Source organism: Streptomyces sp. NPDC049879 (assembly GCF_044461265.1).
Classification (GTDB): Bacteria; Actinomycetota; Actinomycetes; order Streptomycetales; family Streptomycetaceae; genus Streptomyces.
Genome location: NZ_JBITKT010000009.1, coordinates 60,014 through 277,780, shown reverse-complemented (window position 1 = coordinate 277,780; position 217,767 = coordinate 60,014). Strand labels below are relative to the sequence as shown.

Annotated in this window: 223 protein-coding genes, 1 tRNA gene, 1 pseudogene and 1 riboswitch (1 of these 226 running past the window's edge); of the genes and pseudogenes, 99 read left to right on the top strand and 126 right to left on the bottom strand. The window is 74.3% G+C overall.

Translation table 11 applies throughout. From position 1 onward, the window contains the following. Together purH and purN are read right to left on the bottom strand one after the other, a co-directional pair. Nucleotides 1-1,487: the 5' portion of a bifunctional phosphoribosylaminoimidazolecarboxamide formyltransferase/IMP cyclohydrolase gene (purH, locus tag ACIBPC_RS27775; RefSeq protein WP_398848399.1), read on the bottom strand. Its footprint begins 118 nt before the window's first position; 1,487 of the gene's 1,605 nt are visible here — the first part of the coding sequence; it begins with the start codon at nucleotides 1,485-1,487; its stop codon lies off the left edge, out of view. Beyond that, a complete protein-coding gene (purN, locus tag ACIBPC_RS27770; RefSeq protein ID WP_362961565.1) occupies nucleotides 1,484-2,092 on the bottom strand; it encodes a phosphoribosylglycinamide formyltransferase in 609 nt (202 codons plus the stop codon). Before purN ends, purH begins: the two co-directional genes overlap by 4 nt. 131 nt (nucleotides 2,093-2,223) lie before the next feature. Here purN and ACIBPC_RS27765 point away from each other — a divergent pair, with 131 nt between their 5' ends. Then, entirely contained in the window at nucleotides 2,224-3,000 is a 777-nt protein-coding gene (locus tag ACIBPC_RS27765; RefSeq protein ID WP_362961563.1) for a hypothetical protein, read from the top strand. Between the two features lie 642 nt (nucleotides 3,001-3,642). Here the strand turns inward: ACIBPC_RS27765 and ACIBPC_RS27760 are convergent. Continuing rightward, complete coding sequence (locus ACIBPC_RS27760) at nucleotides 3,643-5,112, bottom strand: DUF6350 family protein (protein WP_398848397.1); 1,470 nt, start codon at nucleotides 5,110-5,112, stop codon at nucleotides 3,643-3,645. A 74-nt stretch (nucleotides 5,113-5,186) separates the two neighbouring features. On the opposite strand from ACIBPC_RS27760, the gene ACIBPC_RS27755 reads away from it, so the two are divergent. Continuing rightward, nucleotides 5,187-5,906 carry an RNA polymerase sigma factor gene (locus tag ACIBPC_RS27755; RefSeq protein ID WP_398848395.1) on the top strand — a complete coding sequence of 240 codons (720 nt, stop codon included), beginning with the start codon at nucleotides 5,187-5,189 and terminating at the stop codon, nucleotides 5,904-5,906. 112 nt (nucleotides 5,907-6,018) lie between these two features. On the opposite strand, the gene sucD is transcribed toward ACIBPC_RS27755, so the two are convergent. The 3 genes from sucD to ACIBPC_RS27740 form a co-directional block, all read right to left on the bottom strand. After that, the gene (gene sucD / locus ACIBPC_RS27750; RefSeq protein WP_362961557.1) at nucleotides 6,019-6,906 is read right to left on the bottom strand and encodes a succinate--CoA ligase subunit alpha; all 888 of its coding nucleotides are present in this window, start codon (nucleotides 6,904-6,906) and stop codon (nucleotides 6,019-6,021) included. A gap of 17 nt (nucleotides 6,907-6,923) precedes the next feature. Beyond that, nucleotides 6,924-8,099, bottom strand: coding sequence for an ADP-forming succinate--CoA ligase subunit beta (gene sucC, locus ACIBPC_RS27745; RefSeq protein ID WP_362961555.1), 1,176 nt, complete (start codon nucleotides 8,097-8,099; stop codon nucleotides 6,924-6,926). A 217-nt stretch (nucleotides 8,100-8,316) separates the two neighbouring features. Next, nucleotides 8,317-8,757: a cobalamin B12-binding domain-containing protein gene (locus ACIBPC_RS27740; protein WP_362961553.1), complete on the bottom strand. Its 441-nt coding sequence runs from the start codon at nucleotides 8,755-8,757 to the stop codon at nucleotides 8,317-8,319. A gap of 335 nt (nucleotides 8,758-9,092) precedes the next feature. On the opposite strand from ACIBPC_RS27740, the gene ACIBPC_RS27735 reads away from it, so the two are divergent. Beyond that, nucleotides 9,093-10,490, top strand: coding sequence for a M23 family metallopeptidase (locus tag ACIBPC_RS27735; RefSeq protein WP_398848393.1), 1,398 nt, complete (start codon nucleotides 9,093-9,095; stop codon nucleotides 10,488-10,490). Between the two features lie 104 nt (nucleotides 10,491-10,594). Here the strand turns inward: ACIBPC_RS27735 and ACIBPC_RS27730 are convergent, their stop codons facing one another. From ACIBPC_RS27730 to ACIBPC_RS27720, 3 genes are all read right to left on the bottom strand, one after another. Then, nucleotides 10,595-11,290: a hypothetical protein gene (locus ACIBPC_RS27730; RefSeq protein WP_362961549.1), complete on the bottom strand. Its 696-nt coding sequence runs from the start codon at nucleotides 11,288-11,290 to the stop codon at nucleotides 10,595-10,597. A gap of 153 nt (nucleotides 11,291-11,443) precedes the next feature. After that, on the bottom strand, nucleotides 11,444-13,912 hold the full coding sequence (pcrA, locus tag ACIBPC_RS27725) for a DNA helicase PcrA (protein ID WP_362961547.1): 2,469 nt from the start codon (nucleotides 13,910-13,912) through the stop codon (nucleotides 11,444-11,446). A 223-nt stretch (nucleotides 13,913-14,135) separates the two neighbouring features. Next, on the bottom strand, nucleotides 14,136-14,921 hold the full coding sequence (locus ACIBPC_RS27720; RefSeq protein ID WP_398848391.1) for a class I SAM-dependent methyltransferase: 786 nt from the start codon (nucleotides 14,919-14,921) through the stop codon (nucleotides 14,136-14,138). A gap of 102 nt (nucleotides 14,922-15,023) precedes the next feature. Between ACIBPC_RS27720 and ACIBPC_RS27715 the strand changes: the two genes are divergently transcribed. Both ACIBPC_RS27715 and ACIBPC_RS27710 read left to right on the top strand, forming a co-directional pair. Continuing rightward, nucleotides 15,024-15,521, top strand: a complete 498-nt coding sequence (locus ACIBPC_RS27715) for an Lrp/AsnC family transcriptional regulator (RefSeq protein ID WP_398848389.1) — start codon at nucleotides 15,024-15,026, stop codon at nucleotides 15,519-15,521. A 13-nt stretch (nucleotides 15,522-15,534) separates the two neighbouring features. Next, nucleotides 15,535-15,924: an SRPBCC family protein gene (locus ACIBPC_RS27710; protein ID WP_398848388.1), complete on the top strand. Its 390-nt coding sequence runs from the start codon at nucleotides 15,535-15,537 to the stop codon at nucleotides 15,922-15,924. Between the two features lie 160 nt (nucleotides 15,925-16,084). Here ACIBPC_RS27710 and guaA read toward each other — a convergent pair whose 3' ends face one another. Then, a complete protein-coding gene (gene guaA / locus ACIBPC_RS27705; RefSeq protein ID WP_398848387.1) occupies nucleotides 16,085-17,677 on the bottom strand; it encodes a glutamine-hydrolyzing GMP synthase in 1,593 nt (530 codons plus the stop codon). A gap of 318 nt (nucleotides 17,678-17,995) precedes the next feature. Between guaA and ACIBPC_RS27700 the strand changes: the two genes are divergently transcribed. Next, nucleotides 17,996-18,280 (top strand): chorismate mutase, encoded by a 285-nt coding sequence (locus ACIBPC_RS27700; protein ID WP_398848385.1) that lies wholly within the window; start codon nucleotides 17,996-17,998, stop codon nucleotides 18,278-18,280. 371 nt (nucleotides 18,281-18,651) lie between these two features. Here the strand turns inward: ACIBPC_RS27700 and ACIBPC_RS27695 are convergent, their stop codons facing one another. From ACIBPC_RS27695 to ACIBPC_RS27665, 7 genes are all read right to left on the bottom strand, one after another. Next, on the bottom strand, nucleotides 18,652-20,448 hold the full coding sequence (locus ACIBPC_RS27695) for a GMC oxidoreductase (RefSeq protein WP_398848382.1): 1,797 nt from the start codon (nucleotides 20,446-20,448) through the stop codon (nucleotides 18,652-18,654). Continuing rightward, the gene (locus tag ACIBPC_RS27690; RefSeq protein ID WP_398848380.1) at nucleotides 20,448-22,022 is read right to left on the bottom strand and encodes a succinic semialdehyde dehydrogenase; all 1,575 of its coding nucleotides are present in this window, start codon (nucleotides 22,020-22,022) and stop codon (nucleotides 20,448-20,450) included. Before ACIBPC_RS27690 ends, ACIBPC_RS27695 begins: the two co-directional genes overlap by 1 nt. A gap of 64 nt (nucleotides 22,023-22,086) precedes the next feature. Next, nucleotides 22,087-22,809, bottom strand: a complete 723-nt coding sequence (locus tag ACIBPC_RS27685) for a dienelactone hydrolase family protein (protein WP_398848378.1) — start codon at nucleotides 22,807-22,809, stop codon at nucleotides 22,087-22,089. An 864-nt stretch (nucleotides 22,810-23,673) separates the two neighbouring features. Beyond that, nucleotides 23,674-24,090, bottom strand: coding sequence for a PGPGW domain-containing protein (locus ACIBPC_RS27680; RefSeq protein ID WP_362961529.1), 417 nt, complete (start codon nucleotides 24,088-24,090; stop codon nucleotides 23,674-23,676). Between the two features lie 100 nt (nucleotides 24,091-24,190). Next, on the bottom strand, nucleotides 24,191-27,145 hold the full coding sequence (locus ACIBPC_RS27675; protein WP_398848376.1) for a serine/threonine protein kinase: 2,955 nt from the start codon (nucleotides 27,143-27,145) through the stop codon (nucleotides 24,191-24,193). A 115-nt stretch (nucleotides 27,146-27,260) separates the two neighbouring features. Next, the gene (locus ACIBPC_RS27670; protein ID WP_398848374.1) at nucleotides 27,261-29,129 is read right to left on the bottom strand and encodes a protein kinase; all 1,869 of its coding nucleotides are present in this window, start codon (nucleotides 29,127-29,129) and stop codon (nucleotides 27,261-27,263) included. A 122-nt stretch (nucleotides 29,130-29,251) separates the two neighbouring features. Next, nucleotides 29,252-30,958, bottom strand: coding sequence for a glycerol-3-phosphate dehydrogenase/oxidase (locus tag ACIBPC_RS27665; RefSeq protein WP_362961523.1), 1,707 nt, complete (start codon nucleotides 30,956-30,958; stop codon nucleotides 29,252-29,254). A gap of 190 nt (nucleotides 30,959-31,148) precedes the next feature. Here ACIBPC_RS27665 and ACIBPC_RS27660 point away from each other — a divergent pair, with 190 nt between their 5' ends. Next, complete coding sequence (locus ACIBPC_RS27660; protein WP_362961521.1) at nucleotides 31,149-32,375, top strand: nucleotide sugar dehydrogenase; 1,227 nt, start codon at nucleotides 31,149-31,151, stop codon at nucleotides 32,373-32,375. Nucleotides 32,376-32,439: 64 nt separating this feature from the next. Here the strand turns inward: ACIBPC_RS27660 and ACIBPC_RS27655 are convergent, their stop codons facing one another. From ACIBPC_RS27655 to ACIBPC_RS27640, 4 genes are all read right to left on the bottom strand, one after another. Beyond that, entirely contained in the window at nucleotides 32,440-33,555 is a 1,116-nt protein-coding gene (locus tag ACIBPC_RS27655; protein WP_362961519.1) for a GuaB3 family IMP dehydrogenase-related protein, read from the bottom strand. Between the two features lie 62 nt (nucleotides 33,556-33,617). Beyond that, nucleotides 33,618-35,123 carry an IMP dehydrogenase gene (gene guaB, locus ACIBPC_RS27650; protein WP_362961517.1) on the bottom strand — a complete coding sequence of 502 codons (1,506 nt, stop codon included), beginning with the start codon at nucleotides 35,121-35,123 and terminating at the stop codon, nucleotides 33,618-33,620. A gap of 97 nt (nucleotides 35,124-35,220) precedes the next feature. Further along, nucleotides 35,221-35,796, bottom strand: coding sequence for an RNA polymerase sigma factor ShbA (gene shbA, locus ACIBPC_RS27645; protein ID WP_362961515.1), 576 nt, complete (start codon nucleotides 35,794-35,796; stop codon nucleotides 35,221-35,223). Between the two features lie 246 nt (nucleotides 35,797-36,042). Beyond that, nucleotides 36,043-36,654 (bottom strand): response regulator transcription factor, encoded by a 612-nt coding sequence (locus ACIBPC_RS27640; RefSeq protein WP_019431595.1) that lies wholly within the window; start codon nucleotides 36,652-36,654, stop codon nucleotides 36,043-36,045. 334 nt (nucleotides 36,655-36,988) lie between these two features. Between ACIBPC_RS27640 and ACIBPC_RS27635 the strand changes: the two are divergent. Both ACIBPC_RS27635 and ACIBPC_RS27630 read left to right on the top strand, forming a co-directional pair. Then, nucleotides 36,989-37,306, top strand: a pseudogene (locus ACIBPC_RS27635) (WhiB family transcriptional regulator); the annotation flags it as partial. A gap of 192 nt (nucleotides 37,307-37,498) precedes the next feature. After that, nucleotides 37,499-38,293 carry an SDR family oxidoreductase gene (locus ACIBPC_RS27630; protein WP_362961512.1) on the top strand — a complete coding sequence of 265 codons (795 nt, stop codon included), beginning with the start codon at nucleotides 37,499-37,501 and terminating at the stop codon, nucleotides 38,291-38,293. A gap of 89 nt (nucleotides 38,294-38,382) precedes the next feature. On the opposite strand, the gene groL (ACIBPC_RS27625) is transcribed toward ACIBPC_RS27630, so the two are convergent. The 3 genes from groL (ACIBPC_RS27625) to ACIBPC_RS27615 form a co-directional block, all read right to left on the bottom strand. Then, nucleotides 38,383-40,005: a chaperonin GroEL gene (gene groL, locus ACIBPC_RS27625; RefSeq protein ID WP_362961510.1), complete on the bottom strand. Its 1,623-nt coding sequence runs from the start codon at nucleotides 40,003-40,005 to the stop codon at nucleotides 38,383-38,385. 232 nt (nucleotides 40,006-40,237) lie between these two features. Further along, nucleotides 40,238-40,546: a co-chaperone GroES gene (groES, locus tag ACIBPC_RS27620; protein ID WP_362961585.1), complete on the bottom strand. Its 309-nt coding sequence runs from the start codon at nucleotides 40,544-40,546 to the stop codon at nucleotides 40,238-40,240. Nucleotides 40,547-40,801: 255 nt separating this feature from the next. Continuing rightward, complete coding sequence (locus ACIBPC_RS27615) at nucleotides 40,802-41,842, bottom strand: polysaccharide deacetylase family protein (RefSeq protein WP_398848369.1); 1,041 nt, start codon at nucleotides 41,840-41,842, stop codon at nucleotides 40,802-40,804. A 64-nt stretch (nucleotides 41,843-41,906) separates the two neighbouring features. Between ACIBPC_RS27615 and ACIBPC_RS27610 the strand changes: the two genes are divergently transcribed. After that, a complete protein-coding gene (locus tag ACIBPC_RS27610; protein WP_398848366.1) occupies nucleotides 41,907-43,154 on the top strand; it encodes a methyltransferase in 1,248 nt (415 codons plus the stop codon). Between the two features lie 738 nt (nucleotides 43,155-43,892). Here the strand turns inward: ACIBPC_RS27610 and ACIBPC_RS27605 are convergent. Genes ACIBPC_RS27605 through tsaB form a run of 4 tightly spaced genes read right to left on the bottom strand, consistent with a single transcriptional unit; the run spans nucleotide 43,893 to nucleotide 46,405 of the window. Further along, complete coding sequence (locus tag ACIBPC_RS27605; RefSeq protein WP_398848364.1) at nucleotides 43,893-44,156, bottom strand: hypothetical protein; 264 nt, start codon at nucleotides 44,154-44,156, stop codon at nucleotides 43,893-43,895. Then, nucleotides 44,156-45,238 (bottom strand): tRNA (adenosine(37)-N6)-threonylcarbamoyltransferase complex transferase subunit TsaD, encoded by a 1,083-nt coding sequence (gene tsaD, locus ACIBPC_RS27600; protein WP_398848363.1) that lies wholly within the window; start codon nucleotides 45,236-45,238, stop codon nucleotides 44,156-44,158. The genes ACIBPC_RS27605 and tsaD overlap by 1 nt, the downstream gene beginning before the upstream one ends. Further along, nucleotides 45,231-45,749 (bottom strand): ribosomal protein S18-alanine N-acetyltransferase, encoded by a 519-nt coding sequence (gene rimI, locus ACIBPC_RS27595; protein WP_362961500.1) that lies wholly within the window; start codon nucleotides 45,747-45,749, stop codon nucleotides 45,231-45,233. The genes tsaD and rimI overlap by 8 nt, the downstream gene beginning before the upstream one ends. After that, nucleotides 45,746-46,405 carry a tRNA (adenosine(37)-N6)-threonylcarbamoyltransferase complex dimerization subunit type 1 TsaB gene (gene tsaB / locus ACIBPC_RS27590; protein ID WP_398848360.1) on the bottom strand — a complete coding sequence of 220 codons (660 nt, stop codon included), beginning with the start codon at nucleotides 46,403-46,405 and terminating at the stop codon, nucleotides 45,746-45,748. Before tsaB ends, rimI begins: the two co-directional genes overlap by 4 nt. A 100-nt stretch (nucleotides 46,406-46,505) precedes the next feature. On the opposite strand from tsaB, the gene ACIBPC_RS27585 reads away from it, so the two are divergent. Further along, complete coding sequence (locus ACIBPC_RS27585; protein ID WP_398848358.1) at nucleotides 46,506-47,126, top strand: hypothetical protein; 621 nt, start codon at nucleotides 46,506-46,508, stop codon at nucleotides 47,124-47,126. Nucleotides 47,127-47,283: 157 nt separating this feature from the next. Next, entirely contained in the window at nucleotides 47,284-48,195 is a 912-nt protein-coding gene (locus ACIBPC_RS27580) for an aminoglycoside phosphotransferase family protein (protein WP_398848357.1), read from the top strand. On the opposite strand, the gene tsaE is transcribed toward ACIBPC_RS27580, so the two are convergent. Genes tsaE through alr form a run of 3 tightly spaced genes read right to left on the bottom strand, consistent with a single transcriptional unit; the run spans nucleotide 48,140 to nucleotide 51,031 of the window. Continuing rightward, a complete protein-coding gene (gene tsaE, locus ACIBPC_RS27575; RefSeq protein ID WP_362961494.1) occupies nucleotides 48,140-48,643 on the bottom strand; it encodes a tRNA (adenosine(37)-N6)-threonylcarbamoyltransferase complex ATPase subunit type 1 TsaE in 504 nt (167 codons plus the stop codon). The genes ACIBPC_RS27580 and tsaE overlap by 56 nt on opposite strands. Beyond that, nucleotides 48,627-49,856, bottom strand: coding sequence for an alpha/beta fold hydrolase (locus ACIBPC_RS27570; RefSeq protein ID WP_398848355.1), 1,230 nt, complete (start codon nucleotides 49,854-49,856; stop codon nucleotides 48,627-48,629). The genes tsaE and ACIBPC_RS27570 overlap by 17 nt, the downstream gene beginning before the upstream one ends. A gap of 14 nt (nucleotides 49,857-49,870) precedes the next feature. Then, nucleotides 49,871-51,031 (bottom strand): alanine racemase, encoded by a 1,161-nt coding sequence (gene alr, locus ACIBPC_RS27565; RefSeq protein ID WP_398848354.1) that lies wholly within the window; start codon nucleotides 51,029-51,031, stop codon nucleotides 49,871-49,873. A gap of 51 nt (nucleotides 51,032-51,082) precedes the next feature. Here alr and ACIBPC_RS27560 point away from each other — a divergent pair, with 51 nt between their 5' ends. Next, nucleotides 51,083-52,546, top strand: a complete 1,464-nt coding sequence (locus ACIBPC_RS27560; protein ID WP_398848352.1) for an NAD(P)H-hydrate dehydratase — start codon at nucleotides 51,083-51,085, stop codon at nucleotides 52,544-52,546. A gap of 635 nt (nucleotides 52,547-53,181) precedes the next feature. Here the strand turns inward: ACIBPC_RS27560 and ACIBPC_RS27555 are convergent. Genes ACIBPC_RS27555 through ACIBPC_RS27545 form a run of 3 tightly spaced genes read right to left on the bottom strand, consistent with a single transcriptional unit; the run spans nucleotide 53,182 to nucleotide 54,895 of the window. Next, entirely contained in the window at nucleotides 53,182-53,802 is a 621-nt protein-coding gene (locus ACIBPC_RS27555; protein WP_398848350.1) for an HAD-IA family hydrolase, read from the bottom strand. A gap of 5 nt (nucleotides 53,803-53,807) precedes the next feature. Beyond that, nucleotides 53,808-54,176, bottom strand: a complete 369-nt coding sequence (locus ACIBPC_RS27550; protein WP_362961484.1) for a holo-ACP synthase — start codon at nucleotides 54,174-54,176, stop codon at nucleotides 53,808-53,810. Continuing rightward, nucleotides 54,173-54,895, bottom strand: coding sequence for a glucosamine--fructose-6-phosphate aminotransferase (locus ACIBPC_RS27545; RefSeq protein ID WP_398848348.1), 723 nt, complete (start codon nucleotides 54,893-54,895; stop codon nucleotides 54,173-54,175). Before ACIBPC_RS27545 ends, ACIBPC_RS27550 begins: the two co-directional genes overlap by 4 nt. Before the next feature lie 28 nt (nucleotides 54,896-54,923). Here ACIBPC_RS27545 and coaA point away from each other — a divergent pair, with 28 nt between their 5' ends. Beyond that, a complete protein-coding gene (gene coaA, locus ACIBPC_RS27540; protein WP_398848346.1) occupies nucleotides 54,924-55,880 on the top strand; it encodes a type I pantothenate kinase in 957 nt (318 codons plus the stop codon). Nucleotides 55,881-55,904: 24 nt separating this feature from the next. Here coaA and glmM read toward each other — a convergent pair whose 3' ends face one another. The 3 genes from glmM to rplM form a co-directional block, all read right to left on the bottom strand. Further along, a complete protein-coding gene (gene glmM, locus ACIBPC_RS27535) occupies nucleotides 55,905-57,254 on the bottom strand; it encodes a phosphoglucosamine mutase (RefSeq protein ID WP_362961478.1) in 1,350 nt (449 codons plus the stop codon). Between the two features lie 103 nt (nucleotides 57,255-57,357). After that, nucleotides 57,358-57,870 (bottom strand): 30S ribosomal protein S9, encoded by a 513-nt coding sequence (gene rpsI / locus ACIBPC_RS27530; RefSeq protein ID WP_362961476.1) that lies wholly within the window; start codon nucleotides 57,868-57,870, stop codon nucleotides 57,358-57,360. Between the two features lie 42 nt (nucleotides 57,871-57,912). Continuing rightward, nucleotides 57,913-58,356, bottom strand: a complete 444-nt coding sequence (rplM, locus tag ACIBPC_RS27525; protein ID WP_362961474.1) for a 50S ribosomal protein L13 — start codon at nucleotides 58,354-58,356, stop codon at nucleotides 57,913-57,915. Nucleotides 58,357-58,682: 326 nt separating this feature from the next. Here rplM and ACIBPC_RS27520 point away from each other — a divergent pair, with 326 nt between their 5' ends. The 3 genes from ACIBPC_RS27520 to ACIBPC_RS27510 all read left to right on the top strand — a co-directional run bounded on the left by ACIBPC_RS27520 (nucleotide 58,683) and on the right by ACIBPC_RS27510 (nucleotide 61,609). Next, complete coding sequence (locus tag ACIBPC_RS27520; RefSeq protein WP_362961472.1) at nucleotides 58,683-59,582, top strand: hypothetical protein; 900 nt, start codon at nucleotides 58,683-58,685, stop codon at nucleotides 59,580-59,582. Between the two features lie 66 nt (nucleotides 59,583-59,648). Beyond that, a complete protein-coding gene (locus ACIBPC_RS27515; protein WP_398848343.1) occupies nucleotides 59,649-60,287 on the top strand; it encodes a LysE family translocator in 639 nt (212 codons plus the stop codon). A 203-nt stretch (nucleotides 60,288-60,490) separates the two neighbouring features. After that, nucleotides 60,491-61,609, top strand: a complete 1,119-nt coding sequence (locus tag ACIBPC_RS27510) for a ricin-type beta-trefoil lectin domain protein (RefSeq protein WP_362961468.1) — start codon at nucleotides 60,491-60,493, stop codon at nucleotides 61,607-61,609. 31 nt (nucleotides 61,610-61,640) lie between these two features. Here the strand turns inward: ACIBPC_RS27510 and truA are convergent, their stop codons facing one another. From truA to ACIBPC_RS27490, 4 genes are all read right to left on the bottom strand, one after another. Next, complete coding sequence (gene truA / locus ACIBPC_RS27505) at nucleotides 61,641-62,534, bottom strand: tRNA pseudouridine(38-40) synthase TruA (RefSeq protein WP_398848342.1); 894 nt, start codon at nucleotides 62,532-62,534, stop codon at nucleotides 61,641-61,643. Next, on the bottom strand, nucleotides 62,531-63,700 hold the full coding sequence (locus tag ACIBPC_RS27500) for an MFS transporter (protein WP_398848340.1): 1,170 nt from the start codon (nucleotides 63,698-63,700) through the stop codon (nucleotides 62,531-62,533). The genes truA and ACIBPC_RS27500 overlap by 4 nt, the downstream gene beginning before the upstream one ends. Nucleotides 63,701-63,801: 101 nt before the next feature. Further along, entirely contained in the window at nucleotides 63,802-64,374 is a 573-nt protein-coding gene (locus ACIBPC_RS27495; RefSeq protein ID WP_398848338.1) for a TetR/AcrR family transcriptional regulator, read from the bottom strand. 28 nt (nucleotides 64,375-64,402) lie between these two features. Continuing rightward, nucleotides 64,403-64,870, bottom strand: a complete 468-nt coding sequence (locus ACIBPC_RS27490) for a GNAT family N-acetyltransferase (RefSeq protein WP_398848336.1) — start codon at nucleotides 64,868-64,870, stop codon at nucleotides 64,403-64,405. Nucleotides 64,871-64,959: 89 nt separating this feature from the next. On the opposite strand from ACIBPC_RS27490, the gene ACIBPC_RS27485 reads away from it, so the two are divergent. Next, on the top strand, nucleotides 64,960-65,274 hold the full coding sequence (locus ACIBPC_RS27485) for a hypothetical protein (RefSeq protein ID WP_398848334.1): 315 nt from the start codon (nucleotides 64,960-64,962) through the stop codon (nucleotides 65,272-65,274). A gap of 669 nt (nucleotides 65,275-65,943) precedes the next feature. Here ACIBPC_RS27485 and ACIBPC_RS27480 read toward each other — a convergent pair. Continuing rightward, nucleotides 65,944-66,888 carry a hypothetical protein gene (locus tag ACIBPC_RS27480; RefSeq protein ID WP_398848332.1) on the bottom strand — a complete coding sequence of 315 codons (945 nt, stop codon included), beginning with the start codon at nucleotides 66,886-66,888 and terminating at the stop codon, nucleotides 65,944-65,946. A gap of 304 nt (nucleotides 66,889-67,192) precedes the next feature. Here ACIBPC_RS27480 and pstB (ACIBPC_RS27475) point away from each other — a divergent pair, with 304 nt between their 5' ends. From pstB (ACIBPC_RS27475) to pstB (ACIBPC_RS27450), 6 genes are all read left to right on the top strand, one after another. Then, nucleotides 67,193-68,005 carry a phosphate ABC transporter ATP-binding protein PstB gene (gene pstB / locus ACIBPC_RS27475; RefSeq protein ID WP_362961579.1) on the top strand — a complete coding sequence of 271 codons (813 nt, stop codon included), beginning with the start codon at nucleotides 67,193-67,195 and terminating at the stop codon, nucleotides 68,003-68,005. Between the two features lie 61 nt (nucleotides 68,006-68,066). Further along, entirely contained in the window at nucleotides 68,067-68,771 is a 705-nt protein-coding gene (locus ACIBPC_RS27470; protein WP_362961456.1) for a response regulator transcription factor, read from the top strand. Between the two features lie 240 nt (nucleotides 68,772-69,011). Then, entirely contained in the window at nucleotides 69,012-70,139 is a 1,128-nt protein-coding gene (locus ACIBPC_RS27465) for a phosphate ABC transporter substrate-binding protein PstS (protein ID WP_398848330.1), read from the top strand. A gap of 133 nt (nucleotides 70,140-70,272) precedes the next feature. Then, the gene (gene pstC / locus ACIBPC_RS27460; RefSeq protein ID WP_362961452.1) at nucleotides 70,273-71,217 is read left to right on the top strand and encodes a phosphate ABC transporter permease subunit PstC; all 945 of its coding nucleotides are present in this window, start codon (nucleotides 70,273-70,275) and stop codon (nucleotides 71,215-71,217) included. Next, the gene (pstA, locus tag ACIBPC_RS27455; RefSeq protein WP_362961451.1) at nucleotides 71,217-72,353 is read left to right on the top strand and encodes a phosphate ABC transporter permease PstA; all 1,137 of its coding nucleotides are present in this window, start codon (nucleotides 71,217-71,219) and stop codon (nucleotides 72,351-72,353) included. The genes pstC and pstA overlap by 1 nt, the downstream gene beginning before the upstream one ends. Before the next feature lie 37 nt (nucleotides 72,354-72,390). After that, entirely contained in the window at nucleotides 72,391-73,170 is a 780-nt protein-coding gene (gene pstB, locus ACIBPC_RS27450) for a phosphate ABC transporter ATP-binding protein PstB (protein ID WP_362961449.1), read from the top strand. A gap of 97 nt (nucleotides 73,171-73,267) precedes the next feature. On the opposite strand, the gene ACIBPC_RS27445 is transcribed toward pstB (ACIBPC_RS27450), so the two are convergent. Beyond that, on the bottom strand, nucleotides 73,268-74,092 hold the full coding sequence (locus ACIBPC_RS27445) for a helix-turn-helix transcriptional regulator (protein WP_362961447.1): 825 nt from the start codon (nucleotides 74,090-74,092) through the stop codon (nucleotides 73,268-73,270). 330 nt (nucleotides 74,093-74,422) lie between these two features. On the opposite strand from ACIBPC_RS27445, the gene ACIBPC_RS27440 reads away from it, so the two are divergent. From ACIBPC_RS27440 to ACIBPC_RS27420, 5 genes are all read left to right on the top strand, one after another. Next, a complete protein-coding gene (locus ACIBPC_RS27440; protein ID WP_398848327.1) occupies nucleotides 74,423-76,828 on the top strand; it encodes a helicase-associated domain-containing protein in 2,406 nt (801 codons plus the stop codon). Between the two features lie 274 nt (nucleotides 76,829-77,102). Continuing rightward, nucleotides 77,103-77,483: a VOC family protein gene (locus ACIBPC_RS27435; RefSeq protein WP_362961443.1), complete on the top strand. Its 381-nt coding sequence runs from the start codon at nucleotides 77,103-77,105 to the stop codon at nucleotides 77,481-77,483. Nucleotides 77,484-77,561: 78 nt separating this feature from the next. Then, nucleotides 77,562-78,827 (top strand): MFS transporter, encoded by a 1,266-nt coding sequence (locus ACIBPC_RS27430; RefSeq protein WP_398848325.1) that lies wholly within the window; start codon nucleotides 77,562-77,564, stop codon nucleotides 78,825-78,827. Then, complete coding sequence (locus ACIBPC_RS27425; RefSeq protein WP_398848323.1) at nucleotides 78,824-79,708, top strand: aminoglycoside phosphotransferase family protein; 885 nt, start codon at nucleotides 78,824-78,826, stop codon at nucleotides 79,706-79,708. Before ACIBPC_RS27430 ends, ACIBPC_RS27425 begins: the two co-directional genes overlap by 4 nt. Before the next feature lie 74 nt (nucleotides 79,709-79,782). After that, a complete protein-coding gene (locus ACIBPC_RS27420; RefSeq protein WP_398848321.1) occupies nucleotides 79,783-81,459 on the top strand; it encodes a DNA repair helicase XPB in 1,677 nt (558 codons plus the stop codon). An 11-nt stretch (nucleotides 81,460-81,470) separates the two neighbouring features. Here ACIBPC_RS27420 and ACIBPC_RS27415 read toward each other — a convergent pair whose 3' ends face one another. Beyond that, complete coding sequence (locus ACIBPC_RS27415; protein WP_398848319.1) at nucleotides 81,471-82,535, bottom strand: glycosyltransferase family 4 protein; 1,065 nt, start codon at nucleotides 82,533-82,535, stop codon at nucleotides 81,471-81,473. Beyond that, a complete protein-coding gene (locus ACIBPC_RS27410; protein ID WP_398848317.1) occupies nucleotides 82,442-83,824 on the bottom strand; it encodes a glycosyltransferase 87 family protein in 1,383 nt (460 codons plus the stop codon). The genes ACIBPC_RS27415 and ACIBPC_RS27410 overlap by 94 nt, the downstream gene beginning before the upstream one ends. Before the next feature lie 174 nt (nucleotides 83,825-83,998). Between ACIBPC_RS27410 and ACIBPC_RS27405 the strand changes: the two genes are divergently transcribed. Then, complete coding sequence (locus ACIBPC_RS27405) at nucleotides 83,999-85,348, top strand: sensor histidine kinase (RefSeq protein WP_398848316.1); 1,350 nt, start codon at nucleotides 83,999-84,001, stop codon at nucleotides 85,346-85,348. Beyond that, nucleotides 85,336-85,992 (top strand): response regulator, encoded by a 657-nt coding sequence (locus ACIBPC_RS27400; RefSeq protein WP_398848314.1) that lies wholly within the window; start codon nucleotides 85,336-85,338, stop codon nucleotides 85,990-85,992. The genes ACIBPC_RS27405 and ACIBPC_RS27400 overlap by 13 nt, the downstream gene beginning before the upstream one ends. A gap of 189 nt (nucleotides 85,993-86,181) precedes the next feature. Here ACIBPC_RS27400 and ACIBPC_RS27395 read toward each other — a convergent pair whose 3' ends face one another. Then, nucleotides 86,182-86,358, bottom strand: coding sequence for a hypothetical protein (locus ACIBPC_RS27395; protein ID WP_362961427.1), 177 nt, complete (start codon nucleotides 86,356-86,358; stop codon nucleotides 86,182-86,184). Between the two features lie 382 nt (nucleotides 86,359-86,740). On the opposite strand from ACIBPC_RS27395, the gene ACIBPC_RS27390 reads away from it, so the two are divergent. Then, nucleotides 86,741-88,828, top strand: coding sequence for a HelD family protein (locus ACIBPC_RS27390; protein WP_398848312.1), 2,088 nt, complete (start codon nucleotides 86,741-86,743; stop codon nucleotides 88,826-88,828). 340 nt (nucleotides 88,829-89,168) lie between these two features. Further along, nucleotides 89,169-89,336, top strand: coding sequence for a hypothetical protein (locus ACIBPC_RS27385; protein ID WP_362961425.1), 168 nt, complete (start codon nucleotides 89,169-89,171; stop codon nucleotides 89,334-89,336). On the opposite strand, the gene ACIBPC_RS27380 is transcribed toward ACIBPC_RS27385, so the two are convergent. Both ACIBPC_RS27380 and ACIBPC_RS27375 read right to left on the bottom strand, forming a co-directional pair. Further along, complete coding sequence (locus tag ACIBPC_RS27380) at nucleotides 89,329-90,207, bottom strand: metal-dependent hydrolase (RefSeq protein ID WP_398848311.1); 879 nt, start codon at nucleotides 90,205-90,207, stop codon at nucleotides 89,329-89,331. The genes ACIBPC_RS27385 and ACIBPC_RS27380 overlap by 8 nt on opposite strands. Beyond that, entirely contained in the window at nucleotides 90,204-90,446 is a 243-nt protein-coding gene (locus tag ACIBPC_RS27375) for a hypothetical protein (RefSeq protein WP_398848309.1), read from the bottom strand. Before ACIBPC_RS27375 ends, ACIBPC_RS27380 begins: the two co-directional genes overlap by 4 nt. Before the next feature lie 260 nt (nucleotides 90,447-90,706). Here ACIBPC_RS27375 and ACIBPC_RS27370 point away from each other — a divergent pair, with 260 nt between their 5' ends. Next, nucleotides 90,707-91,849: a serine hydrolase domain-containing protein gene (locus tag ACIBPC_RS27370; protein ID WP_398848307.1), complete on the top strand. Its 1,143-nt coding sequence runs from the start codon at nucleotides 90,707-90,709 to the stop codon at nucleotides 91,847-91,849. A gap of 21 nt (nucleotides 91,850-91,870) precedes the next feature. Here the strand turns inward: ACIBPC_RS27370 and ACIBPC_RS27365 are convergent, their stop codons facing one another. Next, entirely contained in the window at nucleotides 91,871-92,341 is a 471-nt protein-coding gene (locus tag ACIBPC_RS27365; protein ID WP_398848305.1) for a hypothetical protein, read from the bottom strand. Nucleotides 92,342-92,424: 83 nt separating this feature from the next. Between ACIBPC_RS27365 and ACIBPC_RS27360 the strand changes: the two genes are divergently transcribed. From ACIBPC_RS27360 to ACIBPC_RS27345, 4 genes are read left to right on the top strand one after another with little or no spacing between them, the layout of a single operon-like run. Then, entirely contained in the window at nucleotides 92,425-92,769 is a 345-nt protein-coding gene (locus ACIBPC_RS27360) for a helix-turn-helix transcriptional regulator (RefSeq protein WP_362961415.1), read from the top strand. Continuing rightward, nucleotides 92,766-93,422 carry a permease prefix domain 1-containing protein gene (locus ACIBPC_RS27355; protein ID WP_398848303.1) on the top strand — a complete coding sequence of 219 codons (657 nt, stop codon included), beginning with the start codon at nucleotides 92,766-92,768 and terminating at the stop codon, nucleotides 93,420-93,422. Before ACIBPC_RS27360 ends, ACIBPC_RS27355 begins: the two co-directional genes overlap by 4 nt. Nucleotides 93,423-93,431: 9 nt before the next feature. Continuing rightward, nucleotides 93,432-94,142: a YoaK family protein gene (locus ACIBPC_RS27350; RefSeq protein WP_398848301.1), complete on the top strand. Its 711-nt coding sequence runs from the start codon at nucleotides 93,432-93,434 to the stop codon at nucleotides 94,140-94,142. A 32-nt stretch (nucleotides 94,143-94,174) separates the two neighbouring features. Continuing rightward, nucleotides 94,175-94,825, top strand: coding sequence for a metal-dependent phosphohydrolase (locus ACIBPC_RS27345; protein WP_398848299.1), 651 nt, complete (start codon nucleotides 94,175-94,177; stop codon nucleotides 94,823-94,825). Here ACIBPC_RS27345 and ACIBPC_RS27340 read toward each other — a convergent pair. The 4 genes from ACIBPC_RS27340 to ACIBPC_RS27325 all read right to left on the bottom strand — a co-directional run bounded on the left by ACIBPC_RS27340 (nucleotide 94,788) and on the right by ACIBPC_RS27325 (nucleotide 97,383). Beyond that, complete coding sequence (locus tag ACIBPC_RS27340) at nucleotides 94,788-96,005, bottom strand: Cmx/CmrA family chloramphenicol efflux MFS transporter (RefSeq protein ID WP_362961575.1); 1,218 nt, start codon at nucleotides 96,003-96,005, stop codon at nucleotides 94,788-94,790. The two genes, ACIBPC_RS27345 and ACIBPC_RS27340, sit on opposite strands and share 38 nt — an antisense overlap. Nucleotides 96,006-96,133: 128 nt before the next feature. Continuing rightward, nucleotides 96,134-96,670, bottom strand: coding sequence for a hypothetical protein (locus ACIBPC_RS27335; RefSeq protein ID WP_398848297.1), 537 nt, complete (start codon nucleotides 96,668-96,670; stop codon nucleotides 96,134-96,136). Nucleotides 96,671-96,680: 10 nt separating this feature from the next. Continuing rightward, nucleotides 96,681-96,977, bottom strand: a complete 297-nt coding sequence (locus tag ACIBPC_RS27330) for a DUF4031 domain-containing protein (RefSeq protein ID WP_362961405.1) — start codon at nucleotides 96,975-96,977, stop codon at nucleotides 96,681-96,683. 31 nt (nucleotides 96,978-97,008) lie between these two features. After that, on the bottom strand, nucleotides 97,009-97,383 hold the full coding sequence (locus ACIBPC_RS27325; RefSeq protein ID WP_362961403.1) for a hypothetical protein: 375 nt from the start codon (nucleotides 97,381-97,383) through the stop codon (nucleotides 97,009-97,011). Nucleotides 97,384-97,487: 104 nt separating this feature from the next. Between ACIBPC_RS27325 and ACIBPC_RS27320 the strand changes: the two genes are divergently transcribed. The 5 genes from ACIBPC_RS27320 (at nucleotide 97,488) to ACIBPC_RS27300 (ending at nucleotide 100,212) form a co-directional block, all read left to right on the top strand. Continuing rightward, the gene (locus tag ACIBPC_RS27320) at nucleotides 97,488-98,432 is read left to right on the top strand and encodes a MurR/RpiR family transcriptional regulator (RefSeq protein ID WP_362961401.1); all 945 of its coding nucleotides are present in this window, start codon (nucleotides 97,488-97,490) and stop codon (nucleotides 98,430-98,432) included. A 56-nt stretch (nucleotides 98,433-98,488) separates the two neighbouring features. Continuing rightward, a complete protein-coding gene (gene murQ, locus ACIBPC_RS27315) occupies nucleotides 98,489-99,400 on the top strand; it encodes an N-acetylmuramic acid 6-phosphate etherase (protein ID WP_362961399.1) in 912 nt (303 codons plus the stop codon). A gap of 39 nt (nucleotides 99,401-99,439) precedes the next feature. Further along, nucleotides 99,440-99,646, top strand: a complete 207-nt coding sequence (locus tag ACIBPC_RS27310; protein ID WP_398848294.1) for a hypothetical protein — start codon at nucleotides 99,440-99,442, stop codon at nucleotides 99,644-99,646. Nucleotides 99,647-99,739: 93 nt separating this feature from the next. After that, complete coding sequence (locus ACIBPC_RS27305; protein ID WP_398848292.1) at nucleotides 99,740-99,964, top strand: hypothetical protein; 225 nt, start codon at nucleotides 99,740-99,742, stop codon at nucleotides 99,962-99,964. Between the two features lie 125 nt (nucleotides 99,965-100,089). Then, nucleotides 100,090-100,212, top strand: a complete 123-nt coding sequence (locus tag ACIBPC_RS27300) for a hypothetical protein (RefSeq protein WP_398848290.1) — start codon at nucleotides 100,090-100,092, stop codon at nucleotides 100,210-100,212. Here the strand turns inward: ACIBPC_RS27300 and ACIBPC_RS27295 are convergent. Together ACIBPC_RS27295 and ACIBPC_RS27290 are read right to left on the bottom strand one after the other, a co-directional pair. After that, nucleotides 100,202-100,528 (bottom strand): DUF1330 domain-containing protein, encoded by a 327-nt coding sequence (locus tag ACIBPC_RS27295; protein ID WP_398848289.1) that lies wholly within the window; start codon nucleotides 100,526-100,528, stop codon nucleotides 100,202-100,204. The genes ACIBPC_RS27300 and ACIBPC_RS27295 overlap by 11 nt on opposite strands. After that, nucleotides 100,525-100,899: a nuclear transport factor 2 family protein gene (locus ACIBPC_RS27290; protein ID WP_398848287.1), complete on the bottom strand. Its 375-nt coding sequence runs from the start codon at nucleotides 100,897-100,899 to the stop codon at nucleotides 100,525-100,527. Before ACIBPC_RS27290 ends, ACIBPC_RS27295 begins: the two co-directional genes overlap by 4 nt. Before the next feature lie 87 nt (nucleotides 100,900-100,986). On the opposite strand from ACIBPC_RS27290, the gene ACIBPC_RS27285 reads away from it, so the two are divergent. After that, on the top strand, nucleotides 100,987-101,769 hold the full coding sequence (locus ACIBPC_RS27285) for a helix-turn-helix transcriptional regulator (protein ID WP_362961389.1): 783 nt from the start codon (nucleotides 100,987-100,989) through the stop codon (nucleotides 101,767-101,769). Nucleotides 101,770-101,776: 7 nt separating this feature from the next. On the opposite strand, the gene ACIBPC_RS27280 is transcribed toward ACIBPC_RS27285, so the two are convergent. From ACIBPC_RS27280 to thrC, 5 genes are all read right to left on the bottom strand, one after another. After that, nucleotides 101,777-102,541 carry a hypothetical protein gene (locus ACIBPC_RS27280; RefSeq protein WP_398848285.1) on the bottom strand — a complete coding sequence of 255 codons (765 nt, stop codon included), beginning with the start codon at nucleotides 102,539-102,541 and terminating at the stop codon, nucleotides 101,777-101,779. Between the two features lie 132 nt (nucleotides 102,542-102,673). Beyond that, nucleotides 102,674-104,302: a chaperonin GroEL gene (groL, locus tag ACIBPC_RS27275; protein WP_362961385.1), complete on the bottom strand. Its 1,629-nt coding sequence runs from the start codon at nucleotides 104,300-104,302 to the stop codon at nucleotides 102,674-102,676. A 272-nt stretch (nucleotides 104,303-104,574) separates the two neighbouring features. After that, nucleotides 104,575-104,778, bottom strand: a complete 204-nt coding sequence (locus tag ACIBPC_RS27270) for a cold-shock protein (RefSeq protein ID WP_362961383.1) — start codon at nucleotides 104,776-104,778, stop codon at nucleotides 104,575-104,577. Nucleotides 104,779-105,249: 471 nt separating this feature from the next. After that, nucleotides 105,250-105,528 carry a MoaD/ThiS family protein gene (locus ACIBPC_RS27265; RefSeq protein ID WP_398848282.1) on the bottom strand — a complete coding sequence of 93 codons (279 nt, stop codon included), beginning with the start codon at nucleotides 105,526-105,528 and terminating at the stop codon, nucleotides 105,250-105,252. Then, a complete protein-coding gene (thrC, locus tag ACIBPC_RS27260; protein ID WP_362961379.1) occupies nucleotides 105,525-106,814 on the bottom strand; it encodes a threonine synthase in 1,290 nt (429 codons plus the stop codon). The genes ACIBPC_RS27265 and thrC overlap by 4 nt, the downstream gene beginning before the upstream one ends. A gap of 18 nt (nucleotides 106,815-106,832) precedes the next feature. Next, a riboswitch (SAM riboswitch) is annotated at nucleotides 106,833-106,972 on the bottom strand. Nucleotides 106,973-107,179: 207 nt separating this feature from the next. On the opposite strand from thrC, the gene ACIBPC_RS27255 reads away from it, so the two are divergent. The 4 genes from ACIBPC_RS27255 (at nucleotide 107,180) to ACIBPC_RS27240 (ending at nucleotide 110,800) form a co-directional block, all read left to right on the top strand. Further along, on the top strand, nucleotides 107,180-108,145 hold the full coding sequence (locus tag ACIBPC_RS27255; RefSeq protein ID WP_362961377.1) for a glucosyl-3-phosphoglycerate synthase: 966 nt from the start codon (nucleotides 107,180-107,182) through the stop codon (nucleotides 108,143-108,145). 223 nt (nucleotides 108,146-108,368) lie between these two features. Beyond that, entirely contained in the window at nucleotides 108,369-109,796 is a 1,428-nt protein-coding gene (locus tag ACIBPC_RS27250; RefSeq protein ID WP_398848279.1) for a trehalose-6-phosphate synthase, read from the top strand. 73 nt (nucleotides 109,797-109,869) lie between these two features. Then, on the top strand, nucleotides 109,870-110,229 hold the full coding sequence (locus ACIBPC_RS27245) for a DUF6204 family protein (RefSeq protein ID WP_398848277.1): 360 nt from the start codon (nucleotides 109,870-109,872) through the stop codon (nucleotides 110,227-110,229). A gap of 121 nt (nucleotides 110,230-110,350) precedes the next feature. Continuing rightward, entirely contained in the window at nucleotides 110,351-110,800 is a 450-nt protein-coding gene (locus ACIBPC_RS27240; RefSeq protein WP_398848275.1) for a MarR family winged helix-turn-helix transcriptional regulator, read from the top strand. Between the two features lie 65 nt (nucleotides 110,801-110,865). On the opposite strand, the gene ACIBPC_RS27235 is transcribed toward ACIBPC_RS27240, so the two are convergent. The 3 genes from ACIBPC_RS27235 to ACIBPC_RS27225 form a co-directional block, all read right to left on the bottom strand. After that, on the bottom strand, nucleotides 110,866-112,068 hold the full coding sequence (locus ACIBPC_RS27235; protein ID WP_398848273.1) for a serine hydrolase domain-containing protein: 1,203 nt from the start codon (nucleotides 112,066-112,068) through the stop codon (nucleotides 110,866-110,868). A gap of 72 nt (nucleotides 112,069-112,140) precedes the next feature. After that, nucleotides 112,141-112,968 (bottom strand): trehalose-phosphatase, encoded by an 828-nt coding sequence (gene otsB, locus ACIBPC_RS27230; RefSeq protein ID WP_398848271.1) that lies wholly within the window; start codon nucleotides 112,966-112,968, stop codon nucleotides 112,141-112,143. A 16-nt stretch (nucleotides 112,969-112,984) separates the two neighbouring features. Next, nucleotides 112,985-113,245, bottom strand: a complete 261-nt coding sequence (locus ACIBPC_RS27225; RefSeq protein WP_398848269.1) for a DUF3263 domain-containing protein — start codon at nucleotides 113,243-113,245, stop codon at nucleotides 112,985-112,987. A 110-nt stretch (nucleotides 113,246-113,355) separates the two neighbouring features. On the opposite strand from ACIBPC_RS27225, the gene ACIBPC_RS27220 reads away from it, so the two are divergent. From ACIBPC_RS27220 to ACIBPC_RS27205, 4 genes are all read left to right on the top strand, one after another. Next, entirely contained in the window at nucleotides 113,356-114,318 is a 963-nt protein-coding gene (locus ACIBPC_RS27220; protein WP_398848267.1) for an SIS domain-containing protein, read from the top strand. A gap of 80 nt (nucleotides 114,319-114,398) precedes the next feature. Next, a complete protein-coding gene (locus ACIBPC_RS27215) occupies nucleotides 114,399-115,358 on the top strand; it encodes an ROK family protein (RefSeq protein WP_398848266.1) in 960 nt (319 codons plus the stop codon). Beyond that, the gene (nagA, locus tag ACIBPC_RS27210; RefSeq protein ID WP_398848264.1) at nucleotides 115,355-116,518 is read left to right on the top strand and encodes an N-acetylglucosamine-6-phosphate deacetylase; all 1,164 of its coding nucleotides are present in this window, start codon (nucleotides 115,355-115,357) and stop codon (nucleotides 116,516-116,518) included. Before ACIBPC_RS27215 ends, nagA begins: the two co-directional genes overlap by 4 nt. Further along, nucleotides 116,515-117,384, top strand: coding sequence for a class II fructose-bisphosphate aldolase (locus ACIBPC_RS27205; protein WP_398848262.1), 870 nt, complete (start codon nucleotides 116,515-116,517; stop codon nucleotides 117,382-117,384). Before nagA ends, ACIBPC_RS27205 begins: the two co-directional genes overlap by 4 nt. 10 nt (nucleotides 117,385-117,394) lie before the next feature. Here the strand turns inward: ACIBPC_RS27205 and ACIBPC_RS27200 are convergent, their stop codons facing one another. Next, complete coding sequence (locus ACIBPC_RS27200) at nucleotides 117,395-118,201, bottom strand: SDR family oxidoreductase (RefSeq protein ID WP_398848260.1); 807 nt, start codon at nucleotides 118,199-118,201, stop codon at nucleotides 117,395-117,397. A 116-nt stretch (nucleotides 118,202-118,317) separates the two neighbouring features. Here ACIBPC_RS27200 and ACIBPC_RS27195 point away from each other — a divergent pair, with 116 nt between their 5' ends. After that, nucleotides 118,318-119,199: a helix-turn-helix domain-containing protein gene (locus ACIBPC_RS27195; protein WP_398848259.1), complete on the top strand. Its 882-nt coding sequence runs from the start codon at nucleotides 118,318-118,320 to the stop codon at nucleotides 119,197-119,199. On the opposite strand, the gene ACIBPC_RS27190 is transcribed toward ACIBPC_RS27195, so the two are convergent. Further along, nucleotides 119,177-120,124 carry a carbohydrate-binding protein gene (locus tag ACIBPC_RS27190; protein WP_398848257.1) on the bottom strand — a complete coding sequence of 316 codons (948 nt, stop codon included), beginning with the start codon at nucleotides 120,122-120,124 and terminating at the stop codon, nucleotides 119,177-119,179. The genes ACIBPC_RS27195 and ACIBPC_RS27190 overlap by 23 nt on opposite strands. Nucleotides 120,125-120,251: 127 nt before the next feature. Further along, nucleotides 120,252-121,850 (bottom strand): diguanylate cyclase CdgB, encoded by a 1,599-nt coding sequence (gene cdgB, locus ACIBPC_RS27185; RefSeq protein ID WP_362961350.1) that lies wholly within the window; start codon nucleotides 121,848-121,850, stop codon nucleotides 120,252-120,254. 215 nt (nucleotides 121,851-122,065) lie between these two features. Here cdgB and ACIBPC_RS27180 point away from each other — a divergent pair, with 215 nt between their 5' ends. Next, nucleotides 122,066-122,626 carry a flavin reductase family protein gene (locus ACIBPC_RS27180; protein WP_362961348.1) on the top strand — a complete coding sequence of 187 codons (561 nt, stop codon included), beginning with the start codon at nucleotides 122,066-122,068 and terminating at the stop codon, nucleotides 122,624-122,626. A 40-nt stretch (nucleotides 122,627-122,666) separates the two neighbouring features. Here ACIBPC_RS27180 and arfB read toward each other — a convergent pair whose 3' ends face one another. Beyond that, nucleotides 122,667-123,098, bottom strand: coding sequence for an alternative ribosome rescue aminoacyl-tRNA hydrolase ArfB (gene arfB, locus ACIBPC_RS27175; protein WP_398848254.1), 432 nt, complete (start codon nucleotides 123,096-123,098; stop codon nucleotides 122,667-122,669). Nucleotides 123,099-123,269: 171 nt separating this feature from the next. On the opposite strand from arfB, the gene ACIBPC_RS27170 reads away from it, so the two are divergent. Beyond that, the gene (locus ACIBPC_RS27170) at nucleotides 123,270-123,845 is read left to right on the top strand and encodes a TerD family protein (RefSeq protein WP_362961344.1); all 576 of its coding nucleotides are present in this window, start codon (nucleotides 123,270-123,272) and stop codon (nucleotides 123,843-123,845) included. Between the two features lie 101 nt (nucleotides 123,846-123,946). On the opposite strand, the gene ACIBPC_RS27165 is transcribed toward ACIBPC_RS27170, so the two are convergent. Further along, the gene (locus ACIBPC_RS27165) at nucleotides 123,947-124,618 is read right to left on the bottom strand and encodes a pentapeptide repeat-containing protein (protein ID WP_398848252.1); all 672 of its coding nucleotides are present in this window, start codon (nucleotides 124,616-124,618) and stop codon (nucleotides 123,947-123,949) included. 123 nt (nucleotides 124,619-124,741) lie between these two features. On the opposite strand from ACIBPC_RS27165, the gene ACIBPC_RS27160 reads away from it, so the two are divergent. Then, nucleotides 124,742-125,743, top strand: a complete 1,002-nt coding sequence (locus ACIBPC_RS27160; RefSeq protein ID WP_398848250.1) for a zinc-binding dehydrogenase — start codon at nucleotides 124,742-124,744, stop codon at nucleotides 125,741-125,743. 26 nt (nucleotides 125,744-125,769) lie between these two features. Here ACIBPC_RS27160 and ACIBPC_RS27155 read toward each other — a convergent pair whose 3' ends face one another. Both ACIBPC_RS27155 and ACIBPC_RS27150 read right to left on the bottom strand, forming a co-directional pair. Then, nucleotides 125,770-127,911, bottom strand: a complete 2,142-nt coding sequence (locus ACIBPC_RS27155) for an alpha-galactosidase (RefSeq protein ID WP_398848248.1) — start codon at nucleotides 127,909-127,911, stop codon at nucleotides 125,770-125,772. A 93-nt stretch (nucleotides 127,912-128,004) separates the two neighbouring features. Then, nucleotides 128,005-128,622, bottom strand: coding sequence for a TetR/AcrR family transcriptional regulator (locus ACIBPC_RS27150; RefSeq protein WP_398848246.1), 618 nt, complete (start codon nucleotides 128,620-128,622; stop codon nucleotides 128,005-128,007). A gap of 136 nt (nucleotides 128,623-128,758) precedes the next feature. On the opposite strand from ACIBPC_RS27150, the gene ACIBPC_RS27145 reads away from it, so the two are divergent. Next, nucleotides 128,759-130,309: an MFS transporter gene (locus ACIBPC_RS27145; RefSeq protein WP_398848244.1), complete on the top strand. Its 1,551-nt coding sequence runs from the start codon at nucleotides 128,759-128,761 to the stop codon at nucleotides 130,307-130,309. Between the two features lie 27 nt (nucleotides 130,310-130,336). Here the strand turns inward: ACIBPC_RS27145 and ACIBPC_RS27140 are convergent, their stop codons facing one another. From ACIBPC_RS27140 to ACIBPC_RS27125, 4 genes are all read right to left on the bottom strand, one after another. Next, the gene (locus ACIBPC_RS27140) at nucleotides 130,337-130,717 is read right to left on the bottom strand and encodes a hypothetical protein (protein WP_398848243.1); all 381 of its coding nucleotides are present in this window, start codon (nucleotides 130,715-130,717) and stop codon (nucleotides 130,337-130,339) included. A gap of 480 nt (nucleotides 130,718-131,197) precedes the next feature. Beyond that, nucleotides 131,198-131,395, bottom strand: a complete 198-nt coding sequence (locus ACIBPC_RS27135) for a hypothetical protein (protein WP_398842849.1) — start codon at nucleotides 131,393-131,395, stop codon at nucleotides 131,198-131,200. Nucleotides 131,396-131,565: 170 nt separating this feature from the next. Beyond that, on the bottom strand, nucleotides 131,566-131,718 hold the full coding sequence (locus ACIBPC_RS27130; RefSeq protein WP_398848241.1) for a hypothetical protein: 153 nt from the start codon (nucleotides 131,716-131,718) through the stop codon (nucleotides 131,566-131,568). A gap of 1 nt (nucleotide 131,719) precedes the next feature. Further along, nucleotides 131,720-132,157: a hypothetical protein gene (locus tag ACIBPC_RS27125; protein ID WP_398848239.1), complete on the bottom strand. Its 438-nt coding sequence runs from the start codon at nucleotides 132,155-132,157 to the stop codon at nucleotides 131,720-131,722. Nucleotides 132,158-132,346: 189 nt separating this feature from the next. Here ACIBPC_RS27125 and ACIBPC_RS27120 point away from each other — a divergent pair, with 189 nt between their 5' ends. Beyond that, nucleotides 132,347-133,591, top strand: coding sequence for a transcriptional regulator (locus ACIBPC_RS27120; RefSeq protein WP_398848238.1), 1,245 nt, complete (start codon nucleotides 132,347-132,349; stop codon nucleotides 133,589-133,591). Here ACIBPC_RS27120 and ACIBPC_RS27115 read toward each other — a convergent pair. After that, nucleotides 133,569-134,234 carry an HAD family hydrolase gene (locus tag ACIBPC_RS27115; protein WP_398848237.1) on the bottom strand — a complete coding sequence of 222 codons (666 nt, stop codon included), beginning with the start codon at nucleotides 134,232-134,234 and terminating at the stop codon, nucleotides 133,569-133,571. The two genes, ACIBPC_RS27120 and ACIBPC_RS27115, sit on opposite strands and share 23 nt — an antisense overlap. 57 nt (nucleotides 134,235-134,291) lie before the next feature. Between ACIBPC_RS27115 and ACIBPC_RS27110 the strand changes: the two genes are divergently transcribed. Further along, entirely contained in the window at nucleotides 134,292-134,780 is a 489-nt protein-coding gene (locus ACIBPC_RS27110) for a hypothetical protein (protein ID WP_398848236.1), read from the top strand. Nucleotides 134,781-135,518: 738 nt separating this feature from the next. On the opposite strand, the gene ACIBPC_RS27105 is transcribed toward ACIBPC_RS27110, so the two are convergent. After that, nucleotides 135,519-135,851, bottom strand: a complete 333-nt coding sequence (locus ACIBPC_RS27105; RefSeq protein ID WP_398848234.1) for a type II toxin-antitoxin system PemK/MazF family toxin — start codon at nucleotides 135,849-135,851, stop codon at nucleotides 135,519-135,521. Nucleotides 135,852-136,252: 401 nt separating this feature from the next. Next, on the bottom strand, nucleotides 136,253-136,378 hold the full coding sequence (locus tag ACIBPC_RS27100; RefSeq protein ID WP_398848232.1) for a hypothetical protein: 126 nt from the start codon (nucleotides 136,376-136,378) through the stop codon (nucleotides 136,253-136,255). 459 nt (nucleotides 136,379-136,837) lie between these two features. Here ACIBPC_RS27100 and ACIBPC_RS27095 point away from each other — a divergent pair, with 459 nt between their 5' ends. Both ACIBPC_RS27095 and ACIBPC_RS27090 read left to right on the top strand, forming a co-directional pair. Then, nucleotides 136,838-137,332, top strand: coding sequence for an SRPBCC family protein (locus tag ACIBPC_RS27095; protein ID WP_398848230.1), 495 nt, complete (start codon nucleotides 136,838-136,840; stop codon nucleotides 137,330-137,332). Continuing rightward, nucleotides 137,329-137,838 (top strand): DinB family protein, encoded by a 510-nt coding sequence (locus ACIBPC_RS27090; RefSeq protein WP_398848228.1) that lies wholly within the window; start codon nucleotides 137,329-137,331, stop codon nucleotides 137,836-137,838. The genes ACIBPC_RS27095 and ACIBPC_RS27090 overlap by 4 nt, the downstream gene beginning before the upstream one ends. A 48-nt stretch (nucleotides 137,839-137,886) precedes the next feature. Here the strand turns inward: ACIBPC_RS27090 and ACIBPC_RS27085 are convergent, their stop codons facing one another. Both ACIBPC_RS27085 and ACIBPC_RS27080 read right to left on the bottom strand, forming a co-directional pair. Further along, nucleotides 137,887-138,654 carry an SDR family oxidoreductase gene (locus tag ACIBPC_RS27085; RefSeq protein ID WP_398848226.1) on the bottom strand — a complete coding sequence of 256 codons (768 nt, stop codon included), beginning with the start codon at nucleotides 138,652-138,654 and terminating at the stop codon, nucleotides 137,887-137,889. Between the two features lie 234 nt (nucleotides 138,655-138,888). Next, on the bottom strand, nucleotides 138,889-139,464 hold the full coding sequence (locus tag ACIBPC_RS27080; RefSeq protein WP_398848225.1) for a TetR/AcrR family transcriptional regulator: 576 nt from the start codon (nucleotides 139,462-139,464) through the stop codon (nucleotides 138,889-138,891). Between the two features lie 167 nt (nucleotides 139,465-139,631). On the opposite strand from ACIBPC_RS27080, the gene ACIBPC_RS27075 reads away from it, so the two are divergent. From ACIBPC_RS27075 to ACIBPC_RS27065, 3 genes are read left to right on the top strand one after another with little or no spacing between them, the layout of a single operon-like run. Next, complete coding sequence (locus ACIBPC_RS27075) at nucleotides 139,632-140,453, top strand: SDR family NAD(P)-dependent oxidoreductase (RefSeq protein WP_398848223.1); 822 nt, start codon at nucleotides 139,632-139,634, stop codon at nucleotides 140,451-140,453. After that, nucleotides 140,450-141,355: an EamA family transporter gene (locus ACIBPC_RS27070; protein WP_398848221.1), complete on the top strand. Its 906-nt coding sequence runs from the start codon at nucleotides 140,450-140,452 to the stop codon at nucleotides 141,353-141,355. Before ACIBPC_RS27075 ends, ACIBPC_RS27070 begins: the two co-directional genes overlap by 4 nt. Nucleotides 141,356-141,398: 43 nt before the next feature. Then, on the top strand, nucleotides 141,399-141,773 hold the full coding sequence (locus tag ACIBPC_RS27065) for a hypothetical protein (RefSeq protein ID WP_398848219.1): 375 nt from the start codon (nucleotides 141,399-141,401) through the stop codon (nucleotides 141,771-141,773). Here ACIBPC_RS27065 and ACIBPC_RS27060 read toward each other — a convergent pair. Continuing rightward, nucleotides 141,763-142,290 carry a hypothetical protein gene (locus ACIBPC_RS27060; RefSeq protein ID WP_362961305.1) on the bottom strand — a complete coding sequence of 176 codons (528 nt, stop codon included), beginning with the start codon at nucleotides 142,288-142,290 and terminating at the stop codon, nucleotides 141,763-141,765. The two genes, ACIBPC_RS27065 and ACIBPC_RS27060, sit on opposite strands and share 11 nt — an antisense overlap. 33 nt (nucleotides 142,291-142,323) lie before the next feature. On the opposite strand from ACIBPC_RS27060, the gene ACIBPC_RS27055 reads away from it, so the two are divergent. Together ACIBPC_RS27055 and ACIBPC_RS27050 are read left to right on the top strand one after the other, a co-directional pair. Next, nucleotides 142,324-142,734 (top strand): hypothetical protein, encoded by a 411-nt coding sequence (locus ACIBPC_RS27055; protein ID WP_398848217.1) that lies wholly within the window; start codon nucleotides 142,324-142,326, stop codon nucleotides 142,732-142,734. A gap of 44 nt (nucleotides 142,735-142,778) precedes the next feature. Beyond that, nucleotides 142,779-143,234 (top strand): hypothetical protein, encoded by a 456-nt coding sequence (locus ACIBPC_RS27050; protein WP_398848216.1) that lies wholly within the window; start codon nucleotides 142,779-142,781, stop codon nucleotides 143,232-143,234. On the opposite strand, the gene ACIBPC_RS27045 is transcribed toward ACIBPC_RS27050, so the two are convergent. Genes ACIBPC_RS27045 through ACIBPC_RS27035 form a run of 3 tightly spaced genes read right to left on the bottom strand, consistent with a single transcriptional unit; the run spans nucleotide 143,186 to nucleotide 146,541 of the window. Further along, nucleotides 143,186-144,502: an FAD-binding oxidoreductase gene (locus ACIBPC_RS27045; protein ID WP_398848214.1), complete on the bottom strand. Its 1,317-nt coding sequence runs from the start codon at nucleotides 144,500-144,502 to the stop codon at nucleotides 143,186-143,188. The two genes, ACIBPC_RS27050 and ACIBPC_RS27045, sit on opposite strands and share 49 nt — an antisense overlap. Before the next feature lie 29 nt (nucleotides 144,503-144,531). After that, nucleotides 144,532-145,980: an MFS transporter gene (locus ACIBPC_RS27040; protein ID WP_398848212.1), complete on the bottom strand. Its 1,449-nt coding sequence runs from the start codon at nucleotides 145,978-145,980 to the stop codon at nucleotides 144,532-144,534. Nucleotides 145,981-146,034: 54 nt separating this feature from the next. Further along, nucleotides 146,035-146,541 (bottom strand): nuclear transport factor 2 family protein, encoded by a 507-nt coding sequence (locus ACIBPC_RS27035; protein WP_398848210.1) that lies wholly within the window; start codon nucleotides 146,539-146,541, stop codon nucleotides 146,035-146,037. Nucleotides 146,542-146,663: 122 nt separating this feature from the next. Between ACIBPC_RS27035 and ACIBPC_RS27030 the strand changes: the two genes are divergently transcribed. Beyond that, nucleotides 146,664-147,554 carry a LysR family transcriptional regulator gene (locus tag ACIBPC_RS27030; protein ID WP_398848208.1) on the top strand — a complete coding sequence of 297 codons (891 nt, stop codon included), beginning with the start codon at nucleotides 146,664-146,666 and terminating at the stop codon, nucleotides 147,552-147,554. 42 nt (nucleotides 147,555-147,596) lie between these two features. Here ACIBPC_RS27030 and ACIBPC_RS27025 read toward each other — a convergent pair whose 3' ends face one another. Continuing rightward, nucleotides 147,597-148,619, bottom strand: coding sequence for a DUF6528 family protein (locus ACIBPC_RS27025; RefSeq protein ID WP_398848206.1), 1,023 nt, complete (start codon nucleotides 148,617-148,619; stop codon nucleotides 147,597-147,599). Between the two features lie 179 nt (nucleotides 148,620-148,798). Continuing rightward, nucleotides 148,799-148,872 (bottom strand) — tRNA-Thr (locus ACIBPC_RS27020). A gap of 257 nt (nucleotides 148,873-149,129) precedes the next feature. On the opposite strand from ACIBPC_RS27020, the gene ACIBPC_RS27015 reads away from it, so the two are divergent. From ACIBPC_RS27015 to ACIBPC_RS27005, 3 genes are all read left to right on the top strand, one after another. Continuing rightward, on the top strand, nucleotides 149,130-150,263 hold the full coding sequence (locus tag ACIBPC_RS27015; RefSeq protein ID WP_362961297.1) for a sn-glycerol-3-phosphate ABC transporter ATP-binding protein UgpC: 1,134 nt from the start codon (nucleotides 149,130-149,132) through the stop codon (nucleotides 150,261-150,263). Nucleotides 150,264-150,507: 244 nt separating this feature from the next. Further along, nucleotides 150,508-150,915: a hypothetical protein gene (locus ACIBPC_RS27010; RefSeq protein ID WP_362961295.1), complete on the top strand. Its 408-nt coding sequence runs from the start codon at nucleotides 150,508-150,510 to the stop codon at nucleotides 150,913-150,915. A gap of 17 nt (nucleotides 150,916-150,932) precedes the next feature. Continuing rightward, nucleotides 150,933-151,661, top strand: a complete 729-nt coding sequence (locus ACIBPC_RS27005) for an NDP-sugar synthase (protein ID WP_398848204.1) — start codon at nucleotides 150,933-150,935, stop codon at nucleotides 151,659-151,661. A 91-nt stretch (nucleotides 151,662-151,752) separates the two neighbouring features. Here ACIBPC_RS27005 and ACIBPC_RS27000 read toward each other — a convergent pair whose 3' ends face one another. The 9 genes from ACIBPC_RS27000 to ACIBPC_RS26960 all read right to left on the bottom strand — a co-directional run bounded on the left by ACIBPC_RS27000 (nucleotide 151,753) and on the right by ACIBPC_RS26960 (nucleotide 160,613). After that, the gene (locus ACIBPC_RS27000; protein ID WP_398848202.1) at nucleotides 151,753-152,796 is read right to left on the bottom strand and encodes a CU044_5270 family protein; all 1,044 of its coding nucleotides are present in this window, start codon (nucleotides 152,794-152,796) and stop codon (nucleotides 151,753-151,755) included. 107 nt (nucleotides 152,797-152,903) lie between these two features. Next, nucleotides 152,904-153,518, bottom strand: coding sequence for an RNA polymerase sigma factor (locus ACIBPC_RS26995; RefSeq protein ID WP_398848200.1), 615 nt, complete (start codon nucleotides 153,516-153,518; stop codon nucleotides 152,904-152,906). A gap of 95 nt (nucleotides 153,519-153,613) precedes the next feature. Continuing rightward, the gene (locus tag ACIBPC_RS26990) at nucleotides 153,614-155,188 is read right to left on the bottom strand and encodes a DoxX family membrane protein (protein ID WP_398848198.1); all 1,575 of its coding nucleotides are present in this window, start codon (nucleotides 155,186-155,188) and stop codon (nucleotides 153,614-153,616) included. 125 nt (nucleotides 155,189-155,313) lie between these two features. After that, nucleotides 155,314-156,279, bottom strand: coding sequence for a 23S rRNA (guanosine(2251)-2'-O)-methyltransferase RlmB (gene rlmB, locus ACIBPC_RS26985; protein ID WP_398848196.1), 966 nt, complete (start codon nucleotides 156,277-156,279; stop codon nucleotides 155,314-155,316). Nucleotides 156,280-156,292: 13 nt separating this feature from the next. Continuing rightward, a complete protein-coding gene (gene cysS / locus ACIBPC_RS26980; protein WP_398848194.1) occupies nucleotides 156,293-157,687 on the bottom strand; it encodes a cysteine--tRNA ligase in 1,395 nt (464 codons plus the stop codon). A 54-nt stretch (nucleotides 157,688-157,741) separates the two neighbouring features. Further along, nucleotides 157,742-158,152: a PPOX class F420-dependent oxidoreductase gene (locus ACIBPC_RS26975; protein ID WP_398848192.1), complete on the bottom strand. Its 411-nt coding sequence runs from the start codon at nucleotides 158,150-158,152 to the stop codon at nucleotides 157,742-157,744. 122 nt (nucleotides 158,153-158,274) lie between these two features. After that, a complete protein-coding gene (gene ispF, locus ACIBPC_RS26970; protein WP_398848190.1) occupies nucleotides 158,275-158,793 on the bottom strand; it encodes a 2-C-methyl-D-erythritol 2,4-cyclodiphosphate synthase in 519 nt (172 codons plus the stop codon). Next, on the bottom strand, nucleotides 158,790-159,542 hold the full coding sequence (gene ispD / locus ACIBPC_RS26965) for a 2-C-methyl-D-erythritol 4-phosphate cytidylyltransferase (RefSeq protein ID WP_398848188.1): 753 nt from the start codon (nucleotides 159,540-159,542) through the stop codon (nucleotides 158,790-158,792). The genes ispF and ispD overlap by 4 nt, the downstream gene beginning before the upstream one ends. A gap of 588 nt (nucleotides 159,543-160,130) precedes the next feature. Continuing rightward, complete coding sequence (locus ACIBPC_RS26960; RefSeq protein ID WP_362961275.1) at nucleotides 160,131-160,613, bottom strand: CarD family transcriptional regulator; 483 nt, start codon at nucleotides 160,611-160,613, stop codon at nucleotides 160,131-160,133. 428 nt (nucleotides 160,614-161,041) lie between these two features. Between ACIBPC_RS26960 and ACIBPC_RS26955 the strand changes: the two genes are divergently transcribed. After that, on the top strand, nucleotides 161,042-161,788 hold the full coding sequence (locus ACIBPC_RS26955) for a DUF461 domain-containing protein (protein ID WP_398848186.1): 747 nt from the start codon (nucleotides 161,042-161,044) through the stop codon (nucleotides 161,786-161,788). An 82-nt stretch (nucleotides 161,789-161,870) separates the two neighbouring features. Here the strand turns inward: ACIBPC_RS26955 and ACIBPC_RS26950 are convergent, their stop codons facing one another. After that, complete coding sequence (locus tag ACIBPC_RS26950; protein WP_052848564.1) at nucleotides 161,871-162,551, bottom strand: response regulator transcription factor; 681 nt, start codon at nucleotides 162,549-162,551, stop codon at nucleotides 161,871-161,873. After that, nucleotides 162,548-163,867: an ATP-binding protein gene (locus ACIBPC_RS26945; RefSeq protein WP_362961271.1), complete on the bottom strand. Its 1,320-nt coding sequence runs from the start codon at nucleotides 163,865-163,867 to the stop codon at nucleotides 162,548-162,550. Before ACIBPC_RS26945 ends, ACIBPC_RS26950 begins: the two co-directional genes overlap by 4 nt. A gap of 222 nt (nucleotides 163,868-164,089) precedes the next feature. On the opposite strand from ACIBPC_RS26945, the gene phoU reads away from it, so the two are divergent. Then, a complete protein-coding gene (gene phoU / locus ACIBPC_RS26940; RefSeq protein WP_362961269.1) occupies nucleotides 164,090-164,764 on the top strand; it encodes a phosphate signaling complex protein PhoU in 675 nt (224 codons plus the stop codon). A 312-nt stretch (nucleotides 164,765-165,076) separates the two neighbouring features. Here the strand turns inward: phoU and ACIBPC_RS26935 are convergent, their stop codons facing one another. From ACIBPC_RS26935 to mshA, 4 genes are all read right to left on the bottom strand, one after another. Continuing rightward, nucleotides 165,077-166,396 carry a histidine kinase gene (locus tag ACIBPC_RS26935; RefSeq protein WP_398848183.1) on the bottom strand — a complete coding sequence of 440 codons (1,320 nt, stop codon included), beginning with the start codon at nucleotides 166,394-166,396 and terminating at the stop codon, nucleotides 165,077-165,079. 122 nt (nucleotides 166,397-166,518) lie between these two features. Next, a complete protein-coding gene (locus tag ACIBPC_RS26930; RefSeq protein ID WP_398848181.1) occupies nucleotides 166,519-167,283 on the bottom strand; it encodes a phosphoglyceromutase in 765 nt (254 codons plus the stop codon). 47 nt (nucleotides 167,284-167,330) lie between these two features. Continuing rightward, nucleotides 167,331-167,831 (bottom strand): YbjN domain-containing protein, encoded by a 501-nt coding sequence (locus ACIBPC_RS26925; RefSeq protein ID WP_398848179.1) that lies wholly within the window; start codon nucleotides 167,829-167,831, stop codon nucleotides 167,331-167,333. A 14-nt stretch (nucleotides 167,832-167,845) separates the two neighbouring features. Continuing rightward, nucleotides 167,846-169,093 carry a D-inositol-3-phosphate glycosyltransferase gene (mshA, locus tag ACIBPC_RS26920; protein WP_398848420.1) on the bottom strand — a complete coding sequence of 416 codons (1,248 nt, stop codon included), beginning with the start codon at nucleotides 169,091-169,093 and terminating at the stop codon, nucleotides 167,846-167,848. A gap of 156 nt (nucleotides 169,094-169,249) precedes the next feature. On the opposite strand from mshA, the gene ACIBPC_RS26915 reads away from it, so the two are divergent. Beyond that, nucleotides 169,250-170,047, top strand: coding sequence for a class I SAM-dependent methyltransferase (locus ACIBPC_RS26915; protein ID WP_398848177.1), 798 nt, complete (start codon nucleotides 169,250-169,252; stop codon nucleotides 170,045-170,047). On the opposite strand, the gene ACIBPC_RS26910 is transcribed toward ACIBPC_RS26915, so the two are convergent. The 3 genes from ACIBPC_RS26910 to mshD form a co-directional block, all read right to left on the bottom strand. Then, nucleotides 170,025-170,465, bottom strand: a complete 441-nt coding sequence (locus ACIBPC_RS26910; RefSeq protein WP_398848176.1) for an NUDIX hydrolase — start codon at nucleotides 170,463-170,465, stop codon at nucleotides 170,025-170,027. The genes ACIBPC_RS26915 and ACIBPC_RS26910 overlap by 23 nt on opposite strands. Next, nucleotides 170,449-172,620 (bottom strand): RNA degradosome polyphosphate kinase, encoded by a 2,172-nt coding sequence (locus ACIBPC_RS26905; RefSeq protein ID WP_362961255.1) that lies wholly within the window; start codon nucleotides 172,618-172,620, stop codon nucleotides 170,449-170,451. Before ACIBPC_RS26905 ends, ACIBPC_RS26910 begins: the two co-directional genes overlap by 17 nt. A gap of 149 nt (nucleotides 172,621-172,769) precedes the next feature. Beyond that, nucleotides 172,770-173,678, bottom strand: a complete 909-nt coding sequence (gene mshD, locus ACIBPC_RS26900) for a mycothiol synthase (protein WP_398848174.1) — start codon at nucleotides 173,676-173,678, stop codon at nucleotides 172,770-172,772. A 164-nt stretch (nucleotides 173,679-173,842) separates the two neighbouring features. Between mshD and ACIBPC_RS26895 the strand changes: the two genes are divergently transcribed. Further along, nucleotides 173,843-175,645, top strand: a complete 1,803-nt coding sequence (locus tag ACIBPC_RS26895) for a bifunctional metallophosphatase/5'-nucleotidase (RefSeq protein ID WP_398848172.1) — start codon at nucleotides 173,843-173,845, stop codon at nucleotides 175,643-175,645. A gap of 81 nt (nucleotides 175,646-175,726) precedes the next feature. Here the strand turns inward: ACIBPC_RS26895 and ACIBPC_RS26890 are convergent, their stop codons facing one another. Together ACIBPC_RS26890 and ACIBPC_RS26885 are read right to left on the bottom strand one after the other, a co-directional pair. Further along, on the bottom strand, nucleotides 175,727-176,404 hold the full coding sequence (locus tag ACIBPC_RS26890) for a 4'-phosphopantetheinyl transferase (RefSeq protein ID WP_398848170.1): 678 nt from the start codon (nucleotides 176,402-176,404) through the stop codon (nucleotides 175,727-175,729). Next, the gene (locus ACIBPC_RS26885) at nucleotides 176,401-177,240 is read right to left on the bottom strand and encodes a metallophosphoesterase family protein (RefSeq protein WP_398848168.1); all 840 of its coding nucleotides are present in this window, start codon (nucleotides 177,238-177,240) and stop codon (nucleotides 176,401-176,403) included. The genes ACIBPC_RS26890 and ACIBPC_RS26885 overlap by 4 nt, the downstream gene beginning before the upstream one ends. Before the next feature lie 94 nt (nucleotides 177,241-177,334). Here ACIBPC_RS26885 and soxR point away from each other — a divergent pair, with 94 nt between their 5' ends. Further along, entirely contained in the window at nucleotides 177,335-177,934 is a 600-nt protein-coding gene (gene soxR, locus ACIBPC_RS26880) for a redox-sensitive transcriptional activator SoxR (RefSeq protein ID WP_398848167.1), read from the top strand. On the opposite strand, the gene ACIBPC_RS26875 is transcribed toward soxR, so the two are convergent. After that, on the bottom strand, nucleotides 177,888-179,855 hold the full coding sequence (locus ACIBPC_RS26875) for a glycosyltransferase (RefSeq protein WP_398848165.1): 1,968 nt from the start codon (nucleotides 179,853-179,855) through the stop codon (nucleotides 177,888-177,890). The genes soxR and ACIBPC_RS26875 overlap by 47 nt on opposite strands. A gap of 490 nt (nucleotides 179,856-180,345) precedes the next feature. Here ACIBPC_RS26875 and ACIBPC_RS26870 point away from each other — a divergent pair, with 490 nt between their 5' ends. Continuing rightward, the gene (locus ACIBPC_RS26870; RefSeq protein WP_398848163.1) at nucleotides 180,346-181,335 is read left to right on the top strand and encodes a hypothetical protein; all 990 of its coding nucleotides are present in this window, start codon (nucleotides 180,346-180,348) and stop codon (nucleotides 181,333-181,335) included. Nucleotides 181,336-181,383: 48 nt separating this feature from the next. Here ACIBPC_RS26870 and ACIBPC_RS26865 read toward each other — a convergent pair whose 3' ends face one another. From ACIBPC_RS26865 to ACIBPC_RS26840, 6 genes are all read right to left on the bottom strand, one after another. Then, a complete protein-coding gene (locus ACIBPC_RS26865) occupies nucleotides 181,384-182,880 on the bottom strand; it encodes an ATP-binding protein (protein ID WP_398848161.1) in 1,497 nt (498 codons plus the stop codon). Next, complete coding sequence (locus ACIBPC_RS26860; protein WP_398848159.1) at nucleotides 182,877-183,590, bottom strand: response regulator transcription factor; 714 nt, start codon at nucleotides 183,588-183,590, stop codon at nucleotides 182,877-182,879. The genes ACIBPC_RS26865 and ACIBPC_RS26860 overlap by 4 nt, the downstream gene beginning before the upstream one ends. Nucleotides 183,591-183,630: 40 nt before the next feature. Beyond that, nucleotides 183,631-184,620: a S1C family serine protease gene (locus tag ACIBPC_RS26855; protein WP_398848157.1), complete on the bottom strand. Its 990-nt coding sequence runs from the start codon at nucleotides 184,618-184,620 to the stop codon at nucleotides 183,631-183,633. Between the two features lie 63 nt (nucleotides 184,621-184,683). Continuing rightward, entirely contained in the window at nucleotides 184,684-185,331 is a 648-nt protein-coding gene (locus tag ACIBPC_RS26850; protein WP_362961228.1) for a Uma2 family endonuclease, read from the bottom strand. 80 nt (nucleotides 185,332-185,411) lie between these two features. Beyond that, nucleotides 185,412-186,428 carry a LacI family DNA-binding transcriptional regulator gene (locus ACIBPC_RS26845; RefSeq protein ID WP_362961225.1) on the bottom strand — a complete coding sequence of 339 codons (1,017 nt, stop codon included), beginning with the start codon at nucleotides 186,426-186,428 and terminating at the stop codon, nucleotides 185,412-185,414. 63 nt (nucleotides 186,429-186,491) lie between these two features. Further along, the gene (locus ACIBPC_RS26840) at nucleotides 186,492-187,250 is read right to left on the bottom strand and encodes a response regulator transcription factor (protein ID WP_362961222.1); all 759 of its coding nucleotides are present in this window, start codon (nucleotides 187,248-187,250) and stop codon (nucleotides 186,492-186,494) included. 351 nt (nucleotides 187,251-187,601) lie between these two features. Here ACIBPC_RS26840 and ACIBPC_RS26835 point away from each other — a divergent pair, with 351 nt between their 5' ends. The 6 genes from ACIBPC_RS26835 to ACIBPC_RS26810 all read left to right on the top strand — a co-directional run bounded on the left by ACIBPC_RS26835 (nucleotide 187,602) and on the right by ACIBPC_RS26810 (nucleotide 191,054). Next, nucleotides 187,602-187,868, top strand: a complete 267-nt coding sequence (locus ACIBPC_RS26835) for a MoaD/ThiS family protein (protein WP_398848155.1) — start codon at nucleotides 187,602-187,604, stop codon at nucleotides 187,866-187,868. After that, nucleotides 187,865-188,671 (top strand): hypothetical protein, encoded by an 807-nt coding sequence (locus ACIBPC_RS26830; RefSeq protein WP_398848153.1) that lies wholly within the window; start codon nucleotides 187,865-187,867, stop codon nucleotides 188,669-188,671. The genes ACIBPC_RS26835 and ACIBPC_RS26830 overlap by 4 nt, the downstream gene beginning before the upstream one ends. A gap of 148 nt (nucleotides 188,672-188,819) precedes the next feature. Then, nucleotides 188,820-189,548 carry a DUF2993 domain-containing protein gene (locus ACIBPC_RS26825; protein ID WP_398848151.1) on the top strand — a complete coding sequence of 243 codons (729 nt, stop codon included), beginning with the start codon at nucleotides 188,820-188,822 and terminating at the stop codon, nucleotides 189,546-189,548. Between the two features lie 97 nt (nucleotides 189,549-189,645). Next, nucleotides 189,646-189,747, top strand: a complete 102-nt coding sequence (locus ACIBPC_RS26820) for a putative leader peptide (RefSeq protein ID WP_346655836.1) — start codon at nucleotides 189,646-189,648, stop codon at nucleotides 189,745-189,747. A 120-nt stretch (nucleotides 189,748-189,867) separates the two neighbouring features. Beyond that, entirely contained in the window at nucleotides 189,868-190,707 is an 840-nt protein-coding gene (locus ACIBPC_RS26815; protein WP_398848148.1) for a sulfurtransferase, read from the top strand. Between the two features lie 59 nt (nucleotides 190,708-190,766). Next, a complete protein-coding gene (locus tag ACIBPC_RS26810) occupies nucleotides 190,767-191,054 on the top strand; it encodes a DUF1416 domain-containing protein (protein ID WP_362961208.1) in 288 nt (95 codons plus the stop codon). 281 nt (nucleotides 191,055-191,335) lie between these two features. Here the strand turns inward: ACIBPC_RS26810 and ACIBPC_RS26805 are convergent, their stop codons facing one another. Next, entirely contained in the window at nucleotides 191,336-191,698 is a 363-nt protein-coding gene (locus ACIBPC_RS26805) for a DsrE family protein (protein WP_362967042.1), read from the bottom strand. A gap of 415 nt (nucleotides 191,699-192,113) precedes the next feature. On the opposite strand from ACIBPC_RS26805, the gene ACIBPC_RS26800 reads away from it, so the two are divergent. Next, the gene (locus ACIBPC_RS26800) at nucleotides 192,114-192,692 is read left to right on the top strand and encodes an FABP family protein (RefSeq protein ID WP_362967040.1); all 579 of its coding nucleotides are present in this window, start codon (nucleotides 192,114-192,116) and stop codon (nucleotides 192,690-192,692) included. A gap of 28 nt (nucleotides 192,693-192,720) precedes the next feature. On the opposite strand, the gene ACIBPC_RS26795 is transcribed toward ACIBPC_RS26800, so the two are convergent. Next, a complete protein-coding gene (locus tag ACIBPC_RS26795) occupies nucleotides 192,721-193,476 on the bottom strand; it encodes an SDR family oxidoreductase (protein ID WP_362967038.1) in 756 nt (251 codons plus the stop codon). Nucleotides 193,477-193,814: 338 nt separating this feature from the next. On the opposite strand from ACIBPC_RS26795, the gene ACIBPC_RS26790 reads away from it, so the two are divergent. Continuing rightward, a complete protein-coding gene (locus tag ACIBPC_RS26790) occupies nucleotides 193,815-194,243 on the top strand; it encodes a transcriptional repressor (protein ID WP_362967036.1) in 429 nt (142 codons plus the stop codon). A 26-nt stretch (nucleotides 194,244-194,269) separates the two neighbouring features. Next, nucleotides 194,270-195,244 carry a YgfZ/GcvT domain-containing protein gene (locus ACIBPC_RS26785; protein WP_398848146.1) on the top strand — a complete coding sequence of 325 codons (975 nt, stop codon included), beginning with the start codon at nucleotides 194,270-194,272 and terminating at the stop codon, nucleotides 195,242-195,244. Nucleotides 195,245-195,264: 20 nt separating this feature from the next. Here ACIBPC_RS26785 and dtd read toward each other — a convergent pair whose 3' ends face one another. Further along, nucleotides 195,265-195,690 (bottom strand): D-aminoacyl-tRNA deacylase, encoded by a 426-nt coding sequence (dtd, locus tag ACIBPC_RS26780; protein WP_362967033.1) that lies wholly within the window; start codon nucleotides 195,688-195,690, stop codon nucleotides 195,265-195,267. A gap of 154 nt (nucleotides 195,691-195,844) precedes the next feature. On the opposite strand from dtd, the gene ACIBPC_RS26775 reads away from it, so the two are divergent. The 3 genes from ACIBPC_RS26775 to ACIBPC_RS26765 all read left to right on the top strand — a co-directional run bounded on the left by ACIBPC_RS26775 (nucleotide 195,845) and on the right by ACIBPC_RS26765 (nucleotide 198,632). Further along, complete coding sequence (locus ACIBPC_RS26775; RefSeq protein WP_362967031.1) at nucleotides 195,845-196,360, top strand: ABC transporter substrate-binding protein; 516 nt, start codon at nucleotides 195,845-195,847, stop codon at nucleotides 196,358-196,360. 42 nt (nucleotides 196,361-196,402) lie between these two features. Next, a complete protein-coding gene (locus ACIBPC_RS26770) occupies nucleotides 196,403-197,320 on the top strand; it encodes an asparaginase (protein ID WP_398848143.1) in 918 nt (305 codons plus the stop codon). A gap of 64 nt (nucleotides 197,321-197,384) precedes the next feature. After that, nucleotides 197,385-198,632 carry a GNAT family N-acetyltransferase gene (locus tag ACIBPC_RS26765; protein WP_398848142.1) on the top strand — a complete coding sequence of 416 codons (1,248 nt, stop codon included), beginning with the start codon at nucleotides 197,385-197,387 and terminating at the stop codon, nucleotides 198,630-198,632. Between the two features lie 131 nt (nucleotides 198,633-198,763). On the opposite strand, the gene ACIBPC_RS26760 is transcribed toward ACIBPC_RS26765, so the two are convergent. Continuing rightward, nucleotides 198,764-198,949, bottom strand: coding sequence for a hypothetical protein (locus ACIBPC_RS26760; RefSeq protein ID WP_052848533.1), 186 nt, complete (start codon nucleotides 198,947-198,949; stop codon nucleotides 198,764-198,766). A gap of 157 nt (nucleotides 198,950-199,106) precedes the next feature. Between ACIBPC_RS26760 and ACIBPC_RS26755 the strand changes: the two genes are divergently transcribed. From ACIBPC_RS26755 to ACIBPC_RS26745, 3 genes are all read left to right on the top strand, one after another. Then, on the top strand, nucleotides 199,107-199,973 hold the full coding sequence (locus ACIBPC_RS26755) for a GntR family transcriptional regulator (protein WP_398848140.1): 867 nt from the start codon (nucleotides 199,107-199,109) through the stop codon (nucleotides 199,971-199,973). Further along, complete coding sequence (locus ACIBPC_RS26750) at nucleotides 199,974-200,666, top strand: HAD-IA family hydrolase (protein ID WP_362967023.1); 693 nt, start codon at nucleotides 199,974-199,976, stop codon at nucleotides 200,664-200,666. It abuts the gene before it with no gap. A 105-nt stretch (nucleotides 200,667-200,771) separates the two neighbouring features. Next, nucleotides 200,772-201,923, top strand: a complete 1,152-nt coding sequence (locus ACIBPC_RS26745) for an aminoglycoside phosphotransferase family protein (RefSeq protein ID WP_362967020.1) — start codon at nucleotides 200,772-200,774, stop codon at nucleotides 201,921-201,923. On the opposite strand, the gene ACIBPC_RS26740 is transcribed toward ACIBPC_RS26745, so the two are convergent. The 4 genes from ACIBPC_RS26740 to ACIBPC_RS26725 form a co-directional block, all read right to left on the bottom strand. Further along, nucleotides 201,811-203,982: an MMPL family transporter gene (locus ACIBPC_RS26740; RefSeq protein WP_398848138.1), complete on the bottom strand. Its 2,172-nt coding sequence runs from the start codon at nucleotides 203,980-203,982 to the stop codon at nucleotides 201,811-201,813. The two genes, ACIBPC_RS26745 and ACIBPC_RS26740, sit on opposite strands and share 113 nt — an antisense overlap. Nucleotides 203,983-204,095: 113 nt before the next feature. Then, nucleotides 204,096-204,797: a response regulator transcription factor gene (locus ACIBPC_RS26735; protein WP_362967015.1), complete on the bottom strand. Its 702-nt coding sequence runs from the start codon at nucleotides 204,795-204,797 to the stop codon at nucleotides 204,096-204,098. A 34-nt stretch (nucleotides 204,798-204,831) separates the two neighbouring features. After that, entirely contained in the window at nucleotides 204,832-205,218 is a 387-nt protein-coding gene (locus ACIBPC_RS26730) for a hypothetical protein (RefSeq protein WP_398848137.1), read from the bottom strand. A gap of 36 nt (nucleotides 205,219-205,254) precedes the next feature. After that, the gene (locus tag ACIBPC_RS26725; protein WP_362967011.1) at nucleotides 205,255-205,446 is read right to left on the bottom strand and encodes a hypothetical protein; all 192 of its coding nucleotides are present in this window, start codon (nucleotides 205,444-205,446) and stop codon (nucleotides 205,255-205,257) included. A 211-nt stretch (nucleotides 205,447-205,657) separates the two neighbouring features. Between ACIBPC_RS26725 and ACIBPC_RS26720 the strand changes: the two genes are divergently transcribed. Next, nucleotides 205,658-206,065, top strand: a complete 408-nt coding sequence (locus ACIBPC_RS26720; RefSeq protein WP_362967009.1) for a hypothetical protein — start codon at nucleotides 205,658-205,660, stop codon at nucleotides 206,063-206,065. A 28-nt stretch (nucleotides 206,066-206,093) separates the two neighbouring features. Here ACIBPC_RS26720 and ACIBPC_RS26715 read toward each other — a convergent pair whose 3' ends face one another. Beyond that, on the bottom strand, nucleotides 206,094-206,600 hold the full coding sequence (locus ACIBPC_RS26715; protein ID WP_398848135.1) for a DinB family protein: 507 nt from the start codon (nucleotides 206,598-206,600) through the stop codon (nucleotides 206,094-206,096). Between the two features lie 45 nt (nucleotides 206,601-206,645). Between ACIBPC_RS26715 and ACIBPC_RS26710 the strand changes: the two genes are divergently transcribed. After that, a complete protein-coding gene (locus ACIBPC_RS26710) occupies nucleotides 206,646-208,040 on the top strand; it encodes a hypothetical protein (protein ID WP_398848133.1) in 1,395 nt (464 codons plus the stop codon). On the opposite strand, the gene ACIBPC_RS26705 is transcribed toward ACIBPC_RS26710, so the two are convergent. Further along, entirely contained in the window at nucleotides 207,998-209,236 is a 1,239-nt protein-coding gene (locus tag ACIBPC_RS26705) for a sensor histidine kinase (protein WP_398848131.1), read from the bottom strand. The genes ACIBPC_RS26710 and ACIBPC_RS26705 overlap by 43 nt on opposite strands. Nucleotides 209,237-209,312: 76 nt before the next feature. On the opposite strand from ACIBPC_RS26705, the gene ACIBPC_RS26700 reads away from it, so the two are divergent. Continuing rightward, nucleotides 209,313-209,729 carry an ankyrin repeat domain-containing protein gene (locus ACIBPC_RS26700; RefSeq protein ID WP_362967001.1) on the top strand — a complete coding sequence of 139 codons (417 nt, stop codon included), beginning with the start codon at nucleotides 209,313-209,315 and terminating at the stop codon, nucleotides 209,727-209,729. 18 nt (nucleotides 209,730-209,747) lie between these two features. Here ACIBPC_RS26700 and ACIBPC_RS26695 read toward each other — a convergent pair whose 3' ends face one another. Genes ACIBPC_RS26695 through ACIBPC_RS26685 form a run of 3 tightly spaced genes read right to left on the bottom strand, consistent with a single transcriptional unit; the run spans nucleotide 209,748 to nucleotide 212,218 of the window. Further along, nucleotides 209,748-210,557 carry a phosphotransferase gene (locus tag ACIBPC_RS26695; protein ID WP_398848128.1) on the bottom strand — a complete coding sequence of 270 codons (810 nt, stop codon included), beginning with the start codon at nucleotides 210,555-210,557 and terminating at the stop codon, nucleotides 209,748-209,750. A 39-nt stretch (nucleotides 210,558-210,596) separates the two neighbouring features. Next, complete coding sequence (locus tag ACIBPC_RS26690; RefSeq protein WP_398848126.1) at nucleotides 210,597-211,541, bottom strand: NADP-dependent oxidoreductase; 945 nt, start codon at nucleotides 211,539-211,541, stop codon at nucleotides 210,597-210,599. 29 nt (nucleotides 211,542-211,570) lie between these two features. After that, complete coding sequence (locus tag ACIBPC_RS26685; RefSeq protein WP_362966995.1) at nucleotides 211,571-212,218, bottom strand: nitroreductase family protein; 648 nt, start codon at nucleotides 212,216-212,218, stop codon at nucleotides 211,571-211,573. Between the two features lie 194 nt (nucleotides 212,219-212,412). Between ACIBPC_RS26685 and ACIBPC_RS26680 the strand changes: the two genes are divergently transcribed. Beyond that, the gene (locus ACIBPC_RS26680) at nucleotides 212,413-212,901 is read left to right on the top strand and encodes a MarR family winged helix-turn-helix transcriptional regulator (protein WP_398848124.1); all 489 of its coding nucleotides are present in this window, start codon (nucleotides 212,413-212,415) and stop codon (nucleotides 212,899-212,901) included. 5 nt (nucleotides 212,902-212,906) lie between these two features. On the opposite strand, the gene ACIBPC_RS26675 is transcribed toward ACIBPC_RS26680, so the two are convergent. After that, entirely contained in the window at nucleotides 212,907-213,791 is an 885-nt protein-coding gene (locus ACIBPC_RS26675) for an NAD(P)-dependent oxidoreductase (RefSeq protein WP_398848123.1), read from the bottom strand. Between the two features lie 96 nt (nucleotides 213,792-213,887). Here ACIBPC_RS26675 and ACIBPC_RS26670 point away from each other — a divergent pair, with 96 nt between their 5' ends. The 4 genes from ACIBPC_RS26670 (at nucleotide 213,888) to ACIBPC_RS26655 (ending at nucleotide 217,547) form a co-directional block, all read left to right on the top strand. Further along, nucleotides 213,888-214,259 carry a helix-turn-helix domain-containing protein gene (locus tag ACIBPC_RS26670; protein ID WP_362966989.1) on the top strand — a complete coding sequence of 124 codons (372 nt, stop codon included), beginning with the start codon at nucleotides 213,888-213,890 and terminating at the stop codon, nucleotides 214,257-214,259. Between the two features lie 236 nt (nucleotides 214,260-214,495). After that, a complete protein-coding gene (locus tag ACIBPC_RS26665) occupies nucleotides 214,496-215,053 on the top strand; it encodes a TetR/AcrR family transcriptional regulator (protein WP_362966987.1) in 558 nt (185 codons plus the stop codon). Between the two features lie 62 nt (nucleotides 215,054-215,115). Then, on the top strand, nucleotides 215,116-216,612 hold the full coding sequence (locus tag ACIBPC_RS26660; RefSeq protein ID WP_398848120.1) for an MFS transporter: 1,497 nt from the start codon (nucleotides 215,116-215,118) through the stop codon (nucleotides 216,610-216,612). After that, nucleotides 216,609-217,547, top strand: coding sequence for a phosphotransferase family protein (locus ACIBPC_RS26655; RefSeq protein ID WP_398848118.1), 939 nt, complete (start codon nucleotides 216,609-216,611; stop codon nucleotides 217,545-217,547). Before ACIBPC_RS26660 ends, ACIBPC_RS26655 begins: the two co-directional genes overlap by 4 nt. Nucleotides 217,548-217,767: the final 220 nt, after the last annotated feature.

The following is a 217,767-nucleotide window of genomic DNA, read 5'->3' as shown; positions in this document are numbered from 1 at the left end:
GCGACGGCCAGCACCTCAAGGCCGTCGGGGAAGGGGAAGAACGCGTCGGACGCCGCGTACGAACCGGCCGCCCGGTCCGCGCCCGCCCGCTGCACCGCCAGCTTCGCCGAGTCCACGCGGTTGACCTGCCCCATGCCGACGCCGACCGTCGCGCCGTCCTTGGCGAGCAGGATCGCGTTCGACTTCACCGCGCGGCAGGCGCGCCACGCGAAGGCGAGCTGCGCCAGCTCGTCCTCCGGCAGCTCCTCGCCCGCCACCAGCTGCCAGTTGCCCGGGTCGTCGCCCGGCGCCTGGAGCCGGTCGGTGACCTGCACGAGCGTCCCGCCGTCCACGGGCCGGAACTCGGTGCGGGCCGCCGGGGGTTCGGGGCAGCGCAGCACGCGGATGTTCTTCTTCCGCGTGAGGGCCTCCAAGGCGCCGTCCTCGTAGCCGGGCGCGACGATGACCTCGGTGAAGATCTCCGCGACCTGCGCGGCCAGTTCGGCGCTGACCGGCCGGTTGACGGCGATGACGCCGCCGTACGCGGACAGCGGGTCGCAGTCGTGCGCCTTGCGGTGGGCCTCGGCGACGTCCGCGCCGACCGCGACACCGCACGGGTTGCTGTGCTTGATGATCGCGACGCACGGCTCGGCGTGGTCGTACGCGGCGCGGCGGGCGGCGTCCGTGTCCACGTAGTTGTTGTACGACATCTCCTTGCCGTGCAGCTGCTCGGCGGCGGCGAGCCCCGAGCCGCTGCCGTCGCGGTAGAGCGCGGCGGCCTGGTGCGGGTTCTCGCCGTAGCGCAGGACGTTCTCCAGGCTGAACGCGACGTTCGCGCTCGCCGGGAAGAGGTCGCCCTCGCCCTCGGCGCCGGTCTCCGCGAACCAGCCCGCCACCGCCACGTCGTACTGCGCCGTGTGCTGGAACGCCGTCGCCGCCAGCTTCCGCCGCTCGGCCAGCGTGAACCCGCCGCCCCGGGCGGCGGTCAGCACGTCCGCGTACGCCGCCGGGTCCACGACCACGGCGACCGACGGGTGGTTCTTGGCCGCCGCGCGGACCATCGACGGGCCGCCGATGTCGATCTGCTCGACGCACTCGTCGTTCGAGGCGCCGGACGCGACGGTCTGCGTGAACGGGTACAGGTTCACCACGACCAGGTCGAACGGCTCGATGCCGAGCTTCTCCAGCTCCGCCCGGTGCTCGGCGCGCCGCAGGTCGGCGAGGATGCCCGCGTGCACGCGCGGGTGGAGCGTCTTCACGCGCCCGTCCAGCGTCTCGGGGAAGCCGGTCAGCTCCTCCACCGGCGTCACCGGCACCCCGGCGGCGGCGATCCGCGCGGCCGTCGAGCCGGTGGACACCAGCTGGACACCGGCGGCGTGCAGGCCGGTGGCCAGCTCGTCGAGCCCGGTCTTGTCGTACACGCTGACCAGCGCGCGGCGCAGGGGCCGCCGTCCGTCGCCGGTGCCCTCGGGGGCGGTGCCTTCGGGAGATGTGCTGTCGGCCGTCACGGGATGTATACCTTTCGTCCCTCGATGCGGTAGCCGTCGCGGGCGAGCCGGCCCACGACGTCGGCGAGCAGCCGCCGCTCGACTTCCTTGATGCGCTCGTGGAGCGTCGCCTCGTCGTCGTCCTGCTCCACCGCCACCGCCTCCTGGGCGATGATCGGTCCGGTGTCCACGCCGCCGTCCACGAAGTGGACCGTGCAGCCGGTGACCTTCACGCCGTGCGCGAGCGCGTCCCGTACGCCGTGGGCGCCGGGGAAGCTCGGCAGCAGCGCCGGGTGGGTGTTGACGAGCCGTCCGCCGAACGCGGCGACGAAGTCGGTGCCCAGGATCTTCATGAACCCGGCCGAGACGACGAGGTCCGGCTCGTACGCGGCGACCGAAGCGGTGAGCGCCCGGTCCCAGGCGGCGCGGTCCGTGAAGTCCCGCACGCGGTGGACGAACGTCGGCAGTCCGGCGCGCTCGGCACGCCGCAGCCCCTCGATCCCCGGCCGGTCGGCACCCACCGCGACGACCTCCGCACCGTACGCCGCGCCCCCTGCCGCCGCCGCGTCCAGCAGGGCCTGGAGATTGGTACCGGACCCGGACACGAGGACGACGATGCGAGCCACGGGGAGGTCTTTCTTTCGGGGAGGTCTCGGCGCAACGATACCGGCACGCCCCACTCCCCCCGTGCCGTGGGGCGGCCCCGGGCAGGTACGGTCGGGACAACGGCACCTAAGAGGGAGATTCGACGACCACGATGACGGACCGACGCCGCTCCCCCGGCCCGCAGGACCGGCCCGACGAGGAGGACAACCCCTTCGCCCCGCCGCCCGAGGGCACTCCCGACCGTCCGTGGCGGCCCCGGCATCCCGACGGCGGCGAGGGGAACGGCGACGGCGGCGACCGCGGCGGCGACCAGGACGGCGGCCACGGCCCCCGCTGGGGCAGCCAGTGGAGCGACCGGCAGCCGGAACGGCAGAAGGGCCGCTGGGGCGACCCGGCGGGCGGCCAGGAACGGCGGCCCGGCGGCCTCGGCGGCGGCCCGCGCGGCTGGGACCCCACCGACCCGGCGCAGCGGCACGCGCGGTACGCGATGCTGTCCGGCATGTGGGGCGTGTGCAGCGGCGTCCTGCTGGGCTGGCAGTGGCTGGCGCTGCTGCTGGGCGCGTTGGGCCTGTACTGGGGGATCAGCGGTCTGCGGGGCGGGCCGAAGGACAGCCCGGAGGCCAGGGAGAAGAAGGTACGGGCGCTCCAGGGACAGGGCGAACCCTCCCCTCCCCCGCCCCCGCCGGGCGCGACCCCGGCCCCGCTGCCGCCGCCGCGCGGTGGCGGCAAGCCGCAGGTGACGGCGTCGGTGACGGGCATCGTGCTGTCGGCGCTGGCGCTGGCGATCGTGGCGGCGTCCTACACGCTGCAGCTCGTGTACAAGGACTACTTCGACTGCGTGGACGACGCCCTGACGCGGCCGTCCCGCGAATCGTGCGAGCGGCTGCTGCCGCGCGAACTGCGCCCGATCTTCGGCGAACAGAACTGACCCCGCCCCCCTTCCCCTCCGGCGCGGGAAGCCGACGACGGGAACGCGGCACGCGCGGCTGCCCGCCCGAAGCGGGCGGGCAAACGGCACACAGCAGGTGAGGCCCCGCACGGAACACCCAACACCCGCCACCCACACAGGGGAAACGGCGACGCACAACGCACGCCACACCGGCCGCTGAACCGCAGAACGGTGGCGCCGGACACGCAACCCCCGGCCAGTACGCCCGGCATCCGCCACCCACGACCGCAGGACGACGGCGCCCGACGCGTAACCCCCCGACAGGAACGCCGAGCACCCGACGCCCGCGCAGGGGAAGCGGCACCCCACAGCGGCCGCCCCCGCCCGTTCCGCCCCTCGCAGTGGACGCACGACGCACGCTCCAACGGCCGGAACGCCCGGCACCCGCCGCCCGCCCAGCGGGAGCGGCACCCCGCAACGGCGCTTCCACCAACCGCGCTCCGCACCCGCCACCCACGACCGCAGGACGGCGGCGCCCGACACGTAACCCCCCGGCAGGAACGCCGGACACCCGACGCCCGCGCAGGGGGAGCGGCACACCCAAACGCCGTCGCTCCGCTCCGCGTAGGGGGCCTGCGGCGGGTCCTGTGCCCGCGCGCTCCGGACGGCCGTGTCCTCCCGTCAGCGGCGGTCCGGGTCGTCGGTCGGGCGTGCGGGGTTCGGGACGCCGCGTGCCGTCCGCCTGTTCCCCGGGTCCGCTGTGCCCGCTGTGTCCGCCGCGTCCGGCAGTTCCGGCACGAGCACCCCCGACGTCCGCCGCAGCGCCGCCCAGCGCGACAGCCGGGCGTCCGTCCTGTGCCACGCCTTCGCGTCCGCCGCCTCACGCGGACGGCGGACCATCCGGGCCAGCCGCGCGTTCAGCCCGCTCACGCGCGCCGCCCGCAGCAGCAGCGCGAACGGCGGGACCAGCACCGCCGTCCACGCGGCGGCGGCCAGGCCCGTCAGCCACGGCTCAGGACCGAACTCGGCCAGCGCCCGCGTCCCCAGCGGCCCGCCCGCCCAGGCGGCGAGCACGCCGAGGCCCACGCCCGTGCCGCAGGCGGTCCCGAGGCCGACCAGCGCCGTCGCCGCCACGCCCTCGTCGGCCACGCGCGAACGGGCCACGAACCATGCCGTCACCAGCGCGCCCGCCACCGGGACAGCCGCGAGGACGCCCCACAGCAGCGGGTTCCCCGGCGTGCCGTCGGGGAGCGCGGCGAGCAGCGGGAAGCCGGGCACGGCCGGGTCGCCGTGGACGGCGAGCGGGCCGACGGCGCTGCCCGCGCCGAGGGTGAAGCCGGGCCCGAGCGCGTACGCGGCGCCCCACACGGCGGCGTTCGGCGCGAGCGCGCCCGCGAGCAGCAGCACGGACAGGCGGCCCGACCAGTCGGTGCCGAGCGCGCCGAACGCGTCCTGCGCGGCACCGGCCCGTACGGCCAGGCACGCGGCGACCAGCAGCGCGCCCGCGCCGCACGTGGCGGCGAGGCCCGCGACGGACGCGCGGGCGGCGGCGGCGATCCGGGCGCCGGGCAGCCGCCGTGCCCAGCGGGGCAGCGCGGCCGACGGGAGGGCGCCGCAGACGGCCCAGGCGGCGCCGAGGGTCACGGCAAGCGTGAAGAGCGGCAGCTGGACGGCGGCGTCCAGCGGGCGTACGGCGAGCGGGCCGCCGCGCGCGCAGACCACGACGACGGCGGCGGCCAGCAGGTAGCCGCCGGTGACCCACAGAGCGGCGCGCGGCCCGTCCGCCGGATGGACGCCCCAGTCGTGGGCGTACCGGTCGGGGACGAGCGCCGTGCGGACGGCGCGGTGGAGCAGCCAGGCGGGCAGGGCGGCGAGGAGCAGCGGGGTCAGGCCGACGGGCGCGGGAGCGCCGGTGAGGGTGTCGGGGCGTACGAGGTCGGCGCCGTGGCCCAGGAGCCACAGGTCGGCGGCGACGTGGAGGGCGCCGCCCGCGCCGCTGTCGGGGAAGGGCGAGAGGGTCCACAGCAGCAGGACGAGCGCCGCCGGGACGCCGAGGCCGAGCCCGGCCGCGAGCAGGCCTTCGAGCAGCCAGCGGGCGCGGACGCGGCCGAGCGGGGCGGTGTGCTGGAGCAGCCGGAGAAGGTGTCGCACGCGGCCATGCTGCCAACAACACCCCATATGCCCGGGTAACGGGTTTTCGCCGCTGTGTCGCCCAGTATGTCGGTATGAGCGTATTTACCGATGATCCGCCCAGAGCGGACCCCGCGACCGCCGCCCCGCCCGACCCCACCCCCACCCCCGGCCCAGACCCCACGCAGGCCTTCGACGCCCTCCACGCCGCGCACGCCACCACCCTGAGCCGCCAGGCCTACCTGCTCACCGGCTGCGGCATGCTCGCCGACCGCGCCGTCGGCTGGGCGTTCCGCCGCGCCTGGGAACGCTGGCCCGAGGTCGCGGGCCGCTCCGACCCGGGCGGCTGGGTACGGGCGGCGGCCTACGACTACGCGCTGTCGCCCTGGCACACTTTCTCGCCCGGCCACCGCCGCCGTACGGCCGAGGTCGCCGCGGGCGTGCTGACCGCCATGGTGAGCCTGCCGCCCGCGTACCGCAGGGTCGTGCTGCTGCACGACGTCATGGGCCTCGACATCGTGCGCACCGCCCTGGAGGCCGAGGCGACCATCGGCGCCACCGAACGCCGCGCCGCCCACGCGCGGGAACTGCTGGCCGCCCGGCTCCCCGCCCTCGCGGAGGCCGCGCCCGAAGAACGCCGCGACGTGCTCAAGGACCTGATGGCACGGGCCCTGGCGGGCCACGACCCGCAGACGCCGACCGCCGAGTCCGTGCGCAGGGCGGGGGAACGGGCCACGCGGCACCGGACCCTCGCCGGGCTCGGCGGCACCGCCGTCACGGCCGGGGCCCTCGTCGCCGCCGCGCTGCTGAACTGACGCGGAACGGGACGGGACGCGCGACGCGCAGCGCCCCCGGGGTCCTGGCGGACCGTCGGGGGCGCGAGCGCGGACCCGCGCGCGTGACGGACGCGTGCGGGCGGGAGCGGGGTCAGCCCGCGGCGAGCAGCTCCCGGGCGAGACGCGCGGTCTCGGACGGGGTCTTGCCGACCTTCACGCCGGCGGCCTCCAGGGCCTCCTGCTTGGCGGCGGCCGTGCCGGAGGAGCCGGAGACGATGGCGCCCGCGTGGCCCATCGTCTTGCCCTCGGGGGCGGTGAAGCCCGCGACGTAGCCGACGACCGGCTTGGTCACGTTCGCCTTGATGAAGTCGGCCGCGCGCTCCTCGGCGTCGCCGCCGATCTCGCCGATCATGACGATCAGGTCGGTGTCGGGGTCGGCCTCGAACGCGGCGAGCGCGTCGATGTGCGTGGTGCCGATGATCGGGTCGCCGCCGATGCCGACGCAGGACGAGAAGCCCAGGTCACGCAGCTCGTACATCATCTGGTACGTGAGCGTGCCCGACTTCGAGACCAGGCCGATGCGGCCCGGCTTGGTGATGTCGGCCGGGATGATGCCCGCGTTCGACTGCCCGGGGGTGATCAGGCCGGGGCAGTTCGGACCGATGATGCGCGTCTTGTTGCCCTTCTGGCCCGCGTACGACCAGAAGGTGGCGGTGTCGTGGACCGCGATGCCTTCGGTGATCACGACGGCCAGCGGGATCTCGGCGTCGATGGCCTCGATCACCGCGTCCTTGGTGAACTTCTCCGGGACGAAGATCACGGTCACGTCGGCACCGGTGGCCTCGACGGCCTCCTTCACGCCGCCGAACACCGGTACCTCGGTGCCGTCGAAGTCGACCTTCTGGCCCGCCTTGCGCGGGTTCACGCCGCCGACGATCTGGGTGCCGGACGCCAGCATGCGACGGGTGTGCTTCTGGCCCTCGGACCCGGTCATCCCCTGGACGATGACCTTGCTTTCCTTGGTGAGGAAGATAGCCATGGTGAGTGTCGGTTCCTTTACTTCGCGGCCAGCTCGGCGGCGCGGGCAGCCGCTCCGTCCATGGTGTCCACCTGCTCGACGAGCGGGTGGGCGGCGTCGGTGAGGATCTTCCGGCCCAGTTCGGCATTGTTGCCGTCGAGCCGCACGACGAGGGGCTTGCTGACGTTCTCGCCCTTGGTCTTCAGCAGTTCCAGGGCCTGCACGATGCCGTTGGCGACCGCGTCGCAGGCCGTGATGCCGCCGAAGACGTTCACGAAGACGGAGGTGACCTCGGGGTCGCTGAGGATGATCTCCAGGCCGTTGGCCATCACCTCGGCGGAGGCGCCGCCGCCGATGTCCAGGAAGTTGGCCGGCTTCACGCCGCCGTGGGCCTCGCCCGCGTAGGCGACGACGTCGAGGGTGCTCATCACGAGACCCGCGCCGTTGCCGATGATGCCGACGCTGCCGCCTTCCAGCTTCACGTAGTTGAGCCCGCGCTCCTTGGCGCGGGCCTCCAGCGGATTGGCCGCCGCCTTGTCCTCCAGGGCGGCGTGGTCGGGCTGGCGGAACTCGGCGTTCGCGTCGAGCGACACCTTGCCGTCCAGCGCGACGATCCGGCCCTCACCGGTCTTGACCAGCGGGTTGACCTCGACGAGGAGGGCGTCCTCCTTGACGAAGACGGTCCACAGGCGCTGGAGCACGTCCACGACCTGGTCGGCGATCTCGGCCGGGAACTTCGCCGCCTCGACGATCTCGCGTGCCTTGGCCTCGGTCACGCCCTCCACGGCGTCCACCGGGATCTTGGCGAGCGCCTCGGGGTTGTTGACCGCGACCTCCTCGATCTCCACGCCGCCCTCGACGGACGCCATGGCGAGGAACGTCCGGTTGGTGCGGTCGAGGAGGAAGGAGACGTAGTACTCGTCCACGATGTCGGCCGTCTGGGCCAGCATCACGCGGTGGACGGTGTGCCCCTTGATGTCCATCCCGAGGATCGCGCGGGCCTTCTCCACCGCGTCGTCCGGGTCGGCGGCCAGCTTGACGCCGCCCGCCTTGCCACGACCACCGGTCTTGACCTGCGCCTTGACGACCGCGCGGCCGCCGAGCCGCTCCGTCGCCTCGCGCGCCGCCTCCGGCGTGTCGATGACTTCACCGGCCAGCACCGGCACGTCATGCTTGGCGAAGAGATCCCTCGCCTGGTACTCGAACAGGTCCACGCGCGTCCGTCCCTCAATCTGGTGTCTCGCGGTTCGTTGTCAGCGTGGGCGTGCCGCGTCGTCGCGGCGTGAGCAACGGTCGCATCTGCAAGCGCCCGGCGCGTCGTGAGCAACGGACGCGTGGTGGGCGCCCGGCACGCGGCATGTCCGGAGACGAGCGTATCCGGGCCGTCCGGGGGGTCGTAAACCGCAGGTCACACGAGAGTGGTGAGACCGGTCACAATTCGGCCTTCCGGTCCCCTTCCGCACCGGTGCGCGCGGCCCCCACGTGCTCCTCCACCCACCGCACGATGTCACCGGTCGGGGCGCCCGGGGTGAAGATCGCGGCCACGCCGAGGTCGCGCAGCGGGGCGATGTCCTCGTCCGGGATGATGCCGCCGCCGAAGACGGTGATGTCGGCGGCGTCGCGTTCCCGCAAAAGCTCCAGCACACGGGCGAACAGGGTGTTGTGCGCGCCGGAGAGGATGGACAGGCCGATGGCGTCGGCGTCCTCCTGGATCGCGGTGTCCACGATCTGCTCCGGGCTCTGGTGCAGCCCCGTGTAGACGACCTCCATCCCCGCGTCGCGCAGGGCGCGGGCGATGACCTTCACGCCCCTGTCGTGCCCGTCGAGCCCCGGCTTGGCCACCACGACGCGGATCGGACCGTGAACACCCATCTGTGCCTCCAGTGCTTCCGGCGGCGCTGCCGGACGAGGGGGGGAACGTCGCTGCCGTCCCCGGATTTCCCCACGAGCATCCCCCATGAACGCCGCGCACGGCCCGGAAAGGCCACGGTTCGCCATCGATCAGAATTCGAACTGGCATCGAACACTTCGTGCGGTCTCGATGGGCACGCCGCCGAAAAGACGGCTTATTGCCCCTTTCCTCTCCGGGGGAAACCCGCGAACAGCCCGCGGAAGATTGTGGCCACGAGCCGGCGGCGGGTACAGTCGCCGCACTACAGCCGCGGGGGGCCACCCCAGCTCTGTTGTCGAGCCGAAAGGCATGGTCGGTGAGCGATCGTCTGCTGTCCGGGGTGACCGGGCATACGGATTACCCCGGCTTCGGCTCTTACCCCGGTACGGGGTACGGCACGCCAGATCCGTACGGCCAGGCCGCTTCCGGCTACGACGGCTCCGCCTCCTACGAGGGCGCGCAGTGGACGGCCACCGCGACCGTTCCCCAGGTCGAGCAGATGCAGCAGATGCAGATGCCCCAGATGTCCCAGACGCAGCAGCCCCAGCAGCGCGACCCCTGGTACGACCAGCAGCACACGTTCGCCCCCGGCCCGTGGGACACCGGCGCGGGCGTCGGCTACGCCGCCCCGTCCCTGCACGACTCGCCGACCAGCACCGTTCCCGTCCTCGACCAGGACCTGTACTCCGGCGCCTACGCGGGAGGTTACGACGGCGGGTATCCGCAGGAGGCGCCGCAGTACGCGGGCCCCGCGGCCGACTACGCGCCCGCCGACGGCACGTGGGACGGCCCGGCGGACGACGCGTTCGGCGGGGAGCACGAGGCGGACCAGGACCTCCGCGAGACGACCGCCGAGTTCGCCGCCTTCACGGCGCGCGACGACGAGCCCGGCCGGGCCGCCGCCCCTGACACGGCCGACGCCCCCGACGACCTGGTGGACGTCACCCCGCCGCAGCGCTCCGGCAGCCGCGGACGGCGGCGGTCGTCCGTACGGCCCCGCGCCCGCTCCGCGTTCCTGACCGTCGCCGCGCCCTCCCTGTGCGTCCTCGGCGTCACCGCCGTCGCCACCGCCGCGACCGTCAACGAGACGACGGGCACCACCGACGACCGCGCGCCGGTCGCCGCGCCCGACCCGGCCGAGGCCGAACCGATCGAGGCGAACGCCCAGTTCGACACCCAGCTCGTCAGCCTTTCCGCCGCCGCCGACGACCTCGCCGAACGCGCCAGCCGCACCCAGGGCCGCATGGACCTGGAGGTCCAGCAGGAACGGGAGGCCGAAGAGGCCGCCGAGGAGGCCGCGCGCGTCGAGGCGGCACGGCAGAAGTTCTTCATCCCCGTCGCGCAGCACGGCCTGAGCGCCTACTACGGCCAGGCGGGCGTCAACTGGATGTCCCAGCACACCGGCATCGACTTCCCCGTGAGCTACGGCTCACCGGTGATGGCGGCGACGGACGGCACCATCAGCACGCAGTGGCACCCCAGCTACGGCAACCTCGTCGTCCTCACCGCCGCCGACGGCACCGAGACCTGGTACGCGCACCTCGACAGCTCGGTCTACCAGTCGGGCTGGGTGCAGGCCGGCACCGTCATCGCCTACTCCGGCAACTCCGGCAACTCCACCGGCCCGCACCTCCACTTCGAGGTCAGGCCGGGCGGCGGCTCCGCGATCGACCCGCTGTCCTGGCTGCGCAGCCACGGCCTGGAGCCCACATAGACCCTCCGGACTCACACCCCGGAACGCCGGAAGGCCCGCCGTACCACCGTCCGCGAGGACAGGGAGTGGCGGGCCTTCCGGCGTGTGATGCGGTGCGGACCGGGTCAGGACGACCTGCGGGCCACCGTCTGCGCGATACCGAGCGCGCCGATCGGAGCCAGGATCCACAGGACGATGTCCACGGCTTCCACGCCGTCCGTCCAGACGTCCCACGTGTCACCGAAGTACTGGAAGAACGCGGTGAAGGCGCTGTCGTCGAAGCCCGGGTAGAAGTCCTCCACGATCAGCGCCATGCCCCACAGGTTGCCGAGGAGCATGGCGGCGACCGCCAGCAGGGCACCCGTGATGATGACCGGCCAGTTGCGCTTGGCGAAGAAGGCCGGGCCGAGACCGACGATGACACCCACGAGGACGGAGAGGTAGTTGAACTGCGTCACCTCGCCGGTGGTCTCGTCGAAGCTCGCCTTGAAGATGTAGCCGTAGAGCACACCGGCGACGATCGTGCCGAGCACCGCCAGCAGGATGGCGAGGCCCACGTTGTTGCCGGCCGGAGCCTGCTGGCCGGGCTGCATGTAGCCGCCGGGGGCGCCGTACGGGTTCGGCTGCTGGGGCGGGTAGCCGTAGCCAGGCTGCTGGGGAGGAGCGCCGTAAGGGTTGGGCTGCTGCTGGGGCGGGGCACCGTAGGGCGAGGCGGGCGGCGGGGGCGGGGCACCATACGGCTGCTGCGGCGCTCCACCGGGCGGGGGCGGCGGTCCGCCGTAACCGCCGTTGTCAGGCGCCGGCTGCCAAGGCTGGCTCATAAGTGTGTTCCCCCTGGGAATCCTTGGGTGTACGTACTCCGGGGACAGAGGAACTGGAGTACGAGCTTTGCAGGGAAGCTAACCGCTTCCGCCGCGCCCGGGACAAGCCCCTTCCCCGGTCTGTGACATATCGGCGACACTACCCGGCCGAGGTCACAGCTTCTCCACGGGGGCGTATCGGAGCAGCAGGCGCTTGGGCTTCTCACCACCGAAGTCGATGGTCGCCTCGGCCTTGTCGCCCGCGCCCTGCACCGAGACGACGGTCCCGAGACCGAAGCTGTCGTGCGTCACGCGGTCGCCCGCGGCGAGCGCCACGACGGGCCGGTCGGGGGTGCGTCCGGTGGCGAATCCGCGCGCGCCGAGCCGCCCGCGTTCGCTTCCGGAACCGGTACGGGAGCGCGACGGCACCGGGGTCGCCGGGAGCGTGGCCGGTCCGGAGCGGCGCCAGTCGAGGTGCGCCTCGGGGATCTCGTCGAGGAAGCGGGACGGCGGGTTGTGCTGCGGCTGGCCCCAGGCGCTGCGCAGCGCGGACCGCGTGACGTAGAGCCGCTGCCGGGCGCGGGTGATGCCGACGTAGGCGAGGCGGCGTTCCTCCTCCAGCTCCTTCGTCTTGCCGAGGGAGCGCATGTGCGGGAAGACGCCGTCCTCCATGCCGGTGAGGAAGACGACGGGGAATTCGAGGCCCTTGGCGGTGTGCAGCGTCATCAGGGTGATGACGCCCGCCTCCTGCGCCTCGGGGTCGGGGTCGTCGGGGATCTCGTCGGAGTCGGCGACGAGCGCGACGCGTTCGAGGAAGTCGGCGAGCGTGCCCGGGTCGTCCTCCTCGCGGTCCTGCTCGAACTCCAAGGCGACGGCGGCGAGTTCCTGGAGGTTCTCGACGCGCGTCTCGTCCTGCGGGTCGGTCGACGCCTGCAACTCGGCGAGGTAGCCGGTGCGTTCGAGGACCGCTTCGAGGACGGTCGCCGGGCCCGCGCCCGACTCGGCGACGGTCCGCAGCTCTTCGAGCAGGGTGTTGAAGCGCTTGACGGCGTTGAGCGAACGGGCGGCCATCCCGTACGCCTCGTCCACGCGCCGCAGCGCCTGGGCGAACGGGATGCGCTCGCGCTGCGCGAGGGCGTCGATCATCGCCTCGGCGCGGTCGCCGATGCCGCGCTTGGGCACGTTGAGGATGCGGCGCAGCGGCACGGTGTCCTCGGGGTTGGCGAGGACGCGCAGGTAGGCGAGGACGTCGCGGACCTCGCGGCGCTCGTAGAACCGGACGCCGCCGACGACCTTGTACGGCAGGCCGACGCGGATGAAGACCTCTTCGAAGACGCGGGACTGCGCGTTCGTCCGGTAGAAGACGGCGACCTCGCCGGGGCGTGCCTCGCCCTTGTCGGTGAGGCGGTCGATCTCGTCGGCGACGAACTGCGCCTCGTCGTGCTCGGTGTCGGCGACATAGCCGGTGATGCGGCTGCCCGCGCCCTCGTTGGTCCACAGGTTCTTGGGGCGGCGGTCCTCGTTGCGGGCGATGACGGCGTTGGCGGCTTCGAGGATCGTCTGCGTCGAGCGGTAGTTCTGCTCCAGCAGCAGCGTCGTGGCCTGCGGGAAGTCGTGCTCGAACTGGAGGATGTTGCGGATCGTCGCGCCGCGGAAGGCGTAGATCGACTGGTCGGCGTCGCCGACGACGCACAGCTCGGCCGGGTCCTGCTCGCCCACCAGGAGGCGGATCAGGGTGTACTGCGCGATGTTCGTGTCCTGGTACTCGTCCACCATGATGTGCCGGAAGCGGCGCCGGTAGTGCTCGGCGACGTCGGGGAACGCGTCGAGGAGGTGGACGGTCGTCATGATGATGTCGTCGAAGTCCAGCGCGTTGGCCTCGCGCAGCCGCGACTGGTACATGGTGTACGCCTCGGCGAGGGTCTTCTCGAAGCCGTCGGTCGCCTGCGCGGCGAAGTCCTCGGGGTCGATCAGCTCGTTCTTGAGGTTGGACACCTTGGCGCTGAACGACTTGGGCGGGAAGCGCTTCGGGTCGAGGTCCAGGTCGCGGCAGACGAGCGCCATCAGGCGGCGCGAGTCGGCGGCGTCGTAGATCGAGAAGCTGGACGTGAAGCCGAGCGTCTTGCTCTCGCGGCGCAGGATGCGGACGCACGCGCTGTGGAACGTCATGACCCACATCGCGTTCGCGCGCGGGCCGACCAGCTCCTCGACGCGCTCGCGCATCTCGCCCGCGGCCTTGTTGGTGAACGTGATGGCGAGGATCTGCCCCGGGTGCGCGCCGCGCGCCGCCAGCAGGTGCGCGATCCGGTGCGTCAGCACGCGGGTCTTGCCCGACCCGGCGCCCGCCACGATCAGCAGCGGCGCGCCACTGTGGGTGACGGCGGCGCGCTGCTGCTCGTTCAGCCCGGCGAGGAGCTGCGCGGGGTCCTGCACGGGCTTGCGGGCGCCGTTGCGGTAGAAGAGGTCGTCATCGGAGGCGCGCGGCTCGGCGAACGTGCCCGCGAACAGGTCGTGCGGCACCTCCTCGTGGGGCTCCTCGGGGCCGTACGCGCCCGGGTCCTCCGGCTCGTCGGGCACGCCGGGGCCCGCCGGGGCGGGGGAGCCGAGGCGGGTGAGGAAGTCGTCGTCGAAGAGGCCGCTCATCGGTGCCGAGTCTAGGCCCTGTCTGACAAATAGCGCCGTCCGCCGGAGGCGGGGGCGACGGCGGCTGGTGCGGTGCATCGCAAGGCGGAGGGATGCCCTCGTGCTGGAGCACTTGGGTATTCCGACAACGCAGCGAGGTGCCGTGCCGGCCGCCGTCGCCCAGGCGGGATTTGTCAGACAGGGCCTAGGGCGGCCCGCGGGGTGAACGGGTGGGGGGATCCCGTCACTGGCCCCAGGCACGTGAGGCGTGCCGGAGCACGACCGTCCGCATCCCGCCGGGCCCGCTCCGCTCGTGCGTCACCCGCAGCCCGGCCGTACGGCACTGGTCGAGCACCCAGGCGTGCGACAGCCGCAGCTTGCGGTAACTGCTCTTGCGCAGCGTCCAGTCGTCGGCCGGGCCGCTGCGGGTGTGCACCAGGTCGTGGACGACGACCGTGTAGTCGTCGTAGTCCTCCGGGTATTCGAGGAAGCAGGTCATGATCCGGTCCTCGGTGGCCCGCACGGGCAGGAACCGCTCGGTGCCGGTGAGCGGCCGGGTGAGGTCCCGGTACGCCAGCACCGCGAGGCCGCCGGGCGCGAGCGCCGTCGCGATGCCGCCGAGCAGCGCCGCGACGTCGCCCCGGGTCGGCAGGTGCGTCAGGGTGTCGCCGAGGCAGACGACGACCCCGGCCCCGCCTGGCCCGACGCGGTCGCGCAGCACGGCCCGCAGGTCCGCGTGGACCGGCTCGACGGCGGGTACGGCGGCGGCGTGCGCGGCCAGTTCGTCCAGCAGCGGGCGGCTCAGGTCCACGGCCAGCACCGGGTCGAAGCCGAGACCCGCCAGCGCGAGACTGCTGTGCCCGGGGCCGCAGCCCAGGTCCACGGCCAGCGGCCCCGCCGGGTCGGCCCCGACACCGAGGTCCGACAGCAGCGCGCGCTGGGCCGCGACGAGCGCCGGAACGTCCCCGCCCAGCATCCAGGTGTAGTGCTCCGCGAGAAGCCGGTCGTAGTGCTCGACAGCGGTCGCCATGGTGCGCGGGCCTTTCCTCGGGACGGCGGGACACCCTCGAATCTAGGCCGGTATACGGCCGGTTGGTGGCCCCGCCGAACGCTGTTCGGCGGGGGCGCGAGAATGGCGGCCGTGGACCCCATAGATTCGGCGATCCTCGGCCATCTCCAGCGCGACGCACGGCTGACCAACCGCGAGCTGGCCCGGCTGGTCGGCGTCGCCCCCTCCACCTGCCTGGAACGTGTCCGGAGCCTCCGCGCCCGCGGCGTGATCACCGGCTACCACGCGGCCGTCGAGCCCCGGGCCCTCGGCCGCACGCTCCAGGCCCTCGTCTTCGCGCGCCTGCGCCCGCTGAGCCGCGAGGTGATCACCAGCTTCGAGAGCTACCTGTACGAGCTGCCCGAGGTGGTGTCGGTCATGGTGGTGTCGGGCGACGAGGACTTCGTCGTGCACGTGGCCGTCCCCGACATCGAGCACCTGCACGGCTTCCTGATGGACCGCTTCAGCGCGCGCCGCGAGGTGGTGAGCTTCCGCAGCTCGATGATCTACCGGCGGACCGCGACCCGTACCCTCACCCCGATGACCGGCCCGGACGAGCGGAGCAGGCGCGCGGACCCGTGACACCGTGGGCCGCATGACGACGGTGACACTCCGCGCCTCGGGGCGCGCCGACGCGGCGGCGGTGTGGGAGCGGTACGCGCGTCCGGCGCTGTGGTCGTCCTGGTCCCCGCAGATCAGGGGCGTGCGGACGGGCGGCGAGCGGCTCGTCGCGGGGCTGACGGGCGAGGTGGTGACGTTCTTCGGCGTCCGCGTCCCGTTCACGGTCGAGGCGGTGGACGAGGCGCGGCGGGCCTGGACGTGGCGGGCGCGGCTCGGCCCGGTCGGCATCCGGCTGCACCACACCGTGGCGGCCCGTCCTGGCGGCGGGACGGTGACGGGGCTGCGCGCGGAGGGCGCGGCGCCGGTCGTCACCGCGTACGCCGGGCCCGCGTACGTCGCGCTGCGGCGCCTGGTCAGACCCTGACGCGTCCCCGGCCGTCGCGCGCGACCGGCGGCCCGGTCGGCCCTGGCCGCGAGCCGGCCGGAAGGTCGTCGGGGGGTATCGCGCCGTCCGCGTCCGCGTCGGGTGAGCGGTCACGACGCGGAGCGCCCCGGGCCGGAATCCGGGCCCGGGGTGCCGCCGCTCACTCCCACTCGATGGTGCCCGGGGGCTTGCTGGTGACGTCGAGGGTGACGCGGTTGACGTCCTTCACCTCGTTGGTGATCCGGTTGGAGATCTTCGCCAGCAGGTCGTAGGGCAGCCGGGACCAGTCGGCCGTCATGGCGTCCTCGGAGGAGACGGGCCGCAGCACGACGGGGTGGCCGTACGTCCGCCCGTCGCCCTGCACGCCGACGCTGCGCACGTCCGCGAGCAGCACCACGGGGCACTGCCAGATCTGCTGGTCGAGCCCGGCGGCCGTCAGCTCCTCGCGCACGATGGCGTCCGCCTGGCGCAGGATCGCGAGCCGCTCGGCCGTGACCTCGCCGATGATGCGGATGCCGAGCCCGGGGCCCGGGAACGGCTGGCGGTGCACGATCTCGTCCGGCAGGCCCAGCTCCTGCCCGACCATCCGCACCTCGTCCTTGAACAGCTTGCGCAGCGGCTCGACCAGCTCGAACTCCAGGTCCTCGGGGAGGCCGCCGACGTTGTGGTGCGACTTGATGTTGGCGGTGCCGGTGCCGCCGCCGGACTCGACCACGTCCGGGTAGAGCGTGCCCTGCACGAGGAACGCGACGTCCTCGCCCGCCGCGCCCGCCTCGGCGACCAGCTCGGCCTGCGCCTGCTCGAAGACGCGGATGAACTCGCGGCCGATGATCTTCCGCTTCTGCTCCGGGTCCGACACCCCGGCCAGGGCGGACAGGAAGCGGTCGGCGGCGTCCACGACGCGCAGCCGTACGCCCGTCGCCGCCACGAAGTCCTTCTCGACCTGCTCGGTCTCGCCCTCGCGCATCAGGCCGTGGTCCACGTAGACGCAGGTCAGCCGGTCGCCGATGGCGCGCTGCACGAGCGCGGCGGCGACGGCGGAGTCCACGCCGCCTGACAGCCCGCAGATCGCGCGCTTGGCGCCGACCTGGGCGCGGATCGCCTCGATCTGCTCCTCGGCGATGGACCCCGGCGTCCACGTGGGGGCGAGCCCGGCGCCGCGGTACAGGAAGTGTTCGAGGACCTGCTGGCCGTGGGTGGAGTGCATGACCTCCGGGTGGTGCTGCACGCCGTAGAGGCGCCGCTCGTCGTTCTCGAACGCGGCGACCGGCACGGTGTCCGTGGACGCGGTGACGGTGAAGCCCTCGGGCGCGGCCGAGCAGGCGTCGCCGTGCGACATCCACACCTGCTGCTCGTCGGGGGTGCCCTCGAAGAGGGTGGAGGCGGAGCGGCTGACGGACAGGCGCGTGGCGCCGTACTCGCGGGCGCCGGTGTTGTCGACCGTGCCGCCGAGCGTCCGGGCCATCAGCTGGAAGCCGTAGCACATGCCGAAGACGGGCACCCCGGCCTCGAACAGCGCGGGGTCGATGCCCGGGGCGCCGTCCGCGTACACCGACGAGGGGCCGCCGGAGAGGATGATCGCGCCCGGCTCGCGGGCGAGCATCTCGGCCACCGGTGTGGTGGACGGCACCACCTCGCTGTAGACGCGGGCCTCGCGGACCCGGCGGGCGATGAGCTGCGCGTACTGGGCGCCGAAGTCGACGACGAGGACCGGGCGGGGGCCCGTGTCTGCCACTTCTGCCACGTCTGTCACGAGGAGCCTTCCGTGCCTTCCGGTGGTGCTGCCGCCCGGCGGGCCGGGCGGTGCGTGCGATGGGGAGGTGCGATGAGAGTACGGGACGGTCTCTCGCCTCCGAGTCTAGATGGCATACTCGGAGGCATGCTCCGTACCGCTCAGCACCGCTCCTTTACCTATGGCACCGGCCCGGCCGGCTGCCACAGGGAGCGCTGCACGCGGTACTGACCAGCAGCGTCCTTCGCGCCCCGGGCCCCCAGCGGCTGCCCGGGGCGCTCGCTTTTCTCCGGTGGCCGCCGTCGCTTCCGACCGCCCACCCACCAGAGGAGAACCCCTGTGAGCAGCACCACCACCGGCACCACGACCGACGCGGCCGCCGCCGAGCGGACCATCGCCGCCGCCCGCGCCAGGATCGACGCGCTGGACGAACGGATCATCGCCCTGATCACCGAACGCGTCGCCGCCTCCGCCGAGGTCCAGCGCGCCCGCATCTCGGCGGGCGGCCGCCGCGTCCACCTGGCGCGCGAGAACGAGATCCTCCGCCGCTACCGCGCGGGCCTCGGCGGCGCGGGCACCGACGTCGCGATGCGGCTGCTCGAACTGTGCCGCGGCACCCTCTGAACGTGCCTCTCCCCCAGCCCCGCGTAAAGCACAGGCCCCGCCTGTCACCCGTACGGAGCGTGACCGACGGCGCGCGGGCTTCGTTGAAGGGTTTGTCCCCGGGGCGATGAGACGCACCGGCCCTCCGCGGTGTGGCGAGGGCGGGCGCGTCGTGGGACCTCGCTCCGGTGCGGTGGCCGGGCAGCAGGGGACAGCGGGCCGGTCACGACCTCGGCGGCCGGCTCCCGGGACGCCGGGGGCCGGTCGCCGTACCGCCACCCCACCTCTCCCCCACCCGGCGGGCCGCCGAAGACCGTCGCTCAGGCGCCGCCCTGTCGCCCGCGCGACCACGGGCCCCGGCCACCCCCCGGCCGGGGCCCGTTCCCCTGCCGTCAGTTCTGCCCGCGGGGCCGCGGTACGGGCGGGACCGGCAGGAGCAGCGCGCCGAACGCCGTCGCGGGCACGGCCGGGCGGTCCGGGGCCACGGGCGGCAGCGTGCGGTACGGCGCGCCCTGCGGCGGGCGGGGGTCGGCGGCGCCCTTGTTCGGCCACAGGGCCATGGCGCGTTCCGCCTGGGCGGTGATGGTCAGCGACGGGTTGACGCCGAGGTTCGCCGAGACCGCCGAGCCGTCCACGACGGAGATCCCCGGGTGGCCCCACAGGCGGTGGTACGGGTCCACGACGCCGCGCGCCGGGTCGGCGCCGATCGGGCAGCCGCCGAGGAAGTGGGCGGTCAGCGGGGTGCCGAGCAGCTCGCCGACGTTCGTGCCCGCGAAGCCGTTGATGTCCTCGGCGAGCCGCCGGGCCGCCTCGGCGCCCTGCGGGATGTGGTCCGGGTTGGGCGCGCCGTGGCCCTGCCGCGCGGTCAGCCTGCCCCGGCCGGGCGGGCGGCGGCGCCGGTAGGTCGTGAGGGAATTGTCGTGCGTCTGCATGACGAGGCCGATGATCGTGCGCTCTGACCACTTGCGGTTGGAGAGGGAGCGGAGGAACCGCCCGGGGTGGCGCAGGGCCGCCGCCGCGAAGGCGAGGGCCCGGGGCAGGCGGGGCGCGCGGGGGAACTGCTGGATGGACAGGAAGCCCATCGCGTTCGACCCCCTGCCGTAGCGGACCGGTTCGATGTGCGTGTGCGCGTCCGGGTGGATGGACGAGGTGATGGCCACGCCGCGCGTGAAGTCCGGGGTGGCGTCGGCGCCGTGGCGTGCGCGGTAGCGGCGGGGGGTGGTGTGGGCGCCCACGAGGGCCTCGGAGTTGGTGCGGGTGAGGGAGCCGAGGCGGTCGGAGAGGTGCGGGAGGGTGCCCGAGTCGCGCATGCGGTGCAGGAGTTGCTGGGTGCCGTACGTACCGGCGGCGAGGACGACGTGCCGGGCGCGCAGTGTGCGGGCGCGGGAGCGGCGGCGGGCGCCGGTGGGCATGGTCGTGACGATGTGCCCCGCGCCGTTCGGGAGTTCGGCGACGGCGGTGACGGTCGTCAGCGGGTGGACCTCGGCGCCCGCGCGCTCGGCGAGGTGGAGGTAGTTCTCGGTCAGCGTGTTCTTGGCGCCGTGGCGGCAGCCGGTCATGCACTCGCCGCACTCGGTGCAGGCGCGGCGGGCGGGCCCCGCGCCGCCGAAGTACGGGTCGGGCACCTCCTGTCCTGGGCGGGTGGCGGACGCGCCGTCCGCGTCCCGTTCGTCGCCGAAGAAGACACCCACCGGCGCGAGGTGGAACGTGTCGCCCACGCCCATCCGTTCGGCGGCGGCGCGCAGGTGCCTGTCGGACGGGGTGAGCGTCGGGTTGACGCGGACGCCGAGCATCCGCCGGGCCTGCGCGTAGTAAGGGGCCAGCTCCGCCCGCCAGTCGGTGATGCCGCCCCACTGGCGGTCCTCGAAGAAGGCGGCGGGCGGGACGTACAGGGTGTTCGCGTAGTTGAGCGAGCCGCCGCCGACGCCCGCTCCTGCGAGGATCATCACGCCGCGCAGGAGGTGGATGCGCTGGATGCCGAAGAGGCGCAGCCGGGGTGCCCAGAGGTAGTTGCGTATGTCCCAGGAGGTGCGCGGCAGTTCGTGCCGGGCGAAGCGGCGGCCCGCCTCCAGGACGGCGACGCGGTAGCCCTTCTCGGTGAGCCGCAGGGCGGCGACGGAGCCGCCGAACCCCGAGCCGACCACCACGACGTCGTAGTCGTACGCGGCGTCGTCCGCGGTGCCGGTCATCAGCGCCACCTCAGCGTCTTGAGCGCCTTCAGGGAACGGGTCAGCAGCGCCGCGTACCGCCGGTCGTCCATGCCGAACGCGGGGGCGAGCGGCATCAGGCGCTGCTCGGCGACCGTCTGCGCCTCGGTGTAGCGCAGGATGCCCTCGGCGCCGTGGCGGCGGCCGATGCCCGAGTCGCCCCGGCCGCCCATGGGCGCGCGGACGCTGCCGTACGCGGCGGCGTAGCCCTCGTTGACGTTGACCGTGCCGGTGCGCAGGCGGGCGGCGACGCGGCGGGCGTGGCGGGCGTCGCGCGACCAGACGCTCGCGTTGAGGCCGTACGGGCCCTCGTTGGCGCGGGCGACGGCGTCGTCCTCGTCGGTGAAGCGGTGGACGGCGACGACGGGTCCGAACGTCTCCTGGTCGTACGCGAGCATCGGCGGGCGCACGCCGGTCAGGATCGTCGGCTCGTGGAACCACGGGCCCAGGTCGGGGCGCGGCGCGCCGCCCGCGACGACGGTCGCCCCGTGCGCGACGGCGTCCTCGACGTGCCGCCGCACCGTGTCGAACTGCGCCTGGGACGCGAGCGATCCGAGGTCCGTGCCCCAGTCGAGCGCCGGGCCCATCGTCAGCGCGCGGGTGCGGGCGGCGAAGCGGTCGAGGAACGTGCCGGCGAGCGACTCGTGCACGTAGATCCGCTCGGCGGAGACGCACAGCTGGCCCGCCGAGGAGAAGCAGGCGCGGACGGCGCCCTCGGCGGCCCGTTCCACGTCGGCGTCGGCGAGGACCAGCAGCGGGTTCTTGCCGCCCAGTTCGAGGCTCGCGCCGACGAGGCGGGCGGCGGCGCCGCGCGCGACCTCGCGGCCGGTGCGCGTGGAGCCGGTGAACGTGACGTAGTCCGCGTGCCGGACGAGCAGCGGGCCCGTGACGGGGCCCTCGCCGAGGACGATCTGCCAGACGTCGGCGGGCAGTCCCGCGTCGATCATCAGGCGGCGGGCCCACAGCGCGGTGAGGGCGGTCTCGGTGTCCGGCTTCATGACGACGGCGTTGCCCGCGACGAGGGCGGGCAGCGCGTCGCCCGCCGAGAGTTCGAGCGGGTAGTTCCACGGCGAGATGTGGCCGACGACGCCGCGCGGGTGGCGCAGTTCGCGGACCCGGGTGAGCAGCGGGATGACACCGCCGTGCCGCCGGGGCCGCAGGTAGGCGGGGGCGGCGCGGCCGTAGTGCCTGGCCGCCTGGCAGACGGCCTGGACCTCCTCGTGCGCGTGCAGTCGCGCCTTGCCGGTCTCCAGCTGCACGAGGTCGAGCACCTCGTCCTGGCGGCGCAGCAGCGCGTCGTGGAACCGGAGGAGCACGGCCGCCCGCCGCCGTACCGGCCACGCCGCCCAGGCGGGCTGGGCGGCGCGGGCGCGGCCGAAGGCGGCGGCGACCTCGGCCTCGGTGGCGGCGGGCAGCTCGGCGAGCCGGGCGCCGGTGAACGGGCTGTGGCAGGCGGTGCGTTCGCTGCCCGCGATGTCACCGGTCAGTGTGCGGACCAGACCGGCGGTGACCACGCGGGCGGCGACGGCCTGTGCTTCGGACTCCGCTGTCGTCATGACGGGAGCGTACGACCGCACCGCACCGCGTGCCTACCCGCCGGTAACGCCCGGCCCGCCGGTCTCACTTCAGATGGCGGCCGAAGAACCGGTTGCCGTCCTCCACCTCGAACCACGGGGTGCCGGTGTGGCCGCCCGTGTTGGCGTGCAGCGTCTTCTCGGTGGTGCCGAAGGCGTCGAACAGGTCCAGGGCGCGCTGCCGGGGGTTCCCCTCGTCGTCCCACTGGAGGAGGAGCAGCAGCGGAACGGTGACCCGCCGCGCCTCCTCGCGCTGCGCGCGGGGCACGTAACCCCCCGCGAAGAAACCGGCGGCGGCGATGCGCGGCTCGGCCACCGCCAGCCCGATGCCGACGGCCGTCCACCCGGAGTAGCCGACCGGGCCGCCGATCTCCGGCAGCGCGAGGAGGGCGTCCAGGGTGGCCCGCCATTCGGGGACCGCCTGCGCGACAAGCGGGCCGACGAGGGACTCGAAGATCTCGTCCACCGGCTCGCCGGCCTGCATCGCGCGGCGGAGGTCGGCGCGGACCCGCTCGTCGGCGGCGGACCGGGGCCGGTCGCCGCAGCCGGGGGTGTCGATGGAAGCCACCGCGTAGCCGTACGCGGCGCAGTGCCGGGCGCGGGCCACCAGCCGGGGCTGGACGCGGGGCAGGCCGTTGTTGTGGGCCATGAGGATCAGGGGGAGGGGGGCGGCGGACTCGGGCGTCCAGAGGGTGCCGGGGGTCTCGCCGAGGATGAACTCGCGCTCGGTGATGCCGTCGTCGAGGCGTCGTTCGCTGGTGAATCGCATGGTCGTGTCCTTCGGGAGTGCGCTGGTGATCGGCGCTCCCGGGCGACCTACCGCCCGACCGTGACCCCAGAGGGGAGCACCCATGTCAGAACTGTGTCCACGGGTACCACCTCCTCGATGTCTCGCACGGCCACCGGCACGCTAGCAGCGGCCACCACGGCCCGGCCAACGGTTTTCCGCCCCCACGCGACCGGGCCCCGGCGTTCCCAGCCCCAGACGCATCCCTCCCGCCCCGCACAGCCCGCCCTTCGCGGATCGCTGCCGAGCGAGACGAGACCCCCAGCGGCCGGATGGGCGGCCGTCCGCGAGCGCCCTCGCGGCCGAGGACCCGACGCGGTCGTCTCACCGCTCTGCCGCACCGGCCGCCACGCCCGTGACCGTCTCCCCCGAGCCTCCGGCAGCTCCCGGCCCGGCGGACGAGAGGCGCCCGCGCGCTGCCGGGACACCCGCGCGTTCCGGCACAAGGGCTTCCTCCCGTACAAGGCTCGTCGCGGCAGCCGCGCACGAGCACGCTCGTGGTCCACGGCCTCGCGCCGTCGTCTCACCGCGTTCCGTGTCGCCGGTCCAAGGCGGAGCCGGGCGGTCCCGGCCGACAGGCAAGGGCCCCACCGCGCGCACGACCACCTCGCCGGGGGTCCTGCCGCGTCTGCCGGCCCACCGTTCCGGCACGAGAGCGTCCCTCCGCTGCACGGCGCTCCACCCCGGGAGCCGCGCCGGGTGGACGGTCCTCAGCGCCCGCGCAGCGCCCTTCCGCGGCATCCACGCCGCGCGGAACGGCAGCCATGCGCCCGCCCGGCGGAGACGGCCCCCGCGCCGTCGTCTCACCGCATCGCCGTGCGCCGTAGCGCGGCACCCCCGCGCGCGTCAGTCCTCGTGCGCCTTTATCCGCTGCCTGGGGCCGTGCACCTGGCGGTAGCTCCACACGAGCAGCCCGGCCAGCACCAGCCCCGACAGGATCAGCCCCGAGCCGACGCTCCAGCCGTGGAACGGCACCTCAGGCACCACCCCCCACACCACGCCCGCCCCGATCAGGCACAGCGCCGCGAGCACCGAGCCCGCGATCCGCCATCCGGAGGACACGCTCTCCTCCGACGCCCACACGGCGCGCACCCGCACCGGCTCGATGTACCGGTCCACGCTCGGGAACTCGCGCCCGAGCACCAGCAGGCCCGCCAGGACCAGCAGCAGCCCCGGGCCCGGCAGGACGAGCAGTGCCAGGCCGATCAGCAGCAGTACGCCCCCGGCGGTCAGCGCGAACGCGCGCCTGATGTGCCGTGCCATGTGATCCCCTCCGCGGGCGGCCGTCGTCCCGGCAACCGTAGCTGTGTTCGGGACGGGAACCACGCATCGCCCGCCATCGGGTGCCGCGCCGGACCGCCGCCTACTCCCCCGCGCGGTAGCTCGCGGCCGTCACGCCGTAGACCTCCGCGAGCCGCTCCTCCTCGGCAGCGGGGCCGCGGACGAGCACGACGTGGTAGGCGTCGTCGACGAGCATCACCCGGTTGTAGGCGACGAGGTCCTCGTCCTCTCGCCAACGGAAGACGCCCTCGGCCATCTCGACGTTGCCCACCCGCGTCTGGATGAGGCTGGACTCCTCGCCGAACTGGTACGCGCGGTACGCGCCCAGCTCCGGCTGCCGCGTGAGCTGGTACGCCATCGGGTCCACGCCGGAGTCAGCCGCGCCGTCCCTGCCGGGCACGACGACGATCTCCAGCGCCCCGTCCGCGTACACGATCCGGCCGCCGCCGTCCTCGCGGCGCTGCCAGCCGTCCGGCACGGTGAGGCTGAAACCGGCCGCGTCCTGCTGGGCCGTGTACCCCTCCGGCGGGGGCGCTGGCTCCTGGTCGCCCTCCGCCGGGGACGGGCGGGTCGCGTCCTCGGTCGGCTCGGACGACGGCGTGTCCGCGCCGCCGTCCCCGCCGTCGCCCGTCGGGTCGGGCGAGGGCTCCTCCTCGGCCGGTGGCTGCTCCTGCGCCGTGCCGCCGCCGCCCGCCGAGGGGTCGTCGCGCGTCCCGGTGTCCGACATGAACGCGAGGACGTACGCGATCCCGCCCGCGAGTCCGAGCAGCACCAGTACGAGCAGCAGCTTGCCGAGCCTGCGCGGGCTGCTGCCCGGCGCGCGCGGCTTGCGCTGCCTCGGCCTGCGGCGCGGCCCGACCAGCTCGCCCCGGCGGCGCACGATCGGCAGCCGCCTCGGGTCGGCGGGGCGGCCCGGCTCCAGCGCGGGCGGCGCGGTGACCGTGCGGCGGCCGACCTCGGGCTCGGGCGCGGAGCGCAGCAGCGACCGCAGCCAGCCGCGCAGCTCCTCGGCGCTCGGCCGCTCGGTCGGGTCCTGGCGCAGCAGCGATTCGACGATGGGGCGCAGCGCGCCGCAGTCCTCGGCGAACGCGGGCTGCTCGCCGCAGACGGCCTCGACCAGCTCGGCGGCGCTGTCCTCGGGGTAGGGCGGGTAGCCCTGCACGGCGCGGAACAGCAGGGCGCCCAGCGCCCAGAAGTCCGCCGGGGGGCCGACGGGGGGTGCGAGCTGCCAGTGGTCGTGGACGGGACCGGCCTGTTCTGGCGCCCAGCGCTCGGTCACGGCGCCGACGGTCATGATGCGCGCCTGGCGGGCGCGTTCTGCGGCGAGCGCGCCCTCGGGGCCGCGGTAGCGCCCGCCGGGGGCGGTGGCGGACCGCTGCGCGGGCAGGAGGGCGGGGTCGGCGGGCGGGCGGGCTTCCCGCCGCTCCTGCCGCTCCTGCGGCTCGTGCTCCCGGCGCGGCGGTTGCGGCTGCTCCGGCTGGCGGTGATGCTGCTGGTCCTGCGGGTGCTGGTGGTGCTGGGCGGGTGACTCCCAGCCGCTGCGCGCGGGCTGCGGGGGACGCCCGGCGGGCCGGTCGGCGCTCGGCGGCTCGCCCTGGCGCCTGGCGGCGGCCGCCTGCGTGCCGGCGCGGTACGCGGCGATGGCGCCGCTGCGCGCCGCGCGGTCCGCCGCGGACCCGCCGCCGGCCGCCGGGGGCCGCGCGGACGGCGCGCCGGGGCCTGTGCGGCCCTCGGGGCCCGTGCCGTTCTCGAAGTCCCAGGTGGCGGGCAGCGGGTCGCCACCGTGGCCGGTCTCGTCGGCCGCGGGGCGCGCCCAGCGCTCGTAGGACGCGGTCGTCTCGCCGTGCGGGCGGATGCGCGCGGCGCTCTCGCCCCGGCCGCCGGCGCCCTGCCGGTCCTCGCGCGGGGACGGGGCTTCCGGCGCGCCGTGCCAGTCGTGGCCCGCCACGGGTCCAGGGCCGGTGCGGCCGGTCTCGCGTTCCCAGCCTTCCGGGACGGGCGGCAGCGCCGTCGTCTCGTCGGCCCACGGGTCGGGGCGGCCGGGGGAACGCTCGGGGGCGCGCCGTTCCCAGCCCTCGGGGACGGGCGGCAGCGCCGCGGTCTCGTCGGCCCACGGGTCGGGGCGGCCGGGGGCGCGTTCGGGCGCCTCCTCGTACGGCTCCCAGCTCTCGGGCGCCCACGGGCCGGTCGCGCCGCCGCTGCGCTCCCAGCGGTCGAGCGCCTCGGCGGGCGGCTCGACGGGGCGCACGTCGTCCGGGTGCGGGGCGTCCGGGCGCGGGGCGGCCGGGTGGGGGGCCGCCGGGTGCGGCGTGGCGGGCGGCGGCTGGGCGGCGGCGCGGGGGCCCTCGACGGCGCGCGGGCCGTCCGTGCCCGGGGCCGCGTCGCGCGGCGCGGGGAGCGTGCGGGGCGCCGCCGCGAAGGTGTCGGGCACCCCGGCGGGCGGCGGCAGCGGGTCGTAGCCGCAGAGTACTTCCTCGGCGGCGCCCGCGACCAGGCCGGTCAGCAGGGCGCGCCCGTCGTCCAGGATCAGCACGGTGCGGGCGGTGACGTTGCGGTGCGTCCAGCCGTGCGCGTGCACGATGCGCAGGGCCGCCAGCAGGTCGGCGGCGACCTCGGCGGCGCGGAACGGGCCGAGCCGCCGCTCGGCGAGCAGCGCGGCCAGCGGCCTGCCGGAGACCAGCTCGCTGACGATCCACAGGCCGCCGCCCTGCACGAAGACGTCGAAGACCTGGTCGAGCCTGGGGTGGTCGGGGAGCCGGGCGGCGGCCATCGCCGCCTCCAGCGCGCGCCGGACCACCGGGTCGTCCGGCGTGCGGGTGGCACGGTCGCGGTCGCGCGCGCCGGGCCCGCCCGGGCCGCGTCCGTCCGCGTCCAGCACCTCGGCGTCGAGCACCTCGGGCAGCGGGACCTGGCGTACGAGGACTTCCTGCCCGCTCGCCGTGTCGAACGCCCGGGACTCGGCGAACTCGAACTCCTCGGACGGCAGTCTCGGCAGGCGATAGCGATCGGCAAGCAGTCGTCCCGCGTAGTGATCCACGCCGCCTCCCCACCGCGCCGCGCCGTCCCGACGATTCCGGTCTCACACGATACGTGCCATGGACGCACCACGGCTACGGTCCGTCAACTCCCGTTACATTTCAGTCGTATACCGCTCAATCGAGGGGCTCGAACGTCTCGAAAGCGGTCTCGCGCAGCGCGCGGCAGTCGTCGCCGTCCCACGCGTCGGCCGCGCAGGTGATCATGACCGCGTAGCCCCGCTCGTCGTCCACGCGGAAGCCGCGGTCCAGGACGCGCACCGGCTGCCCGCCGTCCCTCCGCGTGAACTCCCAGTCGGCGACGGTCGGGTAGTCCCGCCACTCGACGGTCTCGATGCCGATCAGGTCGTAGTCGTCGCTGCCGCCGCTCACGGCGGGTTCGAGATCACGCCACGCCTGTGCCGCGTCGTCGCCCGGCTCCGGGTTGAAGTCCACCTGGAGCCTCGCGGGCCCGTCGGAAGGCCCGTACACGGCGCCCGAGTTCTGGCCCGCTGTCCGCAGGAACTCCCAGCCCTCGGGCATGGCTATCCGGAAGTTGAAGTCCTCGTTCTCCACCTGCGTGAAGCCGTCCGGCAGGCCGGGCAGCCCGGTGTCCGGGTCGTTCTCCGGGGCGGTGCCCGGCGGGTCGTCCCGGCCGTCCTCCTCGCCGCCGTCGGCCTCGTCCGCCTGGCCGTTCCCCGCGTCCTCCCCGGCGCCCTCCTCCGGGGAGTCCCCCGCCGAGTCGTCCGTGGGCTCCTCGGAGGCGGTCGCCGGGTCCTCCTCGGCGGGCGCGCCGGTGGTGGCGCCGGTCTCCCCGCCCGCGTTGTCGTCGCCGCCGCCGAGGGACGCGGCGAGCGCCGCGCCGATGACGGCCAGCACGACCACGACCACGGCGGCGATGATCAGCGTCCGCCGTCTGGCCGCCGCGTCCGGCGCGGCAGCGGCGGCGGGCAGCGGCACCCCGGGCGCGGGCGGCGTGGCCGGCTCGCGCGAACGGCGCACCGGCGGCGGCGTGCGCCCCTCGGCGGCGGCGCCCGCCCCGGCCGCGCCCATGCCGACGACCAGCGTCGGGTCCGACGCGTCCCGCGGCTCCGCCTCGGCCGTCAGCGCCTTGTCCAGCAGCGCCCGCGCCTCGGGCCCGGTGAGCCGGGCCGCCGGGTCCTTGACCAGCAGGCCGGTGATGGCCTCGGTGAGCGGCCCCGAGTGCCGGGGCGGGCGTATGGGGTTGTGCATCACGGCGGCGAGCGTGGCGATGGCGCCGCCCTCGTCGTACGGCGGGCGGCCCTCGACGCAGCAGTACAGCAGGGCGCCCAGCGACCACATGTCGGCGGGCGGCCCGGGCGTCTCGCCCTTGGCACGCTCCGGCGAGATGTAGGAGGGGGCGCCGACGAGCATGCCCGTGGAGGTGACGGACGGGTCGCCCTCGACCTTGGCGATGCCGAAGTCGGTCAGGACGACGCGGCCGTCCTCCTCGGCGACCAGCACGTTCGACGGCTTCACGTCCCGGTGCAGGATCCCGGCGGCGTGCGCGGCGCGCAGCACGTCCAGGATGGCCAGGCCGATGCGGGCGGCGTCCTTCGGCTCCATCGGGCCGTCCTGGCGGATGATGTCGGCCAGCGAGCGGCCCTCGATCAGCTCCATGACGAGCCAGGGCCGGTCGCCCTCGTCCACCACGTCGTAGATCGTCACGACGCCCCGGGCACGGATGGCGGCGATCGCCTTGGCCTCCCGCAGCGTGCGGGTGACCATCAGGCGGCGCTCCGCGTCCTCCACCCCGGCGGCCAGCCGCAGTTCCTTGACGGCGACATGACGGCCCAGCACCTCGTCGGTGGCGTGCCAGACGGTGCCCATGCCGCCGCGGCCGACGACGTCGCCGAGCCGGTAACGCCCGTTCAGCAGGCGGCCGTCACCCCCGGCCTTCGCCCCGCCGCCGGACGCGTCCCCGCGGGGCGCTGCGCCCCGCGACGGCTCGTCCCGTGCCTCGTTGTCCCCGCTGCCTTGGCCCATTGCGTCGCGTCCCCTCCGGCTTCCCCGGACATTGTGACCCATCACGCCGACAGCCGGGCCGCCGGGCGGCTCGGCACCGGTGAAGACCCGTCAGCGCGGTCCCGCCGCGCCCGCCCGGCGGCTCACAGCGGCGCGGTGTCCGGCGCACCGAGGCGGGCCGCGTCCGCCGTGCGGTCGTCGGGTTGCAGCTGTGACTCGCGCTCGGCCTCGACGCGCTTCTCGTAGTTCTCGACCTCGCGCTCGACCTGCTGCGGCGTCCAGCCCAGCACCCCGGCCATCAGCTCGGCGACCGTACGGGCGCTGCGCGTGCCCCGGTCGAACGTCTCGATCGAGATGCGCGTGCGCCGCGTCAGGACGTCCTCCACGTGCCGCGCGCCCTCGTGCGAGCAGGCGTAGACGACCTCGGCCTTCAGGTAGTCGTCGGCGGCGGGCAGCGGCTCGCCGAGCGCCGGATCGGCGGCGACCAGCTCCAGCACCTCCTCGGCCATCGACCCGTACCGGTGCAGCAGGTGCTCGACGCGCGCCTCGTGCAGCCCGGCGCGGGCGGCGATGCGCGCGCGGGCGTTCCACAGCGCGTGGTAGCCCTCGGCGCCGGCGAGCCGCACCTCGTCCGTGCAGCAGGCGGCGACCCGGCGGTCGAGGCCGTGCACCGCCGCGTCCACCGCGTCCTTCGCCATGACGCGGTACGTCGTGTACTTGCCGCCCGCCACGACGACCAGGCCCGGCACGGGATGCGCCACCGTGTGCTCGCGCGACAGCTTGCTCGTCGCGTCCGACTCGCCCGCCAGCAGCGGGCGAAGCCCGGCGTACACGCCCTCGACGTCGTCGCGCGTCAGCGGCACGGCCAGCACGGAGTTGACGTGTTCCAGCAGGTAGTCGATGTCGGCGCTGGACGCGGCCGGGTGCGCCTTGTCGAGGTCCCAGGCCGTGTCGGTCGTGCCGACGATCCAGTGCCTGCCCCACGGGATGACGAACAGGACGCTCTTCTCCGTCCGCAGGATCAGCCCCGTGGAGGAGTGGATGCGGTCCTTCGGCACGACGAGGTGGATGCCCTTGGACGCCCGCACGTGGAACTGCCCGCGCTCGGCGATCATGCCCTGCGTGTCGTCCGTCCACACGCCCGTGGCGTTGACGACCTGCCGGGCGCGGATCTCGTACGTACCGTCGAGTTCGGTGTCCGTGACCCGCACGCCCACCACGCGCTCGCCCTCGCGCAGGAACTCGGTGACCCGCGCGCGGTTCGCGACATGCGCCCCGTATCCGGCGGCGGTGCGCACGAGCGTCGCGACGTACCGAGCGTCGTCCACCTGCGCGTCGTAGTACTGGAGCGCGCCGACCAGCGCGTCCTTCTTCAGCGCGGGCGCGACGCGCAGCGCCCGGCCGCGCGACAGGTGCCGGTGCGGCGGCAGGCCGCGCCCGTGCCCCGACGACAGCGACATGGCGTCGTACAGCGCCACGCCCGAGCCCGCGTACAGCCGCTCCCAGCCGCGGTGGCGCAGCGGGTAGAGGAAGGGGACGGGCCGTACGAGGTGGGGGGCGATGCGGCTGAGCAGCAGTCCCCGTTCCTTCAGCGCCTCCCGGACCAGCCCGAAGTCGAGCATCTCCAGGTAGCGCAGCCCGCCGTGGATCAGCTTGCTGGAACGGCTCGACGTGCCCGACGCCCAGTCACGCGCCTCCACGAGACCCGTGGACAGGCCACGCGTCACGGCGTCGAGCGCGGTGCCGGCGCCGACGACACCGCCGCCCACCACCAGTACGTCCAGCTCGCCCTCGGCCATGCGGGCGAGCGCCGCGGCCCGTTGTTCGGGGCCCAGTGCGGCAGTCCTCACAGATGCCTCCCTGTTCGTCCCGCCCCTGCGGGCGGTCGTACGTCGGCGTAGGTCAGCCCTTGTTCATGGTCTCCCATATCGCCCGGATCGGCGCGCCACAGCCCGCCGCCCGGGGTCAATCATCCTGAACTGTCATATATGCCCCTAAGCTGACTTGACGTGCATCGGGGGAGAAGGGAGCCCGCCGCGAATGCCCGCCGATCTCGCCGTTCTCTGCCCCGGGCAGCTGGGCCTTCCGGCCGCCCAAGCCGCCACCGCCGCCGGCATCGCCACCGTCGGCTTCACCTCCGATCCCCGGACCGCCGCCCTGCTCAACGCGGGCCGCCCGCCGGGCGACGGCGCCCTCGCCGCCGCCGACCTGCGGCGGATGCTGGCCGCCGGATTCCGTGCCACCAGCGACCCCGCCGCCCTCGGCCGCGTCCGTACGGCCCTGATCTGTGCCCCTACCCCACCCGGCGCGGGACACGCGCCCGACCTCACCGCCCTGCGCGCCGCCGCCACCGCGCTCGCCGCCCGGCTGCGCCCGCGCACGCTCGTCGTCCTGGAGTCGGCCGTCTCCCCCGGCACCACCGAGGAGGTCCTGCGCCCGCTCCTCGAAACGGGCTCCGGGCTGCGCGCCGGGCGCGACTTCCACCTCGCGCACGCCCCCGCCCGCCAGGACCCCGGCGTCAGGGGAGCCGCCGCCCCGCGCGTCATCGGCGGCCTCACCCCCGCCTGCACCGAGGCAGCCGCCGCCTTCTACGGCCGCTTCACCGACAAGGTCGTCCGGGCCAGGGGCGTCGCCGAGGCCGAGGCCGTCAAGCTGCTGGAGACCAACTACCGGCACGTCAACATCGCGCTGGTCAACGAGATGGCGGTCCTCTGCCACGACCTCGGCATCGACCTGTGGGACGTCGTGCGCTGCGCCGAGACCAAGCCGTTCGGCTTCCACGCCTTCCGCCCGGGGCCCGGCGTCGGCGGCCACACCATGCCCGTCGTCCCGCCGGGCCGCAGCCTGCCGATGGTGGAGCTGGCGCGGCAGACGAACGCCCGCATGCCGCGCTACGTCACCCGCCGCGCCGCCGCCCTCCTCAACGAACACGGCAAGTCCGTGCGCGGCGCCCGCGTCCTCCTGCTCGGCGTCACCTACCGGCCCGACCTGCCCGACGAGCAGGGCGCCCCCGCCCGGGAGATCGCCGGGCGGCTGCTGGCGCTCGGGGCGCAGCTCACGTACCACGACCCGTTCGTCGGCGAGTGGGACGTGCAGGGCGGCCGGGTGCCGCGCGCCGACTCGCTGTACGAGGCCGCGGCGGGCGCCGACCTGACGCTGCTGCTCCAGCACCACAGCACGTACGACCTCCAGGGCCTCGCCGCCAAGGCGCAGCTGCTGCTCGACACGCGCGGCGCGACCCCGGCGGGCGCCGCCCACCGCCTCTGACCCGCACGCACAACGGCCCGGCACCCCGTCGGGGCGCCGGGCCGCGGACAGCTCGGGAACGGGCTCAGCGGGAGCGGGCGACCGTCACCTCGACGCGCTGGAACTCCTTCAGCTCCGAGTAGCCCGTCGTCGCCATCGCCCGCCGCAGGGCGCCGAAGAAGTTCATCGACCCGTCCGGCGTGTGCGAGGGACCGGTGAGGATCTCCGTCGTCGTGCCGACCGTGCCGAGGTGCACCTTCTTGCCGCGCGGCACGTCCTCGTGCACCGCCTCCATGCCCCAGTGGTGCCCGCGCCCGGGGGCGTCGGTCGCACGGGCCAGCGGGGAGCCGATCATCACGGCGTCCGCGCCGCAGGCGATGGCCTTCGGCAGGTCGCCCGACCAGCCGACGCCGCCGTCCGCGATGACGTGCACGTACCGGCCGCCGGACTCGTCCATGTAGTCACGCCTGGCCGCCGCGACGTCCGCGACCGCCGTGGCCATCGGCACCTGGATGCCCAGGACGTTGCGCGTCGTGTGCGCCGCGCCGCCGCCGAAGCCGACGAGCACACCCGCCGCGCCGGTCCGCATCAGGTGCAGCGCCGCCGTGTACGTGGCGCAGCCGCCGACGATCACCGGCACGTCCAGCTCGTAGATGAACTGCTTGAGGTTCAGCGGCTCGGCGGCGCCCGACACGTGCTCGGCCGACACGGTGGTGCCGCGGATCACGAAGATGTCCACGCCCGCGTCCAGCACGGCCTTGGAGAACTGCGCCGTCCGCTGCGGCGACAGCGCGGCGGCCGTCACGACGCCCGACTCGCGCACCTCGCGGATGCGGCGGAAGATCAGCTCCTCCTGGATCGGCGCCGCGTAGATCTCCTGCATGCGCCGCCCGGCGGTCGCCTCCGGCAGCTCCGCGATCTCCGCGAGCAGCGGCGCGGGGTCCTCGTAACGGGTCCACAGCCCTTCGAGGTTCAGCACGCCGAGGCCGCCCTGCTGGCCGATCGCGATGGCCGTCGCCGGGGAGACGACCGAGTCCATCGGCGCGGCCAGGAACGGCAGCTCGAAGCGGTAGGCGTCGATCTGCCAGGCGATCGAGACCTCCTTCGGGTCGCGCGTGCGGCGGCTCGGCACCACGGCGATGTCGTCGAAGGCGTACGCCCGCCGTCCGCGCTTGCCGCGCCCGATCTCGATCTCAGTCACGTCCAGTGCCTTTCCTCACGCGGTGCCCCTCCTCACGACGGGCGGCACCAAGTATCCCCGGCTCAGCGCCCGGAGTAGTTGGGGGCCTCCGCCGTCATCTGGATGTCGTGCGGGTGGCTCTCCTTGAGACCGGCCGAGGTGATGCGGACGAAGCGGCCGTTCTCCTGGATCTCCGGGACGGTCCTGCTGCCCAGGTAGTACATCGACTGGTGCAGGCCGCCGATCAGCTGGTGCACGACCGAGGCGAGCGGGCCGCGGTAGGGCACCTGGCCCTCGATGCCCTCGGGGATCAGCTTGTCGTCGTCGCCGATCTCGTCCTGGAAGTAGCGGTCCTTGGAGTACGAGCGGCGCTCGCCGCGCGACTGCATCGCGCCCAGCGACCCCATGCCCCGGTAGGACTTCCACTGCTTGCCGTTGATGAACTTCAGCTCGCCGGGCGACTCCTCGCAGCCCGCCAGCAGGCTGCCGAGCATCACGGTGTCGGCGCCGGCCGCGATGGCCTTGGCGATGTCGCCGCTGTACTGGAGGCCGCCGTCGCCGATCACCGGGATACCGGCGGCGCGGGCCGCCTGCGACGCCTCGTAGATCGCCGTGACCTGCGGCACGCCGACACCGGCGACGACGCGGGTCGTGCAGATCGAGCCGGGGCCGACGCCGACCTTGATGCCGTCCACGCCCGCGTCCACCAGCGTCCGCGCGCCGTCGCGCGTCGCGACGTTGCCCGCGATGACGTCGACCCGGTCGAAGTTCGACTTGATCTTGGCGGCCATCTCCGGGACGAGGCGCGAGTGGCCGTGCGCGGTGTCCACGACGAGGAAGTCCACCCCGGCCTCGACCAGCGCGGAGGCGCGGTCGTACGCGTCGCCCGCCACGCCGACCGCGGCGCCGACGACGAGGCGGCCCTCGGCGTCCTTGGCGGCGTTCGGGTACTTCTCGGCCTTGACGAAGTCCTTGACGGTGATGAGGCCCTTGATCCGGTTCTCGTCGTCCACCAGCGGGAGCTTCTCGATCTTGTGCCGCCGCAGCAGCTCGGCCGCCTCCTCGCCGGAGATCCCGACCCGGCCGGTGACCAGCGGCATCGGCGTCATGACCTCGCGGACCTGCCGGTCGCGGTCCGACTCGAAGGCCATGTCGCGGTTGGTGACGATGCCGAGCAGCCGCCCCGCCGCGTCCGTCACGGGGACGCCGCTGATGCGGTACCTGCCGCACAGCTCGTCCGCCTCGCGCAGCGTGGCGTCCGGGCGGATGGTGATGGGGTCGGTGACCATGCCGGACTCGGACCGCTTCACGCGGTCCACCTGCGCGGCCTGCTCCTCGATCGACAGGTTGCGGTGCAGCACGCCCGCGCCGCCCTGCCTGGCCATGGCGATGGCCATCCGCGCCTCGGTGACGCGGTCCATCGCGGCGGAGAGCAGCGGCACGTTCACCCGGACGTTGCGCGAGATGCGCGAGGAGGTGTCGATCTCGTGCGGTGCCAGATCGGCGGCGCCCGGCAGCAGCAGCACGTCGTCGAACGTCAGTCCGAGCGTCGCGAACTTCTCCGGTACCTCACCCGCGTAGTCAGTCATGACTGCCTTTCCCGCATATCTCCGCGCTGCCCGCTGCGTCACTCCCTCCGGGCCCGTCGGGCCGGGGTTTCCATGCTACGGCCATGCCGGTGATGGTTCAGCGCCCGGCGAGAGCCCGCAGCCTGCTCAGCGCGCGGTGCTGCGCGACCCGTACGGCGCCGGGGGACATGCCCAGCTTCTCGCCCGTCTCCTCGGCCGTCAGGCCGATGGCGACGCGCAGCATGACCAGCTCGCGCAGGTGGTCGGGGAGGTTCGCCAGGAGGCGGCGGGCCCACTCGGCGTCGCTGCTCTGCAGGGCGCGCTCCTCGGGGCCGAGGGAGTCGTCGGGCCGCTCGGGCATCTCGTCGGAGGGGACGGCCGTGCTGCCGGGGCGGCGGAGCGCGGCCCGCTGGAGGTCGGCGACCTTGTGGTGGGCGATGGCGACGACGAAGGCGTCGAACGGGCGCCCGGTGTCGCGGTAGCGCGGCAGCGCGCACAGGACCGCGAGGCAGACCTCCTGCGCGAGGTCGTCCACGAAGTGACGAGCCTCACCGGGGAGGCGGGCCAGGCGCGTACGGCAGTAGCGCACCGCGAGGGGGTGCACGTGGGCCAGCAGGTCGTGGGTGGCCTGGGGGTCGCCCTCGGCCGCACGATGGACGAGGGTGCCGATCCCCGTCACCTCGTCGTCGCGCATCGGTCCATGGTGCACCGTCGCCGCGCGGTCCGTGTCACCGCGGGCTGAGTTGTGCATCGAAGCGTTATGTGCGGGAGCGCTCAGAGTCATGTTCCGGGCCCTCCCCTCGCGCCTGGCCGGCTCGTCCCCAAGGAGCGTCATGCATTCAAGCATGCGTCAACCGCGGATGTTTTGAGTCGCCTCCTCACCGGACGGGGGGTGACGGCCGCCGCCGCGCTCCCCGTCCGGTCGCGTCCCCGGTGCCCGTCAGCGGACCAGACCCCACCGGAATCCCAGCGCCACGGCGTGCGCGCGGTCCGATGCGCCGAGCTTCTTGAACAGGCGGCGGGCGTGCGTCTTGACCGTGTCCTCCGACAGGAACAGCTCACGGCCGATCTCCGCGTTCGAACGGCCGTGGCTCATGCCTTCGAGCACCTGGATCTCGCGGGCGGTCAGTGTGGGGGCCGCGCCCATGTCCGACGAGCGCAGCCGGCGCGGGGCGAGCCGCCAGGTGGGGTCGGCCAGGGCCTGCGTGACCGTGGCGCGCAGCTCCGCGCGGGACGCGTCCTTGTGCAGGTACCCGCGGGCACCGGCGGCGACGGCGAGCGCCACGCCGTCGAGGTCCTCCGCGACCGTGAGCATGATGATGCGCGCCCCCGGGTCGGCGGACAGCAGCCGCCTGACGGTCTCGACACCGCCGAGGCCGGGCATACGGACGTCCATGAGGATCAGGTCGGAACGGTCGGCACCCCAGCGGCGGAGGACTTCCTCGCCGTTGGCCGCCGTCGTGACCCGCTCGACGCCGGGCACGGTCGCGACCGCGCGGCGCAGCGCCTCCCGGGCGAGGGGGGAGTCGTCGCAGACGAGGACGGAAGTCATGGCCGCCCTCCGCAGCTGATGCGCATCACCTTGTGCCTCCAGGCAGTTATGTGTCGTCACCTGTGCGATTGACGGGGCTTGAGCACCGCTGTCAACCGCCTCCGCCCTCTCAACGACGGTCACCCGAAAGAGTTACGGTCGCCAACCACAGAGTGAGAGCACTCTACGTGAGCATCCGGCCACGGCAGTGCCGCGATTTGCTCAACACGCCGAACATTCATTTTTGCCCTTTTTAGACCTTGTTGCCCATCTTTGGGCGTCTACGGCTATATTCAGCGGGTAGTCATATTTACATCTACTTCCGCGGTACCGAAGACGATGGGACACCTGTGTCATGGCAGATTTCTCCCGCCTTCCCGGCCCGAACGCCGACCTGTGGGACTGGCAGCTCCTCGCTGCCTGCCGGGGCGTGGACAGCTCGCTGTTCTTCCACCCCGAGGGCGAACGCGGCGCGGCACGCAGCTCGCGGGAGGAGGCGGCGAAGGAAGTGTGCATGCGCTGCCCCGTGCGCTCCGAGTGCGCCACGCACGCCCTCTCCGTCCGCGAGCCGTACGGCGTGTGGGGCGGCCTGACCGAGGACGAGCGCGAGGAACTGCTCGGCCGCGCGCGCCGCAGCGACCTGGTGCACTCCGGCGGCGCGGCACGCGGCGGGGCGCACGACCCGGCGCACGGCGCGTCATCCGGAGCGGTCAACACGGCGGACGACGGCGGCGCCCGCGTCCGCCCCTCATCCGGGTCCGCCTGGGACGACCCGGCCGGCTCCGGCGGCTTCGGCGACCTGGAGGACGAACCTCTCTGACCGGCGCCGGTGGGCCCGGCGGACGGGGACCACTACCGTCCCCCTATGACAACTGCATTGGTGACGGGCGCCACCACCGGGATCGGCGCGGCCTTCGCGCGCAGGCTGGCGCGTGACCGGCACGACCTCGTGCTGGTGGCCAGGGACAGGGACGCGCTGCGCCGCCAGGCCGCCGAGCTGCACGACCGGCACGGCGTCGAGGCGGACGTCCTGCGCGCCGACCTGTCCACGGACGAGGGCATCGCGGACGTCGAGGCGCGGCTCGCCGACCCGGCGCGGCCGGTCGGTCTGCTGGTCAACAACGCGGGCTTCGGCCTGCGGGGCGCCTACCTGAAGGCGCCGGTGGCGGACGAGCTGCGGATGCTGAAGGTGCACTGCGAGGCGGTGCTGCGGCTGACGACGGCCGCGGCCGGGCCGATGCGGGAGCGCGGGCGCGGCGGCGTGGTGAACGTGGCGTCGGTCGCGGCGTTCCTGCCGCGCGGGACGTACGGGGCGTCGAAGGCGTGGGTGGTGCAGTTCACGGAGGGCGCGGCGCGCGACCTGGCGGGCGGCGGCGTGCGGATGATGGCGCTGTGCCCCGGCTTCGTGCGGACCGAGTTCCACCGGCGCGCGGAGATGCGGACGGACAACATCCCCGGCTGGATGTGGCTGGACGCGGACCGCGTGGTCGACGCCGCGCTGCGGGACCTGGCGCGCGGGCGGACCGTGTGCATCCCGGACGCGCGCTACCGCGCGCTGCTCGGCGCCGCGCGCCTGATGCCGCGCGGGGCGCTCGGCGGCATCTCGTCGCGCGCCGGGCGGCGCTTCGGCCCGCGGCGGGGCGGTGACGCGACGGCCTGAGCCCGTTCGTCAGCGGTCGCGGGAACGGCGGGACCCCGCCGCGCGGTGTGCGCGGCGGGGTCCTGTGCCGTTCGGCGGTGCGGCGCGGGTCAGTGCGAGTGACCGTGGCCGTGACCGGCGGCCTCGGGCTCCTCTTCCTTCTTCTCCACCACGAGGGTCTCGGTGGTGAGCAGCAGGGAGGCGATCGAGGCGGCGTTCTGCAACGCGGAGCGGGTCACCTTGACCGGGTCGATGACGCCGTCCTTGACCAGGTCGCCGTAGGTGCCGGTGGCGGCGTTGTAGCCCTCGCCCTTGTCCAGCTCGGCGACCTTGGAGGTGATGACGTAGCCCTCGAGGCCCGCGTTCTCCGCGATCCAGCGCAGCGGCTCGACGGCGGCGCGGCGGACGATGGCGACGCCGGTCGCCTCGTCACCGGTGCGGCCGAGGCCACCGTCGAGGACCTTCGCGGAGTGCACGAGGGAGGCGCCGCCACCGGGGACGATGCCCTCCTCGACCGCCGCGCGGGTCGCCGAGATGGCGTCCTCCAGACGGTGCTTCTTCTCCTTCAGCTCCACCTCGGTGGCGGCGCCGACGCGGATGACGCACACGCCGCCGGCCAGCTTGGCGAGGCGCTCCTGGAGCTTCTCGCGGTCCCAGTCGGAGTCCGTGTTCTCGATCTCGGCGCGGATCTGGGCGACCCGGCCCTCGATGTCGGCGCGCTCGCCGGCACCGTCGACGATCGTGGTGTCGTCCTTGGTGATGGTCACGCGGCGCGCGGTGCCGAGGACGTCGAGACCGACCTGGTCGAGCTTGAGGCCGACCTCCTCGGAGATGACGGTGCCGCCGGTGAGGGTGGCCATGTCGCCGAGCATCGCCTTGCGGCGGTCGCCGAAGCCGGGGGCCTTGACGGCGACCGAGTTGAAGGTGCCGCGGATCTTGTTGACGACCAGGGTGGACAGCGCCTCGCCGTCCACGTCCTCGGCGATGATCAGCAGCGGGCGGGACGCGCCGGACTGCATGATCTTCTCCAGCAGCGGCAGGAGGTCCTGGATGGAGGAGATCTTGCCCTGGTGGATCAGGATGTACGGGTCGTCGAGGACGGCCTCCATGCGCTCCTGGTCGGTCACCATGTAGTGCGACAGGTAGCCCTTGTCGAAGGCCATGCCCTCGGTGAAGTCCAGGTCGAGACCGAAGGTCTGGGACTCCTCGACGGTGATCACGCCGTCCTTGCCGACCTTGTCCATCGCCTCGGCGATCAGCTCGCCGACCCGCTTGTCCTGGGCGGACAGGGCGGCGACCGCGGCGATGTCCTCCTTGGAGTCGATCGGGCGGGCGCTGGCCTTCAGGTCCTCGGCGACGGCGGCGACGGCCGCGTCGATGCCGCGCTTGAGGCCGGAGGGCGAGGCGCCGGCGGCGACGTTGCGCAGGCCCTCGCGGACCAGCGCCTGGGCCAGGACGGTCGCGGTGGTGGTGCCGTCACCCGCGATGTCGTTGGTCTTGGTCGCCACCTCCTTGACGAGCTGGGCGCCCAGGTTCTCGTAGGCGTCCTCGACCTCGACCTCGCGGGCGATGGTCACACCGTCGTTGGTGATGGTGGGCGCGCCGAACTTCTTGTCGATGACGACGTTGCGGCCCTTGGGGCCGATGGTCACCTTGACGGCGTCGGCGAGCGCGTTGACGCCGCGCTCGAGGGCGCGCCGCGCGTCCTCGTCGAACTTCAGGATCTTCGCCATGGCTGTGGGTGTCCCCTTGTGCGTGATCTCTCGGACTGCTGGAGGACCCGTGGTGCCGCGCGGGTGCGTCGGGCCACGGGGTCGGCCGGCCGTTCAGGTGGTGGACGGGCCGGTGTCACCGGTCCTGTCCGCCGCCTGAGCGGCCGGCGGACGCGTCCGTGCCCCGGGCCCGGTCAGCCGAACGGTGTCGGCGCGGGTACCGGGGCACGGTCCGGCGTCGCGTGCGATGCCGTTACTTCTCGATGATCGCGAGGACGTCGCGAGCCGAGAGGACGAGGTAGTCCTCGTTGTTGTACTTGACCTCGGTGCCGCCGTACTTGCTGTACAGCACCACGTCGCCGACCTTCACGTCGAGCGGCAGACGGTTGCCGTCCTCGAAGCGGCCGGGGCCCACGGCAAGGACGGTGCCCTCCTGGGGCTTCTCCTTGGCGGTGTCAGGAATGACCAGGCCCGAGGCCGTGGTCTGCTCGGCGTCGAGCGGCTGGACCACGATGCGGTCCTCGAGCGGCTTGATGGCAACCTTGCTGGCGGTCGTCACGATCCGACCTCCCCCTTCGGAGATCCGGGGCTTCTATGGCTGGATGGCGACCTGGTGGACCCGTCGTCGCGGGTGCCGAGTCCGCCCGTCGCGCGTAGCTGGCACTCTCATGGTGTGAGTGCCAGAGTTGAGACTAGGCGGCGGTTAGCACTCAGTCAACCAGAGTGCCAATGCCGCCGGTCGCGAGCCTAACGGACGGGGCGGCGCGCGCGGCCGTTCCCGCGGCCCCGGCGGGTCCCGGCGCCCGCGCCGCACGGGTCACACGTAGTCCTCCAGCCGGGCGATGGCGAATCCCTGTTCGCTCACGGCGTCAAGGAGGCGGCGCAGCATGTCCGTCATGCTGCCGTCCCACTCGCGTTCGCCGCGGAAGTGGGTGAGGACGATGTCGCCCGGGTGGAAGCGGCGGTCGGCGCGGCCGTAGTCGATGCGGTCGGGGAACACCTCCTCCGCCCAGAGCGGGACGACTTCGATGCCGCAGTCGGCGGCGGCGCGGAGGGTGTCGCGGTTGTAGGCGCCGTAGGGCGGGCGGAAGAGGGTGGGGCGTTCGTCCAGTTCGCGGGTGAGGTTCGCCTGCTGGCCGCAGATCTCGGCGCGCTGCTCGGCGTAGGTGAGGCGGGTCATCTCGCGGTGGTTGATGGTGTGGTTGTGGCTGTGGTGGCCGTCTTCGAGGGCGTCGCGGAAGAAGCCGTAGTCCTCGCGGGCGACCTCGTCGGAGAGGAAGCCGCTGACGGGGAGGTCCAGTTCGCGGAGCATGCGGAGGAGTTCCGGGTCCTTGTCGGCGCCGTCGTCGATGGTGAGGAAGACCACCTTCTGGTCGGTGGGGACGCGGACGATCACCGGGGGGAGCCCTTCGCCGGTGAGGTGTCCCGGTTCGGGGGCGAGGCGGGGCGGGGTGGCCGGGGGTTCGGGGGCGCGGAGGGGGACCTTGCGCAGCCCCCACGTCTTGGCGGCGGCGACGCGGCGGGTCTCGGCGCGTTCGAGCTTCTCGGCGTACGCCTCCAGCGCGTGGGCGGCGGTGCGCGCCTGGTCGCGCTGCGGGGCGCCCAGGGCGAGTGCCGTGACGCGCTCGGCGGCGCCTGGCCCGGGGGCGCTGTCGGTGGTGGCGTCCATGCCGTACGCCTGGTCCTGCCCGTGGTCCTGGCGGGCGGGGTCGTGGGCGAGGAGGCGGACGGGAAGTCCCGAGCAAGCGACGGCGAGTATCGTCGCGCCGCCGATGGCCAGGGAGCGGCGGACCCTGACCGGGGCCCGCCGTCCCGTATACCGCTTATCATTTTGTCCTACTTGTCCGATAATCCCCATGGTTCGGGATGGTGCCACCGGCGGCGGGCCGGTCCCCGAACGCCGTTCCGGCGGAGCGGGGAGAATGACCCGTGTGGCCGCACCCTCACCCCCCGCCGACCCCGCCGACCCCATCGCTTTCCGCGCGCTGCTGACCGGAACGGGCCGGGACCTGCTCGCGCAGCTGCGCGACCTGGACCCCGCCGACGAGCTGGCGGTGGCGACCCGGCTGCGGCGCGACCACCCGCCCGCGCTGGTGTCCGCCGCCATCGGGCAGGCGCGGCTGCGGCAGCGTGCGGCGGCCAAGTTCGGCGCGGACGCGGGGCGGATGTTCTTCACGCCGGACGGCGTGGAGCAGGCGACGCGGGCGCCGGTCGCCGCCTGGCGGGCGGCGCGCTTCGCGGCGCTCGGGGTGCGGCGGGTCGCCGATCTGGGGTGCGGGATCGGGGGTGACGCCATCGCGCTGGCGCGTGCCGGGATCTCGGTGGTGGCGGTGGACCGCGACCCGTTGACCTGCGCGGTCGCGGAGGCCAACGTGGCGGCGCTGGGGCTGGCCGACCTGATCGAGGTGCGGCGGGGCGACGTGGCGGAGGCGCTGGACGGCGGTGTGCTGGCGCGATGTGACGGGCTGTTCGCCGATCCGGCGCGGCGCGGGGGGCGCGGCCGGGTGTTCGACCCGGAGGCGTACTCGCCGCCGCTGTCCTGGGCCGTCGCCGCCGCACGGCGGGTGCCGTTCGCGGCGCTGAAGACGGCGCCGGGCATCCCGCACGAGGCGGTGCCGCCCGGTGCGGTGGCGGAGTGGGTCTCGCACCGGGGCGAGGTGAAGGAGGCCGTGCTGTGGTTCGGGCACGACGGCCTGCCGCCGCGTACGGCCACGCTGCTGCCGGGCGGCGACGTGCTCGGCGGCGACGGCACCCGGCAGGCACCGGACGGCCCGCCGCGCCGCTACCTGTACGAGCCGGACGGCGCCGTGATCCGCGCGCACCTCGTCGCGGAGGCGGCGGAACGGCTCGGCGGGCACCTGCTGGACCCGTCGATCGCCTACATCACGGCGGACGGGCTGCGCCCCGAAGACCCGTTCACCAGCGCGTACGAGATCACGGACGTGCTGCCGTTCAACGTCAAGCGGCTGCGGGCGCTGCTGCGGGAGCGCGGCGTGGGGACGGTGACGGTGAAGAAGCGCGGGTCGGCGCTGACGCCGGAGGAACTGCTGCGGCGGCTGAAGCCGCAGGGCCCTGGCAGCGCGACGGTCTTCCTGACGAAGGTGGCGGGCGACGCAACCATGCTCATCGGCCACCCGTTCCCCCCTCCGGGGTCGGGAGGGGCGGCCTGAGGCGCGGCTCTCCCCCCGTCACGGACGCCGTCGGCACCGCGCGGGACGACGGCTACAGCCCCGGTGCCGCCCCGGCTCGACGCCACCGTTCACGACGAGCAGCGGCACCCGGTCCAGCCGCCGAGCCCTGAGAGGAGCCGAAGAGCGGCTGGCCCGACGGACGGGAACCGCGCCCAGCCCACAGTACGCCCGGCCCACGGCGCCCAGGGCCCCCACACGGCGGACCCGAGGCAGAGCCAGACGAAACCCGCCACAGAAGATCACGGCACTATCCCAGCCACACGGCTGCTGGGGGCACCCGCATGCGCGGGGAGCAGTCCGCGTCCGAAACCTCCGAGTGCCAGTGGGAGGGACCACCCCCGCGCGTGCGGGGAGCAGAGTCGTTGAAGTGCGGGTTTCTCGTGGCGAGTAGTGGATTTTACTTAGCTTTACCAAGTCCCCTGCAGGGCCAGCAACATCAGGACGACGGCTGCGCATTCGCGCGGGGACTGGGTGCCCGCACTCGAAGGGGCCGCGCGCCGCTGAGGCGGCGGGCGTGGCCGGTGACCGCTGTGTCCCCGCGCACGGTGTCTGTGCCGGGCGGCGTTTGGCCTTGCCCCTGACTTCTGGGCGGATGCGGGCGGGACAGCGGGGGTTCACCGTATCGAGTGATACCGGAACCGTCGCGCAGCGTATACCTTTCCAGCATGAGCGACTACCGAGAGTCATTGAATGGGTGGGGAACCAAGGCGGCGGATTTCAGGGGCCGGGGGTTTCTGGGACTGGTTCGAAGCGCCAGCGGTGTACGGGCCGGTGCAGCAGGTCCGGGGGTGGGTCCGGGAGTTCGGTGGGGACCGTTCCGTCCGGCCACCAAGTCAGCACGAGCACCCGGTCCGGCTCCGCGCGGAACGTCTCGCGCCGGTCCGGTGCGGGGGCGAGGGTCCGGGACCTGGCCCAGGCCAGGAGTTCGGCCCCCCGGCCCGCCGCCGCACGCGCCTCCCACATCAGCGTCACGGCGGCCATCAGTGGTGATGCCCGTGGTGGTGATGGTGGTGATGCTGCTCGGCGGGGATGTGGGGCTCGGTCACCGGCAGGGAGGAGTCGGCCGGCAGGTCGAGTGCCGAGGGCGTGCGGCCCCGGGCCACCATCTCCGCGCCCAGCGCGGCGACCATCGCGCCGTTGTCGGTGCACAGGCCCGGCCGGGGCACGCGCAGGATGATCCCGGCGTCGGCGCACCGCTCCTCGGCCATCGCGCGCAGCCGCGAGTTGGCCGCGACGCCGCCGCCGACCATCAGGTGGTCGACGCCCTCGGCCCTGCACGCCTTGATCGCCTTGCGGGTGAGCACGTCCGTCACGGCCTCCTGGAACGACGCCGCCACGTCCGCGACCGGCACCGTCTCGCCCGCGGCCCGCCGTGTCTCCACCCAGCGCGCCACGGCGGTCTTCAGACCCGAGAAGGAGAAGTCGAACGGGGCGTCGCGCGGGCCGGTCAGGCCGCGCGGGAAGCGGATGGCCGCCGGGTCGCCCTCCCGCGCCAGGCGGTCGATGGCCGGGCCACCGGGGAAGCCGAGGCCCAGGACGCGCGCCACCTTGTCGAACGCCTCGCCCGCCGCGTCGTCGATCGTCGCGCCGAGCGGCCGGACGTCCCGCGTGATGTCCGGTGCGAGGAGCAGCGAGGAGTGTCCGCCGGAGACGAGCAGCGCCATGGTCGGCTGCGGCAGCGGGCCGTGCTCCAGCTGGTCGACGCAGATGTGCGACGCCAGGTGGTTGACGCCGTACAGCGGCTTGCCGAGCGCGTACGCGTACGCCTTGGCCGCCGAGACGCCGACCAGGAGGGCGCCGGCCAGGCCGGGGCCCGCCGTGACCGCGATGGCGTCGAGGTCGGCGGCGGCGACCTTGGCGTCCGCCAGGGCGCGTTCGATGGTCGGGACCATCGCCTCCAGGTGGGCGCGGCTCGCGATCTCGGGGACGACGCCGCCGTAGCGGGCGTGGTCGTCCACGCTGGAGGCGACGGCGTCGGCCAGCAGGGTCGTGCCTCGCACGATGCCGACGCCGGTCTCGTCGCAGGACGTCTCGATGCCGAGGACCAGGGGTTCGTCAGCCATACCGTTCCGTGCTCTCCACTGGGGTGGTCTGTGCGGTCTGTGCGGGGGGCGGCAGTTCGCGGCGCATCACGAGGGCATCGATGTTCCCCGGCTGGTAGTAGCCGCGGCGCACGCCGATGGCGCGGAAGCCGAAGCGTGTGTAGAGGCGCTGCGCGCGCACGTTGTCCTTGCGGACTTCGAGCAGCACCTCGTCGCAGCCGAATCCGGCCGCCGCCGCCAGCAGCGCGGCCAGGAGGCGCGAGCCGAGGCCGGTGCCCTCGTGGTCCCGGGTCACGCCGATCGTGAGGACGTCGCCGGTGCTGCCCGCGACGCCGAGGCCGCCGTAGCCGGCGAGGCGGCCGTCGGGGCGTTCGGCGACGAGGTAGCGGCGCGTCGGGGCGGTGCCGCGCGCGGACGCCAGCTCGTTCCAGAACATGCCGACCGACCAGGCGTCTTCGGGGAACAGCTCGGCTTCGAGTCCGAGGACCGGCTCGATGTCCCACCAGCGCATCTCACGCAGGACGACAGTCATGCGCGGGTGACCGCCTTGTACCCGGCCGGGACCTTCGCGTCCGGGCGGCGGAGGTACTGCGGCTGGGGCGCGTCGAGGGGGAGACCGGCGGCGAGGCGTTCCGCCGCCAGCGCGGCGAGGGCGGCGGCGGACGCGTGCTCGGGCAGGTCGTCGCGCACGGCGCGGAAGGCGTCCCGGTACAGCCGGGCGCCCGCACCGGCGGCGGGCAGCGCGAGCACGTCGTCCGGCAGGTCGGCGGCCTTGGCGACAGCGGGACCGTCCAGGCGGGTACGGGCGTCGGCGTAGCGCGCCCAGTACACCTCCTTGCGGCGGGCGTCGGTGGCGACGGTGAACGGCTCGGTGAGGCCGGTCTCGTAGGCGATGGCGTCCAGGGTGCCGAGGCCGTGCACGGGGATGCCGAGCGCGGCGCCCAGCGCGGCGGCGGTGGCGAGCCCGACACGCAGCCCGGTGTACGGGCCGGGACCGGTGCCCGCGACCAGCGCGGTCACCTCGCCGATCCCCCGCCCCGCCTCGGCGAGCACCCGGTCCACGGCGGGCATCAGCAGCTCGCCGTGCCTGCGGGCGTCGGTCTCCCCCGCGGTGGCGAGGACGTGCCGCCCGTCGTGGAGGGCGGCGGTGACGGCGGGCGTGGCGGTGTCAAGGGCGAGCAGCAGCACCCAGCAAGGGTACGGCTCCCCGCCGGTACGGCCCGTCCCTGGTAGCGTCGGCTGACGGCCCGGGGATCCCGGGGACAGTGCGAAAGGCAGGCAGTCGATCGTGGCGCGCCCATCCTCCGGCTCCGGCTCCGGTCTGTTCGTCACCGCGCTGACGGCGGCGGCGCTCGCGGTCGTGGCCTTCTTCGCGTTCCAGGCGTCCGCCGCCGACGACCGCCCGTCCGCCGCCGGTGAGCCCTCCGCCCCGGCGGCGTCCGAGGGCGACTCGGACGGCGCGGGCGGCGCGGGCGAGGGGGAGGGCGAGGGCGCCGAGGAGCCGTCGGACCCGGCGCTGCCCGAGGAGTCCGGCACGGGACGGCGGGTCGTGTACGCGCTGGCGCAGCAGCGGGTGTGGCTGGTGGACGTCGCGGCGGACGGGTCGGGCGAGGAGGTCGTCTCGACGTTCGAGGTGTTCCCCAGTCCGGTGAGCCCGGAGCCGGGCGAGTACGCCGTCTCCTCGCGCAATCCGCAGGGCACCGGCTCGGACGGCGTCCCCATGGAGCACGCGGTGATCTTCCACGCGGACGCGGAGAGCGTCGTCTTCGGCTTCTCGGCGGCGACGGACGGCTCGGTGCCCGACCCGGAGTCCACGCAGCGGACGGGTGCGATCCGGCAGAGCCGGGCGGACGGCGACACGATGTGGGAGTTCGCCGAGCAGGGCACGGCGGTCGTCGTCGTCGCCTGACCCCGGCGGTCCCTGATCCCGGCGGGAAAAGCGTTCGACAGTCCGGTCGCGCGCCGGGTGGGATGGGCCGTATGGCTCACACGCGGATGCACGCCGACGAGGTGGACATCGACACGGATCTCGTGCGGCGCCTGGTCGCCGCGCACGGTTTTCCAGGGTGAGCGGCCCCCGGTGGGCGGACCTGCCGGTGGCGGCCGTGGCCTCGACGGGCACGGACAACGCAATGTTCCGGCTCGGCGACGACCTGGCCGTACGCCTCCCCCGCATCCCCGGCGCGGTCGGCAACGTGACCGCCGAGCAGCACTGGCTCCCCCGTCTCGCCCCGCACCTGCCCTTCGCCGTCCCCGCGCCGGTCGGTCTCGGCGCGCCGGGCGAGGGGTTCCCCTGGCCCTGGTCCGTCCTGCGCTGGCTCGACGGCGCCAACCCGGCCGTCGGCCGGCTCGCCGAACCGGCCGCGCTCGCCGCCGGCCTGGGCCGTTTCGTCAGCGCCCTGCGCGACGTACCGGCCGGTGGCGGCCCGGCGGCCGGGCGCGGCGTGCCCCTCGCGCGGCGGGACGCCGACACCCGCGCGGCCATCGGGGAGTTGCGCGCGCTGGCGGCGGCCGGGACCCCCGAGGGCCGTGACGGACGCCCGTTCGACCTGGACGCCGTGACCGCCGCCTGGGACGACGCCCTGCGCGCCCCCGCGTACACCGGCCCGCCCGTCTGGGTCCACGGCGACCTGTCGCCGGGGAACGTCCTGACCGGCCAGGACGGCCGCCTCACGGCCGTCATCGACTTCGGCTGCCTCGGCACCGGCGCCCCCGACATCGACCTGATGCCCGCCTGGAACCTGCTGCCCGCCGCCGCACGCCCCGCCCTGCGCGCCGCGCTCGGCGCCGACGACGCCGCCTGGGCGCGCGGCCGTGGCTGGGCGCTGTCGGTCGCGCTGCTCCAGCTGCCGTACTACCGCGAGACGAACCCGGGGCTCGCCGCGAGCGCCCGGCACGTCATCGGGGAGGTGCTGGCCGACGTCAGTCGCGCGGCAGCCGCACCCCGCGCCAGCGCTCGCCGACGCCCGTCAGCGTGACCCGCCGTACGTCGTCGCCGTTCTCGTCTCCCCCAGTGCCCGTGGTCCGGTCGATCACCACGTGCAGCCGGTCCTCGGAGAGGTCCTCGACCCGCCCCTCGCCCCACTCGACCACGACCACCGAATCGGGCAGCGCCACATCGAGGTCGAGGTCCTCCATCTCGTCGAGCCCGCCCCCGAGCCGGTACGCGTCCACGTGCACCAGCGGCGGCCCCGAGCCCAGCGACGGGTGCACCCGCGCGATCACGAACGTCGGCGACGTCACCGCGCCCCGCACCCCCAGGCCCTCGCCGAGCCCCCGCGTCAGCGTGGTCTTCCCGGCGCCCAGTTCACCCGTCAGCAGGACGAGGTCCCCCGCCCGCAGCAGCGCGGCAAGGCGGCGGCCGAGGTCGCGCATCCGCTCGGCTCCGGTGACGGTCAGCGCCACGCTCTCAGACAGCTGGTTCATGGAACGGGATGCTACGCGCGAGCAGCGCGCCCAGCCGGTCGTTCACCTCGCGGGGCGCTTCGAGCAGCAGCAGGTGCCCCGCGTCGGGCAGCACGGTGTGCTCGGCGCCCGGCAGGACCTCCGCGATCCGCTCGCTGTGCTCGGGCGGCGTGACGAGGTCCTTGCCGCCCGCGAGCACGAGCACCGGCAGGTCGTGCGCGAGCCCGGCGAGCACCGGCAGCGCGCCCGTCGTGTCGTGCTCGCCGAAGGCGGGGTAGAAACCGGCCACCACGTCCATCGGCACCGACTCCAGCAGCCGTTCGGCGAACCGCGCCACCCCCGGGTCCACCTGCTCCGGCCTGCCGAACGCGTACCGCCGCACGACGCCGCCGTACAGCTCGCCGGCCGCCCGGCGCCCCGCGTCCACGAGCCCCTGCCTGCTGCCGAGCGCCCGCACGACGCCGGGCAGCAGCTTGCGCAGGGCGCGCGCGGCGGACGGCGGCAGCCCGTACCCCACCTCGGCCATGCGTCCGGCGGACGTGCCGAGCAGCGCGATGCCCGCGACGCGCGAGGCCACGTAGTCGGGGTACTGCTCGGCGAGCGCCATGACGGTCATGCCGCCCATCGAGTGCCCCACCAGCACCACGGGCCCCTCGGGCACCGCCGCGTCGAGAACGGCCTTGAGGTCGCGGGCCAGCAGCGGGATGCCGACGGGCTCGGGCAACCGCCCGGATGCCGAACGGCCGTGCCCCCGCTGGTCCCAGTAGACGGCGCGGACGGCGCCGCGCAGGGCGGCGCGCTGGAAGTGCCAGACGTCCTGGGAGAGGCAGTAGCCGTGGCAGAAGACGACGGTGGGCGGGGGGCGGCGCGCGGTCCCGGACGCGGGGCGCAGCAGCCGCGCGAGGCGCCCCGGCGCGCCCGGCGTACGCGGCGCGGGAACGGCGGGCGGCGGAAGCCGCGGCGCGAGGGGCTCGGTGACGGGACCGCCCGCGCCGTCGTCGGCGGGCCGGTCGTACGCGCCGTCCGCCGGGCCGCCCCCCACCTCGTCAATCTCGTAGTACAGCTCGGTGCCGTCCTCGGCGGTGGCGGTGCCGGGCGTGCCGCGCAGCGTGCCGTAAGGACCGGCCGCGTCGAGCGCCGCGAGCGCCTCACGCCGTACGGAACGGGTCGCGGTCAGCCGGTCGACGGCCACCGTCGTGGCGACCGCGCCCAGCGCCGCTCCGGCTATCCCCACGCCCCGCGCCCACCTCACGTCCTGGTCTCCCCGTGGTGGACCCGGGGGACGCGGTGGCCGACGCGGGTGACGATCTCGTACCCGATGGTCCCGGTCGCGCGGGCCCAGTCCTCGGCGGTCGGCTCGCCCCGGTCGCCCGGCCCGAAGAGCACCGCCTCGTCCCCGGCCTCGGCGGTGTCGCCGCCGAGGTCGACCACGAACTGGTCCATGGCCACCCGCCCGGCGATCGTCCGCCACTTGCCCGCGACGAGCACGGGACCGCTGCCCGACGCGTGCCGGGGGATGCCGTCCGCGTACCCGGCGGGGACAAGCGCGAGCGTCGTCTCGCCCGGCGTCGTGTACTGGTGGCCGTAACTGACCCCGTGCCCGCCCGGGACGCGTTTCACTCCCGCGAGGGCGGCGCGCAGCGTCATCACCGGGCGCAGGCCGAAGTCCTCGGAGGTGCCGATCTCGGGCGAGGGCGACAGGCCGTAGACGGAGATGCCGGTGCGCACGAGGTCGTAGTGGGTGGCCGGGAGGGTGAGGGTCGCCGGGGAGTTGGCGAAGTGGCGGACCTCGGGGCGCAGTCCGGCGCGGTCGGCGATCTCCAGGGCCTCGGTGAACGCGGTCTGCTGCGCCGCGATGGACGGGTGGCCCGGCTCGTCGGCGCAGGCGAAGTGCGACCACAGCCCGGCGACGGTGATCGCGCCGGTCGCCTCGGCGGCCCGCGCGGCGGCGCACAGCGCGGGCCAGTCACGGGGGGCGCAGCCGCTGCGGCCGAGCCCGGTGTCGATCTTGAGGTGCACGCGCGCGGTACGCCCGGTGGCGTGGGCGGCGGCGACGGCGGCGTCCAGGGCCCAGGGGGCGCTGGCCGACACGTCGATGTCCTGGGCGACGGCGCCGCGCCAGGGCCCGTTCGGCGTCCACAGCCAGCACAGCACGCGGCCGGTGTCGCCGTCGGCGCGCAGGGCGAGCGCCTCCTCGGGCGTCGCGGCGCCGAGCCAGGCGGCGCCCGCGGCCCGCGCCTCGCGGGCGCACGGCAGGAGGCCGTGGCCGTACGCGTCGGCCTTGACGACGGCCATCAACGCGGCGCCGCCGGTGAGGCGTTCGCGGAGGGCACGGACGTTGGCGCGCAGCGCGGGCAGATCGATGTGCGCCCGCAACCGCCCGCTTTCTTCCGTCGAGTGCTCGTTCATCGCCCCCCAGTGTCGCAGGAAGACCCGCCGGACGAGCGTCAGACTAGGGGCATGAGGACTGCTCACCCTGTCGAGACCGTGCGGGCCGCCGAGCGCGCGCTGATGGCCACGCTGCCCGAGGGAACGCTGATGGCGCGCGCGGCGGCAGGCCTCGCCGCCGTGGCCGCCGGGCTGTTGCGGCCCCGGCTGTACGGCGCCCGCGTCGTCCTGCTGACGGGCAGCGGCGACAACGGGGGCGACGCCCTGTACGCCGGTGCCCGCCTCGCCCGGCGCGGCGCGGCGGTGACCGCGCTCCGGCTGCGACCCGAACGGGCGCACGCCGGTGGAGTCGCCGCGCTGCGGGCGGCGGGCGGCCGTACGGCGGACGTGGACGAGGCGGAACGGGCACTGACGGGCGCGGCCCTGGTCGTGGACGGCATCACCGGCATCGGCGGGCACGGCGGGCTGCGGGAGGACGCGGCCCGGCTCGTCGCCCGCGTGGCGGCGGCGGGCACGCCGGTGCTGGCCGTCGACCTGCCGAGCGGCGTGGACGCGGACACCGGCGAGGTGCGGGGCGACGCCGTACGGGCGACGGTGACCGTCACGTTCGGCACGTACAAGCCGGGCCTGCTGATCGACCCGGGCCGCGAGTACGCGGGCGAGGTGCGGCTCGTGGACATCGGCCTCGGCCCGCACCTCCCGCCGGAACCGGCCGTGGAGGCGCTGGGCGGCGCGGAGGCCGCGGCGCTGCTGCCGCGCCCCTCGGCCGAGAGCGACAAGTACCGGCGCGGCGTGGTCGGCGTCGTGGCGGGCTCGGCGCACTACCCGGGTGCGGCCGTCCTCGCGGTGGGCGGCGCGCTGCGCGGCGGCGCGGGCGCGGTCCGCTACTCGGGCCCGGCGGCGGACGCGGTGATCGCCCGCTACCCCGAGACGCTCGTGTCGGGCGGCGCGCCGAGCGAGGCGGGGCGGGTGCAGGCGTGGGTCGTCGGCCCGGGGCTCGGCCAGGACCCGGACGCCGCGCGGCGGGTGGACGACGTGCTGGAGTCGGACGTCCCGATCCTGATCGACGCGGACGGCCTGCGCGGCCTCGACCCGGAGCGGCTGCGCGCCCGTACGGCGCCCACGCTGCTCACCCCGCACGCCGGGGAGGCGGCCGCGCTGCTCGGCACCGACCGGGGGCGCGTGGAGGCGGCGCGGCTCGCGTCGGTCCGCGAACTCGCGGCGCGCTACGGCGTGACGGCGCTGCTGAAGGGCTCCACGACCCTGATCGCCGGACCCGGCGGCGGCGCCGTCCGCGTCAACCCGACGGGAACGCCCTGGCTGGCCACGGCGGGCAGCGGCGACGTCCTCTCCGGGCTGACGGGCGCCCTGCTCGCCACCGGGCTGAGCCCGCTGGACGCCGCCTCGGCGGGCGCGTACGTCCACGGCCTCGCCGGTTCGCTGGCCCCCGAGCCCCCGATGGCGTCCACGGTCGCCGAGGCGCTGCCCGACGCGTGGGCCCGCCTGACCGACGCGCCGGGCGAGGCGGACGCCTGACGGGGCAGGGCGGGACTGCCCGTGGCCGGTACGGACCGGGCGAGGCCACGACGCCGCGTAGGTCCTGCCGGTGGGTGCTCCCGGCTGGTGGCTCGTAGGGAGGTGGAGCGCCGCCCTGAACTGTCGACGCGGGGTTGTCGCGGGAGGAGGCGGTGGGACGGTGCGGGCGGATTCCGCCGTCCGCTCCCGGTTCGCCACGGGGACGGGGGGCCGGACGGGGCGCCCCGGCACCGGCTCCGGCCGGCCTCGGGCCTGGCCGTGGCACCTCGTCGGCGGCAGGGGGTGCAACTCGAAGGCGCTCCGCAGCCGGGCGACGAGCGCCGCCGGTCGTGTCGAGGACGCGGGCGGGCGTCCAGGTGATGTGGCGGCTCGGGCGGTTGCCCCGGTGGATGGTCCGCGCCCCACCCCATCCCGCCCCCACCCCGCGCCGGACCACCGGCAGCGCCGACACAGCGAACAGGAGCAGGACATCGAGCACGTCCCTGCCCGCGACGTGCCCCCGGTAGCCGCCGGGACGGACGGCCGCGCGGCGGTGGCGGAGGCGCTCGCACTTCCCCTGCCCAGCCAGGTGAGTACGGCGGGCGCGACCCCGCGCGGCCGGGACCCCAGCCCCGCCCGGCACCGGCGCGGTCAGTTCACCCGTGCCCGGTCGCGGCGCGGACGGCGGCCCGCAGGGAGGGGAAGACGGCGTGGGCGCGGGCGAGTTGCCCGGCGGTGTGCGTCGTGGTCACGGCGTGCACCGTGCAGCCGGCCGCCCGGCCCGCCGCCACCCCGGCGGGCGAGTCCTCCACCACCAGGCAGTGGCGCGGGTCGGCCCCCAGCCGCGTGGCCGCCGTCAGGTACCCCTCGGGCGAGGGCTTGCCCTCGGTGACGTCCTCGGCGCACACCCGGACCGCCGGGACCGGCAGCCCCGACGCGGCCAGCCGCCGCCGGGTCGCCTCACCACGGCTGGACGTCACCACCGCCCACGCCCCGGCCGCCAGGCCGCGAAGGACCTCGCCCGCCCCGTCGTACGCCCGCACGGTGTGCTCCTCGGCGGCCATCAGCCGGTTGAGCAGCGCGTGTTCCTCGGCAGGGTCCAGGTGTGGGGCGACGAGCCGCAGCGTGTCGACCCGCCTCCTGCCCTGCGTGGCCCCCCACACGCTGCCCGGGTCGAGCCCGCGCGCGTCCGCCCACGCCGCCCACACCCTGCGGTGCGCCGCGCCGGAGTCGATCAGCACGCCGTCCACGTCGAACAGGAACACCGGCTCGGTCACGGTGGTCAGCCCTCGGCGATGACCACGGCCGACGCCACGCCCGCGTCGTGGCTCAGGGAGAGGTGCCACGACCGCACGCCCAGCTCCGCCGCGCGCGCCGCGACCGTGCCGCGTACCTCAAGGCGCGGGCGGCCCGAGTCCTCCTGGCACACCTCGGCGTCCGTCCACCGCAGCCCGCCCGGCGCACCCAGCGCCTTGGCCAGGGCCTCCTTCGCCGCGAACCGCGCCGCCAGCGAAGCCGGGCCGCGCCGCTCCCCGGACGGCAGCCACAGCTCGCCCGGCACGAACAGCCGGTCCGCCAGTTCCGGCGTCCGCTCCAGCGAGCGCGCGAACCGGTCGATCCCCGCCACGTCGATCCCCACCCCGATGATCACGCCCGGACCACTCCCCCCTCGGCGTCCGTGATCTCGCAGCCGACCTCGTCGGCCCCGCGCCGCAGCACCACCACGTCCTCCCCCGCCCCGTCCAGCGGCAGCACCTCGTGCGCCCCCTCGCCGCCGAAGGCCGCGCCGTCCGACGCCGCGAACGCCTCCCCGCCGCCGAGCCCCACCGTCAGCGGCAGGCCGCGCCGCGCCGCCACCAGCGTGTCGGGCGCGTCGGCGTGCACCGCGAGCAGGACGAACGTGCCGCGCGCCGCCCGGCACACCTGCCGCATCGCCTCGCCGGGGTCGCCGCAGGAGGAGAACGCCTCGGCGAACAGGTGCGCGACGGCCTCGGCGTCCGTGCCCGACACCAGCCGGTGCCCCCGGCCCGCCAGTTCGGCGCGCAGCGCGTCCCCGCCGTCGAGGGCGCCGTCCTGCGCGACCGCGACGCGCCCCGCGTCGTCGGATTGCGGATACGCCGCCGCGTCCGTGAGCGGCCGTACGTCCGGCGCGCCCAGGTGCCCGATGCCCGTCCCGGCGGCCGGCAGGGGGCGCGCGCCGAGCAGCGCGCGCAGGTCGTCCGCCGTTCCCGCCCGTTTCGCCACCGCGAGCCCCCCGTCCGCGACGAGCGCCACGCCGCACGCCCCGCCCGGCGCCCGGAGGCCGTCGAGCCCGCCGAGCAGCACGTCGAGAGCGGACCGGAACCCGAGGTAACCCACACACCCGCGCATGCGGGCAGATTAGCCCGCCCGCGACAATGTGCGCGTGGCCACCTCACCCCGCCGGACGACCCCGTACACCGAGCTGAGCCGCGCCGAGTGGAGCGCGGCCGGCGCCCGCGCCCCGCTGCCGCTGACCGCCGCCGAGCTGGCCGGGCTGCGCGGCCTCGGGGACGTCACCGACCTGGCGGAGGTCCGCGAGGTGTACCTGCCGCTGGTCCGGCTGCTGCACCTGCACATCGCGGCGGCGCATGGGCTGCGCGGCGCTGTCGAGGCGTTCCTGAGCGGCGGCGGCGGGAACGGGGCGGCGCCGGCCGGCCCGTTCGTGATCGCCGTCGCGGGCAGTGTGGCGGTGGGGAAGTCGACCGTCTCGCGGCTCATCCAGGCGCTGCTGGAGCGCGGCCCGGGGCGGCCACGCGTGGCGCTGGTGACGACGGACGGCTTCCTGCTGCCGTCCGCCGAGCTGCGGCGGCGCGGGCTGATGGCGCGCAAGGGGTTCCCCGAGTCGTACGACCGGCGGGCGCTGACGCGCTTCGTGACCGACGTCAAGGCGGGCCGCCCGGAGGTGACCGCGCCCGTCTACTCGCATGTCACCTACGACATCGTGCCCGGCGAACGCCTCACCGTCCGCCGCCCCGACGTGCTGATCATCGAGGGGCTGAACGTCCTCCAGAGCGCGCCGCCGGGACGCGTCGGCCTCGCCGACTACTTCGACTTCTCCCTCTACGTGGACGCGCGGCCGCAGGACATCCGCGCCTGGTACCTGAGCCGCTTCCGGACGCTGCGCGAGACCGCGTTCCGCGACCCGGACTCGTACTTCAGGAAGTTCGCCGACCTGTCGGAGGAGGCCGCGCTCGACCTCGCCCGCAACACCTGGCGGACCGTCAACGAGCCCAACCTCGTGGCCAACATCGCCCCGACCCGGGCCCGCGCGACACTCGTGCTGCGCAAGGGCCCGGACCACGCGGTGCGTTCGCTGCGGCTGCGGCGGCCCTGACGGCCGCTCAGCCCGCCAACAGGCTCAGCCCAGCTGGGACTTCACGACATCGGCGAGACCGGCCGCGACCGTCCTGGCCTGCGCCGCGTCCGGCGCCTCCACCATCACGCGCACCAGCGGCTCCGTACCGGACGGCCGCAGCAGCACGCGCCCGGTCGCGCCGAGCTGCCGCTCCGCCTCGGCCACCGCGTCGGTCAGCTCGCGGCAGTCGGCGACCCGGCTGCGGTCGACGTCCCGCACGTTGATCAGCACCTGCGGCAGCCGTTCCATCACGCCCGCGAGATCGGCGAGCGGGCGGCGGGTCGCGGCCACGCGGGCGGCGAGGAGCAGGCCGGTCAGGGTGCCGTCGCCGGTGGTGGCGTGGTCGAGGACGATGACGTGCCCCGACTGCTCGCCGCCGAGCGAGTAGCCGCCGCGCCGCATCTCCTCCAGGACGTAGCGGTCGCCGACGGCGGTCTGCTTCAGCCGCAGGCCCTCGCGCTCCATGGCGAGGGTGAAGCCGAGGTTGGACATGACGGTCGCGACGACCGTGTCGTGCGCGAGGCGGCCCGCCTCCCGCATGGCGACGCCGAGGACGGCGAGGATCTGGTCGCCGTCCACCTCCCGGCCGTCCGCGTCGGCGGCCAGGCAGCGGTCGGCGTCGCCGTCGAGGGCGATGCCGAGGTCCGCGCCGTGCTCGGTGACGGCGGCGCGCAGGGCGTCGAGGTGGGTGGAGCCGTAGCCGTCGTTGATGTTGAGGCCGTCCGGCTCGGCGCCGATGGTGACCACGCGGGCGCCCGCCCGCGCGAACGCCTCGGGCGCGACGCGCGCCGCCGCGCCGTGCGCCGTGTCGAGGACGATCTTCAGGCCGTCGAGCCGGTTGGGCAGGGCGCCGACGAGGTGGCTGACGTACTCGTCGAAGCCCTCGTCCCAGTCGGTGACGCGGCCGACGCCCGCGCCGACCGGTCTGTCCCACGGCTGCCCGGCGGCGTGCTCGCGGTAGGCGGCCTCGATGCGGTCCTCCAGGTCGTCGGCCAGCTTGTGGCCGCCGCCCGCGAAGAACTTGATGCCGTTGTCCGGCATGGGGTTGTGGCTGGCGGAGAGCATCACGCCGAAGTCCGCGGTGAGCGAGCCGGTGAGGTACGCGACCGCGGGCGTCGGCAGCACGCCGACCCGCAGGACGTCCACGCCCGCGCTCGCGAGCCCCGCCACCACCGCCGCCTCCAGGAACTCGCCGGAGGCCCGGGGGTCGCGTCCGACCACCGCCAGGGACCGGCCGGCGCCGGTGCCGCCGAGCACGCCCGCCGCGGCCACCGACAGGCCGAGGGCCATCTCGGCGGTGAGGTCCGCGTTGGCGACGCCGCGTACACCGTCCGTGCCGAAGAGTCGTCCCACTGTGTTTCCTCCGAGTTCCCGAGTGCGACCAACGGCGTAAACCCTATAAAAGGAACGCCCCGGCAGCACGGATGTGCTGCCGGGGCGCCGGGAATGACCCCGATTAGCGCTTGCTGTACTGGGTACCCTTACGCGCCTTCTTCAGACCGGCCTTCTTCCGCTCCACCGCGCGCGAGTCGCGGGTGAGGAAGCCGGCCTTCTTCAGCGGGCCGCGGTTGTTGTCGACGTCCGCCTCGTTCAGCGCACGGGCCACGCCGAGGCGCAGGGCGCCGGCCTGGCCGGAGACACCGCCGCCGGAGATGCGGGCGACGACGTCGTAGCGCTCGTCGAGTTCGAGCACCTTGAAGGGCTCGTTGACGGACTGCTGGTGCACCTTGTTGGGGAAGTAGCCCTCGAGGGTGCGACCGTTGATCTTCCACTTGCCGGTGCCCGGCAGGATGCGGACGCGGGCGATCGCGTTCTTGCGACGGCCGGTGCCGGCGCCGGGGAGCGGGTCGCCGAAGCGGCCGGTCAGCTCGTCGGCGGACGCCGCGAACTCCTCCGGCGTGCTCTCGGTCGTGTACTCCTCGACCTCGGGGACCTCGGCGTCAAGGGTCTCAGCGGTGGGCTCGGCCACGATTCTCCTCAGATTCTTTCTGGTCTTTGGGGGTGGCCGGGACTACTGCGCGACCTGGGTGATCTCGAACGCCACCGGCTGCTGGGCGGCGTGCGGGTGCTCGGAGCCCGCGTAGACCTTGAGCTTGGAGAGCATCTGGCGGCCGAGGGTGTTCTTCGGCAGCATGCCCTTGATCGCCTTCTCGACGGCGCGCTCGGGGTTCTTCTCCAGGAGTTCCCCGTAGCGCACGGAGCGGAGACCGCCCGGGTAGCCGGAGTGGCGGTAGGCGAGCTTCTGGGTCCGCTTGTTGCCGGACAGGTGCACCTTGCCCGCGTTGACGATGATGACGAAGTCACCGGTGTCGACGTGGGGGGCGTACACCGGCTTGTGCTTGCCCCGCAGGAGGGTGGCGGCCTGGGAGGCCAGTCGTCCCAGGACGACGTCGGTGGCGTCGATGACGTGCCACTGACGCTGGACGTCGCCGGGCTTGGGGCTGAACGTACGCACGGTCGTAGCCTTCGCTTCTTCAGTGAATGGGTTGCTGACAAGGCCACCCGGTAGCACATCGGCGCAGGCCGTACCCCGGTGACGCATACCGTGGTACTGGCCGCCGACGGGCATCCTGGCGGACCGGCGCAAGGCCCGTCACGTGAGATCGAGCAAGCCATACGCATAGAGTTTCCAACGAGGCAGGTTACCGTCCCCGCCACGGACGGGTCAAAACCGCCCGTCACGCCCCCTCCCGTACGCCCTCCCGCGCGGCCGCCGGTCACGTACGGCGACGACGGCCACCGGCCGGTGGGGAAACACACACCTCCCCTTAGACTGCGCGCATGAGTTACGGGCAGGGGGGACCCGCGTGGGTCCCGGGGGGCTCGCAGCAGCAGCCCGACTGGAACGCGCTCGCCGCCGACGCCGAGCGGCGGCAGCGCCGCAGGCGCGGCTTCCTCATCGGCGGCGGGGCCCTCGGCGCCCTGGCCGTGGGGACCGTCGTGGCCCTCCTGATCACCGGCTCGGGCGGCGGGGACGACGGCCCGGACGACCGGGCGGGCGGCGGCGCCAGCCTGCCGGCCGAACCGTCGGGGGCCTCGACGTCCGACTCCGGCTCCGGATTCGAGCCGACGCAGCTGCCGCCGCTGCCGGAGCCGCGCGAGTTCATCTCCGACGCGGAGAAGGACGTCGCCGCCTTCGAGCCGGAGAGCTTCTTCACCGGCGACACGGCGGAGCTGGAGGGGCGCGCCTACGCCGAGGTGGCCACCGACGCGGCGCAGGGCTGCCCGGCCGAGGTCTTCTCCGGCGACCTGTCGGCGGCGCTCACCGAGCTGGGCTGCGGCGCGGTGCTGCGCGCCACGTTCACGGGCGAGGGGGTCGCCGTGACGGTGGGCGTGGCGCAGTTCCCGACCGCCGAGGCGGCGGAGCAGGTGCGCGGCGCGGCGGAGGGGAACCTGGTCGCCCTCACCGGCGGCGACGCGCCCTCGTTCTGCCAGAACGGCGGCTGCCGGACGACCACGAACGCGGTCGGGCGCTACGCGTACTTCACCATCGCGGGCAACGCGGACGGCTCGCCGGACAGCGGCGACGGGACCCCGGCGCAGCAGGCGTCGCGCGACGGGAACGACCACGCGTTCAACTGCATCATCCGGCGCGGGGAGACCCAGGCGTCCGCGTCGGCGAGCGCGCTGGTGGAGGAGCGCCGCCGCAGCCAGCAGGGCGGCGGCGAGGACCAGGACTAGGGCCTGGACCAAGGCCCGGCCGAAAAGCCGGTGGCGCGGGGCGAGGGTCTTCGGAACGATCCCGCCATGGTGTCCTCCGACCGGCTGCTCGCGTTCGCCGCTCTTTCCTTCGTCCTGATCATCGTCCCGGGTCCCAGTGTGCTGTTCGTGATCGGCCGTGCCCTCGCGCAGGGGCGCCGGGCCGCGCTGACGACGGTGCTGGGGAACACCGTCGGGGCCTATCTGCTCGTCGTGGCCGTGGCGCTGGGGCTCGGCGCCGTGGTGGAGCGTTCCGTCGTCGTGTTCACGGTGCTGAAGCTGGTGGGCGCCGCGTACCTGGTCTATCTGGGGGTGCGGGCGATACGGCAGCGGCACGCGCTGCGGGACGAGTTCACCGGCGGGCCCGCCGGGACGGGCACGCTGCGGACGCTGTGGGAAGGGTTCGCGGTCGGGGTGGCCAATCCGAAGACGATCGTGTTCTTCGCCGCCGTGCTTCCGCAGTTCGTGGACCGGGAGGCCGGGCACGTGACGCTCCAGATGCTGCTGCTCGGCCTCGTGTTCAGCGCCATCGCGCTGGTCTGCGACAGCGTGTGGGGGGTTGTGGCGTCCACGGCCAGGACGTGGTTCGGGCGGTCGCCGCGCAGGCTCGCGCTCGTCGGCGGCACGGGGGGTGTGGCGATGATCGGCCTCGGCGTCACCGTCGCCGCGACGGGGCGCGCGGAGTAGGCGCCAGTGATTGACGAGTCCCTGACAGTCAATTAGCTTCTCGGAGAGCGCTCTCCAGTACCCCGTCACCCGTGGTCAGAACGGCGTCGCCGCCTTCGGGCCACCGCCGCCACCACGATCGTTCCCGCACGCCGGGCACCACGTCCGGCGTGCGCCGCCCCACAGGCACAGCCCCCCATCGGCCCCCTTGCGCAAGGACGCCCATGAAGAGACTGATGGCACTGTTCGCCACCGTCGTGATGCTCGCCGCCGGACTGGCCCTCACCGGCCAGGCGGCGGCACAGGAAAGCCCCGGCGCGGCCGCCCCCACTCCCATCCGCCTGCTGCCGCTCGGCGCGTCGAACACCGAGGGCCACGGCAGCTCGAACGGCAGCGGCTACCGCGGCCCGCTGTACGACCTGCTGGCCGCGGACGGACACCAGCCGGACTTCGTCGGCGGACTGCGCAACGGCAGCGTCCAGGACCCGGACCACGAGGGCCACTCGGGCTGGCGGATCGACCAGATCGCCGGGATCGTCGACGGCGTGATGGCCCGGCACCGGCCCACCGTCGTCACCCTCCAGATCGGCACCAACGACCTCAACCAGCAGTACGAGGTGCCCGGCATCTCGCAGCGGCTCGACGCCCTCATCGACCGGATCGTCGCCGCCGACCCCACCGTGACCGTGCTGGTCAGCCCGCTGTTCGTCACCACCAACCCGACCATCGAGGCGACGCGGGCCGAGTACGACCGGCAGATCCCGCTGATCGTCCAGGCGAAGCAGGCGCAGGGCAAGCGCGTCGGTCTCGTCGACACGAGCGCCGTCCAGGTCTCCGACCTGTCGGACCAGCTGCATCCGAACGACGGCGGGTACCGCAAGGTGGCCGACGCCTTCCACGCCGCCGTCCGGGCCGCCGACAGCGCGGGCTGGCTCGCCCGGCCGGTCCCCAACGGCTTCGCGGTGCGGTCGGGGCTCAGCGGGACCTGCCTCGACGTGGCCGGGGGCAACAGCGCGAACGGCACCCCCGTCCAGATCTGGGGCTGCAACGACACCCCCGCGCAGCGCTGGACGGCCTACGCGGACGGCACGCTGCGGGCGCTGGGCAAGTGCCTCGACGTGACGAACCTCGGCACGGGCAACGGCGCGCCGGTCGCGTTGTGGGGCTGCAACGGCGGCGCCAACCAGCGGTGGGAGGTCCACGACGGCGGATACCGCAACCCGGTGTCGGGGCGCTGCCTCGACCTGCCCGGCTTCGCCGGTGCGGACGGCACCCGGCCCGTGCTCTGGGACTGCAACGGCGGGGCCAACCAGCGGTGGACCAGGCTGCAAGTCGTGCAGTGAGGGGCGTGCCGCCGCCGCCCGTGGCCGCGGCTCAGGGGAGCAGGAGGGTGCGCAGGTTGCGTGCCTCGCGGTTGCGGGCGGCGAGCTGGTCGTCCGGCGGGTAGCCGACGGCTTCGAGCGTGAGCCCGTGGGGCCGTACGACGTGGACCGCCGAGTCGCGCACGCGCCCCGCGAGCACGGCGGCCGGCCAGTCCGGCGGCCGGTGCCCGTCGCCGACGAACAGCATCGCGCCGACGAGGGCGCGCACCATGTTGTGGCAGAACGCGTCCGCCTCCACCGTGCAGGCGGCGATGCCGTCCGCGCCGCGCTCCCAGCGCAGCTCGCGCAGGGTGCGGATGGTGGTGGCGCCCTCGCGGCGCTTGCAGTAGGCGGCGAAGTCGTGCTCGCCGAGGAGGCGGCGGGCGGCCTCGTTCATGGCGTCGGCGTCGAGCGGCCAGTTGTGCCACAGGACGTGGCCGCGCAGCAGCGGGTCGACGCCGCCGGGGTGGTCGCCGACGCGGTAGACGTACCGCCGCCAGACGGCGGAGAAGCGGGCGTTGAAGTACGGCGGCGCGACGGCGGCCGAGCGGATGCGGACGTCCTGCGGGAGGCGGCCGGTGAGGCGGCGGACCAGCCGGTCCTCCTGCCCGGCCCACACGTCGGCGGGCAGGTCCACGTGCGCGACCTGCCCGCGCGCGTGGACGCCCGCGTCGGTGCGGCCGGCGACGGTCAGCTCGTACGTGCGCTCGCCGGAGCGGGTGACGACGCGCAGGGCGTCCTCGATCTCGCCCTGGACGGTCCGCCTGCTGCCCTGCCGCGCCCAGCCGGAGAAGGCGGTCCCGTCGTAGGCGAGGTCGAGGCGTACGCGGACGAAGCCGTCCGGTACCGCGTCCCGCTCGGCGGCGGCCGTCGCGTCCGCCGTCTCCGTGCACACACCGTCGTTCACATGGCCGATCCTCTCAGAACGGCGGGGCGGGCCCGGCGGGCGGCCAGTTCGGGGAGGACGAGGGCGAGGCCCGCGGCGGCGAAGGCGGCGCCGAGCCAGAGCGGTGCGCGCAGCCCGGCGGCGTCGATGGCGAGGCCGCCGAGGGACGAGGACAGGATGATGCCGAGGGTGATGAAGGAGGCGTGGACGGTGTTCACGAGCGGTCCGGCGTCGGCGGCCCGCTGGACGCGGGTGGCCATCGCGGGGTTCATCGTGACGCCGACCAGGCCGATGCCGAGGAACGCGGCGACGGCGGCGGCGGGCAGGTCGGTGAGGAGGGCGAACGCGGTGAGGAAGGCCGCGTTCAGGGCGAGGCCGGTGGCGAGGACGGGGAGGGCGTGGCGGTCGGCGAGGCGGCCGACGACCGTGTTGCCGACGACGGTGGCGGCGCCGTACGCGACCAGGAGGAGGGGCACGGTGGAGGGGGCGAGGCCGGTGACGTCGGTGAGTATCGGGTTGATGTAGCTGAATGCGCAGAAGGTCGCGGCGATCACGGTGGTGCTGGTGAGGAGGCGCTTCCAGAGGGCGCGGTTGCGGAAGACCGCCGCCTGGGAGCGGAAGCCGCCGGTGTCGGCGGGCCGTTCGAGGGTGGGGATGCCGGCAATCGTGCCCAGGGCGGCGAGGGCCGCGAGGGCGGTGATGGCCCAGAAGGCGGCGCGCCAGCCGAAGTGTTCGCCGACGAGGGTGGCCAGGGGGAGGCCGAGGAGGGTGCCGAGCATGAGGCCGTTGAGCGTGACGGCGACGGCGCGGCCGCGCCGCTCGGGGCCGACGAGGCGTACGGCGGCGGAGATGGCGGTGCCGAACAGGGCCTGGGAGGCGACGCCGGTGATGACGCGGGCGGTGAGCATCGTGCCGTAGCCGGTGGCGGTGGCGGCGAGGACGTTGCCCGCGAGGAAGACGGCGAAGAGGACGAGCAGGGCGTTCTTCGGGGGCAGGCGCAGCAGCGCGACGGTGAGGAACGGGCCGCCGACCGCCATGGCGACGGCGAAGGCGGTGATCAGGTAGCCGACGCGGGGGACGGTGGTGCCGAGTCCCTCGGCCATCTGCGGCATGAGTCCCGCGACGACGAACTCGCTGGTGACCATGGCGAAGATGCCGAAGGCGAGGAGGTGGATGGCGCGGGGCACGGGGGCTCCGTTTCTCTGTTTTGGATGGATCGGTTCAAAATGTGGGCAGCGGAATGCCGGGCAGGGCGAAGCGCCCGGGTGGCGCGGGGTGGGCGCCGGGGTCAGGTGAGGGCGTCGAGCGCCGTCGCGGCGATGGCCTCCAGGGCGGGGCGGTCGGCGCCGCCCTGGGCGGAGACGCGGATGCCGCTGATGACGGCGACGAGGTAGCGGGCGAGGGCGGTCGCGTCGCGGGTGGCGGCGATCTCGCCGTCGCGCTGGCCCGCGGCGATGACGGCGGCGAGGGCGGCGAGGCGGCGCGCGGTGTCGCGTTCGAGGGTGACGGCGATCTCCGCGTCGCGTCCGGCGAGTTCGACGGTGGTGTTGACGGTGAGGCAGCCGAGGCCCGTCTCGGTCTCGACGGTCCGCTCCAGGACGGTGCGGAGGCGGTCGAGCGGCGACATGGTGTGGTCGTCGAGGAGCGCGAACTGCGCCTCGTTCATCGCCGTCATGTAGCGCGCGAGGGCGCGGCGGAAGAGGTGGTGCTTGCTGGTGAAGGTGTTGTAGATGCTGCTGCGGCCCAGGCCGGTCGCCTCGCACAGGTCCTGGGTCGAGGTGGCCTCGTAGCCGTTGATCCAGAACGCGCGCATGGCGGCGTCCAGGGCCCGGTCCTCGTCGAACGTCCTGGGGCGGGCCATGGGGAGCACGCTACCCGTTTTGGAACGCTCAGTGCAATACGTGGCCGGTGCGGCGGGCGCGGCGGAAGAACAGTTCGGGGTCTCCCTCGTCCAGCCCGTGCAGCAGCCCGGCCGGTTCCCAGCCCGCGCCTTGCAGCAGCCGCTGCATGGGGTGGTGGGAGACGTTGGTGGAGGTGAACAGCTTCGGCGTCGCGCACTCCGCCTCGACGGCGGCGAGGAGCCGCCGCCCGATGCCGCGCCGCCGGGCGGTGGGGGCGACCGTCAGGAGGGTGAGGAAGCCCTGCTCGAAGAACGTGTACTCCAGCACGGCGTAGCCCAGCGGGCCGGTCGGGTCCTCGGCGAGGAGGACCACGGCGTTCCCGCCGCACCAGCGCGCGATGCTCGCGCGCCGCCCCTCGTCGCCCGCCGCCGCGAGGGCGTCGACCGCGACCAGCGCCGCAGCGTCCGCCACGCCCGCGCGCCGTACGGTCGGCACGCCGTGCTCACTTTCGTCCATGGACAGGCATCGTGGCGCAGACCGAAGTCGCGGCGCACTGGACTTTCGGCGCTAGCAGGCGGGTTCACGGCATCCGTACCGTCGTCACCATGAACAGCACGACGAACGGCAGCGGCGGAACCGCCGCCCTGGTGGCGGCCAGGCCGAGCACGGCCGCCGTCGCGCCTAGGGCCGTGGCGCTGGCCTCCGTCTTTCTCCTGTTGTCGCTGGTGGATCGGGTCGTGGCCGTGGTGGTCGCCGCGATGACGTCGGCATGGTGCGCGGGCAGGTTCCGCTCCCGGTACCGGCAGCTCATACGCTCCGGCCGGGAGCGCGCCGCGCGGGACGAACGCGGGCAGCGGCCGACCGCCGACCCGGCCCGCCCGGGGGAACGAGGCTGCATAGCCCGGACGGCCATGGCCTGACCCCGCTGCTCCTCGCAGCCCCGCCCGCCGGAACGCTCACGCTGGCGCCGGACCGCAGCGATGGCCGAACGGACGGGTGCACACCGACCGGCGCGCGAGATCCGTGGGACGCCCCCGACGGCTGGGACGACCCCCGGAGAGGGGAACGGCTCGCTGCCTGGCCTTCCAGCGCAGCGGTTGCGGTCAGGGGCTCGTCAGCCGAAGAACGACGCCCACGGGCACGGGCCGCGCGGCGGCGGGGCAAGCGGGGCATGCCCGCAGCAGGGTCAAACCGGCCGTGCACGTCCGAGGGCCGGGCCACGGCCCGGGAAAGGAGGTTCGCCACCCACGACCGCACCGGCAACGGCCGCGACGGTACGCGGGCGTCGGCCCACCGGGCAGGGCCGCCGCCCGGCTGGAGGACCGGTCGGCCCCGCCGCGAAGGCCGGGCCCGGGCCGACAGGGGCAGTCGTCACCCGCCGGAGGCGCCTTGCGGCGGCGAGAGCGCAGCCAGGCGCGGCCCCGGCAGCAAGCCCGTCGTGAACGTCTGTACCGGCGGAGGGAGTTACAGCGGGGATCGGGTCGGATGGTCGGCCACGCCAGAGCGCGCGGTGACCAGAGCGGGGCCGCACCCGTGTCGGCTGTAGTGGCGGAGCGGGCCGGCGGGGTGGTCGTTCCGGAGTGCGCGTGTCAGGTCTGGGCGGGGGGTGGGAGGTGGCGGCGGGCGCGCCAGAGGAGGAACGCCGCGCTCGCCAGCGCGGCCACGCGCAGCAGCACCGGCCAGTCGTTGTCCAGCATCCGCTCGGCCTCGCCCTGCGCGAGGGGCTCGCCCCAGTAGCCGCCGTTGCGGCCGCCGATCCAGAGCGCGTACGCGCCCGCGACCAGGGCGGGCATGCCGAGCGCCGCCCACTGCGCCTCGCGGCGGCCCAGGCGCGGCGACCACCAGGCCGCCGCCCAGCCGAGGCCGAGGGGCACGAGCGAACCGACGACCGTACCGGCCACCAGCAGGGCGACGGCGGCCAGTTCGACGAAGCCGCCGACGCGGCGCCCCGCCAGCGCGGCCTGCGCGAACCGGCGGCGACCGCCCGGCTTCGCGGCGTCCGGCGCGGGCGGCGGCGCGGCCTCCGGCGCGTCGGTCTCCGCCGCCTTCTCCGCCGCGGCCTCCTCCTCGACCGGCGGCTGGAGCATCTCCGGGATCTCGATGCCGCCGCGGAACCGGCCGATGTCGCCGTCGGGCCAGTAGGTGCGCCCCGGCGGCGCGGGGCGCAGGAACGGCGAGCCGCCGCGCTCGGGCTCCGGCCCACGCTGGGGCGGCAGCGGCACGGTGGGCGCGGCCGACGCCGGACGGGCACGGGGACGCCCCGGGGGCGGCGAGGCGGGCGCGGGCGCCGGTGCGGCGGCCCCGGGGCTCGCCGCGGCGGCCACCACGTCCTCCGGGCTCCCCATCCGCCCCAGGATGCGCTTCACCGACGCCCGGCTCTCCGCGGGCCCGGCGGCGGACCTGGCGCGGTGGATGTCGTCGCGGAGCCGGTTCACCAGCGCGGCGCGCTGCGCGGCCGACATGCTGGTGCCGTGCGCGAGGTCGCCGACGCGGCTGAGATAGTCAAGTACGAGCTGTTCGCCTTCGATGCCCACAACCAACTGCCCTGCGCCTGGCGGGCGGACCCGCCCACGGACCGGAATCGCCACGATGCTACGCGGGCGACTCCCGCGCGGGCGAGCGGAACGCCGTACAACCCGCCGCGAGGACCGGCGCGTCGCGCGGAACCGAGGGGAACGCCGTTGTTCATCGCGGGTTCACCGATTGCCGCACAACCCGCTACCCACGGCTCGTTACATGGTGAACGTCCCTGCCTGACCGCCTTTTCACGCCCGGGGGTCCGCCGTGCCGTCCGCCTCGCCAGCCCACCACGGCCACGCCGCGGCCCGCCGCCGCGCCGTGCGGTGGCGGCAGTGGGCGCCGGTCGTCTTCGACGTCGAGGGACTGCACGTCGGCTACGGCGGACGGCCCGCCGTGCGCGACGTGTCGCTGACGGTCCACGAGCGCGAGATCACCGCGCTGATCGGTCCGTCCGGCTGCGGCAAGAGCTCGGTCCTGCGGTCGCTGAACCGGATGAACGACTTCGTTCCCGGCGCCCGCGTGACCGGCAGGGTGACCTACCGGGGCGACGACCTCTACGCCCCGGACACCGACCCGGACGCCGTGCGGCGGCGCGTCGGCATGGTCTTCCAGCGGCCCAACCCGTTCCCCAAGTCCGTGTACGACAACGTCGCGTACGGGCTGCGGGCGGGCGCCGGGCGGCGCGCCAGGCTGCGGAAACCACAGCTCGACGAGCGTGTGGAGGAGGCGCTGACCGGCGCGGCCCTGTGGGACGAGGTCAAGGACAAGCTGAAGAGCAGCGGGCTCGCCCTCTCCGGCGGCCAGCAGCAGCGCCTGTGCATCGCCCGCGCGATAGCCGTGCGGCCGGACGTGGTGCTGATGGACGAACCGTGCGGCGCGCTCGATCCCGTCGCCACGGCCAGGATCGAGGACCTGATGCTGCGGTTGCGGAACGAGTTCACGCTCGTGATCGTGACCCACCACATGCACCAGGCCGCCCGGGTCTCCGACCGCACCGCGTTCTTCACTGCCGACACCGACAGCGAGGGAGTGCGCCATGGGCGCCTGGTTGAGTACGACACAACCGAGAAGATCTTCAACCGCCCCGCCGACCGGCGTACCGAGGACTACATTTCCGGCCGCTTCGGCTGACGGCGCCGGCGCCGACGGCCGGGACGACGGGGCGCCCGGCTGGGACGACGGCCCCGACGGCGTGCCGACGGCCATCCCGCTGGGCACCAACCCCGTCGTGCTCCTGGCCGACTCGGACGAGCGCATCCGGCAGGGGCTGACGGCGCAGCTGGCCAAGTACCAGGTGTCGGTCGTCCACTGCGGCGACGGCGCGGCGGCGCTGCTGGAGGCCGGGCTGCGCAAGCCGGACGTGCTGCTCGTCTCGGCGGACCTGCCGGTGATCGACGGCGCGACCGTGCTGCGGCTGGTGCGGCGGCGGCTGTCCATCCCGGTGGTGCTGGGCGTGGGCCCGGACGACACCGACCAGGTCGGGCCCGCGCTGGCGGCGGGGGCGAGCGCCTGCGTGGCGCGCCCGTACCGGCCGCGCGAGGTGGCGCAGCTGCTGAGCCTGGCGGACCGGGGGCACCGGGGCTGGGACCAGCCGCTGGTGTGCGGCCCGCTGACGCTGGACCCGTCGACGTACGAGGTGCGCATGCACGGCATCTCGACGGCGCGGCTGCCGCTGCGCGAGTTCCAGCTTTTGCACCTGCTCATGCTGCACGCGGAGAAGGTGATCACGCGCGACCGCATCCGGACGGAGCTGTGGGGCGAGGGCGCGCGCCGGTCGAACACCATCACCGTTCACATTCGGCGGCTGCGCGAGCGGCTCGGCGACGATCCGCACCACCCGGAGATCATCCAGACCGTGCGGGGCGTCGGGTACCGCCTGGTGCCGCCCGAGGCCTGAGCCGCGCCGCCCCGCGGGCCGGTGCGGCGCGCCGCCCGCGGGCCCTCCGGATCTCACCGAGACTGTCGTTTCCTTAACGATTCCAACTCTTTTTGTGAAACCGCTGGTTCCTCCGAACCTACGTTTCTGTTCACCTTCTGGCCCTCGCTGCTTCGCTGGCCGCTCTTACGTTCTCCTCGACACCTTCAGACATCACCCACAGCCCGGCCGAGGGCCGGGATCGAACGAGGAGCAAAGGCCATGCGCAACTGGCGCGCCACTTCCGCCGCGATAGCCGTGGTATCCGCTCTGGCCCTGGCCACGGCGTGCAGCAGCGAGAATGAGGACGACGGGGGCAGCGGCGGCACGAGCGGCGGCAGCGGCAGCAGCGAGAGCGCGGCGGCCGAGCTGTCCGGCACGATCGCCGGCGCGGGCGCCAGCTCGCAGGACGCCGCCCAGCAGGCGTGGATGGCCGGCTTCCAGGCCGCCAACCCGGACGCCACCATCACGTACGACCCCTCCGGCTCCGGCGCGGGCCGCGAGCAGTTCATCGCGGGCGGCGCCACCGCGTTCGCCGGCTCGGACGCGTACCTCGACGAGGAGGAGCTGACCGCCGCCAACGAGCGCTGCGGCGGCGAGGTCGTCGAGCTGCCCGTCTACGTGTCCCCGATCGCCGTGATCTTCAACCTGCCCGGCGTGGACTCCCTGAACCTGAGCCCCGAGACGATCGCGGGGATCTTCGACCAGCAGATCACCAGCTGGGACGACGAGGCGATCGCCGCCGACAACCCCGACGCCGACCTGCCGGACACCGCGATCACGCCGGTCAACCGCGCCGACGACTCGGGCACCACCGAGAACTTCACCGACTACCTGGCGGCCGTCGCCCCCGACGCGTGGCCGCACGAGGTCAGCGACGTCTGGCCGGTCGACGGCGGCGAGGCCGCGCAGGGCACCTCCGGTGTCGTCCAGGCCGTCACCAGCGGCGAGGGCACCATCGGCTACGCCGACGCCAGCCAGGCCGGCGACCTGGGCACCGTGCACGTCGGTGTCGGCGACCAGTTCACCGAGTACTCCCCCGAGGCCGCCGCGGCGGTCCTGGAGGTCTCGCAGCGCGCCGAGGGCCGCGGCGAGCACGACTTCGCCTACGACCTGGCCCGCGACACGACCGAGGCCGGCACGTACCCGATCGTCCTCGTCTCGTACGGCCTGGCCTGCGCGTCCTACGACGACGCCGCGACCGCCGACCTGGTGAAGGGCTACTTCAACTACATCATCAGCCCCGAGGGCCAGCAGGCCGCCGCCGAGACCGCGGGCTCCGCGCCGCTGTCGGACGCGCTGCGCCAGCAGTTCCAGGCCGCCGTGGACGCGATCGGCTCCGCGGCCTGAGTCCGCGCACCGTCGGCAGGCCCGGCCCGCCACCCGCCCGGGGGCGGGCCGGGCCTGCCGCGTCACGCCGCGCGCCGCGGCCGCCCGCCCGGCGCACGGCCCGTCGGACATCAGCACGAGAAGGGACAAGAGAGTGCCCCCCACCACCGAGAGGACACGCCCGCACGGCACCGTGCAGCGGCCGGGTGACCGTGTCTTCGCCGGAGCTTCCACCGGGGCAGGCGTACTGATCCTCGTCATCCTCGCGGGGGTCGCGGCCTTCCTGGTGACCGAGGCGTGGCCGGCCCTGTGGGCATCGGACAGCGAGATGCCGGAGGGCGAGGGGCTCGTCCTGTACGTCTGGCCGCTGCTGTTCGGCACCCTGATATCCGCCGCGTTCGCGCTGCTGATCGCCGCGCCCTTCGCGGTGGCGATCGCGCTGTTCATCACGCACTACGCGCCCCGCCGGGTCGCCGTGACGCTGGGCTACCTGATCGACCTGCTCGCGGCCGTGCCCAGCATCATCTTCGGCCTCTGGGGCGCCGCCGTGCTGGCACCGCGCACCGTGGAGCCGACGCAGTGGCTGGCGGACAACCTGGGCTTCATCCCGCTGTTCGAGGGTCCCGCCTCGGCGACGGGCCGGACGATGCTCGTCGCGGCCATGGTCCTCGCGGTGATGATCCTGCCGATCACGACGGCCGTCGTGCGCGAGGCGTTCCTGCAGACGCCGCGGCTGCACGAGGAGGCGTCGCTCGCGCTGGGCGCGACGCGCTGGGAGATGATCCGCATGGCGGTGCTGCCGTTCGGCCGCTCCGCGATGATCGGCGGCGCGATGCTCGGCCTCGGCCGCGCGCTCGGCGAGACGATGGCGGTGGCGATCGTGCTGTCCGGCTCGGGCGGCGTCACGTTCAACCTCATCGGGAACGGCAACCCGACCTCAATCGCGGCGAACATCGCCCTGCGCTTCCCCGAGTCCTCCGGCCTGGACATCAACGTGCTGATCGCCTCGGGCCTCGTCCTCTTCGCCGTCACGCTCTTCGTCAACATGGGCGCCCGTGCGGTGATCAACCGGCGCCGCGACTTCTCGGGGGCCAACTGATGAGCACCACTCCCACCAACCCCGCCCCCGGCGGCCCGGCCGCGTCACTGGACAAGGCGACGCTCCCGGCGCCCGAGGAGCCGGGGCCGCGCACGGTCGCGCTGGACGCCGTGCCCCTGACGCGCGGCAGCCTGCCCCGCTCGGGGCCGCGCCTGACGCTGCTCGGCGCGGTCGTCGCCGGGGCGGCGCTGTACGCGGCGGGGCTCGGCCTCGCCTGGGCCGCCATCATCGCCGCCGTCGGCTACACGGCGACGGTCTACCTGTGGTCGCGCTCGGTCGAGGGGCGCCGCAGGGCGTTCGACCGGTTCGTGACGGCGGTGGTCAGCTCGGCGTTCCTGGTGGCGCTGCTGCCGCTGGTCTCGGTCGTGTGGACCGTGGTGGACCGCGGACTCGGCCGGTTCGACTCGGAGTTCTTCTCGTACTCGATGCGCGGCGTCGTCGGCGAGGGCGGCGGCGTGCACCACGCGATCTTCGGCACGCTGATCATCACCGGTCTCGCCGCGGCCATCTCCGTACCGGTCGGCATGCTGACCGCGATCTACCTGGTCGAATACGGTCGCGGCGCGCTGGCGCGGGCGATCACGTTCTTCGTGGACGTCATGACCGGCATCCCCTCGATCGTCGCGGGCCTGTTCGCCTACGCGCTCTTCGAGCTGTTCTACGGGCCCGGCGTCCGCATGGGCGTGATGGGCGCGGTCGCGCTCAGCATCCTGATGATCCCGATCGTCGTGCGCTCCACCGAGGAGATGCTCAAGCTGGTGCCGAACGAGCTGCGGGAGGCGTCGTACGCGCTGGCCGTCCCGAAGTGGCGCACCATCACGAAGGTCGTCCTGCCGACGGCCGTCGCGGGCATCGCGACCGGCGTGACGCTGGCCATCGCCCGCGTCATCGGCGAGACGGCGCCGCTGCTGATCACGGTCGGCATCACCACGAGCGACAACTTCAACCCCTTCGACGGCCGGATGGCGACGCTGTCGGTCTTCTCCTACAGCCAGTACGCCACCCCGGGCATCCCGGGCGAGGCGTACTTCGACCGGTCGTGGTCCGCGGCGCTGCTGCTGATCCTCATCGTGATGGTCCTCAACCTGGCGGCCCGGCTGATCTCCCGGCTGTTCGCCCCCAAGACGCGCGGCTGACGGCCGCGGGCACACCCGGAACAGAAAGCGAAGCACTGTGGCCAAGCGCATCGAGGTCAAGGGCCTCGACATCTACTACGACAAGTTCCTCGCCGTGCAGGGTGTGTCGATGACGATCGAGCCGCGCTCGGTGACCGCCCTGATAGGCCCGTCCGGCTGCGGCAAGTCCACGTTCCTGCGCACGCTCAACCGCATGCACGAACTGGTGCCGAACGCGCGGGTCGAGGGCAAGGTTCTCATGGACAACGAGGACCTGTACGGCGCGAACGTCGACCCGGTCAACGTCCGGCGGCACATCGGCATGGTCTTCCAGCGGCCCAACCCGTTCCCCACCATGTCGATCTACGACAACGTGGTGGCGGGCGTGCGGCTCAACAGCAAGCGCATGAAGCGCGCCGAACTGGACGGCCTCGTGGAGCGGTCCCTGCGCTCGGCGAACCTGTGGGAGGAGGTCAAGGACCGCCTGGGCCGCCCCGGTTCCGGCCTCTCCGGCGGCCAGCAGCAGCGCCTGTGCATAGCCCGCGCGGTCGCCGTGCAGCCGGACGTGCTGCTGATGGACGAGCCCTGCTCGGCGCTCGACCCCATCTCCACGCAGGCGATCGAGGACCTGATGCTCCAGCTGAAGGAGGAGTACACGATCGTCATCGTCACGCACAACATGCAGCAGGCGGCGCGGGTCAGCGACGTCACCGGCTTCTTCAACCTGAAGGCGGTCGGCGAGCCCGGCGGCCTGGTGGAGATCGACGAGACGACGAAGATCTTCTCCACGCCGAGCAACCAGGCCACGGAGGACTACATCTCGGGCCGCTTCGGCTGAGCCGGCCCGCGGCCGTACGGGCGGTACGGGCGGTACGGGCGGTACGTGCCGTACGGGCCCACCGCCGCCGCCCCGGCCGCGCGCCGGGGCGGGCCGGTCACAGCTCGCGCGCGATGTGGTGGATCAGCTGCCGCGACTCGCCCGGGTCGAGCGAGAACTTGTCGCAGCGGCCGAAGAAGAGGCGGTAGCGCTCCAGCTGCGCCTCGCTGTCGATGAACGAGCCGCCGCCCGTCGCCGCGTCCACCTGCACGGTGTCCAGCTGCGGGACGACCCCGTCCGCGTACAGCACCGGCTGGATGGCCTCGAAGTAGTTCTCGTTGGTGAACGGGACGACGCGCAGCGTGATGTGCGGCTGCTCCGCGTCCGCCATCAGCCGGGCGAGCTGCCGCCGCATGACCTGCCGCCCGCCGATCCGCATCCGCAGCGCCGCCTCGTGCAGGAACACGTCGAACGGCGGCGGGTGTTCGCGTTCCAGGACGACCTTGCGCCGCATCCGGTGCCGGGTGCGCAGCTCGACCTCCTCCGGCGGCAGTTCGACCAGCGCGCCGGTGAACAGCGCCCGCGCGTAGTCCTCGGTCTGCAGCAGTCCCGGGATGGAGACCGTGTGGAATATCCGCATGGAGACGGCGTGGTGCTCCAGCTCGCACATGTCCATCCACAGCGGGGCAAGGATGCCACGGTACTCGTCCCACCAGAACTGACCCCGGTGTTCCCGGGCGATGGCGCACAGCGCCTCCACCAACTCCTCGTCCCGGCAGGCGTAGAAGTCCGTGAGCCGCCGGATGCGCTCCTCGCTGACGCCGATGCGGCCCGACTCTATGTGGCTGATCTTGCCCTGGTCCGTGCCGAGCATGGCGGCGGCCTCGCGGGCCGTTCTCCCGGCCCGCTCGCGCAGACGGCGCAACTCCGTTCCCAGGCGCACCTGTCGGGCGGTCGGGCTCTCCCTCGGCGGCATCGGTCATCCGGTCCTTTCCGTCGCCTGACAGGAGTGTGCCGCCCGGTCACCCCCTGAGTCCACTTGCCTACCGAGGCGGTCAAGCGTGCGCTTCCGGAGTGGCGCAACGTTACTCCTGCGGTACGCGGGGCCACCGGGGCCGCCGCACCCGGCCCGGGTGCGGCCGCGGCGGTACGGGACGAGGGGGCGCGTGCGGACGCGCGGGCCCGCGTGCGCCGGGGTCTTTACCGGAAGTTGTCGCTGAGTGTGACCTCCGGCCGGTGCCGCGCGGGGGGCGGGGCGGGTAGCGTTGGGGGGATGACCGCACCGTCCGCCGTTCCGCCCCGCACCCTCGCCGACGAGCTGCGCGCCCGCTCCGACGCGGAGCTGGCCGGACTGCTGCGGACCCGCGCCGACCTGCTCTCCCCGCTGCCCGGCGACCTGTCCCAGCTGGCCACCCGCGCGGGGGCCCGCGCGTCGGTCCTGCGCGCCCTGGAACGTCTCGACACCTTCACCCTCCAGACCGCCGAAGCACTCGCCGTCGCCCCGCAGCCCTGCCCCGCCGAGACCCTCACCGCCCTGCTGCCCGGCGGGGAGGACGCGGTCCCCGGCGCCGTCGCCACGCTCCGTGCCCACGCGGTGCTGTGGGGGCGACCGGACGGCCTGCGGCTCGTACGCACCGCGCAGGAACTGCTCGCGCCCTCCGCCGCGCGCCCCAGCGCCACCGGGCTCGGCCCCACCCTCGCAGAAACCGCCACCGGGATCTCCCCGCGCCGCATCCAGGAGCTGCTGCACCACGCGGGCCTGCCCGGCACGCACGACCCCGTCAGCGCGCTGACCGCGCTCACCGCCCTGTTCACCGACCCCGAACGGCTCGCCGCGCTGCTCGCCGACGCCACCGACGCGTCGCGCGCCGTACTGGACCGCCTCACGTGGGGGCCGCCCTACGGGGAGGTGTCCGCCCAGCCCGCCGCGCATCTGCGCTGGCTGCTGGACCGCGGCCTGCTGATGCCCACATCCCCCGGCACCGTCGTGCTCCCCCGCGAGGTCGCGCTCCAGCTGCGCGGCGGGCGCGCCCACCGCGTGCTGTCCCCCGCCCCGCCCCCGCTCGCGCCGTACGCCACACCAGGCCAGGACGCGACCGACGCGGCCGCGGCCGGAGCCGCCTACACCGCGCTGACCATCGTCGAGGAACTGCTCACCGAGTGGGAGCGCGAGGGACCGCCCGTGCTGCGGGCCGGCGGCCTGGGCGTGCGCGACCTCAAGCGGACCGCCGTCGCGCTCGACGTCCCCGAGCCGGAGGCGGCGTTCTGGACCGAACTGGCCTACGCCGCCGGGCTCCTGGCCTCGGACGGCGAGGCCGACGAGCGGTACGCGCCCACCCCCGCGTACGACCGGTGGCTCGCCGAGCCGTCCGAACGGCGCTGGCTGCTCCTCGCCGCCGCCTGGCTGGCCGGGACGCGGGTGCCGGGACTGGTCGGCGGCCGGGACGCCAAGGGCCGCCCGCTCACCGCGCTCGGCCCCGGGCTCGACCGCGGCCCGGCGGTCGCGCTGCGCCACCGCGTCCTCGCGCTGCTCGCCGCGGCCGGTCCCGGCGTGGCCCCCGCGCCCGACGCGGTCGCGGAGCGCGTCGCCTGGGAACTGCCCCGGCGCTGCCCCGCCCCCACACGCGCGCTGCTGACCGGCGCCGCGCTGACCGAGGCGGAACGGCTCGGCGTCACCGGGCGCGGCGCGCTGGCCGCCTTCGCCAGGCCGCTGCTGGACGACGCCCCGGACCTCGACACCGCGGCCGCCCTGCTGGCCCCGCTGCTGCCCGAACCGCTCGACCACTTCCTCCTCCAGGCCGACCTGACCGCCGTCGCCCCAGGACCGCTGCGGCGCGACGTGCGGCAGGCGATGGCGCTGGCGGCCGACGTGGAGTCCACCGGCGGCGCGACGGTCTACCGCTTCACGGCGGGCTCGGTGCGCCGCGCGCTCGACGCGGGCCGGACGGCGGCCGAGCTGCACGCGTTCCTGGCCGAACGGTCCCGCACGCCCGTGCCGCAGCCGCTGTCGTACCTGGTGGACGACGTGGCCAGGCGGCACGGCCAGCTGCGGGTGGGCGCGGCGTCCGGGTACGTCTGCTGCGAGGACGAGGCGGTGGTCGCGCAACTGCTCGCCGACCGGCGCGCGGAGCCCCTGCGGCTGCGCCGCATCGCGCCGACCGTCCTGGTCACGGGCCTGTCGCCCGACCAGACGCTGCTGCGGCTGCGCGAGCTGGGCTTCGCCCCGGCGGCCGAGGGCACGGACGGCGCGGTCGTCACCCTGGCCGCCGAGCCGCGCCGCACCCCGCCGCGCAGCGCGCCGGAACCGGCACCGGACAGCCCGCCGCACGCCGACGACGCGCTGCTCGCGGCGGCCGTACGGGCGATCCGCGCGGGCGACCACGCCGCCGGGGAAGGCGCCCGCCCGGCGGGCACCAGGCTCCCCGCCACGGCCACCGACCCGGCGGGCGCCACGCCGCGCACCTCGGCGTCCGAGACGCTGGCGGCCCTGCGCGCCGCCGCCGGGGACGGGACGCTGGTGCGGATCGGCTACGTGGGCGCGGACGGCGTCGCGGCGCAGCGCGTACTCTCCCCGGTCCGTGTGGAGGGCGGCTTCGTGACGGCCTTCGACCACACGGCCGACGAGGTGCGGACCTACCCCCTGCACCGCATCACGGGCACGGCCGCGCTGTCCGACTGATCGTCACGCCGCGCCGGTGTCGCGTGCGCTCTCCGTGCGGAAGTCCACGACCCCGGGGGGGTACATAGCGGCTCATTCGGCGCCGATCCTGATGAACTAGGACATTTTGCCGAAGGCGCTTTAACAAGGGCGCCCTGCGCCGACACTGTCCATCATTTTACGGTCAAGCGGCAAAAACGCCATGCCTGTTGCTGATTTTCTCCGGTCCCGGCGGCACTAGCGTGACTGTCCAACCCCCCGGTCACCACACCACCCTTGAGAAGGGCGCACCGCCATGCACCGGAGCCGTGTCTACGCCGTGATCCTCGACGCCCCCACGTCCACAGCCGCCGCGGCGGCGGAATTCTGGGCGGCGGCCCTGGGCGCCACCGCCCGCCCCTTCCCGCCGGCACCGCAGTTCACCTCCCTCCACGACGCGATACCCGGGCTGGTCACCGCCGTGCAGGCGGTGGACGACGCCCCGCGCATGCACCTGGACATCGAGACCGACGACGCCGAGGCGGAGACGGCCCGCCTGACCGCCCTGGGCGCCGAGCAGATCGCGCGCTGGCAGGAGTGCCGCGTCCTGCGCGCGCCCGGCGGACACCTTCTGTGCGTCCTGCCGGTGGAGACCGACCCCGAGACCTTCCGGGCACAGGCCAACGTCTGGCCCTGACCGGCACCGGCACCGGCACCGGCACCCCCGCTCTCCCCCGCCTCCCCCCGCTCACGCACCACCGCAACAGGACCGGACATGAGAAACCCCGAGTCGGCGCCCCCGACCCGAACAGCACCGCCCCCCGGCACCCGCATACGCCGCCCCCTCTTCGCGGCGGTGGCCGTCGAATCACTGGGCACGGGCCTCTACCTCCCGCTGGCCCTGCTCTACTTCCTGAAGGCCACCCACCTGGACCTGGGGACCATCGGGCTCCTGGTGAGCATGGCCACCGCGCTGACCCTGCCGCTCCCGCTGGCCGTCGGATGGCTGGTCGACCGCATAGGGCCACGCTGGGTGGTCGCCGCGGGCCAGGCACTGCAAGGCATCGGCTTCCTCTGCTACCTCGCGGTCTCGGGGGCCGCCTCGCTGGTCGCCGCCGTACTGGTCACGACCGCCGGGCTGCGGATCTACTGGTCGTCGGTCTTCGCCCTCATCGCCGACCAGGCGGACGCCGACCGGCCGGACGCCAAGGACGAGTGGTTCGCCCGGACCACGATGGTGCGGGAGGCGGGAGCCGGTGGCGGCGCCCTGCTGGCGGGCGCCCTGCTGGGCACCGACTCCCTCCGCGTCCACCACGCGCTGATCCTCGCCAGCGCGGTGGCGATGCTGGCCGCCGCACTGGTGGTCGCGTTCCTGGTGCCGCCCGTCCCCCACCACGCGCCGCCCGCCGAGGGCCGTTCCGGCTACCGCGCCCTGCTGCGTGACCGCCCCTTCCTCGGACTGATCGGGACGTGCACGATCTTCGCGCTGTGCAGCACGTTCCTCGCCCTGTCGCTGCCCGTCTACCTCGTGGAGGGCCTGTCCGCACCGGGCTGGGCACCCGGGGCCCTACTGGCCCTGAACACCCTGCTCCTGGCCACCTGCACGGGCACCGTCACCCGCTTCGTGCGACGCCGCTGGAGCCGCCCGCGCGCCATGGCCACGGGCGGCGGACTGTGGGCGCTGTGGTGCGCCGTGTCCGCAGCGGCGGTCCTGCTGCCCCAGGACGCCGTGCTGCCGTTCCTGGCGTGCGCGGTGGCCTGCTACAGCGTCGCGGAGATGGTCTACGGACCCGCGTCGAACGCCCTCACCGCCGACGTGGCACCCGCCGGTTCCCGGGGGACGTACCTCGCCACGTTCCAGTACACCTTCGCGACGGCCAACATCATCGCGCCTGGCCTGTTCGGCCTGCTCTTCAGCCGGGACCGGTTGCTGCCCTGGCTCGCCGTGGGACTCCTCGCCGCGCTGGGCTCGCTGCTGATGCTGCGCCTGGAACACCGGCTCCCCACCGCCACGCCCCTCTCCCCTACGCTGGCCCGGTGATCACCGTCCCCGCGCGCCTGGCCGAGCACCACGCCGCGTTCTCCGGTGACGCGGGGCGTGCCTGGACAGCCGCGCTCCCGGCACTCGCCGACCGCATGCTGGCGCACTGGCGGCTGCGCCTGACAGGCCCCGGCCTGCACGGGATGGTCGCCCTCGTCCTGCCCGTGCTCACCGAGGACGGCACACCCACCGCCCTCAAGCTCCAGCCGCCCGACGACGAGACCCGGGACGAGCCCCGGGCCCTCGCCGCCTGGGCGGGCGACGGCGCCGTCCGCCTCCTCGCGCACGACCCCGCCACCGGCTCGATGCTGCTGGAACGGCTCTCCCACCGCTCGCTCGGCACTGTCGCCGACGCACGCGAGGCCGTCACCCTCCTCACCGGCCTGCTCGCCCGCCTCACCGCCGCCACCCCGCCCCCCGGCATGCGGCACCTGCGCGACATCACGGCCGACATGCTGGAACGCGTCCCCCACGCCCTGCCCAAGGCCGACCCCGCCTGCCGCCCCCTGCTCAAGGACTGCGCGGCAGCCGTACGCGAAGTGGCCGGCGAGCCTGGGGACCGGCTGCTGCACTGGGACCTCCACTACGACAACGTCCTCGCCCCACTGCCCGGCTCCCACCGCGAACCCTGGCTCGCCATCGACCCGAAACCCCTCGTCGGCGACCCCTGCTTCGACATCGCGCCCGCCCTCTACAACCGCTACACCCCGGACGGCACCCGCGCCCGCTTCGACCTGATGACCGCCCTCCTCGACGCGGACCGCGCCCGAGCCCGCGCCTGGACGCTCGGCCGCGTACTCCAGAACGCCCTCTGGTCCGTCGAAGCGGGCGAAGGCGGCCCCTCCCCCGAGCTGACCGGCATCTACGAAGCCCTCCGCTGACCCTGCCGCCGGGTGCGACACTGGTTCTTTCACCCATTCCCCGCAGCCATCGCACCACCCCGGAGGAGAAGCGCGTGAACGGGCCGCTCATCGTGCAGAGCGACAAGACCCTGCTGCTCGAAGTCGATCACGAGCGCGCCGAGGAGTGCCGCCGTGCCATCGCGCCGTTCGCCGAGCTGGAGCGGGCGCCCGAGCACATCCACACCTACCGCGTCACCCCCCTCGGGCTGTGGAACGCGCGGGCCGCCGGGCACGACGCCGAGCAGGTCGTGGACGCCCTCGTCACGTACTCCCGCTACCCCGTGCCGCAGGCGCTGCTGGTGGACGTCGCCGAGACGATGGCGCGCTACGGCCGCCTGTCCCTCGTCAAGCACCCCGCGCACGGCCTCGTCCTCCAGACCACCGACCGGCCCGTGCTGGAGGAGGTGCTGCGCAGCAAGCGCATCCAGCCGCTGGTCGGCGCGCGCGTGGACGCGGACACCGTCGTCGTGCACCCCTCCGAGCGCGGCCAGATCAAGCAGTCGCTGCTGCGCCTCGGCTGGCCCGCCGAGGACCTCGCCGGGTACGTGGACGGCGAGGCGCACCCCATAGACCTGAACGAGGACGGCTGGGCGCTGCGCCCGTACCAGCGGCAGGCCGTGGACGGTTTCTGGCACGGCGGGTCGGGCGTCGTCGTGCTGCCGTGCGGCGCGGGGAAGACGCTGGTGGGCGCGGGCGCGATGGCGCAGGCGCGGTCCACGACGCTGATCCTCGTCACCAACACCGTCTCCGCCAGGCAGTGGAAGTCCGAGCTGGTGAAGCGCACGTCGCTGACCAAGGACGAGATCGGCGAGTACAGCGGCACGCGCAAGGAGATCCGCCCGGTCACCATCGCGACGTACCAGGTCCTCACGACGAAGCGGAAGGGCGTCTACCCGCACCTGGAACTGTTCGACTCGCGCGACTGGGGGCTGATCGTCTACGACGAGGTGCACCTGCTGCCCGCGCCCGTCTTCAAGTTCACCGCCGACCTCCAGGCGCGGCGGCGGCTCGGCCTGACGGCGACGCTGGTGCGCGAGGACGGGCGGGAGTCGGACGTCTTCTCCCTCATCGGGCCGAAACGATTCGACGCGCCCTGGAAGGAGATCGAGGCGCAGGGGTACATCGCGCCCGCCGACTGCGTCGAGGTCCGCGTGGACCTCACCGAGTCGGAGCGGCTCGCGTACGCCATGGCCGAGCCGGAGGACCGCTACCGCTTCTGCGCCACGACGGACGCCAAGCGCCGCATCACCGAGGCCCTGGTGGCGCGGCACGCGGGCCAGCAGACGCTCGTCATCGGCCAGTACATCGACCAGCTGGACGAGCTGGGCGAGCGGCTCGGCGTCCCGGTCATCAAGGGCGAGACGACGAACGCGCAGCGCGAGAAGCTGTTCGACGCGTTCCGCTCCGGGGAGCTGAGCGTGCTGGTCGTCTCGAAGGTCGCGAACTTCTCCGTCGACCTGCCCGAGGCGACGGTCGCCATCCAGGTGTCGGGGACCTTCGGGTCGCGGCAGGAGGAGGCGCAGCGCCTCGGCCGGGTGCTGCGGCCGAAGGCGGACGGGCACGAGGCGCGTTTCTACTCGGTCGTCGCGCGGGACACCATCGACCAGGACTTCGCCGCGCACCGGCAGCGGTTCCTCGCCGAGCAGGGGTACGCCTACCGGATCATGGACGCCTCCGAGATCGGGACCCGCGGCGAAGTGGACGAGGAGGGCCGGCGCGACGGCGTCTGAGCCCGTAGCGCTCAGCGCGCCGGGGGCGTGAGGAGGCGCGCGAGGTGGCGCGCGGACGCGTCCCAGGTCCACTCGCGGGCGACCCAGCGCCGCCCCGCCTCGCCCATGGCCCTCGCGCCGGGTGCGACGAGCAGCCGTACGACCGCGTCGGCCACGGCCCCGGTGTCCCGGCCGTCCACGACGGTGCCGGTGCGGCCGTCGAGCACGGCGTCGGGTGCCCCGCCGGAGTCGCCCGCGACGACGGGCAGGCCGCCCGCCGCCGCCTCCAGGTAGACGATGCCGAGCCCCTCCGCCTCCAGACCGGCCCTGCGCGTGCGGCACGGCATGGCGAAGACGTCGGCGGCGGCGTACGCGGCGGGCGTCTCCGTGTGCCGGAGGCCGCCGGTGAGGACGACCGCGCCGCCGCCGTACGTGTCCGCGAGCCGCCGCAGCCGCCGTTCGTATGGCCCGGTGCCGACGAGGACGAGCGCCGCGTCGGGCACGGCGCGGCGTATCAGCGGCAGGGCACGGACAAGCGTGTCCTGGCCCTTGCGCGGGACGAGGCGGGCGACGCACAGGATGACCCTGCGGCCGTGCAGCCCGTGGCGCGTGCGGAAGGCGTGCCCGGCCCCGGCCGCCGCGGGCCCCGGCCGGAACGCGTCCGCGTCCACGCCGGGCACCAGGCGGCTGAGGCGGGCGCGGGGGCCGAGGGCGGGGGCGATCCGGTCGCGGGTGTACGCGCCGAGGTACGTCACCACGTCCACGCTGTCGCCCACCCGGCGCAGCAGGGCGCGCGCCCCGGGGATCCTGGCCCACCAGATCTCGTGTCCGTGCGTGGTCGCGACGATCCGCCGGGCCCCGGCGCGGCGCAGGGCGGGCGCCATCACGGCGAGGGGCGCGGCCGCGCCGAACCACACGCGGTCGCAGCCGTGGTCGCGCATCACCCGCAGGGCGCGCGCGGTGACGCGGCGGGTGGGCAGCAGCGTGCGCGAGGGGACGCGTATCACCGGGAACGGGAGGGTGGCGTCGAACGCTGCGGCGCCCGGCTCGGCCGAGGTGAGGACGACGACGTCGTCCGCGGGGAGGCGTGTCGCCATGGCGTGGACGAACGTCTCGATGCCGCCCTGCCGTGGGGGAAAGTCGTTGGTGACGATGAGGGTGGAACGCACGGTGCTGGCCTTTCGGGAAGTACGGCGGGGACGGGGACCGGGGCGGCGATGCGGGCCTGCGCGACGAGCAGCAGCGGCAGCGCGAAGTAGCCGAACCGCCCGGCGGGGGCGAGGAGGAACGCCAGGCACAGCCCGGCGGCCAGGCGGTCGGCGGCGGCCACGGCGTCACGCGGCGGGTGGGTGACGAGGGAGACGGCGACCGCCGCGCCGCCGCAGGCCAGCAGCAGGAGCCCAGTCCACCGGCCCGCCGGACCGAGGTCGGCGAGCAGGCGCCCCGGCAGGGGGCTGGCGGCCGGGGTCGGCACGTCGGCGAGGCCGAGGGGGAAGGCCAGGACCTGTTCGGCCATGGCGCCGGGGGACAGCAGGGCGGACGGGAGGATCGCGGCCGACGTTCCGGCCAGGCAGACGGCGGCACAGCGCAGGGCGGCCCGGCGGTCCGCGAGGTGGGCGGCCAGTGCGGCGGCCACCGCGACGGCGGGCAGGGCGGTCCACTTGAGCGCGCAGGCGCAGGCGAGGGCGAGCCCGGCGGCGCCGGGGCGGCCGCGCGCGGCGAGGGCGAGGCCGAGCCAGCACAGCCCGGCGAGCGGGAGGTCCACACCGCTGACGCACAGGGGGAGCGCGACCAGCGGCGAGGCCACCAGGACGGCGAAGGCAGTGGGGGCGGCGGGGGCAGTGCGGGCGGTTCTGGGAGCGGCGCGGACGGACAGGCAGGCCAGCAGGGCGAGGGCGCACCAGAGCCGGGCGTCACCGAGGAGGCGTGCCGGGGCCGTACCGTCGCCGAGCAGCGCGGCGGGTATGCCGAAGAGGGCCATGGCGGGGAGGTACGGGTTGTAGTCCGTCACCTCCTGGGCGTCGGCCAGGTACGGCGTGCCGTGGTGCAGCAGCAGCGCGGCGGACCGTTCGATCACGGCCACCTCGCTCTGCGCGCCGCCGGTCAGCGCGAGGACGGCGAACGGTACGGCCACGGCGCCCGTCACCGCCGCCGCGACGGAGAACGCGCGGGCACGGGGCCGGGGCAGGAAGCAGGCGGCGAGCGCCGCGACCCCGTAACCGAGCGTGGCGCTCATGCCCCAGGTGCGGTGCGGCGGGAGGGTGGAGACGGCGGCGGTGGCGGCCGCCCAGCAGGCGGCGGCCAGCCACCCGGCGACCCACAGGCCGCGCCGCCCGAGGGGCGGACGGACCCGGAGCGAGGGCGTTCCCACGTGGTGTTTCGGCACGTCCACCAGCGAAGCCGGGAACGGGCGCGGGGTCATGACAGGTAGGTCGAGACCCCTTGGTCGGCTTTCCCCTACCGACAGACCGGGGCGCGCGGACTAGAGTCGGCATGACCTCCGGCGAACACGGAGAGACACGGAAAGACGCCGCCAACCGAAGAGGGAGAGGCACCCCGCATGTCCGCCACGGAGGCACCGGCCGTCCCGGACGGCAGCGCCGGTGCGGACGGCACGGACGGCACGGGCGTCCCGGCGTTCGCCGTCCGCGCGGCGCTCGCCCGGCCGCCGGTCCGCTTCCTGCTCTCCTCCTGGCCGCTGCGCTGCTGGGCCCACCTGGCGGGCGGCGCGCTGCTGGGCGCGGCGGCGCTGCTCACGCTGGTCGTGCTGGCGTTCACCGGGGGCGTGCTGGCCGTGGTCGGCGTGGGCCTGCTGCTGCTGGCGTGCACGGCGCTGCTGGGCATACCCGTCGCCGCCATGGAACGGCGCAGACTGCGCCTGGTCGAGCCCACCGCCCTCACCAGCCCGCACCGGCCCCCGCCACGCGCCGGGGCGTGGCGGCGGCTGCGCCACCGCTGGACCGAGCGCGCCACCTGGCGCGAGTTCGACTACCTGATCCTGCTCGGCGTCGTCTTCGCCGCCGCGGGGCTCGCCGTGCTCGCGCTGCTCACGCTGTCCTGCGCGTACGTCGTGAGTCCCCTGATCGTGTGGGCGCTGGCCCCGGAGACGGTGATGCTGATCCCCGGGCACGCCGTACCCGGCCCACCGGCGGCCGTGCCGTTCAGCGTCGCGGGGGTGGCCGGTCTGGTCCTGTCCGCCTACGCGGCGGGCTGGCTGACCCTGGCGCAGGTGCGGACCGCCTGGTTCCTGCTGTCGCCGCGCGAGGACCGGATGCGGGAGCGCGCCATCGAACTGACCCGCTCACGCGCCAGGCTCGCCGACGCCTTCGCCGCCGAACGCCGCCGCATCGAACGCGACCTCCACGACGGCGCGCAGCAGCAGCTCGTCGCCCTCACCATGACCCTGGGCCTTGCCGAGGTCGAGCTGCGCGGCAGCGATCCAAAGGCCGCCGCCCTGGTCGCCCGGGGCCGCGAGGAGGCCAGACGCGCCCTGGAGCAGCTGCGGGACCTCGTGCGCGGCATCCACCCGCAGGTGCTGACGGACCACGGGCTGGCCGCCGCCGTGGCGGAGGTGGCGCTGCGCACGCCCGTCCCCGTCGCCGTGGACATCCGCCTGCCGTGCCGCCTGCCCGCGCCCGTGGAGACGACCGCGTACTTCGCCGTGCTCGAAGGGCTGGCCAACGCGGCGCGGCACAGCGGCGCCTCGCACGTCGGGGTGACGGGGCGGTTCGAAGGCGGCAGCCTCGTCCTGCTGGTCGAGGACGACGGCCGCGGCGGGGTCGATCCGGCGCGGGGCACGGGCCTGTCCGGGCTCGCGGACCGCCTGGCCGTCCTGGACGGGCGGCTGGTCGTCGAGAGCCCGGCCGGGGGCCCGACGCGGCTGCGGATGGAGGTGCCGTGCTCCGCGTAGTCATCGCCGAGGACGCCGTGCTGCTGCGCGCCGGGCTGACGGAGATCCTGACCCGCAGCGGGCACGAGGTGGCCGCCGCCGTCGGGGACGCGACGGCGCTGGCCGAGGCCGTGGAGGCGCACCGGCCCGACGTGGTCATCACGGACGTGCGCATGCCGCCGGACTTCCGCGACGAGGGGCTCAGGGCGGCCCTCGACCTGCGCGCCCGCCACGATCCGCTGCCCGTCCTCGTGCTGTCCCAGTACGTCGCGACGGCGTACGCGACCCAGCTGCTCACCGGCGGCGGGCAGGCCGGGCTCGGCTACCTGCTCAAGGACCGGGTGGGCGAGGTGGGCGAGTTCCTCGACGCGCTGCGGAGGGTCGCGGAGGGGCGGACGGTGATCGACCCGGAGGTCGTCCGGGTGCTGCTCGACCGGCGGACGGCCGCGACGCCGCTCGACCGCCTCACGCCGCGGGAGCGCGAGGTCCTGGGGCTGATGGCCGAGGGGTTCACCAACCAGGGCATCGCGCACCGGCTCCACGTGACCGAGGCGTCCGTGGTGAAGCACGCCGGGAACATCTTCATGAAGCTCGACCTCGACCCTGCCGAGGGCAACCGCCGCGTCCTCGCCGTCCTCGCCCACCTGCGCGGCGGACCGGACTGACCCGGACACCCCCGTCGGCCGCCGCCTCCGGGACACCGCCCCGCGGACGCCGGGCAGGGCGCGTTCCACACGATGCCGGAACGGGTCGCTCCGGACCGGAGGTCGGCCTGGCCGCGGGGCCGGGCAGGACTCCCCGCGTCGGGCGGGGTTCCGCCGGCGGCCGGAAGGGCGTACCAGGGCCCGGCCCGCTCAGCGGCGGTGGCGGACAAGGCCGGGTTCCTCGTCGACACGGCCGAGTACGGCGACCTCGACGGCCGTCCCGGCCAGCACGCGGGCGGCGCGCAGGGCGCCGCCCAGCAGGTGCCGGGTCCGCCTGACGGCGATCCGGCCGGTGGTCGTGGCGGCGTGTGCGGTGATGCTGCTCATGCCGTCCAGACTGCCGTCCGCCCTGGTCAGCGGGCATCGCCCGCGGGGCCGAGCACGCCCCCGAACCTTTCGGGGGTCCCACGGGCCAGCCCCCTAGGGGGTTGTCCCTACAGCCGTGTCACAGCGGCGGGTGCGTCACGAGGCACCGCCGAGTGCCGCCCGGCAGGCCCGGCGGCCCGCCTGGCGGCGACCGGGGAGGGAGGGGGCGCGCCCGGCCCCGCGGGGGACAAATGATTTGCACCCGGGGAAGCCCCCGCCCTAAGCTCCCGTGCTTCCCCTCCTGCGGCGCCACCGCCCGGCAGGAGTCGGCCGGACGGAAACCGGCCGACGAGTCCGCTCCCACGGACGTACCCGCCCTGATCCATCCGCCGGAGGCACCGCCATGCCCTCTCCCGTCCCACCCCCCACACCCGCCACGTCCCCGGGCGGCCCGGACGACGGCGCCGCCTCGCCGCTCGCCACCGAACAGGCCCATCTCGCCGCCTCGCGGGCGGCCCTGCGCGCCATGCGCGCGGAGACCGAGGCCCTCGACATCTCCGACGTCGCCGCGAACTGGGTCAACGCCGAGGTCCTCGCGGCCGAGATCGAGCAGCGCATCAAGGCGCTGGCCGACCTGTCCGGGACCCCCCTCTTCTTCGGCCGCCTCGACTTCGAGCACGCTGTCGACGACAGCGGCGAGCACGGGCACCGCTTCTACATCGGCCGCCGCCACGTCCACGACGGGAACGGCGACCCGATGGTCATCGACTGGCGCGCGCCGGTCTCGCAGCCGTTCTACCGCGCGACGAAGAAGGACCCGCAGGACGTCGCACTGCGCCGCCGCTTCGGCTACGACGGCGGCGAGCTGACCGCCTACGAGGACGAGCACCTCACCGACCCGGCCGAGGCCGAGCAGGCGAGCGAGCTGCTCCAGCGCGAGATCGAGAAGCCGCGCGTCGGCCCGATGCGCGACATCGTCGCGACCATCCAGCCCGAGCAGGACGAACTGGTCCGCGCCCCGCTCTCCGGCACCGTCTGCGTCCAGGGGGCGCCCGGTACGGGGAAGACGGCCGTGGGCCTGCACCGCGTGGCCTTCCTGCTGTACGCGCACCGGGAGCGGCTGGCCCGCAGCGGGACGCTCGTGATCGGCCCGAACAGGTCGTTCCTGCGGTACATCGAGCAGGTCCTGCCGACCCTGGGCGAGCTGGAGGTCAAGCAGGCCACCGTCGGCGAACTCGTCGGCCGGGTCGAGGTGCGCGGCACCGACGACGCGGTGGCCGCCGGGATCAAGGGCGACGCGCGGATGGCGGAGGTGCTGCGGCGGGCCGTGCGCGCCGGGGTGCGGATGCCGGACGAGGGCATCGTCGTGGTGCGCGGCTCGCGCCGCTGGCGCGTGAGCGCGGGGCAGCTGACCGAGCTGGTCCGCGAACTCCTCGACCGGGACATCCGCTACGGCGCGGCGCGCGAGGCGCTCCCGCAGCGGATCGCGCACACCGTCCTGGTCCAGATGGAACGGGCGGGCGAGGCGCCGGACGACCGTGTGCAGAACGCGGTGGCGCGCATGCCCGTCGTGAAGGCGCTGGTGAAGGACGTCCTGCCGCCGGTGGACCCGGCGAAGCTGGTGATGCGGCTGCTGTCGGACGCGGACTTCCTCGCCGCGCGGGCGGAGGGTGTCCTGGACGCCGGGGAGCAGCGCGCGATCCTGTGGGAGCGCCCGCCGCGCGGCCTGAAGTCGGTCCGCTGGTCGGCGGCCGACGCCGTGCTGATCGACGAGGCGCACGACCTGGTGGAGCGCACCGGCTCGCTCGGCCACGTGGTGCTGGACGAGGCGCAGGATCTGTCGCCGATGCAGTACCGCGCGGTGGGGCGGCGGTGCAGCACGGGCTCGGCGACGATCCTCGGCGACATCGCGCAGGGGACGACGCCCTGGGCCACGGACAGCTGGGAGTCCGCGCTCGCGCACCTCGGGAAGACGGACGGGCAGGTCGAGGAGCTGACGACGGGCTTCCGCGTGCCGCGCGCCGTCATCGCGTACGCCTCGCGGCTGCTGCCCGCGATCGCGCCGGGGCTGAAGGAGGCGACCTCGATCCGTGACGCGGCCGGGTCGTTCGAGATCCGGCCCGTGCCGGGGGACGCCGGGGACGGGGCCGTGGTGGCGGCGTGCCGCGAGGCGCTGGAGCGCGAGGGCTCGATCGGCCTCATCGCGGCCGACGGGCGGCTGCCCGCGCTGGCCGGGGCGCTGACGGCGGCCGGTCTGCCGTTCCTCGCGCCGGGCGACGAGACGTCCACCGGCTCGCGGCTGACGCTGGTGCCCTCCTCGCTCGCGAAGGGCCTGGAGTACGACTACGTCGTGCTGGACGAGCCGGCGGCCGTCGTCGCCGGTGAGCCGGACCGCCGCACCGGGCTGCGCCGCCTGTACGTCTGCCTCACGCGTGCCGTCTCGGGCCTGACCATCACCCACACCGAGCCGCTGCCCGCCGAACTGGGCTGAGCCCGCGCCGTCCGGCCGCCCGCAAGGGTCCGGCGCCGCCGCGCGCCGGACCGGGCGGCACCACCGCGGCAGCGCCCGCCACCGCTTCCCCCGACCGTCCATCGCCCTCACCCTCCCCGTCACCGACCGGGACCCCCTCGGTCGCCGCTCGGTCGCTGCTCGGTCACCGAGTGTGACACCCCCCACTGACAATCGGCCTTGCCACCGTCCCGCGAGCGGGGCGCGACCGGTCGGCGCCTACCACCAACTCGCCCCCATCCGCAGGGTTTCGCGGCTTTCCGGCCCCGGCTCCCGCGGCTCCTCCTAGCCTGGGAGAGCGGCGAGCCTCGGGGAGGGGAACGTGCTGAAGGACATCGCGATCGGCCTCTGCGTCGCCCTCGCCATGCTGGCGTTCGCCGTCCTGATCCTGTGGCTGCTGATCTCCAGCAGCGAGACGAACCGGAGGGACTGCGAGTCGGCGGCCCTGCGCAACGGGGCACACGCCACCTGCGTCGTCGTGGTCAGGTGACCGCCTCGCGCCCCGGCCCGCCCCCGGGCTCCGCCGCCCGCCACAGTCGGCGGCCGACGAGCAGCCACAGCAGCCAGACCGCCAGCGCCAGGCCCCCCGCCCCCACCGCCGTCCGCAGGGCCAGCTCCCCCAGCGGCGTCGGCTCCAGCGTGGCCTTCTCCACCCAGGAGGGCCCGCCCCACTCCCACTCCATCGGCGCGTGCTCGACCAGCCGCGCCCACAGCGTCCAGCCGACGATGCGGCAGGCCCCGTAGACGAAGTAGGCCCGGTAGCAGGCCAGCAGCACCCGGTCGGACAGCCGCAGCCGCCTCCGCAGCCACGCCCACGCCGGATCGGACGGCACCACCTCGCGGAAGAAGTACCTGGCGCGCAGCGCCCGGAAACCGGCCAGGGCCAGCGCGAGCCACAGCAGGTCCCAGACCAGGCCGAGACTCCCGTAGTACGCGGCGGCGTCGCCGTACCGCCCGGCCTGCGCGGCGTACGCCCACATCCCCGTGCTGTAGTGCTGCGTGGTGAACGGGAAGAACACCATCGTCCCGACGCTGTCGAAGACATCCGTCAGTACATGCGCCGCCGTGCCCGCGCACAGGCCCACCGCCCATGCCCGGCTCCTGAACACCCACAGCGCCAGCAGCCCGAGGACGACCGCGAACATCAGCGAGTGCGTGAACCCCGCGCCCGGCCAGCCCCGGTGGTAGTCCCACGGCTGGCCGGGGCGTATGACGAGGCTGCCGAGCCGTATCCCGTACACCGGCAGCTTGGTGAGCATGTCGGGCGCGAGGCAGCCGACGAGGATCGCGAGGTAGGACACCCTCACCTTGAGGTGCTTGTGCAGGAGGTAGCTCTCCAGTTCGTGCGCCGCCCAGCTCACCGCGCGCGCCGCCGGTCGCCGAGCCGTCCTGCGACGGCGACGCACGCGACGACGATCGCGGGCCCCACCAGCCAGTTGAGTACGGCCGAGGTCAGCAGCGCGCCCCCGGCGACGAGGATCAGCGCGGCGACGGCGTACCCCGCCGCCTCGGCCCGGCCGGTGCGGTGGCCGCCTGGGCGCGCGGGGCCCGTGGCGTGGGGTGCGGCGGGTCTGGCGGGTGCGGCAGGTGCTGTGGTCATGCGGCAGACGCTAGGGACGGGCCCCCGTCGCGGGCGTCACCTGCGGCGGGTATCTCCCGGCGTCCCTCCCCCGTACGACGGCGGTCCCCCGGAGGGAGGACGGGGAGTTCCCCGAGCCCGGCGTCCGGGAGGGGGCGCGCGGCGTCCGGGTTTCCCCTTCGCTCCCCCGGCCGATTCGCGCGGGCACTGCCCCGGGGGACGATCACTGACGTCGGCGCGGCAGGATCGCGCCGGGTACGGGACGAGCAGGGGAGACGGACATGAGACGGTCGCGATCCATGGCGGCGGCGGTGCTGGTGGCGTGCGCGCTGGTGTCGACGGCCACGGCGACGGCGGCGACGGCAGCCCCGCCCGCGGCCGGCGACGCACCCGACGCCGACGCGCTGCAGGCGGCGCTCGACCGGGTGCGCGAGACGGGCGCGATCGGCGCGATAGCCGAGGTCAGGCAGGGCGACGCCGTGTGGCGCGGCAGCAGCGGCACGTCGCGCCTCGGCGGCCGGCTCCCGGCGCCCGTGGACGGCCGCTTCCGGGCGGGCAGCGTCACCAAGACGTTCACCGCGACCGTTGTGCTCCAACTGGTGGGCGAGGGCCGTCTCGACCTGTCCGACCCCGTCGGCCGGTGGCTCCCCGGCCTGATCCCCTCGGAGGGGGCCGACCGGATCACCGTCCGGGACCTGCTGCGGCACTCCAGCGGCCTGCCCGACTACACCGAGGGCCTGATCCGGGGCGGCGGCCTTCTGGCGGAACGGTTCCGCACCTGGACGGCGGACGAGATGGTGCGGCGTGCCGTCCGCGATGCCGACGGCGGCGTCCGCCCGCTGCTCTTCCCGCCCGGCACCCGCCACGCGTACTCGAACACCGACTACGTCGTGCTCGGCATGCTCGTCGACGAGGTCACCGGCCACGACTACCGGACGGAGATCGACCGGCGCATCCTGCGGCCCCTCGGCCTGGACGACACGCGCATGCCCGGCTCGTCCCCGTTCCTGACAGGGCCGCACTCCCACGGCTACGAGGCGCTGGAGACGCCGTACGGAACCCTTCCGCTGGACTACACCACCGTGAACATGTCGGTCGCGGGCGCGGCGGGCGAGATCGTGTCCACCACCGCCGACCTGGACCGCTTCTTCGCCGCCCTCCTCGGCGGGGAGCTTCTGGAGCCGGCGGAGCTGCGCGAGATGACCACCGACAGCCTCGACGACGGCTGGGGCCTCGGCGTCGAACTGGTCGACCTCCCCTGCGGCCCCGCCGTGGGCCACGCGGGCGGCGCCCCTGGGTACAGCACCGCCTCGTACCACTCCGCCGACGGAACGCGCCAGGTCACCGTGAGCTGGACGGACTGGGGCGGCGACGCCGACGACGTGGCCCTCGACATGGTGACGGCGGCCCTCTGCCCGGCGTAGGGCGTGTCGTCAAAGGGGGCGTCAGGCCCCGGTGGTCGAGCCGGGGCGGACGATCATCAGCACCACGACGACCGCCCACAGCAGGTTGAAGAGCCCGGTGGACATGGCCAGGCGGCTGTTCACCGCCCCCGCCCCCGCGTCCGCCGGGCCGCCCCCGGCGACCGACTCGACCGAGGCCATGACCCGCCGCTGCCCCGGCACGACGGACAGCCCGAGCACGGCGGCGGCCAGCGCGGTCAGCACGATCGACGCGACGAGCCAGGCGTCGGTGAGCACCCCCATGTGGAGGGCCGTCGCGAAGCCGAAGACCGGCACCGTGACGGCCGCCACCGCGTAGCCGCCGCATATCCGGTGCAGCAGGGCGGCGGCCCCGGCGGAACCGGCGGACCCGGCCTGCCGCGCGTAGCGCGGGAAGAGCGACGCGGCGACGGCGATCGGCCCGATGGCGAGGATCGCGGCGAGGACGTGGACGGACAGCAGCACCTTGGTCATGACCCGGCTCCGGTGGACGCGCTGGATATGTTGGCTCCCAATGCATAGCACGCCAAGATATCCGACGTGTAGGCTGCCTACCCATGAAGGCAGACGCGGTACGGGGCCACCTCGACGGTGTGCTGCTCGCCGTCCTCGAAGCGGGCCCGCTGCACGGCTACGCGATCATCACCGCCGTCCAGCGCCGCAGCGGCGGCGCCCTGGAGCTGCGCACCGGCACGATCTACCCCGCCCTCAGCAGGCTGGAGCGCACGGGCCTGCTGCGCGGCAGCTGGGAGTCCTCGGGCGAACGGCGGCGGCGCAGCTACGCGCTGACGGACGCCGGGCGCCGCCGCCTCGCCGACGAGCGCACGGCGTGGCGGGAGTTCACGGCCGTCATCGGCTCCGTCCTGAACCCGGCGCCCCCGGCGGCGGGGAACGCCGTATGACCGCCGCCGCCGGGCCGCGCGACCCGGTGGACGACTACGCGACGGCCCTCGCGTCCGCGCTCCACGGCCCGGCCCGCGCCAAGGCCCGCCTGGTGGCGGAGATACGCGACGGCCTCTCCGACGCCGTCGCCGCCCGTACGCGCGACGGCATGCCGTACGGGACGGCCACCCGCGCGGCCGTCCGCGAGTTCGGCACCCCGGGCGAACTGGTCCCCGACTGCCAGCGCGAACTGACCCTCGCCCAGACCCGCCACACCGCCAGAACGGCCGCCCTCACCGTGCCCGTCCTGCTGCTGTGCTGGCTGCTCACCGGTACGGACGCGGGCCTCCCGCGCACACTGGCCGTCCACCTGGTGGCCGCCTCCGCCTCCGTGGCACTGCTCGCCGCCGCCGCACTGCCCGTCACGGGGTCGCTGGCACGCACCCTGCCCGTCCCGCACCGGCTCCCCCTCGCCGTCGCCTGGACCGGCAGCGCTGCCGCCGTGACCATGGGCGTCGCGTGCCTGGCCCTCACACTGGTCGCCGTACTCGCCACGGACTGGCCGCTCGCCGCCCTGGCCTGCGCACTGGCCGCCACCTCGCACGCGGTCCTGGCGTCATCGGCCCGCGCATGCCGCCGTTGCGCCCGCCTCACACCGCCCGAGGGCGCCTAGGGTCTGTCCGTGCCCCCCACGCCCCTCCCGGCCGCCTATCCCCGGGCGCTGCTCCTGCTGACCGCCGCCACGGGCGCCGTTGACGCGGTCAGCTTCCTGGCGCTCGACCGGGTGTTCACCGGGAACATGACCGGAAACGTCGTGCTGCTCGGCTTCGGCCTCGTCGGCGCGTACGGGCTGCCCGTGCTCCAGCCGCTCGTCGCCCTCGCCGCCTTCGCCGCAGGCGCCGCCCTCACCGCCCGGCTCCTGCGTCCGACGCCCGGCAGCGGTACGCCGGACACCACTCCCCGGCTGCCCCGCGCGGCACTGCTCGTCCTGTACGCCGAACTCTGCGCGGCCGTCGCCCTCACAGCGCTCTGGCCGGTACTCGGCGATTCCCCCGGCGGGACCACGCAGGCGCTGCTCACTGCCCTGCTGGCCCTGATGATGGGCGCCCAGGCAGCCGCCGTACGCCCCGTCGGCCTGCCTGACCTCAGCACCGTCGTCATCACATCCACGCTGGTGACCCTCGTCTCCCCCGGCGCGCGCGACGCGGCACCGCGCCAGACCGGCGCCCTGGTCGCGATGCTGGGCGGCGCGGCCCTGGGCGCCCTCGCCGTGGTCCACGCGCACACCGCGATCGCCATGGCCGGGGTCTGCGCCGCGCTGGCCGCCGCGCTCGCCGTGCTGCACCACGGGCGCGCCCCATACCGCACCCCACATAACGCACCCCCCAGATAACGGATTGGCATCGGCCGCGCGAGAATGACCCCATGGCCGCCACACCCGACCCCGCCACGCCCGAGCCCGCCCCGGACGACGCGCTGCTGCGGCGCTTCACCGCCCTCCCGGGGAACGGGGGCCCCGCGGGCGCCCGCCTCGGCCGCGAACTCCTCGCCCGCTGGGCCGAACCCCACCGCCGCTACCACACCACCGCCCACCTCGCCGCCGTCCTCGGGCACCTCGACGAGCTGGCGGGCCACCCGGCGGAGCCCGTCGCCGTCGAACTCGCCGCCTGGTTCCACGACGCCGTCTACGACCCGTACTCCCCGGACAACGAGGAGATGAGCGCCCGCCTCGCCGAGGAGCTGCTCGGCGGCGGCCCCCGCGCCACCGAGGTCGCCCGCCTCGTCCGCCTCACCGCGGGCCACGACCCCGACCCCGACGACCGCAACGGCGCCGCCCTGTGCGACGCCGACCTCGCCGTCCTGGCGAGCACACCGGAGCGGTACGCGGTCTACGCCGCCGAGGTCAGGCAGGAGTACGCGTACGTGGACGACGACGCGTTCCGCGAGGGGCGCGCCGACGTCCTGCGCCGCCTGCTCGCGCTGCCCGCCCTCTTCCACACCCCGTACGCCGCCGAGCACTGGGAGCGGGCGGCACGCTTCAATCTGCGAGCCGAGCTGGAGCTTCTGACCGTGTGACGGGCAGCCCGGCGGCGATCACGACCGACCGGCGCACGCCCCGCGCCTGGAGCCACGCGCCCCCGAAGGCGGCGAGCACCATCAGCGCGCCCACCCACGCCGTCCAGGCGTAGCCGAGCCCGCCGCTGATCACCAGGCCACCGGCCCAGGGGCCCAGCGCGTTGCCGGTGTTGAACGCCGAGGTGGCCGTGGCGCCCGCGAGGGTGGGCGCTCCGGCGCCCGCCACCTCGAAGATCCGCGCGTTGAGCCCCGGCGCGCACAGGAAGCAGGCGAAGCCGAGCAGGCCGGACAGGATGACGATCGCGACGGCCGTCTCGGCCGTCAGCGCGGCGAGCACCAGCACGCCGAACGCCGCCAGCAGGCCCGCGTACAGCGTGCCGAACATGTGGGCGTCGGCGAGCCGCCCGCCCAGCACCGTCCCGCCGAACGCGCCGACGCCGTACAGCACCAGCACCGCGGGCACCCAGCCCTCGTCGAGCCCGGCGACATCGGTCAGCAGCGGCGCGAGGTAGGAGAAGAAGCAGAACGTGCCCGCCGCGAACAGCGCGATCGTCACGCTGGCGAGCCACACCTGCGGGTCGCGGTAGACGCGCGCCTCCTGGCGCAGCGGCATCCGTGACCCGGCCGGACCCGCCGGGGTCGCGGGCACGAGGAGCAGCACGCCGACCAGGCCGAGCAGTGCCAGGGCGCCCACCGCCCAGAACGCCGAGCGCCAGCCCAGGCTCTGCCCGAGGACGGCCCCGGCGGGGACGCCCGTGACGTTCGCGATGCTCAGGCCGCCGATCATGACGGCCATGGCGCGCGCCCGCGCGTCGCGGGGCACCAGGGAGACGGCGACGGCCGCGCCGACCGCCCAGAACCCGGCGCACGCCAGCGCGCTCACGACGCGGCAGACGAACAGCACGCCGTACCCGGGCGCCAGCGCGCCGACGACATGCCCGGCCGCGAAGACGGCGAGCAGCCCGACGAGCGTCAGCCGCCGCGGGAGCCGCTGCGTCGCCGCGGCGAGGACGGGGGCGCCGACGATCATGCCGATCGCGAAGGCGGATATCAGCAGACCGGCGGTGGGTATGGAGACGTCGAGGTCGTCGGCCATCTCGGGCAGCAGCCCGGACAGCATGAACTCCGATGTCCCCAGGGCGAATACCGCGGCACCGAGGACGTAGACGGCGAGGGGCAGGCGGGTCGTCCGCTCAGGGGCGGGGGATGCTGGGGTAACGGCCACTCGCGTCCGAACGCCCCGCGCCCCGCCGTCCATTCCCGGCACCGGGTGATTCCGGACACGTGCCGCCCGCCGGGGCCGCGCGTTCACAGCCAGCCCGCGCGCGTCAGCACGGCGCGCGCGATGTCGGTGACGGGCCCGGTGGAGGGGACGGTGAAGTCGGTGGTGCCGGACGCGGCGATGAGGGCGTCCAGTTCGCCTGAGCGGTCCAGGTGCCAGCGCAGCCCGTCCTCGTCGCCCTGGTGCCGCGCCCGCAACCGCTCGCGGATCACGGGCAGTCCGACGGCGAGGCGGCATACGGTCAGCGGCACGCCGAGCGCGTCGGTGACGGCGCGGCGTCCCGCCGCGTCCTCGATGACGCCCGCCAGGACGAGGCGTTCGGCCCCGGCGGCGCGGGCGTTGCGCGTCACGTCCCGCAGGTTGCGCAGCAGCAGCGCGCCGTTGAACGGGTCGCCGGGCGGCGCGGGCCAGGCGCGGCGCAGCCAGTCCAGGTCGAGGACGGCGTGCGGGACGCCCGCCTCGGCCAGCAGCTCGCCCGCGGCGTCGGCCACCGAGGTCTTGCCCGCGCCCACGGTGCCGTTGAGGAACAGTGCGGCGGGTATGCCGTCGTGCGGTGTGCTCATATGACTGATGCTAGGGAGCGTCGCCCGGCCCGTCCGCCGGATTTCCCCGGTGGCGCTTGCGGCGGCGCAGACCGGCGGCGGTGAGGCGCGCGACCAGTTCGCGGCTCGGGGCGGGGACGGCGCCGAGCCGCAGCGCGTCGGCGTACCGGTCGGCGGGGATGTCGTAGTGGTCCCGCTCGAAGGCGCGCGGCGGGGCACCCAGGCGCGCGGCGAAGGCGTGCAGTTCGCCGTACGACGCGTCGCTGACCAGGTGCGACCACAGCCGCCCGTGGCCTGGCCAGGTGGGCGGGTCGATGTACACCGTCATCCGGCCGCCCCGTTCACCCCGGCGCGCCCGCTCACTCGCGCGCCTCGGCCAGCGACCCGAGGGGGGCGACCGTGCGCCCGGTGATGCCGCAGACCCAGCGCGGGTCCTCGCCCAGCTCGGGTTCCAGGTCGAGCATGTGCGGCTCGGCGCGCGGGTCGGTGTCGCAGTGCGGGCAGACCGGCCAGCGGCCGCGCCGCTCCAGCAGCGCGTCCTGCACGTCCTGCGCGAGCAGCCCCGGCACGAAGACAGCGCCTTCCGGCCACTGGTCCGACCACCAACGGCGATGCGACACTGCTGCCTCCAGCAAGGAGACCTCCTCCGGCCCCGCCAGCCCGTCCGCCGCCAGATCCGCCAGCACCAGGGCCCTGCCCCGGTGGATGGCCCCTTCCGCAGTCGGCTCGTCCATACGGACCATTGCAGCAGAGTCGGGCCGAAATCACCCACTCGTGTCCAGCGGCGGCCTTGACGGGGCGTCAGGATCGAAAATATGTTTCATCTGTGAGGATCGCGATGAAGGAAAATTTCGCCCGCCGGGCCGGCCGACCACGGCCCGTCGCCGTCCCTCCCCGCCCCGCGCCGCCCGAACCCGCCGCGCTCGCCGCCAAGGTCCGCACGATGGCGCCCTCCATGACCCGTTCCATGCAGCGCGTGGCCGAGACGGTCGCGGGCGACCCGGCGGGCTGCGCCGCGCTCACGGTCACCGGCCTCGCCGAACGGACCGGCACCAGCGAGGCCACCGTGGTCCGCACCGCCCGCCTCCTCGGCTACCCCGGCTACCGCGACCTGCGGCTCGCCCTCGCCGGACTGGCCGCCCAGCAGGCCTCGGGCGCCGCCCCCGCCGTCACCGCCGACATCTCCGTGGACGACCCGTTAAGCGATGTCGTCGCCAAGCTGACGCACGACGAGCGGCAGACCCTCACCGACACGGCGGGCTCCCTCGACCTCGTGCAGCTCGAAGCGGCCGTCAGCGCGCTGGCCACCGCCCGGCGCGTGGACGTCTACGGCACGGGCGCCTCCTCCCTCGTCGCCCAGGACCTCGCCCAGAAGCTGCTGCGCATCGGCCTCATCGCCCACGCGCACTCCGATCCCCACCTCGCCGTCACCAACGCCGTGCAGCTGCGCGCCGGTGACGTCGCGATCGCCATCACCCACTCGGGCCGCACGGTGGACGTCATCGAACCGCTCCAGGTCGCCTTCGACCACGGCGCGACCACGGTGGCCGTCACCGGCCGCCCGGACGGCGAGGTGACGCACTACGCGGACCACGTCCTCACCACCTCCACGGCACGCGAGAGCGAGCTGCGCCCCGCCGCGATGTCCAGCAGGACGAGCCAGCTGCTCGTCGTGGACTGCCTGTTCATCGGCGTCGCGCAGCGGACGTACGAGTCGGCGGCGCCCGCGCTGCACGCGAGCTACGAGGCGCTCGCCCACCGCCACACCCCGCGCGAACGGTAGAAACAGCACAGACGGCACCCGCAGGGCCATCCCTTCCGCACAGAGAGAGCCGCCCGATGTCCACCGACTTCGAGTCGCTGACCACGGAAGCCCACCGATCCGACCTCTCCGACATCGACCGCCGCAGCACACTCGACATCGTCCGCCTGATGAACGCCGAGGACGCCCTCGTCCCCGGCGCCGTCGCCGGTCAGCTCCCCCTGATCGCGGCGGCCGTCGACGCGGCGGCGGACCGCATGGCACGCGGCGGCCGGCTGCTGTACCTGGGGGCGGGTACGGCCGGCCGCCTCGGCGTGCTGGACGCCAGCGAGTGCCCGCCGACCTTCAACACCGACCCCGGTGAGGTCATCGGGCTGATCGCGGGCGGCCCCGCCGCCATGTCGGAGGCCGTCGAGGGGGCGGAGGACAGCCGGGCGCTGGCCGCCGCCGACCTCGACGGCCTCGGCCTCACGCAGGACGACGTCGTCGTGGGCATCTCCGCCTCGGGGCGCACGCCGTACGCGGTCGGCGCGGTCGAGCACGCGCGCGCCCGGGGCGCGCTCACCATCGGCCTGTCGTGCAACGCGGGCTCGCCCCTGGCGGCCGCCGCCGAGCACGGCATCGAGGTCGTCGTCGGCCCCGAGCTGATCGCCGGCTCGACCCGCCTCAAGGCGGGCACGGCCCAGAAGCTCGTCCTCAACATGATCTCGACCATCAGCATGATCAGGCTCGGCAAGACGTACGGGAACCTGATGGTCGACGTCCGCGCCTCCAACGAGAAGCTGCGCGCCCGCTCGCGCCGCATCGTCCAGCTGGCGACCGGCGCGGCGGACGCCGAGGTCGAGGCCGCGCTGACCGCCACGGACGGCGAGGTGAAGCACGCGATCCTGACGATCCTCGGCCACGTGGACGCGCCCACCGCCGGGCGGCTCCTCACCGCGTCGCACGGCCATCTGCGGGCCGCCCTGGAGCAGGCGCACGGTGCCTGACTCCCCGCCCCCGCCCAAGCCCGCCCCGGCCAGGTCGCCGTGCGCGAGCCGATGTCCGGCGGGACGTACAACGGCGTCCACCGCCTCGTCCTGACCGACGGCACCCGCCTCGTCCTCAAGCTGCCGCCCTCCCCCGACACCCCCGCGATGACCTACGAACGCGGCCTCCTCACCGGCGAGGCCGCCTTCCCCCGCGCCACGGCGGCCTGTCCGGCGTGGTCGCGGCGGGCGAGGGCTTCCCGCTGATGACCGAGTGCCCCGGCACCTCCCGGGCCGGGCGGGCGGCGGCCTGACCCCGGGCGAACGGGCCGCGCTCCGCCGCGAACTCGGCGCCACCGCGTGACGGGCCCGCGCTTCGGCTACCCGGGCGGCGCGGTGAAGGCGGCGGACAACTGGCGCGGCACGTTCCTCGCCATGCTGGACGCCGTCCTGGCCGACGCCGCGGCCCCCGCCCCGGACGAGGTGGCGACGCCCGCGCTGGTCCGCTTCGACCTCTGGGAGGGCGACAGCCTCCTGCACCGGGGCAGCGTCGGGGCCGTCATCGACGGCGAGCGCATGTTCTAGGGCGACCGCTGGCCGACTTCGCGTCCCGCACCCTGCTCTCCCCGCCCGAGCCCGACGCGGACCTGCTCGCCGGGTACGCGGCGGAGGGCGGCCGTACGGACTTCGACGCCCCGGCCCGCACGCGCATGGCGTTCTGCCGCGCCTGCCTCTGCCTGATCATGCTGGTCGAGGGCGCGCCCCGCGCGTACCCGCCGGAGCGCCTGGAGTGGGCGCGCCGCGAGGTGACGCCCCACCCCGTCACCGCGTGAGGATGTCGGTGGCCCGGTGGCCCGGCGGGACCCCGTCGATCAGGACGACGGGTCCCGCCACGCCGGACCGCCGCAGCGGCAGGATCTCCCGGTAGGCGTCCGACGCGTACCACGCCTCGGCCCGCGCACGGTCGGGGAAGGCGATCACGACCAGGTCCCCCGGCCACTCGCCCTCCAGCACCGTCGGCGGATCGCCGTGGACGAGGTAGCGCCCGCCGAAGGGCGCGAGCGTCGCGTCGATGCCCTCCAGGTAGCGGACGACCCCCTCCTGCGGCCCGGCGGCGCGCAGCAGGGCGACCGCGTAGGCCGCCGTCACGCCGGGACGTTGTCGAGGAAGCCGAGCACGTCCACGAGGCGCCCGTCGCCGTCCAGCGTCACCACGTCGAAGCCGATCACCAGCGGCTCCTCCCCCGCCGGGCCGAGGCCCCACCGGAAGCGGGCCTGCGCGTGGTGGCCGTCCACCTCGCCGACGAGCGTGAAGACGAGGCCGGGGAACTGCTCCCGCACCGCGCCGATGGTCGCGCTGATGGCCTCGGGGCCCGCCGCGTCGGCCAGCGGGTCGGTGTAACGGCCCTGCGGGGCCCAGGACTTCTCCACCAGCGCCAGGCGAGCGGCGGGGTCCGTCTCGTTCCAGAGGGACAGGTAGGTCTCGGCGATGCCGGTGTAGTCGATCGTGTGGTGCGTCATGGCCACGAGTTTTGCCGGGGCGGGTAAGGGCGGCAATTACCCCGGAGGTCATGGCCGCCGCCACGGGCCGCGTGCGAGCCTGGCCGCATGACCACCGTCTCCGCGCCCGCCCCGGTGGGCCCCCTGCTGCGCGAGTGGCGCACGCGCCGCCGCATCAGCCAGCTCGACCTGTCCCTGGAGGCGGGCATCTCCGCCCGGCACCTCAGCTTCCTGGAGACCGGCCGCTCCCGGCCCAGCCGCGAGATGGTGCTGCGGCTCGCCGAGACGCTGGAGGTGCCGCCGCGCGAGCAGAACGGGCTGCTGGTCGCCGCCGGGTTCGCGCCGGTGTACGGGGAGCGGTCGCTCGACGACCCGGACCTCGCGCCGTTCAGCGCCGGGATCGACCGCGTGCTGGCGGCGTACGAGCCGTACCCCAGCCTCGTCGTGGACCGGGGCTGGAACGTCCTGCGGGCCAACGCGGGCGTCGCCCGGCTCACCGAGGGCGTCGCCCCGCACCTGCTGGAGCGGCCCAACGCGCTGCGCCTCAGCCTCCACCCGGAGGGCCTGGCGCCGCGCATCCTGAACCTCGGCGAGTGGCGGCACCACGTGCTGACCGGCCTGGCGAGGGAGGCCGCGTCGAGCGGCTCGGCGGTGCTGCGGGAGCTGCACGACGAGCTGGCGGCCTACCCGGGCGGCACGGCGCACCCGGCGGGGCCGCAGGAGGTGGCGGTGACGCTGCGGGTGGCGTCGGACGCCGGGCCGCTGGCGTTCGTCACGATGGTCACGACCTTCGGCACCGCGCTCGACCTGACGGCGGCCGAGCTGAGCATCGAGGCGTTCCTCCCGGCCGACGCGGCCACCGCCGCCGCACTGGCGGGCGGCGTCGGCTGACCGCGCGTCAGAGGGCGTCGGCCGCCCGCTGCCACGTGCCGGGCAGCAGGGCCCGCGCCGCGTCGAGCCCGGCGGGGGTGCGGGCCGCCGCCAGGACGACGCGCGACCCGGCCGTGCACAGCAGCGTGTCCTCGCCCGCCAGGTAGTACCGCCCGCCGGGGTGGGCGAGGGCGAGCGGCGTGCAGTGGGTGTCGAGGACGGTCCGCGCGGGGTCGTCGGGGTCGAGCAGCACGTCGTGGTGCGCGTCCGGCCAGGTGGTCATCCACTGCCAGAGCACGAGGTCGAGGAACGCGGTGGACACCCGGTCGAGGTACGGGTGCCAGCCGTCCTGCTCGCCGCCCTCGACGACCGGCGGGTCGTCCTGGCCGAGGTCGGCGACGCGGATGCCGAGCGCCGCGTCCGGCGTGCCGTCGCGGTGGAGGACGAGGACGCCCGCGTCGTCACCGGCGCCGACGCCGTCGTGCAGCCGCAGTTCGCCCGGCGGCACCAGGACGGCCGTCACCTCGCCCGTCAGGTCCTCGCGGCCGCCGAGCAGCGCGTAGCCCTCGCGCAGAGCGGCGGGCAGCGGGACGCCGAGCCGCGCGGCGGCGGTGTCCATCACGTACGCGTCCCAGCCCGGCTGGTGGTCCACCGGGAGCACGGGCGCCCACTCGCGCGTGAAGCGGTCGAGGAACGTCCAGGCGGCCGTCCTGTCCCGCAGCGCGGCGGCCACGTCGCCCGCGAGGTCGAAGGGGTCCACTGCTGGCACGGCGGCGTCGCGTTCGTCCGTCACCCGGGCAGACTACGCGGCGGCACCGACAGCGGCGGCCGCCCCCGGACGCGGCGAGGGCCCGCCCCGGGCGGCGTGCGCCACCCGGAACGGGCCCTCGTCAGCGCGGCTGTGCGAGCCGGTGGAGGGGACTTCTCAGAAGTCCATGCCCCCGCCCATGCCCGCGGCGTCGGCACCGGCGCCCGCGGCGGCCTTCTCCGGCTTGTCCGCGATGACGGCCTCGGTGGTGAGGAACAGCGCGGCGATGGAGGCGGCGTTCTGCAGCGCGGAGCGCGTGACCTTGGCCGGGTCGATGATGCCCTCGGCCAGCAGGTCGACGTACTCGCCGGTCGCGGCGTTGAGGCCGTGGCCCGGGGTCAGGTTGCGCACCTTCTCGACGACGACGCCGCCCTCGAGACCGGCGTTGACGGCGATCTGCTTCAGCGGGGCCTCCAGGGCCAGCTTCACAGCGGCGGCACCGGTGGCCTCGTCACCCGTCAGGTCCAGCTTCTCGAAGACCGAGGCGGCCTGCAGCAGGGCCACGCCGCCACCGGCGACGATGCCCTCCTCGACGGCGGCCTTGGCGTTGCGCACCGCGTCCTCGATGCGGTGCTTGCGCTCCTTCAGCTCGACCTCGGTGGCGGCACCGGCCTTGATGACGGCCACGCCGCCGGCCAGCTTCGCCAGGCGCTCCTGGAGCTTCTCGCGGTCGTAGTCCGAGTCGGAGTTCTCGATCTCGGCGCGGATCTGGTTGACCCGGCCCTGGACCTGGTCGCTGTCGCCGGCACCGTCGACGATGGTGGTCTCGTCCTTGGTGATGACGACCTTGCGGGCGCGGCCGAGCAGGTCGAGGGTCGCGTTCTCCAGCTTGAGGCCGACCTCCTCGGAGATGACCTGGCCACCGGTGAGGATGGCGATGTCGCCGAGCATGGCCTTGCGGCGGTCGCCGAAACCGGGAGCCTTGACCGCGACGGACCGGAAGGTGCCGCGGATCTTGTTGACCACCAGGGTGGACAGGGCCTCGCCCTCGACGTCCTCGGCGATGATCAGCAGCGGCTTGCCCGACTGCATGACCTTCTCCAGCAGCGGAAGGAGGTCCTTCACGTTGCTGATCTTGGAGTTGACGATGAGGATGTACGGGTCCTCGAGCTCGGCCTCCATGCGCTCCATGTCGGTCGCGAAGTACGCCGAGATGTAGCCCTTGTCGAAGCGCATGCCCTCGGTGAGCTCCAGCTCAAGACCGAAGGTCTGCGACTCCTCGACGGTGATGACGCCTTCCTTGCCGACCTTGTCCATCGCCTCGGCGATCAGCTCGCCGATCTGCGTGTCACCGGCCGAGATGGAGGCGGTGGAGGCGATCTGCTCCTTGGTCTCGACCTCCTTGGCCTGGCCGAGCAGGGCCTCGGAGACCTTCTCCACGGCGGCCTCGATGCCCCGCTTCAGGGCCATCGGGTTGGCGCCCGCCGCGACGTTGCGCAGGCCCTCGCGGACCAGCGCCTGGGCCAGCACGGTCGCCGTGGTCGTGCCGTCACCGGCCACGTCGTCCGTCTTCTTGGCGACCTCCTTGACGAGCTCGGCGCCGATCTTCTCGTAGGCGTCCTCGAGCTCGATCTCCTTGGCGATCGACACACCGTCGTTGGTGATGGTGGGGGCGCCCCACTTCTTCTCCAGCACGACGTTCCGGCCCTTGGGGCCGAGCGTGACCTTGACGGCGTCGGCGAGCTGGTTCATCCCGCGCTCAAGGCCGCGCCGCGCCTCCTCGTTGAACGCGATGATCTTGGCCATGTGAAGTGGTCCTCCCAGAACAGGGGTGGATTGCGCCGGACCGCGCTGGCGCCCGCGACGGACGGCCCAGGGCCTGCGGTTCCTTGCCCCGCCTGGCCGCCGGACCTCACCGAACCGGTCCTTGCTGTCACTCTCACCTCTAGAGTGCTAACCCCATGATTAGCACTCTCCCCCGGCGAGTGCAAACCCCCCGGGGGGTGACACGCACCAGGGCCCGCACCCCTGTCCGGGGTGCGGGCCCTGGTCGTGGCGCTCGCGGTGCGGTCGGCGGTTCAGACGGTCACCCGGACCATGTCGGCCTGAGGACCCTTCTGACCCTGAGAGATCTCGAACTCGACCCGCTGTCCTTCTTCCAGAGTGCGGTAGCCGTCCATCTGGATCGCGCTGTAGTGGACGAACACGTCCGCACCACCGTCTACCGCGATGAAGCCGTAGCCCTTCTCCGCGTTGAACCACTTGACGGTGCCCTGAGCCATTTCCTAACTCCCCATTTGTGCCGGCCCATTCACGAGACCGCACTCCGCGGGCCCGGGTCAGACCTGTCAGACCCCACCCCCCGGCCGTGTGGGGGTGTGCGCCGGAACGCGTGACCGCCGCTGAATGTATCTGCACGGACGCCCAGCGCAACAGGCCATTCGAGGGAGATTTCTTGAGACCACGATCCGGGCAAACGCCGCACGGGGGAAGGTAGTTGGACCATCTCCCCCGGCTCAAAAGTGCCAACCCGACAATTGGTGCACCAATTTTCGGCACGAGATTTGCGCGATGTGTCGCGAATTCATATGCGCCCGGCACGGGCGGGGGCGGGAGGCGCTCGCCACTTTAGCGTTCCCGTGACACGCGACCGCCCCGGAACACGCGGTTCCGGGGCGGCGGGGGTATCTGGACGGTGCGTTTTCGGACGTGCTCGCCGGGGAGCGCGCGACGGCGCGCGCCCCGGCGGGGGGTCAGCAGCCGCCGGCGACGGCCGGGATGATCGAGACGCCCGCGCCGTCCGGCGTCGGCGTGGCCAGGCCCTCGGCGAACCGCACGTCGTCGTCGTTCACATAGACGTTCACGAAGCGCCGCAGCTTGCCCTGGTCGTCCAGCACGCGCCCCGCGATGCCCTGGTGGTTGCGGTCGAGGTCGGCGAGGACCTCCTCCAGCGTGCCGCCCTCGGCGGCCACCTCGGACGCGCCGCCGGTGTACGTGCGCAGGATCGTGGGGATACGGACGGTGACGCTCATGCCAGCCCAGCCTCTCGGAAGGCGTCCAGGTTCGGACGGATGGTCGCGGTAGGACCGGTGGTCGGGGCCACCGCGTCCAGGGTCTTCAGGCCGTCGCCGGTGTTCACGACGACGGTGGTCAGCGAGGGGTCGAGCGCGCCCGCCTCGATCAGCTTGCGGGTCACGCCGAGCGTCACGCCGCCCGCCGTCTCCGTGAAGATGCCCTCGGTCCTGGCCAGCAGCTTGATGGCGTCCACGATCTCGGCGTCCGTGACGTCCTCGACCGCGCCGCCCGTCCGCCGCGCGATGTCCAGGACGTACGGGCCGTCCGCCGGGTTGCCGATGGCGAGGGACTTGGCGATCGTGTCGGGCCGCACCGGCCGCACCACGTCGTGGCCCTCGCGCCAGGCGCGGGAGACCGGGGAGCAGCCCTCGGCCTGGGCGCCGAAGATCCGGTAGGGCCGGTCCTCGACCAGGCCGGTCTCGATCAGCTCCCTGAGTCCCTTGTCGATCTTGGTCAGCTGGGAGCCGGAGGCGATCGGGATGACGATCTGGTCCGGCAGCCGCCAGCCGAGCTGCTCGCAGATCTCGAACGCCAGGGTCTTCGAGCCCTCGGCGTAGTACGGCCGCAGGTTGACGTTGGTGAAGCCCCAGCCCTCGCCGACGGGGTCGCCGATCAGTTCGCTGCAGAAACGATTCACATCGTCGTAGTTGCCCTCGATGGCCACGACGTCGCCGCCGTAGACCGCCGCCATGACGACCTTGCCCTCCTCCAGGTCGTGCGGGATGAACACGCAGGACCGCAGGCCGGCACGGGCGGCGGCCGCGCCGACGGCGCCCGCCAGGTTGCCGGTGGAGGAGCAGGAGAGTGTGGTGAAGCCGAAGGCGCGGGCGGCCTCGACGGCGTTCGCGACGACGCGGTCCTTGAAGGAGTGCGTCGGGTTGCCCGAGTCGTCCTTGACGTACAGGCCGCCGGTGACGCCCAGCTCGGCGGCGAGCCGGTCGGCCTTCACGAGCTGGGTGAAGCCGGGGTTCAGGTTGGGCTTGTCGGCGACGTCCGCGGGCACGGGCAGCAGCGGAGCGTAACGCCAGATGCTCTTCGGCCCGGCCTCGATGCGGCGGCGCAGGCCCTCGGGGTCCCCCGTGGGGAGGTCGTAGGCGATCTCCAGGGGGCCGAAACAGGACTCGCAGGCGAAGCTCGGACTGAGCGGGAAGCGCTCGCCGCACTCGCGACAGGAGAGCGCCACGGCGGGGCCGAGATCGACGGTGGCGGCGGGTGACTGGTCGGCTGCGGTCAGCACGGACATGGGTGCGGGAGCCCCTTCTCCTCATCTTCCCCGGGCGTCTTTCGCCACAGGACGGAATTGGCACCTTCCCCACCGGGAGCCCCGCGTACGGACACGGAACCGGCGGAAGGGTTGCCGGGGCTTCAACGGGCCGTTCCCTCTGCCCCTCTGGATGAGCGGTATGCGATTGTCTGCGCGGGGCCCGATATCCGGAGGACACCTGCGCTGCCCGCGATCGTAACGGACGGCACCGACAATGGCTCGGGCCGTCCGGTCCGCGAGACACAGGGCAAAATCAGGTGGCCGAGCGGGTTGGGGCACCCCAGGAAGGGGCAGATACGGCCATACGGAGTAAAAGTGGCCGAACGCGAACAGGAGCGACATTCGTGCTGGTAGAGGCAGAGGAATGGCTGCACCGCCGATCCTGGACCGCCGCTGACCGCCCGCTGCCGCAGCTGTTGCACGCGAAGCGGACAGCAGGCGCGGCAGGGAGCATCAGCGTGGTCCTCCCCGCGCTGAACGAGGAGGGGACCGTCGGTGCCATCGTGGAAGCACTCCGGCGCGACCTCATGGAGGACGTGCCCCTGATCGACGAGCTGCTCGTGGTGGACTCCGGGTCCACCGACCGCACCTCCGAGGTCGCGGCCGCGGCGGGCGCGAAGGTCGTCCACCGCGACGAGATCCTGCCGCGCATACCCACCGTGCCCGGCAAGGGCGAGGTGCTCTGGCGCTCGCTGCTCGCGGCGAGCGGCGAGATCGTCGCCTTCGTGGACGCCGACCTGAAGGACTTCGACTCGCGGTTCGTCTCCGGCATCCTCGGCCCGCTGCTCACCGAGCCCGACGTGCAGCTGGTCAAGGCGATGTACGACCGGCCGCTCGGCGACAAACCCAACGGCGCCCACCAGGGCGGCCGCGTCACCGAGCTGGTCGCCCGCCCGCTGCTGAACCTGCACTGGCCGCAGCTGGCCGGTGTGGTGCAGCCGCTCGGCGGGGAGTACGCGGCGCGCAGGTCGCTGCTGGAACAGCTGCCGTTCCCCGTCGGGTACGGCGTCGAGCTGGGCCTGCTGATCGACACGCTGCACGTCGCGGGCCTCGACGCGGTCGCCCAGGTCGACGTCGGGGTGCGCAAGCACCGCCACCAGGACGGGCAGGCGCTCGGCCGCATGGCCACCGCCATCATGCGGACGGCGCAGAGCAGGCTGCCCGGCACGGTCCTGCCCCGGCGGGTGGGGCTCACCCAGTTCGAGCGGACGGAGGCGGGCGGCTTCAGCCCGCGGACGCACCCGATCGACGCGGACGAGCGCCCGCCGATGTGCGGGGTCCCGGAGTACGCGGCGCGGCAGGCGGCCTGACCCGGGCCGTACGCGCGCGCCGCCGCGCGGGCGGTGTGACGGGTGACACGTTTCACCGGCCGCGCGGTCGGACAGCCTTTCGCGACGGGGGCAGCGCCGCCCCCGGGAACCGGACGGACCGCCCGCCCGTCACGGCACGCCGCCGGAGAGCCGTCACGCTCCGCAGCGGCCGGCGCCCTACAGTCGTTCCCCTCTCGCACAGTCCGCCCGACAGGGAGTCCCGATGACCACCGAGCAGGTCCTCGTCGCATCGAACCGGGGCCCGGTGAGCTACAGCCTGGCCGACGACGGTTCCCTCAGCGCGCGGCGCGGCGGCGGCGGTCTCGTCTCGGGCCTCAGCGCCCTCGGCCCCGAGGCGGGCACCTGGGTCTGCGCGGCACTCGGCGACGGCGACCGCGCCGCGGCGGCGCGGGACGGCGGACGGCTCCCCGTGGAGGACACCGGCGGCCAGGCCGTGCGGATGCTGGACATCCCGGCCGACACGTTCGACGCCGCGTACAACGGCGTCGCCAACTCCGTGCTGTGGTTCGTGCACCACCTGCTGTACCAGACCCCGCTTGAGCCGGTCTTCGACGCCGACTTCGAGCGCCAGTGGTCCGGTTTCGAGGCGTACGGCGCCGCCTTCGCCGACGCGCTCGCCGCCGACGCGGAGCCGGGCGCGGCCGTGCTCGTGCAGGACTACCACCTCTCGCTCGTCCCCGGGCTGCTGCGCGAGCGGCGCCCCGACCTGCGGATCGGCCACTTCTCGCACACCCCCTGGGCGCCGCCGGACCTCTTCCGGCTGCTGCCCGACGCGATCGGGCGGCAGGTGCTGCTGGGCATCCTGGGCGCGGACCGGGCGGCGTTCCTGACGCGGCGCTGGGCCGACGCGTTCGCCGCCTGCTGCGCGGACCTGCTCGGCGCGGCGGTCGGCGACGGCACGGTGACGCACGAGGGCCGCACGACGCGGCTCGGCGTGCACGGCCTCGGCGCCGACGCCGACTTCCTGCGGGAACGCGCCTTCCGCCCCGACGTGGACGAACGGCTCGCGGCGCTGCGCGCGCAGGTCGGCGACCGGCGGACGGTGGTGCGCGTGGACCGCACCGAGCTGTCGAAGAACATCGTGCGCGGCCTGCACGCGTTCCGGCGGCTGCTCACGGACCGGCCGGAGTGGCGCGGGCGGGTGTCGCACGTGGCGTTCGCCTACCCGTCGCGGCAGGACCTGGCGGTCTACCGCGACTACACGGCGGAGGTGTCGCGCGTCGCGGACGGGATCAACGCGGAGTTCGGCGCGGGCGACTGGACGCCGGTGGTGCTCCATGTGAAGGACGACTTCGCCCGCTCGCTCGCCGCCTACCGCATGGCGGACGTCGCGCTGGTGAACCCGATCCGCGACGGCATGAACCTCGTCGCCAAGGAGGTCCCCGTCGTCTCCGAGCGGGGCGTGGCGCTGGTCCTGTCCCGCGAGGCGGGGGCGGCGGCGGAGCTGGGCGAGGACGCGCTGCTGGTCAACCCGTACGACATCGCGGGGACGGCCGACGCCCTGCACCGCGCGCTGACGATGGCGCCCGACGAGCGCGAGGCCAGGACGAAGCGGCTGGCGGACGCGGCGACCGCGCTGCCGCCGTCCGCCTGGTTCCTGGACCAGCTGGCGGCCCTGCGCGAGGACTGAGGCCCGGCCCGCAGCGCCCGGTGCCGGCGGAATATCGGCGGAGTCCGCCGACCGCGCTGGTTAGGGTCGGAGGATGAGTACTCGCACTTTCCGTATCACCGTCCGCGGTGTCTTCGACGGGCTCGGCGCCGACCAGCGTGCCGAACTCCTGGCCCGCGCCCCGGAACACGATGTCCTGCGCGCGGCCTTCACACCCGAGGGGCACCTCAGTTACGACGTGGCGGCCCGCCCCGCCTTCACCTTCCGTTTCCTGGACGCCGGGGAAGAGGAGGGGGACATCCTGGAGGCGGCCGAACGCGCCGAGGAGGCGGCGAAGGCGTGGCTGGCCGAGCGCGGCTACGGCTTCAAGAACCTCAGGTCGCAGGCCGAGGACCTCTCCCAGGCTCCACTGGGCAGACGGCAGCGCCGCGCCGCGGCCCGGAAGACCCCCTGAATCCTCCCCCCGCGGGACCCGGTACCCCGGGCTCCTGTCCGAGGGCTCCGTCCGGCCATCCCCTGAACATTTCCTTGACTGCTCAAGCTCCTGTTATGCTTGAGCAGTCAAGGAGGCAGCAATGAGTGAGGCACTGGACGCGTCGCTGCGTCTCGTGAGGGCCCAGACGGCCCTGGTGCGGCGGTTCGACGCCAGTCTCGGCGGGCTGCACGGGGTGAGCCTGGCCGACTTCACGACGCTGCTGCACCTCGCGCGGGCACCCGGCGGCCGCATGCGCCGGGTGGACCTGGCCGAGGCCCTGGGCCTCACCGCCTCCGGGGTGACCCGGGGGCTGGTGCCGCTGGAGCGGATCGGGCTGGTGGCACGCGAGACGGACGCCCGTGACGCCCGGGTGGCCTACGCGGCGCTCACCGACACGGGCCGCGCACGCCTGACGGAGATGCTCGCCACGGCCGAGCGGATCGCCGCGGAGATCTTCGCCGCGCCCCCGTGGAGCACGGAGGACATCGGCCGGATGTCCGCGCTGCTGACGCGCCTGGGCGGGACCGGCCTGCCCGGCCGCGCCCCCTGACCCGCGGCGCTTCTCCCGACGGGCGTCTCGGGTCGGGAACGGGGGCGCGCTTCCCTGGCGCGGTACTAGCCGCACAGCGCGTGGTCGGTGAGGCGGCGGGTCGCCGTGTTGCGTGCCTCCTGGCCCTCCGCGTCGGCGAAGCTCAGCGTGTACGTCCCCACCGCGACGGCCGCGCTCCCGTCGTCCGTCACCCCGCCGTCCGACGCGGTGCCGAACGACGTGCCGCCGTGGAACCACACGCCGTCCGCGCAGCCCCGCGCCGGGCGCCACGCGATCCCGAGCCCGTACCGCGTGCCGGACACCGCCGAGAAACCGGGCGCGGGGACGGTCTCCCGCATCGCCGCCAGCTCGCGCGGGCCGAGGAGCGTGCCGTCCAGCAGGGCGCGGTGGAAGGCGGTCATGTCGGCGGCGGTGCTGATGATCCCGCCGTCCGCGCCGCCGTCGACCATCAGCGTCGTGTCGGTCAGCTCCTCCTGCCCGGGGAACTGGAGGTACGCCGTCGCGGTCGGCTCCGGGACGTACGCGGAGGTGGCGGCCGTGAAGGTGTGGCGCAGGCCGAGCGGGGCGATGATCCGCTCGTGCACCTCCTGGGCCCAGGGGTGGCCGGTGGCCTCCTCGACGATCATCCCGGCGAGGATGTAGTTGGTGTTGGAGTACGCCCAGCGCGTCTCGCCCGCTTCCGGGAGCCAGCCGGGGGCGCGCGTCATGGCGAGTGCGACCTGCTCCTCGGGCGTGCGGCCCCGGAAGCGGTCGGCGAGGTACGCCTCGGGGGTGAGGTCGGCGGGGTCGGCGTAGAGGATGTCGGTGTAGTTGGTGATGCCGCTGGTGTGCTGGAGGAGGTCGCGGACGGTGACGCGTGAGCCGTCGTTGCCGTTGCCGGTGACGACGCCTGGCAGCCACCGTTCGACCGTGTCGGTCAGCGCGAGGCGCCCCTCGCCGACGAGCTGGAGGACCACGGCGGCGGTGAACGTCTTGGTGTCGCTGCCGATGCGGTAGTACGCGTCGTACGGGACCGGGCGCGGGTCGTCCAGGTCCGTGACGCCCGCGGCGGCGCGGCGTGCGCGCCCCGAGGTGTCGGTGGCGGCGACGAGGCCGGTGGCCCCGGCGTCCCGCACCGCCTCGGCGTCCCGTTGCAGCCTGCCGCTGTGGCCGCGGCCGTGCTCCTCGGCGGCGCCGGGGCTCGCGCCGCCGGCGAGGGCGAGGGCGCCGAGGGCCACCGCCGCCGACAGGGCGACCCGTACCGCAGTGTTCTTCCGTGCTCCGTTCATGCGACCGACGCTACGGAGCGTGCATGCGTCCGCACCATCCGGCTGACCGGAGACCTGGAGGTAGGCGTTCCCCTACCCCAGCCGCTCCGACAGGGCGGTGAGGAACGCGGCGACGCCCGCCGGACCGTCGAGTTCCAGGTCGGTGACGCTCGCCAGCCGCGCCACCTCGTGGCTGCCGCTGCACACCCGCACCCCGGGGATGCCCACGGCCCGCAGCCGCGCGACGGCCTCGAAGGCGGGCAGGTCGCCCAGGTCGTCGCCCGCGTAGAGGACCGACTCGGCGCCGGAGGCGCGGGCCAGGTCGGTGAGGGCCGTCCCCTTGTCCATGCCGGGCGGGCGCAGTTCGAGGACCATGCGGCCGGGTTCGAGGGCGAGGCCGTGCTCGTCGGCGAGGCGCGCGAGGGGGTCCTTGAGCGTGGCGAACGCGCCCTCGGGGTCGGGGGCGCGGCGGGTGTGCACGGCCAGCGCGATGCCCTTGTCCTCGACGTACGAGCCGGTGCGCTCGGCCCAGGAGGTCAGCTCCTCGCGGACGGCGGCGATGCCGGGGGGCGGCGGGGGCGTGCGCAGTTCGCCGGTGGCGGCCTCCCAGCGCTCGGCCCCGTAGGCGCCCAGGACGGTGAGCCCGGACAGCTCGGGGTGGCCGTCGAAGCCGCCGAGGCGTACGGCGACGTCGGCGGGGCGGCCGGTGATGATGGCGACGACGGCGACGCGCGCCGCAATCCTGGCGAGCGCGGGCACGGCGTCGGGGTGGGCGCGCGCCTGTTCGGGGTCGGGCACGATCGGCGCGAGGGTGCCGTCGAAGTCGAAGGCGAGGAGGGCGCGGTCGGGGCGGTCGAGCAGCGCGGCGAGCCCGGCGCGTCCCTCGGCGGTGGCGGGTTCGGGGAGGTTGCCCATGTACATGACTGTAACGGCGGGGTCAGCGGCGGGCGCGGCGGGCGTCCCGCAGACGGCGCAGCCGGTTGACGGTCACCGGGTCGTGGGCGAGGGCGCGGGGGTCGTCCAGCAGGGCGTTGAGCAGCTGGTAGTAGCGGGTGGGGGTGAGGTCGAGGCGTTCGCGGATGGCGCGTTCCTTCGGGCCAGGGCCGCTCCAGGCGCGCCGTTCGACGGCGAGGACGGCGCGTTCGCGCGCGGTCAGCTCACCGGGCTGCGCCGTCTCTCCGTCCTCCGCCGTGCTCACCCCGTCAGTCTAGGCGCGGGGTCCGACAGCGCGGCGGCGTGTGTGGGCGGGCGTGGGCCGGGCAGTGCTCCCTCACGTCCGCACCGGTCCAGCCGCCGAGGAGCCCCCGCATGACCGAACGTTCCTTCACCGCCGACGAGATCGCGACCCAGCCCGACTGCTGGCGCCGCGCCGCCCGCGACGCGCGCGCCGCCGTGGACGGCGGCTTCGGCCCGGCCGCGCTGCCGCGCCCCGGCGAGCGGGTCGCGGTGACGGGCTGCGGCACGTCGTGGTTCATGGCCCAGGCGTACGCGGCGCTGCGCGAGGCGGCGGAGCAGGGCGAGACGGACGCGTTCCCCGCGTCCGCGTTCCCCCGCGCGCGGCGGTACGACCGCGTGGTCGCCCTCACCCGTTCGGGGACGACGACGGAGATCCTCGACCTGCTCGCCCGCCTGCGCGACGCCCACCCCGCCACCCCCCTGCTCGCCCTGACGGCCGACCCGGCGTCCCCCGTCCTGCGGGAGGCGCAGCACGTCGCGGTGCTGGACTACGCCGAGGAGCGGTCCGTCGTCCAGACGCGCTTCGCGACGAGCGCCCTCGCCTTCCTGCGGGCCGCGCTGGAGACGGGCGGCCCGCTGCCGGAGGGTGTGGCGACCGTCGAGCGCGCGGCGGCCGACGCGGCGACGGCCCTCGCCGTTCCGCTGCCCGCGGGGCTGACGGCGGCGGAGCAGTGGACGTTCCTCGGCTCCGGGTGGGCGTACGGGCTGGCGTGCGAGGCGGCGCTGAAGCTGCGGGAGGCGGCGGGCGCGTGGACGGAGAGCCATCCGCTGCTGGAGTACCGGCACGGCCCTGTGTCGATCGCCGCGCCAGGGCGGGCCGTGTGGCTGCTGGGCGGTCCGGCGGGGGGCGGCGGCGACGGCGGCGCCGGGATCGCCGCCGAGGCGGCCGCGGCGGGCGCGCACACCGAGACGGGCGTCCTCGACCCGATGGCCGAGCTGGTACGGGCCCAGCGGCTCGCCGTCGCGGTGGCGCGGGCGCGCGGGCTCGACCCGGACCGGCCGCGGAACCTGACCCGTTCGGTCGTCCTCCCGTGAACGGCCGGGCGCGGCGCGCCGTTCCGCAAACCCCGTAGTGGACTAGACCTTTCCCCCCGCGGCGGGCGAGACTTGCGCGTGTGACTCTCCAGGAGAACGACGACAGCTACGTGGTCGCCCTCGACGTGGGCGGCACCACGATCAAGGCCGCCCTCTACGGCGCCGGGCACCGCCCGCTGCACGAGGTCCGCAGACCCACCGGCGGCCCCGAGGGCGCGGTGGACGGCATCCTCGACCTGGCGGAGGAGCTGTACGAGGCGGGCACCGCCAGGTTCGGCCGCCCGCCCGAGGCGGCGGGCGTCTGCGTGCCCGGCATCGTGGACGCCCGCGCGGGCGTCGCCGCGTACTCGGCCAACCTCGGCTGGCGCGACCTGCCGCTGCGCCGCCTCCTGTCCGAGCGCCTGCGCGGCCTGCCCGTCGCCATCGACCACGACATGCGGACGGCGGGCCTCGCCGAGGCGCGGATCGGCGCGGCGGCGGGCAGGTCACGTTTCCTCTTCGTCGCGCTCGGCACCGGGATCGCCGGTGCCATCGGCATCGACGGGGTGATCGAGCCGGGCGCGAACGGCGGGGCGGGCGAGATCGGGCACATCGTGGTCCGCCCCGGCGGCCCCGAGTGCGGCTGCGGCCTGTACGGCTGCCTGGAGACGGTCGCCTCCGCCACCGCCGTGGGCCGCGCGTGGGCGGCCGCCTCGGGCGACCGCGAGGCCACCGCCGCGCACGCCGCGCGCGCCGTCGCGGCGGGCGACCCGCGGGCCATCGCCGTGTGGCAGGCGTCCGTGGACGCGCTCGCGGACGGCCTGCTGGTGGCCGTGCGGCTGCTCGACCCGGGCACGGTCGTCGTCGGCGGCGGGCTCGCCGAGTCGGGCGAGCTGCTGCTCGGCCCGCTGCGGGAGGCGCTGGCCGCCCGGGTCACGTTCCAGCGCATGCCAGACGTCCTCCCGGCGGCGCTGGGAGACGCCGCCGGCTGCCTGGGCGCGGGTCTCCTCGCCCTGGACGCACGCCGGCTCCCCACATCGACGGAGGTTCCCCAGCCATGACGAGCCCCACCCGTACCGTGCTCACCGGAGCGCGGGTCGTCCGTCCGTCCGGGGTCGTGCCGGACGGCCGCGTCACCGTCGAGGGCACGCGCTTCGCCGCCGAGACGCCCGACGCGGGCGACGCGCCCGACGCGGCGCCCGCCCTCGACCTGACCGGCCACTGGATCGTGCCCGGCTTCGTGGACCAGCACGTGCACGGCGGCGGCGGCGCCTCGTTCTCCGCCGGGACCGCCGAGGAGGCCCTGCGCGTCGTCGCGACGCACCGGGCGCACGGCACGACGACGATGGTCGCCTCCACCGTCACCGGCGAGCTGGGCGACCTGGCCGCGCAGGCGGGCGCGCTGTCCGAGCTGGTCGAGCAGGGCGAGCTGGCCGGGCTGCACTTCGAGGGCCCGTTCATCTCCCCGCACCGCCGCGGCGCGCACGACCCGGCGCTGCTGCGCGACCCGGCCCCCGCCGACATCCGCAAGCTGCTCGACGCGGCGCGCGGCACCGCCCGCATGGTCACGCTCGCGCCCGAACTGCCCGGCGGCACCGACTCGGTGCGCATGCTGCGGGACAGCGGCGTCGTCGCGGCCGTGGGGCACACGGAGGCGTCGTACGAGCAGGTGCGCGCCGCGATCGACGCGGGCGCCTCGGTGGCCACGCACCTGTTCAACGCGATGCCGGTCCTCGGCCACCGCGCGCCCGGCCCGGTCGCGGCGCTGCTGGAGGACGAGCGGGTGACCGTCGAGCTGGTGAACGACGGCACGCACCTGCACCCGTCCGTCGTCGGCCTCGCGTTCCGTTCGGCGGGCGCGTCGCGCGTCGCGCTGATCACCGACGCGATGGGCGCGACCGGCATGGGCGACGGCGCGTATTTCCTGGGGCCGCTGGCGGTGGAGGTGCGGGACGGTGTGGCCCGGCTCGCCGAGGGCGGCGCGATCGCGGGCTCGACGCTGACGCTGGACGACGCGTTCCGCCGGTCGGTGCTGGTGAACGGCCTGTCCGTGCCCGAGGTCTCGCGCGCCCTGTCCGGCACCCCGGCGCGGCTGCTGGGGCTCGCCGACCGGGTGGGGTCCATCGAGGAGGGCAAGGACGCGGACCTCGTGGTCCTGGCGGACGGGACGTTCGACGTCGTGGGCGTCATGCGGCGCGGGGAGTGGGTGGTCCGGCCGTGACGCTGGTGCCCAGCGCCCGGTTACTCGGTGCGGCGCGCGCGGGCGGGCGCGCGCTCCCGGCGTTCAACGTGATCACGCTGGAGCACGCCGAGGCGGTCGTGGAGGCCGCCGAGGCGGCGGGCGCGCCCCTGCTGCTCCAGGTCTCGCAGAACGCGGTCGCGCACCACGGCGGCCGCCTCGCGCCCCTGGCCGCCGCGCTGGCGGCCCTGGCGCGCGCCACCCCCGTACCGCTGGGCCTGCACCTGGACCATGTGACGGACCGCGACCTGTTACGGGAGGCGCCGGGGGCGGGCTTCGGCTCGGTGATGTACGACGGGTCGCGGCTGCCGTACGCGGCGAACGTCGCGGCGACGGCGGACGCGGTCGCCTTCGGGCACGCGCACGGGCTGCTGGTCGAGTCGGAGCTGGGCCGCGTCGGCGGCAAGCCGGGGGACGCGCACCTGCCGGGCGTGCGGACCGATCCGGGGGAGGCGGCGTCGTTCGTCCGGGCGACGCGGGTGGACGCGCTGGCGGTGGCGGTCGGCAGCAGCCACGCGATGACGGAACGGTCCGCCGTCCTCGACCATCCGCTGATCGGGCGGCTGCGGGCGGCGGCGGGGGTGCCGCTGGTGCTGCACGGCTCGTCGGGCGTGCCGGACGAGGAGCTGCGCCGGGCGGTGGCGGCCGGGATGACCAAGATCAATTTCGGGACGGCGCTCAACACCGCCCTGACCGCCGCCGTACGCGCCCGGCTGGCCGCCACGCCGCCCGAGCGCGTGGATCCGCGCCCCTGGCTCGCCGAGGGCCGCGCGGCGATGCGGGCGGCCGTGGAACACCTCCTCGGCGTCCTGGCGACGGCCCGCCACGGCACGGCCGCCCGCGGCTGAGGCGGGGCGGTCAGCCCGACTGCACCGGCACCACCACCAGTTCGGCGACGTTCACGTGCGGCGGCGCCCCGACGGCGAAGGCGACGGACTCCGCGACGTCGTCCGCCGACAGCGGCCGCAGGCCCGCCCGCATACCGGCCAGCGCGTCCCGCATGCCCGCGTCCCGCATGTCGTCCCCCAGCTCGGTGAGCGTGACGCCCGGCTGGACGTCGTGCACCCGGACGCCGCGCGGCCCCAGCTCGGCCCGCAGGTTCCGCGTGAGGTGGGCCACGGCCGCCTTGGTGGCGCAGTAGACCGACCAGTTCGGGTACAGGCCGTGGCCGCCGACGGAGCCGATGTGCACCAGGTCGGCCGGGCCGTCCCCGGCCGCCGCCAGCAGGCCGTCGGCGAAGGCGCGGCCGGTGCGCAGCAGGCCGCGCAGGTTGACGTCGAGCATGCGGTCCCACTCGGCGGTGTCGGCGGTCTCGAAGGGCGCGCCCAGCATCGCCCCCGCGCAGGCCACCACGAGGTCGGCGCGGCCGAGCCCCGCGCGGACGGTCTCCGCCGCCGCCGCGAGGGCGTCGGCGTCGGTCAGGTCCACCGCCACCGGCAGGACGGGCGCGGCGGCCGTCGCGCGCAGGGCGCCGGTCAGCTCGGCGAGCCGGTCCTCCCGGCGGCCGAGCAGGGCCACCGAGGCGCCGCCGGCCGCGAGCCGGCGCGCGGTGGCCGCGCCGATGCCGCTGGTGGCGCCGGTGACGACGGCCACCCGCCCGGCGAGGGCGGCGGAGGCGGGCGGGGGAACGGGGGACGCGGCGTGCGCCGCGGCGGAAGAGGTCATGCCCTCACCCTGCGGCCGTGCCCGCCGCGCCTCCAGGCAGCGTTCCGCCCAGGTGCCCGCTTCGTAGGAGCGCCGCACCTCCCCACGGCGGCCCGGGAGTGCCTACCCTCGCCCCCATGGACCCTGTCGACGGCGGAAACCCGCTCGGGCAGTACCTGCGCGCGCGGCGGCGCCTCCTGCGGCCCGAGGACATCGGCCTGGCGCCCGGCCTGCGGCGCCGCGTCCCGGGCCTGCGGCGCGAGGAGGTGGCGATGCTGGCGGGCGTGAGCACGGACTACTACGTGCGCCTGGAGCAGGGCCGGGAGCGCAGCCCGTCCGCCCAGGTGGTCGGCGCGCTGGCCCGCGCGCTGGCGCTGGACGACGAGGCCGCCGGGTACCTCGGGCGGCTGGCCGCCCCGGCGCCGCGCGCCCGGCGGCGCCGGGGGCGCGGTGAGCGGGTCGGCGAGGACCTGCGGCGGATGATGGAGGCGTGGCCCGGCACCCCGGCCGTGGTCCTGGGCCGCTGTCTGGACGTGCTGGCGCACAACGCCCTGGGCCGGGCCCTCTTCGCGGGCCACGCCCACAGCGGCGATCTCGTGCGCCTGGTCTTCCTCGACCCGGACGCCCCCGAGTTCTTCCCGGACTGGGAACGGGTGGCGGCGAGCACGGTCGCCGGGCTGCGGGCGTCGGCGGGTGACGACGCGGACGACCCCCGCCTGGTCCGCCTGGTCGGGGAGCTGTGCCTGCGCAGCGAACCGTTCCGCCGCCTCTGGGCGCGCCACGACGTCCGGCGCAAGACGCGGGAGGCGACGAAACGTTTCCGGCACCCGCTCGTCGGCGAGCTGACGCTGTCCTACGAGACGCTGACCGTGAACGGCGCCCCCGACCAGCAGCTCGTCCTCTACCGGGCCGAGCCGGGCAGCCCGTCGGAGCAGGCGCTCACGCTGCTCGGCAGCCTGGCGGCGCCGACGGCCGCGCCGGGCGACCGGCGGGGCGTCAGCCCTCCCGCTCCTCGGTGAGCCGCATCTGGTCGATCAGCACGTCGCAGGAGCCGGAGCAGGTCAGCTGGATGGTGTTCTCGCCCTCGACGAGATTGACGTTGTTGTACGTCTTCACCCAGCTCGTCTCCCAGTCGTCGCTGTTCGGGTTCCAGTCCTTGAAGTCGATCGGATCCTCGCGCGGCTCGCCGTTGACCGAGAAGGCCATCGTCTGGCCGTCCGCGACCACCGAGTAGCCGATGTAGAAGTAGTACTGCTCCAGCGGCTCGCCCTCGATGTCGAACGTCCAGGTGACCGTGGAGCCCTGCGCGTTGCGCACGGCGACGTAGTCGCCGCCGTCGGAGCGTGCGCCCGTCACCGTGCTCTCGACGGCCGCGCCGCCGCCCGGCTGGAGGTCCGCGACGGCCGCGACGGGCAGTTCGGCCTCGTCCGCGGTCTCCTCGTCGGTCGGCTCCTCGCTCGGGTCGTCGCCGCCCTGGTCGTCGCCGCCGCCGGTGTCCTGCGTCGGGGTCGGGTCGTCGGCGGCCGTGTCGTCGTCGCCGCCGCTGCTGAAGACGATGGCCGCCGTCACGCCGAGCACCACGGCGACCACGACCGCGACGGCGCCGATCAGCAGCCCGTTGCGCCGCGCGTCACCGGCCGGGGGCCTGCGCCGGTCCGGCGGGCCCTGGCGGTGGCCGCCGCCGCCCGCGCCGGGCATGCCCTGCGTCTCGGGAGCGGCGTAGCGGGCGTCGGGGGACGCCGCGCCGGGCTGGCGGTGCCCCTGGGCCCCGCCGTACGTCTGCTGGCCGCCGTAGGTGCGCTCGCCGACCGGCCGGACCTGGTTGTAGGACGGCTGGCGCGGTCCCTGCTGCCGCGGGGCCTCGCCGTCGGCGGGCCGGTAGAGGTAGGCGAACGGGTCGTCGCCCTCGTCGGGCGTTCCCGCGCCGGTGTGCCCCGAGCTCATCGACTACCGCTCCTTCGGTGACAGGTGTACGGCCGCGAGCCTACCGCGTTCGGGTGACAGGACGGCCCGTGCGGGCGACGGCGCGGGAGCCCCGTGGACGGCTCGCGGACGGGCGCCGGGGCGCGCGTCAGCCCGCGCGCCTGCGGCTCGCCGACCGGGACCGCTTCTCGATGTACATGCGCTGGTCGGCGGACTTCAGGATGTCGTCCACGCTGGTGCCGCAGGCGGCCCAGCCGATGCCGAAACTGGCCCCCACCCGCACCACGCGGCCCTCGATCCGCATCTGCGGGATGATCGCGTTCCGCAGCCGTACGGCCAGGTCGGAGGCGTCCGCGGCGCCGAGGCCGTCCGCGAGGACGACGAACTCGTCACCGCCGAGCCTGGCCACCGTGTCGTTGTCCCGCACGCCCTCCTCCAGGCGGCGCGCCACCTCGACCAGCACGGCGTCGCCGCAGACATGGCCGAAACGGTCGTTGATGGACTTGAAACCGTCGAGGTCGCAGAAGAGGACGGCGAGGCCCTTCCCGTCCGCGCCCGGCGTGTCGGGGGGCACGACGTGCTCGTGGTGGTCGTACGGGCGCCCCTGCGGCGTCCCCGCGCCCCTGAACGGGTCTCCCGGCCGCCCGGCCGCCTTGCCGAACCGCTCGGGCGGCGTCTCGCACACGCGGTCGGCGAGCCGGGCGCGCAGCTCGGCGCTGTTGGGCAGGCCGGTCAGCGAGTCGTGGCTCGCGCGGTGGGCGAGGGCCAGCTCGTGGCGCTTGCGCTCCTCGATGTCCTCGACGTGCGTGAGCTGGACCTGCGGGCCGTCCGCCGCGTCGGCGACGACCGAGTTCCGGAGGTTCACCCACACGTACGAGCCGTCGCGCCGCGCGAGCCGCAGCTCGGCGCGGCCGCCCTCGGCGGAGGTGCGCAGCAGGACGCCGGTGTCCTCGGGGTGCACGAGGTCGGCGAAGCTGTAGCGCCGCAGGACGGTGGCCGGGCGGCCCAGCAGGCGGCACAGCGCGTCGTTGACGCGGATCAGGCGGCCGGGGTTGTCGCCGCCGACCTCGGCGATGGCCATGCCGCTCGGCGCGTACTCGAACGCCTGCCGGAAGCTCTCCTCGCTCGCGCGCAGCGCCTGCTGCTCCCGTTCGAGGCGGACGAGGGCGCGCTGCATGTTGCCGCGCAGGCGGGCGTTGCTGATGGCTATCGCGGCCTGGGAGGCGTACAGCTCCAGGGCCTCGCAGCCCCAGGCGCCCGGCCTGCGGCCGTTGCGCGGGCGGTCGACCTCCAGGACGGCCAGCAGTTCGCCGTCGGAGGCGTACATGGGCGCGAACAGGCGGTCCATCGGGTGCCACTCGTCGGGGTAGCGCGGCGCGGGCCCGGTGGTGTGCCACTGCGGCACGTCGTCGTGGTCGAGGACCCAGCCCTCGGTGTACGGGATGAAACGCAGGCCTCCCCAGCGTTCCCCCATCGTCAGGCGGCGTTCCCACGACCCGCGGGAACCGGTGCGCCCGGCGAGCGCCGCCTCGGCGCGCTCGTCGCCGGCGACGGCGGCCACCAGCAGGTCGCCGTCGGGTCTGACGACGTTGACGGAGGCCAGCTCGAAGCCGAGCGCGGTGACGGCCCCGTCGGCGATGGTCTGGAGGGTGTCCGCCATGCTGCGGGCGGTGGCGAGCTGGGCGACGACCTGGTGCAGCTCCCGCAGCGACGCGAGGCGCACGTACGGCTCGGTCTCCGTTTCCATCACTCCCCCGGATGCGCGAAATGCACGTGCAGATACACAGGCCACTGAATCACAGGGAGCTGCTCACTAGGTACACAGGGTCAGCAATTAGTTGCCTACTGTGATTCTTGTCACACTAAGAGAGGGATCGGTCGCGGGACGTAGGACGTGGTGAGACGCTGTCCGGTTCTCAGGTCCGATGCGAGGGTAACGGCGGTCCGGTTAGCGTTGCTGACGTGTCCTCCTCTCCCCGCTCAGCTCCCCATCCAGCGCAGGCCCCCGCCCCTTCCGACGGGGTGACGGGCGAACGGTTCCGCGGCGCGATGACGCGGCTGGCCTCGGGCGTGGTCCTGGTGACGGCGCACGACGACGAGGAGGGTCCGCGCGGCGCCCCCGCCGGGATGACGGCGACCGCGTTCCTCTCCGTCTCGCTCGACCCGCCGCTCGTCCTCGTCAGCGTCCGCACCGGCTCCCGCATGGACGAACTGCTGGAACGGCAGCCGCTGTGGGCCGCCGCGGTCCTCGGCGAGGGGCAGCGTGCGACGGCGGCGCGCTTCGCGATGAAGGGGCGGCTGAGCGACCGCCTGCTCTTCCAGGACGTCCCGCACACGCTCGGCGGCGTCACGGGTGCCCCGCTGGTGGCGGGCGCGCTGGCCACGGTCGAGTGCCGCACGTCGCAGCGCGTCGCGGCGGGGGACCACACGCTGGTCGTCGGCCATGTGCTGACGGCCGACGTGCCGCCGCAGCCGGGCGGCCCGCTGCTCTACTACCGCGCCGCGTACCGGGCGCTGCCCTGACGGGGCGCGTGCTGGGCGGCGCGCGCCGCCCGTACGTGCCTCACTCCCAGTCACCCCGGCGCCCGCGCCCCCGCTTCACATCGGCCCGGTGGTGCTTGGCCCGCAGGCGCCGCTCGACGACGCCGCGCGGCGTCCTGCGGGCGCGGCGCTCGGGCGGGGGCGGCGCGGTCGCCTCGGCGAGCAGCGCGGCCATGCGCCGGGCGGCGGTGTCGCGATTGCGCCACTGCGAGCGGTGCTCGCTGGCGTATACGACCAGCACGCCGCCGTGCAGCCGCCCGGCGAGCCGTTCGAGGGCGCGCTCCCGCCACACGTCGGGGAGCGCGCGGGTGGCGGCGAGGTCGAAGCGCAGCTCGACCTGGCTGTCGGTGGTGTTCACATGCTGCCCGCCCGGCCCCGACGAGCGGGAGAAACGCCAGTGCAGCTCGGACTCGGGCAGGCTGACGGCGCCGCGGATGGGATAGGGACCGGACATGTGTTCCATGATCCTGCGGTGCGGCCACTGCCGCACACCGGTTTTCCGCCCCGCCCGGCCTTTTTCACATCGCGCGCCAGGAACCCGGGCAGGTGTTGCCTTCGTTGGGGTCGGTAAGAGTAACGTCATCGCAAAGGCGATCCTGAGCGAAACGGAATAAGGGGAGCAAACATGGGTGTGAGCCTGTCCAAGGGCGGCAACGTCTCGCTGACCAAGGAGGCTCCTGGTCTGACGGCCGTCACGGTGGGCCTCGGCTGGGACGTCCGCACCACCACCGGCGCGGACTTCGACCTGGACGCGAGCGCCCTCGGCGTGAACCCGGGCGGCAAGATCGTCTCGGACCAGCACTTCGTCTTCTACAACAACCTCAAGACCCCGGACGGCACCATCGAGCACACCGGTGACAACCTGACCGGCCAGGGCGAGGGCGACGACGAGCAGATCAAGGTCAACCTGGCGGCGCTCCCCGCCGACGTGGACAAGGTCGTCTTCCCGGTCTCCATCCACGACGCGGACAACCGCGGCCAGAACTTCGGCCAGGTCCGCAACGCGTTCATCCGCGTGCTGAACCAGGCCGGCGGCGCCGAGATCGCCCGTTACGACCTGACCGAGGACGCCTCCACCGAGACGGCCATGGTCTTCGGCGAGCTGTACCGCAGCGGCACGGACTGGAAGTTCCGCGCCGTCGGCCAGGGCTACGCCTCCGGCCTCGCGGGCATCGCCCAGGACTTCGGCGTCAACGTCTGACGGTCTCCCGGCCCTGCCCACGACGCGCCCCCCGCCCCCCTGCGGCCACCGCAGGGGGGCGGCCCGTTCCGCGGGCCCGCCGCTCGTCCGGGTCCCCGCGCTCACTCCACGCGGACCCCCAGCTGGGCGGCGAAGTGGGGCGCGAGGTCCAGCAGCTGGGACGGGCTGATCACCGCGCCCGACAGGCGGTCGTAACCGCGTGTGATCTCCAGCGACGCGGCCCCCCGCAGGTCCACGTCACGCAGCGTCGCCGCGTTCAGGTCGGCGCCGCGCACCTCGCAGTCCGTGAACGCGACCCGTTCGAGCCGCGCGCCCCCGAAGTCAGGCTCGACCAGCAGGCAGTTCTCGAAGACCACATCGGTCAGCGCGGCCTGCCGCAGGTTCAGGAAGTCGATCTTCCCGCCGCGCACCCGCACGCGCGTCAGCGTCGCCCCGCTGAGCTGGAGGCCGCCGAGCCTGGCGTCCCGTATCTCGACGTCCCGCAGCTGCGCCTCGCTCAGATCGGCGCCGACGCCCCGCACCTCCTCCAGCGCGCTGTCCACCACCCGCGCGCGCTTCAGGACCGCCTCGTCCAGCACGCAGCGCCGCAGCGCGCAGTCCAGGAAGTGCGCGCCGCGCGCCCCGGCGCCGCTGAGATCGAGGCCCTCGAACACGAGACCGTCGTAGTCCCCCTCCGTCTCCAGCGCGCCGCCGTCGAACGGCCGCAGCTCCGGCAGGGAGAACTGCGGCGCCTTCGGGCCCGCCACCGGCTTCACCTTCCGCGCTTCCACCATGCGGCCATCGTGCCGTACGCCACTGACAGTCACGGGGGCGGCGCCGCTTGACCTCAAGCGGGCTTGAGCTTCTAGCGTGGGGACGCCACGCCCCGCACTCCCCGTACCGGAAGAGAGCCGCCCATGCGCGCCGTCCGCCTCCACGCCTTCGGTCCCGCCGCGAACCTCCGCGCCGAGACCGTCGAGGACCCGGCCCCCGCCCCCGGCCAGGTCCGCATCGCCGTCGAGGCGGCCGGGGTCCACCTGATCGACACCGTGCTGCGCGCGGGCCCGCGGGGCGAAGAATCGTCCCCCCTCCCGTTCCCCGAGCTGCCGACGATCCCCGGCCGCGAGGTCGCCGGCACGGTGGACGCGCTCGGCGAGGGCACCGCCCCGTCCTGGCTGGGCCGCCGCGTCGCCGCCCACCTGGGCATGGTCCCCGGCGGCTACGCCGAGGCCGCCGTCACCACGCCAGACCGCCTCCACCCCCTGCCGGACGGCCTCCCCGCCGACCACGCCGTGGCGCTGGTCGGCACCGGCCGGATGACGGCCGGGATCCTCCGCTTCACCGACCTGACGCCCGCCGACATCGTCCTCGTCCTGGCCGCCGCCGGGGGCATCGGCGCGCTGCTCACGCAGTACGCGAAGCACCGCGGTGCGACCGTCGTCGGCGCGGCGGGCGGCCGGGAGAAGGCGGACGCGGTGGCCGCCCTCGGCGCCGACCTGGCCGTCGACTACACCGACCCCACCTGGGCGGACCGGGTGCGCGCGGCGTACGGCGAGCGGCCCGTCAGCGTGCTGTTCGAGGGCGTCGGCGGCGGCCTCGCGGCGACTGCGGCGGGGCTCGTCGCCCCCGCCGGGACGCACCTGTCCTACGGCAACGCGTCCGGCGGGACCGAGGACGCCCCAGGACCGGCCGACATCGTCCGCCGTCCTGCCGTCGGCCGGGCACTGCTCGAACGCATCGGCGGCCCCCAGAACATGCGCCTGCTGGAGGAGGAGGCCATGGCACTGGCCGCCGACGGCACGTTCACGCCGCTCGTCACCCGCTTCCCGCTGGCGGAGGCCGCCCGTGCCCACGAGGCGCTGGAGGGCAGGGCGACCACCGGCAAGGTCGTGCTGGTGACGGACCACTTCAGAGACTGAGCGGCAAGGACTGAGCGGCGCGCGCCTCAGACCCGTACGGCCTCGATCAGCACCAGCCCCTCCGGGTGCTGCAGCGGCGCCCGCACGCCGACCGCCTCCAGCACGCGCCCCGGCAGCGTCACGCCGCCGTCCGCCCACCAGGCCAGGTCCTGCTGCCCCCGCCCGCGCACGGCGTCCCCGGGCGCGAGCGGCGTCAGCCGGTAGTCGGCGTCCGGGTCGAGCCCCGGCAGGCTGACGCGCCCGGGCGGGGACTGCACGGTCGTCGCCATCTGCGCCAGCGCGTAGACGGCGCGCGAACGGTCGTCCGCCACCACCCCGTGCACCCACAGCGCCGGGTCCGGGTGGTCGCCGCGCACGACCGCGCCGCTGTGCAGCAGCTCCCGCAGCCGCTTGTACAGCGCGATCCACTCGCCGAGCGCCGCCTTGTCCCCGTCGGTCGCCCGCGTCAGGTCCCACTCGATGCCGAAGTGGCCGAAAAGCGCGGTCCCGGCGCGGAAGGCGAGCGTGTGCGTGCGGCCCGTGGTGTGCGCCTCGGGCGCGCCGACGTGCGCGCCGAGCAGTTCGGGGGGCAGCAGCAGGCCGGTCCAGCGCTGGATGAGCTGCCGCTCCAGGGCGTCGATGCAGTCGCTCGTCCAGACGCGGTCGGTGCGCTCCAGGATGCCGAGGTCCACGCGTCCGCCGCCGGAGGAGCAGGACTCGATCTCCAGCTTCGGGTGCCGGGCGCGCAGTTCGTCCAGGAGGCGGTAGACGGCCTCGGTGTGCGCGTGGACGCCGGCCTGTCCGGTGGGGCTGTGCCCGGCCTCCACGAGGTCGCGGTTGTGGTCCCACTTGATGTACGTGAGGTCGTACTCGGTGACGAGCGCGTCGAGCCGTTCCAGCAGGTACGCCCAGCACTCCGGGTGGGCCAGGTCGAGGACCTGCTGGTGGCGCGACTCGGGCGGCACGCGGCCGCCGGTGGAGAGGATCCACTCGGGGTGCTCGCGGTAGAGGTCGGAGTCGGCGTTGACCATCTCCGGCTCGAACCAGAGGCCGAATTCGAGGCCGAGCCCGCGCACGTACTCGGCGAGCGGGTGCAGCCCGTCCGGCCAGACCGCCGCGTCCACGAACCAGTCGCCGAGGCCCGCGTGGTCGTCGCGGCGCCCGCGGAACCAGCCGTCGTCCAGCACGTACCGCTCCGCGCCGACCTCGGCGGCGGCGTCGGCGAGCTGCTTGAGGCGCTCGATGCCGTGGTCGAAGTAGACGGCCTCCCAGACGTTGAGCGTGACGGGCCGCGGCGAACGGGGGTGGGTGTCGCGGCCGCGCAGGTGGCCGTGGAAGCGTGCGGCGAGTTCGTCGAGCCCGGTGCGGCCGTAGCTGCCGTACACCCAGGGCGTGCCGTACGACTCCCCGGCGCCGAGGGCGACCTCGCCGGCGAGCAGCAGTTCGCCGCCCGCGAGGAGCGAGACGCCGAGGTTGGTGCGCTCGGCGAGGGACCGCGCGTTGCCGCTCCACGCGACGTGCAGGCCCCAGACCTCGCCGTGCCGGAAGCCGAAGTCCCGCTCCCCGGCGGCGTGGACGGTGACGGCGTCGGTGCCGGTGCGGCCCCTGCGGTTCTCGCGCAGGTGCGAGCCGATGGTGAACGCGTGCCGCTGCGGGGTGCGTTCGCGCAGGTGGCGGCCGGTGAGGTCGAGCAGTTCCGTGGCCCGGTCGGGGACGGGCAGCGCGAGGAGGACGCCGGAGAGGGTGAACGGGGCGGCGTCGGCGGCGGCGGTGCTGGTGACGGTGGCGCGCTGGCGTACGAGGCCGGAGTCCGTCAGTTCGATCTCCAGGCGCAGCGCGAGGGCGGCCGTGGCGTCCTCCGCGGTGACGACCGCGCGCCGCTCGGCCGCGTCGAGCGCGGTGACCGTGAAGGCGGTGGAGAAGTCGGCCCCGGCGCGGTGGCCGGTGAGCCCTGGGGTGCCGAGCCAGCCGGCGGAGTGCTCGGGCAGGACGGCGACGGGGACGACCTCGTCCAGCGTGTTGGACGGCATCTGCGGGACGCCCGCGCGGACGAGGGCGGCGAGGGCCTCCTGCGGCAGCTCGCCGAGGTCCTGCCCCCAGTGGGCGACCCGGGGCAGGCCGGTGCCTGTGGCGTCGAGCACGAGGCTGGTTCCCGAGGACCGGAAGTGGAGGAACGTCCCGTCGCGCATCTGTGATCCTTTGATCGATCGTGTTCAGTCTTGCGCGTTCATTCTGGTCAGCGCGGCCCCCGCGCCGTCAAGGGGCCGGAGACCCCCCTCGCCTCACCCCCGCGCGCGCACGGCCCCGACGACCTCCCCCGCCCGCGCGGGCGGCACACCGACCGCCACCAGATGCGTGACGGCGGCGAGCGACGCGTCGTCGTCCAGCTGCCCCCGGTCGATGCTCTCCCACAGCGAGAAGAGCACGTCGCGCAGCACGGCGGCCATCACGGGCGGCGGCAGGTGCCGGGCGAAGCGGCCCTCCTCCTGCCCCCGCGCGAGCACCGCCCGCCCCTGCTCGAACGCGGGCGCGAGCAGCTCGCCGAACCGTTCCTCCCCCAGGTGATGGCGGCCGAGCGACAGCAGCATGCGGTACCGGTCGCCGACCCGCCACATCTGGAGGGCGAAGCGCGCGAGCGCCTCCTCGGGATCGTCCCCGTCGCGGCGGGACGCGGCGACGGCCTCGACGATCGCGGCCGAGGCGTCGTCGGCCAGCGCGTCGAGCAGGGCGTCGCGGCCGGGGAAGTGGCCGTACAGCGTGCGGCGGGCCACGTCGGCGGCCTGCGCGATCTCGTCCAGCGTCGCGTCGGGGCGCGCGCCCAGTTCGCGGCGGGCCACCTCCAGGATGCGGGCGCGGTTCGAGACGGCGTGGCGGCGCCTGGGGGCGGCGGGCTGGGTCATGGCGGCGGGGCTTCCGTGACGGGGGCGGGGGCGCGCGACCCATACTTGCACACCACTGTGCGAGTATCTAACCTGCACATGGATGTGCAATGAAGCGTGTCGCCCCCTCCCGCCCCCGCACCCAAGGACCCGGACCATGCCCCTCGTCGCTTCCACCCCCGTGGACCGGATGACCGGCCCCTACGCACGGCGCCGGTGGGCGCTGCTCGTCCTCTGCCTGAGCCTGCTGATCGTCGTCATGGCGAACACGTCGCTGATCGTCGCCGCCCCCGACATGACCCTCGACCTGGGCCTGGACAGCAGCGAACTCCAGTGGGTCATCGACGGCTACACCGTCCCGTACGCCGCGCTGATGCTGGTCCTGGGCGCGGTCGGCGACAAGTACAGCCGCCGCGGCGGACTGCTCGCCGGACTCGTCGTCTTCGCCGCGGGCTCCGTGCTGGGCAGCCTGGCCGACAGCACGGGCCTCGTCATCACCGCCCGCGTGGTCATGGGCGTCGGCGCGGCCACGATCATGCCCGCCACGCTCTCACTGCTCGTCGCCACCTTCCCCCGCGCCGAGCGCGCCCGCGCCATCACCGCCTGGACCGCCACCTCGGGCCTGGCCATCGCGGCGGGCCCGCTGGTCGCGGGCTGGCTGCTGGAGAGCCACGCGTGGGGCTCGACGTTCCTGATCAACGTGCCGGTGGCGGCCGTCGCGTTCGCCGCCGCGCTGCTGGTCGTCCCGCCGTCGCGGGCCGCCGACCCCGGCCGCCTCGACCTCGTCGGCGGTCTGCTGTCGATCGTCACGGTCGGCGCGCTCGTCTACGCGATCATCGAGGGCCCGCACTTCGGCTGGGGCACGGGACCGGTCACGGCGGCCGCCGTCGCGGGCGCCGGCCTGGTCGCGTTCGTCCTGTGGGAGCTGCGGCACCCGCGCCCGCTGGTGTCGATGCGCCTGTTCCGCGACCGGGGCTTCACCGGCTCGATGCTGGCCGTCCTCCTCTTCTTCCTCGGCACCTTCGGCGCGATCTACTACGCGACGCAGCATCTCCAGTTCGTCCTCGGCTACGGGCCGCTGGAGACCGGCATACGCCTGCTGCCGCTGGCGGGCGCGGTGTTCGCGGGCGCGGCGCTCACGGGCGTGCTGACGCCGCGGCTCGGCGTGCGGATCATGGTCGGCGCCGGCATGGCCATCGGCACGGTGGGCGTCTTGCTGCTCACCGGCGTCGACACCGGCTCGGGCTACGGCGACTTCCTCGCGCCGTTCCTGCTGCTCGGCTTCGCCATCGGCCTCAGCATCTCGCCGTGCACGGACACCATCATGGGCCTCTTCCCGGAGAGCGAACTCGGCGTCGGCGGCGGCCTGAACGACACCGCGCTCGAACTCGGCGGCGCCCTCGGCATCGCCGTCCTCGGCTCGCTCCTGGCCACCTCGTACCGCGACGACCTCACGTCGGCGGTGGGCGACCGGCTCCCGCCCGAGGCGCTGGACACGGCGCAGGACTCCATCGGCGGCGCGCTCGCCGTCGCGCAGCGGGTCGCCGAGGACCCGTCGGCGGGCCCTGAGGCGGCGGGTCAGCTCGTCGCGGCGGCGCACGACGCGTTCGCCACGGCCGTCTCGCACACCAGCCTCGTCAACGGGATCATCATGGCCGCCGGAACGGTCGCGGTGCTCCTCGTCCTCCCCCGCCGCTCCCGGGGCTGACGGGGCTGACGGGGCTGACGGGCCGCGTCAGCCCGGCACGGCACGCGGCAGCCCGGCCGCCGCGACCGCCCGCCGGAACTGCACGTCCCAGTCCCACCACACCCCCGCCGTCAGCCCGCCCGCGACCTGGAGTCCGGGCGGCTCGACGGAGGCCCACAGGTACGGGTCGCCGCCCTCCTCGCCCGCGAACCAGCGGGCGGCGTCCGGCAGATCGGCCCGCCAGCCGGGGAGGGCGCGGTAGATGCGGTCGAGGCCGTCCCAGTGGGCGTCGGTGAAGTGGCGCCAGTCGAGGCAGTAGACGCGGTCCACCGACATCCACTGCGCGGCGAGCGCCCCGGCGGGCGCCTCGTCACCGGTGCCGGGGGGCAGTTCATCGTCGTTGTCGTAAAACCACTCACGCCCATCCACCGGCCCAGTGTCCACGACAGGCAACCCACCCGACACCGGGGGCTCACCCCCCGGACAGCAACCCCCGCCGGGACGGGGAGGAACCGGTCCACGCGCCGAGCTGCCCGGGGGTGCGGGGAGGAGGGTGCGCAACCGGCGGTTCCGACGGCATCGTGGGTCCCGTTGGAGTGATGGTGGTCCATATGCAGAGACCGTCCGGAGTGGGGACGGTCCCGAACGTCCACACGAGGTCATCAACCCCGGCAACCCGCCCCGGCAACCGGATGGTCCGAGCAGTCCGCGCCCGCAACACCTGAACGTTCAACGCGTCCCCGTGATCACGCAGACTCAGCCACCACGGCCGCCGCGAACGCGCCACCGCGATCAACACATCCACCACCGGCACCGCACCCGCCCACCCCCACCGCCCCAACTCCGCACACGCCCACTCCCGGGCCGCGTCCGCCTCACCACCGGTGAAAAGCCGGGCGGCATGCGGCATCACGACTCCTCCACCGGCACAGCAGCCCACAGGTCGGCCACGGCATCCTCGACAGCCGACTGGGCAACCTCCCGCCGGAACACCGCAGCCACCGCCGGAAACAACCGATCAACCACCGGCCGCAACTCCGACGCACTCCCCAACCCGGCCAGCCGCACCACCAACTCGTGAGGAACGACGTCGGGCCAGTAGTGCATCCCACCCCACGAGTCGGACGGGTGCGCAACCAACGGCACCAGCCTCTCCGAGACCCGGCACGACAAGCACGCCTGATACGTCCACCCCGGCCCCGAGCCCGACGCAACCAACGCCACCGCCACCAACTCACCGGCCGTCGCTTCGCAGTACATACAACGCGGCAGCAGACTCACTCCCCCTCACCACCCTCAGGCTCGTCGCCCTCGGCCTCGGCCTCCGGGCGGGGGAGGACGGGCCCTTCCAGGCCGGTGATGACGGTGATCTTGGGGTTCTCCTCCCGCACCGGCGCCACCGTCAGGTAACGCGGCCCAGGACGCGGCATCTCATCCACAACGACCCCCGAACACCCGCCCCAACGCCAGGTACAGCACCTCCGGATCGGTCAGGCAGTCACCGGCGGGCGGCACCACCAGCCACCGCACCTCACCATCCCCAACCCACGGACCCCCGACCCGATCGGCGGCCGGAACAGCGAGGCAATACCCCCGCCCCAACGCCAACGCACCGGGCGGCCACCCACGGTCGTTCGCCGAACCCGGCGGCACCAGCCAGTACATGACCCCATGCGCCGGATCCTCAATCACCGGCCCGCTGATCCCGGCCAACCGCAGACGGTGAAACGCGTACAGCCCCTGGAAAGACGGCACCCGCACCGCATCAAACACCTCCCCCAGCGGCCGAATACGCACCTGGCCGTCGGGGGGAAGCCAGTGAGCGTTCAAGGTGCGGGAGGCTGGGGACGGATGGTAGCGATGCGGCATGCGTAGCTCCTCGATCGCAGTTTGTGAACGCAATGATGGAGCGCCGCAACGGCCTCTTCGAGGACCGATAGAGGACTCTTGCATGACGTGAAGAGGACTTCTGTTCCATCCTTCGGGCGCACAGCGTCCTCTGAGGGGACCACATGCGAGCATGGTCGGGAGATCGACCTGTCTGCTGGGAGGGAAGCCATGTCACGGCCAACCGGAAACACTCGCTTGAAGGCAGCGCGCATCGCCGCTGGGTTCGTCTCTCAACAGGCACTTGCGGACGCGCTTTCCGCCGCTGCTCGGGAACTGGGGATCAGAGGGCTCATGGTGGGAGTCCGGCAGGTCCGGCGTTGGGAGTCGGCGAACCCGCCGTGGCCGCAACCCGATTGCCAGCGGCTTCTCACACATGTGCTCGGCCAGGACATCCGGGAACTCGGCTTCACCCCGCCGTGGGGACAAGAGACAGGTGCGCGCCCATCCGGTGCTGCCTCGGGACGGAGGCCACCTGTACCGGTGGAGACCACGGTGTCTCAACCGGACACAGCCGCAACGGACTTCGCGACGATCACCCGAGCTCACCGTCGTCTGTACTGGAGTGTCGTACCTTCCGTGCTCCATGCCACAGTCATGGAGCATGCCCGTCTTGGCTGTGCGCTGCTGCCCCAGACCAGTGGTGCGCCACGTCGGACCATGGCCGCCGCGCTGGCGGAAAGTTTCCTCCTCGCAGGCAGGATCGAGTTCTTCGACCTCCGGGACTCTGCCTTGGCACAGGAGACCCTGGTGCAAGCGCTGCAAGCTGCCGGGGAGGCCGATGATGCTTTGCTCGGCGCAGCGATCCTCGCGCATACAGCGTTCATCCCGGGCTGGGTTGGTGATCGGGAGAAGGTCGCGGAGCGGATGACGGCAGCGCGTACCTATGCTCGCCGCGCGCCCGCGAGCGCCGAGGTCTGGGCTTGGCTGGACGCGGTGGAGGCTGAGTGCCTGACGCGTTGTGGTGACAACCGGGCGGCACTTCACCTACTCGGACACGCCGAGGATGTCCTCGCCACCGGGGCACCTCACACGACGCCTGCGTGGATGGACTGGTTCGACGCTATCCGGCTGGCCGCCTTCAAGGGGAACGCTCAACTGCGCGCCGGACATCTGCCACAGGCCCGGGAAACGCTCCTCGGGGTCGTCACCGCGTTGCGGGACGGCAAGCAGCGCACGGTGATCCTGGGCGACCTCGCCGCTGTCGAGGCAGCAGCGAACCGTCCCGAAGAGGCGTGCCGCTACGCGTCCGAAGCGCTCGACCAGCTCTCCGAGACCTGGTACGCGATGGGAATGGATCGCGTTCGCGAGGTGCGGCGCGCCCTCAAGCCCTGGGAGTCGGAGGGGTGCGTCCGTGAGCTGGACGACCGGCTCTACGGATGGTCCACGACCGTCAGCGCCCTGGGTAAGGTCTGAACTTCCGGATTAGAGCGGCCAGTTCGAGGAGGCTGTTGATGCGCATGGTCGCGCGTTCGGTGGCGGGGTCGTGCTGCTGGATAGTGCCCCAGGGGCCGCGCCGGATCAGGGCGGTGTGCATACCGGCGGCCATGGCGGGTTCCACGTCGTTGTCCAGCCGGTCACCGACATACAGGATCTCCGCCGCCTCGAACGGCGTCGCCCCGGCCACGCGGCGGAAGAACTCCGGATCAGGCTTGCTGACACCCCAGTCGTCGGACGTGCCGATCAGATCCACATCAGCGGCGAACAGCTCGCGCAGGATACGCCCGGAACGGACCGTCTGGTTCCCCGCGATACCCAGCCACAGACCGGCCTCACGCAACGCGCCCAGCGCAGGACGTACGTCCGGGTAGAGGTCGCCCTCCCCGTACATCTCCGGCTGCCCGGCCGCCGCCCGCTTCTCCCGCTCCACCGCCAGATCGAAGCCGGGACGGAACACCTGGAACGTCTCCCGGTAGTCCAGCCCCCGCGCGATCGTCGCACCGAACTGCGCGGCGAACGTATGCCGGGGAACACCCAGCCAGTCCGCCCACGAACCGTACTCGCGGGTCTCGTCCACCAGACACTCACCCACATCGAACACCACCGCACGAACCGCCACACGGCGAGACTAACCACAGCCGTACCGCCCCCACCACCTCAACCCCTGAAGGCCCCCATGGCAACGCTGTCCGTCACCGGCCACATGGATCTCGCCGACGAGACCGTTCCCCTCGTCCGCACCGCGCTGCGGGAACTGCTCGCGGCGTACGAGCCGGGGGAACTCGTCGGTGTCTCGTGCATCGCCGCCGGGGCGGACAGCCTGTTCGCCGAAGCAGTCCTGGAACGCGGCGGACGGCTGGTCGTCGTCACACCGTCGCGGGACTACCGGGACCGCAAGGTCAAGCCGCAGCACGCCGACCAGTACGACCGACTGATCGGGGCCGCCTCCGAGGTGATCGTCATGCCGTTCGACACGGCAAGCCGGGAAGCGTACGAGGCCGCCGGGAAGGAACTCCTGCGCCGCGCCGACCGGTTCGTCGCCATCTGGGACGGCGTACCCGCCCAACCCGGAGGCCGGGGTGGGACGGCCGCCACCGTCGCTGAGGCGCGTGGTGCCGGACTCGGTGTGGATGTCGTCTGGCCCTCAGGCGCCACCCGCGCCTGACCGCCCGCTCGTTCGCCGCACCGAGCGGACCGTACAAGGGCAGGCAGTGGCTCGGCGGCCGTGCCGCAGTCGTCCCGGTAGTAGGTGTCCGTACATATGGCCGCCGCCTGCCACACCGCAAGCCCGTCGGACCCCGGTTCGGCGGCCGTACCCCGGAAGTTGGTGGAGGAGTGTTGTCCAGACGGCCTTGAGCGGGGTGCCTAAGTGGATCCATCGGCAGAACCTGGCAGCCTCGTCGCACCCGCTGACGTATGCCTCCGGCTTCTCGATCAGGTCGTCACACCTCGGACCCGTAGTTCTTCGGCCGCCCCGACCGTTCGGCGTCCCGCTGTGGCCGGATAGCTCCGTCCGGCAGAAGCACTTCGCCAAGAGGGCCTGTGCTGCGCCTCCCCGGTGGGCAGGCTCTTCGGGCATGCACGCTGCCAGCGCACCCACGGCGGTCGGCGGGAACATCGCCACCCAGCGGAAGGCGCGGGGATGGGGTCAACAGAGGCCGGCCGACCGCCCGATGATCTCCAAGTCCCTCCTGAGCAAGATCGAGATCGGTGACCGGGCCTGGGCATCCCGCTGTCGGTCCTGTACGGGCAGCCCTACGACGAGTCCCCCGCGCCCGAGTTGATCGACGCGCTGCGGTCGGCGATCCGCCAGCGCTGAACCGCACTACCGATACGGGCGCGGCCACCATTGACCATTTCGACGAGACCGGCCGCGCCATCGGCGGCGTTCGTCCCTCTCTGCCTACTTGAGTCCACCGAGACGAAGGGCATCCTCGATCTCGCTGAGCTTCGCGGACGGCAGGACGCCCGCCTGCCCGATCAGGTCTTCTCTGGCCAGGGTGACCAGCCAAGTGCAAGGGATGAGGCCGGGACGTGGAAGTGCGACTCTCAAGACGCCTTCGAAAGGCAGTCCTTCGGGGGCACCTACTGCCACCTCAACGGCCACACCGCTGATATCGGTGCCCGCGGGAGCGACGACCTGCATCACCAGGAAACCGGACGCCTCTTCTCCCGACAGCAGTACGACTGCCCGCTGCTCGTTGAAATCCGCCCACCAGACTTCGCCACGTCGCATACGACCTCCTGCATACGGGGCGGCGCGCCTGCATCGCCCCTTCGACCGCCGCCTACTCCAGGTACAGATCGCATGTTGGCTCGTCAGGGCCGGTGAGAAGACGGCTACAGCCACCATGATCGCCGTGAACTGTGTAGAGAAACGAAGATCATGGGGTGGCCGCAGCCCACAGCGTAGACCCTGCCCGGTGGCAGGAGGCGGGGAGGAAGGTGTGCATCAGCAGGACGATGTTGAAGTCCTGGGAACACCCCCGCGTGTGCGGGGAGCAGAGTTCGTGACCTGCGGGTCTAGGAGAGGTCCGGGTGGACTTTGCTTACTTTCACCTTTCGTGGTGTGGGGTGCACTCGTGGGCTCCTGCGGTGATAGGTAGTGATGCCGGATGACGCGCGGGTGCGGTGTTTCTAGCCGTTCGCCGTGGTCACCACGCCCACCAGGTCGGTCAGCGCGCCGATGCTCCAGTCCGCCACCGTGCGGACCGCCTGGTCGTCCGCCCACAGCTCTCCAATGGCCTCAGCGACGGTCGCCACCGCATCTACTGGGCCATAGAGGCCGAACTCCTCGGCCACCCCCAGGACGACTTCGCATGCACCCGCCACGCCTGGTTTCCCCGAGGGCCCCTATGACAACGCTCTCCGTCACCGGACACATCGCCCTCTCCGACGAGGCCGTGCTGGAGCGTGGCGGGCGGCTGGTCGTCGTCACGCCGTCGCGCGACTACCGGGACCGCAAGGTCAAGCCGCAGCACGCCCACCTGTACGACCGACTGATCGGGGCCCGCCTCCGAGGTGATCGTCATGCCCTTCGACACGGCGGGCCGGGAAGGAACTCCTGCGCCGCGCCGACCGGTTCGTCGCCGTCCATGCACGCGACACCGGACTCGACGTACACGTCATCTGGCCCCAGGCGCCACCCGCGCCTGAGCACACACAGGCGTTGTCGTACCCCCGGTGTAACGTCCGGGGCGAGCGTCGAAGGAGGTGCGGTGGGTGGCTGCGACAGGTGAGGCCGTCGTGGCGGTGTCCCGGCGAGTCGAGGCATCAGCGGGGGACGTCTTCCGGGCCCTGGCCGATCCCGGGCGGCACCGGGACTTCGACGGGTCGGGGATGCTGCGCGGCGGGGACTTCGCCGCCGCGATCTCGGGCGTCGGCGATGTCTTCGTGATGCGGATGCACGCCGAGCGCCACGGCGACTATGAGATGCGCAACCACGTCGTCGCGTACGAGCCGGACCGCCGCATCGGCTGGGAGCCGAGGCCAGGTCGCGGCCACCCCGACGCCACCGCGCCGGAGAACGCCTGGGGCCACCGGTGGATCTTCGACCTGGCCCCGGACGGGCCTGGGGCGACAGTCGTGACCGAGACCTTCGACGGCTCACGCCTGCCGGAGGACAAACGCGCGGAAGTGGACAGCGGACGCGCCTGGTGGCAGGGGCAGATGACGAGCACCCTGGAACGCCTCGCCGACCTGTGCGCCGCCCGGTGAACGCCGAACTAGCCGCCCTCAAAGGCGCTTTGAACCGCCAGCGCGAGCACGTCCTCGGCATCCTCGACGGGCTCTCGGACGAGAACCTGCGGCGGCCGGTGCTGCCGAGCGGCTGGAGCTGCCTGGGGCTGGTGCACCACCTCACCATGGACGTCGAACGCTTCTGGTTCCCCGGCGTGATCGCGGGCGACCCGGACGTGGCCGGGCAGCTCGCGGCGGGCGCCGAGGCGCACTGGTCCGTACCCGAGGGGATGACCGCCGGGAAGGTCTTCGACGGCTACCGGGCGGCCATCGCCCGCGCGGACGCCGTACTCGCCACCGCCGCGCCCGAACAGGAGCCCGCCGCCTGGCCCGTGGAGATCTGGCCGGTCTGGCGGCTGCCCGACGTGCGGCACGTCCTGCTCCACGTGATCGTCGAAGTCGCCTGCCACTGCGGCCATCTGGACGCGGCACGCGAACTGATCGACGGCACCACCTGGCTCGGCGGCAACCCCTACGCCGGCTGACCGCGGTGCCCCGGCGAGGTCCCGCCGGGGCCTCTGCGGGGCAAGCCGCTACCAGGCGATGGTGCCGTACCCGCCGTCCCCGTCGCCTTCGGTGGTCCAGAGGTGGCCCCACAGGATTCCCGTGGGGCCGTCCTCGGGCAGGGTGGCGAGGTGCACGCTGGCCTCGGCCCCTTCGGCGGCCGTTCGCACACCACGGTTGTCGGTGAAGTCCGTGGCGGTGAAGCCGGGGTTGGCCGCGTTGACCTTGATGGGGGTGTCCCGCAGTTCCTTGGCGTACATCGCGGTGAGCATGTTGACCGCCGTCTTGGACGACGGGTACTGCGCCGAGGGCGGCATCCGGCTCAGCGGGCTGGTCGTACCGGTCTGGGAAGAGATCGAGCCGACCTCGCTCGACACGTTCACGATCCGCGCGGCATCGGCGCGGCGCAGCAGCGGCAGCATCGCGTTGGTCACCGCGACCACGCCGAAGACGTTGATCTCGTAGACCGCCCGCATGTCCGCGAGCGAGGTTTCGCTGGGCAGGGTCCTGCGCCGCGACAGGGTGGAGGTGCCCGCGTTGTTGACCAGGATGTCCAGGCGGCCGAACTCCGCCCCGATCCACGACGCCGCCCGTCCGATGGACTCCTCATCGGTCACATCGAGCTGAACGAAACGGGCATCAGCCCCCTCCCGCCGCAGCAGGCCCTCGGCCTCACGGCCGCGTCCCTCGTCGCGCGCACCGACCAGAACGGTCACGCCGAGCGCGGCCAGCTGCCTGGCCGTCTCCAGACCGATTCCTTTGTTGGCCCCGGTGATCAAGGCGATCTTCGATGTCATGGCCGGCACGCTAATCCAGCGTCACCGACCGGGCCGGGCGGCGCACTGCGGCCTCCTGGCCCGCGTCACGGCCGAACGGCGACGGAGCACGTCCGCCCTTGCCGTCAGCCGGAGCGGGAACGGGCCGTCCACAGGTACGTTCGCGGGCTCGGGGACATCCCGCGTGCGCGCCGCGTCGGCGTTCCGCGGGGGCAAAAGGCACTGCTTGTCACGGGCGGGCCGCCGTCGCGGGCGTTACGCGCGGGGTGCCGCGCCGCGTAGCAGGGTGTCGATGACGCGGGCCGCGAGCGCGTCCGGGTCGGCGCCGTCGGCGGCGTCGCGCAGGGACTCCCCGATGAGCGCGTAGTAGACCCGGCGCACCCAGTCGAGGTCGGCCGCCTCGTCGATGAGCTTGTCCGCCCGCGCCCGCTCCAGCACGGCGACGCAGCGGCGGGCGATGGCCTCGTGGAGCGCGGCGGCCTCGCCGCCCGCGTCGGCCGACTGCTCAAGCGCGAACGCCCAGGCGCTCTTGACCTGCAGGACGTTGGCGGTGATCCGGTGCATCGCCACCAGCGGCGGCGCCGTGTCCGGCCTGCCGTCCTCCACGGCCTGGACGAGCTGGCGGGCCGCCGACGACGCCAGCGCCTCGATCAGCGCCTGCCGGTTGGCGAACCGCCGGTGGATCGTCGTCCTGGCCACCCCGGCGGCCGCCGCGATCTGCTCCATGGACGCGCCGGGGTCCTCGGCGAGCACCCGCTCGGCCGCCTCCAGCACCGCGCGCACGCTGCGTTCCGCGTCCGCCCGCAACGGCCGCGCCGCCGTCTCACCCATCACGCCTCCCACTCGACCGCCCGCCGGTCTGCCCGGTTTCCGCGACAGATCCTACAGCCCCGATGCGTTCTCGCCACTAACTGCATCGTCACTGTTGCGTTTCTACGGATTATCGGTACTGTCTCATCCCAGTTAGCGCCCAGCGCCGCTCGACCGAAGGGAAAGCCATGCCCCGCACCGCGCTCATCACCGGAGCCTCGTCCGGCCTCGGCGCCGAGTTCGCCGCCCAGCTCGCCGCCCAGGGCCACGAGGTCGTCCTCGTCGCGCGGTCGGCCGACCGGCTCGCCGCCCTGGCCGAGCGCCTGACCGCCGAGCACGGCGTCCGCGCCCACGTCCTCGTGCAGGACCTCGCCGAGCCGGACGCCGCCCACCGCGTCGCCGGGGAGCTGGCCGCCCGCGGCCTGGACGTCGACCTGCTGGTCAACAACGCCGGCTTCGGCACCTGCGGCCGCTTCGAGGAGATCCCGGCGGCCAGGGACCACGACCAGCTGATGGTCAACGTCGTCGCGCTCGTGGACCTCACCCACCAGCTGCTGCCCGGCATGCTGGCGCGCGGCCACGGCGCGGTCGTCAACGTCGCCTCCAACGCCGGTTTCCAGCCGTCCCCCTACTTCGCCGTCTACGGGGCGGCCAAGGCGTTCGTCCTCAACTTCGGCCTCGCCCTGCGCCAGGAGTACCGGCGGCGCGGCATCCGCGTGCTCACGCTGTGCCCCGGCCCCGTCGAGACCGCGTTCTTCGACACCATCGGCACCCGCAAGGCCGCCGTCACCGGCTCCATGACCACCCCCGAGCCCGTCGTACGCGCCACGCTCCGCGCGCTGGACCGCGACCGCGCCTGGATCGTCCCCGGCTTCGGCAACGCCCTGAACGCCCACCTCACGCCCCGCCGCCCCCGCACCCTGGTCGCCGCCCTCGCCGAACGCGTCACCCGCAAGGTCCTCACCCCTCCGGCCGCCACCCCGGCCCCGCAGCAGGAGCACGCCGCGTGAGATCCGTCCCCGCCCCCGTCGGCGCGGCCTCGGCGATGCTGCTGGTGGGCACCTCCACGGCCGTCTCCGCCACCATCGCCGACTACCCCGTCCTCACCGGGCAGGCCCTGCGCTACGCCCTCGCCGCCGCGATCCTGCTCGCCGTCGTGCGCCACCAGCGCCTGCCCCGTGTCCGCCTGACCCCGCGCGACATCCTGCTGCTGGCGGCGCTGGCCGCCACCGGCCTGGCCGGGTTCAACCTCTTCCTCGTCGAGGCCACCCGCCACGCCGGGCCCGCCATGATCGCCACCGTCGTCGGCGCCGTCCCCCTCGTGCTCGCCCTCGTCGGGCCGCTCGCGGAACGGCGGCGCCCCGCCGCCAGGACCGTCGGCGCCGCGACCGTCGTCGCGCTCGGCGCGGCCGTCGCCGCGGGCCTCGGCTCGGGCAGCCCGACCGGCCTCCTGCTGTCGCTCGGCGCGCTCGCCGGGGAGGTCGCCTTCTCCCTGCTCGCCGTCCCGCTGCTGCCCAGGCTCGGCCCCCTGCGGGTCGCCGCCTATCCCGCCGCGCTGTCCGTCCCCCTGCTGCTGGCCGCGGGCCTCGCGCTGGACGGCACGGCCTCCCTGCGCGCGCCCACCCTCGGCGAAGGCGCCGCGTTCGTCTACCTCGGCGCGATCGTCACCGCCGCCGCCTTCTTCCTCTGGTACGACGCGCTGCGCCGCCTCGGCGCGGACCGCGCCGGGCTGTTCGCCGGGCTCGTGCCCATCGGCGCGCTGCTCACCACCGTCGTGCTCGGCCTCGGCGGGGCAGGTCCCGCCGACGTCGCGGGCGCGCTGATCGTCGCGGCGGGCGTCGCCCTCGGGCTGCGGCAACCGACGGCCCCGCGCCGGGCCCTGCGGCTCGTCGGGACGGCCGACAAGTCCTGATCCCGACCCCCCGGGGAGCAGCGGGTCGCCTATCGTGCCGTCCATGCCTCCGGAACGCCCGGCCGTCCTCCTCGTCGGCTACTTTCCCGGCGACCAGAAGGACTTCGCCGCCCGCATGGACGCCGCCGCGGACCAGCTGACCGCGCGCGGCGCCCGCGTCACCGGCCGGATCGTGCAGCGCCGCGGCGTCTCGCACGGCGGGGTGCGGAAGATGGCGCTGCCCCTCTCCCCCAGGACGGTCCTCGGCCCCGGCAAGGTCCGCGAGGCGGCGGAACTCCGCGAGCGAACGGGCGCACAACTCGCCGTCTTCGTCGCACCGTCGGCGCTGACCGAACGACAGCGATCCGCGCTGGCCGAGGCCCTCGGCTGCCCGGCCGTCACCCTCGCCGAGGCCCTGGAACAGGACGTCAGCCGATGACCCGCTCGTCCGTGTAGGCGAGGATGCGGGCGATGTCCCACGCGTGGTGCGCCGCGTCGTGGGCGTTGTTCAGCGCGACGTCCTCGGCGGACTGTCCGCCCCGCGCCGCGTGTTCGAGCACGATCCCCGTGTCCAGCGCCGCCGACACCGACTCCGCCCACGCGGCGACCGCCCACCGCAGCGACCACAGCGCGCCCGCCAGCGGCACCTCGTCGTAGCGCCGCGCCCGCGCCAGCAGGTCCTGGTCGTAGCCGGGGACGTGCCGCGCGTCCGACAGCCGCGCGGCGGCGAGCCGTTCGGCCCAGTTACGGAGGTTGTCGGTGACGTGGCTGACGTACGCGGTGACGTTCCACGCGAGCCCGGGGAGCCGTTCGTCCCCCCGCCGCCCCTCGGTCAGCGCGGCGTACCGCGCGGGCAGCGCCGTCACCAACTCCACGGCCCCGCGCGGCGTCAGCGACCACGCGAACCCGCAGTCACGGCACGGATCGCCGTACAGGCGCGCTCCCCAGAGTTCCACGGCGTTCCACCCTATGCCGTGCGACCATGCGGCATGCTCATACTCGTCTTCCTCTTCCCCTTACCGATCTTCGCGGCCGGTTCCCTCCTCGGCCTGATCACGCACGCGGTACGGCGGTTGCGCGAGGGCGGCCGCCCGCGCCTCGCCAGCCCCTTCCCCCTGGCGATGGGCGCCATCCTGACCGCGTGCGGGGCGGGGATGTTCCGGACGTGGGCAAGGTACGAGTACGCCTACAGCTTCCGCCCCCGCCACCTCTGCGCCAACTACACGGACTACCACGGCGAACCCGAACGCGAGACGACGATCCCGCTCAGCGTGGTCTGCGACGGCGTCGAACTCGTACCGGCGTGGGTGAACCCCACCTTCTTCGGCCTGCTGGCCTTCGCCGCGGTCACCATGACCGCCGCCGTCGTCATCGGGGTACGCCGCGCGGCGGCCCCCTGATCCCGCAGGTCCACACAGCAGCGGAACGCGTGCGACCATGCCGCATGGACGCCCAACTTGACTCCGCCACCCTCCTGGCGCTGCCCGCCACCGTCATCGCCCTCGGCCTGCTCACGGCTCACACCGTGCAGCGGTTACGCGAAGGCGGTCGGCCGCGCCTCGCAAGCCCCCGCCCCCTGGCCCTGGTGTGCTGCCTGTCCGTGTGCGCGGCGCTCCTGTTCCGGGTCTACGCCGAAGCGACGTACGCGACCGCCTTCTTGGATCCCGAAGACGTGTGCCGCTACAGCGTGGGAGCCAACGTCCGGCCCGAGACGCAGACCCGCTTCCCGCTCAGCACGGTGTGCCAGGGCGTGGAGGTCGTCCCCTCCTGGGTGAACCCCACCCTCTACGCCCTGCTGACCCTGGCGGCGGTCACCCTGACCGCCGCCGTCCTCGTCGTTATGACTCCCCGTCACCCCTCCACGGGGAAGTCGCTGCGGAACATGCCGCGCGGGTCGTAGCGGCGCTTGACCGCGCGCAGCCGGGTCAGCGTCTCGGCGGTGAACGCGTCGGCCACCGTCTCGGACGGGTTGAGGAACGACAGGGGCTTGCGTCCGCTGACCGGCAGGGCCTCGGCGAAGGCGCGCTGCCTGTCGGCGACGGCCCGCGCGGCGGCCGGGTCGGTGGGGACGCCGAACATGTAGAGCGCGTACGGCTCGGTGAGCGGCCCGTGCGGGGAGTCGGACGGCTGGGTGAACGCGCCGCCCAGGTGCCGGATCTGGACGCTGAGCAGCGGCGCCATGGGATCGGCGAGCAGTGTCTTGGCCGCGGTGTCGTCGAGCACGGTGAGCAGTTCGGCGCGCGACAGGCCGGGGCCCGGGTCGGTGGGTTCGGCGGTGATGCCGCCCAGTTCGGAGACCTCCATCTCCCGCATGCTGTCGGACAACGGCGCGGGCAGCCGGGTCAGCGGGGCCAGCAGGGCGCGTGCCTCCGCCTCGTCGCCGAGGTAGGTGGCGTCCACGGCGACCATCGGCTCGGCGCCGGGGAAGTGCAGCAGGTCGAGCCAGACGGTCAGCCCGTCCGGCGCCTCGGCGGTGATCCGCCGGTACGCGTCCATCACCTCGGCGGCGTGCCCGGCCGCCCACAGCGTCCGGCCGCCGAACAGGCGGGGCGCCGGGCGCAGGGCCAGTTCGAGGCCGGTGACGACGGCGAAGTCCCCGCCGCCGCCGCGCAGCGCCCAGAACAGGTCCGGGTCGCCGTCCGCCGTGACGTGCCGGGCGCGGCCGTCCGCGTCCACGACGTCGAACGCGGTGACGCTGTCCGCCACCCAGCCGTACGCGCGGCCGAACCAGCTCAGGCCCCCGCCGAGCGCCACACCGGCGACGCTGACGACCGGCGAACTGCCCGGCAGCCCCGTCAGCCCGTGCGGCGCGGCGGCCGCCTGCACCTGCCCCGACCGCACCCCGGCGCCGATACGGGCGCGCCGCGCGGCGGGGTCGATGTCCAGGCCGTCGAGCCGGGTGGTGCGCAGCAGGACGGTGCCCTCGGTGCGCCCGCTCGCGCCGTGCCCGTTCGGCTGGGTGGCGACGCCGAGTCCGGCCGGTCCGGCGTACCGGACGAGCGCGGCGACGTCGTCGGCGTCGGCGGCCTCGACGACGGCGGCCACGGGCTGCTCGACGGCGAGGTTCCAGGGGCGGCGGGCGGCGTCGAAGCCGGGGTCGCCCGGCAGCCACACGCGGCCCCGGACGGCGGTGCGGAGGATGGTGCGGAGGGTGGTCGGCTCGTTCATGGTGTTCCTCGTGTCGGTGGGAGGGAGGGTCAGGCGGTGGCGCCCGCGCCGGTGGCGACGGGCGGTGTACGGCGGCGCGCGGGCGTGAACCCGGCCGCGACCAGCGCGGTGACGGCGATCCCCGCCGCCGCGGCGAACACGGCCGTACGCAGGCCGCTCGTCGTCTCGGCGAGCAGCGCGTCACCGCTCAGGCCGCCCGTGTGCCGGTTGGCGACCGCGACGAGGACGGCCAGCCCGACCGCGCCGCCGATCTGCTGGGCGGTGGAGGCGATCGCGGAGGCCACGCCCTGCTGCCCGGCGGGGGTGCCGGTGGTCGCGGCGCCGAACATCAGCGTGTAACCGGCGCCCTGGCCGGCGCCGAGGACGACCAGGCCGGGCAGCAGCGCCGCGTAGGAGCCGCCCGTGGACAGGCTCGCCCCGACGACGAGGGCGCCGACGCCGCCGACGGCCAGCGCGGCGATCATCGCGGTCCGGGTCCCGCGCACGGTGGCCAGCCGTCCGGCGAGCTGCGATCCGGCGACGATGGCCGCCATCGGCACCAGGAACGCCAGCCCGGTGCGCAGCGCCCCGTAGCCGTGCACCACCTGGAAGTAGACGGTCAGGAAGTACAGCAGCGTCCCGAAGGTGGCCATGGAGAGGAACGTGACGAGCGCGCCGGTCCGCAGGTCACGGCCGCGCAGCAGCCCCAGCGGCAGCAGCGGGTCGGCGCCGCGCGCCTCGACGAGCGCGAACGCCGCCAGCAGCGCCGCACCGAGCACGGCCGCGCCCACCACGGCCGGGTCGCCCCAGCCGGACACGGGCCCCTGGACCAGGGTGAGGACCACGAGCGTGATCCCGCCGGTGGAGGTGAGGGCCCCGGCCAGGTCGAAGCGGCGGCCGGTCGTCCGCGCGGCGTCGGCCGGGACCAGCGGCGGGGTCAGCAGGACGGCGGCGGCGGCCAGCGGCACGTTGACGTAGAAGACCGCGGTCCAGCCGAACGCCTCGCTGAGGACGCCGCCCAGCAGCGACCCGAGGATCATGCCGCTGCCACCCGCGGTGCCCCAGACCGCGAACGCCCGGTTGCGGTCGCGGCCTTCGGCGAAGCCGGTGGACACCAGCGTCAGCGTGGCGGGGAACAGCAGCGCACCGCCGAGGCCCTGCACGGCGCGGGCCGCGATGAGCGGCAGGGGCTCCCCGGCCAGGCCGCCCGCCAGGGACGCCGCCCCGTAGAGCGCGAGCCCCAGCGTGAACACCCGGCGCGGCCCGAACAGGTCCACGGCCCGGCCGCCCAGCAGCAGGAACCCACCGAACGCCACCGCGTACGCGCTGATCACCCACTGGAGGTTCTGCGCGGAGAAGCCGAGGTCGTCACCGATCTCGGGCAGCGCCACGTACACGATGTTGTAGTCGAGGGAGATGATCAGCTGCGCGAACGCGAGCAGCGCCAGCGCGAGGGCCGGGCGGCGGAACCCGGGCGGGGCCGGGAGGGCGGGGGACATGGAGACGCACCTTCATGATGATGAGGAGGGGGAACGGGGGTGTAACGCGCGGGGTCAGCCGAAGATGGCGGTGGGGGTGCCCGTGAACCACGCGTTGTCGATGCGCAGGTGGCGGATCACCCAGCGGTCGCCGTCCCGGACCAGCTGGACGTCGTAGGGGTTCTTCAGCAGGGCCCGGGTGCCGTGGTCCCCGGCGAGCAGGTGCTGCGCCTCCACGAGGGCGGTCAGGCGCGCGGTGTCGCCTCCGACGGTGATCCGGGGGTTGGCGATCTGGTGCGTGGTCTCCACCCGGTCCGTGAACAGGCCGAGGATCGTGGTGACGATGGTGTCCCGGCCGGCCATCAGCGGCGGGTGCCCGCCCCACTTGGCGGCGGCCGGGCGGAAGTCCAGCTCCGCGTCGGCGGCGAAGGCCGAGGCGAACAGGTCCGCGTCCTTCAGGTCCTGGCCGAGGCCGAACCGGTGGAGCGCGTCCAGGATCTCGGTCCTGTCGCGCAGCTCCCGGGCGACGGCTTCCGGGTCGGTGGCCGGAGCCGCCAGGGCGTGCCCAGTGGTGACGTACATGTGTACTCCCGTGCAGGTCAGAGGGGTTGTGCGAACGGTTCCACCCTCGGCCGGGGACAGGGGCACATCAAGGAGTCGCTTTACAATGATCGTGAAGTCAGACTTAACGGCGGGAGGGGATCGTGCTGGAACGGCACGAGATCGAGGCGTTCCTCACGCTCGCCGAGGAGCTGCATTTCGGCCGCACCGCCGAGCGCCTGCACGTGACCACCGCCCGCGTCAGCCAGACGATCGCCAAACTGGAACGCCGCACGGGGGCACCGCTGTTCAACCGCACCAGCCGCCGCGTGGAACTCACGGCGGCGGGACAGCGGCTGGCCGAGGGGCTGCGCCCCGCCTGGGACGCGATCACCACGGCGTTCCAGGAGGCCGTCACCGCCGGGCGCGGCCTGACCGGCACACTGCGCGTCGCCTTCGTCGGCGCCGCGGGCGGACAGCTGCTCGCGCAGGTCACCGAGCTGTTCCGCCGCCGCCACCCCGACTGCGACGTCCAGCTCCGCGAGGCGCAGATGACCGACCTGATGCCGTGGCTGCGCGACGGCGGGATCGACGTGGCCCTGGCCACCTTCCCCATCGAGGCACCCGGATTCACCACCGGCCCCGTCCTGGTGTCGGAGGCACGCATGCTCGCCGTCCCCGCCCAGCACCCGTTCGCCCGCCGCTCGTCGGTCTCCATGGAGGACCTGGCCCGCAGCACCATGCTGCAGCTCCCCGACACGCTGTCCGAAGCCCTGCGCCTCGACCGCACCCCGCCCACCACACCGTCCGGGCGGCCCATCCCGCGGGGCCCCTCCGCCTCCACCTTCAACGAGGTGCTCACCCTCGTCGGCGCGGGCCACGGCGTCTTCCCGGTCGGCGCCCAGGCCAGGCGCTACTACGTACGCCCCGACGTGGCGTACGTACGCCTCACCGACGCCCCGCCCCTGCGCTGGGGCCTGCTGTGGCGGACCGACAACGCGACCGCGCGCGTCCAGGGCTTCGGCCGGGCCGCCACCGACCTCGTCAACGGCTGACGGACGAGCCGGACGGGCCCACCGCCCCGCCGCCCGCCGCGCTCAGCGGGGAAGCCACCAACGCGCCTTGTAGATCCCGCCGTCCACCAGCTTCCTGCTGCCCGCGGGCCGGTGCAGGCTCACCGTCGTGGTCCACCACGACTCCTCCAGACCCGCCTCCGGCACGTTGCTGAGCACCTGCCCGGTGCGCGGGTCGTCGCCGACGGCCTTCACCGACCTCCGGGAGATCTCACCCGCGCCGGGGAAGTCCTGCACGAACGCCCGGCGCGCGATGTCGTACTGGTGCACCGCGGCGTTCGTCGTCACCCACAGGCGGCCCCGCCGCCCCAGCACGGGGGCGAGGTCGTGCCCGCCCGCCGTCGTCCCGGGGGCGGCCACGGGCAGCGGCACCGCGAACCGCCGCCGCAGGCCGGGACGCACCCGCGTGCCCGTGACGTCATAGGCGACCAGCTCGTCGTCGCCCAGGGCCCACAGCACCCGGCGGTCTTGATCCCAGTGCAGCCCGTGCGCGCCCTTCAGCTCGGCGTCGGTGTAGCGCGTGGCGTGCGGGCCGAGCGAGGCGGCGAACAGCCGGACGAGGGCGCCCGTGCTGCACGCGACCGCGACGTTGCCGTCCGGCAGAATCTCGGCGGTGTGCGGGTTGAGCAGGTCGTCCCCGGCGCCGAGGCCGCCCGCCCAGTACCGCCGCCCCGTCGGGTACTCGACGGCGGCCGCGAAGCCGAAGGACGCCGTGGTCAGCACGTACGTCCGGCCTCCGAGGCGCCGCGCCTTGGCCTCGTCGGGGTAGACCCAGCTCGTGTCCGGGTCGAGGTCGCGGTAGCGCGGGTCGCCCAGCGGCGAGAACGCCCACAGCACGGCGGACGGGTCGGCCGCCGGGTCCCACACGTCCACGCGGGGATCGAGCACCAGCAGCCGCCTGCTCGCCTGCTCGGCGACGACCACGGGGGCCGTGCCCCGGTGGTGGGCGGCGGCCTGCCCGGCGGCCCCGAGCGTGAGCCCCGCACCGGCCGCGGCGGCCCCGAGCAGCACGCCGCGGCGTGACCTGAGGGGAGAGTCGTAGGACATGGATCACCCTTCGTCCGACGGCCGTCCGGCCGCCTGTGGGGAACGACGCGACCGGAATCTGCCATGCGGCACAAGGGGGGAGAAAGTGGCCGCGCGGGAACGTCGGGTGAACGCTGATGTCCTGCGCTCCGGAAGACGAAGGACCCCCTCACCGGCGGGCGAGGGGGTCCTTCCGTACGAGCCGCCTGTCGGATTCGAACCGACGACCTGCTGTTTACAAGACAGCTGCTCTGGCCGGCTGAGCTAAGGCGGCAGGGCTGTGAAGCCGCTCCAGGGTACACGGCCGCGCACGCTCACAGAGAGGGATATCCGCAGACCGGGGCCCCCGTCTCACGCTCCGTGACCGGTACGCGGCATTCTTCCGTTAACACGGTTTTCTTTTACCGCCAGGTACTGACAGACCGGCCCCCCGCGAGTTAGGTTGCGGTAGCCGTCCATACATATGGGCGTAACACCTTCCTACTCGGATCGTCCGGCACGTTCCTGCCGGTAGAAGGAGACAGCAGAACAATGGCGACGGTCAGCTACGACAAGGCCACCCGCATCTACCCCGGCGGCGACAAGCCCGCCGTGGACCAGCTGGACATCCAGATCGCCGACGGCGAGTTCCTGGTGCTGGTCGGCCCCTCCGGCTGTGGCAAGTCCACCTCCCTGCGCATGCTCGCGGGTCTCGAGGACGTCAACGGAGGCTCCATCCACATCGGTGACCGCGACGTCACCCACCTGCCGCCGAAGGACCGGGACATCGCCATGGTGTTCCAGAACTACGCGCTCTACCCCCACATGACCGTCGCGCAAAACATGGGCTTCGCGCTCAAGATCGCGGGCGTCAACAAGACGGACATCCGCACCAAGGTCGAAGAGGCCGCGAAGATCCTCGACCTCACCGAGTACCTCGACCGCAAGCCGAAGGCCCTCTCCGGCGGCCAGCGGCAGCGTGTCGCGATGGGCCGCGCCATCGTGCGTGAGCCCCAGGTGTTCCTCATGGACGAGCCGCTGTCCAACCTGGACGCCAAGCTCCGCGTCCAGACCCGTACGCAGATCGCCGGCCTCCAGCGCCGCCTGGGCGTCACCACGGTCTACGTCACCCACGACCAGGTCGAGGCCATGACCATGGGCGACCGCGTCGCGGTCCTCAAGGACGGGCTCCTCCAGCAGATCGATTCCCCGCGCCGCATGTACGACAAGCCGGCCAACCTCTTCGTCGCCGGCTTCATCGGCTCCCCCGCCATGAACCTGATCGAGGTCCCGATCACCGACGGCGGCGTGAAGTTCGGCAACAGCGTCGTCCCGGTCGAGCGCACCGCGCTCTCCGAGGCGCAGGCCAAGGGCGACACCCACGTCGTCGTCGGCTGCCGCCCCGAGCACTTCGCCATCGTCACCGGCAACGGCGAGGCCGCTTCGCTGGAGAAGGCCGACGAGAAGAAGGACGCGGGCCTGGCCGTCACCGTCAACGTGGTCGAGGAGACCGGCGCCGACGGCTACATCTTCGGCACCGCCCAGATCGGCGGCGAGGACAAGGACCTGGTCATCCGCGTGGACAGCCGTGACGTCCCCGAGCGCGGCGCGACGCTGAACGTCGTCCCCCGCCCGGGCGAGACCCACGTCTTCTCCACCTCCACCGGCGAGCGCCTGAGCGCCTGACCCGCGCCGCACCGCACGGACCCACAGGGCCGTCCCTCCGCACACACAGCGGAGGGGCGGCCCTTCCGTACGTCAGCGCCCCTCCGTACGTCAACGCACGGGGTGCCGTTCCCCGGAGTTCATCACTCGTGAGAGTGACGGAATGTCACCGAAACCCTTCCCCTCGCTACCATCGACGGGCCAGATGTCGTTCCCGACAGTCCCCGACGGCCCGCCGTCACCGCTTCGCGAGGAGTACCACCCAGTGAACCAGGCACTCCGCCACATCGGCCGAACTCTCGCCATCGCCCTGCCCGTTGTCCTGGTGCTCTCCGGGACCCTCGCCGTCTCCCGCGTCCCGTGGGTCGGCGGCCCGGCGGGCGACCAGATGCTCACCGCGTCCTCCGAGGAGGAGCAGCAGGAGCTGACGCCCGAGGCCGCCCTCCAGGAGCGCCTGCTGATCACCCTCCGGCAGGACGACCCGACCGCCGCCCTCACCGCGCTCCAGGAAGCCGTCGACCGCGACCCCGAACTCGCCCCGCACTGCGGCCAGATCGCCCAGGCGCTCGGCGAGGCCGCCGTCGAGAAGTACGGCAGCACGCGCCGCGCCCAGCAGCACGCGCGCCCGGTCTGCGACACCTCCTACGCCTCGGGCGTGGCCGCCGCCAACTGACCCCGTAGGCTGCGGGTATGCCCCAGAGCCCGCTCGACGCCCCGCAGCCCACGCAGGCCGTGATCCTGGCCGGCGGTCAGGGTTCGCGCCTGCGTCCCTACACGGACGACCGGCCCAAGCCGATGGTGGAGATCCCCGGCACCGGCGTCCCGATCATCGGGCACCAGCTCACCTGGCTCGCCCAGGAGGGGGTCACGGACGCGGTGATCTCCTGCGGACATCTCGCCGAGGTCCTCCAGGAGTGGCTGGCCGGTGCCGACCTCCCGCTGCGCGTCAGCACGGTCATAGAGTCGGAGCCCCTCGGCCGTGGCGGCGGCCTCAAGTACGCCGCCGCCGCGCTGCCCCGCCAGGACGAGCCCTGGTACGCGACCAACGGCGACATCTGGACCCGCTTCTCCCTCCGCGAGATGGCGGGCTTCCACGGCGAACGCGACGCCCTCGCCACCCTCGCCCTCGCCCGTCCCCGCATGCCCTGGGGCGCCGTGGACATCGACGACTTCGGGCACGTCCTCGACTTCATCGAGGCGCCCCCGTCCCCGTACCCGATCAACGCGGGTGTGTACGTCTTCGCCGCCGAGTTCACCAAGCTGCTGCCGGACCGCGGCGACCACGAGCGCACCACGTTCCCCCGCCTCGCCCGCGAACGCCGCCTGGCCGGCTTCGCCATCCCGCAGGGCGCGTACTGGCGGGCCATCGACACCGCCAAGGACCTCACGGAGGCGGCCCGGGAGCTGGCGCGCGGCTGAGACCTACCGCGCCACCGGCCCCCGGGCCGCCGTTCCCCATCCGCCCGACGCGCGGCCCGCCCTGCGAGGAGCCGGGCCGCGCACGGGACGCTCAGGCCGCCCCGCTGCCCTCGCCGGGCCGCTGCCTCGCCTCGTCCACGACACCGCGTTCGAGGATGGCCTGGTTGTCCAGCAGCGTGCCCACCGCCACACCGTCCTGCTCCTCGACCTGGACCTCCTGGTAGCCGAGGAGGTCGTACGTCTCCGGGTCGAAGAGGTACGTGCACCGGATGCCGGTGTCCTGGTCAAGACGCCCCACGCCGACGACCGTGCGGCCCGCCGCGTCCTCGATCCCCTCCAGCAGCTCCACGCCGGGGACCTGGCCGAGCGCCTCGTACAGCCCCGCCGCGAGTCCCGGTGGCAGCAGTTCCTGGAACGCCAGGCTGCCGAAGCCGCTGAAGACCCGCTGTTCCAGCGCCTCCCCGGTCAGCCCGTCCTGCTCGCCGAACTCGCCGTAGACCACGTCCCGCAGGCCCTCGGCGTCGGTGGGGAGTTCGGAGAGGTACTCGTAGTTGGTCCCTTCGAGGTACGGTTCCCAGGGTTCGTTGGCGATCGGAACGCCCTCACCATCGGTGTTCATGAGGTCGTAGGGGTTGATCGTCCAGCCGGTCGTGCCGTCCGGGGAGATCCACCGCTCCGTCTCGTACGGCTCGGTCGCCACGCCCATGGGACGCCCGACCTCCGTCCAGATGAACCTGACGTCGGGCAACGCGTCCTCCAGGCCCACGACGGTCTCCCAGTTGCCGTCTCCCGTGGAGCGGGTGACCGTCAACCCGTGCTCCTCGGAGTACTCCTCCCACTCCTCTTCCGTCATGGGCCGGAACGTGCTGACCGTCCGCTGGTAGATGAACTGGTCGGCGCGCGGCACCGGCAGTTCCTCGGCCCGCACGGACACCTGCCGGAGGAACTGCGCCGGACTCGCCGCCATGGGCGTCCCGATGACGTCGCCCGCCCCGTCGTCGTCCCGCGCCGTGTACGTCACGGCGCCCGCCACCAGGGCCGCCGCCACCGGCAGCGCCACCCACAGTGCGCGGCGCCGCCGCTTCGGGCGCGCCGGTTCGGCGGCCCGCTCCTGCTCGCGTTCGATCTCGCTCATCACAAACTCCTGAAGCACGCGGCTTCGATCCTCGGAAAGGACCGGAACGCCGGGTGCCGGGAGCAGCCGCGACAGTTCGCCGTGATCCGGCGCGTCGTCCTGGCGCTTCATCCGCTCGTCCCCTCACTGGACCGGACCGCCCGCTGCAGGCGGTCACTGTGGAGTTGTCCGGGCCGCACGGCGCGTTCCCTGTCCATCTCCTCGTCGGCGAACCGCCGCAGCCGCGACCGGGCGCGGAACAGCCGTGTGCGGACCGTCCCTTCGCGGATATCGAGCGCCATCGCGGCCTCGGCGTGCGACAGTTCGGACCACACGCACAGCATGAACACCTCGCGGTCCCCCGGCCGCAGCCGCTCCAGCGCGCGCCGCGCCGCCGCGACCCGTTCGGCGTCGGCCATGCGCCCGACCACCTCGTCCGAGAAGTCGGGCTCGCTCCCGCCCGTGGGCAGACGGGACAGCGCGGACTCGTAACGGCGCCGGGCGCGCGTCGTGTTGCGCAGCACGTTGACGGCGATGCCCATCAACCACGGGCGCAGGTCCACGCCTTCGTCCCGCACGCGGTCGCGCAGCCGCCACGCTTCGAGGAACGTGACGGAGACGACGTCCTCCGCGAGCGCGCGGTCCCCGGTCCACCGGGCGGCATACCCGTGGATCAACCGCGCGTGCGCGTCGAACAGTTCACGGAACGCCTCGGGGTCGCCGTCCCGCACCCGGGCGTGCATCGTATGGTCCACTCCCCGGCTTGTCCGCGCGCGGGGCCACGTTACCCCGCGCGCGACATGACCCGGGTCACATCATGAGGTGCCCAGTACCTCACCTAACCGAGCAGCCCGCCGATAGGGCCGAGGCTGCTCCGCTCACCCCCGTCCTCCGCCGGAGCCTCCTGCTCCGCGGAGTCACCCGCGTCACCGCCCGTCTCCGGCGCGGGAGCGGGCTCCTCGGGGACGTAGCTCTCCGTCGGCGGCGCGGACCGCTGCGGCGCGGGCACCGTCTGCTGCGCGGGCGGCGCCTCCTGCACGGGCGACTGCGACGCGCCGCCCGTCTCGCCGGTCCCGGCCGACGGGCCGGTCGTCGCGCCCGACTCGGTGCCCTCGGGCGACGCGGAACCGTCCGCGCCCGGCTCCTCCGACGAGTCCGCCCCGGCCGAGGGGCCGCTGGACGCCTCGTCGGCGCGCGCCTCCTCTTCCTCCTCGGTGAGCGGCTGTCCCGGCAGGTGGTTGCGCGGCGGCTGACCCGGCTCCGGCGCCTCGGGGAACGCGGCGGACCGCACCGCGCTGCCCAGCATCGAGCCGAGCAGCAGGGCGACGCCGAGCAGCAGCGCCGCGGTCAGCGTGCCGCGCCGCAGCACCCGGCGGCGCAGCTCGGACAGCGGCGCGCGCGGCCCCAGCGTCCGCCACGCCTCGGTCGCCAGGCGGGAGTCCAGCGAGTAGACGGGCGCGCCCGCGATGATCAGCGGGCTCCAGGCGGCGCACAGGATGATGTCGGGGGTGTCGTACGCCGGGCCGTTCCGCCAGCTGACGGTGACCAGCAGCGCCAGCGAGAGCAGCGCCCCGAGCGAGGCGGCGAGGCGCTGCCACAGGCCGAAGACGGTGAGGACGCCGACGATGATCTGCGTGAACGCGACGGTCAGGCCCGCGCCGATCGGGTGCGCCAGCGCCCAGTCGTGCAGCGGCGCGGCGACGGTCCACGGCTCCAGCGTGGCCAGCCAGGCGTAGAGCGAGCCGCGCTCGCCGCCGTCGAAGTAGACGGGGTCGGTGAGCTTGCCCATGCCCGCGTAGATGGCGATGAAGCCGAGCAGGACGCGCAGCGGCAGCAGGACGACGCCCAGGCTCATCCGGTTCGTACGGCGGCCCGGCGCGTACGCCTGGCGGCGGTCGGCCGCGCGCGGCCCGGCGGGCCCGGCGGGGGTGCGGCCCACCTCGACGGTCTGCTCGGTGCCGCGCGGCGGCGTCGGCGCGGCCGTCCCGCCCGCGCCGGTCCGGGAGCGCTGCGCGGGCGGTCCCGCGACGGCGGCGGAGAGCAGGCGCGTGCTCTCCGGCGGGAGCGGGGAGCGCGGGGAGATCAGGGTCTTGCGGGGCGTGACGCGCGGAAGCACCTGGGTCGCGCCGGAGACACCGGCGTCGCGCACCGCCTGGACCAGCGTGCTCGCCCCCGGGTCGCCCGGCGAGCTGCGGCCCGTCCAGACGACGGGGCGGCGGCGGCCCGCCGCGGGGACGCGGGTCAGCCGGGTGGGGTCGCCGACCGCTCCGCTGACCGGGGACGGACCGGGGAGCTGCACCCGGAAACTGACGTGGTTCACGACGACCTGCGCGGGGTCGCACGGCACCTTGACCATGCTCAGCACCGGCTCGTCCGTCGCGGGGCCGCGGTGTGTTCTGGTGTCCACACTCATCTAACTGAGTGACACGCCTGAGGACACTGTCTGGACCGCAAAAGTCTGTCTGTGACCCGTCAAACCGCGACCCTCCGGACGACCCCGGGCGGGGGCAGGCGCCGCCCGCCCCCGCCCGGCACACGTCAGGCGCGGCGGCGTGCCGCCTCGTACAGCACGATCCCCGCCGCCACACCGGCGTTGAGCGACTCCGCGCCGCCCGGCATCGGGATGCGCACGCGCACGTCGCACGTCTCGCCGACGAGCCGCGACAGGCCCTTGCCCTCGCTGCCCACGACCACCACGACAGGGCCGTCGAGCCCCGGCGCGTCCGCGAGATCCGACTCGCCGTCCGCCGAGAGCCCGACGACGGTGAGGCCCGCCTTCTGGTAACTCTGCAACGCGCGCGTCAGGTTGGTGGCGCGCGCGACGGGCGTACGGGCCGCGGTGCCCGCCGACGTCTTCCACGCCCCGGCCGTCATCCCGGCCGCCCTGCGCTCGGGCACGACCACGCCGTGCCCGCCGAACGCGCTGGCGGACCGCACCACGGCGCCGAGGTTGCGCGGGTCGGTGACGCCGTCGAGCGCGACGATCAGCGCGGCCTGGCCCGCGTCGTCCGCGGCGCCGAGCAGGTCGTCCGGGTGCGCGTACTCGTAGGCCGGGATCTGGAGCACGAGGCCTTGGTGCGACAGCCCGTTGGTCATGCGGTCCAGCTCGGCGCGCGGCGCCTCCATCAGATGCACGTCGCCGCGCTCCATGGCCAGCTTGACGGCCTCGGTGACGCGGTCGTCCGTGTCGAGGAACTGCTGGACGTACAGCGTGTTCGCCGGCACGCCGCCGCGCAGCGCCTCGACCACCGGGTTGCGGCCGACGACCAGTTCGGCCGGCGTCCTGCCGCCGCGCCGCGCGCCGCCGCCCGAACGCCCCTGCTGCCTGCGGGCCTTGGCGTCCTTGGCCTGCGCGGCACGCTGCTTGGCATGGCCGGTGCGCATCTCGGCGGGCGGGGTCGGACCCTTGCCCTGGAGCCCCTTGCGGCGCTGGCCGCCGCTGCCGATCTGCGGGCCCTTCTTGTTGCTGGTACGGCGGTTGGGGCGGGCGCTGTTGCCTGGCATGTCTGTGTGTGTCCTAACTGAGTTCCCAGCGGGGGCCGCTGGGCGTGTCCTCGATGACCAGGCCTGCGGACTGGAGTTCATCACGGATGGCGTCTGCGGTGCCGTAGTCCCGCCGTTCGCGGGCGGCCTGCCGCTGGGCGAGCACGAGCCGCGCCAGCGTGTCCACCACGCCGGTCAGCTCCTCGCCGCGCCCGGCGCCCGTACCGCTCCAGGCCGGGTCGAGCGGGTCGAGCCCGAGCACGCCGAGCATCGCGCGCACCTGGCCCGCGAGGGCAGCGGCGGACTCCTTGTCGCCCTCAGCGAGCGCCGCGTTGCCCTGCCTGACGGTGGTGTGGACGGCGGCCATCGCCTGCGGCACGCCGAGGTCCTCGTCCATGGCGGCGGCGAAGTCGGACGGCACCTCGGTCGCGGGCGCGACCGGGCCGACCTGCTCGGCCGCGCGCGTCAGGAAGCCCTCGATCCGGCCGAACGCCGCCTCGGCGTCGGCGAGCGCCGCCTCGCTGTACTCGATGGTCGAGCGGTAGTGCGGCGTGCCCAGGTAGTACCGCAGCACGATCGGCCGCCACCGCTGCGCCATCTCGGTCACCAGCACGGAGTTGCCGAGCGACTTGCTCATCTTCTCGCCCGCCATGGTCACCCACGCGTTGTGCACCCAGTAGCGCGCGAACTCGTCGCCGTACGCCCGCGACTGCGCGATCTCGTTCTCGTGGTGCGGGAAGACGAGGTCGATGCCGCCGCCGTGGATGTCGATGACGGAGCCGAGGTACTTGTGCGCCATCGCCGAGCACTCCAGGTGCCAGCCGGGACGGCCGGGCCCCCAGGGGGTGTCCCAGCGGGGCTCGCCGGGCTTGGCGGCCTTCCACAGGGCGAAGTCGCGCGGGTCCCGTTTGCCGGTCTCGCCCTCGCCCTCGGGCTGGAGCAGGTGGTCGAGGTCCTGGTTGGACAGCTGGAGGTAGCCGGGGAAGGAGCGGACGTCGAAGTACACGTTGCCGTCCGCCGCGTACGCGTGGCCGCGCTCGATCAGCGCGGCCATCATGTCCGCCATCTCCGGGATGTGGCCCGTGGCGCGCGGCTGGTACGTGGGCGGGAGGCAGCCGAGCAGCGCGTACGCGGTGTCGAAGGCGCGCTCGTTCTCGTAGCCGAGGGCCCACCAGGGGCGGCGCTGCTCGGCGCTCTTGACGATGATCTTGTCGTCGATGTCCGTGACGTTGCGCACGAACGTGACCTCGTACCCCTGGTGCGCGAACCAGCGGCGCATGATGTCGAAGCTGACCCCCGACCGCACGTGCCCGATGTGCGGGGCCGCCTGCACCGTCGCGCCGCACAGGTAGATCGAGACGCAGCCCGGCAGGGCCGGGGTGAAGTCACGGATCTGCCGGGCGCTGGTGTCATACAGGCGAATGGTCACGCCTCAAGAGTAGTGGGCGCCGGGGCGCCGGTGGGACGCCCGCGGCACCGGTTGTCAGACGATCCCCTGCCCGTTGATCCGCGTCGGCGTGACGCGCACGACGACCCGGGGATCGTCCTGCGCGGACGCCGGGTTGAACTCGGCGTAGGACTTGCCCGTGTACTTGCGGGACAGGGTGTCGATCAGCTCCTCGGCGCCCTCGGTGGCGAGCGTCACGGTGCCGCGGATCTCGGCGTACGCGTACGGGTCCTCCGGCGGCAGGACGGTGACGGTCGCGCGCGGGTCGCGGCGCAGGTTCCGCTCCTTGCGGCGGCCGACCGTCGTGGAGACGAGGAGGTCGTCCCCGTCCCGGGCGATCCACACGGGGCTCACCTGCGGCGACCCGTCGGGCTGGATGGTGGCGATGGTGACGACCGTCGGCTGGTCGAGCGCCGTCCTGAGGGGTTCGGGGAGTGCGAGGGACACGGCTGTGCCTTCCTGTACGTGCGTGTGCTGGCTTCGTCCGCTACGCCGTATACCCGGTGGGCGGCGCCTCGTGCGCGCCGCCGCGCCGTCAGCCCGCCGGGACGCTCAGCTCGATGGAACGCTCAGCTCGATGCAACGACGAGCGCCGTCGCGACGGCGGCGAGGCCCTCGCCCCTGCCGGTGAGGCCGAGCCCGTCGGTGGTCGTGCCCGAGACGGAGACCGGCGCGCCCGCGGCGGCCGACAGCGCGGCCTGCGCCTCCGCCCTGCGCGTGCCGATCTTGGGGCGCACGCCGATGACCTGGATCGCGACGTTGCCGATGGTGAACCCGGCCGCCGTGACGATGCGGGCGGCCTCGGCGAGCAGCGCCGTCCCGGCGGCGCCGGCCCACTCGGGCCTGTCGGTGCCGAAGTGCGCGCCGAGGTCGCCGAGCCCGGCGGCGGAGAACAGGGCGTCGCAGGCGGCGTGCGCGGCCACGTCGCCGTCCGAGTGCCCGGCGAGCCCGTACGCGGCGTCCGGCCAGTGCAGCCCGGCGCACCACAGGGCGCGGCCCGCCTCGAAGGCGTGCACGTCCGTGCCGATCCCGGTGCGGGGGAGCACGGGGCGGGCCGGACTGCCCGTCCTGGCTGGGCTGTCGGTCATGACGGGAGCCTCCGGCGGGCGAGGACGGCCTCGGCGAGCACGAGGTCGAGGGGACGGGTGACCTTGAACGCCTCCTCGTGCCCCGGCACGAGGACGACGGGGACGCCGAGCCGTTCGACGAGCCCGGCGCAGTCGGTGGCGTCGCCTCCGGCGGCGTGCGCGGCGTGGGCCTCGGCCAGCGTGGCGCGGTCGAAGCCCTGCGGCGTCTGGACCGCGCGCAGCAGCGCCCGGTCGGGTGTCGCCACGACGGGCTCGGGCTCCCCCGCGACGGCGGGCGCGGCGATCTGCTTGACCGTGTCGGTGACGGGCAGCGCGGGTACGACGGCGGGCGCCCCGGCGCGCACGGCCTCCACCACGGCGTCCACCGTGGCGACGGGCACCAGCGGCCTTGCCGCGTCGTGGACGAGGACGATGCCGACGTCCTCGGGCAGCGCGGCGAGGCCGAGGCGCACGGACTCCTGCCGTGTGGCGCCGCCCGCGACGACGAGCTGCGCCACGCCGGGCGGCGCGGGGTGCTCGTCGAGCAGGGAGCGGGTCTTGCCGACGCCGTCGGGCGGCGCCACGACGACGACCAGGGAGACGGCGCGGGCGCGCGCCATGGCGCGCACGGCGTGGACGAGCATCGGCGTCCCGCCCAGCTCGCGCAGGGCCTTGGGGGTGCCGCCGCCGAGGCGGAGGCCCAGGCCTGCGGCCGGGATGACGGCTGCGGTGCGCGGAATCGCGCCGGACGGCGGTGTGATCTCTGACATTGCCCAGGTATGCAGGTTTGTCCGCGGGGCGGTGGTGGGTATGGCCTCAGCGTGCCGGACGCGGCCCGATCGGACCCTTCCGTGACGTCCCGGTCGAGTCGGCCCTGAGGGACCGGCACACGGCGGCGGCGACAGCATCACCGCCGATGGCAGCGAGGCATTCCGGTGCTTTTCCCGGCCGGAACACCTCCGCCGCACGCCGTGTTCTCACATGGCACGGCCTTACATGCCACAGCGCCCGCGTGGCACCAGGAATGCCTTTCGGGCGCTGCGGCAATGCGGGAGAACGCTGAACGTGAGACGCGTCCGGTGTGTCGTCATGCGTTGTTCGGAAAAGATTCACGCGTACGTCACCCGGTCGGGCACTCATTTCGCAGCGGACGCCATTCTGGAGTGGAGGGACGGTGATCTCCGGTCGATGATCACAGGATGATCTCGCGATCATCGGCGACGGTCCGGTGATCCCGCTGGGTCACGCGATCAGGAACTGGTCCGCGGACGTTTTCCCCACGTCCGCCGATCGAGGCCCCGGAACATGCCCGGGCGCTGCCCGGTCAGGCGTGAACTCCGTTTCCAGAACTTCCGCTCTCAGGAAGCGAGAACCTCGTCCAGAAGGGACTCGGCCTTGTCCTCGTTGGTGGCCTCGGCGAGCGCCAGCTCGCTGACCAGGATCTGCCGGGCCTTGGCGAGCATCCGCTTCTCGCCGGCGGACAGGCCGCGCTCACGCTCACGGCGCCACAGGTCGCGGACGACCTCGGCCACCTTGATGACATCGCCGGACGCGAGCTTCTCGAGATTCGCCTTGTACCGGCGGGACCAGTTGGTCGGCTCCTCGGCGTACGGCGCGCGGAGCACCTCGAAGACCCGGTCCAGACCGTCCTGCCCAACCACATCGCGCACACCGACGAGCTCGGCGTTTTCCGCCGGCACGCGCACTTCCAGGTCACCCTGGGCGACCTTCAGTACCAAGTAGGTCTTATCCACGCCTTTGATCGGGCGGGTTTCGATGGCCTCGATCGTCGCGGCCCCGTGATGGGGATAGACCACGGTGTCGCCAACCTTGAACGTCATGTGACAGGTACCCCTTCCGTGGCTCTCCATGCTAACACGGGAAGGGAGCCCTTTGAATGACGTTTTCGCAGGTCAGACCATATCTCGGGGGTTGACAAGCGCACCCGCGGCATGCTGCGGGGCGGTCTCGGCGGCGGGTATGCGCAGGTCGGAGGGCGGTTCGGCGGTCCGCGCAGTTCGCGCCGCTATGCACGGGAGCGCGTGAAGAAGTTCCGTCGGTCACGGAAAGCCGTCCGTTTTGTCCCGGTTGACAGAATGCCTTCGCGTACGTGTGCAGCTCTCGAAGAATTGATCACCGAGGCCGCGTCGGAAAGCGGCCAATTACCGGACACTCCCTGCGGGTGGGCCGGATGCGGCACGCCGGGGAGCGGTCGGTACGCTGAGCCCCTGAGAGATCATCCTGACCCTCCGAGGAGAGTGCCGCCGCCGTGAGCAGCAGCCTTCGACGCGGCGTGGCCGCCGCCTTCTTCGCGTTCTCGATCGCCGGGCTGACGGCCTGCGGTGCCGGGCACGACGCGGACACCAACAAGATCCGCCCCGACAACGCGTCCGCCCACGTGGAGGACATCAAGATCCAGAACGTCAACGTCATCCTGCCCGACCCGGACCAGGGCCCCGCCGCCGTCTCCGCGCGGCTGTTCAACGACGGCGACGAGGACCAGGTCCTCGAATCCGTCGAGCTGCCGGACTCCGGCACGTCCGCCGAGCTGTCGCCCGCCGAGGGCGAGGGCCGCGTGGTCGTCCCGGCGCACGGCTCCGTGGCGCTCGGCGGCGAGGGCAACCCCGCCGTCGTCATCCAGGACCCGAGCGGCTCCGACGTCGCGCTCGGCAACGCGCAGCGCGTCGTCTTCGTGCTGAGCGACACCGGCGACATCGAGCTGCGCGCGACCGTCGTGTCCGACGGCGAGGCGTACGAGCACTACGCCGACTGGGGCCCCTCCCCCGCCGCCTCCGAGGAGTCGGGCGACATCCCCGGGGTGGACCCGGACGCCGGGCCGGACGAGGAGGCCGAGGCGGGCGACGAGGCCGGGGAGACCGGCGAGACCGGTGAGCCCGCCGAGGAGGACCAGGCCGAGGGCACCGACGACGCGAGCGGCGACCAGCAGCAGGACGGCGACGCGAACGGCGACGAGCCGGTCACCGGCGAGTCGGACGGCCCCGCCGTCGGCGACTGAGGCACCAGCGGGACAGGAGTGAGGGGCGGGTCCGTCGTGACGGACCCGCCCCTCACCCGTACGCCCCGGGGCCTGCCCGTGTCTACGGCTCGAACTTGTAGCCGAGGCCCCGGACCGTCACCAGGTAGCGCGGCGCGCCCGGGTCCGGCTCGATCTTGGCGCGCAGCCGCTTGACGTGGACGTCGAGCGTCTTGGTGTCGCCGACGTAGTCCGCGCCCCAGACGCGGTCGATCAGCTGCATGCGGGTGAGGACGCGCCCGGCGTTGCGCAGCAGCATCGCCAGCAGGTCGAACTCCTTCAGCGGCAGGTCGACCTTCCGCCCGGAGACGGTGACGACGTGCCGGTCCACGTCCATCCTGACGGGGCCGGCCTCCAGGGCGGCCGGGCTCTCCTCCTCCGACTCGCCGCGGCGGCGCAGGACGGCGCGGATGCGCGCGACCAGCTCGCGGGACGAGAAGGGCTTGGTCACGTAGTCGTCCGCGCCTATCTCGAGACCGACGACCTTGTCGATCTCGCTGTCCTTGGCGGTGACCATGATGACGGGGACGTTGGAACGGCCGCGCAGCTGCCGGCAGACCTCGGTGCCGGGCAGTCCCGGCAGCATGAGGTCGAGCAGGACGAGGTCGGCGCCGTTGCGCTCGAACTCGTCGAGCCCGTCGGGCCCGGTCGCCGCGACGGCGACCTCGAAGCCCTCTTTGCGGAGCATGTACGACAGGGCGTCGCTGAAGGATTCCTCGTCCTCGACGACGAGCACTCTGGTCACGGGAGGACCTCCCGGGCGGGATCGTTGGTGCGGGTGGCGTGCGGCTGTGGGTCCACGTCCGCGGCGACGTCCGTGTCGGCGCTGTCGGGGAACTCCGCCGGTTCGTGGAGTGTGCCGCCAAGCCCGTCGCGTTCACGGCGGGCTGCGAGGCGGCGTTCCTGCGCGCTGCGGGGATCCGGCAGACGCAGGGTGAAGGTGGAGCCCTGGCCCTCGGCGCTCCACACGATGACCTCCCCGCCGTGCGAGGCGGCCACGTGTTTGACGATGGCGAGGCCGAGGCCGGTGCCGCCGGTGGCGCGGGAGCGCGCCGGGTCCACGCGGTAGAAGCGCTCGAAGATGCGCTCCCTGTCGTGCTCGGTGATCCCTATGCCCTGGTCGGTGACGGCGATCTCGACGAGTTCGCCCTGGCGGCCGGAGGCGCGGGAGCCGGCGATGGCGACCCGGGTGTGGGGCGGGCTGTAGTTCACCGCGTTCTCGACCAGGTTGCCGAGGGCCGCGGCGAGCTGGCCGCGGTTGCCCCAGACGGTGAGGCCCGCGGTGCCGCCTGAGGCGACGGTGATGCCCTTGCTGACCGCCTGCTGGCGGCAGCGGTCCATGGCCTCGGTGACCAGCTCCTCGACCGGGACCAGCTCGGCGGTGGCGAGCATGTCGTTGTCCTGGACGCGGGAGAGGTCGATCAGCTCCTGGATGAGGTTGGTGAGGCGCGTCGCCTCGTTCTGCATGCGGCCGGCGAAGCGGACGACGGCCTCCGGATCGTCGGCGGCGTCGAGCACCGCCTCGGACAGCAGGGACAGCGCCCCGGCCGGGGTCTTCAGCTCGTGGCTGACGTTCGCCACGAAGTCGCGGCGCACCGCCTCGATGCGGCGGGCCTCGGTCAGGTCCTCGACGAGCAGGAGGACCAGGCGCGCGCCCAGCGGTGCCGAGCGCGCCGAGACCGCGAGCACGTCGGGGCGGCCCGCCCGGGTCTGCCGGGGCAGGTCCAGCTCCACCTGGCGGATCTCGCCGTCGCGGCGCGTGTCCCTGGCCATCCTGAGCATGGGCTCGACGGCGAGGCGTCCGCCGCGGACCAGGCCCAGGGCGTACGCCGCCGAGCTGGCCTTGACGACGCCGTCCCCCTCGTCCAGCACGACGGCCGAGGAGCGGAGCACCGACAGGACCGTGTCGACACCGGGCGGAAGGGTGGCTTCCGCCTGCTGGGTGTCGCGCGGCGGACGCGTACGCTCGCGCTCGCTGAGCCGGAATGCCAGCATGGCGATGACGCCGGTGCACAGACCGGCGATCGCCGCCACTGCGGCGACCGCCGCGTTCACGTCCATATGCTCAGGTTATGCGCGGTGCGGCGGTGAACCACAGGGCCGGACGGAGATGCTCGTCCGGACGCCGGTGAGAGTTCACTTTGGCGACAACGACGGTTCACTTGACGGGGCGGGAACAGCCGCTTTCCGGCCGGAGTGTGGGGGCCGGGCCCGAGTGGGTGAGCTGGACCCGAGAGTGTGAGCGAAGCAGCCCGGTGGGCTCGGAAGGGACGGAACGGTCAAATGCGTGACGCGTATCACGAGGAACTCGACGCGGTCAGCGACAGCCTGGTGGAGATGGCGAGGTTCGTCGGGTCGGCCATCGGGCGGGCGACGACGGCGATGCTGGACGCCGACCTGAAGCTGGCGGAGAGCGTCATCGCCGCCGACATCAAGGTGGACGAGATGCACCGCGACCTGGAGAACGCGGCGATAGCCCTGCTCGCGCGCCAGCAGCCGGTCGCGACGGACCTGCGGATCGTCGTCACCAGCCTGCGGATGAGCGCGGACCTGGAGCGGTGCGGCGACCTGGCCCAGCACGTGGCCAAGGTGGCGCGGCTGCGCTTCCCGGACTCGGCCGTGCCGCGCGACCTGTCGGCGACCATCCTGGAGATGGGGCAGCTGGCGCAGCGGCTGATGGCGAAGGCGACCGAGGTGCTGATCACCAAGGACGTGGACCTGGCCATGCAGCTGGAGCAGGACGACGACGAGATGGACTCGCTGCACCGGACGCTTTTCAGCCACCTGCTGGACGAGCGGTGGAAGCACGGCATCGAGACGGCGGTGGACGTGACGCTGCTCGGCCGGTACTACGAGCGGTTCGCCGACCACGCGGTGTCGATCGCGCGGCGGATGGTGTACCTGGTGACGGGTGAGCACGCGGACGAGTTCTCGCCGGAGCCCGACCCGACGGTCTGAGCGGTACGGGGTCCGCGCGGCGGGCCCGGGGCGCGGGGCCGGGCCGCCGGTGCGACCGCGCGCCCCGTCGCGCGCGGTTGACCGCGGGGGGCCGTGGCGGCGTCCAATGGGACGCGGGGCGGGCCCGTCCGGGTTCCGCCGCTCCGCCGTGTCCACTCCCGAGGAGGGTCCCATGGCTGCGTCACCGGCCTCACCCGCGCCGATCCCCGTGCCCGCGCCCGTCACGCCGAAGGACCGCCGTCCGCTGCCGCTGCTGAGCGGCTGCGGCTGCGCGTCCGGGTGCGGCTGCGGGTGCCAGTCGGGCTCGGGATGTCAGTGCGGGGGCAGCTGCGGCTGAGCCGCGGCGGCGCCGGCCCGGTCCTGCGCGTCCGCGGGGCGCGCGGTCGCGGCCGGCTCCGCCCAGGGCAGCTCGGCGACGAGGGTGAACGTTCCTGCCGAGGCGCCGTGGCGCAGGGTGCCGCCGTCGAGCGCGACCCGTTCCTCCAGGCCCGTCAGCCCCGCCCCGGCGCCGGGGATGGGGCGGTCGGCGCGGCCGGTGAGCCCGTTGCGGACGGCGACGGTCAGGCCGCGGTCACGGCCGCCGGAGAGGGTGACGGTGACGTGCGCTCCCGGCGCGTGCTTGCGCGCGTTGGTCAGGCCCTCCTGCACGACGCGGTAGACCGTGCGCTGCACCGGGCCGCGCAGCCGCGCCGCGCCCGCGTCGTCGTCGCGGACGACGGTGACGCGCTGCCCGGCGCGTTCGGCCTCGGCGACGAGGGCGGGCAGGTCGGCGACGCCGGGCTGCGGGCCCTCGCTGCCCTGGGCGCTGCCGCGCAGGACGGTGAGGACGTCGCGCAGCTCTTCGAGCGCCTGGTGCGCGGTGTCGCGGATGAGCTGGGCGCTGGAGCTGATCTCCGCGTCCGAGAGCGGGGCCGCGCCGGACTGCTTGGCGTCCGTGCGGTAGGCGAGCGCCCCCGCGTGGACGGACAGCAGCGAGATCCGGTGGGCGAGGACGTCGTGCATCTCGCGGGCGATGGCCTCGCGCTCGGCCCTGCGGACGTCGGCGAGGTGGCGCGCGTGCTCGGCGCGCTCGCGCTGGGCGTCCGCCCGCAGGCGGCTGACGAGCTGCCGCTTGGCCCGGACGGCGGCGCCCCACGCGTAGAAGAAGAGGTAGTAGGCGAGGACGAAGGAGATCGTCGTCCAGTCGGGAGCGCGATCGCCCGCGGTGAGGATGCTGTAGGGCATGCCCAGCGCGATGTGGGCGACCAGGACGGCCCAGGCCGTACGGCGGTGGACGCGCAGTCCCAGGTTGAGGATGACGACGGCCAGCGCGCCGAAGACAGTGGTCGAGACGGCGGCGATGGGTATCAGCGCGATCGCCAGGGCGAGCGGATACCGGCGGCGCCACCACAGGGCGACACAGGCCAGGGCGCCGAGCGGGGCGTCCATGACCACGAGCCAGTGCGGCAGGAAGTCCGCCTCAGGCGCCGTGCACAGTGTCAGGACCCACAGGGCGACGGCCCACGCGAACAGCGCGCAGTCCACGAGCCAGTCACGGCCCGTGCGCCGCGTGCGCTGTCCCGAGACGTGACCTCCGTCGTGCAGCAGCGCGCTGGGCAGCATCCAGTCGCGGGGCGCCGGCATGTCGGTCATGCCATCGAGCCTAAGCGGTCGGCCGCGGCACACGCCGGGCTTTTCGCCGGCCACCCCCACCGGACCAGCGACAACGCCCCCGTCCCCGCGGGGCGCGGGCGGGGGCGTCGGGTGGGGCCGGGCTACTTCTTGCCCTTGCCCTGGTTCTTCACGGCCTCGATGGCGGCCTTGGCCGCGTCGGGGTCGAGGTAGCGGCCACCGGGGGTCAGGGGGCGGTAGTCGGCGTCCAGCTCGTAGAGCAGGGGGATGCCGGTCGGGATGTTGAGGCCGACGATGGCGTCGTCCGAGACGTGGTCGAGATGCTTCACGAGGGCGCGCAGGCTGTTGCCGTGGGCGGTGACCAGGACGGTGCGGCCCGCGTTCAGGTCGGGGACGATGCCGTCGTACCAGTACGGCAGCATGCGGATGACGACGTCCTTCAGGCACTCGGTGCGCGGGCGCACCTCGCTGGGGATCGCGGCGTAGCGCGGGTCGTCGCTCTGCGACCACTCGGCGCCGTCCTCCAGCACCGGCGGGGGCGTGTCGTAGGAGCGGCGCCACTGCATGAACTGCTCCTCGCCGAACTCGGCGAGCGTCGCCGCCTTGTCCTTGCCCTGGAGCGCGCCGTAGTGGCGCTCGTTCAGCCGCCACGAGCGGCGGACCGGGACCCAGGCGCGGTCGGCGGCGTCGAGGGCGATGTTGGCGGTGCGGATGGCCCGCTTGAGGAGGGACGTGTGGAGGACGTCGGGGAGCAGGCCCGCGTCCTTCAGCAGCTCACCGCCGCGGACCGCCTCCTTCTCGCCCTTGTCGTTCAGATTGACGTCCACCCAGCCGGTGAAGAGGTTCTTCGCGTTCCACTCGCTCTCGCCGTGGCGGAGGAGGATCAGCTTGTACGGTGAGTCGGCCATGGTGCCGAGGGTAGACGGCGCGGCGGGCGGGCGGCGGAGCGACCCCGTCATCCGGCAGGGCGTGTGAGGTGCGCGAACGCGTCCAGGTTGCGGGTGGACTCGCCCCGCGCGACGCGCCAGGCGTACTCCTTCCTGATCGCGGTCGCGAAGCCGAGTTCGAGCAGGGTGTTGAACGCGCCGTCCGCGTTCTCCAGCACGGTGCCCAGGACGCGGTCGATCTCGGCGGGGGTGACGGCGGACAGCGGGAGGCGGCCGGCGAGGTAGACGTCGCCGTGCCGGTCGATCGCGTACGCGACGCCGTACAGCCGCGTGTTCCGTTCGAGCAGCCAGCGGTGGACGGCGTCGTGGTTCTCGTCCGGGCGGCGGATGACGAAGGCGTTGACGGACAGCGTGTGGCGGCCGAGGACGAGGGAGCAGGTGGTGGACAGCTTGCGGGTGCCGGGCAGGGAGACCACGTAGTGCCCGGCGGCCGGGCTCTCCCACGGCGCGCCGCACGCCTCCAGCGCCTCTTCGACCGCCTGCGCGGTATGGGGATCGGGTGCCGACATGGCCCCGATGCTAGTCAGCCGGTGGCCGGGTGGGTGAAGCGGTGGGATTCGCGGGCCGTCTGGTAGACGGTGAGGGTGTCGGCGGCCGTCGCGTCCCAGCCGAAGCCGCGGGCGTGCGCGCGCGCCGCCGCGCCCAGGCGGTCGGTGAGGTGCGGCTCGTCCACGAAGCGGCGCAGCGCCCGCGCGTACTCCGCCGGGTCGTGGCCCGCCACGAGGAAGCCCGTCGCGCGGTCCCGCACGACGACCGGCAGGCCGCCGACCGCCGCCGCGACGACCGGGGTGCCGCACGCCTGCGCCTCCGCCGCCGCCAGGCCGAACGACTCGCTGTACGACGGCATGACCAGCACGCTCGCCGCCCGGTACCAGTCGGCCAGGACCTCCTGCGTCACCGGCGGGCGGAAGCGCACCAGGTCGGTGAGGCCGAGGCGGGCGGCGAGCTTCTGGAGGCGCTCCGGCCTGGCGAGCCCCGAGCCGGACGGGCCGCCCACGACGGGGACGACCAGCCGTTCGTGCAGCGACGGGTCCTCGTCCAGCAGGTGCCGCACGGCGTACAGCAGGATGTCGGGCGCCTTCAGCGGCTGGATGCGCCCGGCGAACAGCGGCACCAGCGCGTCCTGCGGCAGGCCGAGGCGTGCGCGCGCGGCGCGGCGGCCGTCCGCCGGGCGGAAGCGGTCGAGGTTGACGCCGGGGTGGACGACGAGGGTGCGCAGCGGGTCGGCGTCGTAGTGGCGGATGAGGTCGGCGGCCTCCTCGGCGGTGTTGGCGATCAGCCGGTCGGCGGCGCGGACGATCTGCGTCTCGCCGATGACGCGCGCGGCCGGTTCGGGGGTGTCGCCGGTGGCGAGGGCGGCGTTCTTCACCTTGGCCATGGTGTGCATCTGGTGCACGAGGGGCACGCCCCACCGCTCGGCCGCCAGCCAGCCGACATGCCCGGACAGCCAGTAGTGCGAGTGCACGAGGTCGAAGTGGTCGGGCCTGCGCCCGGCCCAGATGCGCATCAGGCCGTGCGTGAACGCGCACAGCTGCGCGGGCAACTCCTCCTTGCTGAGGCCCGCGTACGGCCCCGCGTCCACGTGCCGCACGAGCACGCCCGGCTCCAGCTCGACGGACGGCGGCAGGTCCCCGGCCGTCGCGCGCGTGAAGATCTCCACCTCGACGCCGAGCCGCGCGAGCTGCCGCGACAGCTCGACGATGTAGACGTTCATCCCCCCGGCGTCCCCCGTCCCCGGCTGGTGCAGCGGCGAGGTGTGCACGCTCAGCATCGCGACGCGGCGGACCTGTGGCACGGCTCTTCCCTTCCTCGGCGGGTGCGACCAGTCAGCCGGGGGCACCGCACTCCATTGTGCCCACCCCGCCCGGCGGGCCGCGCTCCCGTCCACCGCAGGTGCCCGCCGGGCGCGGGGGCTACGCTCACGCGCATGCCGGAGGGGAACGTGACCAGGGGGACGACGGGGCCCAACCGCCTGCGCCGCATGGACCGCTGGATCGCCGCCGCGCACGGGCCCGCGCTGCGCCGCGCCCCCGTTCCCCCGCGGGCGGTGGACCTGGGGTACGGGGCCGCGCCGTGGACGGCCGTCGAGCTGCTGGAGCGGCTGCGGCGCGTGCGGCCCGACGTGCGGGTGACGGGCGTGGAGATCGACCCGGAGCGGGTGGCGGCGGCGCTGCCGTACGCGCGGGACGGGCTCGCGTTCGTCCGCGGCGGTTTCGAGGTGCCGCTGCCGGGCGGGGAGCGGCCGCTGCTGATCCGGGCGGCGAACGTCCTGCGGCAGTATCCGGAGGACGGCGTGCCCGCGGTGTGGGCGCGGCTGTGCGGGCGGCTGGCGCCTGGCGGGCTGCTGGTCGAGGGGACGTGCGACGAGATCGGGCGGCGGCACGTGTGGGTGGCGCTCGGGGCGGAGGGGCCGCGCAGTGTGACGTTCGCCGCGCGCCTCGGCTCGCTGGGCGCGCCGTCCGACCTGGCGGAGCGCCTCCCCAAGGCGCTGATCCACCGGAACGTGCCGGGCGAGCCGGTGCACGCGTTCCTGCGCGCCTTCGACCGCGCCTGGGCCGCCGCCGCGCCGTACGCGCCGCTGGGGGCGCGGCAGCGGTGGCTGCGCGCCGTGGGCACGCTGGCGGGCGACTGGCCGGTGCTCGACGGCCCGGGGCGGTGGCGGCAGGGCGAGGTGACGGTGGCGTGGGCGGCCCTGGCGCCGCTCAGCGGACCGGCAGCAGCGTGACCAGGGCCTCGTCGAGGAGCGTACGGTCCGGCTCGCCGGTGAGGCGGACGCGCGCCTCGGGCGGGGCGAGCCAGACGACGGCGTCCACCTCGTCGTTCGGCTCGAACCGGCCGCGGACGGCCTCGGCGGTCCAGTAGCGCACCACCTTGGAGCGGCCGCCCTCCGTCAGGTAGCGGGCGGTGGGCAGGGGGCGCCCGAGGACGCAGTCCATGCCCGTCTCCTCGCGGACCTCGCGGACGGCCGCGGCGGCGTGGGGCTCGCCGTTGTCCAGCTTGCCCTTGGGGTGCGACCAGTCGTCGTACTTGGGACGGTGGACGAGCGCGACCTCTATGCCGCCGCCTGCCGCCTTCCGCCACAGGACGCAGCCCGCCGCGCGTATCGGCCCGGGGTCGCCCGGGGCGTCAGTCACCGGCGGCACGGCGCTTCCTCCGCACGTCGATCAGGGCCTCCTGCACGTTGACGAGGCGGCGGCCGTCGGCGTCGTGCGCGTGGCGCGTCCAGTCGCCCTCGGCGTCGAGGTGCCAGGACTCGGAGCCGTCCGACATGCCGGTGGCCAGGAGGCGGCCGAGGGTGGCGCGGTGGCCCGGGTCGGTGACGCGGACGATGACCTCGATGCGGCGGTCCAGGTTGCGGTGCATCAGGTCGGCGCTGCCGAGCCACACCTCGTTGTCACCCCCGGCGGCGAAGGCGTAGACGCGGGAGTGTTCGAGGAAGCGGCCGAGGACGCTGCGGACGCGGATGTTCTCGGACAGGCCCGGCACGCCGGGGCGCAGCGCGCAGATGCCGCGCACCCACACGTCCACGGGGACGCCCGCCTGCGAGGCGCGGTAGAGGGCGTCGATGACCGCCTCGTCCACGATGGAGTTGACCTTGATGCGGATGGCGGCCGGGCGGCCGGCGCGCTGGTGGTCGATCTCGCGGCGGACGCGGGTGATCAGGCCGTCGCGCAGGGAGCGGGGCGCGACGAGGAGGCGGCGGTAGTTCTCGCGGCGCGAGTAGCCGGAGAGGCGGTTGAACAGGTCGGACAGGTCGGCGCCGACCTCGGGGTCGGCGGTCAGCAGGCCGAGGTCCTCGTACACGCGGGCGGTCTTGGGGTGGTAGTTGCCGGTGCCGACGTGCGCGTAGCGGCGCAGGCCGTCGCCCTCCTGGCGGACGACGAGGGACAGCTTGCAGTGCGTCTTCAGGCCGACCAGGCCGTACACGACGTGGCAGCCCGCCTCCTCCAGCTTGCGGGCCCACTTGATGTTGGCGTGCTCGTCGAAGCGCGCCTTGATCTCGACGAGGACGAGGACCTGCTTGCCGGACTCGGCCGCGTCGATCAGGGCGTCCACGATCGGCGAGTCGCCCGAGGTGCGGTAGAGCGTCTGCTTGATGGCGAGGACGTCGGGGTCGGCGGCGGCCTGTTCGAGGAACGCCTGCACGGACGTGGAGAACGAGTCGTACGGGTGGTGCAGCAGGACGTCGCGTTCGCGCAGGGCGGCGAAGATGTCGGGCGCGGACGCGGACTCGACCTCGGCCAGGTCCCGGTGGGTGCGGGCGACGAACTTGGGGTACTTCAGCTCCGGCCTGTCGAGGGAGGCGATCGCGCGCAGCCCTGTCAGGTCGAGCGGGCCGGGGAGCGCGTACACCTCCTCGCGGCTGATCTTCAGCTCGCGGATCAGGACGTCCAGGACCTCCTGGTCGATGGACTCCTCGACCTCCAGGCGGACCGGCGGGCCGAAGCGGCGGCGCAGCAGCTCCTTCTCCAGGGCCTGGAGGAGGTTCTCGGCGTCGTCCTCCTCGACTTCGAGGTCCTCGTTGCGCGTCACGCGGAAGACGTGGTGCGCCAGGACCTCCATGCCGGGGAACAGCTCTTCGAGGTGCGCGGCGATGACGTCCTCGACCGGCACGTACCGCTGCGGCGACGCCTCCATGAAGCGGGTCAGCAGCGGCGGGACCTTCACGCGGGCGAAGTGCTTGTGTCCGCTGGCGGGGTTGCGGACCATCACGGCGAGGTTGAGCGAGAGCCCGGATATGTAGGGGAACGGGTGCGCCGGGTCGACGGCCAGCGGCGTGAGGACCGGGAAGATCCGCTTGCGGAAGAACGAGAAGAGGCGCGTCTGCTCCTCCTCGTCCAGGTCCGGCCAGCGCAGGAGGTGGATGCCCTCGTCCGCCAGCTGCGGCGCGACCTCCTGGCGGAAGACGGCGGCCTGCCGGGCGAGCTGGTCGCGGGCGAGGTTCCAGATGGTGCCGATGACCTCGCGGGGCGGGCGGCCGGTGAGGGAGCGGGTCGCGACGCCGGTCGCGATGCGGCGCTTGAGGCCCGCGACGCGGACCATGAAGAACTCGTCGAGGTTGCTGGCGAAGATGGACAGGAAGTTGACGCGCTCCAGGAGCGGCGTCTCCGGGTCCTCGGCCAGTTCGAGGACCCGCTCGTTGAAGGCGAGCCAGCTGCGCTCGCGGTCGAGGAAGCGGTCCGGGGGCAGCTCACCGCCGTCGCCCCCGGAGGAGGCGGGCGACGCGGTGCGGCCGTCCGGCGACACCGGCTGGGGCAGTGCGGGGGTGTCCGGGCGGACGGTTGCTCCCTTGGTCATGCGTCCATTCTCGCGCCGTCCGGGCTAACGGGGCACGTCGGAGAGGTGAACAGGATGAACAGCGCCGTCCACGGGCGGTCGCGCGCCGGGCGCGCGACCGGCGGGACGCGCCGCCGGTGCGCTCGCCGGTGCCCCGCCGGTGCGCCCCGTCAGTGCTCGGTGCGGTACATCAGGTCGGTCTCGAACGTGCGGAAGCCGAGGCTCTCGTAGACCCGCACGGCCGCCGCGTTGTCCGCGTCCACGTACAGCATCGCCGTGGGCAGCGCGCGGTCGGCGGCCAGGTGGCGCAGGCCGGCCATGGTGAGGGCGCGGCCCAGGCCCTTGCCCTGCGCGTCGGGCGAGACGCCGACGACGTAGACCTCGCCGAGGCGCTCCGCCTCGTGCACCTTCGTCCAGTGGAAGCCGAGGACGCGGTCCTCGTCGTCGTCGGGCACGGCGAGGAAGAACCCGTCCGCGTCGAACCACGGTTCGGCGGTCCGCGCGTCCAGGTCGGCCTGGGTGAGGGCGCCCTGCTCGGGGTGGTGGGCGAAGGCGGCGGCGTTCACCGCGAGCCAGGCGGCGTCGTCGCGGCCGGGGCGGAAGGTGCGGACGCGCACGCCGGGCGGCAGGTCGACGGGCGTCGAGCCGAGGCCGCCCAGGGGGCGGCGGAGCTGGCGCAGTTCGCGGAACGGCGTCAGCCGGAGGGACTGGGCCAGGTGGCGGGCCGCCGCGTGGCCGCCGTGCGCCCAGACGCGCAGCCGGTTGCCCGACTCGGCGAGGAGGGCGGCGCCGAGCGCGCGCCCGTACCGCCTGCCCCGGTGGGCGGGGTGGACGACCAGCTCGCCGGTCGGCGGCTCGACCACGTCCCGGCCGTCGAGCTGCGCGTAGCCCACCAGGGTGCCGTCGTCCGCGCGGAGGAGGAGGTGGAGCACGCCCGCGCGCGGGCCGCCGCGCAGGAGCAGCCTGCCCTGCTCGGAGACGGCGCTCTGCCCGTCCCGTCCGGCCGCCGCCTCGATGAGCGCCAGCGCCTCGTCCCGTTCCGCGTCCGTCACCCGGTCCTGCACCACGACGTCACTCATGGGGACGACTGTAATCGGGGCGCGGCGCGTCCTCCGGCTTCGCCGACCCGTTACGCCGTCGTCATCCCGGGGGTCTGTGGGGCTACGCGCGTAGCCACTAGGGTGCCGGGCGGATGGGTATGTCAGACGCTCAGCTTGCCCGACCCGAAAGGGACTCACCCCACATGCAGGCAACACGTACTTTCCGACTGACGGCGGGGGCGGCGGTGCTCGCGGTCGCCGGGGCGCTCGCCGTCGCCCTGCCGGCCGCGCAGGCGGCGCCGGGCCACGGCCACGGCGGGCACGACGGCGGTCACGGTCACGGCCGGACCGTCGATCTCCAACTGCTCGCCCTCAACGACCTGCACGGCGCCCTGGAGCCCCCGACCGGCTCCAACGGGCAGCTGACGCACGAACACCCGGACGGCACGACCGAGACGCTGACGGCGGGCGGCGTCGAGTACCTGGCGACCGGGCTGCGCACCGCGCGGCGCGGCGAGGCCAGGTCGCTGACGGTCGCGGCGGGCGACCTGGTCGGCGCGTCGCCGCTGCTGTCCGGGCTCTTCCACGACGAGCCGACGATCGAGGCGCTGAACGAGCTGGACCTCGACGTCGCGGGCGTCGGCAACCACGAGTTCGACGAGGGCTGGGCGGAGCTGACGCGGCTCCAGGACGGCGGCTGCCACCCGGTGGACGGCTGCTACACGGAGGGCCGCGAGTTCGAGGGCTCGGACTTCCCCTACCTCGCGGCCAACGTGGTGCGCGAGGACACGGGACGGCCGATCCTCGCGCCGTACACGATCGAGCGCGTCGGCGGGATCGAGGTCGGCTTCATCGGCGTGACGCTGGAGGGCACGGCCGACATCGTGACCCAGGCGGGCATCGAGGGCCTGGAGTTCCGCGACGAGGTCGAGACCATCAACCGGTACACGCGCGAGCTGCGGCAGCGGGGCGTGAACGCGGTGGTGGCGCTGATCCACGAGGGCGGCTATCCGGCCACGGCGGCCTACAACCACGACTGCGACGGCGCGGACGGCGGCCTGTCGGGCCCGATCGTGGACATAGCGGAGCGCACGGACGCGGGCGTGGACGCGCTGGTCACCGGCCACACGCACCAGCCGTACGTCTGCACGATCCCCGACCCGGCGGGCCGCGACCGGCTGGTGACGTCGGCCGCGTCCAACGGGCGGCTGTTCACCGAGCTGGACATGGAGTACGACCTGCGGACGCGCGACATCGTGCGCGCCTCCGTCGAGGGCACGAACCGCGTCGTGGACCGCGAGCAGCGGCGCGACCCGCGGCTGACGCGGCTGATCGGCGAGTGGAACGCGCTGGCCGCGCCGGTCGCGAACGCGCCGATCGGCTGGATCTCCGAGGACATCGCCGGCCGGGGCGCGGGGACGCCCGAGTTCCCGCTCGGCGACCTGATCGCGGACGCGCAGCTGGAGCACGCGCGGTCGATCGACCCGGGCACCGACCTGGCGCTGATGAACCCGGGCGGTGTGCGCGCCGACCTGGTGTACGCGGCGTCGGGCGGCGAGGGCGACGGCGTGGTGACGTACGGGGAGGGCTTCACCGTCCAGCCGTTCTCCAACACCGTGAACCTGCTGGACCTGACGGGCGAGCAGCTGCTGGGCGTGCTGCGCGAGCAGGTGACGGGCGGGAACGAGGCGGCGCCCAAGTACCTCCAGCCGTCGGACGGTCTGGCGTACACGCTGGACCTGTCGGCGTCCGGGGCGGACCGGATCGTGGCGGACTCGGTGACGGTCGGCGGGGAGCCGCTGGACCTCGGGGCGACGTACCGGGTGGCGGTGAACTCGTTCCTCGCCGGTGGCGGCGACGGCTTCGCGACGCTGGCCGAGGGCGGGAACCCGGTCGTGGGCGCCGACGACATGGCGGCCCTGCGGGACTACCTGTCGGCCCATTCGACGGCGGACAGCCCGCTGGCCGCGCCCGCGGCGGACCGGATCACGGTCGTCGGCGGCTGAGCCCGGAAGGCGGCGCCGCGTTCCCCCGTACGGCGTGGGGGGCGCGGCGCCTTCGTGTGTGCGCGGGGGTCGCGCGCGGGGTCACAGAGGCAGCGCGATCGCGGTCACCAGCAGGCCCTTTTCGGCCACGAAACGGCCGGACAGCGTGCGGAACGGGCTGTCGGCGGGCAGCAGGCGCGCGGTGAACGTGCCGCCGTCCGGGCGGTCGGGACGCAGCGTGACCTCGGCCTCCTCGAAGCCGAGCCATCGCCCGGTGACGGGGAACCACGTCTTGTAGACGCTCTCCTTGGCCGAGAACAGCAGCCGCTCCCAGCTCACGTGCGGCAGCTCGGCGGTGAGCGCGGCGAGCTGGGCGCGTTCGCCCGGCAGGGAGATCATGCGCAGGATGCCGGGATCGGGCAGCGGCTCGTCCGGCTCGGCGTCGATGCCCAGGGAGGCCAGCGCGTCGGCGCGGGCGACGGCGGCGGCGCGGTAGCCCGCGCAGTGGGTCATGCTGCCGAGGAAGCCGGGCGGCCAGCCGGGGGCGCCGCGGTCGCCGGGCAGCAGGGGCACGCGGGGGGCGCCGAGGCGGGCCAGGGCCGTACGGGCGCAGTGCCGCACGGTCGCGAACTCGGCGCGCCGGACGGGCACCGCGCGGGCGATGTGCGCGGCCTCCTCGGGGAAGAGGCCGCCGGGTCCCGGCAGGTCGGTGAACGCCTCCTCCGTCTCGACGGGCGCGCCGAGCAGCCGGGCGAGCGGCCCGCCGCCGGCGCCCGTCACGGCGCGACCGCCGCCGGGAGGACGGGGACCAGCAGGCGCGGCGGGGTGGGCCGCGGCTGCCACTCGCGGGGATAGCCGAGGGAGACCTCCTGGTGGGGGACGCCGTCGTGGTGGATGAGGCGGGGGATGTGCAGGTGCCCGTAGACGACGGTGGCGGCGTGGAAGCGGCGGGGCCAGTCGGCGGTGGCGTCGGTGCCGCACCAGAGGGCGAATTCGGGGTAGCGCAGGATGCGGGTGGGTTCGCGGACCAGGGGCCAGTGGCCCATGAGGACGGTCGGGACGCCGTCGGGCAGTTCGGCGGCGAGCCGTGCGGCGGTGGCGGCGACGCGGGCGCGGGACCATGCGTCGCGGCTGGGGTACGGGTCGTGGTGCAGGTGGTACTCGTCGGTGCAGACGACGCCCGCGGCCTCCGCGGCGGCGAGCGCGGTCGCCTTGTCGTACGTCCCGGCGGGGCGGAACGTGTAGTCGTACAGCGTGAACAGCGGCACGACCACGGCGGGCCCGCCCTCGCCCTCCCACAGCGGGTACGGGTCCTCGGGCGTGACGACGCCGAGCCGCCGGCACAGCGCGACCAGCGCCTCGTAGCGCGCCACGCCGGTGAGCCGCACGGGGTCGTCGGGGAGGGTCCACAGCTCGTGGTTGCCGGGCGCCCAGACGACCTTCGCGAAGCGGCCCGCGAGGGTGGTGAGCGCCCATTCGACGTCGTCCCACAGCTCGCCGACGTCGCCCGCGACGAGCAGCCAGTCGTCGTCGGCGGAGGGCCGCAGGCGGTCGGTGACGGCGCGGTTCTCGCCGTAGCGCACATGCAGGTCGCTGATGGCCAGCAGCCGGCCCATCGCCCTCCCCCTCCGCCGCACCCCGCCCCCGTCGGGGTGACCGTACCCAGCGCGACCTTGAAGCACGCTTGAGGTCGGTCGTTACGATGACCGGGTGACCGGCACCATCGTGAAAGAGCTGACCATCGGCCAACTGGCGCAGCGCAGCGGCGTCGCGCCGTCCGCGCTGCGGTTCTACGAGGAGCAGGGCCTCATCTCCAGCCGCCGCACCTCGGGCAACCAGCGCCGCTACCCGCGCGACATGCTGCGCCGCGTGGCGTTCATCCGCGTCTCGCAGAACGTCGGCATGCCGCTGAGCGCCATCCGCTACGCCCTCGACCGCCTCCCCGAGGGCCGCACGCCGAACAACGAGGACTGGGCGCGCGTGTCGGCGTACTGGCGCGAGGACCTGGACGCGCGCATCGCCCAGATGACGCGGCTGCGCGACAGCCTGACCGACTGCATCGGCTGCGGCTGCCTGTCGCTGGAGAGCTGCATGCTGGCCAACCCGTACGACGTGCTCGGCGAGCAGGGCGCGTGCGGCCCCGTGCGGCTGCTCGGCGGCATGGGCGACGGGGACGGCGCGGGCAGTGGGAGCTGCATGGCGGATCTGGGCAGCGCGGACGAAGGGGAGGGCGACCCCTGCGCGCTGCCGCAGCAGGAGACCCTCAGCGCACGGCGTCCGCTGCGATCGCGAGGCCGTGCTGCGCGGTGAAGAACGGGCGCAGCCGCGTGTCCCCCAGCGCGACGGCGGGGAACGCGTCGGTGCGCGCCAGGTCGATCGTGTCGCCGCCGATCCTGCCCACGGGGACCAGGCCGCGCCCTGAGGTGGCGAGGCGCAGTTTCAGGTCCCACACGTCCTGGCGGGCGGCGGCGGTCCGGCGGGCCAGCGCGTCGGCGTAGGGGAACGTGAACGCGACGCGCCCGTCGGGCAGCGCGCGCAGCGGCATGCGCAGGTCGCCGCTGTCGCCGGAGCGGGCGATGGCGACGGCCTCGGCCTCCCGTACGGGGCAGCGCCGGGCGCCGGGGCCGAGGAGCACGGCGGTGACGGTCGCGGCGCCGTCGGCGACGGTGACCCGTTCCACCTCGGCGTGCGCGCGGCGCAGCCAGGTGCGCAGCGTCAGGTCGCCGTCGGCGGTGGTGTAGGGCAGCCAGCAGGAGACGCCGTGCTCGTTCTCGGTGGGGGCGAGGGTGACGAGGGCGGCGGCGTCGATGGTGTCGGCGGCGATACGGCGGCGCAGGCCCTCGTCGCGGGGTTCGACGTAGCAGTCCCAGCGGCCTTCGGGCAGGACGCGGGCGGTCCGGTCGAGCGTGATGCCCACGCCGCTGCCGCCGGGGAGGCGGCGGATGGGCACGCGGATGCGGTGTCCCTCCGGGTCCTCGCGGCGCTGGGCGACGAAGTCGGCCTGCCCGGTGGGCGGCAGGGTGTCCGGCGCGAGCGTGACGGTGAGCGAGCCGTCGGGCGTCACGGTGCAGCGGGCGCTGGCGCGGGGGCGGCCGTCGGGGGTGGCGGGCGCTGGGGCGGGCGGCGCGGGGCGCAGGTGCAGCAGCTCGACGAGGAGGCGCGGACGGCGCGGGCGGCGGGGGCGGGAGCGGCGCAGGGTGGCGGCCAGGTCGGCCAGGCGTTCCGCGGCGTGCGCGGGGCCGTGCGCGGCGGCCGTGCGCAGGGCGGCGGCGCCCATGCGGCGGCGGTCGGCCGGGGAGTCGATCAGGCGCAGGAGGGCGTCGGCGTACCCCTCGCTGCCGCTGTCGCGGGGCACCAGCAGGCCGTCCGTGCCGTGGGTGACGAACCCGGCGGAACCGAACGGGCAGTCGGTGGAGACGACGGGGAGGCCGCAGCTCATGGCTTCGAGGAGGGTGCGGTCGAACGGCTCGCCGCTCGCGGTGACGGCGGCGATCGCGCCCTTGATCCACTCCGTCTCCATCCGCTCCATGGGCGGCAGGGCCCCCATGAGGCGGACGCGGTTGTACAGGCCGAGGTCGTCGATGCGGCGGCGGAGGCGGTCGGCGAGGCGGCCCTGGCCGTAGATGCGCAGGTTCCAGTCGGGGCGCCGGGGCGCGAGGGCGGCGAAGGCGTCGATGAGCAGCTCGTGGCGGCCGACGGGGATGAGGCGGCCCGCGGCGACGATCGTGCGGGAGTCGCCCGCCGCCGGGCCCACGGTGACGGCGGGCGCGGGTCCGGGGATGGCGACGACGCGGGTGGCCGCGCCCGGCGGCAGCGCGGCGCGGTGGCGGGCGGCGTCGGCGTCCGAACCGGCGGCGAACGCGTCGAGCCCGGCGAGGACCGTGCCGGGCAGCCGGGTGTGCGGCTCGGGGCTGCGCCGGCCGATGCGGACGTACCGGTCCTGGCCGTACTCGGCGAGCCAGCGCACGAGGGTGGGGCGCGTGGCGATGACGACGTCGGCGTCCGTGCGGCGCAGGTAGGCGGCGACGCGCTGGCGCGAGTCGATGACCGGGCCGAGCGTGACGCCGGGGGTGGGGCGGGCCCGGGGGTGCCGGGCGGGGGCGGCGGCGCTGTCGCGGACGGAGGCCAGCTCGACGTCGTGCGCGGCGCCGAGCGCGGACGCGAGGTCGGCTGTGGCGCGGTCGGCGGTGCCGGGGCCGTTCAGGTCGTGGATCAGGAAGGCGATTCTCACGGGGTTTCACTCGTGCCGTACCGCTGCGGGCCGGACGCCGCGGGTACGGCGCCCAGGCAGGGCACAGCCACGGTCGGGCATGGCGCGCGGGCGGGTCAAGTCCGGTACCGGGGTCTTGACGGGATGCTGACGCGGCCGCCGGGAGCGCGGGCCGCGGCCGGTGGCCGCCGGCCGTTCCCGAGGGATTGTCAGACCCCCCTGTTAGCTTTTGCGTGTCGGTGGAACGGCGCTCTCAACGGCCTTCATCTGCGGGTTCGTTGACGACCGCGCGCTATGGCGAACGGTTGCGTTCCGCGTGCCCGCACGGGGAGGTGTCCGTGCGCCCGCCCACCGCGCGCAACACCTGTCCGCTTCCCGGAACCGATCCGAGAGACCGATCCGAAAAGGAGATGGTGTGAGAAAAATGACGCCGAGGGGAACGACGGCGAGGACAACGGCACGGAGGAGAGGAGCGCCGGGGAGAGGGGCGCTGTGGGCCGCCGCGTCCGTCGTGGGGGTCCTCCTGGCGGGCCAGGGCACGCCCGCCACGGCCGACGCGGGGGCCGGACTGCGGTCCGATGTCTGGGAGGTCGCCGACAACGTGACGTCCCAGGGGTCGTTCGGCTACGAGTACGCCGAGCCGACCGCGTCGGGCGACGTGCTCTTCGCGGCCGAGGAGAAGCCGCTCCGCTGCTGGGACGGGACGGGCTTCCGCTCGATCGCCGCCCCGCCGATCCCGGAGACGCGCGGCCGCGGCATCGCCTCCGTGGGAGGCGTGTCGTGCACGGACGTGACCGTGTTCGACCGGCAGGACACGCCGTACCGCTGGCACTGGGACGGCACGTCCTGGTCCGGCGCCCCGGCGGGCACGCGGTACTCCGTGGACACCCTGCGGGCGTTCGCGGACGACGACATCTGGGGCTTCGTGTCGATCACCGGCGAGGCCGTGCACTTCGACGGCACGGCCTGGGAGACCGTCGCCATGCCGCCGCTGGAGACCGAGATGGTCGTCGGCACCTCAGGCGACGACTTCTGGGCGCTGGGCGACGACCCGGACTCCTTCGACACGCTCGCCTACCACTGGAACGGCAGCCGGTGGACGGCCGCCGCGATACCCGCCGGCTGGGACGGCTTCGTGTTCCAGGGGGCGGCCGTCTCCCCGGACGAGCTGTACGTCTTCGGCACCTCCACGACCGACGGATACCTGCGCTGGGACGGCACGGCGTGGCGGCACGAGGACACCGGCGTCACCGGTGAGTACGTGCACGGTGTGGCGTACGCGGACGGCACGCTCTGGGTCGGTGTGTACAACGAGTTCCTGCGTCTGCGCGACGGCGTGTGGCAGCGGGCCGCCCTCCCCGAGGTGGACAACCCGTACGGGATGAGCGTGTACGACCTGGCGACCGACCCGCGCACGGACACCGTGCTGGCGGGCGGCTACATCGGATTCGCGGAGGGAGCGCGGACACCGGTCGTCATAGCCAACCACCCGGCGGGCTGACCACCGGCTCGTGACCGTCGCCCCTCGCCCGGCGCGTACGGTGCCGCGTCAGGCGGGGGGCAGCGCCGGGGGCGGCGGGGCCGGGGGCGGGAAGGAGGGCGGGGCGGGGGGCGGGGAGGCGGCGCCGGGGAGGGTGAGGACGGCCTCCGTCCCGCCGCCCTCCGCGGGCCGCAGGGCCACGGCCCCGCCGCTCTCCCGCACGGCGCGCGCCACGATCGACAGCCCGAGCCCCGACCCCGGGAGCGCCCGCGCCCCGGGCGCCCGCCAGAACCGCTCGAAGACATGCGGCAGTTCGTCGGGCGGGATGCCGGGCCCGTGGTCGCGGATGCGCAGCACGCCGTCGTGCAGCGTGACGCGCACGGCGCGCTCGCCGTCCTCCGTGACGGCGCCGAACTTGACCGCGTTGTCGAGCAGGTTGACCACCGCCCGTTCGAGGACCGCCGGTTCGGCCCGCACGTACCAGGGGTCGAGCGCGGCCGTCAGCGTCATGCCGTGGGCGCGCAGCCGGGCGCGGGAGACGGCACGCCGCGCGACGTCGTGCAGGCCGATCACGTCCGGCCGCGCCGCGCCCGCCGCGCGTTCGGGCCGGGACAGCTCCTGGAGGTCGCCGATCAGCACGCCGAGCTCCCCGAGCTGGGCGGTGACGGACGCGAGGAGCTGCCGCCGGTCCGGCTCGGGAATCGGCCGCCCGGTCTCCTCGCTGCGGACGAGCAGCTCGATGTTGGTCCGCAGCGAGGTGAGCGGGGTGCGCAGCTCGTGCCCCGCGTCCGCGATGAGCTGCTGCTGCAGGTCGCGGGAGGCGGCGAGCGCGGCGGTCATGGAGTTGAAGGAGCGGGACAGCCGGGCGATCTCGTCGTCCCCGTCCGCCGGGATGCGGACGTTCAGGTCCTCGGTGCGCGCGATGTGCTCGACGGCGCCGGTCAGCCGGTCCACCGGCCGCAGCCCGGCGCGCGCCAGGACGACGCCGATGCCCGCCGCGCCCACCGCGCCCCCGGCCGCGACCAGCGCCAGGACCACGACGAGCGACCGCAGCGGGTCGTTCACCTCGCTCAGCGGCCGGGCGACGGTCGCGGCGGCGCCGCGCCCCGACGTCGTGGGGGTGTCCAGCGAGTACGTGAGCACGCGGTAGGCGCGCCCGTCCGAGCCCGTCGCGTCGTGCAGCGTCTCGATGCGCTGCCGGTTCGCGACGGCGATGTCCGCGTCCGAGACGTCCACGGTGGCCTGCCCGTCGAGGATGCAGCTGTCCCCGTTGGCGAAGGTGACCTGGAGGACGTTGCCGAACGACGGCAGCCGCCGGTCGTCCGGCACCTCGCCCGCGCGCGGCCAGCAGTCACCGGCGTTGACGCGGCGGATGATCTCGGCGGGGTTGGCGCGGTTGTCGCGCAGCGTGTCGTCGAGGGACGAGCGCAGCTGGTCGCGGACGAGGAACCACGCCACCGTCGCGCACACGGCCACCGCCAGCGCCACGGCCAGCGCCGTCAGCAGGGCGAGCCGTGACCGCAGCGGCAGGGCCCTGAACGACGGCGGCCGCACCCGGCCCCTCACGTGCGCAGGACGTAGCCGACGCCCCGGACGGTGTGCAGGACGCGCGGCTCGCCGCCCGCCTCGGTCTTGCGGCGCAGGTACATCATGTAGACGTCGAGGGAGTTGGACGACGGCTCGTAGTCGAAGCCCCAGACCGCGTGGAGGATCTGCTCGCGGGTGAGGACCTGGCGCGGATGGGCGAGGAAGAGTTCGAGCAGGGTGTACTCCGTCCTGGTCAGCTCCATCCTGCGGTCGCCGCGGGCGACCTCGCGGGTCACCGGGTCCATCCGCAGGTCCGCGAACGCGAGCTGCCCGGGGGGCGGCGCGCCGGACGGCCCGGCGGCGCCGCCGTCCGCGTAGGCGCCGCGGCGCAGCAGGGCGCGCAGCCTGGCCAGCAGCTCGTCCAGCTCGAACGGCTTGACCAGGTAGTCGTCCGCGCCCGCGTCGAGGCCGGTGACGCGGTCCCCGACCGTGTCGCGGGCGGTCAGCATCAGGACGGCGACGCGGTCGCCCGCCGCGCGCAGCCGGCGCGCGGCGGTCAGCCCGTCCATGCGGGGCATCAGCACGTCGAGCACGATGGCGTCCGGGTCGAACGCCTCCCGTTTCGCCAGGGCGTCCAGGCCGTCGACGGCGGTCTCGGTCGTGTAGCCCTCGAAGTCGAGGCTGCGCCGCAGCGCCTCCCGCACGGCGGGCTCGTCGTCCACGATCAGCACGCGGGAACCGTCGGTCACGGGCCAAGTCTCGCATCGGCGGGCGCTCCGGTCCTGGGTCTCACGCCCGGCCGCCCGATCCGGTGCCGTCCTGGAAACCGAGGTCGGCGAGGGCGGCCTTCGCGGTGTTGGAGGGGATGGCGAAGCCGAGTCCGGCGCTGCCCGCGTCCTGGGCGGTGCTGTACATGGCCGAGTTGATGCCGATGACCTCGCCCGCCTCGTCGACGAGGGCGCCGCCGGAGTTCCCCGGGTTGAGCGAGGCGTCGGTCTGGATGGCCTGGTAGGTGGTGGTGGCCTGGCCGACGTCCCCGTTGTACTGGCCGCCGCCGAAGGCGAACGGCCACTGCTGCTGTCCGCCGCCCTGTCCGCCGCCCTGCCCGGCGCCGTCCTCGCGGGGCACGGTCACGTCGCGGTGGAGCGCGGAGACGATGCCGCTGGTGACGGTGCCGGTGAGCCCTTCGGGTGACCCGATGGCGACGACCTGGTCGCCCACCGCCACGCTGTCCGAGTCGCCGAGCGTCGCGGCGGTGAGGCCGCTGACGCCCTGTGCCTTGATGAGCGCGAGGTCGTTGTCCGGGTCGGTGCCGCTGACCGTGGCGGTCGCGGTGGAGCCGTCGCTGAAGGTGACCTGGACGCCGGAACCGGCGGTGGCCCCGGAGATCACATGGTTGTTGGTGAGGATCTGGCCGTCCTCGGAGAGGATCACCCCGGAGCCGGTGGCGCTGCCGGTGGAGATCTCGACCACGCTGGGGCTGACGGCGGCGGCGACGGAGGCGACGGTGCCGTCGGTCCCCCGCGCGACCGAGGTCCCGGCCACGCTGCTCGCCGCCGCGCCGGAGCCGCCGGACCCGTCCAGCAGGGCGGCGGTGCCGCCGCCCACGGCGGCGGCCGCGAGGGCGACCGCCGCGACGAGCGCGACGGGCCCGCCGACCCGCGCGCGCCGCTTCGCCCGGTGCTGCCCGCCCGCGACGGCGGGCTCGTGCCCCGGCACCGGCGGGTACAGGGGAACCGGCTGGTAGACGTGCTGGTGAACGTGCTCCTGATCGCTCATGTCTTCGACTGTGCGCCGCGAAGATGAGAGCAGTCTGAGTGCCGCCTCAGAAGTCGCTGGGGATCACGCCCCCGGGCGCCCCCCGGGCGGGACGGCGAAGTCCACGGTCTCCAGTTCCACCCCGAGCGGCTCGGGCAGGGAGACCGTCTCGCCGAACTTCACGGAGGCGAGCGTTTCGTATGTGTCGCCCACCGGCTCCCCGTAGAGCGTCACCAGCGGACCGCCGTCGCGGAAGGGGTCCACCAGCAGGTAGAGCGGCACACCAGCCGCCGCGTATCCGGCGGGCTTGGCCACCCGGTCGTGCCGCAGGCTGCTGGGCGAGGTGACCTCCACGACCAGCTCGACCACATCGGCCGGGACATGGAGCCCTGCCGTTCTCACGATGGCCTTGGGCGCCACCACGAGATCGGGGACGAACAGACCGTCGCGTGGCGGAGCTGCCACGCCGAGCGTCTGGTAGATCCCCCACTCACGAGCGAGCATCGTGAACAGCTGCCCATGCAGCTCCGAGGCGATGTGGTTATGCGGCGCCGACGGTGGTGGCGACAAGGTGATGATCCCCTCGATGATCTCCGCCTTGAAACCCTCGGGGGCGTCGAGCTCTGCCCAACCCCTGACAAGATCGTCCCAGCTGCAGTCACTGCCTTGCTGCTGGACGGTAGCTACGCTCATGGCGGTCTCCTCCGACAACTTCGACACCCACTCCAGCATGCGGCAGACCGGACATCCAAGGCTAGCGGGACCTTTTCACTCGAACGAGTGTTCCCGCCCTGGGGAGGCGACCGCGGGTGTCACTCGCAGCCGCAGGAGCGCCGGAGCGTCAGTGCCACCGGGAACTGCCGCACCCGGTCGCCCGGGGCCTCGTCCGCGTCGCCGATCGCGAGGTCGAGCGCCGCCCGCGCCATCGCCTCGCGGTCCGACGCGACCGTCGTCAGCGGCGGATCGGTGAGCGCCGCCTCCTTCACGTCGTCGAACCCGGCCACCGCCAGCTCCCCCGGCACGTCGATGCGCAGCTCGCGCGCCGCCCGCAGGACACCGATCGCCTGGTCGTCCGTCGCGCAGAAGATCGCCGGGGGCCGGTCGGGCCCCGCCAGCAGGTCGAGCGCGACCCGGTACGCCCCGTACCTGTCGTACGGCGACAGGAAGAGCCTGCCCTCCGTGTCGAGCCCCGCCTCGGCCATCGCCTGCCGCCAGCCGGTGATGTGGTCGGTCACCGGGTCGCCCGACTCGGGCGTGGAGTCCATGCCGCCGAGGCACGCGACGTACGGGTAGCCGTGGTCGGCCAGCAGGTGCCGGACCAGCCGCTGCGCGCCCCCGATGTCGTCCAGCACCACCGCGACGTCGTCGATCGCGTCCGGCCGCCGGTGCAGCAGCACGACCCGCGCGTCCCAGGCGTCGATCTCCTCGGCGGCGTGCTCGCTCAGCCCGGAGCTGATCAGCACCAGCCCGGACACCCGCATCCCGAGGAACGCCCGCAGGTAGTGGACCTCGCGCTCGTCGCGGTAGTCCGAGTTGCCGACGAGGACCATCTTCCCGCGCTCGGCGGCCGCCTGCTCCACCGCGTGCGCCATCTCCGCGAAGTACGGCTGCCTGGCGTCCGGCACGATCAGCCCTATGAGGTCCGTGCGCTGCGAGGCCATGGCCTGCGCGACACGGTCCGGGCGGTAGCCCAGCTCCTTGATGGCGGCGAGCACCCGTTCCCGGGTGGCTGCGGCCACCGGCCGCGGACCGTTGTTGATGACATAGCTCACGACAGCGGTCGAAGTCCCCGCCAGTCGCGCCACGTCGTCCCGCGTCACTTTGGCCACGGTCGGCAGTCTACGCGCGGAGCGGCCCACCCCGATACGGGGTCCGGCCACCGGACACCCGGCTCAACTGCGCCGGGCCGCCGCCTCCTTGACGAGCTGCTCCGCCTCACGCGTGACCGCGCGCGCGTGCTCGTCCTCCTGCTGCTTCTCCTTCTCCGGAACGACGAAGCGGTACCCGACGTTACGCACGGTGCCGATCAGCGCCTCGTGCTCGGGGCCGAGCTTGGCGCGCAGCCGCCGCACGTGGACGTCCACCGTGCGCGTGCCGCCGAAGTAGTCGTAGCCCCAGACCTCCTGGAGCAGCTGCGCGCGCGTGAAGACGCGGCCCGGGTGCTGCGCCAGGTACTTGAGCAGCTCGAACTCCTTGAAGGTCAGGTCGAGGACCCGGCCCTTGAGCTTCGCGCTGTACGTCGCCTCGTCCACGGACAGGTCGCCGTTGCGGATCTCCATGGGGCTGTCGTCGGCGGACAGCTGCTGGCGGCCGGTGGCCAGGCGCAGCCGCGCCTCCACCTCGGCGGGGCCGGCGGTGTCGAGCACGACGTCGTCCACGCCCCAGTCGGCGGTGACGGCGGCGAGGCCGCCCTCGGTGACGATCAGGACGAGCGGGCACCCCGGGCCGGTGGAGCGGAGCAGCTGGCAGAGGGAGCGGACCTGCGGCAGGTCCTTGCGGCCGTCGATCAGGATGACGTCCGAGCTGGGGGCGTCCACCAGGGCGGGGCCCTCGGCGGGCGCGACGCGGACGTTGTGCAGGAGCAGTTCGAGGGCGGGGAGCACTTGCGAGGACGGCTGAAGGGCATTGGTCAGGAGAAGCAGCGAACTCATGCGGGGGCGTTTCCTTCCTCAGTCCTTGCGGGGACGATCGAGCGGCTCTGCCCGGAAAAGCGCGAAAGGACCCTGGATGGCGTCTGCGCCCGGGTCCTTCCTGCCGAGCAGCATAGCCGAAACATTTCCCGGCGCGCAGGGGCGTGTATCACACCGGCAAGGGCGCTCCCCCCAACCCGCCGTGCACGCGGGACGTATCCGCGGCGCGCGGACGGCATCATGGTGCGGCGCGGGCGGGCCGCCGCCGCACGCGCCGCGTGACCGCCCGGTCACGTGCGCGTTACGGCGCCGCCCCGCGCGGCACGGCGGCGGTACGAGAGCGACACGAGCCACACGAGAGGCGGAGGCCAGATGGCCAGCGGCACGATCCGGTACTGGGCTGCGGCGAAGACCGCGGCGGGTACGGCGGAGGAGAGGTACGAGGCCCTGACGCTCGCGGGCGCGCTGGCCGCGGCCAGGGACCGGCACGCGGACCGGCCCGACTTCGAGCGCGTGCTGCTGCGCTGCTCGTTCCTCGTGGACGGCGTGCAGGTCGGCGCGCGGACGCACGAGCAGGTGCGGCTGGCCGACGGCGGCACCGTCGAGGTGCTGCCGCCGTTCGCCGGGGGTGCCTCGTGACCGCGCAGACGGGCGTCGCGCCCGCCGCGCCGTCCCGCAGGCACCGGGCGCGGTCGCCGATCATCCCGCCCGGTTTCCGGCCCGCGGTGCTGACGGCGGTCCTGGCCGGGCTGCTCGCGGCGACCGCGCCGCTGGGGCAGGGGGCGGCGGTCCCCGCGGTCGTGCTGCTCCAGCTGGTGACGGCGGCCGGGTGGTTCCGGCTGAACGGGATGTGGCCGGCCAGGCAGGGCATCGCGCTGGCCTTCGCGGGCGGCCTCGCGGCGGACGCCGCGCTGCTGCTGGCGCCGGACGACCGGCTGCCCGAGGCGCTGGTCGGGGTGCTCGGCGCGTGGTTCATGGCGGTGCTCGTGCTCCAGCTGCGGCACCGCGGCTCGGCGGACGAGCGGCTCGACTCGCTCACCGCGACCGCCGCGTCCAGCGTGCTGGCGATCGTCGCGGGCGGCCACCTGGCGGCGGCCGGGCTGACGGGGGACGGGCTGTCGGGGGACGCGGTCGCGGCGACGGCGGCCGGGGTCGGCGCGGCGGCGCTGCTGCGGGCGGTACCGGTGCCGTTCCTCTCCTTCGTGCTCGCGCTCGGCGCGGCGGTCGGCGCGGGGGCGGGTCTCACGGCCGCCGGGCTGACGGACCTCGCCGACCGCGACGCGCTGGCGTTCGCGGCCGGGGGCGGCGTGGCGGCGCTGATCGGGCTGCGCGTGGCGAGTTACGACTTCCCGTCCCGCTTCGTCCACTTCACGGCGGGCGTGGCCCTGCCGCTGACCGCCGCGGCGCCCGTGGCGTACGGGCTGGCGCGCGCGCTGCTGTGACCGGCGGACACCGGCGGTGCGCGAGGGGCGTGCGGGACGCGGGGGGCGTGTAACGGCCGTGCTGCAAGTGCCGCCTCCAGCGGCGCCCGCTTCCGCCACGCATTACGCTCACCTGCATTTGCACCACTGACCCGGGGGGCCCGTCCCGATGCGCGCACTGCGAATAACCTCGATCATCCTCGGCATCCTGATCGCGCTGGCCATCGCCGCCGACCGCGTCACCGTAGGGATCGCCGAAGGCGAGGTGGCCTCGCGCCTCCGGAGCACGTACGGGCTGGCCGAGGAGCCCGAGGTGAAGATCCAGGGCTTCCCCTTCCTCACGCAGGTCGCCGGGCGGCACCTCGACCACGTGGACGCGAACCTGAGCGCGTACGACGCCACCGTCGACGGCCAGGCGCTCACGGTCACCGATCTCGACATCGAGCTGCGGGACGTCGAGATCAACAGCAGCTTCAGCGAGGTCGTCGCGGGGACGGCGACCGGCGACGGCCTCATCTCGTACGAGGAGCTGACCCGCGCGTACGGCGAGCTGCTCGGCGGGGCGGACAACGGCTTCGCCGTCGAGTTCCGGCAGGGCGAGGGCGAGCAGGTGCTGCTGGCGCTCCAGGTCGCCGTGGCCGGTCAGTCGCTCACGCTGGACGAGATCCCGGCCTCGCTGGTGGTGAGCGACGGCGCGATCACGCTGGACGTGGACGAGGCCGACATCCCGACCTTCCCCGAGATCCCCGGCGCGGACGTGAACGCCACCGTGCAGGAGCAGCTGAACGCCGCGCACAGCATCGAGGGGCTGCCCGCGGGCCTGTCGCTCGACTCCCTCACCCCGGGCGCGGACGGCGTGCGGGCGGACGTCTCGGGCGCCGACGTCGTCCTGAACTGACGGCCCGCGGGCCGCGGTCCCACATGGCAGACACGGGCGTCTCACTATGCGGGAAGACGGTGACATCAGCCGTACGCGCTCCGATACGATCGGCCGCATGACGCGACAGGCTGCGGGCACCCCGGCCGGGGGACTGACGAAGCGACGGGCGGTGGATCTGTGCCGCGTCGCCGCCATGCTCTGTCGCCGCGACGGCTGACCGCCAGCCCCCGAACCCCCCGTGCCGCGCCACGCGCCGCCGCCCTCCCGGCGGCAGGCCTCTCCGCGCGCGCCCGGCCACGCCCCTCCGCAAGAGCCAGATCGCCGAAGGAGAACCCGTATGAGCCGCAGTGACGTCCTCGTCGACGCCGACTGGGTGCAGGAGCACATCGACGACCCGAAGGTCGTGCTCGTCGAGGTCGACGAGGACACCTCGGCCTACGACAAGAACCACATCAGGAACGCCGTCCGCATCGACTGGAAGAACGAGCTGCAGGACGCCGTCCGCCGCGACTTCGTCGACCAGGCCGGTTTCGAGAAGCTGCTGTCCGCCAAGGGCATCGCGAACGACGACACCGTCGTCCTGTACGGCGGCAACAACAACTGGTTCGCCGCGTACGCCTACTGGTACTTCAAGCTGTACGGCCACGGCGACGTCCGCCTGCTCGACGGCGGCCGCAAGAAGTGGGAGCTGGACGCGCGCGAGCTGGTCGAGGAGGTCCCCTCGCGGGCCGCGACCGCGTACACCGCGCAGCCGCAGGACACCTCGATCCGCGCGTTCCGCGACGAGATCGTGCCCGCCATCGGCGTGCAGAACCTGGTGGACGTCCGCTCCCCCGACGAGTTCAGCGGCAAGCTGCTGGCGCCGGCCCACCTGCCGCAGGAGCAGTCCCAGGTCGCGGGCCACATCCCGTCGGCCAGGAACATCCCGTGGTCCAAGGCGGCCAACGACGACGGCACCTTCCGCTCCGACGCGGAGCTGAAGGAGCTGTACGAGGAGGCGGGCGTGGACCTCGGCAAGGACACCATCGCCTACTGCCGCATCGGCGAGCGCTCCTCGCACACCTGGTTCGTGCTGCACGAGCTGCTCGGCGCGCCGAACGTGAAGAACTACGACGGCTCGTGGACCGAGTACGGCTCCCTGGTGGGCGTGCCGGTCGAGACCGGCCCGGCCAAGTAGCCCCCGCGCTCACGCCCCACCACCGAACAACCCCGCCAGACGAGAGGGACCACTGCGCCATGTGCGGAGCGAAGCCGGGCGGCCCCGACGCCGCCTCCATCAAGCCGGGTGAGACCACCATCCAGGGATCGGTCACCCGCGACGGCCAGCCGGTGAACGGCTACGTCCGGCTGCTGGACAGCACCGGCGAGTTCACCGCCGAGGTCCCGACCTCGGCGACCGGCCAGTTCAGGTTCTACGCGGCCGAGGGCACGTGGACGCTCCGCGCGCTGGTGCCGGGCTCGACGGTGGACCGCACGGTCGTCGCCCAGGAGGGTGGTCTGACCGAGGTCGCCATCGCCGTCTGACGTGGGGAGGCCCGTCCCCGGCAGCCGCCGGGGACGGGCCTCCGCCGTCTCCCCCGCTCGGCGCGCCTCCGCGGCGCGCCCTCTGTGCCGGCTCGCGCCGGCCGTGCGTTCGGGTCGCCCGGTCGCCCGCCCGCGCCACGGGTGGTGGCGGCGAGACGTCCGGGACCGGCGCGGACGCACCGCGCCGTGGCCTGGTACGGCGGACCGTTCCCCGGGCGGTTCCCGGCCGTCCGGGCGGTCCTGCCGTCCTGTCTCGGTGGTCGACGTCCAAGGGCAGTTGCTCAGTAGACGAGGGCCCGCACGCCGTCGGGCATGATCTCGCTGACGAAGACCTGGGCCCCGGCGATGCGCACTCCGTCCAACACGTCCTCCTCCTTGATCCCCCTCCGCGCGGCGCACTGGGTGCACAGCGTGACCCGTCCGGCCGCCTGGATTCCGGCGATCAGGTCCGGCAGCGGTGCCGCGTGCGGCAGCGCGAACTCCGCGGCCCTGCCGGGCAGCGCGAACCACGCGGACTCCCCGGTCAGCCAGAGCGACACGTCCACTCCGGCGGCCGCGGCGACCGCCGCCACGGTGAATCCCTGCGAACACCGTTCGGGAGCGTCAGCCCCCGCCGTCACCTTGAGCACCAGTTTCTCGGCCATGACGGCACGGTAACCCGCGCTGTACGGCTAGCGCGTCGTTCCACAGATGGCGCAGACCCAGTCCCCCGCGGGGCCCTGGTGCATCATTCCGCCACAGTTCGGACAATTCATGATCACATCCTTTCCACGCGCTTAGACGCGCGTCGAGCCAAACGCGTTCAGCCGCAGTGATCACAAAACGGTCAAGGCCGCCTGTCATGTCATGACAGCCGAGCGGCCCACCCTCAGTGAGCTTCCCCGAAAGCCGCGGACTAGACTCTCCGGTGGACCGTGAATTTCCTGGCCGAGTCGCCACCGTCGCAAGGAGCAGCCGTGGAGGCATTTTTCATCACCCTCATGGCGCTGGTGGTCGTCGGCACCGCCGCGTTCACCGCGCTCGTCGTGGCCAAGCTCTACCAGGGACAGCGCTGACCGCATGATCGAGATCCCCTCCGACCTGCACCCGGGCCTCGTCCCGCTGGCCTTCCTCCTCGGCACCTGGCAGGGCGCGGGCGTGGCGGCCCTGAACGCCGAGCGCACCGGCCCCGGCGAGGAGTCCTGCAACTTCGGGCAGCAGGCGACCTTCACCCACGACGGGCGCGACTTCCTGGAGTACTCCTCCAGGACGTGGCAGCTCGACGCGGAGGGCAACCGCACCGAGCCCCTGGAGACGGAGCACGGGTACTGGCGGATCAAGGACCGCCAGGTCGAGGTGGTCATGGTCCGCGACCAGGGCGTCGTCGAGATCTGGTACGGCGAGCTGGCCGAGGGCAAGCCGCAGATCGACCTCGTCACCGACGCCATCGCCCGCATCCCGGACGCGCCGCCCTACACCGGCGGCAAGCGGCTCTACGGCTATGTGAACGGCGACCTGCTGTGGGTCGCCGAGCGCGCCACCCCGGACACGCCGCTGCGGCCCGCCATGTCGGCGCAGCTGAAGAAGTCCGTCGATCCCCGCGAGTGGGTCGCGGACCTCAAGGACCTGCCGGACGACGGCATCGCGTTCTTCCGCTGACGCGCGCCGCCGCCCGCTCCCGCGCGCCTCACGGCGTGCGGGACGCGCCTCCGTCCACGGGCAGGACCGTACCGGTGACGTAGCTCGCCGCCGGGGAGAGCAGGAACGCGGCCGTCCGGCCGAACTCCTCCGGCTGCCCGTAGCGGCCGAGCGGGATGGTGCGCAGGGCGTTCTCCCTGGCCTCGGGACCGGCCGCCGCGTCGAGTTCGACGAGCCGGTCGGTCGCGATGCGGCCGGGCAGCAGCCCGAAGACCCGTACGCCGCGCGGCCCGAACTCGTCGGCCATGTCCTTGGCGACCATGGCCAGGCCGGGCCGCAGCCCGTTGGAGATGCCGAGGCCGGTGACGGGCGAGCGCGCCGAGCTGGACAGCACCATGCCGATCGCGCCCCCGTCCGTGAGCCGCCCGGCGACGGTGCGCGCGGCGCGGACGGTGCCGAGGAAGACGGATTCGAACGCGGCGCGCCACTGCGCGTCCGTGGCGGCGGCGGCCGTCCCCGGCGGGGGTCCGCCGACCGAGATCAGCGCGCCGTCCAGCCTGCCGAAGGTCTCCAGCGCGAGGGCCGCCAGCCGCTCGGGCGCCTCCGGGTCGGCGAGGTCCGCGGCGGCCCCGGCCGCCTTGCCCTCGCCGCCGAGCCGCGCGACGGCGGCGCGCACGTTCTCCGGATCGCGCGAGGACGTCACGACGCGGGCGCCGTCCGCGACCAGCGCGGCGGCCGTCGCGAAGCCGAGCCCCTTGCTCCCGCCGGTGACGAGGTACACCCGTCCTGACAGACCCAGATCCATCCGCCTGCTCCCCTTCTCGGTGTTCTCTGCGTTCTCTGTGTTCTCTGCGTTCTCGGTGTTCTCTGCGTTCCCGGCGGCCCCCGTGCCCCACGGGCGCCCCGCCGCGCTCTCCCGGCGCACCCGCCCCCGCAGCATCCTCCCGGACGGCCGTCCGGGACAACGCCCGGGGGAGTTCGAGCGCGTCCTTACGGCGGCTTGACATGCGACGGCGCAGGATGGGTGTCGCCTCCTCGCACGGGTCCCGCCCCCTCCCCTCGGACGGGGCCCGTGCCCCCCTCCCGGACGGCTCCCGCGCCGGACTTTCCGGCCCGGCCGCGCTTCCTCCTACACTGGGTCCCGTGGTGAGCACCGACTGGCAGACCGATCTGCGCAAGCGCGGATACCGGCTGACCCCGCAGCGGCAGCTGGTGCTCGAAGCTGTCGACAAGCTGGAACACTCCACGCCCGAGGACATCCTCACCGAGGTGCGCCGCACCGCGGGCGGCGTCAACATCTCGACGGTCTACCGCACGCTGGAGCTGCTGGAGGAGCTGGGCCTCGTCTCCCACGCCCACCTCGGCCACGGCGCCCCCACGTACCACCTCGCCGAGCGGCACCAGCACCTGCACCTGATGTGCCGCGACTGCGACAAGGTGCTCGAAGCCGACCTGGACGTCGCCGAGCCCTTCGCCGAACGGCTGCGCGAGAGCTTCGGATTCGACACCGACATGCGGCACTTCGCGATCTTCGGCCGCTGCGCGGACTGCGCCGGGGGCACGGCCGACTGACCGGCCGACGACGTACGCTTGTCCGTATGCCGTCGTACGAGAGTCCGCTGCTCGCCCTGCCGGGCGCGGTCGCCGCAGAAGGCCAGGACGCCGGAGTCGCCGCCCACTACGGGGACCTCTTCCGCGAACAGCGCGCGCTGGCGCGGGGCGAGGGGTTCGTGGACCTGTCGCACCGCGCGGTCGTGACCGTCTCCGGCGCCGACCGGCTGAGCTGGCTGCACCTGCTGCTGACCCAGCACGTCGCGGAGCTGGCCCCCGGCCACGCCACCGAGGCCCTGATCCTCTCCGCCAAGGGCCACATCGAGCACGCGCTGTACCTCGTGGACGACGGCGCGACGACATGGCTGCACACCGAGCCGGGCGCCGCCGAGGCGCTGACGGGCTACCTGGAGAGCATGAGGTTCTTCTACCGCGTGGAGGTCGCCGACCGCACCGCGGAGTTCGCGGTCGTGTACCTGCCCGCCGGGTCGATCGCCACGGCGCCCGCGGGCACGGTGGTGCGCGAGACGCCGTACGGGCGCGACCTGTTCCTGCCGCGCGGCGAGCTGGCGGCGTTCGCCGGGGAGCACGGCCCGGCCGCCGGCGCGCTGGCGTACGAGGCGCTGCGCGTGGAGGCGCACCGCCCGCGCCTCGGCCGCGAGACGGACCACCGCACCATCCCGCACGAGCTGGGCTGGCTGGACAGCGCGGTGCACCTCCAGAAGGGCTGCTACCGGGGCCAGGAGACCGTGGCGCGCGTGCAGAACCTGGGGCGCCCGCCGCGCCGCCTGGTGTTCCTGCACCTGGACGGCAGCGAGGTCGCGATCCCCGAGCACGGCGACCCGGTGCGGCTGGCGGCGGACGGTCCCGAGGGTCGGGCGCTCGGCTTCGTCACGACGGCGGTGCGCCACCACGAGCTGGGGCCCGTCGCGCTGGCGCTGGTGAAGCGGAACGTCCCGGCGGACGCGGCGCTGCTGGCGGGCACGGTCCCGGCGGCGCAGGAGACGGTGGTCGAGCCCTGACGCGGGCGTGCCGCGCGGCGTCAGACCTCCAGCAGGACCGTGAACGGGCCGTCGTTCGTCAACCTGACGCGCATCGAGGCGCCGAAGCGGCCGGTGGCCACCCGGGCGCCGAGCGCGCGCAGTTCGGCGCACACCGCGTCCACCAGCGGTTCGGCGGCCTCGCCGGGCGCGGCGGCCTGCCAGGTGGGGCGGCGCCCCTTGCGGGCGTCACCGTAGAGGGTGAACTGCGAGACGACCAGCAGCGGGGCGCCCACGTCCGAGCAGGACTTCTCGCCGTCGAGGACGCGCAGGGTCCAGAGCTTGCGGGCGAGGCGCGCGGCGGTCTCCGCCGTGTCGCCGTGCGTGGCGCCGACCAGCACACACAGGCCCTGGCCCACGATTTCACCGACCGTCTCACCGGCGACCTCGACGGCCGCGCCGTCCACCCGCTGCACCACCGCTCGCATGTGCCCCATCATGCCGTACGCCGACCGGGGCGTCCGGAGACAGCCGGATGGGTGCCAAGTCGCTGCGCACGATGGGTACACAGTGACACGATGCGTGTCACGGGGTACGTACCGCGCGCCACCGCACCGAATGGGGACGAGGGGACAAAAGCGCATGATCACACCGGGTCAGGATCTGTGTCGGCGAATCGACCAGCCCGAACTGCGGACGCTGCGCCTGTCCGAGCTGCGCGACCTGCGGCGCTCGGCGCAGCGCGAGGAGGCGGACCTCAGCTTCGTACGGCGGCTGCTCCAGGGCCGGATCGACATCCTGGAGGCGGAGCGGCGGCGGCGCGTGGCCCACGACTCCGGCGTCCTCGACCAGCTGCCCGCCATCCTCGCCGACGGCCCCTCGCGGCAGCGCTCGTCGGCCCGCCATGTGACGCTGGGCATGCCGCTGGACGACCGGTACCGGCGGCTGGCCGAGGAGATGCTGGGGCAGGTGGGCCTGTCCGACCTGGCGGGGCTCGACGACGCGGAGCTGCGGGACGCGCTGGCGCGGCTGGCGCGGCACGAGGCGCAGGTCTCGCGGCGGCGGCAGCGGCTGCACCGGATGGCGGACGGGTGCAGTGCCGAGATGGCGCGCAGGTACCGTGAGGGCGAGGCGCAGGTCGAAGACCTGCTGACCTGATCGTCAGCCCGCACGCCGTGCACCACCCCGGAAGGTCCGCGCATGTCCGCACCCACCGCCGTCCCGCCCGTGCTCGCCGAGGTGGTGCGCTCCGGATTCGTGGAGGGGCGGCACCGCGGCTCCCTCGTGGTGCTCGCGCCCGACGGCTCGGTGGCGCGGGCGCTCGGCGAACCGGACGCGCCGGTCTTCCCCCGGTCGAGCAACAAGCCGATGCAGGCCGCCGGTGTGCTCCGCTCAGGGCTCGCCCTCGAAGGGGAACGGCTCGCGCTCGCCGCCGCCAGCCACGCCGGGGAGGACTTCCACCGGGAGCTGGCGCTGCGCATGCTGCGGGACGCGGGGCTGCCGGAGGACGCGCTGCACTGCCCGCCCGTCGAGGGGCGCCGCATCGCCATGAACTGCTCGGGCAAGCACGCCGCGATGCTCGCCGCCTGCGTACGCAACGGCTGGCCGGTCGCGACGTACACCGACCCGGACCACCCGCTCCAGGCGCTGATCCGCGAGACCGCCGAGGCCGCGACGGGCGAGCCGGTGGCGGCCACCGGCGTGGACGGCTGCGGGGCGCCGCTGTTCGCGTTCTCGCTGACGGGTCTGGCGCGCGCCTTCCGGGCGTTCGTGCTGGCGGAGCCGGGCAGCCCCGAGCGGCGCGTGGCGGACGCGATGCGGGCGCACCCGGAGTACGTGGGCGGCACGCTGCGGGCGGACTCGCTGCTGATGCGGGCGGTGCCCGGGCTGCTGTCCAAGGCGGGGGCCGAGGGCGTGCAGGCGGTGGCGCTGGCGGACGGGCGGGCGCTGGCGTTCAAGGTCGAGGACGGGGCGGCCCGCGCGCGGGGCCCGGTGCTGGCGTCGCTGCTGCGGTCGCTCGACGTGCCGCTGCCGGAGAGTGCGGAGCTGCGCGCCTCGCTGCGCTCGGACCTGGAGGGCGGCGACGGCGTGGTGGGCGAGGTGCGGTCGGCCGTCTGACGTGCGGGGCGGCGCCCGGAAACCCCCTGGCACGCGCGGCGGAGGGGGACGTAGCGTCTCGGACATGTCTGCTCAGAGCCGCCTCGTAGCCCACGACCCCGACGACTTCGCCACCTGGATCCAGGCGGTGCGCACCGGCTTCCTCGACTCAGGCGCGGTCTCCGCCGAGGAGGTGGCGGAGCGGCGCGCGCGGCAGGACATCTCCCGGGCGACCGGCGTCTTCGAGGGCGACCGCTGCGTGGCGACCTACATGAGCTTCGACCAGGAGGTGACCGTGCCCGGGGGCGGCGTGGTCGCCTCCGACGCGGTGACGGCCGTCACGGTCAACCCCACCCACCGCCGCAGGGGCCTGCTCCGGGGGCTCATCACCGAGGACCTGCGGACGGCCAAGGACCGCGGCGACGTGGTGTCCACACTGCTCCCCGCCGAGTACCTCATCTATGGCCGGTTCGGGTACGGGCCGGCGACGTCCTCCCTGGAGTGGCGGGTCGAACTGACGCGGGGCGGACTCGACCCGCGGCGCAGCGGGCAGCCGGAGGAGGGGGCGGTCGCCTTCGCCGACGCGGCGGAAGTGCGCGCGATCGGTCCTGAACTGTACGAAAGGTTCCGGCTTTCGCAGCCCGGAGCGATCACACGCAATCAGCTGTTCTGGGATCTGCGCACCGGAGTGGTCACAGCCGGTCCCCGGCCGTGGGAGCGGCCGTTCTGGGCCGTCCACCGCGACGCGGACGGCGTCGTCCAGGGTTTGCTGACCTATCGGGTGAAGCACACGATGGAGCGCAACCTGGACGCCGGCGTCGCGACCGTCGAGACGCTGATCGCGGCCACCCCCGCGGCCGAGCGGGCGCTGTGGGTGTTCCTGCTCTCCCACGACAGGGTGACCGTCGTCGAATCGGGGAGCGCCCCGGTCGACTCGCTGCTCCCCCTCGTGCTCCCGGACCGGCGCGCCGCGTCCGTCATGGGCGACTACGACTTCCTGTGGCTGCGCCCGCTGGACCTGCCGCGCATGCTGGAGGCCCGCACGTACGGCGTCGAGGACGAGATCGTGCTCGACGTCCGCGACCCGCTCGGCCTGGCCGGGGGCCGCTTCCTGCTGGCGGCCTCGGAGAAGGGCGCCTCCGTCACCCCGACCACGCGGAACGCCGACCTGGTGCTCGGCACCGGTGCCCTCGCGTCGCTGTACCTGGGCGACGAGTCCGCCCAGCGCCTCCTCGCCGCCGGGGAGCTGGAGGCCGGACGCGCGGAGGCGCCGGTCCGGGCGGATCTGCTGTTCCGCACCGGCCGGCGCCCCTGGTGCCCCGACGGGTTCTGACGCCCGTCCGCTCCTTGCCTCGTCCCACACGGGGGCATGCGGGCCATGGTGCCCGCATGCCCTCGTACGCCTCGCACGGCTGCCGCTCGCGGCCGGGCAGGACCCGCCTGCCCGCCGCTCCACGCCCCGCGTCAGACTCCCGTGACCACCAGGGTCACGAGCACCGACGCGCCCACACAGGTGCAGGTGAAGTTACGCCTGCCAAGACCGGTCCGCAGTATCAGCAGCCCGATCAGCCCCGGAAACCCGAGATGGCCTTCCACCGCCCGCTCCAGCGCGATGCCGAGGGCGGCGACAGCGATCGTCGATACGAGCATTGCGTCCCTCCTTACATCACGACAACTTGATTCAAGTTCTCCGAAGTTGGTTAGGTTGTCCACCAACTATATGCTTGTTTTCCCCAGTTGGCAGCCAGTTGGAAACGTCTGGAGATCAACCTTCCGTATCTGTCCGAAAGTTGTAGGGTGTTGAGCCGTGAGTCAGGAGATCGCACCGGACAGCGATGCCATGCGGACCACCGATGAGGCGGCCTCTCCCGACCACGTGGCGGGGGTGCTGCGCGAACGGATACGGGTGGGGAAGCTGCCGGAGCACGCGCGGCTGCCCACCCAGCGGGCCCTGGTGGAGGAGTTCGGCACCAACCGGACGACCATCCGCCAGGCGCTGGCGATCCTCGAACGCGAGGGCTACCTCAGCGCCCGTGGCCGCGGCGCGCCCGCGGTCGTCACCGTGCCCGGGCAGGACACGCCCCGCCCGGCCGGGGTGGAGGTGGTGGACCGCATCGCCGTGGCGTTCCACGCCGCCGACGTGTCCATCGACGCCTTCTGCCTGACCACCGAGACCCTCAACGCCGCGCTCGCCGGGCCCGTCATGGCGATCTCCACCGGCCGGCTCACCCCGCGCTCCATCTCCATCCGGGCCCTGCTGCCCAACCCGGACGCCCCGCTGGCCTACCCCCGGCTCGTCTCGGACCCCGACGACCCGCGCCCGCTGGCCCGGCTGCGGCAGATCACCCGCACGTTCTCCACCTCACTGCGCCACCAGCTGACGTCGCTCGCCGAGATGCAGCTCGTCCCGAAGGTCAGCGTCGAGATCCGCAGCGTCCCCATCACTCCTGTGCAGAAGCTCTATCTGCTGAACGGCGCCGAAGTGCTCAGCGCCTACTACCAAGTGGTGCCGCGCGTGGTCGAATACGAGCACGAACAGCTGGAGATCTACGACGTGCTCGGTCTCAGCTCCAAGATCTTCCGCTCCTCGTCCGACACCGCGTTTGTTGAAGAGTCACAGCTGTGGTTCGAGTCCCTCTGGTCAACGCTGGCACAACCGCTCACACTCGGTTAGATGAGGGAACTCATCAGTAACGCCCGCTGTGTTCTCTTCGACTTCGACGGACCGGTCTGCCGTCTGTTCGCCGTCCACAGCGCCGAGACCATCGCCGGGAAGCTCCGCGAGCTGACGGCCGAGCTGTCCGCGTCCGCCCTGCTGACGGACGAGCTGCGGACCTCCCCCGACCCCCACGAGGTGCTCCGCCAGATAGCGCGCCGCCGCCCGGGGGGCGCACTCGTCGAACGGCTCGAAGCGGCGCTCACGCGGGAGGAGGTGTCCGCGGCCGCCAGCGCGCAGCCGACGCCGTACGCCGCCGCGCTGATCGCCGCGCTCTCCCGGCGCGGGCGGCAGGTCGCCATCGCGACGAACAACTCGGCGCTCGCCGCCGAGCACTACCTGCGCCGCCAGCACCTCTCCGGCTACCTCGGGGGCCGCGTGCACGGGCGCACGGGCGACATCACGCTGCTCAAGCCGCATCCCGATTCGCTCCAACGCGCCCTGGCCTCCACGCGGACCGCCGCGCACCGCGCGCTCATGATCGGCGACAGCGTCGCGGACCTCGACGCGGCACGCGCGGCGGGCGTCCCGTTCCTCGGCTACGCACCGACCGAGACCCTCGTGGCGGCCTTCAGGACGGCGGGCGCCGAGCACGTCGTCGGGTCGCTCGAACTGGTCCTCACCGCCCTCATCGCCCCGACCTACGGATGAGTTGCACTCTTTTGAGCCATCGGCACAAGCGGTTGCGGGGCGTACGGTTCACCTACTCGCACGCACCGGTGCCGGGGGACGCACGACCGTCGGGGGACGCACGCCATGAGCCAGCCGCTGCCACGGCCTACCCTTCGCGGGAACCACCGCGTCTGGCAGGTCGTGCGGGCGGAGGGCGAACTGGCGGCGCTGGGACGGCTCAAGGCCGGGCGCCCGCGCCCCGGCGTGCACCGCTTCGACCCGCGCTGCTTCGGCAGCGAGGAGGACGTGCTGATCGAGCTGGCCCTGCTGGGGATGCAGCGCATCGCGCCCGTATACCAGCTGGGCAGCCCGGACGACGACCTGCGCGTGCACGGCTACATCGAGGGCGAGGCGCTGTCCGTGTCGCGCCCGCCCGGCACCCCGCTGAGCGGCGGCGAACTCTCCCAGCTGGCCGAGCTGTCGGGGCGGCTGGCGACCGTGCCGCCCAGCGCCATGGCGCTCGTGCACCGCTGCCCGGTGGTGCTCCGCCCGCGCAACAGCCGGGAATTCCTGCACGGCCTGATCCGCTTCACGCGGCGCCGTGTCTACGCCGTCCACCGCCCGGCGATGGAGGGGCTGTTCACCTCGCTGCACATCGGCCCCGGGGTGCTCGGCCCCTCGGGGCCGCTGTCGCGCGAGGCGTCGCTGCTGACGGACCGGCCGTTCTGCCTGCTCCACGGCGACCTGCACCGGGACAACCTGATCGTCGCCGAGGCGGACGGCCTGCTGTGGACGATCGACTGGGAACTGGCCCTCGTGGGCGACCCGTTGTACGACCTCGCCACGCACCTGCACCTGATGCGCTACCCCCCGGCCCAGGAGCCCGAGGTCCTGGCGCGCTGGGCGCGCGCCGTGGAGGCGTCGCTGCCCGGCGCGTCGGACGGGCTCGCGCGGGACCTGCCGCGCTACCTGGCGTACAAACGGGTGCAGTCGGTCTTCACGGACGTGATCCGGCAGGCGTTCCTCGTACGGGCCGCGCCACCGGGACAGCTCGACGCGAGCCTGGCCCGCGCGGGCGAGGTGGTGGGCGCGGCCCTGCGGGCGGCGGCGCGGATGCTGGGTCTTGGCCGGGTGCCAGGACCCAGCGCCGTGGAGGGGGCCTACGCCGCGTGGCGTGCCGGGCTCAGTGGCGCTCCAGCTCCACCGCCGGCAGCGACCGCGCCAGCGAGGCGGGCAGCCACCAGGCGCGGCGGCCCATCAGCTGCATCGCGGCGGGGACGACGAGGCAGCGGATGACGACCGCGTCCACGAAGATGGCCACCGCCATGCCGAAGCCCATCTGCTGGAGCATCCGGTCGGAACTGAGCAGGAACGACCCGAAGACGACGATCATGATCGCCCCGGCCGCCGTGACGACCGACCCGGTGTGCGCCAGGCCCTCCCGTACCGCCGCGCGGTGGTCGCCGTGCCGCCGCCACTCCTCGTGGATGCGGGAGACGAGGAAGATCTCGTAGTCCATCGACAGGCCGAAGACGACGGCGAAGATCATCACCGGCAGGAACGACTCGACAGGGCCCGGCTCGACGCCGAACAGCCCGTTCTGGAACACCGCCGTCATCGCGCCGATCGCCGCGCCGATGCTCAGCAGGTTCAGCAGGGCGGCCTTCAGCGGGATGAGGAACGAGCGGAAGACCACCAGCAGGAGCAGCAGCGAGACGCCGACGACCAGGCCGATGAACAGCGGCATGCGCGCGGCCGTGGTGGCGGCGAAGTCCTCGTTGGCCGCCGTCGCGCCGCCCACCACGTGCGCGGCGCCGGTCCGTTCCGCCAGGGCGGGCAGGACGTCGTCGCGCAGCTCGCCGAGGAGGTCGGCCGTCTCCGCGTCCTGGGGCGCCGAGTCGGGGAAGGCGATCACGGTCGCCACCGCGCCGTCGGGCGACGGGATCGGCGGGGTCGTCGCGGCGATGCCGGGCGTGTCCGCGAGGACGGCGGCGGCCTCGGCCGCGGCGCGCTCGGCGCCCTCGTCCCCGCCCTCGGTGACGACGGCGAAGGGCCCGTTGAAGCCGGGGCCGAAGCCGTCGGACAGCAGGTCGTACGCGGCGCGGCTGGTGGTGCCCTCCGGGTCGTTGCCCGCGTCGGCGAAGCCGAGGCGCATGCCGAGGGCGGGCGCGGACAGGCCGAGCAGCGCGACGACGGCGACCAGCAGGGCGGTGAGCGGGCGGCGCTGCACGGCGGTGGCGACGGTGCGCCAGCGGTCGCCGGACGGCCGCCTGCCGCGCGCGGCGCGCTTCGCGTCCCGCTGGGCGAAGCCGCGGGCGAAGCGGGCGCCGAAGAAGCCGAGCAGGGCGGGCAGCATCGTCAGCGCGGCGGCCATGGTGACGAGGACGGTGACGGCGACGGACAGGCCGATGCCCCGGAGCGAGCCGAGGCCGAGGGCCACCAGGCCGAGCAGCGCGACGATGACGGTGCAGCCGGCGAAGAAGACGGTGCGGCCCGCGGCGTCCATGGCGTGCTCGGTGGCGCGTTCGGGGGTGGCGCCCGCGGCCAGTTCGGTGCGGAAGCGGGCGAAGATCAGCAGCGCGTAGTCGATGCCGACGCCGAGGCCGACGAGCATCATCATGTAGGGCGTGTAGTCGGCGATGGTGAAGACGTGCGAGGCGATGACGATCGCGCCGAGCGCCGAGCCGACGGCGAACAGGGCGGTGATCACGGGCAGTCCGGCCGCGACGACGCTGCCGAAGAGGAAGACGAGGATGACCAGGGCGGCGAGGATGCCGAGGCCCTCGCCGGGTCCGCCGCTCTCGGCGAGCTGCCGCGCGGCGTCGCCGCCCAGCTCGACCCGGAGCCCGTCGGTCTGCGCGGTCCGCGCGGTGTCCAGGATGTCCTGGACGGCCGCGGTCTCCAGCTGCTCGGAGGGGACGGTGAGGAGAACGGTGGCGTACCCCGTCGTGCCGTCGGCGGACACGGCGGCCTCGGTGGCGTACGGGTCGGCCACCTCGGCGACGCCCGGCAGGCGCCCGACCTCCGCCAGCATGGCCGTGACGCGCTCCTCGGTGCCGCCCGCGCGCAGGCCCGCGTCGTCGTGCAGGACGATGTCGAGGGTGTCGGCGCCCTGGTCGGCGCCGTGGGCGGCCAGGAGGTCGGCGGCGTGCTGGGAGTCGGTGCCGGGCAGCGAGTAGTCCTCGCGGTAGTCGTCGCCAGTGGCGCTCGCGACGGCCCAGACGCCGGCGAGCAGGACCGCCCACAGCAGCAGGACGAGCTTGCGGTGGCGGTACGAGAAGCCCGCGAGGCGGGCGAACGGGGAACGGCCGGGGGTGGCCGGCGGACGGGGCGGTGAGGGCGCGGTCGTGTTCATGCGCACCACCGTCGTCGCGGGGTTCACCCTGCCGCGTCCTACGGGGGTGGACAACAGCCGTACCACGGTGGGTGTACGGCGACGGGCGCGCGTACCACCGGAGTTGACGCCGGTCAGCCGAGCCAGCCGGGCGTGATCATCCCCGACTCGTAGGCCAGGACGACCAGTTGGGCGCGGTCGCGGACCGCCAGTTTGGTCATGACGCGGCTGACGTGCGTCTTCGCCGTGGCCGGGCTGAGCACGAGCCGCTCGGCTATCTCGTCGTTGGTCAGGCCCGCGCCGACCAGGCCGAGGACCTCGCGCTCGCGCGCGGTCAGCCCGTTCAGCCGCGGCCCCGGCTCCGGGCGGCGCGCGCGGCCGGCGAACTCGGCTATCAGCCGCCGCGTCACGGCGGGCGCGATCAGCGCGTCACCGCGCGCGCAGACGCGGACGCCGTGCAGCAGCTCCATCGGCTCGGTGTCCTTCACGAGGAAGCCGGACGCGCCCGCGCGCAGGGCGCCGTACACGTGGTCGTCCACGTCGAAGGTGGTGAGGATCAGCACCCGCACGTCCGCGAGCCGTCCGTCCGCGACGATCTCGCGCGTGGCGGCGAGGCCGTCGAGCACCGGCATGCGGATGTCCATCAGGACGACGTCGGGCCGCAGTTCACGCGCGAGCCGCACGGCCTCCGCCCCGTCGGACGCCTCGCCGACGACGGCGATGTCGTCCTCGTCCTCCAGGATCGACCTGAACCCCGCCCGCACGAGCTTCTGGTCGTCGGCGAGGAGGACGCGTACGGGTCGTGGGTCCCGGTCCCCCGGGGACGTGGCGGTCATGGCCACAGCGTAGGCGCCGGGACACCGGGCCCGGTCAGCCGAGCGTCAGGAGACGCGGCTCGTCGTCCTCGCCCTCCTGGAGGTAGACCTCGGGACAGGCCACGACGACCGCTTCGACCATGCCGTGGAAGTCCTCGGGGGACACGCGGTCCTGGAAGCCCACGATGGCGTCGAGTGTGCCTTCGAGGGAGTCCCCGTAGACCGGGAAGAGGGTGACCGCGCGGCCGTCGGGGGACAGCAGGTGGAGGGACAGCTCCCGCTCGTCGAACGTCCGCTCCACCTCGATCGCCATGCGGCCGTTGTCGTGGACCAGGGCGGCCCTGCCCAGCCTGGCAGCTCCTTCCGCCAGCTCCCACCCCGCGCCGGTGAGCCGTTCCACCACGCGGCGTGACTCCTGGTTGTGCAGATCCTGGTCCGCCATCCGTGCCCGCCCCTCGTACGCGTCGGGCCGCGCGGGTCAGACCCCGCCTGAGCTGCCCGAAGAGGAGCTTGCGTCACCCGAGTTGCCGGGTGTGGAAGTGTAACGGCCCTCCCGGCGGCCCTTCCGTGCGCGGCGGCCCAGCGTCGCGCCGAGGAGCGCGGCGAAGCCTAGGCCGACGACGATCCAGGCGAGCAGGATCGCGAGCACCACCAGCAGGACGTCCGGCATGTCGTCTCCCTTCCCGGCATCGGCCCGGCGCGTACACCCGTGCACTGTGCGGCAACTCCGCGCGGGCGCGCAACACCCCGAACGCATAAGGCAGCCGCACCACCGCGCTCCCGCCCGCGCGCGCCGCCGCACCCGGCCCGCGCGTGTGCGGGGCGGCGGCGCCGAGCAGCCGTGATAGGCACGGCAGGCGGACGGGCGAGAGGAGCGGCAGATGGGCATTCCCGCGGAGATCCGCGACGTGCACTGGCGGGCGTGCGGACTGGACTGTCCGGTGCTCGACCGCGGCACCTGCCGGAGGACCTGGGGGCTGCGGTGCAGCGCGCCCGAGTGCGGTTCGGCCGCCGCCGAGATCCTGTCGCTGTGGACGGTGCACGCGCTGCAGGACGACGAGTGCGGGACCGTCAACCTCGGCAACGGGTGGCACGCCCTCTTCCGGCGCGAGCGCGCCGTGCTGCGCAACATCGGCGCCGTCCTGGACATCGACCTGTACGGGGACATCGGCAGCCAGCGATCGCTGTGCGCGTTCCGCTTCGGCTCGGAGGCCGAGCTGGACGAGGCGTGGCTGCGGTTCAGGGCCGGGGCCGCGTACCCGCCGGTGCCGCCGCGCCGCTGGTACTGAGCCGGGGGTACGAAACGGCGGCGGCGCGTCAGACGCCCGTGCGTCCGTCGACCGCCTCCCTGATGAGGTCCGCGTGCCCGTTGTGCCGCGCGTACTCGTGGATCAGGTGAAGCATCACCATCCGCAGCGACACCGTCTCCCCCGTCTTGCCGACGACGCCCGTCACGTCCAGGGACGGCGCGGCCTGTTCGACGCGGCGCGCGTGGGCCACCTCCGCCTCCCAGGCCGCGAACGCCTCGGCGCGCGTCGAGGCGCCCGCGTCGTAGGCCGCCTGGAAGTCGCCGGTGGCGGACCACACCAGCGGGACGTCCTCCCCGTCGATGATGCGGCGGAACCACGTGCGCTCCACCTCCGCCATGTGGCGGACCAGGCCGAGGAGCGACAGCGCGGACGTCGGCACGGCGGCGCGGCGCAGCTGCTCGTCCGTCAGGCCGTCGCACTTCCACGCCAGGGTGGCGCGGTGGTGGTCGAGGAAGCCGCGCAGCGTGGCGCGTTCGTCACCGGTCAGGGGCGGGTCGGGGCGTTCGGTGGCCATCGTGGGTCCTTCGGTACGGCCCGGCGGTGTGATATCCGGGCATATATGGATGTTCGTGATGTTCCGGCCGAGGAGCCGGTGGCGCGGGTCAAGTGGATCAGACGGATCGGGCGCGCCGGTACGGCGGGCGGGCCCGCGCGGGCGCTGGCGGTGGTCGCCGTGCTGTTCGGCGCGGTCGGGCTGGTGCTCGTGCCGCCCTGGCTGGCGCTCGGGTGGGACGAGATCGTGTACGTCAGCCGGTGGGACGCGTTCGGGCCCGCCACGCCGTTCAGCGCGCCGCGCTCCCGGGGCGTGCCGCTGCTGGTGGCGCCCGTGGCGCTGGTCACCGACTCGGTGGTGGTGCTGCGCTGCTACCTGGCGGCCATGGCGGCGCTCGCGCTGTACCTGGGATTCCGGCCGTGGGTGGGTGAGTTCGCGAGCCGTGCGGCGGTGCCCGTGGCCGCCGCCGCGTACGGCAGCCTGTGGTTCGCGCTGTTCTACGCGGGCTCCGCCATGCCGAACCACTACGTCGCGATGGCCGCCGTCGCCGCCGTGGGCTGCGTCCGCCGGAACATGTGGCTCGGCCTCGCCGCCGCCGTCGCCGTGGCGGGCCTGATGCGCGCGAGCGACGCCGTCTTCCTGGCGCTGCCGCTGCTGCTGTCGGCCTGGCGGCGGCCCAGGACGCTCAGCGCGGTGCTGGCCGGGCTCGCCGCCGGGGTCGGCCCCTGGGTGGTGGAGGCGGAACGGCGGTTCGGCGGCGTACGGGAGCGGCTCGCCGAGGCGAGCGAGATCCAGGGCGGCACGGGCCTCACGTTCTCCCTCTTCAAGCACGCCACCGCGCTGGACGGGCCGCTGCTGTGCCGCCCCTGCGAGGGCGATCCCATGGCGTGGCAACTGCTGGTGTGGTGGCTGCTGCTCCCGCCGCTCGTGGCGCTCGGGCTCTACGCGGCGCGCCGCCAGGTGGGGCTGCTGGTGGTGACCGCGTTCTCCATGTCGTTCACCTACCTCTTCCTGATCGACTACGCGGCGGCCCGCTTCCTGCTGCCCGTCTACGCGCTGCTGGCGCTGCCCGCGATCCTCGGCCTGGAACGCTTCACGTCCCACCTGTCGGCCCCCGCCGCCGCGACGCTGCTCGTCGTCCTGGTCGCCGGGCAGCTCGCGCTCCAGCTGACCGTGCTGCGCGCGCACGCCCGTATCCAGGAGAACGCGCGCGCCGACTGGGAGCGTGTGTCCGACGTCCTGCGGGGCGAGGGAGTAGGCCCTCCGTGCGTGCTCGACGGCCCGCAGGCGATCCCCGTGGCCCACACGCTGGGCTGCACGACAGTGAGCGCGGGGGGAGGGCCGCCCGACGCGACAGTGCTGCGCGGCGACGACCCGGCGCCAGGCGAGGGCTGGCGGACCGTGGAGGTGCCCGGGACCTACAACGCGGACTGGCGCGTGGCCGTACCCGCGGCGCCCTGACCCGGCTCCCCGACCGGCAGCGGCAGCCACGCCGTCACCCGGAATCCCCGGCCCGTGCTCCCCGCCTCGAACTCCCCGCCCAGCGCACGTGCCCGTTCCGCCATCCCGCCGATACCACTGCCGCCACCCACCACGGGCGGCCCGTCCGGCGTACCGCCGCCGTCGCCCCCGTCGTCCTCTATCCGCAGGCGCAGCTCCCCCGGCAGCCACGTCAGGGTGACGTCCGCCCGCGTCGCCGCCGCGTGGCGCGTCACATTGGTCAGCGACTCCTGCACGATGCGGTACGCCGCCAGGGAGATCTGCGGCGGGACGACGGGCGCCTCGCCCTCGGCGGTGACGGTGACGTCGAGGCCGGTGGCGCCCGCGCGCCCGGCCAGTTCGGCGAGGCGGTCGAGCCCGGCGGGGGCGGGCGTCACCGGCGCCTCCTCGTCCACCTGGCGCAGCACGCCGAGCGTGGCCCGCAGTTCGCGCAGCGCCTCCTTGCTGGTGTCGCGCACGGACGTGAGGGCCGCGATCAGCTCGGCCGTCTCGCCGGGCCGCTTGGCGCTGCGGTGCAGGGCGGCGGCCGTCTGGACGCTGATGAGCGAGATGTTGTGCCCGAGGACGTCGTGCAGCTCGCGGGCGAGCCTGAGCCGCTCCTCGGTGGCGGACTGGCGGGCGCGCACGTCCCGTTCGCGTTCGGCGGCCAGCGCGCGCTGCTCGGCCTCGCGCAGGTACGCCTGCCGCACGCGCATGGTGTGCCCGAGGAGGACGAGGCTCGCGAGCCAGCCGCTGAGCAGGACGATGGCCGTGTTGTCCACGTGCCGCTGGTCGGCCGCGCCGACGATGAACTCGCCCCACGCGATCGCGAGCATCGCCGACACCGCGATGGCGATCCCCGCCACGAGCCGCCCCGACCGCGTCACCGTGTAGAGCGCCAGGACGAACACCAGCATCGGCGTGGCGCCGTCCGCCGCCGACAGCGGGTAGTGGACGGCCGACACCGCCATGGCGGCCACCGCCACGCCCACCGGCCACCGGTGCCGCACGAGCAGCGACGCCCAGGCCAGCAGCGGCGGCAGGACGCCCAGCAGCGTCACGGCGCCCGGCTGGTCCAGCTCGCGGAACGGCAGCGCGGCGGTCTCGGCGGCCAGCACCGCCCCGGCCAGCCACACCGCCCCGTCCACCCGGAACACCTGGCGCTGGGGGGCATTCATGGGGGACAGAGTACGTAGGCTGGTCATACGGCAGCACGGTCCGCTCCCGGCTGCCTCGATCGAGGAGGACGTCCCCATGACCGGCCCGGCACCCGAGAGCAACGAACCGGCGCACGACCCCGAGGTGCTCCAGCTCGCGACGAAGATCTTCGACCTCGCGCGCGACGGCGACACCGACACCGTCGCCGCCTACGTCGACGCCGGTGTCCCGCCGAACCTGAGCAACGACAAGGGCGACACCCTCCTCATGCTGGCCGCCTACCACGGGCACGCGGAGACCGTCCGCGCCCTGCTCGCGCGCGGGGCCGACGCGGGCCGGGGCAACGACAAGGGCCAGACCCCGCTGGCGGGCGCCGTGTTCAAGGGCGCGGCCGACGTCGTACGCGTCCTGCTGGACGCGGGCGCCGACCCCGCCGCGGGGCAGCCGTCGGCGGTGGACACCGCGCAGATGTTCGGCCGCACCGAGCTGCTGGAACTGTTCGGCCGGAACTGACCGCCGCCGCCCGGCGGATCAGGCGAGCAGCGCGCGGACGAACGTCCCCCGCGTCCGCGCGTACCACTCCCCGATCCGCTCCCAGCGCCTCCAGCCGCCGTACGCGGCGAACGACGCCTGGTACACCGGGTCGCCCCCCGCGACCCGCCCCGCCACGAACGCGCGCCCCACCGCGATCGCCTCCCCGACGGCCTCCACCAGCTCCCCCCGCCCCTCACGCGCCAGCCCGTACCCGTCCGCCAGCACCCGCAGCCGGCGTACGGGGTCGAGCCCGCCGCGGCCCGCTGCCTCCGCGGACTCCGGGTCGAGGACGGGCGCCCAGTAGCGCGCGGCCATGGCCAGGTCCCACAGCGGCCGTCCGGGGGCGGCGAGGTCGAAGTCGATGAGGGCGGCGGGGCGGCCGTCGCGGAACACCACGTTCTCCGGGCACACGTCGTTGTGGCACAGCAGCGTGCCGCCGCGCGGGTCGGCCAGGTCGGCGGGCCAGGCGACGGAGGGGTCGGGCGGCAGGGCGGCGGACGCGTCGTGCAGGCGGCGCAGCAGGCCGCCGACGCGGGCGAGCGCCTCCTCCGTCATCGCCCAGGCGGGGAACGGCGGCAGCGGCACGTCGCCCGGCACGAACGCCAGCCGCTCCCGGCCCGCGGCGGTGTCGAGCGCGACGGGCTCCGGCGCGCCGCCGAACCCGGCCGCCGCCAGGGCGCGGAGGTGCCGGTGGAGCGCGGCGGCGTGCGGCGGCGCGGGCCGTTCGACCTCGTCGCCGTGGCGTACGACCGCGCCCGCGTTGGCCATGCCGCCCGCCAGCGGCACCCCACCGTGCTCCGCCCCCATGAGCCCCCCACCTGCCAGACCGTCAGAACCGCCAGGCCGTCAGACCTTCAGGACCACCTTGCCACTGGTGCGGCGCTCCGCGACACGCCGGTGCGCCTGAGCCGCCTCGGCCAGCGGCAGGACGGCGGCGACCTCCGTCCGCAGCGCGCCCCGGGCGACGAGGGCGGCCAGCCCGTCGAGCCCGGCGCGGTCGGGCTCGACGAGGAAGCCGGTCGCGCGCAGCCCGCGCCGTTCCGCCTCCGCCGCCGCCTCCGGATCGAGGCGGCCGGGCACGGCGATCAGCAGGCCGCCTGGCCGCAGGCAGTCGAGCGACCTGCGCTGGTGCTCCGGGTCGCCCACCAGGTCGAGCACCACGTCGGCGTCGCGCACGGCCTCCTCGAACGGCACGCGCGTGTAGTCCACGACGTCCGCCGCGCCGAGGCCGCGCACGAAGTCGTGCTTCGCCGCGCTGGCGGTCCCGGTCACGCGCGCGCCCCGCGCCACCGCGATCTGCACCGCGAGATGCCCCACGCCCCCCGCCGCCGCGTGCACCAGGACGTGCTCCCCCTCCCGCACGTCCGCCGTGTCCACGAGCGTCTGCCACGCCGTCAGCCCGGCCAGCGGCAGGGCGGCGGCCCGCTCGTGGCTCAGCCCCGGCGGCATGCGCGCGAAGTGACGGGACGGCGCGGTGACGTACTCGGCGTACGCCCCGGCGCGGCGCGGGAACCACGGCATCCCGAACACGTCGTCCCCCACCGCCAGCGTCGTGACGCCGCGCCCGGTCGCCTCGACGGTCCCCGCCACGTCCCAGCCGACCGTGAACGGCGGCGGCCCGACGACGGAGGCCATGCCCTCCCCCTCGCGGGTCTTCAGGTCCACGGGGTTGACGCCCGCCGCGCGCACGCGGACCAGGACCTCGGTGGGCAGCGGCTCGGGGCGCGGCATGTCGTCCGCCAGGGTCAGGACGCCGGGGTCGCCGAAGCGGTCCTGGGTGATCGCTCTCATACGGCCATGCTGGCGCCGCCCGGCCGGGCTCACCACCTGTCCCAGTGCAGCACCTCCTCGCGGGGCACGCGGCGCGCGGGCCGGAAGTCGGTGCCGATCGTGAAGCCGAGCGGGAGGAACGCGGCGAGCATCACGCGCTCGTACGGGACGCCGAGCGCGGCGGCGAGTTCGCGTTCCAGCGGCGCCTGGGCGGTGGTCCACACGGTGCCGAGGCCGCGGGCGCGTGCGGCCAGCATGAAGCTCCAGGTGGCGGGGAGGATCGACCCCCAGGTGCCCGCCTGGTCGGTGACGGAGGCGCGGTCGGTGCGGCCCTCGACGGCGGGGATGACGAACGCGGGGATGCGGTGCGCGTTGTCGTACAGGTGGCGCAGGCCGCCCGCGATGCGCTCCATGCTGCCGGGGGCGGCGTACATGCGGCGCACGTCGTCGTCGGTGAGCCGCTGGGGGAGGTTGGCGTCGAGGGCGCGGCGGAAGATCCCGGCGACGGTCCGGCGGCGCGCGGGGTCGGTGACGGCGAGGAAGTGCCAGCGCTGGCGGTTGCGGCCGGTGGGGGCCTGGGTGGCGAGGTCCACGCACTCCTCGATCAGGGCGCGCGGGACCGGACGGGTGAGGTCGAGGCGCCTGCGGACGGCGCGGGTGGTGGACAGGAGCTGGTCGGGGGTGAGGTCGAGCGTCATGCGGGGTCCTTCGCACGGGAACGGCGGTCGTGGGCCGGCGCCGGACCACATCGCGCATTCGTCTGCGGACTGATGATCTGCGCACCGACGATGCACGAACCTAGGTCCGCGATCGTCGGCTGTCAAACAATCTGCGCCCAGACGTTTTCTGGTACGGTCGGCGGCACCCGGCCCACGAGAGGAACCAGCCCGCCGTGCCGACCAGGACCACACCGCCCGCGACCGGCACCGCCGGCTACTTCGCCAGGCTCGCCGCCGAACGCCCCGACATCGCGCTGTGCCGCGCCTCCACCGCCGTCGCCCGCGCCGCCGACACCCACGCCCAGGCCCTCGGCACCGGCGTCGGCCAGCACCTCGTGCTGCGCATGCTGGACGCCGTGGGCCCGTGCTCGCAGCGGGTGCTGGGCGAGGAGCTGCGCATCGACCGCACCGTCATGGTCGGCATCTGCGACAGCCTGGAGGCGGCGGGCCAGGTCCGCCGCGAGCGCGACCCCGCCGACCGCAGGGCGTACGCCGTCACGCTGACCGACGCGGGCCGCGCGCAGCTCGCGCGGGCGGAGGCGGCGGCCCCCGCGTTCCTCGACCGGACGTTCGCCGCGCTCACCCCGGCGGAACGCGACCAGCTCGCCGTCCTGCTCGGCAAGCTGCTGCACCCGGCGGACGGGGGCGCCACCGGCGCCTGAAAGGCTCAGGCGCCGCCGGTGCGCAGCAGGCCGGGGAGTCCGGCCAAGCCCTCGTCGCCGTGCCCCTGGGCGACGCGGCGCTCCATCAGGGCCATGAAGGGGGCCAGCAGTTCGTTGCCGACGCCCGCCTCCTCCGCCGTGCGGACCAGCGTGCCGTTGCCCGCGGCCATCATGGCCAGGTTGGAGGTCACGCCCTTCGTGAGGTCGCCGCCTTCGAGCTGGGCCGCCATCTCGTGCACGCTGCCGGTCATCGCGCGGAGCCAGTCCGCGAGCAGCCCGGCGAAGTCCCTGGGGGCGACGTCCGCGTCCCGCACGAGGGCGAACGCCTGGGTGACGCCCGCGAACATGCCCGTCATCGCCGTCAGCAGCGCCACGTCGTGCAGCGCCGCGAGCCCGGCGTCCTCGCCGACGTACGCGGTGCGCGCCGGGACGGCGAGGACCGCCCCGTGCCGCTCGAACGCCTCGCGCGAGCCGCTGTAGAACACGTATGCGCCAGGCGTCCCGATCATCGGCGGCACGGCCATGATCCCGCCGTCCAGGAAGCGCGCGCCCCGCGCGACGGCCCAGGCGGCGCGCTCGCGGGCCTCGCCGGGGGTGGAGGTGGTCAGGTTGACGACGTCCTTGCCGGTCAGCTCCGCGTCGGCCAGCGCCTCGCCGACCGACGCGTCGTCCAGCAGGCAGACGACCACGAGGCCGGAGGCGGCGACGGCCTCGGCGGCGGTGGGCGCGGCGGTGGCGCCCTCGGCGACGAGGGGATCGGCGCGGGACGCGGTGCGGTTCCAGACGGTGACGCGGTGCCCGGCGGCGAGCCAGGCGCGGGCCAGCGCCGTGCCCATGGCGCCGAGTCCGAGGAGGGTGAGGGAAGCCGGCTGTCCGGCGTTGTCAGTCATGCGGATTAGGCTCGTTCACGGTGGAATGAGCATCAAGTACGCACTTCGAAGTGGGCACTCACCTCGGGGTGAGTCGGCATGTGGGAGGCGTGTGGGATGGCGAGGACACTACGGCCCGGGGCGTACGACTGCGGGATCGACGCGGCGATGGGGCTGATCGAGGGGCGGTGGAAGGTCACGATCCTGTGGGCGCTGGACGAGGGCGCGCACCGCTTCGGCGAGCTGCGCAGGCTGCTGCCGGGGATCTCCGAGAAGGTGCTCGCGTCGAATCTGCGCGAGATGGAGGAGGTGGGCATCGTGCGCCGGGAGGTGTTCGACGAGACGGTGCCCCGCGTCGAGTACTCGCTGACGCCCGCCGGGGTGTCGCTGAACGCGGCGCTGGTCCCGCTGGGCGCCTGGGGCAAGGAGCACGTGCTGGGTGTCGCGGCGTACCCGGAGCTGGCGGACCCGGCGGACGTCGCGGTCTGACGCCGCGCGCCGGGCAGGGCGGGGCGGTCCGACGGATGGAACGCTTGCGTTCCATCCGCGCGCCCGGTTAGGCTTGCCGATGGAACGGAACGGTTCCGTTCCATCTTCATCCCTCCGGTCCGCTCCGGTCCCCCTCCCCACCCGTTTCTCCGAGGAGCCATCCCATCCACCCCGCCGATCCCCCCGCCGTCCCACCCGCCGGATCCGAGGCCGATCCTCCGTCCCGCCGCCCCCGGGTGACGGCCGAGCGCGAGACCGAAGTGCTCGCCGCCGTCCTCCAGCTGCTGCACGAGGTGGGATACGAGGGGCTGACGATGGACGCGGTCGCGACCCGCGCGCGCTGCGGCAAGGCCACGCTCTACCGCCAGTGGCGGGGCAAGCCGGGCCTGGTCGCGGCGGCGCTGAATGCGTCGCGCCCCGACGGGTTCGGCCAGGTGGACACCGGGAGCCTGCGGGGCGACCTGCTGGTGATCCTGACCGCCATGGCCGGCAAGGCGGCGGACGAGACCGTGCTGATCAGCGGTCTCGCGCGCGCCATGCTCCAGGACAAGGAGCTGGCGAGCACCCTGCGGGAGACCCTGGTCGTCCCGCAGGACGCCAAGCTGGCGGCCATCGTCGACCGGGCCGTGGCACGGGGCGAGCTGTCCGCGCGCCCCGCCGCGACCTCCTGGCTCGGCCCGCTGGTGTTCGGGACGGTGCTCTGCCGCCCGCTGTTCCAGGACGAGTACGCCGACGACGCCTACCTCGTCCGGTTCCTCGACGAAACACTCCTTCCCGCCCTGCTGCACAGCTAGCCGTGCAGCGATCCGGCCGCCCGGCCACCAGGCCGGCAGCACCATCGGAGCCCACCCGAACCATGGCACAGACCCTCACCACACCGGCCGGTCCGCCGTCCGGCACCGCCGCAGAACGCCCGGGACACCGCTGGTGGGTCCTGGCCGTCATCGCCGTCGCGCAGCTGATGGTGGTCCTCGACGCGACCATCGTGAACATCGCGCTCCCCTCCGCCCAGGAGGCCCTGGACTTCTCCGACAGCGGCAGGCAGTGGATCGTCACGTCCTACGCGCTCGCCTTCGGCAGCCTGCTGCTGCTCGGCGGCCGGGTCGCCGACCTCTTCGGCCGCAAGATCACCTTCCTCACCGGCCTGGTCGGCTTCGCCCTCGCGTCGGCGATCGGCGGCGCGGCCCCCAACTTCGAGGTCCTGGTGACCGCGCGCGCCCTCCAGGGCGTGTTCGGCGCCCTGCTGGCCCCCGCCGCGCTGTCCCTGCTGTCCACGACCTTCACGGACACCAAGGAGCGCGCCAAGGCGTTCAGCGTCTACGGGGCCGTCGCGGGCGCGGGCGGCGCCATCGGCCTCCTCCTCGGCGGCCTGCTGACCGAGCACCTGAGCTGGCGCTGGACCCTCTACGTCAACCTCTTCTTCGCCGCGATCGCCCTCGTCGGCGGCGTGATCCTGCTGGCCCGCACCCCGCGCGACCGGTCCATCCGGCTGGACGTGCCCGGCACGGTCCTGGTGTCGCTCGGCCTCTTCGGCGTCGTCTACGGCTTCGCCAACGTCGAGTCGCACGACTGGGCGCACCCCGGCACGTGGGGCTTCCTCATTGCCGGAACGATCCTGCTGGCCGCCTTCGTCCGCTGGCAGCTCCGCGCCCCCCAGCCGCTGCTGCCGCTGCGCGTCCTGCTGGACCGCACCCGCGGCGCGTCGTTCATCGCCGTCCTCATCAGCGGCGTCGGCATGTTCGGGATATTCCTCTTCCTCACCTACTACCTGCAGTCGATCCTCCGGTACACGCCGGTCGAGACCGGCCTCGCGTTCCTGCCGATGATCGCCGCCCTGACCGTCGCGGCCACCCTGTCCACGACGGGGCTGCTCCCCCGCTTCGGACCCCGGCCGGTCGTGCCGCTCGGCCTGGCCGTCGCCGCCGGGGGCCTCGTGTGGCTGACCGAACTGGGCCTGGACAGCTCCTACGCGACGCACGTCCTGCCGCCGCTGATCGTGATGGGCCTCGGCATCGGCCTGATGATCGCCGCGTCGATGAACCTGGCGATCTCCGGCGTGCTGCCCGAGGACGCGGGCGTGGCCTCCGCGACCGTCAACACCATGCAGCAGATCGGCGGTTCCATCGGTACGGCCGTCCTCAGCAGTCTCGCCGCCGGGGCGTCGGACGACTACCTCGCCACCCACGACCCGCGCGACCCGGTCAACCAGGCCATGGCCGCGCTGGAGAGCTTCTCCACCGCCTACTGGTGGTCGGCGGGCTTCTTCGTCGTCGGCGCGGTGATCTGCCTGTTCGTCTACCGGCGCGGCGTCCCCGCACCGGCCTCGGGCGACGCCCCCGCGGTCCACATGTGACCGGAGCACCCGCTCCCCTCGCCGCGGCGACCCGGGCCTGGCTGGCCCGGGTCCTGCGGCCGGGCGAACGCGTCGTGTCGGCCACCGTCCTGTCCGGCGGCTGGACCTCCGCCATGCGCCTGCTGCGCACCGGCCAACGGGAGCTGGTCCTGCGCCAGTTCACCACCCCGTTCTTCCGGCGGCACGCGCCCGGCCTCCTGACGCGCGAGGCCGATGTCCTCCGCCTGCTCGACGGCAGCGGCATCCCCGCGGCCCGCCTGGTCGCCGTCGATCCCACCGGCGAACACTGCGACGCCCCCTCCCTGCTGATGACCCGCCTGCCCGGCGCGCTGCGCCTCGGCATACGGCGCGACGAACCCGACGCCGCCCCCGCCCTGGCCGCCCTCCTCGCCCGTATCCACGGCCTGCGGGTGGACGCGGACGCCAGACCGCGCCCGTACCAGGCGTGGACGGCACCGGACCGCGTCCGCGTCCCCCCGGACACCCGGCGGCCGGGCCTGTGGCGGCGCGCCGTCGCCGCCATCGACCGCGAACGCCCGGCGTACGAGGGCCGCTTCCTGCACCGCGACTTCCACCCGGGGAACGTCCTGTTCACCCCGGACGGGCGCGTCAGCGGTGTCGTGGACTGGGTGGAGACCTCCTGGGGCCCCGCCGACCTCGACGTGGCCCACTGCGCGACCGCCCTGGCACTGCTGCACGGCCCGGCGCACGGACTCGCGTTCGCCGGCCTGTACGAGGCGGCGGGCGGCGCCCTGATGCCCGCCCCCGGCGAGCACCTCCACTGGCGCCTGCTGGACGCCCTGGCCTTCGCCCCGGACGCGGAACGGGTCGTGTCCCCCTGGCGCTCACTGGGCCGCACCGACCTCACCCCCGAGTCGGTCACCCAGCGCCTGGAGGACTACATCGACGCCCTGCTCACCCGCTACGCCCCCTGACCGCCCTCCCCTTCCGGCACAGCCGGGGAGCGGACAGGCACCGCTCACCGCGCCCGCAGGGGTACGCCACCGCCGGAACGTCCCGCCGAGCGCCGCCCCGCGGACCGGACACCGCGTCACCTTCGGCACAGCCGGGGAGCGGACAGGCACCGCTCACCGCGCCCGCAGGGGTACGCCACCGCCGGAACGTCCCGCCGAGCGCCGCCCCGCGGACCGGACA

Excerpts from the sequence above, each read along its gene's own strand:
- ACIBPC_RS26760 (WP_052848533.1), bottom strand. The coding sequence starts at position 198,949 with ATGCTCGTATCGACGATCGCTGTCGCCGCCCTCGGCATCGCGCTGGAG.
- ispD (WP_398848188.1), bottom strand. The coding sequence starts at position 159,542 with ATGTCAGAGATCACACCGCCGTCCGGCGCGATTCCGCGCACCGCAGCC.
- ACIBPC_RS27355 (WP_398848303.1), top strand. The coding sequence starts at position 92,766 with ATGACCGCCGCCGCCGGGCCGCGCGACCCGGTGGACGACTACGCGACG.
- ACIBPC_RS26695 (WP_398848128.1), bottom strand. The coding sequence starts at position 210,557 with ATGGGGGCGGAGCACGGTGGGGTGCCGCTGGCGGGCGGCATGGCCAAC.
- ACIBPC_RS27375 (WP_398848309.1), bottom strand. The coding sequence starts at position 90,446 with ATGACCACAGCACCTGCCGCACCCGCCAGACCCGCCGCACCCCACGCC.
- ACIBPC_RS26735 (WP_362967015.1), bottom strand. The coding sequence starts at position 204,797 with ATGACCGCCACGTCCCCGGGGGACCGGGACCCACGACCCGTACGCGTC.
- arfB (WP_398848254.1), bottom strand. The coding sequence starts at position 123,098 with ATGTCCGGTCCCTATCCCATCCGCGGCGCCGTCAGCCTGCCCGAGTCC.
- ACIBPC_RS27190 (WP_398848257.1), bottom strand. The coding sequence starts at position 120,124 with ATGAGCTCGGGGCACACCGGCGCGGGAACGCCCGACGAGGGCGACGAC.
- ACIBPC_RS26775 (WP_362967031.1), top strand. The coding sequence starts at position 195,845 with ATGATCACACCGGGTCAGGATCTGTGTCGGCGAATCGACCAGCCCGAA.
- ACIBPC_RS27330 (WP_362961405.1), bottom strand. The coding sequence starts at position 96,977 with ATGACGGTGTACATCGACCCGCCCACCTGGCCAGGCCACGGGCGGCTG.
- ACIBPC_RS26925 (WP_398848179.1), bottom strand. The coding sequence starts at position 167,831 with ATGTCGGCACCCGATCCCCATACCGCGCAGGCGGTCGAAGAGGCGCTG.
- ACIBPC_RS27610 (WP_398848366.1), top strand. The coding sequence starts at position 41,907 with ATGACCCGTGTGGCCGCACCCTCACCCCCCGCCGACCCCGCCGACCCC.
- ACIBPC_RS27680 (WP_362961529.1), bottom strand. The coding sequence starts at position 24,090 with ATGGCACGGCACATCAGGCGCGCGTTCGCGCTGACCGCCGGGGGCGTA.
- ACIBPC_RS26745 (WP_362967020.1), top strand. The coding sequence starts at position 200,772 with ATGAGCCAGCCGCTGCCACGGCCTACCCTTCGCGGGAACCACCGCGTC.
- ACIBPC_RS27000 (WP_398848202.1), bottom strand. The coding sequence starts at position 152,796 with ATGAGCGAGATCGAACGCGAGCAGGAGCGGGCCGCCGAACCGGCGCGC.
- ACIBPC_RS27360 (WP_362961415.1), top strand. The coding sequence starts at position 92,425 with ATGAAGGCAGACGCGGTACGGGGCCACCTCGACGGTGTGCTGCTCGCC.
- ACIBPC_RS27165 (WP_398848252.1), bottom strand. The coding sequence starts at position 124,618 with ATGGTGGAAGCGCGGAAGGTGAAGCCGGTGGCGGGCCCGAAGGCGCCG.
- ACIBPC_RS27765 (WP_362961563.1), top strand. The coding sequence starts at position 2,224 with ATGACGGACCGACGCCGCTCCCCCGGCCCGCAGGACCGGCCCGACGAG.
- ACIBPC_RS27050 (WP_398848216.1), top strand. The coding sequence starts at position 142,779 with ATGGACGCCCAACTTGACTCCGCCACCCTCCTGGCGCTGCCCGCCACC.
- ACIBPC_RS27085 (WP_398848226.1), bottom strand. The coding sequence starts at position 138,654 with ATGACATCGAAGATCGCCTTGATCACCGGGGCCAACAAAGGAATCGGT.
- ACIBPC_RS26990 (WP_398848198.1), bottom strand. The coding sequence starts at position 155,188 with ATGAGTGTGGACACCAGAACACACCGCGGCCCCGCGACGGACGAGCCG.
- ACIBPC_RS27250 (WP_398848279.1), top strand. The coding sequence starts at position 108,369 with ATGACCACCGAGCAGGTCCTCGTCGCATCGAACCGGGGCCCGGTGAGC.
- pstA (WP_362961451.1), top strand. The coding sequence starts at position 71,217 with ATGAGCACCACTCCCACCAACCCCGCCCCCGGCGGCCCGGCCGCGTCA.
- ACIBPC_RS27510 (WP_362961468.1), top strand. The coding sequence starts at position 60,491 with ATGAAGAGACTGATGGCACTGTTCGCCACCGTCGTGATGCTCGCCGCC.
- ACIBPC_RS27015 (WP_362961297.1), top strand. The coding sequence starts at position 149,130 with ATGGCGACGGTCAGCTACGACAAGGCCACCCGCATCTACCCCGGCGGC.
- shbA (WP_362961515.1), bottom strand. The coding sequence starts at position 35,796 with ATGCGCGACGACGAGGTGACGGGGATCGGCACCCTCGTCCATCGTGCG.
- ACIBPC_RS26795 (WP_362967038.1), bottom strand. The coding sequence starts at position 193,476 with ATGGATCTGGGTCTGTCAGGACGGGTGTACCTCGTCACCGGCGGGAGC.
- ACIBPC_RS27685 (WP_398848378.1), bottom strand. The coding sequence starts at position 22,809 with ATGCGATTCACCAGCGAACGACGCCTCGACGACGGCATCACCGAGCGC.
- ACIBPC_RS26960 (WP_362961275.1), bottom strand. The coding sequence starts at position 160,613 with ATGACGTTCAAGGTTGGCGACACCGTGGTCTATCCCCATCACGGGGCC.
- alr (WP_398848354.1), bottom strand. The coding sequence starts at position 51,031 with ATGAACGAGCACTCGACGGAAGAAAGCGGGCGGTTGCGGGCGCACATC.
- ACIBPC_RS26675 (WP_398848123.1), bottom strand. The coding sequence starts at position 213,791 with ATGACTGACAACGCCGGACAGCCGGCTTCCCTCACCCTCCTCGGACTC.
- ACIBPC_RS26820 (WP_346655836.1), top strand. The coding sequence starts at position 189,646 with ATGACGCGACAGGCTGCGGGCACCCCGGCCGGGGGACTGACGAAGCGA.
- rimI (WP_362961500.1), bottom strand. The coding sequence starts at position 45,749 with ATGACTGTCGTCCTGCGTGAGATGCGCTGGTGGGACATCGAGCCGGTC.
- rlmB (WP_398848196.1), bottom strand. The coding sequence starts at position 156,279 with ATGCCAGGCAACAGCGCCCGCCCCAACCGCCGTACCAGCAACAAGAAG.
- ACIBPC_RS26715 (WP_398848135.1), bottom strand. The coding sequence starts at position 206,600 with ATGGCCACCGAACGCCCCGACCCGCCCCTGACCGGTGACGAACGCGCC.
- ACIBPC_RS27710 (WP_398848388.1), top strand. The coding sequence starts at position 15,535 with ATGACGACGGTGACACTCCGCGCCTCGGGGCGCGCCGACGCGGCGGCG.
- ACIBPC_RS27690 (WP_398848380.1), bottom strand. The coding sequence starts at position 22,022 with ATGACGACAGCGGAGTCCGAAGCACAGGCCGTCGCCGCCCGCGTGGTC.
- ACIBPC_RS27170 (WP_362961344.1), top strand. The coding sequence starts at position 123,270 with ATGGGTGTGAGCCTGTCCAAGGGCGGCAACGTCTCGCTGACCAAGGAG.
- ACIBPC_RS27660 (WP_362961521.1), top strand. The coding sequence starts at position 31,149 with ATGCCCGCCGATCTCGCCGTTCTCTGCCCCGGGCAGCTGGGCCTTCCG.
- ACIBPC_RS27160 (WP_398848250.1), top strand. The coding sequence starts at position 124,742 with ATGCGCGCCGTCCGCCTCCACGCCTTCGGTCCCGCCGCGAACCTCCGC.
- groL (WP_362961385.1), bottom strand. The coding sequence starts at position 104,302 with ATGGCCAAGATCATCGCGTTCAACGAGGAGGCGCGGCGCGGCCTTGAG.
- ACIBPC_RS27235 (WP_398848273.1), bottom strand. The coding sequence starts at position 112,068 with ATGAACGGAGCACGGAAGAACACTGCGGTACGGGTCGCCCTGTCGGCG.
- ACIBPC_RS27515 (WP_398848343.1), top strand. The coding sequence starts at position 59,649 with ATGGTGTCCTCCGACCGGCTGCTCGCGTTCGCCGCTCTTTCCTTCGTC.
- ACIBPC_RS27220 (WP_398848267.1), top strand. The coding sequence starts at position 113,356 with ATGACCGAACGTTCCTTCACCGCCGACGAGATCGCGACCCAGCCCGAC.
- ACIBPC_RS26855 (WP_398848157.1), bottom strand. The coding sequence starts at position 184,620 with ATGAGCGATCAGGAGCACGTTCACCAGCACGTCTACCAGCCGGTTCCC.
- murQ (WP_362961399.1), top strand. The coding sequence starts at position 98,489 with ATGTCCACCGACTTCGAGTCGCTGACCACGGAAGCCCACCGATCCGAC.
- ACIBPC_RS27150 (WP_398848246.1), bottom strand. The coding sequence starts at position 128,622 with ATGACCCAGCCCGCCGCCCCCAGGCGCCGCCACGCCGTCTCGAACCGC.
- ACIBPC_RS27245 (WP_398848277.1), top strand. The coding sequence starts at position 109,870 with ATGAGTACTCGCACTTTCCGTATCACCGTCCGCGGTGTCTTCGACGGG.
- ACIBPC_RS27370 (WP_398848307.1), top strand. The coding sequence starts at position 90,707 with ATGAGACGGTCGCGATCCATGGCGGCGGCGGTGCTGGTGGCGTGCGCG.
- ACIBPC_RS26720 (WP_362967009.1), top strand. The coding sequence starts at position 205,658 with ATGGGCATTCCCGCGGAGATCCGCGACGTGCACTGGCGGGCGTGCGGA.
- ACIBPC_RS27105 (WP_398848234.1), bottom strand. The coding sequence starts at position 135,851 with ATGCGACGTGGCGAAGTCTGGTGGGCGGATTTCAACGAGCAGCGGGCA.
- ACIBPC_RS26725 (WP_362967011.1), bottom strand. The coding sequence starts at position 205,446 with ATGCCGGACGTCCTGCTGGTGGTGCTCGCGATCCTGCTCGCCTGGATC.
- ACIBPC_RS27345 (WP_398848299.1), top strand. The coding sequence starts at position 94,175 with ATGGCCGCCACACCCGACCCCGCCACGCCCGAGCCCGCCCCGGACGAC.
- ACIBPC_RS27265 (WP_398848282.1), bottom strand. The coding sequence starts at position 105,528 with ATGAGCGTCACCGTCCGTATCCCCACGATCCTGCGCACGTACACCGGC.
- ACIBPC_RS26660 (WP_398848120.1), top strand. The coding sequence starts at position 215,116 with ATGGCACAGACCCTCACCACACCGGCCGGTCCGCCGTCCGGCACCGCC.
- ACIBPC_RS27325 (WP_362961403.1), bottom strand. The coding sequence starts at position 97,383 with ATGGACGAGCCGACTGCGGAAGGGGCCATCCACCGGGGCAGGGCCCTG.
- tsaE (WP_362961494.1), bottom strand. The coding sequence starts at position 48,643 with ATGAACCAGCTGTCTGAGAGCGTGGCGCTGACCGTCACCGGAGCCGAG.
- ACIBPC_RS27270 (WP_362961383.1), bottom strand. The coding sequence starts at position 104,778 with ATGGCTCAGGGCACCGTCAAGTGGTTCAACGCGGAGAAGGGCTACGGC.
- ispF (WP_398848190.1), bottom strand. The coding sequence starts at position 158,793 with ATGACCGACAGCCCAGCCAGGACGGGCAGTCCGGCCCGCCCCGTGCTC.
- ACIBPC_RS26805 (WP_362967042.1), bottom strand. The coding sequence starts at position 191,698 with ATGGCCGAGAAACTGGTGCTCAAGGTGACGGCGGGGGCTGACGCTCCC.
- ACIBPC_RS27495 (WP_398848338.1), bottom strand. The coding sequence starts at position 64,374 with ATGGCCCGCCCCAGGACGTTCGACGAGGACCGGGCCCTGGACGCCGCC.
- ACIBPC_RS27435 (WP_362961443.1), top strand. The coding sequence starts at position 77,103 with ATGCACCGGAGCCGTGTCTACGCCGTGATCCTCGACGCCCCCACGTCC.
- ACIBPC_RS27120 (WP_398848238.1), top strand. The coding sequence starts at position 132,347 with ATGTCACGGCCAACCGGAAACACTCGCTTGAAGGCAGCGCGCATCGCC.
- mshD (WP_398848174.1), bottom strand. The coding sequence starts at position 173,678 with ATGAGTGACGTCGTGGTGCAGGACCGGGTGACGGACGCGGAACGGGAC.
- ACIBPC_RS27755 (WP_398848395.1), top strand. The coding sequence starts at position 5,187 with ATGAGCGTATTTACCGATGATCCGCCCAGAGCGGACCCCGCGACCGCC.
- ACIBPC_RS27695 (WP_398848382.1), bottom strand. The coding sequence starts at position 20,448 with ATGACCGGCACCGCGGACGACGCCGCGTACGACTACGACGTCGTGGTG.
- ACIBPC_RS26850 (WP_362961228.1), bottom strand. The coding sequence starts at position 185,331 with ATGCTGGAGTGGGTGTCGAAGTTGTCGGAGGAGACCGCCATGAGCGTA.
- ACIBPC_RS27045 (WP_398848214.1), bottom strand. The coding sequence starts at position 144,502 with ATGAACGAGCCGACCACCCTCCGCACCATCCTCCGCACCGCCGTCCGG.
- otsB (WP_398848271.1), bottom strand. The coding sequence starts at position 112,968 with ATGTACATGGGCAACCTCCCCGAACCCGCCACCGCCGAGGGACGCGCC.
- ACIBPC_RS27740 (WP_362961553.1), bottom strand. The coding sequence starts at position 8,757 with ATGGGTGTTCACGGTCCGATCCGCGTCGTGGTGGCCAAGCCGGGGCTC.
- ACIBPC_RS26905 (WP_362961255.1), bottom strand. The coding sequence starts at position 172,620 with ATGACCAAGGGAGCAACCGTCCGCCCGGACACCCCCGCACTGCCCCAG.
- ACIBPC_RS27485 (WP_398848334.1), top strand. The coding sequence starts at position 64,960 with ATGAACAGCACGACGAACGGCAGCGGCGGAACCGCCGCCCTGGTGGCG.
- ACIBPC_RS26700 (WP_362967001.1), top strand. The coding sequence starts at position 209,313 with ATGACCGGCCCGGCACCCGAGAGCAACGAACCGGCGCACGACCCCGAG.
- ACIBPC_RS26800 (WP_362967040.1), top strand. The coding sequence starts at position 192,114 with ATGATCGAGATCCCCTCCGACCTGCACCCGGGCCTCGTCCCGCTGGCC.
- pcrA (WP_362961547.1), bottom strand. The coding sequence starts at position 13,912 with ATGAGCGGCCTCTTCGACGACGACTTCCTCACCCGCCTCGGCTCCCCC.
- phoU (WP_362961269.1), top strand. The coding sequence starts at position 164,090 with ATGCGTGACGCGTATCACGAGGAACTCGACGCGGTCAGCGACAGCCTG.
- ACIBPC_RS27040 (WP_398848212.1), bottom strand. The coding sequence starts at position 145,980 with ATGTCCCCCGCCCTCCCGGCCCCGCCCGGGTTCCGCCGCCCGGCCCTC.
- ACIBPC_RS26710 (WP_398848133.1), top strand. The coding sequence starts at position 206,646 with ATGGATGTTCGTGATGTTCCGGCCGAGGAGCCGGTGGCGCGGGTCAAG.
- ACIBPC_RS27440 (WP_398848327.1), top strand. The coding sequence starts at position 74,423 with ATGACCGCACCGTCCGCCGTTCCGCCCCGCACCCTCGCCGACGAGCTG.
- ACIBPC_RS26930 (WP_398848181.1), bottom strand. The coding sequence starts at position 167,283 with ATGGCCGACTCACCGTACAAGCTGATCCTCCTCCGCCACGGCGAGAGC.
- ACIBPC_RS27335 (WP_398848297.1), bottom strand. The coding sequence starts at position 96,670 with ATGAGCACACCGCACGACGGCATACCCGCCGCACTGTTCCTCAACGGC.
- ACIBPC_RS27065 (WP_398848219.1), top strand. The coding sequence starts at position 141,399 with ATGCCTCCGGAACGCCCGGCCGTCCTCCTCGTCGGCTACTTTCCCGGC.
- ACIBPC_RS27025 (WP_398848206.1), bottom strand. The coding sequence starts at position 148,619 with ATGTCCTACGACTCTCCCCTCAGGTCACGCCGCGGCGTGCTGCTCGGG.
- ACIBPC_RS27130 (WP_398848241.1), bottom strand. The coding sequence starts at position 131,718 with ATGCCGCGTCCTGGGCCGCGTTACCTGACGGTGGCGCCGGTGCGGGAG.
- ACIBPC_RS26770 (WP_398848143.1), top strand. The coding sequence starts at position 196,403 with ATGTCCGCACCCACCGCCGTCCCGCCCGTGCTCGCCGAGGTGGTGCGC.
- ACIBPC_RS26765 (WP_398848142.1), top strand. The coding sequence starts at position 197,385 with ATGTCTGCTCAGAGCCGCCTCGTAGCCCACGACCCCGACGACTTCGCC.
- ACIBPC_RS27405 (WP_398848316.1), top strand. The coding sequence starts at position 83,999 with ATGTCCGCCACGGAGGCACCGGCCGTCCCGGACGGCAGCGCCGGTGCG.
- ACIBPC_RS27200 (WP_398848260.1), bottom strand. The coding sequence starts at position 118,201 with ATGACCTCTTCCGCCGCGGCGCACGCCGCGTCCCCCGTTCCCCCGCCC.
- ACIBPC_RS26935 (WP_398848183.1), bottom strand. The coding sequence starts at position 166,396 with ATGACCGACATGCCGGCGCCCCGCGACTGGATGCTGCCCAGCGCGCTG.
- nagA (WP_398848264.1), top strand. The coding sequence starts at position 115,355 with ATGACGAGCCCCACCCGTACCGTGCTCACCGGAGCGCGGGTCGTCCGT.
- ACIBPC_RS27195 (WP_398848259.1), top strand. The coding sequence starts at position 118,318 with ATGGACCCTGTCGACGGCGGAAACCCGCTCGGGCAGTACCTGCGCGCG.
- ACIBPC_RS27395 (WP_362961427.1), bottom strand. The coding sequence starts at position 86,358 with ATGAGCAGCATCACCGCACACGCCGCCACGACCACCGGCCGGATCGCC.
- mshA (WP_398848420.1), bottom strand. The coding sequence starts at position 169,093 with ATGCTGAGCGTGCACACCTCGCCGCTGCACCAGCCGGGGACGGGGGAC.
- ACIBPC_RS27490 (WP_398848336.1), bottom strand. The coding sequence starts at position 64,870 with ATGGACGAAAGTGAGCACGGCGTGCCGACCGTACGGCGCGCGGGCGTG.
- ACIBPC_RS27135 (WP_398842849.1), bottom strand. The coding sequence starts at position 131,395 with ATGCACTACTGGCCCGACGTCGTTCCTCACGAGTTGGTGGTGCGGCTG.
- ACIBPC_RS26885 (WP_398848168.1), bottom strand. The coding sequence starts at position 177,240 with ATGGGCCGGCTGCTGGCCATCAGCGACCTGCATGTGCGCTACGGCGAG.
- ACIBPC_RS27300 (WP_398848290.1), top strand. The coding sequence starts at position 100,090 with ATGGCGTTCTGCCGCGCCTGCCTCTGCCTGATCATGCTGGTCGAGGGC.
- ACIBPC_RS26835 (WP_398848155.1), top strand. The coding sequence starts at position 187,602 with ATGGCCAGCGGCACGATCCGGTACTGGGCTGCGGCGAAGACCGCGGCG.
- ACIBPC_RS27005 (WP_398848204.1), top strand. The coding sequence starts at position 150,933 with ATGCCCCAGAGCCCGCTCGACGCCCCGCAGCCCACGCAGGCCGTGATC.
- ACIBPC_RS27155 (WP_398848248.1), bottom strand. The coding sequence starts at position 127,911 with ATGCGCGACGGGACGTTCCTCCACTTCCGGTCCTCGGGAACCAGCCTC.
- ACIBPC_RS27715 (WP_398848389.1), top strand. The coding sequence starts at position 15,024 with ATGGCGGCCGTGGACCCCATAGATTCGGCGATCCTCGGCCATCTCCAG.
- thrC (WP_362961379.1), bottom strand. The coding sequence starts at position 106,814 with ATGTCCGTGCTGACCGCAGCCGACCAGTCACCCGCCGCCACCGTCGAT.
- ACIBPC_RS27145 (WP_398848244.1), top strand. The coding sequence starts at position 128,759 with ATGCCCCTCGTCGCTTCCACCCCCGTGGACCGGATGACCGGCCCCTAC.
- sucD (WP_362961557.1), bottom strand. The coding sequence starts at position 6,906 with ATGGCTATCTTCCTCACCAAGGAAAGCAAGGTCATCGTCCAGGGGATG.
- ACIBPC_RS27320 (WP_362961401.1), top strand. The coding sequence starts at position 97,488 with ATGAAGGAAAATTTCGCCCGCCGGGCCGGCCGACCACGGCCCGTCGCC.
- ACIBPC_RS27545 (WP_398848348.1), bottom strand. The coding sequence starts at position 54,895 with ATGCGCGGGTGTGTGGGTTACCTCGGGTTCCGGTCCGCTCTCGACGTG.
- ACIBPC_RS27465 (WP_398848330.1), top strand. The coding sequence starts at position 69,012 with ATGCGCAACTGGCGCGCCACTTCCGCCGCGATAGCCGTGGTATCCGCT.
- ACIBPC_RS27080 (WP_398848225.1), bottom strand. The coding sequence starts at position 139,464 with ATGGGTGAGACGGCGGCGCGGCCGTTGCGGGCGGACGCGGAACGCAGC.
- ACIBPC_RS26740 (WP_398848138.1), bottom strand. The coding sequence starts at position 203,982 with ATGAACACGACCGCGCCCTCACCGCCCCGTCCGCCGGCCACCCCCGGC.
- ACIBPC_RS27390 (WP_398848312.1), top strand. The coding sequence starts at position 86,741 with ATGCCCTCTCCCGTCCCACCCCCCACACCCGCCACGTCCCCGGGCGGC.
- ACIBPC_RS27125 (WP_398848239.1), bottom strand. The coding sequence starts at position 132,157 with ATGCCGCATCGCTACCATCCGTCCCCAGCCTCCCGCACCTTGAACGCT.
- ACIBPC_RS27520 (WP_362961472.1), top strand. The coding sequence starts at position 58,683 with ATGAGTTACGGGCAGGGGGGACCCGCGTGGGTCCCGGGGGGCTCGCAG.
- ACIBPC_RS26690 (WP_398848126.1), bottom strand. The coding sequence starts at position 211,541 with ATGAGAGCGATCACCCAGGACCGCTTCGGCGACCCCGGCGTCCTGACC.
- groL (WP_362961510.1), bottom strand. The coding sequence starts at position 40,005 with ATGGCGAAGATCCTGAAGTTCGACGAGGACGCGCGGCGCGCCCTCGAG.
- cdgB (WP_362961350.1), bottom strand. The coding sequence starts at position 121,850 with ATGGAAACGGAGACCGAGCCGTACGTGCGCCTCGCGTCGCTGCGGGAG.
- ACIBPC_RS27240 (WP_398848275.1), top strand. The coding sequence starts at position 110,351 with ATGAGTGAGGCACTGGACGCGTCGCTGCGTCTCGTGAGGGCCCAGACG.
- ACIBPC_RS27720 (WP_398848391.1), bottom strand. The coding sequence starts at position 14,921 with ATGGCGACCGCTGTCGAGCACTACGACCGGCTTCTCGCGGAGCACTAC.
- ACIBPC_RS27605 (WP_398848364.1), bottom strand. The coding sequence starts at position 44,156 with ATGGCCGCCGTGACGCTGATGTGGGAGGCGCGTGCGGCGGCGGGCCGG.
- guaB (WP_362961517.1), bottom strand. The coding sequence starts at position 35,123 with ATGACTGACTACGCGGGTGAGGTACCGGAGAAGTTCGCGACGCTCGGA.
- ACIBPC_RS27630 (WP_362961512.1), top strand. The coding sequence starts at position 37,499 with ATGACAACTGCATTGGTGACGGGCGCCACCACCGGGATCGGCGCGGCC.
- ACIBPC_RS27290 (WP_398848287.1), bottom strand. The coding sequence starts at position 100,899 with ATGACGCACCACACGATCGACTACACCGGCATCGCCGAGACCTACCTG.
- ACIBPC_RS26995 (WP_398848200.1), bottom strand. The coding sequence starts at position 153,518 with ATGCACGCCCGGGTGCGGGACGGCGACCCCGAGGCGTTCCGTGAACTG.
- ACIBPC_RS27430 (WP_398848325.1), top strand. The coding sequence starts at position 77,562 with ATGAGAAACCCCGAGTCGGCGCCCCCGACCCGAACAGCACCGCCCCCC.
- ACIBPC_RS26840 (WP_362961222.1), bottom strand. The coding sequence starts at position 187,250 with ATGAGTTCGCTGCTTCTCCTGACCAATGCCCTTCAGCCGTCCTCGCAA.
- ACIBPC_RS26945 (WP_362961271.1), bottom strand. The coding sequence starts at position 163,867 with ATGGACGTGAACGCGGCGGTCGCCGCAGTGGCGGCGATCGCCGGTCTG.
- ACIBPC_RS27640 (WP_019431595.1), bottom strand. The coding sequence starts at position 36,654 with ATGACTTCCGTCCTCGTCTGCGACGACTCCCCCCTCGCCCGGGAGGCG.
- ACIBPC_RS27285 (WP_362961389.1), top strand. The coding sequence starts at position 100,987 with ATGACCACCGTCTCCGCGCCCGCCCCGGTGGGCCCCCTGCTGCGCGAG.
- ACIBPC_RS27365 (WP_398848305.1), bottom strand. The coding sequence starts at position 92,341 with ATGACCAAGGTGCTGCTGTCCGTCCACGTCCTCGCCGCGATCCTCGCC.
- ACIBPC_RS27035 (WP_398848210.1), bottom strand. The coding sequence starts at position 146,541 with ATGTACGTCACCACTGGGCACGCCCTGGCGGCTCCGGCCACCGACCCG.
- ACIBPC_RS27670 (WP_398848374.1), bottom strand. The coding sequence starts at position 29,129 with ATGGGCCAAGGCAGCGGGGACAACGAGGCACGGGACGAGCCGTCGCGG.
- ACIBPC_RS26750 (WP_362967023.1), top strand. The coding sequence starts at position 199,974 with ATGAGGGAACTCATCAGTAACGCCCGCTGTGTTCTCTTCGACTTCGAC.
- ACIBPC_RS27075 (WP_398848223.1), top strand. The coding sequence starts at position 139,632 with ATGCCCCGCACCGCGCTCATCACCGGAGCCTCGTCCGGCCTCGGCGCC.
- ACIBPC_RS26685 (WP_362966995.1), bottom strand. The coding sequence starts at position 212,218 with ATGACGCTCGACCTCACCCCCGACCAGCTCCTGTCCACCACCCGCGCC.
- ACIBPC_RS26730 (WP_398848137.1), bottom strand. The coding sequence starts at position 205,218 with ATGGCGGACCAGGATCTGCACAACCAGGAGTCACGCCGCGTGGTGGAA.
- tsaD (WP_398848363.1), bottom strand. The coding sequence starts at position 45,238 with ATGGCTGACGAACCCCTGGTCCTCGGCATCGAGACGTCCTGCGACGAG.
- ACIBPC_RS26815 (WP_398848148.1), top strand. The coding sequence starts at position 189,868 with ATGAGCCGCAGTGACGTCCTCGTCGACGCCGACTGGGTGCAGGAGCAC.
- ACIBPC_RS26810 (WP_362961208.1), top strand. The coding sequence starts at position 190,767 with ATGTGCGGAGCGAAGCCGGGCGGCCCCGACGCCGCCTCCATCAAGCCG.
- ACIBPC_RS27110 (WP_398848236.1), top strand. The coding sequence starts at position 134,292 with ATGGCAACGCTGTCCGTCACCGGCCACATGGATCTCGCCGACGAGACC.
- ACIBPC_RS26785 (WP_398848146.1), top strand. The coding sequence starts at position 194,270 with ATGCCGTCGTACGAGAGTCCGCTGCTCGCCCTGCCGGGCGCGGTCGCC.
- ACIBPC_RS26915 (WP_398848177.1), top strand. The coding sequence starts at position 169,250 with ATGCCGGAGGGGAACGTGACCAGGGGGACGACGGGGCCCAACCGCCTG.
- ACIBPC_RS27415 (WP_398848319.1), bottom strand. The coding sequence starts at position 82,535 with ATGGCGACACGCCTCCCCGCGGACGACGTCGTCGTCCTCACCTCGGCC.
- dtd (WP_362967033.1), bottom strand. The coding sequence starts at position 195,690 with ATGCGAGCGGTGGTGCAGCGGGTGGACGGCGCGGCCGTCGAGGTCGCC.
- ACIBPC_RS27560 (WP_398848352.1), top strand. The coding sequence starts at position 51,083 with ATGAGGACTGCTCACCCTGTCGAGACCGTGCGGGCCGCCGAGCGCGCG.
- ACIBPC_RS26825 (WP_398848151.1), top strand. The coding sequence starts at position 188,820 with ATGCGCGCACTGCGAATAACCTCGATCATCCTCGGCATCCTGATCGCG.
- ACIBPC_RS27730 (WP_362961549.1), bottom strand. The coding sequence starts at position 11,290 with ATGAGCCAGCCTTGGCAGCCGGCGCCTGACAACGGCGGTTACGGCGGA.
- ACIBPC_RS27615 (WP_398848369.1), bottom strand. The coding sequence starts at position 41,842 with ATGGGGATTATCGGACAAGTAGGACAAAATGATAAGCGGTATACGGGA.
- ACIBPC_RS26670 (WP_362966989.1), top strand. The coding sequence starts at position 213,888 with ATGGCGAGGACACTACGGCCCGGGGCGTACGACTGCGGGATCGACGCG.
- ACIBPC_RS26895 (WP_398848172.1), top strand. The coding sequence starts at position 173,843 with ATGCAGGCAACACGTACTTTCCGACTGACGGCGGGGGCGGCGGTGCTC.
- ACIBPC_RS27055 (WP_398848217.1), top strand. The coding sequence starts at position 142,324 with ATGCTCATACTCGTCTTCCTCTTCCCCTTACCGATCTTCGCGGCCGGT.
- ACIBPC_RS26705 (WP_398848131.1), bottom strand. The coding sequence starts at position 209,236 with ATGAATGCCCCCCAGCGCCAGGTGTTCCGGGTGGACGGGGCGGTGTGG.